Origin of the sequence: Caballeronia sp. LZ035 (assembly GCF_031451175.1) — a bacterium.
Taxonomy (GTDB): Bacteria; Pseudomonadota; Gammaproteobacteria; order Burkholderiales; family Burkholderiaceae; genus Caballeronia.
Genome location: NZ_JARUXS010000001.1, coordinates 550,063 through 730,044 on the forward strand (window position 1 = coordinate 550,063; position 179,982 = coordinate 730,044).

158 protein-coding genes, 1 tRNA gene, 1 other RNA gene and 1 pseudogene (1 of these 161 only partly in view) are annotated in these 179,982 nt (G+C 63.9%); 89 read left to right on the plus strand and 72 right to left on the minus strand.

Translation table 11 applies throughout. The features are described 5' to 3' along the window. The 3 genes from QCE88_RS02665 to nagE form a co-directional block, all read left to right on the plus strand. Window positions 1–196, plus strand: partial view of an SIS domain-containing protein gene (locus tag QCE88_RS02665; protein WP_309903343.1) — the 3' portion only. Its footprint begins 812 nt before the window's first position; only the last 196 of its 1,008 coding nucleotides appear in the window; its start codon lies off the left edge, out of view; its stop codon occupies window positions 194–196. 12 nt (window positions 197–208) lie between these two features. Next, the gene (gene ptsP, locus QCE88_RS02670; protein WP_309903345.1) at window positions 209–2,806 is read left to right on the plus strand and encodes a phosphoenolpyruvate--protein phosphotransferase; all 2,598 of its coding nucleotides are present in this window, start codon (window positions 209–211) and stop codon (window positions 2,804–2,806) included. Between the two features lie 84 nt (window positions 2,807–2,890). After that, window positions 2,891–4,702, plus strand: a complete 1,812-nt coding sequence (gene nagE / locus QCE88_RS02675) for an N-acetylglucosamine-specific PTS transporter subunit IIBC (RefSeq protein WP_309898941.1) — start codon at window positions 2,891–2,893, stop codon at window positions 4,700–4,702. 139 nt (window positions 4,703–4,841) lie between these two features. On the opposite strand, the gene rpoH is transcribed toward nagE, so the two are convergent. Continuing rightward, a complete protein-coding gene (rpoH, locus tag QCE88_RS02680) occupies window positions 4,842–5,774 on the minus strand; it encodes an RNA polymerase sigma factor RpoH (RefSeq protein ID WP_309833658.1) in 933 nt (310 codons plus the stop codon). Window positions 5,775–6,150: 376 nt separating this feature from the next. Between rpoH and QCE88_RS02685 the strand changes: the two genes are divergently transcribed. Then, window positions 6,151–6,717 carry an acyloxyacyl hydrolase gene (locus tag QCE88_RS02685; RefSeq protein WP_309898943.1) on the plus strand — a complete coding sequence of 189 codons (567 nt, stop codon included), beginning with the start codon at window positions 6,151–6,153 and terminating at the stop codon, window positions 6,715–6,717. A 44-nt stretch (window positions 6,718–6,761) separates the two neighbouring features. Continuing rightward, complete coding sequence (locus QCE88_RS02690) at window positions 6,762–7,145, plus strand: nuclear transport factor 2 family protein (protein WP_309898945.1); 384 nt, start codon at window positions 6,762–6,764, stop codon at window positions 7,143–7,145. Between the two features lie 356 nt (window positions 7,146–7,501). On the opposite strand, the gene leuA is transcribed toward QCE88_RS02690, so the two are convergent. The 3 genes from leuA to QCE88_RS02705 all read right to left on the minus strand — a co-directional run bounded on the left by leuA (window position 7,502) and on the right by QCE88_RS02705 (window position 10,904). Further along, window positions 7,502–9,166 (minus strand): 2-isopropylmalate synthase, encoded by a 1,665-nt coding sequence (leuA, locus tag QCE88_RS02695; RefSeq protein WP_309898947.1) that lies wholly within the window; start codon window positions 9,164–9,166, stop codon window positions 7,502–7,504. A 454-nt stretch (window positions 9,167–9,620) separates the two neighbouring features. Further along, a complete protein-coding gene (gene ybiB, locus QCE88_RS02700; RefSeq protein ID WP_309898949.1) occupies window positions 9,621–10,592 on the minus strand; it encodes a DNA-binding protein YbiB in 972 nt (323 codons plus the stop codon). Window positions 10,593–10,616: 24 nt separating this feature from the next. Beyond that, window positions 10,617–10,904 (minus strand): hypothetical protein, encoded by a 288-nt coding sequence (locus QCE88_RS02705; protein ID WP_309898951.1) that lies wholly within the window; start codon window positions 10,902–10,904, stop codon window positions 10,617–10,619. A 46-nt stretch (window positions 10,905–10,950) separates the two neighbouring features. Between QCE88_RS02705 and QCE88_RS02710 the strand changes: the two genes are divergently transcribed. Genes QCE88_RS02710 through QCE88_RS02720 form a run of 3 tightly spaced genes read left to right on the plus strand, consistent with a single transcriptional unit; the run spans window position 10,951 to window position 12,933 of the window. Further along, complete coding sequence (locus tag QCE88_RS02710) at window positions 10,951–11,649, plus strand: fumarylacetoacetate hydrolase family protein (protein ID WP_309898953.1); 699 nt, start codon at window positions 10,951–10,953, stop codon at window positions 11,647–11,649. Window positions 11,650–11,659: 10 nt separating this feature from the next. Further along, window positions 11,660–12,304, plus strand: a complete 645-nt coding sequence (gene maiA / locus QCE88_RS02715; protein WP_309898954.1) for a maleylacetoacetate isomerase — start codon at window positions 11,660–11,662, stop codon at window positions 12,302–12,304. Then, complete coding sequence (locus tag QCE88_RS02720; RefSeq protein ID WP_309898956.1) at window positions 12,301–12,933, plus strand: LysE/ArgO family amino acid transporter; 633 nt, start codon at window positions 12,301–12,303, stop codon at window positions 12,931–12,933. The genes maiA and QCE88_RS02720 overlap by 4 nt, the downstream gene beginning before the upstream one ends. A 50-nt stretch (window positions 12,934–12,983) precedes the next feature. Here the strand turns inward: QCE88_RS02720 and ftsY are convergent, their stop codons facing one another. Beyond that, the gene (ftsY, locus tag QCE88_RS02725) at window positions 12,984–14,234 is read right to left on the minus strand and encodes a signal recognition particle-docking protein FtsY (protein WP_309898958.1); all 1,251 of its coding nucleotides are present in this window, start codon (window positions 14,232–14,234) and stop codon (window positions 12,984–12,986) included. A gap of 259 nt (window positions 14,235–14,493) precedes the next feature. On the opposite strand from ftsY, the gene rsmD reads away from it, so the two are divergent. The 3 genes from rsmD (at window position 14,494) to QCE88_RS02740 (ending at window position 16,062) form a co-directional block, all read left to right on the plus strand. Then, the gene (gene rsmD, locus QCE88_RS02730; protein ID WP_309898960.1) at window positions 14,494–15,120 is read left to right on the plus strand and encodes a 16S rRNA (guanine(966)-N(2))-methyltransferase RsmD; all 627 of its coding nucleotides are present in this window, start codon (window positions 14,494–14,496) and stop codon (window positions 15,118–15,120) included. Between the two features lie 100 nt (window positions 15,121–15,220). Further along, window positions 15,221–15,727: a pantetheine-phosphate adenylyltransferase gene (coaD, locus tag QCE88_RS02735; protein ID WP_309807118.1), complete on the plus strand. Its 507-nt coding sequence runs from the start codon at window positions 15,221–15,223 to the stop codon at window positions 15,725–15,727. Window positions 15,728–15,804: 77 nt separating this feature from the next. After that, complete coding sequence (locus tag QCE88_RS02740; RefSeq protein ID WP_309807119.1) at window positions 15,805–16,062, plus strand: YfhL family 4Fe-4S dicluster ferredoxin; 258 nt, start codon at window positions 15,805–15,807, stop codon at window positions 16,060–16,062. A gap of 13 nt (window positions 16,063–16,075) precedes the next feature. Here QCE88_RS02740 and hisC read toward each other — a convergent pair whose 3' ends face one another. From hisC to QCE88_RS02780, 8 genes are all read right to left on the minus strand, one after another. Beyond that, window positions 16,076–17,143, minus strand: coding sequence for a histidinol-phosphate transaminase (gene hisC, locus QCE88_RS02745; RefSeq protein ID WP_309898963.1), 1,068 nt, complete (start codon window positions 17,141–17,143; stop codon window positions 16,076–16,078). A 12-nt stretch (window positions 17,144–17,155) separates the two neighbouring features. Then, window positions 17,156–17,758: an aminoacyl-tRNA hydrolase gene (pth, locus tag QCE88_RS02750; protein WP_309807121.1), complete on the minus strand. Its 603-nt coding sequence runs from the start codon at window positions 17,756–17,758 to the stop codon at window positions 17,156–17,158. Window positions 17,759–17,884: 126 nt separating this feature from the next. Further along, window positions 17,885–18,505: a 50S ribosomal protein L25/general stress protein Ctc gene (locus QCE88_RS02755; RefSeq protein ID WP_309903347.1), complete on the minus strand. Its 621-nt coding sequence runs from the start codon at window positions 18,503–18,505 to the stop codon at window positions 17,885–17,887. Between the two features lie 155 nt (window positions 18,506–18,660). Further along, on the minus strand, window positions 18,661–19,614 hold the full coding sequence (locus QCE88_RS02760; protein WP_309898965.1) for a ribose-phosphate pyrophosphokinase: 954 nt from the start codon (window positions 19,612–19,614) through the stop codon (window positions 18,661–18,663). Window positions 19,615–19,664: 50 nt separating this feature from the next. Beyond that, window positions 19,665–19,741, minus strand: a tRNA-Gln gene (locus tag QCE88_RS02765). 55 nt (window positions 19,742–19,796) lie between these two features. Further along, on the minus strand, window positions 19,797–20,678 hold the full coding sequence (ispE, locus tag QCE88_RS02770; RefSeq protein ID WP_309898967.1) for a 4-(cytidine 5'-diphospho)-2-C-methyl-D-erythritol kinase: 882 nt from the start codon (window positions 20,676–20,678) through the stop codon (window positions 19,797–19,799). A gap of 28 nt (window positions 20,679–20,706) precedes the next feature. Continuing rightward, entirely contained in the window at window positions 20,707–21,327 is a 621-nt protein-coding gene (gene lolB / locus QCE88_RS02775) for a lipoprotein insertase outer membrane protein LolB (RefSeq protein ID WP_309898969.1), read from the minus strand. After that, the gene (locus QCE88_RS02780) at window positions 21,327–23,204 is read right to left on the minus strand and encodes a tetratricopeptide repeat protein (protein ID WP_309898971.1); all 1,878 of its coding nucleotides are present in this window, start codon (window positions 23,202–23,204) and stop codon (window positions 21,327–21,329) included. Before QCE88_RS02780 ends, lolB begins: the two co-directional genes overlap by 1 nt. 84 nt (window positions 23,205–23,288) lie before the next feature. On the opposite strand from QCE88_RS02780, the gene mutM reads away from it, so the two are divergent. Next, window positions 23,289–24,119: a bifunctional DNA-formamidopyrimidine glycosylase/DNA-(apurinic or apyrimidinic site) lyase gene (gene mutM, locus QCE88_RS02785; protein ID WP_309903349.1), complete on the plus strand. Its 831-nt coding sequence runs from the start codon at window positions 23,289–23,291 to the stop codon at window positions 24,117–24,119. A 5-nt stretch (window positions 24,120–24,124) separates the two neighbouring features. Further along, on the plus strand, window positions 24,125–25,186 hold the full coding sequence (gene mutY, locus QCE88_RS02790) for an A/G-specific adenine glycosylase (protein ID WP_309898972.1): 1,062 nt from the start codon (window positions 24,125–24,127) through the stop codon (window positions 25,184–25,186). A 14-nt stretch (window positions 25,187–25,200) separates the two neighbouring features. Here the strand turns inward: mutY and QCE88_RS02795 are convergent, their stop codons facing one another. The 11 genes from QCE88_RS02795 to kdsD all read right to left on the minus strand — a co-directional run bounded on the left by QCE88_RS02795 (window position 25,201) and on the right by kdsD (window position 34,740). Further along, window positions 25,201–25,842 carry an LON peptidase substrate-binding domain-containing protein gene (locus QCE88_RS02795; protein WP_309898974.1) on the minus strand — a complete coding sequence of 214 codons (642 nt, stop codon included), beginning with the start codon at window positions 25,840–25,842 and terminating at the stop codon, window positions 25,201–25,203. A gap of 34 nt (window positions 25,843–25,876) precedes the next feature. Further along, complete coding sequence (gene rapZ, locus QCE88_RS02800; protein WP_309898977.1) at window positions 25,877–26,773, minus strand: RNase adapter RapZ; 897 nt, start codon at window positions 26,771–26,773, stop codon at window positions 25,877–25,879. A 100-nt stretch (window positions 26,774–26,873) separates the two neighbouring features. Further along, entirely contained in the window at window positions 26,874–27,842 is a 969-nt protein-coding gene (hprK, locus tag QCE88_RS02805) for an HPr(Ser) kinase/phosphatase (RefSeq protein WP_309830300.1), read from the minus strand. Window positions 27,843–28,028: 186 nt separating this feature from the next. After that, complete coding sequence (gene ptsN, locus QCE88_RS02810) at window positions 28,029–28,484, minus strand: PTS IIA-like nitrogen regulatory protein PtsN (protein ID WP_309898979.1); 456 nt, start codon at window positions 28,482–28,484, stop codon at window positions 28,029–28,031. A gap of 399 nt (window positions 28,485–28,883) precedes the next feature. Then, entirely contained in the window at window positions 28,884–29,243 is a 360-nt protein-coding gene (gene hpf, locus QCE88_RS02815; RefSeq protein ID WP_309807131.1) for a ribosome hibernation-promoting factor, HPF/YfiA family, read from the minus strand. Between the two features lie 181 nt (window positions 29,244–29,424). Next, window positions 29,425–30,942 carry an RNA polymerase factor sigma-54 gene (locus QCE88_RS02820; protein ID WP_309898981.1) on the minus strand — a complete coding sequence of 506 codons (1,518 nt, stop codon included), beginning with the start codon at window positions 30,940–30,942 and terminating at the stop codon, window positions 29,425–29,427. A gap of 143 nt (window positions 30,943–31,085) precedes the next feature. Beyond that, window positions 31,086–31,853: an LPS export ABC transporter ATP-binding protein gene (gene lptB / locus QCE88_RS02825; RefSeq protein WP_309898983.1), complete on the minus strand. Its 768-nt coding sequence runs from the start codon at window positions 31,851–31,853 to the stop codon at window positions 31,086–31,088. Between the two features lie 11 nt (window positions 31,854–31,864). Beyond that, complete coding sequence (gene lptA, locus QCE88_RS02830; RefSeq protein WP_309898985.1) at window positions 31,865–32,560, minus strand: lipopolysaccharide transport periplasmic protein LptA; 696 nt, start codon at window positions 32,558–32,560, stop codon at window positions 31,865–31,867. A 29-nt stretch (window positions 32,561–32,589) separates the two neighbouring features. Beyond that, entirely contained in the window at window positions 32,590–33,192 is a 603-nt protein-coding gene (lptC, locus tag QCE88_RS02835; protein WP_309898987.1) for an LPS export ABC transporter periplasmic protein LptC, read from the minus strand. Between the two features lie 4 nt (window positions 33,193–33,196). Then, window positions 33,197–33,736, minus strand: coding sequence for an HAD family hydrolase (locus QCE88_RS02840; RefSeq protein WP_309903351.1), 540 nt, complete (start codon window positions 33,734–33,736; stop codon window positions 33,197–33,199). Window positions 33,737–33,756: 20 nt separating this feature from the next. Further along, the gene (kdsD, locus tag QCE88_RS02845; protein WP_309898989.1) at window positions 33,757–34,740 is read right to left on the minus strand and encodes an arabinose 5-phosphate isomerase KdsD; all 984 of its coding nucleotides are present in this window, start codon (window positions 34,738–34,740) and stop codon (window positions 33,757–33,759) included. A 161-nt stretch (window positions 34,741–34,901) separates the two neighbouring features. On the opposite strand from kdsD, the gene QCE88_RS02850 reads away from it, so the two are divergent. The 5 genes from QCE88_RS02850 to purU all read left to right on the plus strand — a co-directional run bounded on the left by QCE88_RS02850 (window position 34,902) and on the right by purU (window position 39,922). Next, window positions 34,902–36,896 carry a cation:proton antiporter gene (locus QCE88_RS02850; protein ID WP_309898991.1) on the plus strand — a complete coding sequence of 665 codons (1,995 nt, stop codon included), beginning with the start codon at window positions 34,902–34,904 and terminating at the stop codon, window positions 36,894–36,896. Between the two features lie 66 nt (window positions 36,897–36,962). Continuing rightward, the gene (locus QCE88_RS02855; protein WP_309898993.1) at window positions 36,963–37,529 is read left to right on the plus strand and encodes an adenine phosphoribosyltransferase; all 567 of its coding nucleotides are present in this window, start codon (window positions 36,963–36,965) and stop codon (window positions 37,527–37,529) included. Between the two features lies 1 nt (window position 37,530). Continuing rightward, window positions 37,531–38,145 (plus strand): LysE family translocator, encoded by a 615-nt coding sequence (locus tag QCE88_RS02860; RefSeq protein WP_309898995.1) that lies wholly within the window; start codon window positions 37,531–37,533, stop codon window positions 38,143–38,145. 18 nt (window positions 38,146–38,163) lie between these two features. Next, a complete protein-coding gene (locus QCE88_RS02865; RefSeq protein ID WP_309898997.1) occupies window positions 38,164–39,021 on the plus strand; it encodes a DUF4743 domain-containing protein in 858 nt (285 codons plus the stop codon). 31 nt (window positions 39,022–39,052) lie between these two features. After that, on the plus strand, window positions 39,053–39,922 hold the full coding sequence (purU, locus tag QCE88_RS02870) for a formyltetrahydrofolate deformylase (protein WP_309899000.1): 870 nt from the start codon (window positions 39,053–39,055) through the stop codon (window positions 39,920–39,922). Window positions 39,923–39,996: 74 nt separating this feature from the next. Here purU and QCE88_RS02875 read toward each other — a convergent pair whose 3' ends face one another. Further along, window positions 39,997–41,088 (minus strand): hypothetical protein, encoded by a 1,092-nt coding sequence (locus tag QCE88_RS02875; protein WP_309899002.1) that lies wholly within the window; start codon window positions 41,086–41,088, stop codon window positions 39,997–39,999. Between the two features lie 121 nt (window positions 41,089–41,209). Beyond that, a complete protein-coding gene (gene uvrA / locus QCE88_RS02880) occupies window positions 41,210–44,083 on the minus strand; it encodes an excinuclease ABC subunit UvrA (protein WP_309899004.1) in 2,874 nt (957 codons plus the stop codon). A gap of 428 nt (window positions 44,084–44,511) precedes the next feature. Here uvrA and QCE88_RS02885 point away from each other — a divergent pair, with 428 nt between their 5' ends. From QCE88_RS02885 to QCE88_RS02910, 6 genes are all read left to right on the plus strand, one after another. Beyond that, window positions 44,512–45,714 (plus strand): MFS transporter, encoded by a 1,203-nt coding sequence (locus QCE88_RS02885; protein ID WP_309899007.1) that lies wholly within the window; start codon window positions 44,512–44,514, stop codon window positions 45,712–45,714. Between the two features lie 132 nt (window positions 45,715–45,846). Continuing rightward, entirely contained in the window at window positions 45,847–46,377 is a 531-nt protein-coding gene (locus QCE88_RS02890; protein ID WP_309899009.1) for a single-stranded DNA-binding protein, read from the plus strand. Between the two features lie 550 nt (window positions 46,378–46,927). Further along, window positions 46,928–47,575, plus strand: coding sequence for a response regulator transcription factor (locus QCE88_RS02895; protein WP_309899011.1), 648 nt, complete (start codon window positions 46,928–46,930; stop codon window positions 47,573–47,575). A gap of 109 nt (window positions 47,576–47,684) precedes the next feature. Then, the gene (locus QCE88_RS02900) at window positions 47,685–48,392 is read left to right on the plus strand and encodes a response regulator transcription factor (protein ID WP_309899013.1); all 708 of its coding nucleotides are present in this window, start codon (window positions 47,685–47,687) and stop codon (window positions 48,390–48,392) included. Between the two features lie 156 nt (window positions 48,393–48,548). Continuing rightward, window positions 48,549–49,199 (plus strand): response regulator transcription factor, encoded by a 651-nt coding sequence (locus QCE88_RS02905; RefSeq protein WP_309899015.1) that lies wholly within the window; start codon window positions 48,549–48,551, stop codon window positions 49,197–49,199. Window positions 49,200–49,579: 380 nt separating this feature from the next. Beyond that, the gene (locus tag QCE88_RS02910; RefSeq protein WP_309899017.1) at window positions 49,580–52,339 is read left to right on the plus strand and encodes an ATP-binding protein; all 2,760 of its coding nucleotides are present in this window, start codon (window positions 49,580–49,582) and stop codon (window positions 52,337–52,339) included. 41 nt (window positions 52,340–52,380) lie between these two features. Here QCE88_RS02910 and QCE88_RS02915 read toward each other — a convergent pair whose 3' ends face one another. Further along, window positions 52,381–53,325, minus strand: a complete 945-nt coding sequence (locus QCE88_RS02915) for a LysR family transcriptional regulator (protein WP_309899019.1) — start codon at window positions 53,323–53,325, stop codon at window positions 52,381–52,383. Window positions 53,326–53,798: 473 nt separating this feature from the next. Here QCE88_RS02915 and QCE88_RS02920 point away from each other — a divergent pair, with 473 nt between their 5' ends. From QCE88_RS02920 to QCE88_RS02930, 3 genes are all read left to right on the plus strand, one after another. Then, complete coding sequence (locus QCE88_RS02920) at window positions 53,799–54,971, plus strand: porin (RefSeq protein ID WP_309899021.1); 1,173 nt, start codon at window positions 53,799–53,801, stop codon at window positions 54,969–54,971. Window positions 54,972–55,168: 197 nt separating this feature from the next. Continuing rightward, window positions 55,169–55,615 (plus strand): CHRD domain-containing protein, encoded by a 447-nt coding sequence (locus QCE88_RS02925; RefSeq protein ID WP_309899023.1) that lies wholly within the window; start codon window positions 55,169–55,171, stop codon window positions 55,613–55,615. Between the two features lie 10 nt (window positions 55,616–55,625). Next, entirely contained in the window at window positions 55,626–56,552 is a 927-nt protein-coding gene (locus tag QCE88_RS02930) for an alpha/beta hydrolase (RefSeq protein ID WP_309899025.1), read from the plus strand. On the opposite strand, the gene QCE88_RS02935 is transcribed toward QCE88_RS02930, so the two are convergent. Continuing rightward, window positions 56,522–57,370, minus strand: a complete 849-nt coding sequence (locus tag QCE88_RS02935) for an EcsC family protein (protein ID WP_309899027.1) — start codon at window positions 57,368–57,370, stop codon at window positions 56,522–56,524. The two genes, QCE88_RS02930 and QCE88_RS02935, sit on opposite strands and share 31 nt — an antisense overlap. Before the next feature lie 110 nt (window positions 57,371–57,480). Between QCE88_RS02935 and QCE88_RS02940 the strand changes: the two genes are divergently transcribed. Further along, window positions 57,481–59,076 carry an MFS transporter gene (locus QCE88_RS02940; protein ID WP_309899029.1) on the plus strand — a complete coding sequence of 532 codons (1,596 nt, stop codon included), beginning with the start codon at window positions 57,481–57,483 and terminating at the stop codon, window positions 59,074–59,076. A gap of 15 nt (window positions 59,077–59,091) precedes the next feature. Next, window positions 59,092–59,562 carry a MarR family transcriptional regulator gene (locus tag QCE88_RS02945; RefSeq protein WP_309899031.1) on the plus strand — a complete coding sequence of 157 codons (471 nt, stop codon included), beginning with the start codon at window positions 59,092–59,094 and terminating at the stop codon, window positions 59,560–59,562. On the opposite strand, the gene QCE88_RS02950 is transcribed toward QCE88_RS02945, so the two are convergent. Continuing rightward, window positions 59,559–60,833, minus strand: a complete 1,275-nt coding sequence (locus tag QCE88_RS02950) for an amino acid deaminase (RefSeq protein WP_309899033.1) — start codon at window positions 60,831–60,833, stop codon at window positions 59,559–59,561. The genes QCE88_RS02945 and QCE88_RS02950 overlap by 4 nt on opposite strands. A 141-nt stretch (window positions 60,834–60,974) precedes the next feature. Here QCE88_RS02950 and QCE88_RS02955 point away from each other — a divergent pair, with 141 nt between their 5' ends. Genes QCE88_RS02955 through QCE88_RS02965 form a run of 3 tightly spaced genes read left to right on the plus strand, consistent with a single transcriptional unit; the run spans window position 60,975 to window position 63,752 of the window. Further along, complete coding sequence (locus QCE88_RS02955) at window positions 60,975–61,862, plus strand: MurR/RpiR family transcriptional regulator (protein WP_309899035.1); 888 nt, start codon at window positions 60,975–60,977, stop codon at window positions 61,860–61,862. 2 nt (window positions 61,863–61,864) lie between these two features. Beyond that, a complete protein-coding gene (locus QCE88_RS02960) occupies window positions 61,865–63,343 on the plus strand; it encodes a D-aminoacylase (protein ID WP_309899037.1) in 1,479 nt (492 codons plus the stop codon). Window positions 63,344–63,371: 28 nt separating this feature from the next. Further along, on the plus strand, window positions 63,372–63,752 hold the full coding sequence (locus QCE88_RS02965; protein WP_309830366.1) for a RidA family protein: 381 nt from the start codon (window positions 63,372–63,374) through the stop codon (window positions 63,750–63,752). 46 nt (window positions 63,753–63,798) lie between these two features. Here QCE88_RS02965 and queF read toward each other — a convergent pair whose 3' ends face one another. The 3 genes from queF to ilvA are packed head-to-tail and all read right to left on the minus strand — an operon-like array spanning window position 63,799 to window position 67,056. Further along, window positions 63,799–64,623, minus strand: coding sequence for an NADPH-dependent 7-cyano-7-deazaguanine reductase QueF (gene queF / locus QCE88_RS02970; protein ID WP_309899039.1), 825 nt, complete (start codon window positions 64,621–64,623; stop codon window positions 63,799–63,801). Further along, complete coding sequence (locus QCE88_RS02975; protein ID WP_309903353.1) at window positions 64,620–65,528, minus strand: 5'-nucleotidase; 909 nt, start codon at window positions 65,526–65,528, stop codon at window positions 64,620–64,622. Before QCE88_RS02975 ends, queF begins: the two co-directional genes overlap by 4 nt. Window positions 65,529–65,532: 4 nt before the next feature. Next, window positions 65,533–67,056, minus strand: coding sequence for a threonine ammonia-lyase, biosynthetic (gene ilvA, locus QCE88_RS02980; RefSeq protein ID WP_309903355.1), 1,524 nt, complete (start codon window positions 67,054–67,056; stop codon window positions 65,533–65,535). Window positions 67,057–67,581: 525 nt separating this feature from the next. Here ilvA and QCE88_RS02985 point away from each other — a divergent pair. From QCE88_RS02985 to QCE88_RS03070, 18 genes are all read left to right on the plus strand, one after another. Continuing rightward, entirely contained in the window at window positions 67,582–71,688 is a 4,107-nt protein-coding gene (locus QCE88_RS02985; protein WP_309899041.1) for an FAD/FMN-binding oxidoreductase, read from the plus strand. 35 nt (window positions 71,689–71,723) lie between these two features. Then, window positions 71,724–72,158: an HIT family protein gene (locus QCE88_RS02990; RefSeq protein ID WP_309899043.1), complete on the plus strand. Its 435-nt coding sequence runs from the start codon at window positions 71,724–71,726 to the stop codon at window positions 72,156–72,158. Window positions 72,159–72,167: 9 nt separating this feature from the next. Beyond that, entirely contained in the window at window positions 72,168–72,578 is a 411-nt protein-coding gene (locus QCE88_RS02995) for a DUF971 domain-containing protein (protein ID WP_309899045.1), read from the plus strand. 90 nt (window positions 72,579–72,668) lie between these two features. Beyond that, window positions 72,669–73,400, plus strand: a complete 732-nt coding sequence (gene ubiE / locus QCE88_RS03000; protein WP_309899047.1) for a bifunctional demethylmenaquinone methyltransferase/2-methoxy-6-polyprenyl-1,4-benzoquinol methylase UbiE — start codon at window positions 72,669–72,671, stop codon at window positions 73,398–73,400. A gap of 25 nt (window positions 73,401–73,425) precedes the next feature. Beyond that, entirely contained in the window at window positions 73,426–74,442 is a 1,017-nt protein-coding gene (locus QCE88_RS03005; RefSeq protein ID WP_309899049.1) for a TIM44-like domain-containing protein, read from the plus strand. 149 nt (window positions 74,443–74,591) lie between these two features. Next, window positions 74,592–75,308 (plus strand): SCP2 domain-containing protein, encoded by a 717-nt coding sequence (locus QCE88_RS03010; RefSeq protein WP_409018031.1) that lies wholly within the window; start codon window positions 74,592–74,594, stop codon window positions 75,306–75,308. Between the two features lie 22 nt (window positions 75,309–75,330). Further along, a complete protein-coding gene (gene ubiB, locus QCE88_RS03015) occupies window positions 75,331–76,905 on the plus strand; it encodes a ubiquinone biosynthesis regulatory protein kinase UbiB (protein WP_309899052.1) in 1,575 nt (524 codons plus the stop codon). 39 nt (window positions 76,906–76,944) lie between these two features. Further along, window positions 76,945–77,562, plus strand: a complete 618-nt coding sequence (locus tag QCE88_RS03020) for a methyltransferase (protein ID WP_309899054.1) — start codon at window positions 76,945–76,947, stop codon at window positions 77,560–77,562. A gap of 149 nt (window positions 77,563–77,711) precedes the next feature. After that, window positions 77,712–78,125, plus strand: a complete 414-nt coding sequence (locus tag QCE88_RS03025) for a zinc ribbon domain-containing protein (protein ID WP_309903357.1) — start codon at window positions 77,712–77,714, stop codon at window positions 78,123–78,125. A gap of 190 nt (window positions 78,126–78,315) precedes the next feature. Continuing rightward, window positions 78,316–78,978, plus strand: coding sequence for a DUF502 domain-containing protein (locus QCE88_RS03030; protein WP_309899057.1), 663 nt, complete (start codon window positions 78,316–78,318; stop codon window positions 78,976–78,978). 93 nt (window positions 78,979–79,071) lie between these two features. After that, entirely contained in the window at window positions 79,072–80,874 is a 1,803-nt protein-coding gene (aspS, locus tag QCE88_RS03035; RefSeq protein WP_309899059.1) for an aspartate--tRNA ligase, read from the plus strand. A 109-nt stretch (window positions 80,875–80,983) separates the two neighbouring features. Beyond that, on the plus strand, window positions 80,984–81,460 hold the full coding sequence (gene nudB, locus QCE88_RS03040) for a dihydroneopterin triphosphate diphosphatase (RefSeq protein ID WP_309899061.1): 477 nt from the start codon (window positions 80,984–80,986) through the stop codon (window positions 81,458–81,460). A 44-nt stretch (window positions 81,461–81,504) separates the two neighbouring features. Next, window positions 81,505–82,740 carry a phospholipase D-like domain-containing protein gene (locus tag QCE88_RS03045; RefSeq protein WP_309903359.1) on the plus strand — a complete coding sequence of 412 codons (1,236 nt, stop codon included), beginning with the start codon at window positions 81,505–81,507 and terminating at the stop codon, window positions 82,738–82,740. A gap of 268 nt (window positions 82,741–83,008) precedes the next feature. After that, window positions 83,009–83,680: a TetR/AcrR family transcriptional regulator gene (locus QCE88_RS03050; RefSeq protein ID WP_309899063.1), complete on the plus strand. Its 672-nt coding sequence runs from the start codon at window positions 83,009–83,011 to the stop codon at window positions 83,678–83,680. Window positions 83,681–83,754: 74 nt separating this feature from the next. Next, window positions 83,755–85,542 carry an acyl-CoA dehydrogenase C-terminal domain-containing protein gene (locus QCE88_RS03055; RefSeq protein WP_309899065.1) on the plus strand — a complete coding sequence of 596 codons (1,788 nt, stop codon included), beginning with the start codon at window positions 83,755–83,757 and terminating at the stop codon, window positions 85,540–85,542. A 114-nt stretch (window positions 85,543–85,656) separates the two neighbouring features. Then, window positions 85,657–88,083: a 3-hydroxyacyl-CoA dehydrogenase/enoyl-CoA hydratase family protein gene (locus QCE88_RS03060; RefSeq protein ID WP_309899067.1), complete on the plus strand. Its 2,427-nt coding sequence runs from the start codon at window positions 85,657–85,659 to the stop codon at window positions 88,081–88,083. A 36-nt stretch (window positions 88,084–88,119) separates the two neighbouring features. Next, the gene (locus QCE88_RS03065) at window positions 88,120–89,319 is read left to right on the plus strand and encodes an acetyl-CoA C-acyltransferase (protein ID WP_309899069.1); all 1,200 of its coding nucleotides are present in this window, start codon (window positions 88,120–88,122) and stop codon (window positions 89,317–89,319) included. A 62-nt stretch (window positions 89,320–89,381) separates the two neighbouring features. Beyond that, complete coding sequence (locus QCE88_RS03070) at window positions 89,382–90,146, plus strand: enoyl-CoA hydratase (RefSeq protein ID WP_309899070.1); 765 nt, start codon at window positions 89,382–89,384, stop codon at window positions 90,144–90,146. Between the two features lie 16 nt (window positions 90,147–90,162). On the opposite strand, the gene fdhD is transcribed toward QCE88_RS03070, so the two are convergent. Next, complete coding sequence (fdhD, locus tag QCE88_RS03075) at window positions 90,163–91,005, minus strand: formate dehydrogenase accessory sulfurtransferase FdhD (RefSeq protein WP_309899072.1); 843 nt, start codon at window positions 91,003–91,005, stop codon at window positions 90,163–90,165. 189 nt (window positions 91,006–91,194) lie between these two features. On the opposite strand from fdhD, the gene QCE88_RS03080 reads away from it, so the two are divergent. Next, window positions 91,195–91,674 carry a nitrate reductase associated protein gene (locus QCE88_RS03080; RefSeq protein ID WP_309899074.1) on the plus strand — a complete coding sequence of 160 codons (480 nt, stop codon included), beginning with the start codon at window positions 91,195–91,197 and terminating at the stop codon, window positions 91,672–91,674. 194 nt (window positions 91,675–91,868) lie between these two features. Continuing rightward, window positions 91,869–94,982, plus strand: a complete 3,114-nt coding sequence (locus tag QCE88_RS03085) for an EAL domain-containing protein (protein ID WP_309899076.1) — start codon at window positions 91,869–91,871, stop codon at window positions 94,980–94,982. Window positions 94,983–94,988: 6 nt separating this feature from the next. On the opposite strand, the gene QCE88_RS03090 is transcribed toward QCE88_RS03085, so the two are convergent. Continuing rightward, entirely contained in the window at window positions 94,989–95,384 is a 396-nt protein-coding gene (locus QCE88_RS03090) for an acyl-CoA thioesterase (protein ID WP_309830416.1), read from the minus strand. A 240-nt stretch (window positions 95,385–95,624) separates the two neighbouring features. On the opposite strand from QCE88_RS03090, the gene QCE88_RS03095 reads away from it, so the two are divergent. The 7 genes from QCE88_RS03095 (at window position 95,625) to QCE88_RS03125 (ending at window position 103,362) form a co-directional block, all read left to right on the plus strand. Further along, entirely contained in the window at window positions 95,625–97,499 is a 1,875-nt protein-coding gene (locus tag QCE88_RS03095) for an ABC transporter ATP-binding protein/permease (protein WP_309899077.1), read from the plus strand. Window positions 97,500–97,581: 82 nt separating this feature from the next. Then, window positions 97,582–98,550, plus strand: a complete 969-nt coding sequence (locus tag QCE88_RS03100) for a LysR family transcriptional regulator (protein ID WP_309899079.1) — start codon at window positions 97,582–97,584, stop codon at window positions 98,548–98,550. A gap of 108 nt (window positions 98,551–98,658) precedes the next feature. Beyond that, window positions 98,659–99,966, plus strand: coding sequence for a Glu/Leu/Phe/Val dehydrogenase (locus tag QCE88_RS03105; RefSeq protein ID WP_309899081.1), 1,308 nt, complete (start codon window positions 98,659–98,661; stop codon window positions 99,964–99,966). A 297-nt stretch (window positions 99,967–100,263) separates the two neighbouring features. Next, window positions 100,264–101,157 carry a glutamate/aspartate ABC transporter substrate-binding protein gene (locus tag QCE88_RS03110; protein WP_309899083.1) on the plus strand — a complete coding sequence of 298 codons (894 nt, stop codon included), beginning with the start codon at window positions 100,264–100,266 and terminating at the stop codon, window positions 101,155–101,157. Window positions 101,158–101,225: 68 nt separating this feature from the next. Further along, window positions 101,226–101,966 carry an amino acid ABC transporter permease gene (locus QCE88_RS03115; protein ID WP_309899085.1) on the plus strand — a complete coding sequence of 247 codons (741 nt, stop codon included), beginning with the start codon at window positions 101,226–101,228 and terminating at the stop codon, window positions 101,964–101,966. Continuing rightward, window positions 101,966–102,640 carry a glutamate/aspartate ABC transporter permease GltK gene (gltK, locus tag QCE88_RS03120; RefSeq protein ID WP_309899088.1) on the plus strand — a complete coding sequence of 225 codons (675 nt, stop codon included), beginning with the start codon at window positions 101,966–101,968 and terminating at the stop codon, window positions 102,638–102,640. Before QCE88_RS03115 ends, gltK begins: the two co-directional genes overlap by 1 nt. Continuing rightward, window positions 102,637–103,362 carry an amino acid ABC transporter ATP-binding protein gene (locus QCE88_RS03125; protein ID WP_309899090.1) on the plus strand — a complete coding sequence of 242 codons (726 nt, stop codon included), beginning with the start codon at window positions 102,637–102,639 and terminating at the stop codon, window positions 103,360–103,362. The genes gltK and QCE88_RS03125 overlap by 4 nt, the downstream gene beginning before the upstream one ends. A gap of 56 nt (window positions 103,363–103,418) precedes the next feature. On the opposite strand, the gene QCE88_RS03130 is transcribed toward QCE88_RS03125, so the two are convergent. Then, a complete protein-coding gene (locus QCE88_RS03130) occupies window positions 103,419–104,321 on the minus strand; it encodes a class II glutamine amidotransferase (protein WP_309899092.1) in 903 nt (300 codons plus the stop codon). Between the two features lie 186 nt (window positions 104,322–104,507). Between QCE88_RS03130 and pyrC the strand changes: the two genes are divergently transcribed. From pyrC to rnpB, 3 genes are all read left to right on the plus strand, one after another. Next, on the plus strand, window positions 104,508–105,587 hold the full coding sequence (gene pyrC, locus QCE88_RS03135) for a dihydroorotase (protein ID WP_309899094.1): 1,080 nt from the start codon (window positions 104,508–104,510) through the stop codon (window positions 105,585–105,587). Window positions 105,588–105,597: 10 nt separating this feature from the next. Continuing rightward, window positions 105,598–106,410, plus strand: a complete 813-nt coding sequence (locus tag QCE88_RS03140; RefSeq protein ID WP_309899096.1) for a DUF3025 domain-containing protein — start codon at window positions 105,598–105,600, stop codon at window positions 106,408–106,410. A 23-nt stretch (window positions 106,411–106,433) separates the two neighbouring features. Further along, window positions 106,434–106,846, plus strand: an RNA gene (gene rnpB, locus QCE88_RS03145) — RNase P RNA component class A. A 63-nt stretch (window positions 106,847–106,909) separates the two neighbouring features. On the opposite strand, the gene QCE88_RS03150 is transcribed toward rnpB, so the two are convergent. After that, window positions 106,910–107,335, minus strand: coding sequence for an OsmC family protein (locus tag QCE88_RS03150; protein ID WP_309807202.1), 426 nt, complete (start codon window positions 107,333–107,335; stop codon window positions 106,910–106,912). A 643-nt stretch (window positions 107,336–107,978) separates the two neighbouring features. Here QCE88_RS03150 and rplM point away from each other — a divergent pair. The 3 genes from rplM (at window position 107,979) to erpA (ending at window position 109,398) form a co-directional block, all read left to right on the plus strand. Further along, window positions 107,979–108,407 (plus strand): 50S ribosomal protein L13, encoded by a 429-nt coding sequence (gene rplM / locus QCE88_RS03155; RefSeq protein ID WP_016344249.1) that lies wholly within the window; start codon window positions 107,979–107,981, stop codon window positions 108,405–108,407. An 11-nt stretch (window positions 108,408–108,418) separates the two neighbouring features. Next, a complete protein-coding gene (gene rpsI / locus QCE88_RS03160) occupies window positions 108,419–108,811 on the plus strand; it encodes a 30S ribosomal protein S9 (RefSeq protein ID WP_035497678.1) in 393 nt (130 codons plus the stop codon). A gap of 221 nt (window positions 108,812–109,032) precedes the next feature. Continuing rightward, window positions 109,033–109,398, plus strand: a complete 366-nt coding sequence (erpA, locus tag QCE88_RS03165) for an iron-sulfur cluster insertion protein ErpA (protein WP_309899098.1) — start codon at window positions 109,033–109,035, stop codon at window positions 109,396–109,398. An 85-nt stretch (window positions 109,399–109,483) separates the two neighbouring features. Here erpA and QCE88_RS03170 read toward each other — a convergent pair whose 3' ends face one another. Further along, window positions 109,484–110,614, minus strand: coding sequence for an anhydro-N-acetylmuramic acid kinase (locus QCE88_RS03170; RefSeq protein ID WP_309903360.1), 1,131 nt, complete (start codon window positions 110,612–110,614; stop codon window positions 109,484–109,486). A 380-nt stretch (window positions 110,615–110,994) separates the two neighbouring features. Between QCE88_RS03170 and tyrS the strand changes: the two genes are divergently transcribed. The 3 genes from tyrS to QCE88_RS03185 are packed head-to-tail and all read left to right on the plus strand — an operon-like array spanning window position 110,995 to window position 113,377. Beyond that, window positions 110,995–112,251: a tyrosine--tRNA ligase gene (gene tyrS / locus QCE88_RS03175; protein ID WP_309899099.1), complete on the plus strand. Its 1,257-nt coding sequence runs from the start codon at window positions 110,995–110,997 to the stop codon at window positions 112,249–112,251. Window positions 112,252–112,254: 3 nt separating this feature from the next. Continuing rightward, window positions 112,255–112,713, plus strand: coding sequence for a D-aminoacyl-tRNA deacylase (dtd, locus tag QCE88_RS03180; protein ID WP_309899102.1), 459 nt, complete (start codon window positions 112,255–112,257; stop codon window positions 112,711–112,713). 13 nt (window positions 112,714–112,726) lie between these two features. Continuing rightward, a complete protein-coding gene (locus QCE88_RS03185) occupies window positions 112,727–113,377 on the plus strand; it encodes a histidine phosphatase family protein (protein WP_309899104.1) in 651 nt (216 codons plus the stop codon). Here the strand turns inward: QCE88_RS03185 and ruvB are convergent. From ruvB to QCE88_RS03230, 9 genes are all read right to left on the minus strand, one after another. Next, window positions 113,374–114,435, minus strand: coding sequence for a Holliday junction branch migration DNA helicase RuvB (ruvB, locus tag QCE88_RS03190; RefSeq protein ID WP_309830448.1), 1,062 nt, complete (start codon window positions 114,433–114,435; stop codon window positions 113,374–113,376). The two genes, QCE88_RS03185 and ruvB, sit on opposite strands and share 4 nt — an antisense overlap. A 67-nt stretch (window positions 114,436–114,502) precedes the next feature. Then, window positions 114,503–115,084, minus strand: a complete 582-nt coding sequence (gene ruvA / locus QCE88_RS03195; RefSeq protein ID WP_309807211.1) for a Holliday junction branch migration protein RuvA — start codon at window positions 115,082–115,084, stop codon at window positions 114,503–114,505. A 23-nt stretch (window positions 115,085–115,107) separates the two neighbouring features. Next, the gene (gene ruvC, locus QCE88_RS03200; RefSeq protein ID WP_309807212.1) at window positions 115,108–115,650 is read right to left on the minus strand and encodes a crossover junction endodeoxyribonuclease RuvC; all 543 of its coding nucleotides are present in this window, start codon (window positions 115,648–115,650) and stop codon (window positions 115,108–115,110) included. Between the two features lie 101 nt (window positions 115,651–115,751). Further along, window positions 115,752–117,317 (minus strand): bifunctional phosphoribosylaminoimidazolecarboxamide formyltransferase/IMP cyclohydrolase, encoded by a 1,566-nt coding sequence (gene purH / locus QCE88_RS03205; RefSeq protein ID WP_309899106.1) that lies wholly within the window; start codon window positions 117,315–117,317, stop codon window positions 115,752–115,754. 64 nt (window positions 117,318–117,381) lie between these two features. Continuing rightward, window positions 117,382–117,615, minus strand: a complete 234-nt coding sequence (locus tag QCE88_RS03210; protein ID WP_008351548.1) for a Fis family transcriptional regulator — start codon at window positions 117,613–117,615, stop codon at window positions 117,382–117,384. Beyond that, entirely contained in the window at window positions 117,612–118,706 is a 1,095-nt protein-coding gene (dusB, locus tag QCE88_RS03215) for a tRNA dihydrouridine synthase DusB (protein WP_309899108.1), read from the minus strand. The genes QCE88_RS03210 and dusB overlap by 4 nt, the downstream gene beginning before the upstream one ends. 216 nt (window positions 118,707–118,922) lie before the next feature. Further along, the gene (locus QCE88_RS03220; protein ID WP_309899110.1) at window positions 118,923–120,149 is read right to left on the minus strand and encodes a UbiH/UbiF/VisC/COQ6 family ubiquinone biosynthesis hydroxylase; all 1,227 of its coding nucleotides are present in this window, start codon (window positions 120,147–120,149) and stop codon (window positions 118,923–118,925) included. After that, window positions 120,146–121,549: an aminopeptidase P N-terminal domain-containing protein gene (locus QCE88_RS03225; protein WP_309899112.1), complete on the minus strand. Its 1,404-nt coding sequence runs from the start codon at window positions 121,547–121,549 to the stop codon at window positions 120,146–120,148. The genes QCE88_RS03220 and QCE88_RS03225 overlap by 4 nt, the downstream gene beginning before the upstream one ends. A gap of 81 nt (window positions 121,550–121,630) precedes the next feature. Further along, the gene (locus tag QCE88_RS03230; RefSeq protein WP_309899114.1) at window positions 121,631–122,935 is read right to left on the minus strand and encodes a class I SAM-dependent RNA methyltransferase; all 1,305 of its coding nucleotides are present in this window, start codon (window positions 122,933–122,935) and stop codon (window positions 121,631–121,633) included. A 279-nt stretch (window positions 122,936–123,214) separates the two neighbouring features. Here QCE88_RS03230 and QCE88_RS03235 point away from each other — a divergent pair, with 279 nt between their 5' ends. The 5 genes from QCE88_RS03235 (at window position 123,215) to QCE88_RS03255 (ending at window position 128,703) form a co-directional block, all read left to right on the plus strand. Next, window positions 123,215–124,201, plus strand: coding sequence for a LysR family transcriptional regulator (locus QCE88_RS03235; RefSeq protein WP_309899116.1), 987 nt, complete (start codon window positions 123,215–123,217; stop codon window positions 124,199–124,201). 184 nt (window positions 124,202–124,385) lie between these two features. Beyond that, complete coding sequence (locus QCE88_RS03240) at window positions 124,386–125,309, plus strand: TauD/TfdA family dioxygenase (RefSeq protein WP_309899118.1); 924 nt, start codon at window positions 124,386–124,388, stop codon at window positions 125,307–125,309. Then, window positions 125,306–126,784 carry an AMP-binding protein gene (locus QCE88_RS03245; RefSeq protein ID WP_309899120.1) on the plus strand — a complete coding sequence of 493 codons (1,479 nt, stop codon included), beginning with the start codon at window positions 125,306–125,308 and terminating at the stop codon, window positions 126,782–126,784. Before QCE88_RS03240 ends, QCE88_RS03245 begins: the two co-directional genes overlap by 4 nt. Before the next feature lie 10 nt (window positions 126,785–126,794). Next, window positions 126,795–127,436, plus strand: coding sequence for a thermostable hemolysin (locus tag QCE88_RS03250; protein ID WP_309899122.1), 642 nt, complete (start codon window positions 126,795–126,797; stop codon window positions 127,434–127,436). 16 nt (window positions 127,437–127,452) lie between these two features. After that, window positions 127,453–128,703, plus strand: a complete 1,251-nt coding sequence (locus QCE88_RS03255) for a multidrug effflux MFS transporter (protein ID WP_309899124.1) — start codon at window positions 127,453–127,455, stop codon at window positions 128,701–128,703. A gap of 122 nt (window positions 128,704–128,825) precedes the next feature. Here QCE88_RS03255 and QCE88_RS03260 read toward each other — a convergent pair whose 3' ends face one another. The 3 genes from QCE88_RS03260 to QCE88_RS03270 are packed head-to-tail and all read right to left on the minus strand — an operon-like array spanning window position 128,826 to window position 131,748. After that, complete coding sequence (locus tag QCE88_RS03260; RefSeq protein WP_309899126.1) at window positions 128,826–130,268, minus strand: NAD(P)(+) transhydrogenase (Re/Si-specific) subunit beta; 1,443 nt, start codon at window positions 130,266–130,268, stop codon at window positions 128,826–128,828. After that, on the minus strand, window positions 130,269–130,589 hold the full coding sequence (locus QCE88_RS03265) for an NAD(P) transhydrogenase subunit alpha (RefSeq protein ID WP_309899128.1): 321 nt from the start codon (window positions 130,587–130,589) through the stop codon (window positions 130,269–130,271). It lies immediately after the preceding gene. Window positions 130,590–130,602: 13 nt separating this feature from the next. Further along, window positions 130,603–131,748 (minus strand): Re/Si-specific NAD(P)(+) transhydrogenase subunit alpha, encoded by a 1,146-nt coding sequence (locus QCE88_RS03270; RefSeq protein ID WP_309899130.1) that lies wholly within the window; start codon window positions 131,746–131,748, stop codon window positions 130,603–130,605. A gap of 243 nt (window positions 131,749–131,991) precedes the next feature. On the opposite strand from QCE88_RS03270, the gene QCE88_RS03275 reads away from it, so the two are divergent. From QCE88_RS03275 to QCE88_RS03285, 3 genes are all read left to right on the plus strand, one after another. Next, window positions 131,992–132,474 (plus strand): NUDIX hydrolase, encoded by a 483-nt coding sequence (locus tag QCE88_RS03275; protein WP_309899133.1) that lies wholly within the window; start codon window positions 131,992–131,994, stop codon window positions 132,472–132,474. 91 nt (window positions 132,475–132,565) lie between these two features. Continuing rightward, entirely contained in the window at window positions 132,566–133,699 is a 1,134-nt protein-coding gene (gene mnmA / locus QCE88_RS03280; RefSeq protein WP_309899134.1) for a tRNA 2-thiouridine(34) synthase MnmA, read from the plus strand. A 206-nt stretch (window positions 133,700–133,905) separates the two neighbouring features. Continuing rightward, window positions 133,906–134,463, plus strand: coding sequence for a TetR/AcrR family transcriptional regulator (locus tag QCE88_RS03285; RefSeq protein WP_309903362.1), 558 nt, complete (start codon window positions 133,906–133,908; stop codon window positions 134,461–134,463). Between the two features lie 268 nt (window positions 134,464–134,731). On the opposite strand, the gene QCE88_RS03290 is transcribed toward QCE88_RS03285, so the two are convergent. The 5 genes from QCE88_RS03290 to QCE88_RS03310 form a co-directional block, all read right to left on the minus strand. Beyond that, window positions 134,732–135,343 carry a glutathione S-transferase C-terminal domain-containing protein gene (locus tag QCE88_RS03290; RefSeq protein WP_309899137.1) on the minus strand — a complete coding sequence of 204 codons (612 nt, stop codon included), beginning with the start codon at window positions 135,341–135,343 and terminating at the stop codon, window positions 134,732–134,734. A 114-nt stretch (window positions 135,344–135,457) separates the two neighbouring features. Then, window positions 135,458–136,180 (minus strand): PqiC family protein, encoded by a 723-nt coding sequence (locus tag QCE88_RS03295; protein WP_309899139.1) that lies wholly within the window; start codon window positions 136,178–136,180, stop codon window positions 135,458–135,460. Beyond that, window positions 136,177–137,871, minus strand: a complete 1,695-nt coding sequence (locus tag QCE88_RS03300; protein WP_309899141.1) for an MlaD family protein — start codon at window positions 137,869–137,871, stop codon at window positions 136,177–136,179. Before QCE88_RS03300 ends, QCE88_RS03295 begins: the two co-directional genes overlap by 4 nt. Continuing rightward, window positions 137,864–138,499, minus strand: coding sequence for a paraquat-inducible protein A (locus tag QCE88_RS03305; protein ID WP_309811372.1), 636 nt, complete (start codon window positions 138,497–138,499; stop codon window positions 137,864–137,866). The genes QCE88_RS03300 and QCE88_RS03305 overlap by 8 nt, the downstream gene beginning before the upstream one ends. 62 nt (window positions 138,500–138,561) lie before the next feature. Beyond that, window positions 138,562–139,236 carry a paraquat-inducible protein A gene (locus tag QCE88_RS03310; protein ID WP_309899143.1) on the minus strand — a complete coding sequence of 225 codons (675 nt, stop codon included), beginning with the start codon at window positions 139,234–139,236 and terminating at the stop codon, window positions 138,562–138,564. Between the two features lie 512 nt (window positions 139,237–139,748). Between QCE88_RS03310 and QCE88_RS03315 the strand changes: the two genes are divergently transcribed. The 3 genes from QCE88_RS03315 to QCE88_RS03325 all read left to right on the plus strand — a co-directional run bounded on the left by QCE88_RS03315 (window position 139,749) and on the right by QCE88_RS03325 (window position 141,658). Continuing rightward, entirely contained in the window at window positions 139,749–140,318 is a 570-nt protein-coding gene (locus QCE88_RS03315; RefSeq protein ID WP_309899145.1) for a cytochrome b, read from the plus strand. Between the two features lie 143 nt (window positions 140,319–140,461). Beyond that, window positions 140,462–141,019, plus strand: a complete 558-nt coding sequence (locus QCE88_RS03320; RefSeq protein ID WP_309899147.1) for a YceI family protein — start codon at window positions 140,462–140,464, stop codon at window positions 141,017–141,019. Between the two features lie 51 nt (window positions 141,020–141,070). Continuing rightward, window positions 141,071–141,658 carry a YceI family protein gene (locus QCE88_RS03325; RefSeq protein WP_309899149.1) on the plus strand — a complete coding sequence of 196 codons (588 nt, stop codon included), beginning with the start codon at window positions 141,071–141,073 and terminating at the stop codon, window positions 141,656–141,658. Between the two features lie 79 nt (window positions 141,659–141,737). Here QCE88_RS03325 and secF read toward each other — a convergent pair whose 3' ends face one another. The 5 genes from secF to queA all read right to left on the minus strand — a co-directional run bounded on the left by secF (window position 141,738) and on the right by queA (window position 147,728). Further along, window positions 141,738–142,688: a protein translocase subunit SecF gene (gene secF / locus QCE88_RS03330; RefSeq protein ID WP_309830494.1), complete on the minus strand. Its 951-nt coding sequence runs from the start codon at window positions 142,686–142,688 to the stop codon at window positions 141,738–141,740. A gap of 17 nt (window positions 142,689–142,705) precedes the next feature. After that, window positions 142,706–144,778, minus strand: coding sequence for a protein translocase subunit SecD (secD, locus tag QCE88_RS03335; protein ID WP_309899151.1), 2,073 nt, complete (start codon window positions 144,776–144,778; stop codon window positions 142,706–142,708). 122 nt (window positions 144,779–144,900) lie between these two features. Beyond that, on the minus strand, window positions 144,901–145,230 hold the full coding sequence (gene yajC / locus QCE88_RS03340) for a preprotein translocase subunit YajC (RefSeq protein WP_309830497.1): 330 nt from the start codon (window positions 145,228–145,230) through the stop codon (window positions 144,901–144,903). A 231-nt stretch (window positions 145,231–145,461) separates the two neighbouring features. After that, window positions 145,462–146,625 (minus strand): tRNA guanosine(34) transglycosylase Tgt, encoded by a 1,164-nt coding sequence (tgt, locus tag QCE88_RS03345; RefSeq protein ID WP_309899154.1) that lies wholly within the window; start codon window positions 146,623–146,625, stop codon window positions 145,462–145,464. A gap of 56 nt (window positions 146,626–146,681) precedes the next feature. After that, the gene (queA, locus tag QCE88_RS03350; protein WP_309903365.1) at window positions 146,682–147,728 is read right to left on the minus strand and encodes a tRNA preQ1(34) S-adenosylmethionine ribosyltransferase-isomerase QueA; all 1,047 of its coding nucleotides are present in this window, start codon (window positions 147,726–147,728) and stop codon (window positions 146,682–146,684) included. Window positions 147,729–147,801: 73 nt separating this feature from the next. Between queA and recG the strand changes: the two genes are divergently transcribed. The 5 genes from recG (at window position 147,802) to QCE88_RS03375 (ending at window position 153,742) form a co-directional block, all read left to right on the plus strand. Next, a complete protein-coding gene (gene recG, locus QCE88_RS03355; RefSeq protein WP_309899156.1) occupies window positions 147,802–150,003 on the plus strand; it encodes an ATP-dependent DNA helicase RecG in 2,202 nt (733 codons plus the stop codon). A 146-nt stretch (window positions 150,004–150,149) separates the two neighbouring features. Next, window positions 150,150–151,109 (plus strand): hydrogen peroxide-inducible genes activator, encoded by a 960-nt coding sequence (locus tag QCE88_RS03360; RefSeq protein ID WP_309899158.1) that lies wholly within the window; start codon window positions 150,150–150,152, stop codon window positions 151,107–151,109. Between the two features lie 330 nt (window positions 151,110–151,439). Next, on the plus strand, window positions 151,440–152,912 hold the full coding sequence (locus QCE88_RS03365; RefSeq protein ID WP_309899161.1) for a catalase: 1,473 nt from the start codon (window positions 151,440–151,442) through the stop codon (window positions 152,910–152,912). Between the two features lie 34 nt (window positions 152,913–152,946). After that, a complete protein-coding gene (locus QCE88_RS03370) occupies window positions 152,947–153,099 on the plus strand; it encodes a hypothetical protein (protein ID WP_309899162.1) in 153 nt (50 codons plus the stop codon). A gap of 154 nt (window positions 153,100–153,253) precedes the next feature. Next, window positions 153,254–153,742, plus strand: coding sequence for a Dps family protein (locus QCE88_RS03375; protein WP_061161468.1), 489 nt, complete (start codon window positions 153,254–153,256; stop codon window positions 153,740–153,742). 496 nt (window positions 153,743–154,238) lie between these two features. On the opposite strand, the gene QCE88_RS03380 is transcribed toward QCE88_RS03375, so the two are convergent. From QCE88_RS03380 to QCE88_RS03390, 3 genes are all read right to left on the minus strand, one after another. Beyond that, window positions 154,239–156,077, minus strand: a complete 1,839-nt coding sequence (locus QCE88_RS03380) for a M66 family metalloprotease (protein ID WP_309899166.1) — start codon at window positions 156,075–156,077, stop codon at window positions 154,239–154,241. A gap of 387 nt (window positions 156,078–156,464) precedes the next feature. Beyond that, window positions 156,465–156,812 carry a hypothetical protein gene (locus QCE88_RS03385; RefSeq protein ID WP_309899168.1) on the minus strand — a complete coding sequence of 116 codons (348 nt, stop codon included), beginning with the start codon at window positions 156,810–156,812 and terminating at the stop codon, window positions 156,465–156,467. Window positions 156,813–156,970: 158 nt separating this feature from the next. Further along, window positions 156,971–157,354: a hypothetical protein gene (locus QCE88_RS03390; protein WP_309899170.1), complete on the minus strand. Its 384-nt coding sequence runs from the start codon at window positions 157,352–157,354 to the stop codon at window positions 156,971–156,973. On the opposite strand from QCE88_RS03390, the gene ubiA reads away from it, so the two are divergent. Further along, on the plus strand, window positions 157,353–158,210 hold the full coding sequence (ubiA, locus tag QCE88_RS03395) for a 4-hydroxybenzoate octaprenyltransferase (RefSeq protein WP_309899171.1): 858 nt from the start codon (window positions 157,353–157,355) through the stop codon (window positions 158,208–158,210). The genes QCE88_RS03390 and ubiA overlap by 2 nt on opposite strands. Window positions 158,211–158,267: 57 nt before the next feature. Here ubiA and proC read toward each other — a convergent pair whose 3' ends face one another. The 6 genes from proC to QCE88_RS03425 all read right to left on the minus strand — a co-directional run bounded on the left by proC (window position 158,268) and on the right by QCE88_RS03425 (window position 165,413). Further along, window positions 158,268–159,080, minus strand: a complete 813-nt coding sequence (proC, locus tag QCE88_RS03400) for a pyrroline-5-carboxylate reductase (protein WP_309899173.1) — start codon at window positions 159,078–159,080, stop codon at window positions 158,268–158,270. Window positions 159,081–159,093: 13 nt separating this feature from the next. Continuing rightward, complete coding sequence (locus QCE88_RS03405; RefSeq protein ID WP_309899175.1) at window positions 159,094–159,789, minus strand: YggS family pyridoxal phosphate-dependent enzyme; 696 nt, start codon at window positions 159,787–159,789, stop codon at window positions 159,094–159,096. 55 nt (window positions 159,790–159,844) lie between these two features. Next, the gene (glcF, locus tag QCE88_RS03410) at window positions 159,845–161,071 is read right to left on the minus strand and encodes a glycolate oxidase subunit GlcF (RefSeq protein WP_309899177.1); all 1,227 of its coding nucleotides are present in this window, start codon (window positions 161,069–161,071) and stop codon (window positions 159,845–159,847) included. A gap of 30 nt (window positions 161,072–161,101) precedes the next feature. Beyond that, a complete protein-coding gene (gene glcE / locus QCE88_RS03415; RefSeq protein ID WP_309899179.1) occupies window positions 161,102–162,190 on the minus strand; it encodes a glycolate oxidase subunit GlcE in 1,089 nt (362 codons plus the stop codon). Between the two features lie 164 nt (window positions 162,191–162,354). Next, complete coding sequence (locus QCE88_RS03420) at window positions 162,355–163,866, minus strand: FAD-linked oxidase C-terminal domain-containing protein (protein ID WP_309903367.1); 1,512 nt, start codon at window positions 163,864–163,866, stop codon at window positions 162,355–162,357. 128 nt (window positions 163,867–163,994) lie between these two features. Beyond that, window positions 163,995–165,413 (minus strand): FAD-linked oxidase C-terminal domain-containing protein, encoded by a 1,419-nt coding sequence (locus QCE88_RS03425; protein WP_309899180.1) that lies wholly within the window; start codon window positions 165,411–165,413, stop codon window positions 163,995–163,997. Window positions 165,414–165,692: 279 nt separating this feature from the next. Between QCE88_RS03425 and QCE88_RS03430 the strand changes: the two genes are divergently transcribed. The 3 genes from QCE88_RS03430 (at window position 165,693) to QCE88_RS03440 (ending at window position 168,489) form a co-directional block, all read left to right on the plus strand. Next, window positions 165,693–166,238 carry a cob(I)yrinic acid a,c-diamide adenosyltransferase gene (locus tag QCE88_RS03430; protein WP_309899182.1) on the plus strand — a complete coding sequence of 182 codons (546 nt, stop codon included), beginning with the start codon at window positions 165,693–165,695 and terminating at the stop codon, window positions 166,236–166,238. Window positions 166,239–166,363: 125 nt separating this feature from the next. Continuing rightward, window positions 166,364–166,723, plus strand: coding sequence for a hypothetical protein (locus QCE88_RS03435; RefSeq protein ID WP_309899184.1), 360 nt, complete (start codon window positions 166,364–166,366; stop codon window positions 166,721–166,723). Further along, window positions 166,720–168,489, plus strand: coding sequence for a tetratricopeptide repeat protein (locus QCE88_RS03440; protein ID WP_309899186.1), 1,770 nt, complete (start codon window positions 166,720–166,722; stop codon window positions 168,487–168,489). Before QCE88_RS03435 ends, QCE88_RS03440 begins: the two co-directional genes overlap by 4 nt. A gap of 10 nt (window positions 168,490–168,499) precedes the next feature. On the opposite strand, the gene aroG is transcribed toward QCE88_RS03440, so the two are convergent. The 4 genes from aroG to QCE88_RS03460 all read right to left on the minus strand — a co-directional run bounded on the left by aroG (window position 168,500) and on the right by QCE88_RS03460 (window position 176,752). After that, entirely contained in the window at window positions 168,500–169,573 is a 1,074-nt protein-coding gene (gene aroG, locus QCE88_RS03445) for a 3-deoxy-7-phosphoheptulonate synthase AroG (RefSeq protein ID WP_309899188.1), read from the minus strand. A 342-nt stretch (window positions 169,574–169,915) separates the two neighbouring features. After that, a complete protein-coding gene (tldD, locus tag QCE88_RS03450) occupies window positions 169,916–171,382 on the minus strand; it encodes a metalloprotease TldD (protein ID WP_309899189.1) in 1,467 nt (488 codons plus the stop codon). Window positions 171,383–171,522: 140 nt separating this feature from the next. Beyond that, window positions 171,523–172,353 (minus strand): carbon-nitrogen hydrolase family protein, encoded by an 831-nt coding sequence (locus QCE88_RS03455; RefSeq protein ID WP_309899191.1) that lies wholly within the window; start codon window positions 172,351–172,353, stop codon window positions 171,523–171,525. Window positions 172,354–172,435: 82 nt separating this feature from the next. After that, window positions 172,436–176,752 carry a YhdP family protein gene (locus tag QCE88_RS03460; protein WP_309899193.1) on the minus strand — a complete coding sequence of 1,439 codons (4,317 nt, stop codon included), beginning with the start codon at window positions 176,750–176,752 and terminating at the stop codon, window positions 172,436–172,438. Window positions 176,753–176,924: 172 nt separating this feature from the next. Here QCE88_RS03460 and glnE point away from each other — a divergent pair. Continuing rightward, a pseudogene (gene glnE, locus QCE88_RS03465) lies at window positions 176,925–179,741 on the plus strand (bifunctional [glutamate--ammonia ligase]-adenylyl-L-tyrosine phosphorylase/[glutamate--ammonia-ligase] adenylyltransferase); the annotation flags it as partial. Between the last annotated feature and the right edge of the window lie 241 nt (window positions 179,742–179,982).

Sequence of the window (179,982 nt, forward strand, 5' to 3'; positions counted from 1 at the left end):
CGGCGCGCGCGTGCTGCTTGCCGCGCCGGAAGACGTTGCCGAGGCGGAGCTGCCGCTCGTCGCGACGGATCATCCGGCGCTGGATCCGATCGCCGCGATCCTTTCGTTCTACGTGATGGCCGCGGGTCTGGCCGCCGCGCGCGGGCGCAATCCCGACGCGCCGCGCCACCTGAACAAGGTCACCGAAACCCATTGAGTGAGAAAGCCGATGCGCCGTGCCGAGGAGTCCCTGTTGAATCATTCCACCGATAACCCGAGCGACGTCGTGCTGCTCGCGCCGTTCACCGGCCCGATCGTCCCGCTCGCTGACGTGCCGGATCCCGTGTTCGCGCAGGGCATGTTCGGCGACGGCATCGGCATCGATCCGCTCGACAACGTGCTGGCCGCGCCCTGCGACGGCACCGTGACCCATCTCGCGCGCACCCATCACGCGGTGACGCTGCGCACGAAGGAGGGCGCGGAAATTCTCGTGCATATCGGCATCGACACGGTCGAGCTGGGTGGCGAGGGCTTCGCGCCGATGGTCGAGCAGGGCGCCGAAGTGCGCGCCGGCCAGCCGCTGATCGAGTTCAATGCGGATTTCGTCGCGCAACACGCGCCGAGCCTCGTGTCCGTGATCGCCATTGCCAACGGCGACGCGTTCGATGTCGTCGAGCGTGCCGGGCGCGGCGTGCTGAAGTCCGGTGCGCGCTTGCTGGTCTTGCGTGCAAAGGACGGCGAGCAGGCCGAGACGGCACGCTCGGGCGCGCTGATCATGGAAGAGGCACGCCGCCGCGTGACGCTGGCGAGCGCAGGCGGTCTGCATGCGCGTCCGGCGGCGCGGGCGCGCGAGGCCGCGCGCGGTTTCGACGCCAAGGTGGAAGTGCGCTACGAAGGCAAGAAGGCGCCGGTGGAAAGCGTGGTCGGCTTGCTGAGTCTCGGTGCGGGCGACGGTGCGACGGTCGAACTGGTCGGCATCGGCGCGCAGGCGCAGCAGGCGGTGGATGCCGTTGCCGCCGAGTTGCTGCGCGAGGCGCATGGCGAAGTCGAGGAAGCGCGGGCGCAAACGCATTCGCCGGCGCCTGTCGCGTCGACGGCGCGGACGGCTGACGCGGGTCAGCCGCTGCCGCCCAACACGCTCGCGGGCGTGTGTGCCGCGCCGGGCATCGCGGTCGGAAAACTGGTGCGATGGGACGATCAGGACCTCGTGCCGCCGGAGCAGGCGAGCGGTTCGTCGGCGGCGGAAAGCCGTGCGCTCGATCGCGCCATCGCCCAGGTCGATGCCGAACTCGGCGAGACCGTGCGCACCGCCTCGCAGCGCGGCGCGGTCGGTGAGGCAGGCATTTTCGCGGTGCATCGCGTGCTGCTGGAAGATCCGACCCTGGTCGATGCCGCGCGCGATCTCATCAGCCTCGGCAAGAGCGCGGGCTTTGCATGGCGTGAGGCGATCCAGACGCAGATCGGCTTGCTCTCGAACGTGCAGGACGAACTGCTCGCCGAGCGGGCCGCCGACCTGCGCGACATCGCCAAGCGCGTGCTGCGCGCGCTTGGACTGACCAACACGGTGGCGGCGGAACTGCCGCAGGAAGCCGTGCTGGCCGCGACCGAATTCACGCCCTCCGACCTGGCCTCGCTCGACCGCACGCGCGTCACGGCGCTCGTGATGTCGCGCGGCGGGGCAACTTCGCACGCGGCCATCATCGCGCGGCAGATCGGCATTCCGGCGCTGGTCGCCATCGGTGACGCGCTGCATGCCATTCCGGAAGGTACGCGGGTGGTCGTCGATGCCTCGTCGGGGCGTCTGGAGCATGCGCCCACCGACGTCGATGTCGAACGCGCCCGCGCCGAACGGGATCGTCTGGCCGGCGTGCGCGAAGCGAACCGCCGGTTGTCGCAGGAGGCGGTCTCGACGAAAGATGGCCGGGCGATCGAAGTCGCCGCCAACATCGCGACGCTCGATGACGCGAAGGCCGCCGTCGAGAACGGCGCCGACGCCATCGGCCTGCTGCGCACCGAACTGCTGTTCATCCATCGCCAGTCGGCGCCGACGGCCAAGGAGCATGCGGAGAGCTACCAGGGCATCGTCGATGCCTTGCAGGGCCGCACCGCGATCATCCGCACGCTGGATGTGGGCGCGGACAAGGAAGTCGATTACCTGACGCTGCCGCCGGAAGAGAATCCGGCGCTCGGCCTGCGCGGCATTCGTCTGGCGCAGGTGCGCCCCGATCTGCTCGACGACCAGTTGCGCGGCCTGCTGGCCGTCAAGCCGGCGAGCGCGGTGCGCATTCTCCTGCCGATGGTCACCGATTCCGGCGAGCTCCAGCGCCTGCGCGCGCGCATCGACGAACTGGCGCGCGAAGCGGGGCGTACGGAACCGGTGGAAGTGGGCGTGATGATCGAGGTGCCGTCGGCGGCGCTGCTCGCCGACCAGCTCGCGAAGTACGCGGATTTTCTGTCCATCGGCACCAACGATCTCACCCAGTACACGCTCGCGATGGACCGCTGCCAGCCCGATCTCGCCGCGCAGTCGGACGGTCTGCATCCGGCCGTTCTGCGCCTCATCAAGACGGCGGTGCAGGGCGCGGAGAAGCACGGCAAGTGGGTCGGCGTGTGTGGCGCGCTCGGCGGCGATCCGGTTGCGGCGCCCTTGCTCGTCGGACTTGGCGTGACCGAACTGTCGGTCGATCCGGTGTCCGTGCCCGGCATCAAGGCGCGGGTGCGCAATCTCGACTATCAGCTTTGCCGTCAGCGCGCCGAGGATTGCCTCGCGCTCGAATCGGCACAGGCAGTAAGAGCGGCGAGCCGCGAAATCTGGCCGCAGGACTGAACGTCCCCTGCGGTCCGTCGCGCGCGAGCCTTTTTGGCCATCCCCGAAGCAGTAACGACAAGACCGATATTTTTGGAGAACCCGATGGACGCCAACCCGTTTGCGAAAATGCAGCAACTAGGTCGCGCGCTGATGCTGCCGATCGCCGTGCTACCGGTGGCCGGACTGCTTCTGCGTCTCGGCCAGCCCGATGTCTTCAACATCAAGATGATCGCTGACGCCGGCGACGCCATCTTCACGAACCTGCCGCTGCTGTTCGCCATCGGCGTGGCGGTGGGTTTCGCGAAGGACAACAACGGCACGGCGGGTCTGGCCGGCGCGATCGGCTATCTGATCGAAGTCGCCGTGATGAAGGACATCAACGACAAGCTCAACATGGGCGTGTTGTCGGGGATCATCGCCGGGATGGTGGCCGGCTATCTGTACAACCGCTACAAGAACATCAAGCTGCCCGAATACCTTGCGTTCTTCGGCGGCAAGCGTTTCGTGCCGATTGTCACGGGCGTCGCCTGCCTGATACTCGGCATCGTGTTCGGCTATATCTGGCAGCCGGTGCAGCTGGCCATCGACGGCGCGGGCAACTGGCTTACCACGGCGGGTGCGCTCGGCACCTTCGTGTTCGGCGTGCTGAACCGGATCCTGCTCGTCACGGGCCTGCATCACATCCTCAATTCGCTGGCCTGGTTCGTGTTCGGCTCGTTCACGCCGCCCGACGGAGGGGCGATCGTGCACGGCGACCTGCATCGTTTCTTCGCCGGCGACAAGACCGCGGGCGGCTTCATGACCGGCTTCTTCCCGATCATGATGTTCGGCCTGCCGGCCGCGTGTCTCGCGATGTTTCACGAAGCGCCGAAGGAGCGCCGCGCGCTGGTCGGCGGCCTGCTGTTCTCGATGGCCCTGACCGCGTTCCTGACCGGCGTGACCGAGCCGATCGAGTACACCTTCATGTTCCTGGCGCCGGTGCTGTACGGCATTCACGCGGTGCTGACGGGGCTGTCGCTGGCGATCTGTTCCGCGCTCGGCATTCACCTGGGCTTCACGTTTTCGGCGGGCGCGATCGACTACGTGCTGAACTACGGCCTGTCGCAGCGCGGCTGGCTGGCGCTCGGGGTCGGCGCCGTGTACTTCGTCATCTACTACGGGCTGTTCCGCTTCTTCATCCGCCGCTTCAACATGGCGACGCCGGGCCGTGAACCGGTCACGACCGACGCCGAAACCGATGTCGCTCAAACCGTGGACGGCGGGCTGATTCCGCCGCTGCCGGGCACGGTGGCCGCGTCGGCCGCGAACTCGCGCGCTTCGAAGTACATCGCTGCGCTGGGCGGTGCGTCGAACCTGTCGAACGTCGATGCCTGCACGACGCGCCTGCGTCTCGCGGTCGTCAACTCGGAGAAGGTGTCGGAAGGACAGTTGAAGGCGATTGGCGCGCGTGGCGTGCTCAAGCGCGGCGCGACCAGCGTGCAGGTGATCATCGGGCCGGAAGCGGATCTCATCGCCGATGAAATTCGCGGTGAACTGGAGCATGCGTCGGTCGGTGGCGCGACGCCGGCCTCGTCAGCGCCGGCGCAACCGGCGGCGGCCGTTGCAGCGTCCGCTATGGCAATGGGCAGCGATCAAACCGCGGGCCCGCTCGATCCGGATCCGCTGCGCTGGCTCGCGGTGTTCGGCGGCGCGACCAACGTGACCTCGCTCGATGCCGTCGCCGCGACGCGCTTGCGGGTTGTCGTGCGCGATCCTTCGTCGGTGGATCGGCAGCGGCTGTCGACGCTGGATGTGGCGTGGGTGTCGGCGGATACGTTCCACATCGTCGTGGGCGCTGCGGCGCAGCGTTATGCGGCGCAGATGTCGACGCGTCTGTCGAACCATGGCGGCGGCGCGGCGCCCCTGCCGGCGTGATGCGGTGATGGACCTGTCGTAACGTAACGGCGCCTGCGGGCGCCGTTACTTTTGCCGCATGCCGCGCAAGGGAAAAAGAAAAGGCCGGCCGTCTTGCGACGGCCGGCCTTGCAGTTTCTGCTCAAGGCACAGTCAGGCGTTACGCGTAGTCGTGCAGCGCGGAACGCATCTTCTTCATGGCGCTGGCCTCGATCTGGCGAATGCGCTCGGCCGAGACGCCGAATTCGTCGGCCAGTTCATGCAGCGTCTTGCCGCCCGAGCCGTCGTCCTGCACGTCGAGCCAGCGCGCCTCGATGATGCGGCGGCTGCGCTCGTCGAGCGACTCCAGCGCGTCGGCCAGGCCGTCGCTTTGCAGCTTGTCGAACTGGCGCGCGGCGATGACATTGGTCGGCTCGTTGTGCGAGTCAGCCAGATAGGCGATGGGCGCGAAAGCTTCCTCGCCGTCGTCCACCTGGCCTTCGAGCGCGATGTCGCCGCCCGACAGACGCGTTTCCATCTCCGCGACTTCCTCGCGCTTCACGTTCAGTTCGCTTGCCAGGCCTTCGATTTCGTCCGGCGTGAATGCCGCATGGCTGGTCTTGTGGCTGCGCAGATTGAAGAACAGCTTGCGCTGCGCCTTCGTTGTCGCGACCTTGACCATGCGCCAGTTGCGGAGGATGTACTCGTGAATCTCGGCCTTGATCCAGTGCATGGCATACGAAACCAGGCGCACGTTTTGCTCTGGATCGAAACGCTTCACGGCTTTCATCAGACCGATGTTGCCTTCCTGGATCAGGTCCGCGTGCGGCAAGCCGTAGCCGAGATAGTTGCGGGCGATCGACACGACCAGCCGCAGGTGCGAAAGCACCAGCTGGCGCGCTGCGTTCAGGTTGCCCTGTTCGCGGAATTCGGTGGCGTACTGACGTTCCTCTGCTTGCGACAGCATCGGAATACGGTTCACTGCTTGTATGTAGGAATCGATGTTGCCGATCTGGCCGGTCAACATGGACGACTGTGCGTACGTCAGCGCGCCTGCCGATGCCTTGGCAGGTGCCGAGCTCAGTACATTCGGAAGGGTCATCGCATTGGACACGCTCATAAGCTCCTTATCAACAATTGCTGTATGCCGGGCCGTCGGTTGATTCTGGCCACGGCAAGTCAAGCACGATATTAGCACTCCGGTTCAACGAGTGCTAAGTGTTAGAGGGGCGGGGAATGTGTGAGTTCCCACAAATGCTATCGAATTTGCGGGTTTAATAGGACGCATTGTTGCAGCGAAGAAGGTCAGACTTACCGAGACGAGCTTCGGCGTCGAATGTATTTCCTGTTTAAAGCGATCAGACGAAAGAATATTCAACTAAAAGTGTAAGGTGGCAGCAAATCCTGCAATTGTTTTAAAACGTCTCTAGAATCCGCCAGACAACTGTCGTCTCGTGAACCCGCCTGTCATCGGAGCATATGGGGTGCCCATGCATAAAAAAAAGAGTTCCTGGCTGAGTCCGCTGTCCCGTCTGGTTGTCTGCGCCGCGTTCGGCCTCGCCTCGGCTGCCGCGCATGCTGACCGGTTCGGCGTGCAGGTTGCCGGCGGCGTCGCGGATCGCGACATCAAGAAAGCCGATCTCGGCCTGGTCTGGGATCCCGGCCTTACCTGGTGGGAAATCGGCGGTTTCCACTTCACGGTCGTCGGCGAGGGCCATGTGTCCTACTGGCACACCACTGAAGACAATGCCGTGCATCCGAACATCTGGGAGTTCGGCCTCACGCCGGTGCTGCGCTTCGTGAAGAGCTCGGGCTACTTCCGGCCGTTCATCGAGGCGGGCGTGGGGGTGCGGCTGCTGTCGCACACGCGCATCACGCAGGACTTCACCGTGTCGACCGCGTTCCAGTTCGCCGATATGGTCGGCGTCGGCATGATCTTCGGTGAGAAGCAGAACTATCAGGCCGGTTTCCGCTTCCAGCATCTCTCGAACGCCAGTATCAAAGAGCCGAATCCTGGTATAAATTTCAGCCAGCTCTATCTGCAATACAACTTCTGACGAGGCGCCGGCGCAGCGGTTCCTCGACACAAGGGGACCGACAGATGCCGGCAAAAACCATTGAGGCCATTCGCGACCTCGAGCGCGACCGCTTCCGGGCCATGGTCGAAGGCGACGGCCAGGCGCTCGACGCGCTGCTGGCCGAGAACGTCAGCTATGTCCACACCAACGGCAAGCGGGAAACGAAGCGCCAGTTCATCGACGCGATTACCGCGGGCCGGCGCCGGTATCGCCAGATCGAAATCCAGTCTCAGGATGTCTTTGCTGCAGGCCGCGATACTTGCCTGGTGTCGGGGCGGGCGTTGATCGAAATGGAATCGAAGAACGGTGCGCTGCTGTTTCCCATCGCCTATACCGCAGTTCATGTCCAGAGCGAAGGGCAGTGGCAGCTGCTGGCGCTGCAGGCGACGCGGGTTGCGCTCGAGTAGTGAAAAACGCTTGAAGAGCGCCGCGCACCGCCCTCATTTGCGACGGGAAGCAGAAGCTGCCGGCGCTTCAGGCGACGACGCGCGTGGCGCTCGACTAGCGACGCGCACCGCCCTCATTTGCGACGGGAAGTAGCAGCTGCCGGCGCTTCAGGCGACGCGCGTGGCGCTCGAGTAGTTCCGCGCACCGCCCTCATTTGCGACGGGAAGCAGAAGCTGCCGGCGCTTCAGGCGACGCGCGTGGCGCTCGAGTAGTTCCGCGCACCGCCCTCATTTGCGAAGGGAAGTAGCAGCTACCGGCGCTTCAGGCGACGCGCGTTGCGCTCGAATAGCACGGCGCGCCGCCACCCACCCCGGCGTTACGCCGTCTCCACCGTCTCGTCTTGCCGCTCCGCCTGCCTGATGCCTTTCGAGCGGTTCACCGCGCTCACGACCGCATCGGCGACCGCCAGCGCCGGATTCGCATGCACCGCGACGCCGAAGCGCATCTGCCCGTCGCCCACCCGGCAGCCAACGAACGCCGCCGTATCGCCGCCCGCCGTCACGGCCGTTTCGAACCAGTTGACGCTGGCCTCGATGCCCAGCGCGGACGCGACCGTCCGCGCCCATGCATCGCCGCTCGCCGCATTCGAGGCGCTCGCCGCGCCCGGCACCGTGACACGCTTGCCGAACACCGACAGCGTCGCCGCATCCACACGCGACACCGGCCCGCCCGCATCGAAATACTCGCGCTTGAAGAGTTCGCAGATCGCCTCGCCGCCGATTTCCGCGCCCGAGGCATCGGTGACCTGCTGCACGGCGTGGCTGAATTCGATCTGCACCCGGCGCGGCGGCGTGAAGCCGAGGCCGCGTTCGAGCAGATAGGTCGCGCCGCCCTTGCCCGACTGGCTATTCACGCGAATCACGGCGTCGTAGCTGCGGCCGAGATCGGCGGGATCGATCGGCAGATAGGGAATCTCCCACACGGTGCCCGCTTCGCGCTGCGCGAAGCCCTTGCGGATCGCGTCCTGATGCGAACCCGAAAACGCGGTGAACACGAGGTCGCCGGCGTACGGATGACGCGGATGCACCGGAATCTGGTTGCAGCGCTCGACCAGCCGTCGCACGGCATCGATGTCCGAGAAATCGAGGCCCGGATCGATGCCTTGCGTGTAGAGATTGAGCGCGAGGGTCACGAGATCGACGTTGCCTGTGCGCTCGCCGTTGCCGAACAGGCAGCCTTCGACGCGATCCGCGCCCGCCAGCACCGCGAGTTCCGCGGCCGCGACCGCCGTGCCGCGGTCGTTATGCGGATGCACCGACAACACGATGCTGTCGCGGAAGCCCATATTGCGGTCCATCCATTCGATCTGGTCGGCGAAGACGTTGGGCGTCGCGGCCTCGACCGTGGCGGGCAGGTTGACGATCATCTTGTGATCGGGCGTCGGCCGCCACATCTGCGCGACGGCATCGCACACTTCGCGCGCGAACGGCAGCTCGGTCATGCTGAAGGTTTCGGGCGAGTACTGATAGGTCCAGTGCGTGCCGGGCCGGGTGGCCGCGCATTCCTTGATCATGCGCGTACCGTCGACCGCCAGCGCCTTCACCTCGTCCTTCGACTGGTTGAACACGATCTTGCGGAACGACGGCGCGATCGCGTTATAGAGATGCACGATCACCTTGCTCGCGCCTTCGACGGCTTCGAACGTGCGTTCGATGAGTTCGCGCCGCGATTGCACCAGCACTTCGATGCTGACGTCCTCGGGAATGCGTTTTTCGTCGATCAGCTTGCGGACGAAATCGAAATCCGTCTGCGATGCCGAAGGGAACCCCACTTCGATTTCCTTGAACCCGATCTTCACCAGCATCTCGAAGAATTCGAGCTTGGCGGCGATGCTCATCGGCTCGATCAGCGACTGATTGCCGTCGCGCAGGTCGGTGCTCATCCAGATGGGTGCGCGTTCGATCGTGCGGTTGGGCCAGCGGCGGCCATTGAGGCGGACTTGCGGGAACGGGCGGTATTTCTCGGCGGGGCTCGGCATCATGATCGTCGACCTCTTTTCGGACGGTTTGCGTAGCGCCTGCGAGAGAGGCCGTGTCCGGCGGCTGGCCGGGCATGGCGGGATGCACGAGAAACCGGGCGGTGCGCGCGTTCGCACGGATCACCAGCGATGGTGACGCCTGCGACCAACGTGAACGTGCGCAAAGCAGCGTGCATGTGACCCTCGCGTTTCCGTTTCGCGGGATGCGCGAACGAAACACTGACGACTACAGGTGGTGAGAAAGGAACTTCGGGAACGGCGAAAAACGGGCGGAGGACCGGGCGCCTTGCGACGCACGGCGCTACGTCTGGCGACTTACGCTAGACGTAGCGATAGGGGCCGCGCTAGGCGGCCCGAAATAATTCGGAGGGAGGCTTGGGGGGTGAAGCTCATGCGCTCGACTTTAAACCACCGTTGAATACCGTGTCAAATGGGGAGTTCGATACCGGTCGGCGGTTCAGGCGGTCCTGCGCACCACGTCGCTGATCACTTCCACCTGCCGCGAGACCGCTGGCGGCACTGGAATATCGCCCCGCAACACGCATTCGGTCCAGCGCGCGGTGGTCGCCGCGTCCAGCGCTTCGGGCAGATCCACATGCGGCGCGTGCGCCTGCGAATGCTCCGGGGAGAGCAGCGTGTCGACGCGGCCGTCGTGAAACCAGTCCACCTGTACCTGGCGCCGTGTGTCCGCGACCGCCTCGCCTTCCGTGCCGCGCGCCAGCAGCGCGCCGCCCGCCGCAGCTTCCGGATGGGCGGTGAACAGGCCGGTGAGGCTGTCGCGATATTCCGGATGCGTGTAGTTGACGAGTCTCAGCCCCGGCTCCGCGAACGGCTGGAGAATCTTGACGAGGGTATGGGTCGAATTGCGCACGCCCATCCGGCGCCGCAGCGCCAGCATTCGCGCGAGCTTCGGCGCGAGCACGGTGATGGGCGCGAACGCCAGGCGGCGCGAGGCGAGGCTGTCTTCGATCTCGTCGTGCGAAGCGGCATGCGCGATGCCCAGTTCGGCGAAGATCTCGGCGCTGGTGATGCGGCCGGGATCGTCGCTGACGCCGTGCACCAGCACGGGCACGCCCTCGCGCGCCAGCAGGAGCGACAGCAGCGGCACGAGATTCGGGGTCTTGCGCGCGCCGTTGTAGCTCGGGATGGAGACCGGCCGCGCGTGTTCGCGGCCGTCCTGGACGTGCAAGGGCTCGAACGAGCGATGCGCGGCCGCCAGCATGGCGTTCAGTTCGGCGGATGTTTCGCCTTTCACGCGATACGCGAGCAGCACAGCGCCGAGTTCGAGCTCGGGTACGCGGTCGTCGAGCATCGCTTCGTAGAGTGCGTAGGTGTCGTCGTGCGAGAGGGCGCGTGCGCCGTTCGGTCCACGGCCGATTTCCTTGATGTAGCGTGCGCAGGGCAAGACGGGAAGAGCGGAGTCGGTCATCGGAGAGGGGCGCGGGCCGGGCGCTCACGTATATTCGGATGCGTCTTTGTGAGCGATGCCGCCGCGCATTTTCAGGGTGCAGGAATAACATTCAGTACCGCATTTGGCGGGCGTACGCAAGTTGCGACGGTCTTCGGTCAGGCGCGTCATTCGTCTGACGGCTTGGCGCCATCTTCCTCCGGCATGCTTCGCGCCAGCGCGCCGAAAGCTCTGAAAGCCGCGCCGCGCAAGGCGCACGGGCCTCGCCACGAGTTGCGCGCGCACGTTAAACTCCTCCTTCTCACGCAGCGTGCGGCCGAACCGCGCGTTCAAGCTTTGCCAATCCAGACATCAGCTACATCAGCTACAGGAGAGCGGGATGACTTATGTGTTTTCTCCGGCGCCGGCCGCGGCCGTGCCCGTCGACGGTTCGAACGAGCAGTTTCCCGTGCGCCGCATCTACTGCGTCGGGCGCAACTACGAGGCCCACGCGCGTGAAATGGGTCACGATCCGGACCGCGAGCCGCCGTTCTTCTTCGGCAAGCCGGCCGACGCCGTACTGAATGTCGCGCCCGGCGCCACCGGCGAGTTTCCGTATCCGTCGCAGACGAAGAACCTGCATTTCGAGATGGAGCTGGTCGCGGCGATCGGCAAGCAGGGCAAGGACATTCCCGCCGAACGCGGGCTCGAATACGTCTACGGCTACGCGCTCGGACTCGACATGACCCGCCGCGACCTGCAGGCCGAAGCCAAGAAACTCGGTCGTCCGTGGGACACCGCGAAGGGTTTCGACCACTCCGCGCCGATCGGTCCCATTCACCCCGTGTCGAAGGTCGGGCACCTGGAAAAGAGCGCGATCTGGCTGACCGTCAACGGCGAGGAAAAGCAGCGCTCGGACATCTCGCAGCTGATCTGGTCGGTGGGCGAGACGGTGGCCTATCTGTCCACGCTGTTCGAGCTGTTCCCCGGCGATCTCATCTTCACCGGCACGCCCGAAGGTGTCGGCGCGGTCGTGAAGGGCGATTTGCTGAAGGGCGGCGTGGACGGCATCGGCGAATTTTCGGTGCGTGTGGTCTGAGCCCGCGGCCATGAAGCTCTACAGCTATTTCCGCAGTTCGGCGGCGTATCGCGTGCGCATCGCGCTGAACCTCAAGGGGCTCGACTACGAGTACGCCGCCATCCACCTGCTGCGCGACGGCGGCGAACAGCTCAAGGCCGACTATCGCGCGGTGAATCCGGACGGCATCGTGCCGGCGCTCGTCGATGGCGACGACACGCTCACGCAGTCGCTCGCGATCATCGAATACCTCGAGGAAACGCATCCGGAGCCGCCGCTGCTGCCGAAGCAGCCGTCGGATCGCGCATTCGTGCGTTCGGTGGCGCTGCAGGTCGCGTGCGAAATCCATCCGCTCGACAATCTGCGCGTCCTCAAGTACCTGAAGCATCAGGTCAAGGTGCCCGACGAAGCGAAGGATGCGTGGTATCGGCACTGGGTGGAAGCCGGCTTCGATTCGCTCGAACAGCGGCTCGCCACGGACCGGCGCGTCGGCGCGCTAACGTTCGGCGACACGCCCACCGTCGCCGATCTGTGCCTCGTGCCGCAGGTGTTCAATGCGCGGCGTTTCGGCATCGATGTGGGCCGTTACCCGACCATCGAGCGCATCGCGGATCACGCGGGCGCGCTGGACGCCTTCGCCCGGGCCGCGCCGGGGCAACAGCCGGACGCGGAATGACAGCGGCGGTTTCGGCCGGTGCGCTGTCGGGTTTGCTGTCGGGCGCAGGGCTCGGCGCGAGTCTCATCATGGCGATCGGCGCGCAGAATGCCTTCGTGCTGCGGCAAGGGTTGAAGCGCAGGCATGTCGGCGTCGTCGTGTCGATCTGCGCGGCGATCGACGTGCTGTTGATCGCGCTGGGCGTCGGCGGCATGGGCGCGCTCATTTCGCGGGCGCCCGTGCTGCTCGACGTGATCCGCTGGGCGGGCGCGATCTTCGTGTTCCTGTACGGCGTGCGCGCGTTCCTCGCGGCCTGGCGCGGCGCCGGACATCTGCATGCGGCGGACGGCGAAACGCAGACGGCGCTCGGCGCGGCGTCGACGGTGCTGGCGCTCTCGCTGCTCAATCCCCACGTTTATCTCGACACGGTCGTGCTGCTGGGCGGCATCGGCGCGCAACGTGGCTGGCCCGGCAATACATGGTTCGCGGCGGGCGCGATGGCTTCGTCAGTCATCTGGTTCACCGCGCTCGGCTATGGCGCGCGCTTGCTGGAACCATGGTTCGAGAAGGACGTGTCGTGGCGCGTGCTGGATGTGATCGTGGGCTGCGTGATGTGGTGGATCGCGGCGTCATTGCTCCTCGCGCGATAAAAAAAGGGCGTTCGCCTTGAACGCCCTTTCTCTTTCGGCAGACCCCGCATTCAACCCAGCAATGCGTCCGCGAACTCTTCCGCGCTGAACGGCTGCAGATCCTCGACCTTCTCGCCCACGCCGATGAAATAGACCGGAATCGGCCGCTGCCGCGCGATGGCCGCGATGATGCCGCCCTTCGCCGTGCCATCCAGCTTCGTGACGATCAGGCCGGTGAGGCCGAGCGCGTCGTCGAACGCCTTCACTTGCGCAAGCGCGTTCTGGCCGGTGTTCGCATCGATCACGAGCAGCACTTCGTGGGGCGCATCGGGCATGGCCTTCGCGATCACGCGGCGCACCTTGCGCAACTCTTCCATCAAGTGCAATTGCGTGGGCAGGCGTCCGGCGGTGTCGGCCATCATGACGTCGATCTTGCGGGCGCGTGCCGCACCGACCGCGTCGAAGATCACCGCGGCGGCATCGCCGCTTTCCTGCGCGATGACCGTCACGTTGTTGCGTTCGCCCCAGACCATCAACTGTTCGCGCGCGGCGGCGCGGAAGGTGTCGCCGGCGGCCAGCAGCACGGACTGGTTGAAGCGCTGCAGATGCTTGGCGAGCTTGCCGATACTCGTCGTCTTGCCCGCCCCGTTCACGCCCGCGATCATCATCACCAGCGGCTGCGCGCGGCCGAGCATCAGCGACTTTTCGAGCGGGCGCAGCAGATCGATCAGCAGTTCACGCAGCGCGGCCTTGACCTGCGACGCCTCGGTCAGACGCTCCGAGCGCACTTTCTCGCGCAGCGATTCGAGCAGGAATTCGGTGGCATCGATGCCGGCGTCGGACATCAGCAGCGCGGTCTCGAGTTCTTCGTACAGATCTTCGTCGATCTTCGCGCTGACGAAGATGCCCGTCAGGTTGGAACTCGTCTTCGACAGGCCGTGACGCAGACGCGAGAGCCAGGACTTCCGGGCGGCCGGGTCGGCTTCGGGCGGCGGCACGATTTCCTCGCTGGCCTGATCGGTTTCCGGGCCGCGTGACCATTGCGACTGCGTGCGGCCTTGCCAGTATGGCTTCGCGTCTTCGGCGTGCGCTGACGGGACAGGTGCAGGAGTAGGCGTCGGCTTAGGTGTGGGCTCAGGCTCAGCAACAGGCGCCGGTGCCGCAGCAGGTTCATCCTGCAGCGCTTCTTCCGCCGCGAGCGCCTGCCGTTCGAGTTCGGCGTCGGACACTTCTTCCTCGCCGGACGCCTCGGGCAACGAGTCCTCGGGCGTATCGAGCGGCTCGTCAGCCGGCTTTTTGAATTTCTTGAAGAAGCTGAACATGGGTACGTGGCGATGATGCGCGCGTCATCCGTCGGCCTGTCGCGTGCGCCCGTCGGGCGCCTCGCCGGCAAGCCCGCGCGAAGGAATGGAAGCCGCGTATTTTATCAGGCGCGGAGAGCCCCTTCCGGGGCGCAAGCGCACGGTTCGCGGCACGGCGGGCCGCTGTGGTAACGTGGGCGCTCGATGCGCACGAAAACCGCATGAAAACAAACGCAAGCTTGACGAAGACTGCGCGCCCAGAATCGAATCCTGTTGCCTCATGCCTCGCTCCTCAACCACTCGTTCCGTCCTGCCCAGCCATACGCCTTCGCGCGGCGGCAAACCTCACACCATCCGCATCATCGGCGGCGACTGGAAGCGCACGCCGCTGCCGGTGCTCGATCTCGACGGCCTGCGTCCCACGCCCGACCGCGTGCGCGAGACGCTCTTCAACTGGCTGGGCCAGGACATGAGCGGGCAGCACTGTCTCGACCTGTTCGCCGGCAGCGGGGCGCTCGGTTTTGAAGCGGCGTCGCGCGGCGCCGCGCGCGTGCTGATGGTCGAGCGCAACACGAAAGCCGCCGCGCAGATGCGCGCGAACCAGGCGAAGCTCGGCGCGCGCAACATCGAGATCGCCGAAGCCGATGCGCTGCGCCTGGCCGCGAGTCTCGCGCCCGGCAGCTTCGACGTCGTCTTCCTGGATCCGCCATTCGGCGATCAGGCGTTGCTCTTGCGCGCGCTCGAACGGGCGGTGCCGCTCATCAACACAGACGGCGCGCTCTATGTCGAGTGCGGCGATGTGCTGGACGTGTCGCAGATCGACGCGCTAACCGGCTGGTCGGTCGTGCGCGATGGCAAGGCAGGTGCGGTTCGCTATCATTTGCTGCGCCGCCAAAATGAGGAATAATGCGCGTTCCCCAAACCGGCGCATCCGGCTGGGCGGGGAATGAAGCAGAACAGGTCGTCGCAACGACGCGGCCCAAGGTCAATTGGAAGAGGAGAAGCTCATGGTTGTCGCCGTGTATCCGGGAACGTTCGACCCGCTGACTCGCGGGCATGAGGACATCGTCCGGCGCGCATCGAGCATTTTTGATCAGCTCGTCGTGGGCGTGGCGGACAGCCGGGCGAAGAAGCCGTTTTTCTCGCTGCAGGAAAGGCTGGATATCGCACACGACGTGCTCGGGCACTATCCGAACGTGCAGGTGAGCAGCTTCACCGGGTTGCTGAAGGACTTCGTGCGCAAGAACAACGCGCGTGTCATCGTGCGCGGCCTGCGGGCCGTGTCGGACTTCGAATACGAATTCCAGATGGCCGGCATGAACCGCTATTTGCTGCCCGACGTCGAGACGATGTTCATGACGCCGTCCGATCAATACCAGTTCATCTCGGGGACGATCGTGCGCGAGATTGCGCAGCTGGGCGGCGATGTCAGCAAGTTCGTGTTCCCGTCGGTGGAAAAGCGGCTGACCGATAAAGTGGTTATCCTGTCGCAGAAGGATTCCGCGGCGCCCTGATGCGCCGGACCCGCCACCCGGACAACCGGGCGCGCGGGTTTCATGCCGGTGAGAGAACCGGCGCAAGAGAGTGAAGCATGTCTTTGATCATCACCGACGAGTGCATCAACTGCGACGTTTGCGAGCCCGAGTGCCCGAACGACGCCATTTCGATGGGTCCCGAGATCTACGTGATCGACCCGAACAAATGCACGGAGTGTGTCGGGCACTATGACGAGCCGCAGTGCCAGCAGGTGTGTCCCGTCGAATGCATTCCGCGCGATCCGGCGCACGTCGAAACGCCCGAACAGTTGCTCGTCAAATACCGCGCGTTGATGGCGGCGAAGGGCGAGTAAGCCCTTCCTCCGCTCAGCCGATCACTTCCTTCAAGGCTGCGATGAGCGCATCGCATTCGGCCGGCGTGCCGATCGAGATCCGCAGATGCTGGTCGATGCGCGGCAGCCTGAAGTGACGCACGAAGATCTCCCGAGTCTTGAGCGCGGCGGCGAGCGTCGCGGCGTCGTGCGCAGGATGCTTCGCGAACACGAAATTCGCAGCGGACGGCAGCACGTCGAAACCCAGTTCCTGTAGCTGCGCCACGAGCGTTTCGCGGCTCGCCACGACCTTCGCGCAGCACTGCTCGAACCACGACGGATCCTCATACGAAGCTTGCGCCGCGACCTGCGCCAGGCGGTCGAGCGGATAGGAGTTGAAGCTGTCCTTCACGCGCGTCAGCGCTTCGATCAACCCGGCATCGCCGAATGCGAAGCCCACGCGCATGCCGGCCAGCGAGCGCGCCTTCGACGTCGTCTGCACGACCAGCAGGTTCGGATAGGCGTCGATCAGACTCACGGCCGATTCCGCGCCGAAATCCACATACGCTTCATCGACGATCACCGGCACGTCCGGATTCGCCTTCAGCAGCACTTCGATCTCGGACAGCGGCAAGGCGCGGCCGGTCGGCGCGTTCGGATTCGGCAGCAGAACGCCGCCGCTCGGCGCACGGTAATCGTCGACATCGATGGCAAAGTCCGCGTTCAGCGGGATCGTCCGGTAGTCCACGCCGTACAGCTGCGCATAGACCGGATAGAAGCTGTAGGTGATGTCGGGGAAGGCGATCGGCCGCTCGTGCTTCAACAGCGCCTGGAATGCATGCGCCAGCACTTCGTCCGACCCGTTGCCGACGAACACCTGCTCGACGCGCAGGCCATGATGCCGCGCGACGGTTTCACGCAACGCGCGCGCGGTCGGGTCGGGATACTTGCGCAACGACGCGCCGTCCTCGCCAAGCTCGCTGCGAATCGCCTCGAGCACGCGCGGCGACGGCGGATAGGGATTCTCGTTGGTATTCAGCTTGACGGGATGCGCCAGCGCGGGCTGTTCGCCCGGCACATACGGCGTCAGTCGATGAACGATGTCGCTCCAGAAACGGCTCACGGTCGGCTCCAGTCAGGGGTTACGGTGCAGGTTCATCATCGCGCGCTCGGTTTCCCCGGCGACGACGAAGGGCATCACGGCAAGCGCGCGCTCGATCGACTGATCGATCACGTCCTGTTCTTCGCGACGCGGCGGCTTCAGCACGAAGTTCGCGACATCGGGCTTCGCGCCCGCCCGCGCGCCTTCCGGAATCAGATCGCGTGGATGCCCGATGCCGATACGCAGGCGCCAGTACTGTTGCGACGACAGATGCGCGGAGATGTCCTTGAGGCCGTTGTGACCGCCGCTGCCACCGCCGAGCTTCATCTTGACGGTGCCGGGCGGCAGGTCGAGTTCGTCGTGCGCAACGAGGATTTCGTCGGGCAGGATCTTGAAGAACTGCGCGAGCGCGACCACCGATTGCCCCGAGCGATTCATGAAGGTCTGCGGTTCCAGCAGATGCACTTCGTGGCCGTGCAGGCGTCCCTTGCCGTAGAAGCCGTGGAAACGGCGTTCGTCGCGCAGCGTGGCGCCGGCGTCGCGCGCCAGTTGGTCGACGAACCAGAAGCCCGCGTTATGCCGCGTCGCGGTGTACTCGGCGCCTGGATTGCCCAGGCCGACGATCAGCTTGATCATGTCGAATCAGCGCAAGCCCGAAGGCCCGCTTGGTCAATAGCCAAAAAAAGACCCGCCGGGCTTGCGCACCGGCGGGTCACGTCGACCGCCCTTGCGGACGGATCGAGAGGATAGCGATAAAGACGCTTATTCGGCAGCCGGCGTTTCGCCTTGGGCTGCTTCGCCAGACTCTTCCGACACGACGGCAGCCGGAATGGTCGCCGAAGCCACCACCGGGTTTTCTGCGTCGACGGCGATCGTCAGGCTCACGCCCTTCGGCAGCGTGATGTCCTTGGCGTGCATCGTCTGGCCGGCTTCGATCTTGGCCAGATCGATTTCCAGGAACTCAGGCAGGTCTGCCGGCAGGCATTCCACTTCCAGTTCCGTCACGACGTGGCTGATCACCGCGCCCGACAGCTTCACGGCCGGGTTGGTTTCCTGGTTCATGAAGTGCAGCGGTACCTTGGTGTGCAGCTTCTTGTTCGCGTCAACGCGCTGGAAATCCACGTGCAGCACGTACTGCTTGAACGGGTGGTATTGCACGTCGCGCAGGAGAACCTGTTGCGACTTGCCAGCCACTTCCAGTTCCAGGATCGACGAATGGAACACTTCTTTCTTCAGGGCATGCCACAGGGCGTTGTGATCGAGTTCGACCAGTTGAACGTCCGCAGCACCACCGTACACGATACCCGGGGTCTTGCCCGAGTTGCGCAGGCGGCGGCTCGCACCCGTACCTTGCTTGCTACGCTCGAAAGCGACGACTTTCATGTTTGACTCCTCTATCTGCCCGCGACCAGGCAGGGAAACCGGGATCATCGAAAAGGTGTGATCCCACAACAAGCGATGCGAACCTTCGTACGTCCGCACCGATCATGCAAAAAGACGCGAAGCTCGAGGGCTTCGCGTCTTTTCGCCAATTCTGCTTAACCTTCAGCGAACAGCGAGATCACCGAATCGCCGCGCCGGATGCGCGAGAACGTCTCCGCAAGCAGGCCCGCGCTCGACAGCGGGCGAATCTTTGCGCACGCCAGGGACTCGGCCGAGAGCGGAATGGTGTCCGTCACGACGAGTTCATCCAGTTCCGATGCCGTGATGCGCGCCGCCGCGCCGCCCGACAGGACCGGGTGGGTGGCGTAGGCGAAAACCTGCTTGGCGCCGCGCTGCTTCAGCACTTGCGCAGCCTTGCACAGCGTGCCGGCGGTGTCGACCATGTCGTCCATGATGACGCAGGTACGGCCGTCGACTTCACCGATGATGTTCATCACTTCGGCGACATTCGCTTTCGGACGACGTTTGTCGATGATCGCGAGGTCGGTGTTCAGTTGCTTCGCGAGCGCACGCGCCCGCACCACACCGCCGACGTCCGGCGACACGACCAGCAGATGGTCGTGATTCTGCTTGCGCAGATCACCGAGCAGGACGGGCGTGGCGTAGATGTTGTCGACGGGGATGTCGAAGAAGCCTTGAATCTGGTCGGCGTGAAGGTCCATGGTGATCACGCGATCGACGCCGGCAATTTCCAGCATGTTCGCGACGACCTTCGCCGAGATGGCCACACGCGCGGAACGCGGACGGCGGTCCTGGCGTGCATAGCCGAAGTAGGGGATGGCTGCGGTGATCCGGCCAGCGGATGCGCGCTTGAGCGCATCGACCATGATCATCAGTTCCATCAGATTGTCGTTCGTGGGAGCGCAGGTGGACTGCAGCACGAATACGTCTTTGCCTCGAACGTTTTCCTGAATCTCGACCATGATCTCGCCGTCGGAGAAACGGCTGACCATCGCTTTGCCAAGTGGGATTCCAAGGATTTTGACGACTTCCTGTGCAAGCGCGGGATTGGCGTTGCCAGTAAAAACCATCAGGCCGTCACTGCTCATCGTGCACCTGTCTGCGGCTGGGGGCGAGAGGAAAAACGCGAGAAAAAGAATGGCAGGGGAGGAAGGACTCGAACCCTCGCATGCCGGAATCAAAATCCGGTGCCTTGACCAACTTGGCGACTCCCCTACACTAACTTTGAGCTTCGCCGGGAAGTGTAGGACAGTCCCGGCAAAACAAAACCTTATGACGCGAAAGCGAAGAGAGGATGAGAATCCAGACTTGCCGTTACCACGCTCTTCCAGCTTGCCGGCAGTTTGACTTGCGCCATTTCTGCTTCGGCTCGACTGGGGAAAGCGGCAAACACGCTTGCTCCAGATCCGGTCATTCGCGCTGGCGCGAGATTGGAAAACCACTCGAGCACTTGCGCAACTTCCGCGTACTTTCCCGCAACTACAGCCTGCATGTCGTTCCGACCGAAGCTGTCTGGCCAGTTAGTGTCTGACCTTTGCTGTGCAAGAAAGTCCATCATTGTGGCGACTTTCGTATCCCGTGTCAAGCTTTTTTCGGAGAAAATCGCCGCGGTTGGGACGTGGACAGCAGGATTCACCACCAGGAAGAAACGTTGCGGCAGTTTTACTGCTTGCAGCGCCTCGCCCACTCCTTCTGCGAAAGCATTTTGCCCGAAGACAAAAAACGGCACGTCCGCGCCGAGTTGCAGGCCGAGATTCTGCAGAATCTCACGCGAAAGATCAACACCCCAGAGACGATTCAACGCCAAAAGAGTCGTGGCCGCGTCGGAACTCCCTCCGCCGAGGCCCGCGCCCATCGGCAGGCGCTTGTCGATCTCGATATCTACGCCATGCCTCACGCCCGTGTACTGCTGAAGCAGGCGGGCAGCGCGCACCACGAGGTCGTCGGATTCGGCGACGCCGGGCACGTCGGTCTTGCGGTGGATGACGCCGTCGTCGCGCCGCGTGAAGTGCAGGCGGTCGCCCCAGTCGAGCAACTGGAAGACCGTCTGCAACGAGTGATAGCCGTCCGGACGGCGTCCCGTGATGTGCAGGAAGAGGTTCAGCTTCGCAGGCGCGAGACAGTCACGGAGCGAATCGTGGGTTACGGACATGCGGAGTGTCGGACGAGGTGCGAAAACGTTACTGGTCGAGCACCAGCTTGATGTCGAGCGGCGGTTCGCTGCGCGAGAGATTCACGCGCTTGACGCCGCTTGCGGGCGCGTCGGCATAGGCGAGATAGTCGATCGTCCAGCCGTCCTGCTTGATCTCCTTCGGCCGGCCATTGTTAGCTTCGGGATCGAGCGTGGTCTGCGCGCGTGAAGTGGGCGCGGCCGAGGGCTGCAGCCAGTAGCGCAGACCTTCCACCGGCAGCGCGAAGCCCAGCGTGTTCTGCATCAACTGCGACACGTTGTCGGCGGTGGCGGGCTGCCGGTTCGGCAGTTCGAGCGTGGCCAGCGACGGCGACGAAGTCACGATCGCCATCGTCTGGCCGAGCGGATTGCGCAATTGCAGCGTGACGGTGTCGCCGGTTTCCTGCCAGTCGAAGTTGCCGTACGCGTTGCGCTGCACGCCGTTCTGGTCGTTGTACTGCACCGCGAAGCGGCCGTGGTAGTCACGGCTCGTCTGCGTCGAAAGGGACGTGCTGGCGCTGGACGTCGTCGGAAGCCGCGGCTGGAGCGCGCAACCGGACATCGCGAGTACGGTTGCGAGGCCAAGCGCACCGCGTCGAAGGGATGCGCCGGCGAGAAAGTCGAATGCCATCAAAGATCGTTTACCTGAAGTCGTTTGAGCGTTTTGACGAGCGTGTCGTTGTCCGGTTCGAGCTTTTGCGCCTGGCGCCACGTGGCGCGCGCCTCGTCTTGCTGGCCGGATTTCCACTGGACTTCGCCCAGATGCGCGCCGATCTCTGCATTCGGCTGAATCTTGTAGGCGCTCGACAGAATCTTCTCCGCTTCCGCCGCGTTGCCCTGACGGAAGCGCGCCCAGCCGAGGCTGTCCATGATGAAGGCGTCGTTGGGCGCGAGCGCGACCGCTTTCTCGATCAGCTTCACGGCTTCGTCGAGCCGCTGATTACGATCGACCAGCGAATAACCCAGCGCGTTGTAGGCCTGCGGATTGTTCGGCTGGGTGCGCATCAACGTGCGCAACTGCGTTTCCATCACGTCGAAATGGCCGTTCTTCTCGGCGGCCATTGCGTAGTCGTAGATGAGATCGGGATCGTCGGGAAAGGCCGCGACGGCCTTCGCGAGATTCGCTTCCGCTTCCGGATAGCGATGCGCCTCGAACAGAATGGCCGAGTCCGTGCGCGCGAGCAATGCGAGGTCGCGCGGGTCGGAGCTTTGCAGATTGCCGAGCAGCGCGCGAGCTTCGTCGACCTTGCCTTGCTTCGCGAGGATCTGCGCGCGCGTGATCTGCGCGGGCAGGTATTGCGGGCTCGTGCGCGGAATGCGGTCGAGCCACTGGCTCGCCACGTCGTCGTTCTTCTGCTCCAGCGCCATCTGCGCCAGATAGATATACGCCTGTCCCGGGTCCGCGCCGGGCGTGTTCTCCGCGGCTTTCGCGTACTGGTTCAGGTAATCCTGCGCCTTGTCGAACTGCTTCTTCTGAATGTTGATGAGCGCGAGCGCCATCAGGGGCGTCAGGTCTTTCGCATCGTTCTTGCGCATGATCTCGAACTGCTTCTGCGCGTCGTCGAGCCGGTCGGCCGACAGATACAACTGCGCCAGCGCAAGCCGTGCATCATGCGATTTGGGATTCTTGTCGACATACTTCTCGAACGAAGCGATCCCTTCCTGACGTTCCTGCGGACCCATGCGTGCAAGCGTCAGCGCGGCCGGCAGATAGTCCGGCTTGAGTTGCAGCGCCTTTTCGAGCGAGGCTTTCGCGCCCGGCTGATCGTCGGCGAGCAGTTGCTGGCGGGCGAGCGCGAGTTGCGCTTCGGGTCGGTCCTGGTCGTTGGCGGTCAGGTCCTTCAATACATTCAGTCCGCCGACGCGATTCGGTCCGCGCGCCAGCAGCGCCTGCAACGACAACAGCGCTTCGCCGCGCTGTGCGGGCGCCACTTTCGCAAGTTCGCGCTCGAGCGTGGGCTTCGCGTCCTCCGGCTTGCCGGCGACGATCTGCAGCGACGCGCTCAGTTGCGACGCGCGCTCCGAATGCGGCGCGAACTGCTGCCAGAGTTGTGCCGAGGTGAGTGCGTCGTTCGGGCTTTGCGCGGCGATGGCGATCTCGGTCGCGCGCTGCGCGAAACGTGGATCGTGGGTGTCGCGGGCAAGCGCGAGATAGGTCTGGAATGCGGGTGCGGGCTGACCGCGCTGCAGGGCGACTTCCGCGGCCAGAACCTGGAACACGATCTGGCTGGACATCGATACGTTCGGCAGGTCCTGCGCTTCGTTGCCGCTGACGGGCGCGGTGAGCAGCTCGGCGGCGTTCTGCGCGTCGGCCTGATCGTCGGGACCTGGAGCGGAGGTTGCGCCCGGAACGGGTGAAGCATTGGGTTCTTGAGCGTGTACGGGCGTGAACGCAAGCGCTGACATCGCGAGCGCGACGGCGCCGGCGATGCGCGACATAGGCATGGCGAACGATTGCGCCAAGCCGGCCTGACGCTTCGCAAACAGCTTCATGACGAACGAGTTCATGGAATTCCAGACGATGTTTCGGTCGATTGTAACGCGGTCGCTAAAATACCGGCACATCGCTCCAGCAAGTCTCACTCCACACAAATGCCCGAACTGCCCGAAGTCGAAGTCACCCGCCGGGGAATCGAACCGTATGTCGCCGGAAGGCGCGTCGAGCATGTCGAAGTCCGCACTCCGACGTTGCGCTGGCCGATCCCGGCGCACCTGCCGAAGACGCTCGATCGTCTGAAGATCGAGCGGGTAGAACGGCGCGGCAAGTACCTGTTGTTCGAAACCGTGGAGGGCTGGCTGATCGTTCATCTCGGCATGACCGGCACGCTGCGCGTCCTGCGCCACACGCCGCGTCCGCCTGACGCCGCGAAGCACGATCACGTCGATATCGTGTTCGACGAATTCATCCTGCGCTTTCGCGATCCGCGTCGTTTCGGCGCGATTCTCTGGCATCCGCGCGCCGATGGCGACGTGGTCGATCATCCGCTGCTCGCGAGTCTCGGCGTCGAGCCGTTCTCGCCGGAATTTTCGGGCGCGCTGCTGTTCCGGGAGACGCGCGGGCGCAAGGTGTCGGTGAAGCAGGCGCTGCTGGCGGGCGGGATCGTCGTGGGCGTGGGCAACATCTACGCATCCGAAAGCCTGTTTCGCGCCGGCATTCGCCCGACGACCGCGGCCGGACGCATCTCGCTCGTGCGCTACGATCTGCTCGCCGACGCGGTGCGCGTGACGCTCGCCGCCGCCATCGAGAAGGGCGGCAGCACCTTGCGCGATTTCGTCGGCAGCAATGGCGAATCGGGCTATTTCCAGCTCGACTACTTCGTCTATGATCGCGCGGGCCTGCCGTGTCACGTCTGCGCCACGTCGATCCGACAAATCGTCCAGGGGCAACGCTCCACCTACTTCTGCCCGCGCTGCCAACGCTGATTCCGATGCTCGCTCTCACCGATTTCTCCACGCGCCTGATCGCGTGGCAACGCATTCACGGCCGCCACGACCTGCCGTGGCAAAACACGCGCGACGCGTATCGCATCTGGCTGTCGGAGATCATGCTGCAGCAGACGCAGGTGTCCACCGTGATCCCGTACTACGCGCGCTTTCTCGAACGGTTTCCTTCGGTGACGGCGCTCGCCGATGCCCCGCTCGACGACGTCATGGCGCTCTGGGCGGGCCTCGGCTACTACTCGCGGGCGCGCAACCTGCATCGGTGCGCGCAGGCGGTTGCGTACGAGCACGGCGGCGCGTTTCCCCAAACGGTGGACGAACTGGCCGAACTGCCGGGCATCGGCCGTTCGACGGCGGCCGCCATTGCGTCGTTTGCGTTCAGCGCGCGCGCGACGATTCTCGACGGCAATGTGAAGCGCGTGCTGGCGCGGGTATTCGGCGTCGAAGGATTTACGGGCGAAAAGCGCGTGGAAGACGCGCTATGGACACTTGCCGAATCGCTGTTGCCGGATGCGGCGAAACCGGATGAAGTCACCGCGTACACGCAAGGTCTGATGGATCTCGGCGCGACGCTGTGCGTGCGCGGCAAGCCCGATTGCGCGCGTTGTCCGTTCATGGCGGATTGCGTCGCGAAGGTCGAGGGGCGTCAGCGGGAGTTGCCCACCGCTCGCCCGAAGAAGACCGTGCCGACGCGCAAGACCTGGATGCTGGTACTGAAGGACGGCGACGCGGTGCTGCTGGAGAAGCGTCCGCCCACGGGTGTCTGGGGCGGCCTGTGGAGCCTGCCCGAAGCGGCCGACGAGACGGCGCTCGCGACGCTTGCGCAGCGCTTCGGCGGCGCTGAGCAGTTACAACGTCTGGCACCGATGACGCACACGTTCACCCATTTCAAGCTCGATATCGAGCCGCGTATCGGCGTCGCGCGTGGTGCGCCGCTCGAGGCGATGAACGTCGAAACCGTATGGGCGCCGCTTGCACGGATCGATGCGTACGGCGTGCCCGCGCCCGTGCGCAAGCTGCTCGACGCGTTGAGCGGCTCGCTGCTCTGAGGCGTAGCCAAGCGTCAGAGCAACTGATGGTGCTGCATGTAGTGATGCACGACGTCGATGCGGGCGCCGGCATCCATCAGTTCCATGAGCTTCTGGCGGGCGCGCATCGGGATCGGCAGGATTTCGGAGAGGCGATTGGACACCCACGTGGGATCGTCGAACAGGAAGGGTTCGACGAACGGCAGGTTCTGCGGCTCGCGCTCCCTGATCGTGTCGATGATGCGCTCCAGCACTTCCGCGCACGCGCCGAACTTGGCGAGCGTTTCCGCGCCCTGCAACGGCCGGTCATCTTCCAGCAACTGCACGGTGCCGACCAGCAGGTTGCTCGGCTCGACCCGATGATCGATCAGCTTGAAACGCGCCGTGCCGCGCGCCTGCACGAGCAAAAGGCCGAAGGTATCGACATCGCATTCGGCGATCTCGGCAAGACAGCCGACCGGTTCCGGCACCGACGGATCGCCCGGTGAAGCGACTTCATGTCCGCTTTTCAGCAGGCAGACGCCGAACGGCGATTGCTCGCGCAGACAGGCGCGCGCCATGTCCAGGTAACGCGCCTCGAAGATCTTGAGCGGCAGCAGGCCGCCGGGAAACAGCACGGTGTGAAGCGGAAACAGCGGCAGATCGTCCAAAACCGGATTCGCGGGAATCGAAGACATCGCGTCCCTCCAGGGTGGATCGCCGATGCGGCGATCAGGTTCGCGCGTGAACCGCGTCGCCATCCACCGGGATGGGCGCGTCACGATGCCGCACGATCACATTGGCCTGGTCGCGAAAACGCGCGGCAAGCGCCTCCGCGATGAACACCGAACGATGCTGGCCGCCCGTGCAGCCGATCGCAACCGTCAGATAGCTGCGGTTGTCGTCGCGAAAACGCGGCAGCCACTTGCCGACGAACGCCCCGATGTCCTCGATCATCTCGCCGACCAGCGGTTGCGCCGAGAGAAAGTCGATGATGGGTTTGTCGCGGCCGGTGAAGGGACGCAGTTCGCGGTCGTAGTACGGGTTGGGCAGCGTGCGGACATCGAACACGAGATCGGCGTCGAGCGGCACGCCGCGTTTGAAGCCGAACGATTCGAACATCAGCGTGAGGTCGGCCGCATCGGTTTCGACGAAGCGCTTGACCCACGCGCGCAGCACGTTCGCGCGCAGGTTGCTGGTGTCGATCTGATGCCCGTACTCTGCAAGGCCGGCGACCAGTTCGCGTTCGCGCTCGATGGCTTCGGCCAGCGAGTTCAGCAAGCCGACGTCGGCTTCGCGCATCGGCGGACCAGACAGCGGATGACGCCGGCGCGTTTCGGAAAAGCGCTGGATCAGGGACTGCGTGCTCGCGTTCAGAAAGAGCACGCGCAGGTCGTATTCGGCCGAGAGCGCGTTGATGATGCTCGGGACTTCATCGAGCGAAAGGCTGGAGCGCGCGTCGATGGCGACAGCCAGTCGGCTCTGTCCTTCCTTCGCGAGATGGGCGGCGAGTTCGGGCAGGAAACGCGGCGGCAGGTTGTCGACGCAGTAGTAGCCGCCGTCTTCCAGCGCGTTCAGCGCAACGGACTTGCCGGAACCGGAGATGCCGGTAATCAGGATGATACGCATGGGAATCGACTCGTTCGCTTAATCTTAGCACCTGCTCTTGATTCGAATCCGGGCGCGAAATGATCGCCGCGGTTGCTGCGATCTTCGCTTCGCGACGGCTTCAGATCAGCTTGCCGGGAAACTGGCTGTCGGGATCCTGCATGGCGAGCCGCTGACGATCCATGAAATCGCGCAAGGTGTCGATGCCGCGCAGTTGCAGGATCGTGTTGCGTACCGCGGCTTCCACCAGCACGGCGAGGTTGCGGCCCGCGGCCACTTGAATGGTCACCTTGCTGATCGGCAGGCCCAGGACGTCGACACTCTGGCTTTCCAGCGGCAGGCGCTGGAACTCGCCGTCGGGACGGCGCACCAACTGCACGATCAGCTTCAGTTTCATCTTCCGGCGCACGGCGGTTTCGCCGAAGATGGTCTTGATGTCGAGCAGGCCCAGGCCGCGCACTTCGAGCAGATTCTGCAGCAGCGGCGGGCAGCGGCCTTCCACGAAGTCCGGGCCGAGCCGCACGAAATCGACGGCGTCATCCGCCACCAGCCCGTGCCCCCGGCTGATGAGTTCCAGGCCCAGTTCGCTCTTGCCGAGACCGGAGTCGCCGGTGAGCAGCACGCCCATCCCGAGGATGTCGATGAACACGCCGTGCAAGGTTGCGCGCGGTGCGAGGATGCGCGACATGTAGGCGCGCAGGCTGTCGATGACCGCCGCCGCCGACATGCGGGTCGTGAACAGCGGCGTCGACGAGCGCGTGCAGCGCAGGACCAGTTCCGGCGGCGCACCGACTTCGCCCGCGACGACCAGGAACGGCGGTTCGAGCGCGATCAGTTCGGCCATGTGGCGCGAACGGTCTTCGTCGGATTGGCGCTGGTAGTAGTTGATCTCGGCGTCGCCGAGCACCTGGATGCGGTTCGGGTGGATCAGGTTCAAGTGGCCGACCAGGTCGGCGCTCGACGTCGCGTTCGCCACGGTTTCGCTCGAGAAACCGCGCTCCCAGCCTTCATGCCCCGTGAGCCAGCTGAGCTTCAGAGTGGCGGCGTTGTCGTCGAAAATACTTTGGGCGTTGATGCTGGACGTATCCATGAGGCCGGAACTCCGTTGGAAGCCGGGAGCAGCCTTCGCTTGACGACGAAGCGGGTCGCTTCGATACGCTGCATGGCGCTGCTTTTGACCGATTGTGCCCCAGAAGCCTGACGCAAGCGAGGCGCGTCCCATGCGAAAGCAGGACGGACGCGCTCTGGACGCGGCTCCTTCAGGTTCGTGCGGCTATTACGGTTGCCACTGCGTGAGCACTTGATAGAGCGCCTCACGATCTTCTTCCTTGTGCAGACGCTCGCGCGCCTCGCTGTCGGAGAGCAGTTGCGCGATCTCCGAGAGAATTTCCAGATGTTGCTGGGTCGCCTGCTCGGGCACGAGCAGGAAGATCAGGAGGGAGACCGGCTGGCCGTCGGGGGACTCGAACGCGACGGGTTCGGACAGTCGCACGAAAGCGGCGAGCGGCTGCTTGAGTCCCTTGATGCGGCCATGAGGAATGGCGACGCCTTCGCCGAGGCCGGTCGAGCCGAGTCTTTCACGAGCGAAGAGGTTGTCGGTGACGATACTGCGGGCGATACCGTTCTGATTTTCGAAGATCAGGCCCGCTTGCTCGAATACACGTTTCTTGCTGGTAACGGACAGTCCGAGAACGACGTTCTCGATGGGAAGAAATTTGGCTAGGCGATTCATGTTGGCAGGCTGATGCGTGGCCTGATAGCTCCTCATCGTGGCTGCTGTCTGAAAGCGCTCACGGCGATGTGAAACGGAAAGTGCGCTGACGGCGGTTCCCTGCAGCGTGCCGGTCGTGTGGCCCCGAAAATTACCGGACCATTATAGAACAGGCCTTACCGCGATGGTGCGCCGCGCAAACGTACGGTTGGCGATCCAATGTGCAGTACAAAACACTGAAAATCAATGGCTTGGGTGAATCACAGCCAAAATGCAACAAAAAAGCCGCCCGGCAAGGCGGCTTCTGTTCGGTACCACTCCGTCAGGCGCGTGTCAGACGATTCGAGGTTTTCCTCCAAATGTACCCGCCGTCATTCGGGCGGCGGGCCTGCCGGAGTTTGGCCGATGCGTTCATCAGTATTACGGCGACGGCGCTTCGATGCTCTGCGGCTCCGCGTGGTACTTCACTGATTCGTGTGCGTGGCCCTGGATCTTGTCCTTGTGCTTGATGACCTGGCGGTCGAGCTTGTCGACCATCAGGTCGATTGCCGCGTACATATCAGCGTCACAACTCTCGATGAAAATATCCTTGCCCTTCAGGTGCAGGTTGATTTCCGCCTTTTGGCGCTTGTCCTTTTCCCTATGATTGTCGACCGAGAGGACAACGTTGCCGTCGATAACTTGATCGAAATGACGGAGCACCCTGTCCAGCTTCGTGATCACGTACTCGCGCAACGCAGGCGTCAATTCGAGGTGATGTCCGCTGATCTTCAGATTCATAGTTGCTCTCCAAGCTAGTGGCCGTGTGCCACGAAGCTCGTCCGATGCCGGTCGCGGTGCGATCCCTCAGCGCTTCAGTGGAATGCGCTAGGAAAACGGGTCGCATCGGCCGGCTCGTACGCGCGTTCGCGGGACGGCCGGTCAACGCCCATCGCAATATGCAATGGACTACAGAGACGGGTCATAGAGACTTGCGCAGATTCACTGCCGGAATTCGGAGCGCTTCGCGGTATTTGGCTACGGTGCGGCGCGCAACCACGAATCCTTGTTCCGCCAGCAATTCGGCGATGCGGCTGTCTGAAAGAGGAGTTTTGGGTTCTTCCGCTCCTATCAGTTGCTTGATGAGGGCCCGGATCGCCGTGGACGATGCCGCGCCTCCTGTGTCGGTCGAGACGTGTGAGCCGAAGAAGAACTTGAACTCCAGCGTCCCGAACGGGGTGAGCATGTATTTCCCGGTGGTCACACGAGAAACCGTCGACTCGTGTAAACCCAGCGTATCAGCAATCTCCCGCAAAACCAAGGGGCGCATGGCGATTTCGCCATGTGCAAAAAAGTTCTTCTGACGCTCGACGATAGCCTGTGCAACACGCAGGATCGTCTCGAATCTTTGCTGAATATTCTTGATCAGCCAGCGTGCTTCCTGAAGCTGTTGGCGGAGCGAACCGCTGCCCGGATCGCCACGGTTGTTGCGCAAGATATTCGCGTACAGATGGTTGATGCGCAGCTTCGGCACGATCTCTGGATTCAGTTCGGCGGTCCAGCCGCCGGTGGTCTTCCTGACCAGGATATCCGGCACCACGAAGTCCGCCTCGCTCTTGCCATACGCCGCGCCCGGAAACGGCTCCAACGACTTGATCAGCACGTGCGCGTCCCGCAGCGCGTCGTCGCTGGCCTTGAGCTGCTTGCGCAGCCGCGTGAAGTCGCGCGCGGCGAGCAGTTCGAGATGGTTCGTGACGATGTCCAGCGCCAGCGTGCGCGTAGGCGACGCGTCCAGCCGCAGCAATTGCAGCTTCAGACATTCCGACGCCGACCGTCCGCCGACGCCCGACGGATCGAAACTCTGCAGCAACGCGAGTGCCGCGCTCAATTCGTCGACTTCGACTTCGAGCTCGTCGGGCAGGTCGGCCTGGATTTCATCGAGCGACGAAGTCAGATAACCGTCTTCGTCGAGCGACTCGATCAGAAACGTGATCAACGCGCGATCCCGCTGATTCGCCGACGTCATGCGCAACTGCGCAGTCAGGTGATCGCGCAGCGTGGTGGTGGATTCGTGGATCTGCAGCGGCGGAAGGTCGTCGTCGTCCGAGGCGTTGCTCGAGCGGCCGTAGTCTTCCAGATTCCACGAGCTCGTGTCCGAGTTGCTGTCCGAGCCCATGCCGTTGTACTCGTCGACACCCTGAGGCTCGCTGTTCTCCGAGCGTTCGGAACTGGACGTGCTGGAGGACGAGCCGTTGCTCATCATCGAGTCGCCCGGAGTGCTGGACGACGCCGGAGCCGCGATGAGCGAACCGTCCGCCGCCACCCGCAGCGGGCTGGCGATCCAGTCGTCTTCGTTCTCGAGGAGCGGATTCTGGGAGATCGCCATGGCGACCTCCTGCTGCAATTCGAGCGTTGACAACTGCAGCAGCCGGATCGACTGCTGCAGTTGCGGGGTCAGCGCAAGATGCTGCGAGAGGCGGAGTTGGAGGCTGGCTTTCATGGCAAGGTTTTCTTCATTGTAGAGAGTTTGCCACGCGCGCGAAACCTCGCGGCGAATCCAGAAAGACACGTGCCGCCCGAGGGGCGGCACGTAAGTTTTGCTGCTTGCACTTCACGCTGCGCGTGTCATGCGCGGTAAAGCGGTCACATGCGGAAGTGTTCGCCGAGATAGACGCGCCGCACGTTCTCATTCTCGATGATCTCGCCCGGCGCACCGGCCGCGAGCACGCTGCCGTCGCTGATGATATACGCGTGATCGCAAATGCCGAGCGTTTCGCGGACGTTATGGTCCGTAATCAGCACGCCGATGTTGCGCTGTTTCAGGAACTTCACGATCTTCTGGATTTCCAGCACGGCGATCGGATCGACGCCCGCAAACGGTTCATCGAGCAGAATGAAGCTCGGATTGGTTGCGAGCGCGCGCGCAATTTCCACGCGCCGGCGTTCGCCGCCCGACAGCGACAGCGCCGGGTTCTCGCGCAAATGCGCGATCTGCAGTTCGTCGAGCAGTGCTTCGGCGCGCTGCGTGATGGCGTCCCGGGACAGGCGCTTGCCGGTCTCGTCGGTCTGCAACTCGAGCACCGCACGAATGTTCTGCTCGACCGTGAGCTTGCGGAACACCGACGCTTCCTGAGGCAGATACGACAGGCCAAGATGGGCGCGCTGATGAATCGGAAGCAGGCTGATCGAGTTGCCGTCGAGTTGGATTTCGCCGGCGTCGAGCGGCACCAGGCCGACGATCATGTAGAACGAAGTCGTCTTGCCCGCGCCGTTCGGCCCCAGCAGGCCGACCACTTCGCCGCTTTTGACGTCGAGCGAGACGTCCTTCACGACCGTGCGCGAGCCGTAACGCTTCTTCAGATTGCGGACGACGAGCGAGCTCGACTGGCCTTCCGGCTGACGGTGGGGCATGGCGGGCGCGTTCACTGCTGCGGCGTTCCTTGAATGGTGTTCGACGGCGTCAGCGTGGCCGGCGGGCCGTTCAGCGGCGCGGCGCCGCCAGAACGCGGCGCAAGCATGGCGCGCACGCGGCCGCCCGGATTGCCGGGACCCGCGACGTCCTTGCCGGCGCTCGCCGTGTAGAAGTCTTTCTGACCGTCGTAGGTGATGACGCTGCCGTGCACTTCGTCCTGTACGTTCGTCAGGCCTTGCAGGCGGCGCACGGTGGCGCGCGTCGTGAGTTTCGTGAAATCGTTCTTGCCGTCGTAATCGATGCGCACCGCGTTGCCGTCGATGTACTCGTTGACACCGTCGCGCTTCTGGCGGAAGTACGAAAGATTGTTGCCGGTGGAGGTGCCGGTTGCGTACTGATAGCCTTGCGGATCCTGGGTGACCTCGACGCGGTCGGCCTTGATGACGATCGTCCCTTTGGTCGCGACGACGTGGCCGGTGAAGATGTTCTTCTGGTTGAGGTCGTCATACGACATGTTGTCCGCTTCGATGTTGAGCGGCTTGTCCTGGTCGGCCTTTTCCGCATGCGCGGGCGCTGCCGTCAACGCGACGAAGGCCGCGAGGGCGGCGCACAGCACGGCTCCCGGGAGTCGCGGGAAGCGCGCAATGAAGCGCGCGTGCGTGGCGCGCGCGGGGCCGCCATCGGGACGGGGGAACCTTTCGTTCATGCAGTCACAATTCGGATGGGAGTGCCGGGTCACTTGGATGCGCCGCCCTTGATGTCCGATGCGGCGATCGAGCCGCGCACGTTACCGAAGAGCTTCATTTCCCGGGTCACATTGTTGTAGTTCATGCCATCGGCCGTCATTACGGACGGGCCGCGCTGAAGTCTAACCGGTTTTTCCGTTTCGATGACATCATCGTTCACCAGCACGCGAAAATGCTGCGAATCCGCCTGCATCTGCGGATCTCCGTAACCGGCGGCACGCAGGATCCGGGCGTTGTCATAGAGATTGACGACCGAGACGTCGCCGTTGACCGTGCCGCGCTGCGCGGTGGCCGTGACCGTCGGTTTCTGCGGCTGGAACATGCGCAGCGCAGGCAGCGTCAGGTCGCTGATTTCATCGTCTTCATAGTGAACCATCGACTTCGCCGTCAGACGATATTGCGTCGAGCCGGTTGCGTCGAGTTCAGACACCGAGAAGTTGTTCGCGAAATAGTCGGGTGTATGGCGCTTCGGCTGCTCCGGCGCCTGCGCCGCCGGCGGCAGCGTGGCCTGCAACAGCCAGTAGGTGACGCCCGCGAGCGCGGCCATCGCGAGGAGCGGCAGCAGTGAGGCGACTTTTCCGGGACGCTGCATGGCGTCAGCCCCCGAGCGCCGCGGCGAGCAGGTCGTCGTAGCGGTGTTGCGCGCGCAGGATCGCGTCGCAGACCTCGCGCACCGCGCCGTGGCCGCCGCGCGACTGCGCCACCCAGTGCACGCGCTGGATCACGTCTGGATGCGCGTTCGCCGGCGCGGCCGCGAAGCCGCAGCGGCGCATCACGGCCAGATCCGGCCAGTCGTCGCCCATGTAGCCGCAGTCGCCGGCCGCGATGCCGGTCTTCTCGAGCAGTTCAGCCAGCGCGACTGTCTTGTCCGCCACGCCCTGATACAGATGCGTGATGCCCAGTTCCTTCGCGCGCGCCGCGACGATGCCGGACTGGCGGCCCGTGATGATCGCCGTCTGCACGCCGCACGACTGCAGCATCTTCACACCGTGGCCGTCGAGCGAATTGAACGACTTCATCGCGTCGCCCTCGGCGGTGAAGTAAAGACTGCCGTCGGTGAAGACGCCGTCGACGTCGAACACCATCAGACGGAGACGGCTTGCGCGCTCGGCGGCGCTTGCGCCGGCCGACGGCATGGAGGACGGCTGCTGCGCCATCAGATCACCTTCTTGGAAAAGAGGTCATGCATGTTCAGTGCGCCGATCAGCGTCGCGTCGGCGTCCACGACCAGCATCTGATTGATGCGATAACGCTCCATCAGTTCCACGGCCTCGACCGCGAGATGATCCGGCGCGATGGTCTGCGGATGACGGGTCATGACATCCGCGATGCGCAGCGAGCGAAAATCGCCATCGCGTTGCAGGATCCGGCGCAGGTCGCCATCGGTGAAGATGCCATGCACGCGCTGCTCGCCGTCGATCACGGCGGTCATGCCCATGCGCTTGTCCGTGATCTGGAACAGTGCGTCCGAAACGGTTGCATCGAGTGAGACACGCGGCACTTCGTCGCCGGTGCGCATGACGTCGCGCACGTAGGTCAGCAGGCGCCGGCCGAGTGCGCCGCCCGGATGCGAACGCGCGAAGTCTTCGGGGCCGAAGCCGCGCGCGTCGAGCACGGCGACGGCGAGCGCGTCGCCGAGCGCCATCGCGGCGGTGGTGCTGGCGGTGGGCGCGAGATTCATCGGGCACGCTTCCTTGTCGACGCGTGCGTTGAGATGCATGTCCGCCAGTTGCGCGAGACTCGATTCGGGACGCCCGGTAATGGCGATCAGTTTTGCGCCAAGACGCTTGATGAGCGGCAAAATGGCAACGAGTTCTTCCGTTTCGCCGGAGTTAGACAGCGCGATGAAAATGTCGTCAGCGGTGACCATGCCGAGGTCGCCGTGGCTGGCTTCGGCAGGATGCACGAAGAAGGCGGGCGTGCCGGTGCTGGCGAGCGTCGCAGCGAACTTGCGCGCGACATGTCCCGACTTGCCGATGCCCGACACGACCACGCGGCCGCGGCAGCCGAGCAGGACTTCGACCGCGTTGATGAAGTTTTCGTCGAGAAGAGGAGAGAGGCCGCGAACGGCGTCGGCTTCGATCTGAATTACATCGCGAGCCAGCGCCAGCGCCCGGTCGCCATTGATTTTCGCTATCATGCGCGGAGTATAGCAAAGGCGATTCTCTGCCGCGCCGCCCGGCGCGTGGCGCGCCGCCGCCTATCCGCCCCCGCGAGCCCCGCCGTCCCGGGCTCTTCCAAGACGCCGCAGCGCAAGGTCGCACGCGCTGCCGCACACTGCCGAACGAGGACGCTAGACGGATGATTTCTCCGCTCGAAATGACGTTGCTGCTGCTGCTGTGTTCAGTGGCGGGCGTCGTGGTATTTCGCTATTTCAATCTGCCGCCGATGCTCGGCTATCTGACGGTCGGCATCATCGTGGGCCCGCACGCGGCGGGCATCGCGCCGGATACGGACCGCGCGCAGCACCTCGCCGAATTCGGCGTCGTGTTCCTGATGTTCTCCATCGGCCTCGAGTTTTCGCTGTCGAAACTGCGCTCGATGCGGCGCATCGTGTTCGGCCTCGGCGCGAGCCAGGTCGGAGCCACCATCGCGCTGGCCATGATCTTCGGCTGGATCGCGCATTTCTGGATCGAGATGTCGTGGGAGGCGAGCTTCGCGCTGGGCGGCGCGCTGTCGATGTCGTCCACGGCGATCGTCAGCAAGCTGCTCGCCGAGCGGCTCGAGCTCGAATCGGAGCACGGCCGCAACATCTTCGGCGTGCTGCTGTTCCAGGATCTGGCCGTGGTGCCGCTGCTCATCATCATCGCGGCGCTCGGCAACGGCAACTCGTCGCAACTGGCGATGTGGCTCGGCATCGCGGCGGTGAAGATCGTCGTCGCGCTGACGGTGCTGCTGTTCATCGGCCAGAAGTTCATGACGCGCTGGTTCGACCTGGTCGCGCGGCGCCGCTCGCAAGAACTGTTCATGCTGAACCTCTTGCTGGTGACGCTCGGCGCGGCCTTCATCACGGATAAATTTGGCCTCTCGCTCGCGCTGGGCGCGTTCATCGCCGGGATGCTGATTGCCGAGACGCCTTACCGGCATCAGGTGGAAGAAGACATCAAGCCGTTCCGCGACGTGCTGCTCGGCCTGTTCTTCGTGACCACGGGCATGCTGCTGAACCCGCGCGTGATCTGGGAGCATCCGTTCCTGGTGCTCGGTTTCTTCATCGTGCCGATCCTGCTCAAGGCCGTGATGATCACCGCGCTGTCACGCGCGTTCGGCGCGCCGCAGGGCGTCGCGATGCGCACCGGTCTCGGCCTGGCGCAGGCGGGCGAGTTCGGCTTCGTGCTGTTGAACCTGATCCTGGATTCGCATCTGGTCGACTCCACCATCCTCCAGGCAATCCTCGCCGCGATGTTGCTGTCCATGCTCGCCGCGCCGTTCATCATCCAGAACGCGGACCGGATCGTGCTGCGGCTGTCATCGACGGAATGGATGCTGCAATCGTTGCAGATGACCAAGATCGCGACGCAGAGCCTCAAGCAGAGCGGCCACGTGATCATCTGCGGTTACGGCCGGGCCGGGCAGAACCTCGCGCGCATGCTGGAGCAGGAAGGCATCTCGTACGTGGCGCTGGACCTGGATCCGGACCGCGTCGCGGCGGCCGCGGCGGCGGGCGAATCCGTGGTGTTCGGCGACGCCGGGCGGCGCGAGTCGCTGCTGGCGGCGGGCCTGCATCGTGCCGCGACGGTGGCGATCACCTATGCGAACACGCCGTCGGCGATGCGCGTGCTGCACAACATCCACGAACTTGCCCCGACCTTGCCGGTGATCGTGCGCACCGTCGACGACGCCGATCTGGAAAAGCTCACGGCCGCGGGCGCGACCGAGGTGATCCCGGAGATCGTGGAAGGGAGTTTGATGCTGGCGTCGCACACGCTGGTGCTGATGGGCGTGCCGATGCGGCGCGTGGTGCGGCGCGTCGAGGAAATGCGCGATGCGCGCTACAGCCTGCTGCGCGGCTACTTCCACGGCGCCGACGATGACGACGACGACGATAGTCACGAGCAGGTCCGGCTACAATCCGTACCGATCGACGCGAACTCGGAGGCGGTCGGCCATTCGCTCGACGAACTGGGGCTGGTCGGCCGCGGGGTCGAGGTGACGGCGATCCGGCGTCACGGTATCCGGGGTGTCGCGCCTGATCCTGAAACCAAGTTGCGCGCCAACGACATCGTCGTGCTGCGTGGCCTGCCCGAAAAGCTGGCACAGGCCGAGGAACGGCTCTCGCGACATCGTCGGGCGGCGTAATTTCCTCTTGTTCTTCCTTTCTGTCACGGGCGAGCGCGGCCTCACGGCGCGAACACCGGAGAAATCATGTCCATTTCCTCTTCGAACGCCGGGCGCGATGCTGCGCGTTTCATCAAGGAGCGCGTGCGCACCGTCGAGAACTGGCCGCAGGCCGGCGTGCAGTTCCGGGACATCACGCCCGTGCTGCAGGACCGCCGCGCGCTGCGCACGCTGATCGACCTGTTCGTGCAGCGCTATATCGACGAGGACATCAATGTCATTGCCGGCATGGACGCGCGGGGTTTCATCATCGGGCCGATTCTGGCGTATGAGCTGAGCCTCGGCTTCGTGCCGATCCGCAAGCAGGGCAAGCTGCCGTACCGGACGCTGTCGCAGTCGTACGAGCTCGAATACGGCCACGCGACCGTCGAGATTCACGAGGACGCCTGCAAGCCGGGCGACCGCGTCGTGATCGTCGACGATCTGGTCGCGACCGGCGGCACGATGATGGCCGGCAAGATCCTGCTCGAACGGCTCGGCGCCGAAGTGGTCGAGGCGGCGGCGATCATCGACCTGCCGGACCTCGGCGGCTCGAAGCTCCTGCGCGACAACGGCGTGCCGCTCTACACCGTGTGCGAGTTCGGGGGACATTGAGATGCCCCACTTCCTGCTGTTTCTCGCGGCGTCGGTGGCGATCACCGTCGCGCCCGGACCGGACAACCTGCAAGTGCTCGCGCGCGGCATTTCGCAGGGACGGCTCGCCGGACTCGTCGCCGCGCTGGGCTTCGCCTGCGGCGTGCTGTTCCACACGACGCTCGCAGCGCTCGGCGTGGCTGCACTGCTGCGCTCGTCGCCGCTCGCGTTCCAGGCCGTGAAGCTCGCGGGCGCGGCCTATCTGGTGTGGATCGGCATCAAGGCTTTGCGCAGCCACGGGCTCGCCAACGCGCATCAACGTCCACGTCAGCCGCTCGCGACAGTGTTCCGCCAGAGCGTGATCGGCAATCTGCTGAATCCCAAGGTCACGCTGTTCTTCATCGTGTTCCTGCCGCAGTTCGTCGATCCGCATGGCGCGCAAAGCGTGATGCTGCAAATGTTCGAACTCGGCGGCGTGTTCATGCTGCAGACAGTGGTCGTGTTCTCGCTGTTCGGCATCGGCGCGGGCATGATCGGCGCGTGGCTTGCGCGCCGGCCGCGCGTCGGCGTCTGGCTCGACCGCCTCGCGGGCGTGACCTTCATTGCGCTCGGCATTCGCGTCGCGTTGCGCGACTGACCCGCTTATTCTTCGCTCATGACTCTGCCCGCCATCCACGCGGCGCGCCGTTTCGACGCCGCCGCGCACGCTCCATTCCTTATCGGTGATGAACGAGTCGGCTGGATCCGCCATGCCGATGTCGCCGCACTGCGCCGCTGGCCCGAAGTGTTCCAGTTCGACGCCGCCGCGATACGCCTGCAACCCACGCTCGCCGATGTGAACACACGCAGCGCGGCGCTCGGCGCGGTGATCGGCGCGCTGTACGCCGAAGGCCGGATTCCCGGCTGGCGCGACGAAACCTACGCGATCCGCAATGACTTCGACGCCGCGCCGCTCGCGTTCATCGAACGGGCGGCGTCGCGCTTCTTCGGCACGATGACCTACGCGGTGCATCTGAACGGCATCGTAAAATACGCGGACCGCGCGCCGGAACTGTGGATCGCGCGCCGCAGCGACACCAAGGCGACCGACCCCGGCATGCTCGACAACGTCGTTGCGGGCGGTATCGGCTGGGGACTCGGCCTGATGCCGACGCTCGTGAAGGAATGCTGGGAAGAGGCCGGCATGAGCGCCGGACTTGCCCAGACCGCCGAGCCTGGCCGCACCTTGCATGTGCTGCAATCGCTGCCCGAAGGCACGCAGGCCGAACAGATCTTCGTCTACGACCTTCTTCTGCCGCCCGATTTCGCGCCGCGCAACCAGGACGGCGAAGTCGGCGAACACCGGCTCGCGCGCATCGCGGACGTCGCACGCTGGATAGAAGAGGGTGCGTTCACGGTCGATGCCAGTCTCGCCACGCTGGATTGCATGCTGCGCCGCCAGTGGATCGACGAAGACGCGTGCGAGGGCATCGACGCGCTGTTCGCGCCGCTCGCCGTGGACCGGGCGCGGTGAACATCAAGAATCCAATGAACGAGGACAGGTCATGTCGACCGAACATAGCTTTTATCTGAAACTGTCGTGCCCGGATCGTCCGGGAATCGTCCATGCCGTGTCGGGCTTCCTGTTCAATCTCGGCGCCAATATCCTCGACTCCGCGCAGTTCGGCGACAGCCGCACCGGCGAATTCTTCATGCGCGTGCATTTCCAGGAAGTCGGCGGCGACCCGGGCATCGACGCGCTGCGCACGTCCTTCAGCACACTCGCCGACGAGTTCGGCATGCGCTGGGAGTTGCACGACGCATCGGTGAAGCCGCGCGTGGTCATCATGGTGTCGAAGATCGGCCACTGCCTGAACGACCTGCTGTTCCGCTATCGCACCGGCCAGTTGCAGATCGAGATTCCGGCGATCGTGTCCAATCACAAGGATTTCTACCAGCTCGCGGCGAGCTACGACATTCCGTTCCATCACTTGCCGCTGCTGAAGTCCACGCCCGAAGGCAAGGCCGCGCAGGAAAAGCGCGTGCTGGAAATCGTCGAGCAGCACGACACCGATCTCGTCGTGCTCGCGCGTTACATGCAGATTCTTTCGCCCGAACTGTGCGACCAGCTCGCCGGCCGCGCAATCAACATCCATCACTCGTTCCTGCCGAGCTTCAAGGGCGCGAAGCCGTATTACCAGGCGTTCGACCGCGGCGTGAAACTGATTGGCGCGACCGCGCACTATGTCACGTCGGATCTCGATGAAGGCCCGATCATCGAACAGGAAGTGGAGCGCGTGGACCACAACATGACGCCGGAGCAACTGACGGCGATCGGCCGCGACGTCGAATGCGTGACGCTCGCGCGCGCGGTGAAGTGGCATGCGGAGCATCGCATCCTGCTCAACGGACACAAGACGGTCGTGTTCCGCTGATTCGCCGGCTGCCTCCAGAAAGCACAACGCCCGCAAGGTATGTCTTGCGGGCGTTTTCTTTTCGGGCTCCAGGATTACACGAGCCGCAAGTAGATCAGCTCGCGCTTGATGTAGCCGTAAAAGATCGGCGCGGCGATGACGCCCGGAATGCCGAAGGCAGCTTCCATCGCGAGCATGGCCAGCAGCAGTTCCCAGGCGCGCGCCTCGATCTGGCCGCCGATGATGCGTGCATTCAGGAAGTATTCGAGCTTGTGGATCAGGATCAGGAACGCGAGCGACGCCACCGCCGTACCGAACGATACCGATAGCGAAATCCCGACGATAATCGTGTTCGAGATCAGATTGCCGATCACTGGCATCAGGCCGACGATGAAGGTGAGCAGAACCAGCGTTTTCGACAGCGGCAGCCGTTCGTGGAACAGCGGCAGCGCGACCAGCAAATAAAGCGCGGTGAACACGGCGTTGATCGCCGAGATCTTGATCTGCGCGAACACGATGCGGCGGAAGGCGTCGGAGAAGCGCGACACGCGGGCGACGAGCGCAGTGGACAGCGGCAGCCGATGATGCGCGGTGCGCGGCGCGCTGACCGCAATGATCGCCCCGACGATCATGCCGATCACGATATGCCCGAAGCCGCGCGCCATTTCCTTGCCGCCTTGCTGGAGCATTTCGGCGTGCTTGTGCATCAGCTCGGTAGCTTTGTCCTTCATCTGCCCGGCATCGACCGGAAGATAGTTCGCGAGCCAGTCCGGCACCGAAAGGCGCGCGCTCGACGTGATGCTCATCAACTGGTCGAGCAGTTTTTGCAAACTCGGAAAATCGTGCTCGAGATGCTGAATGGTGGCCATGGTCGCGCCGGTCAGCGCGCCGACGATGATCGCCGAGATCAGCCCGACCGCGATCAGGCGCGCGCCGCGGCTGACGACGTGGCGCTCGATCACCGGCGCGATCATGTGGACCAGCTGGAACACGAGCATGCCCGCGAGCAGCCCGCCGAGCAGTTGCAGCCTGAGTGTGAAAAAGAGTGCTGCGAGCGCCAGCAGGTAGCTGCCGATCTCGACCGCCGACAGCTTCGGCAAACTCATGTCGCTCGTCAGCCTGACGTGGCGCGTGGGCAGGTCCCGCACTCGCGCTTCCTCGTTGGCCGCTTCGTTGCGCTTCGCCATGACTGCGTTCCTTATCCCCTGCTGCTTAACGACGGTTGTCCGCGCCGCGGCGTGCGCGGCTGATTCGACGGCCTGTTGCGCGAGCGGCGCGGCCCCCGGCGCCGTGGCCCGGGGGCGAAACTCACGCCGCCGACTTGGGCCGTTGCAGCAAAGGTGCCAGGTACCTGCCGGTGAAACTCGCCTTCGACTTCGCGACCTGCTCGGGCGTCCCCTGGGCGATGATCTGCCCGCCGCCCGCGCCGCCTTCCGGACCGAGGTCGATGACCCAGTCGGCGGTTTTGATCACGTCCAGATTATGCTCGATGATGACCACCGTGTTGCCCTGATCTCGCAAGCGATGGATGACTTCGAGCAGCAGCGCGATGTCATGAAAGTGCAATCCGGTCGTGGGCTCGTCCAGGATATACAGCGTCCGACCCGTGTCGCGCTTGCTCAGTTCCAGCGAAAGCTTGACGCGCTGGGCTTCGCCGCCCGACAGCGTGGTCGCCGACTGGCCCAGCCGGATGTAGCCGAGACCGACATCGAGCAGCGTCTTCAGCTTGCGCGCGACCACCGGCACCGCCTTGAAGAACTCGTGCGCCGCTTCCACTGTCAGGTCCAGCACCTCGTGGATGTTCTTGCCCTTGTACTGCACTTCCAGCGTTTCGCGGTTGTAGCGCTTGCCGTGACAGACGTCGCAGGGCACGTAGACATCGGGTAGAAAGTGCATTTCCACCTTCAGCACGCCGTCGCCCTGGCAGGATTCGCAGCGTCCGCCCTTGACGTTGAACGAGAAGCGGCCGGGATCGTAGCCGCGCTCCTTGGCCGCCGGCACGCTTGCGAAGAGTTCGCGGATCGGCGTGAACAGGCCCGTGTAGGTGGCCGGATTCGAGCGCGGCGTGCGGCCGATCGGGGATTGATCGACGGCAATCACCTTGTCGAAGTGTTCGAGACCTTCGATCGATTCGTACGGCGCCGGCTCCGTCGCCGAGCCGTACAGATGCTGCGCCACGGCATGCTGGAGCGTGTCGTTGATGAGCGTGGACTTGCCCGATCCCGATACGCCGGTCACGCAGGTCAACAGTCCGACCGGCAGATCCAGCGTGACGCGTTTCAGGTTGTTGCCGTGCGCCTCGACGATGCGCAGCCGCCGTTCGTCCGGCGCGGCGCGCTCGGCCGGATAGCCGATCGTCCGCTTGCCGGAGAGATACTGGCCGGTGATCGAGTTCGGATCCTTCTGCACTTGGACGGGCGTGCCCTGCGCGACCACCACGCCGCCATGCACGCCGGCGCCCGGTCCCATGTCGACCACGTAGTCCGCCATGCGGATCATGTCTTCGTCGTGCTCGACGACGATCACCGAATTACCGATGTCGCGCAGGTGCTTGAGCGTATGGATGAGCCGGTCGTTGTCGCGCTGATGCAGGCCGATGGACGGCTCGTCGAGCACGTACATGACGCCGGTCAGCCCGGAGCCGATCTGCGAGGCCAGCCGGATGCGCTGGGCCTCGCCGCCGGACAGCGTCTCGGCGCTGCGTTCCAGCGACAGGTAATCCAGCCCGACGTTGTTCAGGAACGAGAGCCGCGCGACGATCTCCTTGACGACCTTGTCCGCGATCTCGCCCTTCGCGCCTTCGAGGCGCAGCGTCTGGAAATAGCCGAGCGTGTCGCGCAGCGGCCAGCCGCTGATTTCGTAGATGCCGCGCGCCTGGTCTTCCGTGCCGACCTTGACGAAGCGCGCCTCGCGACGCAGCCGGGTGCCGTCGCAGGCCGGGCAGGGCTGATTGTTCTGGTACTTCGCGAGTTCCTCGCGCACGGCGGCCGAATCGGTCTCGCGGTAACGCCGCTCGAGGTTCGGGATGATGCCCTCGAACGCATGCTCGCGCACCGAGGCGCGCCCGCGCTCGTTGATGTACGAGAACGGAATCGACTGCTTGCCCGAGCCGTACAACAGGATCTTGCGCACTTTCTCGGGCAGATCCTCGAACGGCGCGTCGATCTCGAACTCATAGAACGCCGCGAGACTCTGCAGCATCTGGAAGTAGAACTGGTTGCGCCGGTCCCAGCCCTTCACGGCGCCCGCCGCCAGCGACAGCGACGGATGGGCGACCACCCGCTTCGGATCGAAGAAGGTGATCTGGCCGAGGCCGTCGCATTCGGGACACGCGCCCATCGGGTTGTTGAAGGAGAAGAGGCGCGGCTCGAGTTCCGGCAGCGAGTACGAGCAGATCGGGCACGCGAACTTCGAGCTGAAGAGCTTTTCCTTCTCGGTGTCCATTTCGAGCGCGATGGCGCGGCCATCGGCCAGGCGCAGTGCGGTCTCGAACGATTCCGCGAGCCGCTGCTTCATGTCCGGCCGCACCTTCAGGCGGTCGATGACGACGTCGATCGTGTGCTTGTCGGTCTTCTTGAGCTTCGGCAGCGAATCGACTTCGTAGATCTTCGCGACGCCTTCGTTCGCGGTGCCGCCGCCGGAGCGGATCCGGAAACGGATGAAACCCTGCGCCTGCATTTCTTCGAACAGCTCGACGTGCTCGCCCTTGCGATCCGCCACGACGGGCGCGAGGATCATCAGCTTGGTTTCCTCGGGCAGGGCGAGCGCGGCGTCGACCATTTGCGACACGCTTTGCGCTTCGAGCGGAATCAGGTGATCCGGGCAATACGGCGTGCCGACCCGCGCGTAGAGCAGACGCAGGTAGTCGTGGATTTCCGTGACCGTGCCGACCGTGGAGCGGGGATTGTGCGACGTTGCCTTCTGTTCGATGGAAATGGCGGGCGAGAGCCCTTCGATCAGATCGACGTCCGGCTTTTCCATCAGCTGCAGGAATTGCCGGGCGTACGCCGACAGGCTTTCCACGTAGCGCCGCTGGCCTTCTGCGTAGAGCGTGTCGAACGCCAGCGACGACTTGCCCGACCCGGACAGCCCGGTGATCACGATCAGCTTGTGGCGCGGCAAGTCGAGACTGACATTCTTCAAATTGTGGGTGCGGGCCCCACGAATGCGAATTTCTTCCACGAGTTTGTTCCGGGGTTCTTCGAGTGATCCAGCAGCGGGTTCAGCGTTCTCCGGCGGCTCGGGGCGGGCATGCGGGCAAGCCTCGCAAACCTCATCAGGCAAGCTGCGCTGACGGCGCCGGGCGTAAAGAGAGGGGGGCCAAACCTGCTACTATAACGACTTTTAACGGGCGCGGCCCGGGCTCCCGGAGTGCCAAACTCGTGGAGAACCCGTCGGACGCCCATCAGCAGGCTGGCGCGGGGACTTGCCGGACTGCAGCGCTGTTCAGAGCCAGCGGCGCGGCCGGATCGCGAGGCTTTTCATCCAGCGACGGCAAGCAAAGCAAGCAATGCGTTCCATATAGTGCCGTTTCAAGCAAGAACAAGGCGGCCGTGCCTGGCTGCGCCCCGGGCCAGGCCAGACCCGACTCCTCACCTTTTCCGTTCCTGATGTCCAATCCGTCTGCCACGTCCACACGTCTGTCCGCGCCGGAGCTGCGCGCGACCGTGTCGCTCGCCGCCATTTTCGCGCTGCGCATGCTCGGGCTCTTCATGATCATGCCGGTGTTTTCGATCTACGCGAAAACGCTCCCCGGCGGCGATAACGTGCTGCTCGTCGGCATCGCGCTCGGCGCCTACGGCGTCACCCAGTCGATGCTCTATATCTTCTACGGCTGGGTCTCCGACAAGCTCGGCCGCAAGCCGGTCATCGCCTTCGGGCTGCTGGTGTTCGCGCTCGGCAGCTTCGTCGCGGCAGTGGGGCATTCGATGGCGTGGATCATCGCGGGACGGGTGATCCAGGGCATGGGCGCAGTGTCCTCCGCGGTGATCGCTTTCATCGCGGACCTGACGCACGAAGAGAACCGCACCAAGGCCATGGCGATCGTCGGCGGCAGCATTGGCGTGTCGTTCGCGGTGGCCATCGTCGGCGCGCCGATCGTGTTCCAGTGGGTCGGCATGAGCGGACTGTTCACGGTGATCGGCGCGCTGTCGATCGTCGCGGTCGGCGTGGTGCTGTGGATCGTGCCCGATCCGCCCGCGCATCCCGTCCACGTCAAGGCGCCGTTCGCGGAAGTGCTGCATAACGTCGAACTGTTGCGCCTCAACTTCGGCGTGCTGGTGCTGCACGCCACGCAGACGGCGCTGTTTCTCGTGGTGCCGCGCATTCTCGAAGCCGGCGGGCTGCCGGTGGCGTCGCACTGGAAAATCTACCTGCCGGTGATGGGGCTCGCCTTCGTCATGATGGTTCCGGCCATCATCGTCGCCGAGAAACGTGGAAAAATGAAAGCCGTGATGCTGAGCGCGATTGGTCTTATCCTGATCGGCCAATTGTTATTGGGCGTGGCTCCGCATACGCTGTGGTCGGTGGCCGCCATTCTGTTCGTGTACTTCCTCGGCTTCAACGTACTGGAGGCCTCGCAGCCGTCGCTGGTGTCGAAGCTCGCGCCGGGCACGAGGAAGGGCGCGGCGGCCGGCGTGTACAACACGACACAGTCCATCGGGCTCGCGCTGGGCGGCGTCGTCGGCGGCTGGCTGCTGAAGCTGGACGGGCCGAGCGCGGTGTTCTTCGCGTGTTCAGCGCTGGTGTGCGCCTGGCTGCTGGTCGCGGCCTGGATGAAGCCGCCGCCGCGCCGGAGCCCGCGGGCGGCCTGAGCGCAGTACCGTATTGAATTGAATCAGCGAATCATCGAATCTGGCCGGCGCGCCGCAACCGGATCCGCCCGAGGCGGAATCGCCCGGAGCAGTGCGCGGCCGACAGCAAGCAAGGTATCTACCGGAGAAATCATGGCATCAGTCAACAAGGTCATTCTCGTGGGCAATCTGGGCGCCGACCCCGAAACCCGCTACCTCCCGAGCGGCGACGCCGTGGCCAACATCCGTCTCGCCACCACGGACCGCTACAAGGACAAGGCATCCAACGAGTTCAAGGAATTGACGGAGTGGCATCGCGTTGCGTTCTTCGGCCGGCTGGCGGAAATCGTCAACGAGTACCTGAAGAAGGGCTCGTCGGTGTATATCGAGGGGCGCATCCGCACGCGCAAGTGGACCGATCAGGCGGGACAGGAGCGCTACTCGACCGAGATCGTCGCCGACCAGATGCAGATGCTCGGTGGACGCGGCGGTGCGGGCGGCGGCGATGACGGCGGCTATAGCCGCAGTGCGCCGGCAGAACGCTCCGGTGGTGGCGGCGGCGGCGGGCGGGCGCCTGCGGGTGGGCGCGCGGGCGGTGCCGGCGGTGGCGGTGGTGGCTCGGGCCGCCCGAGCGCGCCGGCCGGCGGCGGCTTCGACGACATGGACGACGATATCCCCTTCTGACATCGCATCGTCGATATGTAGCAATGAACCCCGCCCCGGTGCGGGGTTTTCTTTTTTTAGCGGCGGGTCAAATGACCGGCAAAGCGTCGCAGATGCACGCGATAAGGCCGTTACCTCGCGAATCCGCTTGAGAAATGGCAAGTCGCAGGAACACGGTTTTTTTTATTTTTGCGCCGTCTTCTGAATTTGGGCGTGACTTCTCCCTTTTTTTACCGCGCCGTATTAATCTGTAAACTCATCGGCGACGAAGCGACGCACATTTTTCCATTAGCGGAAAGTAAATGCGGTCAATCGGAATAATCTGATGGTCGTTGGCATACCCGCGCTCTATCTTGAAAGCTAATACCTCGAAATCATCGAAGGAACGGGCATGTCAGCTTTCAAAGTGGCGATACAGCGCTGTTTGGTCAAATGAGCGACGGCTTATAGTTTTTTTAACAGGCAATGATTTCGGATTGATTCCGAATTTCGGGTAAGGCATTGACTTTGATGCAATTCAAAAGCTCGTTCTGACAAGAGCAGTTAATCAGATAAACAGTATGAGGGCCCTTTGAAACTTCGCGTAATGCTGGCCGACGATCATCCCTTCGTCCTTGTCGGGATGAAAGCGTTGCTTGATTCAGACGAGGCAATCGAAGTCGTCGGTCAGGCGAATAACGCGAGCACCTTATTGGCTGAACTCAAGCGTGTCGCTTGCGACGTGCTCGTCACCGACTTCGCCATGCCGGAACACGGCGCGGACGCCAAGGACGGGCTTCGTCTCATCCGCACCGTGCGGGACGATTTCCCGCAAGTCAATGTCGTCGTGCTGACGAGCGTCACGAACGTCGCCATCCTGCGTTCCATTCTGAACGCCGGTGCAATGGGCCTCGTGAACAAGGCCGAGCCTATCGAGTACGTGGCGAGCGCCGTGCGTCATGCCAGCGTCGAACGGCGTTACGTGAGCGCCTCGTTCGCGGCGTCGCTGGCTGAAGCGGGGGCCGAAACCGACTTTCCTTCCGAAACCTTGCCGCTTTCACCGCGGGAGATCGAAGTCGTGCGCCTGTTCGCGCAAGGTCATTCGATCACCGAGATCGCCCGGGAACTCGACCGCGACGTCCGCACCATCAGCCGGCAGAAGCGCGACGCCATGAACAAGCTCGGCGTGCGCAACGATCCCGGCCTGTTCGCCTTCGTGCGCGCACGCGGTTTGAACTGACCGCATGGCTTTTCTGTTCGGCTTTTGCCTGGAGGTTCAGATGCACTACTCCCATCACCATGCTTCGGCATCTGATGCAGGAATCCCGGCGCGTGCAGCGGAGGCGGACATGCACGATGCAAAAACGTCGGTCGTGACGCATCTTGCGGACGAAGCGCTGGTGTTCGCGCACGCCGGCCGCATCCGCCTCGCGATCGCGGACGACCATCCGCTCGTCATTCTCGCCGTCGAGCGGCTCGCCGGGCAATTCCCCAACGTCGAAGTGATGAGCCGCAACGCGAATTCCACCCAGCTCGACGAGTCGCTCGCGCGAACCCGCTGCGACGTGGCGATCGTCGACTTCTACATGCCGGGGGGACGCTTTGGCGAAGGCGTCGAGATGATCCGCCATCTGGCGCAGCGCTATCCCGCGGTGCATCTCGTCGTCCTGTCGCGCAACGGCGACGCTGCGCTCGTCAAGCAGGCGCTGGAAGCTGGCGCACACGCCTTTCTCAGCAAGGAAGACCGGCTCGATCTCATCTACCTGGCCATCGTGTCGGTCCTGGCCAACGAAACCTATCTCGGCCCCACGATCCGCCGCATGCTGACGCTTGCCGATACCGAAAAGCAGGCGCGCTTCATCCGGCAGCGCCTGACGAACCGCGAGCTCGACGTGATCGAACGGTATGCGCGCGGCGCGAACATCACCGAGATCGCACGAGATCTGGAGCGCAGCGTGAAGACGATCAGTGCGCAGAAATGCGCGGCCATGCGCAAGCTGGATCTGTCCTCCGACGCGGCGCTGTTCCGCTTCATCGCGGACAGCGGCTTGATCTGAACGTCAGCGCGAAATGACGGCGCGAAATGACGTCGCTGAATTACGGCCCTGAATTACGGCGCTGAATCACGGCGTGCCCGAGACGCACGCCGTCACAGGGACACGCGTTCGTCCTCGCGGCGCGCGCCGGAGATCCTCAACACATCGCTGGAAGCTATGGGAATCACCACGCCGATCCGCGCGATCGTTGCGGACGACCATCCGGTCGTCGTGAAGGGCGTTCAGGCATTTCTCGAACGGGACGGGCAGATCGAGGTCGTCGCAACCGCACAGGACACGCAGGAACTGGCGGAACGACTGGACGCGACCCCATGCGACTACGTGCTCTCGGACATCGGCATGCGCGGCATCGCGGGGGAGAGCAGTTCCATCGGCTTTCTGAAGCATCTCTTCTGGCAGAAGTCACGTCCGAAAGTCATCGTGATGACCATGATTTCGCAACCGCGCATGCTGACGGGGCTCATTCAGCTCGGCGTGGACGGCGTGATCGACAAACGCGACGGGCTGCCGTGCCTGAGTCAGGCCATCGCGATGGCCGCAACGGGCAACTGCTTTCTTTCGCCCGGCATCGAAGCCGCGCTGCGCGGCGTGCCGGTAGCCGTGCCCGCCCGCGCGGGCGTGTTGAGCCGGCGCGAATGGGAGGTCTTCCAGCTGTATGCGCGCGGCCTGCTGGTCCACGAAATCGCCGCGTATTTCGGGCGCAGCCGCAAGACGATCGCGACGCAGAAGCGCAGCGGCATGCGCAAGCTGGGGCTCGAATCCGAAGCGGACCTCATCGCGTTTCTCCGGCAAGTAGGACTGGTCTGAATTTCCTGAGCCATGCCTGCGCGGCGCCTGTCGCACATCCATGCAGCGTGTCATTTGGGAGGGTTCTGATTCGGCGCACAGCGAATACCCGTCAGACTAGAACGGCATTATTCCGACGCCACGCCAACATCGAGCATCGGCGGGAAAGGTGCTTGGCCGGAGCATGAACAAGCCGGCTTGCTTGAGAGAGGATCGAATTGAGAGTGCCGTCAGTGTCGTTTGCCCGTTGTCTGGTGCTCCTGTGTTCATTGACGCCGCTGGCCGGCCATGCCGCGGAGGGTGGCCTGAGCATCACCGACCTGCGTCTGTTGCCTATGCTCATTGGCGTCGTGGCGGTGTTTTTTGTGACTTTGCGTGCGCTCATTCTCCTGCAACGGGAAATGGCAAAGCGCATCGAAACCGAGCAGCGGCTCGGCACCCAGCTCAGCTTCCAGCAAACCATGATGGAAGTCGTGCCGTATCCGCTCGTCGTGAAGGACATGGAGAACCGCTACATCGCGGTAAATCGCGCCTTCGAGCAGGCGCTGGGCGTGCGGCGCGGAGACATTCTCGGGCACACCAGCCTCGAAGTGGCGGCCTGGGGGCATGAACAAAGCCAGGTACTGCACGAACTCACCAGCACCACGCTCGCCACCGGCCAGCGTCAGGAACTGGAGGCGGAGTTTTGCGATAACTCGAATAATCCGCGCTGCGGCCTGTTCTGGACGGGGGCGTTCGCGGCGTCGAACGGCGAATGGGCCGGCGTGATCGGCACCATGATCGACATCACGGACATCCGCAATGCCGAAACGCGCGCGCGCCAGACCGAACGTCGCCTGCATGACGTCACGCGTTCGCTGCCGGCCGTCGTGTTTCAGCTGCGCCGTGCGAGCCGGGGCAAGTACAGTCTTCCGTACATCGACGGCGACACGCGGCAACTCTTAGGTCTGGACGTCGCGGTGCTGGCCGACGAGCCCATTCACGCACTGACCCACGTGCATGCGGAAGACAGTGCGCGTCTGCTCGAAGAGATCGAGATGTCGGCGCGTACGCTCGAACCATTGCATACCGAGTTCCGCTCCACCGTGCAGGGCGTCACGCGCTGGATTCGCGCCGACCTCGTCGCGCACCGCGAGGAAGACGGCGCGGTGGTGTGGAGCGGCTATTGGGCCGATGCCAGCGTGGAGCATGCGCGAGCCGAGGAGCTGGCGCGGGCGCGTGATATCGCCGAGGCCGCCTCGCGTGCCAAGGACGACTTCCTGGCCATGATGAGCCACGAAATCCGCACGCCGATGAACGGCGTGCTGGGGCTCGTCGAGGTGCTGGAAAATACGCCGCTGAATTCAGACCAGTCGCAGATGCTTGGCATGATCCAGGACTCGGCGAGCGCGCTCCTGCACATTCTCGACGACCTGCTCGACTACTCGAAGATCGAGGCGGGACGTCTGTCGATCGAATCCACGCCTATTGATTTGCGCGAGCTCGTGGACAGCGCAGTCGGCCTGCTCGCGACCCGCGCGCATGAGAAAGGCCTGCGGGTGCGCGTGGACGTCGCGCCAGAAGTAGCCGCCGTCCTGCGCGGCGACAGCGTGCGTCTGCGGCAGATTCTCTTCAACCTGATGAGCAACGCCATCAAGTTCACGATCAAGGGCGATGTCTCGCTGCATGTGTACACGGTCGAGCAGAGCGAGACGGAGCAGGTGATCGAGTTGTGCGTGAAGGACACGGGCATCGGCATCGCAGCCGAGGCCCAGGAAAGCCTGTTCGAGCCCTTCGTTCAGGCCGAGACTTCCACCACGCGGCGCTTCGGCGGAACCGGGCTCGGGCTCACCATCTGTAACCGCCTGGTCGAACTGATGGGCGGCACGATGACGCTCAAGAGTGCGGTCGGTGTCGGCACTGCCATGACGGTGCGCCTCACCATGCCGCTCGACACCTTGCGGTATCAGGTCGGAGGGCTGCGCGGCAAGCGTGCGATCGTCGCCATTGACGACGACCGGCTGGCGCAGGCGCTCCTCAACTATGGCGAGGCGCTCGGTCTGCAACTGCAACGCCGCGCGCCGGCGGAGCTCGTGTCGTCCGGGTTCGAAGCATGCAGGAACACGGACATCGTCTTCCTCAGCGACGCGCACAGGACGGCCATGCCCCTGGGCGCCTGCGTGATCCACCTCACCGAGAAACCCAAACCCACCGGCTATCGCATCCTCGACGACGACATTCGTGTGAGTGTGAACCCCCTCTCCTGGCACGGACTCGGCGCGGCATGCGTGGCGGCCTGCACGGGCATGCCGCAAGTCGCTGCGCGTGCCCAGGCGCACGCCGCCCACGCGGTGTTCGGCGGCGTGTCGAAGATGGCGGCGCCAGACCGCGCGGATGCGTTGCGCAGCGGCAAGCTCGTGCTGGTGGCCGAGGATCATCCGGTCAACCAGGAATTGATCCGGCATCAGCTGGCGCTGCTGGGTTTCGCCTGCGACGTCGTGCATGACGGGGTGGAGGCCTGTGCGGCGCTCGCGGACACGCGCTACGGCTTCCTCATCACGGATTGCCACATGCCGAACATGACCGGTTACGAACTGGCGCGCCGGGTGCGGTCGGCGGAGCACGAGACGGTGCACCGCCTGCCGATCCTCGGCATCACGGCCAGCACCGCACCCGACGAGTTGCGACGCTGTCGTGAAGCGGGCATGGACGACTGCCTCGTGAAACCAACGCGGCTGGCCACGCTGCGTGAGCATCTGAATCGCTGGCGTGTTTCGGGAGCCGTGATCACCGAGACACAGATGCTCGCGCCACCGAGCCGCGGCGTCTCGCAGGAAGACAGGGATGAACTGGATCTTGCCGCCATGGCTCAGGTATGGGGCAGTGAAGTCACCGTGCGGGCGCTGCTCGATGCTTTCGCTTCCTCATTCCGCGAAGACCTGCTCGCGCTGCGCAAGCTGCTGTTTCACGGCACGGTCGACGAACTGCGCGACTGGCATCATCGGGTCGTCGGCGCGGCCAGTGTGTTGCAGTATCGGCCGTTGCTCGATGCGCTCGAAGTGTTTCGTCGCGACCTGCCCGCCCAGTCGGCCGAAATCCGGCAACGGGAAGGCCTTGCGCTGATCGAACGATGCGAGCAACTCGTCGAGCGCATTCATACGCAGGGCGCAGCGCTGATCTGATAGCCCCTGTCTGCAACACGGACTGATGCCTCACGGCCACCTCAGGTAGCGGATGGCAACACGCTGTCGCGCTCTTCACCCGATGGCTCATGGCTTCGAAAATAGTCCAGCGCGAAATCGACGAAGGAACGCGTCTTGGCTGAAACGTGACGACGCCCTGGATACACAATCGACACTTCCTTGTCGGCGTCCCTGATTGCGTAGTCCGGCAACAGGCGCAGCAGCGAACCGTCCCGCAAGTCCTGCATGACATGGCTCTCCGGCAGCACGGCGATGCCCATGCCGCACAGCGCCGCCTGTCGCAGCATGTGCATGCTGTTCACCGTGTAAGTCGGATCGAGCGCGAGACTTTCCACGGCGCCGGAGGGACCGGAAAACGACCAGTTCGAACCATGAATGTCCGCGGACGGCGCAAGGAACGCGTGCCGGCTCAGTGCGGCGGGCCGGTCCGGAACGCCGCTCGTGTTCAGATAAGCGGGCGAGGCCACCAGCGTTGCCCCGATCCTGAACAACGGCCGGTTGATCAGCATGCCGCTGTTGACCTGATGTGCGGTGACGATGCCGACGTCGAAACCCTCGGCGACGAGATCCACCGGACGATGCAGCAGCGTGAGCCGAAGCTTGACGCCTGGAAAACGCTTGTGGAAAAGCCCGAGCATCGGCGTGAGACCGAGCAGGGCGAACGAGGCCGATGCCACGAGCTTGAGCGTGCCTGACGGATCGACGGAACTGCTCGTCACCGAAGCCTCGACACCCTCTACTTGCTCGATGACCGCGCGGCATCCTTCTGCGTAGAGACGGCCAGCCTCGGTCAGGGACACGCTGCGCGTGGTCCGGTTCAACAGACGCGTATTCAGATGCGTTTCCAGTAACGAAACATAACGGGTGACCACGGCATTGGAGAGATCCAGCGCGGCGGCGGCGCGTCCGAACGATTCGGTTTCCGCGACCTTCGAGAAAACGCGCATGGCGTGAAGAAGATTCATGACAGGAAGAACAGGCGGTCGAATGCGGAGGGAACGCGGAATCAACGCAAAACAAACGCGATGATGGATGCGGCTCCGCGCGTACCGGCGTGATAAGCGTGCGCGATGTTAAGAGCGTGATTCAGCGCAAGGCAATCGGATCAATCCGAAGCTATGACGGTGTCTCCATACAACCACTGCGCGACCACTGTCGCATGCGCGCAACTTCAAACCCTCGGACTGCCGTGGCGTTTCAGACCACGCCTTGGATAAGTGCGCGCAACCCAAGGGTTTTCCCATATCGAAAATAAGTTATTCGAATTATTCAAAAAGCCTTTTGCGATTCCTTTGCCGGCTTCTCAAAAAAAGCGGGCCATAAACTTTGCCGTGCCGAATTTCGGACAGAGGCTAAGCGAGCAAGGTGTTGGTCCGCTCGACCAGCGTTCAGCCGAAGCAACCCATCGGGTCCGCAGGACTCACTCAAAGGAACACGCATGAAAAAGAATCTCATCGGAGCGGCCGTGGCGGCCATCGCTGCATCTTTTGCGACGGCAGCGAGCGCGCAAAGCAGCGTCACGCTGTACGGTGTGCTCGACGTGGGCATGACCTTCGTGAACAACGTTGCCACCGGCTCGCCGGCCGGCCAGCCGCAGAAGGGAAGCTTCCGCGGTCTCACCAGCGGCAACCTGCAGGAAAGCCGTTGGGGTCTGCGCGGTTCTGAAGATCTGGGCGGCGGCATGAAGGCCATCTTCACGGTGGAAAGCGGCTTCAGCGTCAACAACGGCCAGTCCAACGACAGCGGTGCAACGTTCGGCCGCCAGGCATGGGTCGGGATGCAGTCGGGCTTCGGTACCGTCACGTTCGGCAAGCAGTTCGACTCCGTCGTCGACTACCTCGGACCGCTGAGCGCGGCAGGCACGTGGGGCGGTACGTATTTCGGTCACGTCGGCGGCAACGACAACCTGAACAGCGACTTCAGCATCGCCAACTCCATCAAGTACCAGAGCCTGAACTACGCGGGCCTGACGTTCAGCGGTCTCTATGGCTTCTCGAACAACGCCAACGGCTTCGCCGACAACCGGGCCTACAGCTTCGGCGCCGGCTACACGAATGGTCCGCTGAAGCTCGGCGCGGCCTACATGCAGGCCAACGGCGTGAACTCCACGACCAACGGCGCGGTGACGGGCGAACAGTTCACCAACACGTTCGGCTTCGGTCCTGCCACGGGTCAGCGTCAGCGCACGTTCGGCGCGGGCGCTGCGTACTCGATCGAGGCCATGACCTTCGGCGGCCTGTGGACGCAAAGCCGTCTGGACAACACGGCGCTGGAAAGCGGTTCGGTGGTCATCAACAACTACGAAGTGAACGGCCGCTATCTGCTGACGCCGGCGCTCGCGCTCGGCGCGGCCTATACGTTCTCGACGGCCAAGGCCAGCGGCTACGGCAAGAGCACGGACACGGTCAAGTACCATCAGTTCGGCATCCAGCTCGACTACGCGCTGTCCAAGCGTACGGACTTCCACGTCGAAGGCGTGGCGCAGATCGGCTCGGGCGGCGGGGAAGGCTTCTACCCGACGGCGTCGATCGCCAACTACAACAACGCGTTCGGCGCGTCGTCGAGCAGCCGTCAGGTGCTCGTGAACACGGGCATCCGCCATCGCTTCTGATAACCGCACGAAGTAACGCGGCGCGCTGCGAGCGCAGCGCATGATCAAAGGGCACCTCGGGTGCCTTTTGTTTTGCTTGTGCGCTGCTCCGCGTGGCCACCTGCGCCGTCAAGCGGAATTGCACTACCATGGCATGCACCGGGCGCAGGACCGCGGGTCATCGATGCGCCTCTCGGGTCGTCACCAGGAGCGCAAACATGATTTCGACATGCCGATCCCCTCTCCGCTGGACCGCCGCATGGGCGCTGATGTTCCTGGCATCGGGCGCGGCCCATGCCGATGCTGTCGCGCTGAAAGCCAACCTGCAACCCTCGAGCGAAGTTCCGCCGCGCGTGAGCAAGGGCCATGGCACGCTCGACGCGACCTTCGACACCGACACGCACGTCCTCGCCTGGACCGCGACCTATGCGGAGCTGTCCGGCCCCGCAACGATGGCGCATTTTCATGGTCCGGCGCCCGTCGGCCAGAACGCCAAGGTGCAGGTGCCGGTCGACAAGAAATCGCTTGCCAGTCCCATGAAGGGCCAGGCGACGCTCAACGAGCAACAGGTCGCGGACCTGATGTCCGGCCAGTGGTACTTCAACATTCACACGCAGGAGAATCCGACCGGCGAGATACGCGGTCAGGTCATGCCGTCGAACTGAGCGCGCGCCGATGAGCTGGCAGCGCGCGCTGGCCTGCTGGGCGTTGCGCACGCGTATCCGTCCGCATACCGCGCAGCCGGAACTCGACGTCGAACGGGCCCGGGCCTATGCGTCGCGTCGAGTGTGGACGCCGCGTGTGCCGAAGGGCTGGCGGCTCATGGTTCGCGCGTCCGGTGACGAATGGCTCACGAACGAGACGCACCCGCCGCGGACCATCCTCTATCTTCACGGCGGCGGTTATTACTTCTGCTCGCCGCGCAGTCATCGTGCGATTACCTTCAGGCTGGCGGCGCAGGCACACGCCAGTGTCCTGTCGCTCGACTACCGGCTGGCGCCTGAGCATTGCTTTCCTGCCGCCGTGGACGACAGCGTCGCGGCGTATCGGCGCTTGCTCGACGATGGCACGCCCCCGCATTCGATTGCCCTCGCCGGCGACTCGGCGGGCGGCGGCCTGGCGCTCGCGACCTTGCTCGCGTTGCGTGACGCCGGCACGCCGCTTCCGGCAGCGGCGGTGCTGTTTTCTCCGTGGACGGATCTGACCTGCGGCGGTGCGTCGATGCAGACAAACGAAGGCCGCGATCCGATGTATCACGCGGCGGTGTTTCCGCGCGTGGCCGCGCAGTATCTCGGCGGCGCCGATGCGCGCCATCCGTATGCGTCGCCGCTGTTCGGCGAGTTCGCGGGCCTGCCGCCGCTGCTGCTTCAGGTCGGCGACACGGAACTGCTGCTGGATGACTCGACGCGCGTCGCCGGGCGGGCGCGCGCTGCAGGCGTCGAAGTCCGACTGGATGTCTGGCGCAACGTGCCGCACATCTTTCAGATCTGGGCGCCGTTCATGCCCGAGGCCAGCGAGGCGCTGGCCCGCGCGGCGGCGTTCATCGAAGAGATGACGTCCTCACGCGCCGCTCATCGGCTGCCGATCACCTCGATGGTCTGATATGCGCGCTCGACAGCCGACCCGCCATATCGGCGTTCCAGCCTGCGCACGGTGAAATGCCCGTGCGCCATCTGCTGGAAGTGATCGATGAACACGGTATTGACCATGGCGCCGAGCACCGCCCCGATCGCCGGGATCGACTTGGCGGCCACTTGCTCGCTGACCTGCACCGAAAACCGCGACGCGATGGTCTGCAGGAACTTGAGGAGCGCCGTGGAGCCGTGGCTGCCCAGGCCCTTCGCCGCAATCTCGCTGGTCGCGCGCGACACCGACTGCGCCAGCGCGCTGCGCACGATGAAGTAGCCGAGATCGGCGTTGTCGTCGCTGGCTTTCGTGCCGCCCATGCCCAGCACCATCAGACATTGCAGTTGCGTTTCGACGCGTTGCAGGTCTTCGCCCTCGCTGCGCGCGATGTCGCAGATCGAGCGGAACATCAACGTCGTCGTGACCGGCAGTTCCACGGGCAGCGCAAACAGGCCGAACGCGCCGCCCGCGGCACCGGTCGTCGCGACGGCGAGCTTGTGCATCAGGTTGTGCGGCTTGTCGGGCGGCGGCGCGAGTAGCGAGCCGGAGGGCGCGCTCTTGCTGATCGTCCGCAGCGCCAGTTGCAGGCACTTCCGGAGCGCGAGCTGGGTCGCTTCGTCGACTTTTTCCTGCGCGGCCCCCGGCAGGCGTCCGAGCAGCTTCTCGATCGGCGCGCCGACGACGCTCGCCAGTTTCATGGTCAGTGACGGACTCTCCAGCAGCTCCTTGGCGCGGGACAGGGCAGCGAAATCGTCGGTGGAGAGCGGGGAGGTGATGATCGGCGTCGGTTCCATTGGGATGTGTTCGGTACGTAGCGTAAGCCGTAGAGTGCCACGCGAATGAGCAGATCACAGCGTGCTATGATTGCCTTTCCATTGACTAGTCAATCGTTGCGCTCTCAAAGATGGCCGTACATACCGCCGCGCATCACTCCAGCGGACAGGTTCTGCCTTTCCGCGAATCGCTCATGGCGATGCTGGGCGTCTCTTTCGTCACCATGCTGGTGGCGCTCGATCAAACCGTGGTGGGCACCGCGCTGCCGACCATCGTCGCCGAACTCAAGGGCTTCGACCTCTACGCCTGGGTTGCCACCTCCTACTTGCTGACCTCCGTCATCACGGTGCCGATCTTCGGACGGCTCGGTGACTATTACGGGCGCAAGCCGTTCGTGATTGCATCGATCGTGGTGTTCACCATCGCCTCGGTGCTGTGCGGGCTCGCCAACAGCATGATGTTCCTGGTGCTCGCGCGCGGCTTGCAGGGGATAGGCGGCGGCATGCTGGTGGGCACCGCGTTCGCCTGTATCGCCGATCTGTTTCCGGACAACGTCGTGCGCCTGCGCTGGCAGGTGCTGATGAGCTCGGCGTTCGGCATCGCCAATGCGGTCGGGCCGTCGCTCGGCGGCTTCCTCACGCAGTACTACGGCTGGCGCTCGGTGTTCTACGTCAATCTGCCGGTGGGCGTGATCTCGCTGTTCTTCGTGTGGCGCTTTCTGCCGCATCTGCGTCACGTCGCTCACCAGGGCAAGATGCGGCTCGACTGGCCCGGTGCGCTGCTGATCGCCGCGTCGCTGGGTGCGCTGCAACTGTTCGTCGAGATGTTGCCCAAACACGGCTTCGGCGTCGTAACGGCGGGCTTGCTCGTCGTCAGCATCGCGGCGGGCTTCGGCTTGTGGCGCTGGGAAAAGCGCTGCGACTACGCGATCCTGCCGGTCGACATGTTCCGCAACCCGGCGCTCGCCGCGCTCTTCACGCTGGCGATTCTCGGCGGCTTCACGATGTTCTCGCTGCTGTTCTACGCGCCGCTGCTGTTCCAGGGCGGCTTCGGCATGTCGCCGAAGGACGCGGGCGTGATGATCACGCCGCTCGTGGTGTTCATCACGATAGGCAGCATTGTGAACGGACGCATCGTGACGCGGCTGAAGAACGCCAACCTGATGCTGTATGCCGGCTTCTCGCTGCTGGCGCTGTCGTGTCTGGGCGTCGTCGTGGCGACGCACAACATGCCGCGTTCGATGTTGCTGGTGGTCATGCTGCTCGGCGGCCTGGGCCTCGGCTTCGTAATGCCGAACCTCACCGTGTTCGCCCAGCAGACGGCCGGGCGCGCGCATCTCGGCATCGCGACCGCGCTGCTGCAATCACTGCGCATGATCGGCGGGATGATCGGCACGGCGCTCACCGGTACGCTCGTGAGCCAGCTGTACGCGAGCGGCGTGAACCTCGCGCTCGACAAGGCACACGCGCTGCGCTGGGCCAGCGATCTCTCGGATCCGCAGATCCTCATCAATCAGGACGGGCAACAGGCGCTGCTCGCGCAACTGGCCGCCGCAGGCCACGACGGCGCGATGCTGCTCGAGTCCGCGCGCGAGTCGCTGGTGGCGGCGATTCACATCGGGCTGGCGCTGGCGGCGCTGATCGCGGTGGTGTCGGTATGGCAGTCCCGGCGCGTTCCTCCGGTGCGCCTGAAAGGGCCGCAGGAACCGGTCATCCTCGCCGAGTGAGCAAGGAATCCCAGCATGAACGAACAAGACCGTATTGCCGTGATTCAACAGTTCGGACGCACCTATCGGGCGTTCATGTCGGCGTTCGAGACGGCCGTCGGTCAGCCGATGCCCCGCTGGCGCATCCTGCTCGCACTGCACGAGCATGCGGGCGTGCTGTCGCAGAAGAAGCTCGTCGAGCACCTCAAGGTGGATCCCGGCGCATTGACGCGGCAGCTGAAAACCCTCGAAGGCCTCGGCTGGATCATGCGCAGCGTCGATGCGCGCGACAATCGCGTGTCGAATGTCGCGTTGACGGCGCAAGGCCGTGCGATCGCGAAAGAAGGTCTGCCGCGCCGCAACGCGTTCCTGCATGACACGATGGCGTCGCTGCCCGACGAGGCCATCGAGGCGCTGTCGAGCGCGCTGCACATGTTCGAGGGACGCATCCAGGACGTGGCGGCCGCCAGTGCGTTGCAGGCGGCCGCGCTCGAGGCAAAGGCCTAAAAGAACGTCTCGATCACTTCGGTGACGCGATACTTCGGATCGACGACGAGAATCTGACGCCACTTGTCGAAGGTCAGACAGGGGTGCGAGATGTCGAACGCGATCATGTCGCCGACTTTCAGATCGTCGCCCGGACGGATACGCAGATACGCGTGCTGGTCCATCAAGCCAAAAATCTCCCCGCCTTCGTCGGCCGCGATGTCACGCGGCGCGTCGTTGCCCGGACGATAGTGCTTTGCCGGTTCCGGCATGCCCGCGTCGAAAGCGGAATCGCGCTTGCCGAGCCCGATGATCGCGCGGTCCGGCTCCGGAATCGACTGCACATACGCCCACAGTTGCAGCGCCGGCTTCAATCCCTGGCCCATTTTTTTGGCGATCGGATTGCGCGCGAAAATCTCGTTCTGGGCCTTCTTGTAGATGCCGACATCGTGCGTCAGATAGCAGCCCGGACGCAGCACGACTTCGATGGCATCGCTATGGGCCTTGGCGAATTCATCGGCGACCACGTCGTACCATGCGGATCCTGCGCCGGAGAGGATCGCCGGCTGGCGCGCGATCTTGCCATCGGCGATCAAGGCGCGCGTGACATCGACGGCACTCTTCAGGAACTCGCGCACCCGTTCTTCGTCCTGCAGCACGCCTTCATACAACTCGATGCCCGCCAGTTCGATCGTGCCCGGCCAGCGCGCGATGGCGGCGAGCACGGCGTCGCGCTGGGCGTCGTCGCGCACGCCGGTGCGCCCGCCCGGCACGCCGAGTTCGATCAGCACATTGAGCTTCTTGCGCACCGAGCTGAAGAATTCGCCGAGCTGATCGACGCCGTCGGCTGAATCCACCAGGCAGAAGAATTCGAAGTTCGGATCGGTGAGCAACTCGGCGATCATGCCCATGTTGCGTTTTCCGACGAGCTGGTTCGCCATCAGCACGCGATGCACGCCGCCGCGGTACGCCGCGCGCACCTGATGCGCAGTGGCCAGCGTGATGCCCCACGCGCCGGTTTCAAGCTGACGGCGGAAGAGTTGCGGCGCCATGGTCGTCTTGCCGTGCGGCGCGAGCTTCACGCCGTATTCGCCGACAAACGCCTGCATCCACTTCAGGTTGTGTTCGATGCGATCCGCATACAGCACGGCGGCGGGCAGGCTGACATCTTCCTCGAGCAGGTTCCATTGCAGACGCGCCGCGTCCTGCAACTGGATGCCCGTGCCCGGCACCATGCCGAGACCCTTGCCGAACGGATCGATCGCCGGGCTTTGATAGTTTGTAACTTTCATGTGCTGCTGCTCCATCGTCCGTTTAAATGGAATCGGGCGCCGTCTCTCGCGCTCCGAGGTTGACGCTAGGATGGTAACCAAAGTAGCATCCGGGATGGAAATGTTATTTAGTAACATCATCGCGGGTCAGCCGCATACGTCATGAACGGTCCGTCCCATTCCATCGATATCGACATCGTCGCACGCATTGCGGAGCGCGCGCCCGAACTGCGTGACGCGGAACGCAAGGTGGCGGCGCTGATTCTCGACGACATCGTGACCGCGTCGCGCGCGAGCATTGGCGCGCTGGCGGACAAGGCGGCGGTGAGCATCGCGACTGTCACGCGTTTCGCGAAGGCGGTCGGCTGCGAGGACGTGCGCGAATTGAAGCTGCGGCTCGCGCAGGCGGCGGGTGTCGGCCAGCGCTTCCTGACGCGCGACGCCGACGCCGTGCCCGCTTCGCTGGCGGCGCGCATTTTCGAGGAAGTGCAGAGCACGCTCGCGCAAAACCAGGGCGCGCTCGCGGCCGCGCCGGTGGCCGAGGCGGCGGACGCGCTCGCCCATGCCGCGATGATCTACGTGTTCGGCATGGGCGGCGGCTCGACCGCGCTCGCCGATGAAATGCGCTTTCGTCTCGTGCGGCTCGGCCGGCCGGTGGCGTCGTATCAGGACGGCCTGCTGCAACGGATGGTGGCGTCGACCTTGTCGAAGGAACACGTCGTGGTCGCGCTCTCGGTGACCGGGCAGACGCCGGAGATGGTCGAAAGCTGCCGGCTCGCGAAGCAGTACGGCGCGCGCGTGATCGCGCTGACCGCGCCGGCATCGCCGCTGGGCGTGCTGGCCGACTGGCTGATCCCGGTCATCGCGATGGAAAGCGACTTCATCTACAAGCCGTCGTCGTCGCGCTACGCGATGATGATGGCGCTGGACCTGCTCGTCACCGAACTGGCCGTCAAGCAGGCCGACACCAGCCGCGAACTGCTGCGCCGCATGAAGCATGCGCTCGACGCGCATCGCGGCGGCGGCGAGCGTCAACCCTTGGGAGACTGATCATGGAACAGGCCGATACGCTGATCGTCGGCGCGCGCGTGATCGACGGCACGGGTGCGCCCGCCGTGGCGCGCGATGTCGCGGTGCGCGACGGTCGCATCGTCGCGATCACGGCGCCTGGCGGCTTGTCCGGCAGGCGTGCCGACGACACTTTCGATGCCGAGGGCAAGGTGCTTGCGCCCGGCTTCATCGACGTTCATACGCACGACGACACTCACGTGATCCGGGCGCCGCAGATGATGCCGAAGATCACCCAGGGCGTGACGACGGTGATCGTCGGCAATTGCGGGATCAGCGCGTCGCCGGTGACGCTGAAGGGCGCGCCGCCCGATCCGATGAATTTGCTCGGCGATGCCGCCGCGTTCCAGTATCCGACCTTTGCGGATTACGTTTCGGCCGTGAACGAGGCGCGCCCGGCGGTGAACGTCGGCGCGCTGATCGGCCATACGGCGCTGCGCAGCAATCACATGGACCGGCTCGATCGCGCCGCCACCGGCGACGAAATCGCCGGCATGCGCGCGCAACTCGAAGAGGCGCTGGCGCACGGCGCGCTCGGTCTGTCGAGCGGTCTGGCCTACGGTTCGGCGTTCAGCGCGCCGCCCGAGGAAGTGCAGGCGCTCGCCGAGCCGCTGGCGCAAGCAGGCGCGCTCTACACGACGCACATGCGCACCGAGTTCGACGCGATTCTCGATGCAATGGACGAGGCTTATCGGGTCGGGCGTCATGCGCGCGTGCCGGTGGTGATTTCGCATCTGAAGTGCGCGGGGCCGTCGAACTGGGGGCGCAGCACGGAAGTGCTGAAGTCGATCGACACCACGCGCGCGGGACAGCCGGTGGCGTGCGATTGCTATCCGTACAACCGCAGTTCGTCGACGCTGGACCTCAAGCAGGTCACGGGCGACATCGACATCACGATCACCTGGTCCACGCCGCATCCGGAGATGGCGGGCAAGCTGATCCGGGAAGTGGCCGACGCGTGGCAGGTGACGCAGCAGGAAGCCGCGAAGCGTTTGCAGCCGGCGGGCGCGGTGTATCACAACATGTTGGAAGACGACGTGCGGCGCATCCTGTCGCATCCCGCGACGATGGTCGGCTCGGACGGCTTGCCGAACGATCCGTTGCCGCATCCGCGTCTGTGGGGCGCGTTTCCGCGTGTGCTCGGGCACTATGCGCGCGACACGGCGCTGATGCCGCTCGAGGAAGCGGTGCGCAAGATGACGAGTCTTACGGCGCGGCGCTTCGGCCTGACGGAGCGCGGTGAAGTGAAGGTCGGCCATCACGCGGATCTGGTGGTGTTCGATGCCGAGCGCGTGCGCGATGCCGCGACTTTTGCGCAGCCGCAGCAGGCTGCGGACGGCATCGACGCGGTGTGGGTGAATGGGGTGCTGACGTATCGCGAGCGGGCCGTGACCGGCGCGCGCGCGGGACATTTCGTTGCGCGCGGCTCGGCATCGAAGCTCGATGCGCACGGTGCGTTCTAAGACTGTTTTTGAATCAAGGAGTGAAGCGATGAAGCGTTATGGCGTGGAAGGCGGCAAGGGACAAGGCGGCGCGCATATGCCGTTCGCACGCGCGGTGGAGGCCGATGGCTGGCTGTTCGTGTCGGGCCAGACGCCGATGGAAAACGGCGAGGTGATCAACGGCGGTATCGTCGAGCAAACGCACAAGGCGATTCAGAACGTGCTCGCGATCCTGCAGGAAGCGGGCTACGGCACGGAGCACGTGGTGCGTTGCGGCGTGTGGCTGGATGATCCGCGCGATTTCGCGTCGTTCAACAAGGTGTTCAAGGAGTATTTCGGCGCGAACCCGCCGGCGCGGGCGTGTGTCGTGTCGTCGATGGTGATCGACTGCAAGGTCGAGGTGGATTGCGTGGCTTATAAGAAGGCGTAAGACCCGCGCAGCTCTGGTTCATGTGAAGCAGAGCTGCCTGCAAGCTTCACTGCCGCGCCAACCGCGCATTATCCGGCATCGGCAGATTGAAATTCGTGCGAAACGGGTTGATATCCAGCCCCCCACGCCGTGTATAACGCGCATACACCGCGAGCCGTTCCGGCTTGCACTCCCGCATGATGTCCATGAAGATGCGTTCGACGCATTGCTCATGAAACCCCGTATGCTCGCGATACGACACGATGTAGCGCAGCAATCCCGCGTGATCGATCTGCGAGCCGTAATAGCGGATCTGCACGCTGCCCCAGTCCGGCTGGCCCGTGACCGGACAATTCGATTTCAACAAATTCGAAAACAGCGTCTCGTCGACGGGCGTCTCACCCTGCGCCGCGCTCAGCAATGACGGGTCAGGCGAGTACACGTTGCAATCGAGATCGAGCCGATCAAGCGACAGCCCTTCGAACTCTTCCATCACGAGCTTGCCGAAATCCGCGGGCGCGGCAAGCTGCACGGACACGGTCGCGCCGCAGATCGCGGACACGTCGCGCTTGATGGCGGCGCGCACGTCGTCGATGGAATCGAACGGCGTCTGCGAGAACGATCCCAGATACAGCTTGAACGACTTCGACTCCACGATGTTCGGCGAATCCGCCGGCACGAAGAACGTCGCGACCGCGATCTGCGGCTTGCCGTTCCGGTTCAGCCACGAGAGCTCGTAGGCGTTCCAGATATCGGTGCCGAAGAACGGCAGCCGTGCAGGCACGCCGATCCCATCGCGCGCACGCTTGCGGTCGATCGCGAACAGCAGCGACGCATCGTACTGTTCGGTGTAGTGGACGGGCTTGCCGAGCGGAGATTGTTCGGGTGTCATGTGGCGTTCGCTATGCCGCTGAGAACGTGCCCTGTCGCCGTGACGACGCGGGCCGATTCGCAATGGCGAATTTGATCGTCGAAGAAAAAGTCGGGCTCGAATTCACGCAGGAACTCGCCCTTGTCGAGGCCGCCCAGGAACATCGCTTCGTCGATTTCGATGTCCCAGGCCATCAGCGTCCGGATCGCGCGCTCGTGTGCAGGCGCGGAGCGGGCGGTGACGAGCGCGGTGCGGATGTGCATCGGCCCGCTGCCGTGCTCGTCCGCGATGTGCTGCAGTTTGTTGAGCGCCGCCAGCAGCGGCTTTAGCGGGCCGCCGGGCAGCGGTTGTTCGCGCTTGGTGGTTTCATGCCCGACGAACGCCGTGAGGCCGTCGCTCTGGAAAACGCGCTCGGCTTCGTCGGAGAACAGCACGGCGTCGCCGTCGAAGGCAATGCGGATCTCGTCGGCATAACGGCTCGCGGCGCTCGGCGTTTCCGGCAGCACGCGCGCGGCCGGAAAACCGGCGGCCAACGCGGCGCGCACGTCATCCGGATTCGCCGACAGAAACAGCGACGCCCGCAACGGCTTCAGGTACGCAAATGGCGATCGCCCGCGCGTGAAGACGCCGCGCTCGATCGCCAGGCCATGCTCCTTGCACGAGCGAAACGCGCGCAGGCCGCTGATGGGATCGCTACGAGACAGGATCACCACCTCGACACGTTGTTCCTGTGTATTGAGCGCGAGCAGCTTGCGAATCAGGCTGAATGCGACACCGGGTTTCGCGGGCGTATCGAGCCGCGAGCGCTGCAAGGCCTCATAACGCGCGAGCTCGCCGGTTTCGAACACGCGGTTCTCCTCCTCGAAATCGAACAGCGCGCGCGACGAAATCGCGACGACGAGCTTGTCTTCGAGCGTGAAGGCGATGTTGTCAGCCAAGGAACAGCCGGTACACCGGATTCGCGCCTTCGTCCCACCACGGATAGCCGAGCGTCGCGAGGAAGCGCTCGAACTCCGCGTTGTCCGTCTGCGGCACCTGGATGCCGACCAGAATCGAGCTGGTGTCCGCGCCCTGGTTACGGTAATGGAACAGGCTGATGTTCCAGTCCGGCGCCATCGACGACAGGAATTTCATCAGCGCGCCCGGCCGTTCCGGGAATTCGAAGCGCAACAGGCGTTCGTCGCGCGCGAGCGGCGAGCGGCCACCCACCATGTAGCGGATGTGCTGCTTCGAGAGTTCATCGTGCGAAAGATCCACCGTCGCGAAACCATGTTCGACGAAGGCGGTCATCATCTGCGCCGTTTCCTTGCGCGACTTGATCTGCACGCCGACGAAGATATGCGCAGCTTTCTCATCCGCGATGCGATAGTTGAACTCGGTCACGCTGCGGGTGCCGACCAGTTCGCAGAAGCGCCGGAAGCTGCCGCGCTCCTCGGGAATCGTCACGGCGAACACCGCTTCGCGCGCTTCGCCCACTTCCGCGCGTTCCGCGACGAAGCGCATGCGGTCGAAGTTCATGTTCGCGCCCGAGGTCACCGCGATCAGCGTCTTGCCCTCGATGCCTTCGCGCTCCGCATACAGCTTCGCGCCCGCCACCGCGAGCGAGCCCGCCGGTTCGAGCACCGAGCGCGTGTCCTGGAACACGTCCTTGATGGCGGCGCAGAGAGCGTCGGTGTCGACGGTGATGATGTCATCGAGCAGTTCCCGGCACAGCCGGAAGGTTTCCTCGCCGACCAGCTTTACCGCAGTGCCGTCCGAGAACAGCCCGACTTCGTTCAACGTGATGCGCTCGCCGGCCTTGACCGATTTCGCCATCGCGCAGGAATCCTCGGTCTGCACGCCGATCACCTTGATCTCCGGACGCACCGCCTTGACGTAGGCCGCCACGCCCGCCGCCAGCCCGCCGCCGCCGATCGGGCAGAAGATCGCGTGAATCGGCCCCTGATGCTGGCGCAGGATTTCCATCGCGACGGTGCCTTGCCCGGCGATCACGTCCGGATCGTCGAACGGATGCACGAAGGTCAGGCCGCGTTCTTCCTGAAGCTGCACGGCGCGCGTGTAGGCGTCGCTGTACGATTCGCCCGCCAGCACGACTTCGACCGTCGGGCCGCCATGCGTGCGGATCGCGTCGATCTTGACCTGCGGCGTCGTGGTCGGCACCGCGATCAGCGCGCGGCAGCCGAGCCGCGCCGCCGAAAGCGCCACGCCCTGCGCGTGATTGCCCGCCGAGGCCGTAATCACGCCGCGCGCGAGTTCGTCGGCCGACAGGTTCGCCATCTTGTTATAGGCGCCGCGAATCTTGAAGGAGAACACCGGCTGGTTGTCCTCGCGCTTCAGGAACACGGAGTTGCGCAGGCGCGCCGACAGATTGCGCGCCGGTTCGAGCTCGCTTTCCCGCGCAACGTCGTACACGCGCGCGGTCAGCACTTTCTTCAGGTAGTCGGGATGTGTCATGCGGAGAATCGTCACGCGGCACGCATGCGCGCGGGTTTTGAGGGCGAAAGCATCCATGATAGCGCCTGTCTTGCCTCTCGCTGCCCCCACCTGTGTTTCAACCGTCCGGACGGTCGTGCAAAAAAGCGTCGAAAATGCCATGAACGCGTCGCGAATGTACTAGCAAAAAGCCCTTCCGCCTGCTAGCGCCCGGCAACGCGGGTCATCATGATGGGTTAGAATTTCCTTTTACGTATCAGCAATCAGGATCGGCAGATGCACCGGCAGCTTCGGATCGATTTTCTGGCGCATGTCCCCCGCGCGTCGCACGCGGCGGCCGAGCGGCATGCGCGTCACGCGCGATCGTGGCGTTGATCCCGGGCACACCGAAGGCGTCGTGATGACGTCCGCTTCGCAGCATGTTGCGCAGGGCGGTTCCGGCGGCCTTCGCCAAGATAAGTCTCACTCGAAAATTTGCGCCCCCACGCGCATCGTCGGCGTTTCCGCTTTGAAGAGCGCGCCCGCCGGCACACCGAACCGTCGAACATGAACGCACCTCAAGCCTTCGATCCGAACGGCGCCCATGCCGCCTTGGCGCTCGATACTGAACCCCGTCTGCGCGAAATTCCCTATAACTACACGTCGTTTTCCGATCGTGAAATCGTCATGCGGCTCCTGGGCGACGAAGCCTGGGCCGTCCTCGACGAACTCCGTAACGAGCGCCGCACCGGCCGCTCGGCGCGCATGCTCTACGAAGTGCTCGGCGATATCTGGGTCGTGCGCCGCAATCCGTACCTTCAGGACGACCTGCTCGACAACCCGAAGCGCCGCGGCATGCTGGTCGACGCGCTGAATCACCGTCTCGCCGAAATCGAGAAGCGCCGCAGCGCGGACCTGTCCGCTCACCATGACGAAGCCGGCAGCCAGGAACGCGCCGGGCGCGTGCAGTTGCTCGTGGCGGCAGCGCGCCGCGCCGTCGATGATTTCGCCGCCGAATTCGCCCGCATGGCCGACCTGCGCCGCCGCGCGTCGCGCGTGCTGGGCCGGCAGACGCAGAAGGACAACATCAAGTTCGACGGTCTGTCGCGCGTCGCGCACGTCACCGACGCCACCGACTGGCGCGTCGAGTATCCGTTCGTCGTGCTCACGCCGGACACCGAAGCCGAGATCGCCGGGCTCATCAAGGCGTGCTTCGAACTCGGGCTCACGGTGATTCCGCGCGGCGGCGGCACCGGCTACACCGGCGGCGCGATTCCGCTGACGCCGTTCTCGGCCGTCATCAACACGGAGAAGCTCGAACAGCTCGGGCCGGTCGAGATGACGAGCCTGCCGGGCGTCGAGCACAAGGTCGCGACCATCTTCTCGGGCGCGGGCGTGGTCACGCGGCGCGTGACCGAAGCGGCGGAACAGGCGGGCTTCGTGTTCGCGGTCGATCCCACTTCGCTCGACGCGTCCTGCGTCGGCGGCAATGTGGCGATGAACGCGGGCGGCAAGAAGGCCGTGTTGTGGGGCACGGCACTGGACAACCTCGCGTGGTGGCGCATGGTCGATCCGGAAGGCAACTGGCTCGAAGTCACGCGCCTGGATCACAACTGCGGCAAGATCCACGACATCGAAGTGGCGCGTTTCCGGCTCGACTGGTTCGACGGCAACCGCGCGCCGGGCGAGAAGCTGATCCGCACGGAGAACCTCGACATCGCCGGCCGCACGTTCCGCAAGGAAGGACTCGGCAAGGACGTCACGGATAAATTCCTGGCCGGCCTGCCCGGCGTGCAGAAGGAAGGCTGCGACGGTCTCATCACGTCGGCGCGCTGGATCCTGCACAAGATGCCCGCGCACACGCGCACCGTCTGCCTCGAATTCTTCGGTCAGGCGCGCGATGCGATTCCGAGCATCGTCGAGATCAAGGACTATCTGTTCGAAACGTCGAAGCAGGGCGGCGCGATCCTCGCCGGCCTCGAGCATCTGGATGAACGGTATCTGCGCGCGGTCGGCTATGCCACCAAGAGCAAGCGCAACGCGTTCCCGAAGATGGTGCTGATCGGCGACATCGTCGGCGACGACGCCGATGCCGTAGCCGCCGCCACGTCGGAAGTCGTGCGCATGGCGAACGGCAAGAGCGGCGAAGGCTTCGTTGCGGTCAACGCCGAGGCGCGCAAGCGCTTCTGGCTGGACCGCTCGCGCACGGCCGCCATCGCCAAGCATACGAACGCGTTCAAGATCAACGAAGACGTCGTGATTCCGCTCAATCGCATGGGCGAGTACACGGACGGCATCGAGCGCATCAACATCGAGCTGTCGATCAAGAACAAGCTGCAACTCGTCGATGCGCTCGAAGCGTTCTTCCGCACCGGCAAGCTGCCGCTCGGCAAGACCGACGACGCCAACGAGATCCCCAGCGCCGAGTTGCTGGAAGACCGCGTGCAGCAGGCGCTGGATCTGCTCAAGCGCGTGCGCGAGCGCTGGACTTTCGTCGGCGCGCAGCTCGACATGCCGCTGCGCGAGGCCCAGCACCACTTGCTTCAGGTCGGCTACGAGGCGCTCGCGGAGAAGTTCGCGGATCGCGTCGATGTGCAGCCGGACGCCAACGTGTTCCACGTCGCGCAGGACCGCACGGTGCGCATCTCGTGGAAGCAGGAGATCCGGGCGGAACTGCGCCAGATCTTCAACGGCGGCGAATTCAAGCCGATCCTCGACGAAGCGCAGGCCATCCACAAGCAAGTGCTGCGCGGCCGCGTGTTCGTCGCGCTGCACATGCACGCCGGCGACGGCAACGTGCACACCAATATTCCGGTCAACTCCGACAACTACGCGATGCTGCAGGACGCGCATCACGCGGTGGCGCGCATCATGAAGCTGGCGCGTTCGCTCGATGGTGTGATCTCCGGTGAGCACGGTATCGGCATTACGAAGCTGGAGTTTCTGACGGAAGAGGAAATCGGCGATTTTCGCGCCTACAAGCAGCGCGTCGATCCGCATGGCCGCTTCAACAAGGGCAAGCTGTTCGACGGCGCCGATCTGCGCAACGCCTACACGCCGTCGTTCGGGCTGATGGGTTATGAGTCGCTCATCATGCAGCAGTCGGATATCGGCGCGATTTCCGAGTCCATCAAGGACTGCCTGCGCTGCGGCAAGTGCAAGCCGGTCTGCGCGACCCACGTGCCGCGCGCGAACCTGCTCTACAGCCCGCGCAACAAGATTCTCGCTACCTCGCTGCTGGTCGAGGCGTTCCTGTATGAAGAGCAGACGCGCCGCGGCGTGTCGATCAAGCACTGGGACGAGTTCAACGACGTCGCCGATCACTGCACCGTCTGCCACAAGTGCGTGACGCCGTGCCCGGTGAAGATCGACTTCGGCGACGTGACCATGAACATGCGCAACCTGCTGCGCAAGATGGGCAAGAAGAAGTTCAACGCGGGCAATGCGGCGGGCATGTTCTTCCTGAACGCGACCAATCCGCAGACCATCAATCTCGCGCGCACCGCGATGATGGGCGTCGGCTACAAGGCGCAGCGTCTCGGCAACGACGTGCTGAAGAAGTTCGTCAGGAAGCAGACGGCGAAGCCGCCGGCAACCGTCGGCAAGCCGCCGGTCGTCACGCAGGTGATCCACTTCGTCAACAAGAAGATGCCGGGCAACCTGCCGAAGAAGACCGCGCGCGCGTTGCTGGATATCGAGGACAACAAGATCGTTCCGATCATCCGCAATCCGCAGACAACGACCGTCGATACGGAAGCGGTGTTCTACTTCCCGGGTTGCGGCTCGGAGCGGCTGTTTTCACAGGTCGGGCTCGCCACGCAGGCCATGTTGTGGGAAGCGGGCGTGCAGACCGTGCTGCCGCCGGGCTATCTGTGCTGCGGCTATCCGCAGCGCGGTTCCGGCCAATTCGACAAGGCCGAGAAGATCGTCACCGACAACCGCGTGCTGTTCCACCGCGTCGCGAATACGCTGAACTATCTCGACATCAAGACCGTGGTGGTGTCGTGCGGCACCTGCTACGACCAGCTCGCGGGCTATGAATTCGAGAAGATCTTCCCGGGCTGCCGGATCATCGACATTCACGAGTTCCTGCTCGAGAAGAACATCAGGCTCGATGGCGTCAGCGGCACGCGCTACATGTATCACGACCCGTGTCACTCGCCGATCAAGACCATGGATCCCGTCAAGCTGGTCAATCAGCTGATGGGTTCGGAGAAGGACGGCTACAAGATCGAGAAGAACGACCGCTGCTGCGGCGAGTCGGGCACGCTCGCGGTGACGCGGCCGGACATCTCCACGCAGGTGCGCTTCCGCAAGGAAGAGGAAATCCGCAAGGGCGCGGCCAAGCTGCGCGGCATTCCGCTCGTCGCGGAAGCGGGCGCGAACGCGATCAACATCGCGAATGCGTCAGCGGGGTCCGCCGGCGCGCAGCCCGGCTCCGTGCTCAAGGCCGGTGACGGCCCGCAGCCGGTCAACGGCGCTGTGCCGCAGGACGTCAAGATCCTGACGAGCTGCCCGTCGTGCCTGCAAGGTTTGTCGCGCTACAACGAGGACGCCAACGTCGAGGCGGACTATATCGTCGTGGAAATCGCACGCAAGGTGCTCGGCGAGAACTGGATGGAGCAGTACGTCGAACGCGCGAACAATGGCGGTATCGAGCGCGTGCTGGTGTAATAGCGACATCGAGGACGATTCGCTAGAGGTTCGAGATGGACTGTGTGTTTTGCCGTGAAGACGGCGGCGAAGTACTGTGGCAGGACGGCGCGTTGCGCGTCGTCCTCGCCGATGAGCCCGACTGGCCCGGCCTGTGCCGCGTGATCTGGGGGGCGCATGTCGCCGAGATGTCCGATTTGCCGGACCCGGATCGCGTGCGCGTGATGGCCGCCGTGAATGGCGTCGAACGCGCGATGCGCCGCGTGCTGGTGCCCGAGAAGATCAATCTCGCGAGCCTCGGCAACCAGGTGCCGCATGTTCACTGGCACGTCATCCCGCGCTTCTCCAACGACTCCCGCTTTCCGCTGCCGATCTGGGCGCCGCGTCAGCGCACGGTATCCGAATCGCAACTGTCGAAACGGCGCGCCCAGGCAACGCTCCTGCGCGAGCAGGTGCGCAACGAACTGAACCAGCAGTTTGGTCATCCATAAGACAAGATCATGAGCGGACTCACTTCAACGACGCCGATTCCCACCGGCGTCGTCGTGCATTCGAAATCACACGTGCTGGAACTGCAATACGGCGAGGAATCGTATCGTGTGCCGTTCGAGCTGTTGCGGGTGTATTCGCCGTCGGCCGAAGTGCAGGGACATGGGCCGGGACAGGAAACGCTGCAGACCGGCAAGCGCGACGTGACGATCATCGGCATCGATCCGGTCGGACACTACGCGCTGCAACTCAATTTTTCAGACGGCCACAATACCGGCATCTACTCCTGGGACATCCTTCACGATCTCGCGTCGCGCCAGGACGAACACTGGCGTGACTATCTGGCGAGACTGGAGGCGGCGGGCGTCGACCGCGACACGCCGATGGCCGTCAAGACGTCCGGCGGCGGTCATTGCCACTGATTCAGTCAATATGCGGCTGCGGCATATCGCCGCGCACCCGGCGCGGCAATTGCGCGGCTTGGAAAGAACAACAGGTAAGGAAAGAGCGCGATGAGCAAGACCCACTTCGGATACGAAACGGTCGACGAGCAGGACAAGGCGAAGAAAGTGGCGGGCGTGTTTCATTCCGTCGCGAGCAACTATGACTTGATGAACGACCTGATGTCCGGCGGACTGCATCGGATCTGGAAGCATTTCACGATCGGCCAAGCCAAGGTGCGGCCGGGCTACAAAGTGCTGGACATCGCGGGCGGGACCGGCGATCTGGCGATGGCCTTCGCCCGGCAGGCCGGCGAGACGGGTGAAGTCTGGCACACGGATATCAACGAATCGATGCTGCGCGTGGGCCGGGATCGCCTGGTGGATAAGGGCGTCATGACCCCGACCCTGTTGTGCGACGCCGAGAAGATCCCGTTTCGGGACAATTATTTCAATATCATTACGGTTGCCTTCGGTCTTCGTAACATGACGCACAAGGACCGTGCGCTCGCCGAAATGACGCGCGTGCTCAAGCCGGGCGGGCGGCTGCTGGTGCTGGAATTCTCAAAGGTGTGGGATCCGCTCAAGAAGCCGTACGATATCTACAGTTTCAAGATTTTGCCGTGGCTGGGCGAGAAAGTGGCCAAGGATGCGGAGAGTTACCGGTACCTGGCGGAGTCCATCCGGATGCATCCCGACCAGGAAACTTTGAAAACAATGATGGAACAAGCAGGACTGGATCGAGTCGAATATTACAATTTGTCAGGTGGCGTGGTAGCGTTACACGTCGGGACCAAATTTTAGTGTTCCACTTATCAAAGGATTCGAAATGTCCGATTCGCGCATACCCCAACCCCGGGGTTTCCTGAACGTCTTCTTCAGGAAGGCCGGAATACTGGCGCTGGCTGGCGTTATTGCGGCCGGCGCACTCTTCGCAGAAACGGCGGACGCCAAGCGCATGGGTGGCGGCCGCAGCATGGGCCGGCAGTCGACCACTGCCACGCAGCAACATCAGGCGACGCCGCCGTCGCAATCCATGCAGCAAGGCCAGGCAGCGCAGGCACAGCGGGCGCAACCCGCGCCCGCCACGCCGGCCGCCGCCGCGCAACCCGCGCGCAACCGCTGGCTCGGGCCCATCGCCGGTCTGGCGGCCGGTCTCGGCATCGCGGCGCTCCTGTCGCACTTTGGTCTCGGCGAGGCCTTCGCCGGCGCCATGGCGAACATGATCATCATCGCGCTCATCGTGCTTGCCGCGGTCATGCTGTTCCGCTTCATCATGCGCAAGCGTCAAGGTGCTCAGGGCGGCAATACGCCGGCCTACGCCGGTGCGGCCTCGTCCTCGGGTTCGCCGTACGGCGCAAGCGCGCGCACGGGTCTGGACCCGGCGCCGGCGCAAGTGCCGCAGCAGTCGGGCGGTTACGGCGCGACGTACATCGAGTCGGCGCCGCAGCAGCAAGTGGTCAATCCGAACGTGCCGGCCGGCTTCGATACCGAAGCGTTCGTGCGTAACGCGAAGGTTTACTTCGTGCGTTTGCAGGACGCCTGGGATCGCGGCAACACGAACGACATCCGCGAGTTCACCACGCCCGAAATGTTCGCGGAAGTGAAGCTGGACGTCGAAGCGCGCGGCAGTGCGCCGAACCGTACCGATGTCGTGCAGCTCAACGCCGACGTCCTCGGCGTGGAAGACCGTCCGCAGGAATATCTGGCGAGCGTGCGCTTCCATGGTCTGATTCGCGAGTCGGAAGGATCCGCGGCCGAGCCGTTCGTCGAGGTCTGGAACCTGTCCAAGCAGAAGTCCGGCAACGAAGGCTGGCTGCTGGCCGGCATCCAGCAGGTCAGCTGAGCGCCACCGCGCGCCGGACGCGTCCAGCGCGTCGCGGCGCCGGCGCACCCGCCGGAAACCGGCAAGCGTCAGTGTGATCGCCGGTGGCGGCGGTAGAATATGAACCCGCGCGAGAAGCGTCTCGCGCGGGTTTTTTCATCTCACAGCCGATGACGAACGCAGACGAATTCGCCCGTCCCGCAGCAAACCCCGCCTTGAAGACCGCCTCCGGCGCATTCGCGGCCGCCGTGAATCATCTGCTCGTGCGCGAGGCGTGGGCGCTGGAGCGCCTGAAACCCTATGCCGCCCGACGCGTGAAACTGTCCTGCGCGCCGGTGTCCATCGCCCTCATGGTGCAACCGGACGGCCTCTTCGCTGCGACAACCGAAGCCGAAGCAGCCCAGTTCGACGTCACCATCGCCGTGCCGCTCGACGCGCTTCCCGCCTTCGTTCAGGGCGGTCAGGCGGCCGTGATGAAGCATGTCCGGATCGAGGGCGATGCCGAGTTCGCAACCACGCTGGCGAAACTTGCCGAACATCTGCGCTGGGATCCGGAAGAAGACCTGGCGCGCGTGATCGGCGACGCGCCCGCGCATCGGCTGGGCATTATTGCGCGGTCCGTGCAGGAGCAGGCGCAGCGCACCGGGCGCAATCTGCTGGACACCTTCAGCGAATTTTTCCTCGACGAACGTCCGCAGCTCGTGCGTCGCAGTGCACTCGCGGCCTTCGACGCCGAGTTGTCGAAAGCGCGCGATGCGCTGGCACGCGTGGAGAAGCGCATCGAAAGAATCGAACGTGCCGGCGTGACAGCAGGCCAACCCAAGCATCCGGCAAGCGGCGCCTCAGCGCGACCCGGCGGCGAGTCAGTGCGCGACTCGCACGAATAACGAGCTGAAGCGAATCCGAACCATGCGTTTTCTGCGTTTTCTCAAGATATTTTTCACGATCGTCCGCTTCGGGCTCGATGAGCTCGTCATGAGCGGCATCAACGATCGTCGCGTGCGCTACCTGATGCGCATCACGACATTCGGCCGCCGTTTCGATATCGAGCGCGGCATCCGCCTGCGTCTCGCGCTGGAAAGTCTCGGGCCGATCTTCGTGAAGTTCGGCCAGGTGCTCTCGACGCGCCGCGATCTGCTGCCCGTCGACGTCGCCGACGAACTGGCGAAGCTCCAGGATCAGGTCCCGCCGTTCGATTCCGAGGTCGCGGTGTCGATCATCGAGAAATCGCTCGGCGCGTCCATCGACCAGTTGTTCGACGATTTCGAGCGCGTGCCCGTGGCGAGCGCGTCGATTGCGCAGGTGCATTTCGCCAAGATCAAGAATGGCGAGCACGCGGGCAAGGCGGTGGCGGTGAAGGTGCTGCGGCCGGGCATGTTGCCGGTGATCGATTCGGACCTCGCGTTGCTGCGCGACGTCGCGATCTGGGCCGAACGCCTGTGGCCGGACGGCCGGCGCCTGAAGCCGCGCGAAGTGGTGGCCGAGTTCGACAAATACCTGCACGACGAGCTCGACCTGATGCGCGAGGCCGCCAACGGCAGCCAGTTGCGCCGGAATTTCCAGGGCCTCGATCTGCTGCTGGTGCCGGAAATGTACTGGGACCTGTCCGCGCCGACCGTGCTCGTCATGGAGCGCATGGTCGGCGTGCCGATCAGCCAGGTCGAGACGCTGCGCGCAGCGGGCGTGGACATTCCGAAGCTGGCGCGCGAAGGCGTCGAGATCTTCTTCACGCAGGTGTTCCGCGACGGCTTCTTTCACGCCGACATGCATCCGGGCAACATCCAGGTCAGTCTCGATCCCGCTACGTTCGGCCGGTATATCGCGCTGGATTTCGGCATCGTCGGGGCGCTGTCGGACTTCGACAAGAACTATCTCGCGCAGAACTTCCTCGCGTTCTTCAAGCGCGATTACCATCGCGTCGCCACGCTCCATCTCGAGTCCGGCTGGGTGCCGCCGAGTACGCGCGTCGAGGAACTGGAGAGCGCGATCCGCGCCGTCTGCGAACCGTATTTCGATCGCGCGCTGAAGGACATCTCGCTCGGCCAGGTGCTGATGCGCCTGTTCTCCACATCGCGCCGCTTCAACGTCGAGATCCAGCCGCAACTCGTGCTGCTGCAAAAGACGATGCTGAACGTCGAAGGGCTCGGGCGCTCGCTCGACCCGGAACTCGACTTGTGGAAAACCGCCAAGCCGTATCTTGAACGCTGGATGAACGAGCAGATCGGCTGGCGCGGCTGGTATGAGCGTCTGCAGATGGAGGCGCCGCAGTGGAGCAAGACGATTCCGCAGCTGCCCCGCCTGATTCATCATCTGCTGGCCGAGCATCACGACGCGCCCAGGAGCGGCAATGAAGACACGATGCGCCAGCTGCTGGCCGAGCAGAAGCGCACCAATCGACTGCTGATGACGCTCCTGGGCGTCGGACTGATCGCGATGGCGGGTGCGGGCATCGTGATCGCGCAAATGTGGCTCGGCCATCTCTGATCGATTCTTCCGGCGCACCCTTTTCAGCGAGCCTCCATCATGAGCGATCCGACCCAGCCCGCCGTTCCCGACTTCGACCACCGCGATCCGAACTCGCCCCGTTTCTGGGACGAGCGTTTCGCCGAGCGCTTCATGCCGTGGGACCAGTCCGGCGTGCCCGAGGCGTTCAAGACCTTCGTCGCGGCGCGCGATGCGCAGAATGTGCTGATTCCCGGCTGCGGCAGCGCGTATGAGGTGCTGTATCTCGCAGAACGCGGCTGGCCGGTCCGGGCGATCGATTTCGCACCGGGCGCGGTCGACGCCGCGCGCCAGCAACTCGGCGCGCATGCGTCAGTGGTGGAACAGGCGGACTTCTTCGCGTATCAGCCGCCATTTGCCATCGACTGGATGTACGAGCGCGCCTTTCTCTGTGCCTTGCCGCGCGATCGCTGGCGGGATTACGCCGAACGGATGGCCGCACTGCTGACGCCTGGCGCGCTGCTCGCCGGCTTCTTCTTCATCGGCGCGACGCCGAAAGGGCCGCCGTTCGGCATCGAGCGAGGCGAACTGGACGCGCTGCTCTCGCCGTACTTCGAGCTGATCGAGGAGCGCGAGGTCGGCGACTCGATTCCCGTGTTCGCGGGCCGCGAGCGCTGGATGACCTGGCGGCGTTCGTGATCGTCACCTCTTGAATTTGCCGTATCGGCCCAGACCTATCAGCCGGTTCACGTCGCGTCCCGGCTTCCTGAAAATCGCGGGGCAATATTGGTTTGCGGCTATAATTCAAGGCTTTGCAAGCGTCGAAAGATCATTGTAGGAAGAGTGCCATGCCGATTTACGCCTACCGCTGCGCAGACTGCGGCCACGAAAAAGATGTGTTGCGCAAACTGAGCGATCCGCTGCTCACGCAATGTCCCGCGTGCGGAAAGGACTCGTTTTCGAAGCAAGTGACCGCCGCCGGTTTCCAGCTGAAGGGCTCGGGCTGGTACGTCACCGATTTCCGCGGCGGAAACAGCAACGGCAACGGTAAGGCCAACAACGGAAAGGGCGACAACGCCGAATCGAACGCCGCCGGTGCGAACGGATCGGATGCTTCGGCGTCGAAAGCGGAGGGCGGGACGGTGTCCGGCGGCGGCACGACCGCTCCGGCAAGCGCTGCTTCTTCCGCTTCGTCATCGGAAGCGGCCAAACCCGCGACGGGCACGTCCGGCACGTCCGCGACGTCGGGCAGCGCCGCCTGAGTACGCCGCCTGAGTGCGCCACCGAGCGGCCCGAACCCGAACGGCCGCCAGGACTGACAGACGAGCAGGCCCGCCGCGCAGTCCGAAGCCAAGCAGTGACCTCGCCGAGCGCGCTCCACCGGGCGCGGCTCGCCCGCCAAGCCGAATCTCCCCTGTTTTCGAGAGCCGGCGCAGCTTTCGCCCCGTGTAAATGACGACGAAAAAGACTACGCTGAAATCCGTGTTCCTCACCGGCCTCCTGGTGCTGGTTCCGCTCGCGATCACGCTCTGGGTGCTGGGCCTCGTCATCGGCACCATGGACCAGACGCTGTTGCTGCTGCCGCAGGCCTGGCAGCCGGAACGCGTCGTCGGGTTCCATCTGCCTGGCGTCGGCGCGGTGCTGACGCTGGCTTTTATTTTCATCGTCGGGCTGCTGACGCAGAACTTCGTCGGGCAGAAGCTCGTCGGATGGTGGGACGCGGTCCTGCGGCACATTCCCGTGGTCGGTCCGCTGTACACCAGCGTGAAGCAGGTGTCGGACACGCTGCTGTCGTCGAGCGGCAATGCCTTCCGCAAGGCGCTGCTGATCGAATATCCGCGCAAGGGCTCGTACACCATCGGCTTTCTCACCGGGATTCCGGGCGGCGACGTGCTGAATCACCTCGATGAAGAACACGTGAGCGTCTATGTCCCGACCACGCCGAACCCGACATCCGGCTTCTTCCTGATGATGCCGAAAAGCGAGGTCGTCGAACTGGACATGACTGTCGACGCCGCACTGAAGTACATCGTCTCGATGGGCGTAGTGGCCCCCGCGCCGAGCGCGCCGGCGCAGGTAGCGCCTGCCCGCCGCCCCACCGAGCCGCCGATGTAATGCCGGCGCGCGCGCACCGTGAGTCCGCCGAGCGAAAGAGCGAGACCCGAACGCGCGAGCCGTTGATCAACGAACAACGAAAGACACAACATCATGTCGATGCGATCTGAATACTGCGGTCTGGTGACCGAGGCCCGCCTGGGTCAAACCGTCTCGCTGTGCGGCTGGGTGCATCGCCGTCGCGATCACGGCGGCGTTATCTTCATCGACTTGCGCGATCGTGAAGGACTCGTCCAGGTCGTCTGCGACCCGGATCGCGCCGACATGTTCAAGGTCGCCGAAGGCGTGCGCAACGAGTTCTGCGTGCAGGTCAAGGGCGTCGTGCGCAACCGTCCCGAAGGCACGGTCAACGCGAACCTGACGAGCGGCAAGATCGAAGTGCTGTGTCATGAACTGACCGTGCTGAACGCGTCGGTGACGCCGCCGTTCCAGCTCGATGACGACAATTTGTCGGAAACCACGCGCCTCACGCATCGCGTGCTCGACCTGCGCCGTCCGCAGATGCAGAAGAACCTGCGCCTGCGTTATCGCGTCGCGATGGAAGTGCGCAAGTACCTGGACGAGCAAGGCTTCATCGACATCGAAACGCCGATGCTCACCAAGAGCACGCCGGAAGGCGCACGCGATTACCTGGTGCCGTCGCGCGTGAACGCGGGTCAGTTCTTCGCGCTGCCGCAGTCGCCGCAGCTGTTCAAGCAGCTGCTGATGGTCGCGAACTTCGACCGTTACTACCAGATCACCAAGTGCTTCCGCGACGAAGACCTGCGCGCTGACCGTCAGCCGGAATTCACGCAGATCGACTGCGAAACGTCGTTCCTGACGGAACAGGAAATTCGCGACCTGTTCGAGAACATGATCCGCCACGTCTTCAAGGAGACGATGGACGTCGCGCTGCCGGAGCAGTTCCCGGTCATGCTGTACTCGGAAGCGATGCGCCGCTTCGGCTCGGACAAGCCCGACCTGCGCGTGAAGCTCGAATTCGCCGACCTCACGGACGCCGTGAAGGACGTGGATTTCAAGGTGTTCAGCATGCCGGCCAACTCGAAGGACGGCCGCGTTGCGGCGCTGCGCGTGCCGAAGGGCGGCGAGCTGTCGCGTGGCGATATCGACGGTTACACGGAGTTCGTGCGCATCTACGGCGCGAAGGGTCTCGCGTGGATCAAGGTCAACGACACGACGCGCGGCCGCGACGGCCTGCAAAGCCCGATCGTCAAGAACCTGCATGACGCGGCGCTGGCCGCCATCATGGAGCGCACGGGCGCGCAGAACGGCGACATCATTTTCTTCGCGGCGGATCGTGCGAAGGTCGTGAACGACAGCCTGGGTGCGTTGCGCCTGAAGATCGGCCATTCGGAATTCGGCCGCACGACCGGCCTGCTTGAAACCGGCTGGAAGCCGCTGTGGGTCATCGACTTCCCGATGTTCGAATACGACGAGGAAGAGAACCGCTACGTGGCCGCGCATCACCCGTTCACGAGCCCGAAGGACGAGCATCTCGAGTATCTGGAAACGGACCCGGGCCGCTGTCTCGCGAAGGCCTACGACATGGTGCTGAACGGCTGGGAAATCGGCGGCGGTTCGGTGCGGATCTTCCAGGAAGACGTGCAGAGCAAGGTGTTCCGCGCGCTCAAGATCAGCGCCGAGGAAGCGCGCCTGAAGTTCGGCTTCCTGCTCGACGCGCTGCAGTACGGCGCGCCGCCGCATGGCGGTATCGCGTTCGGTCTGGACCGCGTCGTCACGCTGATGTCCGGCGCCGATTCGATCCGCGACACCATCGCCTTCCCGAAGACGCAGCGCGCGCAGGATCTGCTCACGCAGGCGCCGAGCGAAGTCGACGAGCGCCAGTTGCGTGAGTTGCACATCCGTCTGCGTCAGCCGGAACAGAAGACGCACTAAACACATTGGCTTGTCGATGTGATGAAAAAGGCGCTCAATGCGCCTTTTTCGCTTTTTGCGTTACAGTCTTTGGGCCAAAGACAAAACAGAGCAACGCGTTCACACCGACATGCAGAAGCCGCCCAAAATCCCCGAATCCGTGTTGGTCGTCATTCATACACCGGAGCTCGATGTGCTCGTCATCGAGCGCGCGGATCACAAGGGTTTCTGGCAATCGGTGACGGGCTCGAAGGATCGCATCGACGAGCCGTTTGCTGAAACCGCCGCACGCGAGGTGGAGGAAGAGACGGGTATCGTGATTGGCGGAAGTCTCGTGCCGGAGCGGGCGCTGCTCGACTGGCATCACAGCATCCAGTACGACATTTATCCGCAGTGGCGGCATCGCTACGCAGAAGGCGTCACGCGCAACACCGAGCATCAGTTCAGCCTGCTTGTGCCGCATTGTCTCGAAGTGATACTCGCCCCGCGCGAACACACCGCGCACCGCTGGCTGCCATTGCGCGAGGCCGCCGACGCCTGCTTCTCGTGGTCGAACCGCGAAGCGATCCTGCAATTGCCCGAACGCCTCGCGGCGCATAACCGATGATCGGCGTGCGTCCCACGCGCAGTTTCAAGCGGCTGCGCCAAGCCATGTTTTCCGGACGCCGTCCGCCGCGCTTCTGCTTTACCGCCGGCAACCACGTGCGCATCTTCAAGGGCGGCGTGCAGTTCTTTCCGGCGCTGATCGAACGCATCGACGCGGCGCGCCAGTCGGTCTCGCTCGAAACCTACATCTTCGCCAATGACGACATCGGCCGCGCCGTGTCCGACGCGCTCATCCGCGCCGCGGACCGCGGCGTCAAGGTGCGCGTGATCACGGACGGCATCGGCACCGAAAGCAAGCTGCCGATGTTCACGCTGTGGCAGGAACGGAGCGTCGAGCATCGCGTCTACAACCCGCATCTGCTGTTCGGACCGCAGGGCTGGTCGCGCACGCATCGCAAGCTCGCGCTGATCGACGACACCTACGCGTATTGCGGCGGCATCAACATCGTCGACGATTACGACCAGAACGGCACGCAGCTGGAACGTCCGCGCTGGGACTTCGCAATGGAAGCGCAAGGGCCGGTGGTGAAGGACGTGCGCGAGGCGTTCGAGACGCAATGGCAGCGCATCCGGCTCGGCGTGAAGCCGCCGCAAAAGGAAACGGCGCCGGGCTGCGAACCCGAGGCACAGCCGAGCCGCTGGGGCGCGAAGCGCGCGATGGTGGCGCGCCGGCGGGCGCGTCTCGGTGAAATTCATGCAGTGGACCGGCCATGCGTGGCGTTCGTCGCGCGCGACAACCTGCTGAACCGACGCGCCATCGAAAAGGCCTACCTGCGCGCCATCGCTCACGCTGAACGCGAAGTGTTGCTTGCGAATCCTTATTTCATGCCGGGACGCCGGCTGCGCCGCGCGCTCGTCTATGCAGCGAAGCGAGGCGTGCGCGTGTCGCTGGTGATCGGGCGCAAGGAATTCGTCGCGCTGGACTACGCGACGCCGTTTCTCTACGGCAATCTGCTGAAGCACGGCGTGCGGATCGCAGAATACGAGAAGACCATGCTGCACGGCAAGGTGGCCGTGGTCGATGCCGACTGGGCGACGATCGGCTCATCCAATCTCGACGCGCTCTCGCTCGTGCTCAACAACGAGGCCAACATGGTGCTCGTCAATCACCCCGAAATTGCAGGATTGCACGACGCGATTCTTAAAGCCTTCGACGAAGGCCGGCCCATCGACGAAAAGCATTATGTGGCGCGTCCCGTTACGGAGCGGGTGCTTAATTGGTTTGCCTATAACACGTATCGTCTGATGATGAAGGTGATCACGATTGGGCAGTACGATTAATCTGCCATTTCACAACGATTGCGCAAGAATATCTATTTTAGAAACGCGCACGTGGCTCCCACGAACTGGGAACTCGGGCAGTCACTTACAGGCAGTCCGTATTTAAAACGCGACAATGTGCGCGGGCAATGTTGAGACTTATCCTAAAGAAGTCGCCCGGCTATTTTAGATACGCGTTTCTAAAAAATTGCTTGTTTCACCTCGGTCCGGCCATAATAATAGAACGGCCGTTCGATTTCACGGGTCACATAAGAACGGTAGGGACATCATGCGAAAAGGCGAACAGACGCGGGCCGCGATTCTCGACGCAGCGCTGGACTTGGCGAGTCGGGACGGTCTGGAAGGGCTGACCATCGGCCTTCTGGCCGAGCGGATGCAGATGAGCAAGAGCGGTGTGTTTGCGCATTTCGGGTCGCGCGAGGATTTGCAGGTGGAGGTGGTGCGTGAGTACCACCGGCGCTTCGAAGACGAAGTGTTCTTTCCGAGCCTGCGCGAAGCACGCGGCCTGCCGCGCTTGCGCGCGATGATGAATCGCTGGATGGAGAAGCGCATCCAGGAAGTGACCACGGGTTGTATCTATATCAGCGGGGCGGTCGAGTACGACGACCGTGCCGCGAGCGCGGTGCGCGAGCAGTTGGTGCACAGCGTGAGCATGTGGCGCGAGGCGTTGTTGCGCGCGATCCGCCAGTCGAAGGACGAGGGGCATCTGAAAGCGGAGACCGATCCGCAATTGATGCTTTTCGAGTTGTACAGCTTCACGCTCGGCCTGCATCACGACGCACGCTTCCTGCATCTTCCGGAAGCCGTGCAACTGACGCGGGACGCGCTGGAAAAAACGATCGTCTCGTATCAGTTGCCGCGTACGCCCGCCGAAGTCGGCATGCTGCCCGGCGCGAACGTGACGGTCAATCTGACTTCGCAACACCCCGACACGCGTTAGCGGCGCCGCACGGAAACACAGGCTTGAGCGGTTCGGCGGCGCGCAACGAGAAGCCTGGAAAACTGGAGAGACTCATGGGACAGTACGCCGCCCCCCTTCGCGACATGCAATTCGTGCTGCACGAAGTGCTGAACGTCGAAGCCGAACTGAAAAGCATGCCCAGCCATGCGGACCTCGACGCCGACACCATCAACCAGGTGCTCGAGGAAGCCGGCAAGTTCTGCACCGAAGTGGTGTTTCCGCTCAACCAGAGCGGCGATCGCGAAGGCTGTACCTACGAAGGGGACGGCGTCGTGAAGACGCCGGCGGGTTTCAAGGAGGCGTACCGGCAGTACGTGGAGGCCGGCTGGCCGGCACTGGGCTGCGATCCCGAGTATGGCGGCCAGGGCTTGCCCGCGTTCGTCAACAACGCGCTCTACGAGATGCTCAACTCCGCGAATCAGGCCTGGACGATGTACCCCGGCCTGTCGCACGGCGCGTACGAATGCCTGCATGCGCACGGCACGCCGGAGCAGAAATCTGTGTATCTGGCGAAGCTCGTCTCGGGCGTGTGGACCGGCACGATGTGCCTGACCGAACCGCAATGCGGAACGGACCTCGGCATTCTGCGCACGAAGGCCGAACCAAACGCCGACGGCTCCTACGCCCTCACCGGCACGAAGATCTTCATTTCGAGCGGCGAGCACGACATGGCCGAGAACATCGTCCATCTGGTGCTGGCGCGTCTGCCGGGCGCGCCGACAGGCACGAAGGGCATTTCGCTCTTCATCGTGCCGAAGTTCGTGCCGGACGCGAATGGCGCGCCGGGCGCACGCAATGGCATCAAGTGCGGCTCGATCGAGCACAAGATGGGCATTCACGGCAACGCGACCTGCGTGATGAATCTCGACGGCGCGCAGGGTTGGCTCGTCGGAGAAGAAAACAAAGGCTTGAACGCGATGTTCGTGATGATGAACGCCGCGCGCCTGGGCGTCGGCATGCAGGGGCTGGGCCTTACTGAAGTCGCGTATCAGAATTCGCTCGTGTACGCGAAGGAGCGTCTGCAAATGCGCTCGCTGACCGGCCCGAAGGCGCCGGACAAGCCCGCCGATCCGATCATCGTGCATCCCGACGTGCGCCGCATGCTGCTCACCCAGAAGGCCTATGCCGAAGCGGGCCGCGCATTCAGCTACTGGGCGGCGCTGAACATCGACAAGGAGCTCTCCCATTCGGACGAAGCCGTGCGCCGCGAGGCCGCGGATTTCGTCGCGCTGCTGACGCCGGTCATCAAGGCCTTCCTGACCGACAACGCTTTCGAAGGCACCAACCTGGGCATGCAGATCTACGGCGGCCATGGCTTCATTTCCGAATGGGGCATGGAGCAGTACGTGCGGGACGCGCGCATCAACATGATCTACGAGGGCACGAATTCCATTCAGGCGCTCGACTTGCTCGGCCGCAAGATCCTCGGCGACATGGGCGCGAAGTTGAAGCGCTTCGGCAAGCTGGTGACGGATTTCGTCGAACAGGAAGGCGTGAAGCCGGAGATGCAGGAGTTCATCAACCCGCTCGCGGATATCGGCGAGAAGGTGCAGAAGCTCACGATGGAAATCGGCATGAAGGCGATGCAGAACCCCGATGAAGTAGGCGCGGCAGCGGTGCCGTATCTGCGCACGGTCGGGCATCTGGTGTTCTCGTACTTCTGGGCGCGCATGGCGCGCGTCGCGCTGGACAACGCCGCATCGGGCGATGCCTTCTACAAGGCCAAGCTCGCCACCGCGCGTTTCTACTTCGCCAAACTCCTGCCGGAAACGGCGTCGACCATCCGCGCCGCGCGCGCCGGCGCCAAGCCGATGATGGACTACGACGAAGCGCTGTTCTAAGCGACTCTCACGCACGCCGCGCCTTCCCCGATGGAACGCGGCGTGCGCCACGCCTTTCATTTCGAAGCAAACCGAAGCTAACCGAAGCAAACCCGTAATCCCGGAGGCTTACCCGTGAGCACCCTCAACATTCGCAAAGTCGCCGTGCTCGGCGCGGGCGTGATGGGCGCGCAGATTGCCGCGCACCTGATCAACGCGCGCGTGCCCGTCCTGCTCTTCGATCTTCCCGCGAAGGAAGGCCCGAAGAACGCCATTGCGCTGAAGGCCATCGAGAACCTGAAGAAGCTGTCGCCCGCGCCGTTCGGCATCAAGGAAGACGCGCACTACATCGATCCGGCGAACTACGACGACGACATCGCGAAGCTCGCCGAATGCGATCTCGTGATCGAGGCGATTGCCGAGCGCATGGACTGGAAGCACGATCTCTACAAGAAGGTGTCGCCGCACCTCGCGCCGCACGCGATCTTCGCGAGCAACACCTCGGGCCTGTCGATCACGGCACTGTCAGAGGGCTTTTCGGACGAGCTGAAGGCACGCTTTTGCGGCGTGCACTTCTTCAATCCGCCGCGCTACATGCATCTGGTCGAACTGATCCCGACCGCGGCGACGCAACCGGCCATTCTCGACCAGCTCGAAACCTTCCTGACGAGCGTGATCGGCAAGGGTGTCGTTCGCGCGAAGGACACGCCGAATTTCATCGCGAATCGCGTTGGCGTGTTTTCGATTCTCGCGGTGATCGCGGAAGCGGAGAAGTTCGGCCTGCGTTTCGACGAAGTCGACGACCTCACCGGTGCGCGCCTGGGCCGCGCCAAGTCGGCGACGTTCCGCACGGCGGATGTCGTCGGCCTGGACACGATGGCGCACGTCATCAAGACGATGCAGGACAACCTGCCCGACGACCCGTTCTTCCCGGTGTACAAGACGCCACCCGTGCTGGAAGCGCTCGTGAAGAACGGCGCGCTCGGCCAGAAGACGGGCGCGGGCTTCTATCGCAAGGAAGGCAAGTCGATCAAGGTGCTCGACCCGAAGACAGCGCAATACGTCGAGGGCGGCGCGAAGGCCGACGAGCTGATCGGCCGCATTCTGAAGCGTCCGCCCGCCGAGCGCTTCAAGCTGCTGCGCGAGACCGACAACAAGCAGGCGCAATTCCTGTGGGCGATCTTCCGCGACGTGTTCCACTACATCGCAGTGCATCTGGAATCGATCGCGGACAACGCGCGCGACGTCGATCTCGCGATCCGCTGGGGCTTCGGCTGGAACCAGGGGCCGTTCGAAAGCTGGCAGGCGGCAGGCTGGCAGCAGGTCGCGCGGTGGGTGCAGGAAGACATCGACGCAGGCCGTGCGCTCTCGAACGCGCCGCTGCCGGCGTGGGTGCTCGACGGCCCCGTCGCGGAGAAGGGCGTGCACTCGGACGAAGGATCGTGGTCGCCGTCTGAACGCCGCTTCGTGCCGCGCTCGACGCTGCCGGTCTACGAGAAGCAGGTGTTCCGCGCGCCGCTGGTCGGCGAAACCGGCGCCGATCCGAAGACCTACGGCAAGACGCTGTTCGAGACCGAGAACGTGCGCGCATGGCTCGACGGCGAGCAGGGCGACATCGTGATCGTCTCGTTCAAGACGAAGATGAACACGATCGGACCGGGTGTGATCGACGGCCTCACGCAAGCTATCGAACTCGCCGAGAAGGACTATCGCGGCGTGGTGATCTGGCAGCCGACCTCGCTGCAGCTCGGCACGCCTGGCGGGCCGTTCTCGGCAGGCGCGAATCTTGAAGAGGCGATGCCCGCGTTCATGATGGGCGGCGCCAAGGGTATCGAGCCGTTCGTCGCGAAGTTTCAGCAAGGCATGCAGCGCGTGAAGTACGCGAACGTGCCGGTGGTGGCGGCGGTGTCCGGCCTCGCGCTGGGCGGTGGCTGCGAGCTGCTGTTGCAGTCGGCGAAGCGTGTGGCGCACGTCGAGAGCTATATCGGGCTGGTTGAAGTGGGCGTCGGTCTGGTGCCGGCGGGCGGCGGCCTGAAGGAAGCGGCGTTGCGCGCGGCGGAGGCGGCCGCCGCCGTCAACGCCACCAGCGACCTGCTCAAGTTCCTGCAAAAGCCGTTCGAAAACGCCGCGATGGCGAAAGTCTCGTCCTCCGCCTTCGATGCCCGCGCGATGGGCTATCTGAAGCCCACCGACACCATCGTCTTCAACGTGCACGAGTTGCTCGACATCGCGAAGAAGGAAGCGCGCGCGTTGAGCGATGCCGGCTACCGGCCGCCGCTGCGCGTGAAGCAGGTGCCGGTGGCGGGCCGCTCGGCGATCGCGACGATCAAGGCGTCGCTCGTCAATATGCGCGACGGCCGTTTCATCAGCGACCACGACTATCTGATCGCGAGCCGCATCGCGGAAGCAGTGTGTGGCGGGGACGTGGAGGCGGGCAGTCTCGTCGACGAGGAATGGCTCCTCGCGCTGGAGCGCCGCGCTTTCGTCGACCTGCTCGGCACGCAGAAGACGCAGGAGCGGATCATGGGCATGTTGCAGACCGGCAAGCCGGTTCGTAACTGAGGCGCGCGACATAGCGACATACAGGAGCTGCACACAATGAGCAAACAACTGCAAGACGCATACATCGTCGCCGCGAGCCGCACGCCGATCGGCAAGGCCCCGCGTGGCGTGTTCAGGAACACGCGCCCGGACGAATTGCTGGTCCACGCGATCAGGAACGCCGTCGCCCAAGTGCCCGGACTCGATACGAGCGTGATCGAGGACGCCATCGTCGGTTGCGCGATTCCGGAGGCCGAACAAGGTCTCAACGTGGCGCGCATGGGCGCGTTGCTGTCGGGCCTGCCGAATACGGTCGGCGGCGTCACGGTGAACCGCTTCTGCGCGTCCGGCCTGACGGCGCTCGCCATGGCGGCCGACCGCATCCGTGTCGGCGAGGCCGATGCGATGATCGCGGGCGGCTGCGAGTCGATGAGCATGGTGCCGATGATGGGCAACAAGCCTTCGTTGTCACCGCATATCTTCGAGCGCAATGAGGACGTGGGTATCGCGTACGGCATGGGGCTGACGGCGGAGAAGGTCGCGGAGCGCTGGAAGGTGAGCCGCGAGGCACAGGACGTGTTCGCGGCGGAGTCGCATCGGCGCGCGCTGGCTGCACAGCAGGCAGGCGAATTCGCCGACGAGATCGCCGCCTATACGCTCAACGAACGCTTTCCGGATCTCGCCTCGGGCCAGGTGCGCATCAACACGCGCGAGATCGCACTCGACGAAGGTCCGCGCGCCGAGACCTCGGTGGAAGGACTCGGCAAGCTGCGTCCCGTGTTCGCGAATAAAGGCTCGGTCACGGCCGGCAACAGTTCGCAGACGTCGGACGGCGCGGGCGCGCTGATCGTCGTGTCGGAGAAGATCCTGAAGCAGTTCAACCTGACGCCGCTCGCGCGCTTCGTCAGCTTCGCGGTGCGCGGCGTGCCGCCGGAGATCATGGGCATCGGGCCGAAGGAAGCGATTCCGGCCGCGCTGAAGGCAGCCGGCCTGAAGCAGGACGATCTCGACTGGATCGAACTGAACGAGGCCTTCGCCGCTCAGGCGCTCGCGGTGATCGGCGATCTGGGTCTCGATACCTCGAAGGTCAATCCGCTCGGCGGCGCGATTGCGCTGGGCCATCCGCTCGGCGCGACCGGCGCGATTCGCGCAGCGACCGTCGTCCACGGCCTGCGCCGGCGCAACCTGAAGTACGGCATGGTGACGATGTGTGTCGGCACCGGCATGGGCGCGGCGGGGATCATCGAACGGCTTTGACGCGAACGGTGCGCGAGCCGGCGTTCTGCCAAGGCTCGCGCGCCGGCACAAGGAGGCAGCGCATGGAGATTCAGATCGAACGCGCGGACGGCGTGCTGAGCATCGTGCTCAATCGTCCGGACAAGAAGAACGCGATCACCGCGCCGATGTATCAGGAAATGGCCGACGGCCTGTATGAAGCCGAGATGGACCCGACCGTGCGCGCGGCGCTGCTGCGCGCGAACGGCGGCATCTTCAGCGCGGGCAATGATCTCGACGACTTCCTGAACGATCCGCCCAAGGGCCTCGACGCGCCCGTGTTCCAGTTCCTGCGGCGCCTGAGCGCCTTTCCCAAGCCGCTGGTTGCGGCGGTAGGCGGCACGGCGGTGGGCATCGGCACGACGATGCTCCTGCATTGCGACCTCGTCTACGCCAGCCCGAACGCGAAGTTCTCGCTGCCGTTCGCGCAGCTTGGCTTGTGTCCGGAAGCGGCATCGAGTCTGTTGCTGCCGCGCGTGGCGGGCTATCAGCGCGCGGCGGAAAAGCTGCTGCTGGGCGAGGCGTTCGACGTGAACGAGGCGATCGCGATGGGCTTCGTGAACGGCGCGATCGATGCCGCGCAACTCGACGCCTATGCCTTCGAAAAAGCGAGGCGGCTCGCACTGCTGCCGGCGTCGTCGCTGCGCGTGACCAAGTCGTTGATGAAGGGTGCGCAGTCCGTCGAAGTGACCGCGCGCATGGCCGACGAAGCCGCGCATTTCTCTCGCATGCTGGCCGCGCCCGAGGCACGCGAGGCGTTCCAGGCGTTCTTCGAGAAGCGCAAGCCGGACTTCAGCCAGTTCGAATGAGCCGCTTCAAGCCGCTTCACTCGACGTCGTATTCGACGAAGCTGTTTTCGCGCGCGAAGCTGACGAGCCGCAAGCCCGCCTGTTTCGCGATCGCGATAGCCAGTGACGTAGGCGCGGAGATGGTCGCGATCATCGGCACGCCGACGCGCGCCGACTTGCGCACGAGCTCGTAGCTCGCGCGGCTCGACAGGAACACAAAGCCTTGCGTCGTGTCCTGCCGCTGCAGGACCAGATGACCGATGAGCTTGTCGAGCGCATTGTGACGCCCGACGTCCTCGAACGCGCAGCGGATCGCGCCGCTTTCATCGCACCACGCGGCGGCGTGCAGGCCACCCGTCAGCTTCGACAGCACCTGATGCGCGGACAGTTCGCGTGCCGCGCGTTCGATGGCATCGGGCGCGAGACGCGCGAGGAAACCAGTGTCGGGCACGCGTTCGGGTTGCAGGTCCAGCAACTCGATGCTCTCGATCCCGCACACGCCGCAGCCGGTCCGGCCGGCCATGGCGCGACGCTTGTCCTTCAGCGCGATGAACGACTGCTGCACAACCTGCAGTTGCACTTCGGCATGCGGCAGCGCGTCGCCGTGATCGTGAAACGTGACTTCGATGTCATGGATGTCGCTGCCGCGTTCGATGATGCCCTCGGTCAACGAGAAGCCCACGACGAACGCTTCAAGGTCGCGCGGCGTACCCATCATGACCGCGTGCGAGATGCCGTTGTACACCAGCGCGACCGGCCATTCCTGGCCGACCTGGTCGGCCGCCACCGAGCTTGCGCCCGCGCGATGCCGGCGCACCGGACGCTCGACGAAGCCGGGTTGATCGTCGCCGGGTTGATCGTCGATTTCGAGTTGGCTCACTTTTACTGCTCCTGACCGCTTCTTCGAGTAAAGTCGGGTATGCGACTTGCTGCCTGTGCGTGCTGTTCGCGCGTTTTTCAAGGTGCGCCCAGCGGCTTGTTTGCAACGGTTCCAGCCAGATCCAAGGCCCTACAATAACTTAAGGCGGCACTGCGCGTCGCGCACGCCCTCAATCCAACGAGGCTTGTTATGGGACTTTATGACGCCGCGCGACTCTTTGGATTCGAAGTCGAATCTTCGGAGAATCTGCGCTTCATTCCGCTTGCCGTGCGCTTCAATCTCGATCGCTTCGGCATGCGCATCACGCTCGACGAGTGGCAGCAGCTTCCGTATGACGATCGCGTGCTGCTGGCGCGTTTTCCCATCGAAGACGAAGCCGAAGTCGAGAAGAATTTCGACCTCGCGCTCGAAGAGATGATGAAGACGCATGCGAACACCGCGCCTGAAAAGATCGAGCGCGATCCTGAACCCGTCTGGGCTCACGCCGATGCCGTGCCCGAGACCGTCATTCGTCAAAGCAGCCTGTGCGGCGTGAGCGCGCCGAGTCTGTCGCACTGGGGCCGGCTCGACCGCTTCCAGCGTTATGCGCTGGCCAAACTCTCCCGCAATACCGACAAGGTCAATCACGACTTCCTGCCGGCCATGCACGAGTTCGGCCTCGTGGAATGACGAAGCGCACTCGCAAACGTTTTGCTGCTGCATTGATCATATTATTCGGCAAGAAGCCCTAAATACGAGGCCGTTGCTGCCGATATTGGGCGTTATCCAATAGTCGCGATGTGAGCGTTTCTCACAACGCGCAACCGCGTGGGCGCGTCTCTTCGAGGCGCGTTCGACGCGCACCAAAGGGATACGCCCGCCGCATGACTCGTTTGCTCTCCAGGGGTTTGCTCGTCAACATCGCCGTCGTGCTGGCCGCGCTCGGCGCAAACGCTTTCGTCGCCTGCGAACGCATTGGCGGACTGCGCGAAAGCGATGCCCACACCCTGCGCTCGATGAGCCTCATGCGCGATCTTGGCGCCTATCGCAGCACGCTCGGCGAGGCGCTGCCCGAACTGAGCCGCTTCGAGGCCACCGGCGTGGCTGAAACCGAAGCACGGCATCTGGAGCGCGAAGCTCACCTCGACGCACTCGAAAGCGGCCTGCGCGCGCAGATCTCGGCGGAGCCCGGCATGAGCGGCGCGTTCGAGGCGCTCGCCACGCGCGCTTCCGTGCTGCGGCACGACGCCAATCAGGCATTCGAGCATGCCCGTCATGCTTCTCCCGATGCGTCCCGCGCCTGGGCCGACGCCGCCTTCGTCACGCTCGGCGAAGACCAGCAGGCGGTCGATGAAGAACTGTCGGCGGTGCGCACGAGAATCGACAATGCGACCATCGCGGCGCTCGACGAATCCGCCCAGGCATCGAGCGGCGCGATGCTGCTGCTGATCTTCACGATGCTCGCCGGCAGCGCGGTGCTGATCTATCTGTTCGCCAACAACGAGCGCCAGTCGCGCGAGAAGCTCGGCATCGAGCGGGCGCGGCAGCGCAGCAACGAGCGCTTTCGCAGCATGTTCGAGGTGCATCCGGTGCCGATGTGGATCGTCGATCGCGAGACCATGCGTTTCATCGCGGTGAATCCGGCGGCGCTCGAACACTTCGGGTTCGATGAACCGGCGTTCCTGAGCATGACGCTGCGCGACCTGCATCACGCCGACGACTTCGACAGCTTCGCCGCCCGGCTCGCGCGCAGCGCGGGCGAGAGCGGCGAGCGGGCGAATGCGGGACAGGCGTCGGCGGGCGTGTGGCGCTATCGGTGCAGGGACGGTGCGATCGTCGCCGCCGACGTGTCGCATCACTCGCTCGTGTATTCGAACCGGCCGGGCATCTTCATGCTGGCCAACGACGTGACCGACCGCATCAATGCGGAAGCCGAGGCGCGCCGTTCGAACGAGATGCTCGAAGCCGTCATCGACAACATTCCGCAACGCGTGTTCTGGAAGGATCGCGACCTGCGCTATCTCGGCTGCAACAACGCCTTCGCGCGCGACGCGGGTCTCGCGTACAACGAGCAGGTCATCGGCAAGACGGATTACGAATTGCCGTGGGGCGCGCTTGCGGATCTCGTGCGTGCCGACGACGAAGAAGTCATCGTCACGACCGTGCCGAAGATGCACTTCGAGCGCGACATCGTGATCGGCGAGCAGCTGCGCACGCTCGTCACCAGCAAGCTGCCGCTGCTCGACGGCGAAGGGCAGACCATCGGCGTGCTCGGCTCGTATCACGACGTCACCGACCACAAACGCGCCGAACTGGCGCTGCGCCTGCAAAGCCGCGCGCTCGACGCCAGCGTCAATGCCATCCTGATCACGGGCGTGATCGACGGCGCGAATGTCATCGAGTATGCGAATCCGGCATTCAAGCGCATCACCGGCTATGACCCGAGCGAAGTGATCGGCCAGGATTGCCGCTTCCTGCATGGACCGGATGGCGAGCAGGACGGCCTCACGGCGATCCGTCGCGCGCTCGACGTCAATCTCGAAGCGAGCGTCGTGGTGCGCAACTATCGCAAGGACGGCGCGCTGTTCTGGAACCAGCTGTTCGTCGCACCCGTGCCGAACGCGCAGGGACTGACGACGCATCACATCGGCATCATCAACGACGTGACCGACCTGATGCGCTATCAGGAAGAGCTCGAATACCAGGCGAACTACGACACGCTCACGCGCCTGCCGAATCGCAACCTGCTGAAGGACCGCTTGCAGCACGCCATCGAAGCGGCGCGGCGGCGCGAGACGAAGATCGCGGTCGTGTTCATGGACCTCGACGGCTTCAAGAACGTCAACGACAGCCTGGGCCACAGCGTCGGCGACCGCTTGCTTGCGGTGATCGCGGAACGGCTCGCACGCACGGCGCGCACGAGCGACACCGTTGCGCGCCACGGCGGCGACGAGTTCGTGATCGTGCTGCCCGACCTGACCGACGAAGCCGGCCTGATTGCATGGATGGAGCGCACGCGCGCGGCGATCTCGGAGCCGGTGTGGATCGACGACACCGAGCTGTACGTGGGTTGCAGCATGGGCGCGAGTCTCTATCCGCAGGACGGCGACGACGCCGAGACCGTGATGAAGAAGGCCGACCTCGCGATGTACCGCGCGAAGGACATGGGCCGCAATAACTATCAGTTCTACCAGCCGGAGATGAATGCGAGCGTCGGCGCGCGCATGAACCTCGAGCGCCGTCTGCGGCGAGCGCTGCGCGACGGCGAGTTCCTGCTGCACTATCAGCCGCAGGTGGACATGACGACGCGGCAGATTGTCGGCATCGAGGCGCTCGTGCGCTGGCTCGACCCGGACCAAGGGCTGGTGTCGCCGGCGTCGTTCATTCCGGTCGCGGAAGAGAGCGGCTTGATCGGGCCGTTGTCGGAGTGGGTGCTGCGCGAGGCGTGCCGTCAGAACAAGGCCTGGCAGGACGCCGGCCTGCCGGCCGCGCGGGTGTCGGTGAATCTGTCGGCGCGCCATTTCCAGCAACGCGATATCGCGCGGCTGGTCACCTCCGTGCTGGACGAAACCGGACTGGAGCCGCGCTTTCTCGAACTCGAACTCACCGAAAGCGCGATCATGCGCAACGCCGAGGAAGCGATCACGATGCTGTCCGAGCTGTCGGCGCTGGGCATCGGCATTGCCATCGACGACTTCGGCACCGGCTATTCGAGCCTGTCCTATCTGAAGCGCTTTCCGGTGCATCGACTGAAGATCGACCGCTCGTTCGTCGCGGACATCGGCGCGTCGAGCGATGACGAAACCATCACCTCGGCGATCATCGCGCTCGCGCATTCGCTGGAGTTGCAGGTGATCGCGGAAGGCGTCGAAACCTCCGCGCAACACGAATTCCTGCGCGCACGCGACTGCGACGAAATGCAGGGCTACTTCTTCTCGCGCCCGATGCCGCACGAGGCCATTCCCGGCCTCTTGCAACAGGGCGTGCTGCCGAACTGACGCGTGTCAGTCGAGCGGCGGCAGCACGCGCGGACGGCGGTCGCGGTCGGTCGCGACGTAGGTGAGCATGGCTTCCGTCACCTTGACGACTTCTTCAGCGAGGCTCATGCGCTGCGCATAAACCTCGACCGACACGGTGACCGACGTGTTGCCGGTCTTCACGATGTCGGCATAGAAGCTCAGCAGGTCGCCGACGAACACCGGATGCTTGAAGAGAAACGAATTCACCGCCACGGTCGCGACGCGTCCGTTGGCGCGGCGGCTTGCGGGAATGGAGCCGGCGATGTCCACCTGCGCCATGATCCAGCCGCCGAAGACGTCGCCGTGGACGTTGGCGTCGGCGGGTTGCGGCACGACGCGCAGCGCGACCTGCTTCTGGGGAAGATTGGATTGGTCGGTCATGACAGGGTATCCGGTTGGCGAGGGAGGAGCGGGCGGCCGGCGCAAGCGGCCCCTTGGGCCTTCTGCGACAATGCCGATTGATGGATGCGCTTCCGGCCGCGCGGCAACCTGCAGCGGCGCCGGGCGCTTGCCGTAAATTGTACGGGAAAGCCTGCGCGAGACCGGCTCCCGCCCCGACGACCGATGCCTTACCCGGCGCCGCCTTCCGGCTGGAAGCGGCGCGCTTGCCCCACGATACTCATGCGCCGCACGTCCAACCGAGAGCCCGGGCCCGTGCCCCAGGGCCCGCGCAACGACTGGCAGACGATCCGCTCGCTGCTGCCTTATCTCACCACGTATAGATGGCGCGTCGCGTTCGCGCTGACCTGCCTGATCGGCGCGAAGGTCGCGAACCTGGGCGTGCCGATCGTGATGAAGAAGATCGTCGATGGCCTGTCTTCCGTGCAGCATCTGACCGCGCTCGGCCGCGCGACGGATGCGCCGGGTGTCGTGCTGATCGGCGGGATCGGGCTGTTGGTGGTGGCTTATGCGGCCGCGCGCCTCTCTACCTCGCTGTTCACCGAACTGCGCGAACTGCTGTTCGCCAAGGTCACCGAAAGCGCCGTACGGCAACTCGCGCTGCGCGTGTTCCGGCATCTGCATGCGCTGTCGCTGCGCTTTCATCTGGAGCGGCAGACGGGCGGCATGTCGCGCGACATCGAACGCGGCACGCGCGGCATCCAGCAACTCGTGTCCTACTCGCTGTACAGCATCCTGCCGACGCTCGTCGAAGTCGGGCTCGTGCTGGCGTTCTTCGTGACCAAATACGAGGCGTATTACGCGATCGTCACGGGGGCCGCGCTGGTGACGTACATCGTCTTCACCGTGAAGGTCACCGAGTGGCGCACGCATTACCGTCGCACGATGAACGACCTCGATTCGAAGGCCAATTCGCGCGCGATCGATTCTCTCCTCAACTACGAGACGGTCAAGTACTTCGGCAACGAAGAATGGGAAACGCGCCGCTACGACGAGAATTTGCAGCGCTATCGCGCGGCCGCGATCAAGTCGCAGCGCTCCCTGTCGATGCTCAACTTCGGCCAGCAGACGATCATCGGCGTCGGGCTCGTGTTCATCCTGTGGCGCGCGACGCAGGGCGTGATGGCGGGACGCCTGACCCTCGGCGACCTCGTGCTGATCAACACCTTCATGTTGCAGCTCTATATCCCGCTCAATTTCCTGGGCGTCGTGTATCGCGAGCTCAAGCAGGCGCTGACCGACATGGACCGCATGTTCACGCTGCTCGGCGCGGGTCGCGAAGTGCCCGACGCGCCGGATGCGCAGCCGCTCGCCGTGCGCGGCGGCGAAGTGCGCTTCGAGCACGTGAGCTTCGCCTACGAACGCGCGCGGACCATCCTGCATGACGTCGACTTCACGATTCTCGCCGGCACCACGACTGCCGTGGTCGGGCACAGCGGCTCGGGTAAGTCGACGCTCGGACGCCTGCTGTTCCGCTTCTACGATCTCGACCGCGAGCAGGGCGGCGCCATCCGCATCGACGGACAGGACATTCGCGACGTCACGCAGGATTCGCTGCGCGCGGCGATCGGCATCGTGCCGCAGGACACCGTGCTGTTCAACGATTCGATCTATTACAACATCGCGTATGGCCGTCCTTCCGCGAGTCGCGACGAAGTGATCGCGGCGGCGCGCGCGGCGCATATTCACGATTTCGTCGAGGCTTTGCCAGCGGGTTACGACACGCCGGTCGGCGAGCGCGGGCTGAAGCTGTCGGGCGGCGAAAAGCAGCGCGTCGCGATTGCGCGCACGCTGCTCAAGAACCCGCCCATCCTGATCTTCGATGAAGCCACGTCCGCGCTCGATTCGAAATCCGAGCGCGCCATTCAGCGCGAACTGGATTCGATCGCGCGGGAGCGGACCACGCTGATCATCGCGCATCGGCTCTCGACGGTCGTGCATGCGCAGCAGATCATCGTGATGGATCACGGGCGCATCGTGGAACGCGGCACCTTTGCCGAATTGCTCGATGCAGGCGGACTCTTCGCGCAGATGTGGGCGTTGCAGCAGCAGAAGGCGGGAGAAGCGGCGGATCAGCGGGATACGGCGAGGGTCTGAAGACCGCGTCGCCGCCAGAGTGCAGGCGTGTCGATAAAATGCGTGTTTTGCTGCCACAGGCGCATTGCGCACACGACGAAGCATGGAACTCAAATGGCTCGAAGACTTCGTTTCACTCGCGGAGACGCGCAGCTTCAGCCGCTCCGCTGAATTACGGCACATCACGCAACCCGCGTTCTCACGCCGCATCCAGGCGCTCGAAGCGTGGCTCGGCACCGAACTGATCGACCGTTCCGTCTATCCGACCCGGCTCACGCAAGCCGGCCAGGTCTTCTACGAGCAGGCGCTCGCGATGCTCTCGCAGTTCCACGAGGCGCGCACGCTGTTGCGCGGCCAGGGCGGCGTGCCGGCGGCGACCATCGAGTTCGCCGTGCCGCATACGCTGTCGCTGACGTATTTTCCCCGCTGGCTGGAACATATCGAGGCGCGGCTCGGCCGTATCCGCACCCGCCTGCGCGCGCTCAACGTGCACGACGCAGTGCTGTCGCTGGTGGAAGGCGGCTGCGATCTGGTGATGGGTTATCACCATCCGAGTCATCCGGTGGCGCTCGATCCCGCGCGCTACGACATGCTCACGCTCGGCACCGAACCGATCAGCCCGTTCTCCGCGGTGACGAAAGGCGGCCGCGCGCGCTTCACGCTGCCCGCGTCCGCCGAGTCGCCGGTGCCCTATCTGTCGTACACGCCGAACGCGTACCTCGGACGCATGACCGAGACGATCATCGCGACCTCACCCGTACGCCTCTATCTCGACAAGGTCTATGAAACGGACATGGCCGAAGGACTCAAGGCCATGGCGATCGCGGGCCATGGCATCGCCTTCCTGCCGCACAGCGCCGTGGAGGATGCGGTGGAGGAGGGCCGGCTCATCCGCCTCGACCGGGGCACGCGCGGCACGCCCGCGGGCCAGTTCACGCTGACCATGGACATCCGGCTGTATCGCGACAAGCTGGCGTTGCCGGGCGAGGAGCCGCGCCAGGCCTTGATGCGCGCGCTCTGGGACGCGGTCAACGAAGAGCTGCTCAAGGCGGCTGAAACCGCCGCCACGTAAGGCTTGCAGACGTTATGCGCGAAACGCATGACGGGATAAAAAACCGGCATTGGATTTGCAGACCCCGTTTTTCCACAATGGCTGCATTCCTTCACCGCTGGAGCCTCAATGTCTTCGTCGAACGCGCAAACGCCGGACGCCAAACATGCCATCCCGTCGTACCTCAATGCCGATGATCTCGGTCCTTGGGGCAACTATCTGAAGCAGGTCGATCGCGTCGCTCCCTATCTCGGTTCTCTCTCGCGCTGGCTCGAAACCCTCAAGCGCCCCAAGCGCATCCTCGTCGTCGACTGCCCGATCGAACTCGATAACGGCACCGTCGCGCACTTCGAAGGCTATCGCGTGCAACACAACACGTCGCGCGGCCCCGGCAAGGGTGGCGTGCGTTACCACCAGGACGTGACGCTGTCGGAAGTCATGGCGCTGTCCGCGTGGATGTCGGTGAAGAACGCCGCCGTGAACGTGCCGTACGGCGGCGCGAAGGGCGGCATCCGCGTGGATCCGCGCACGCTGTCGCGCGGCGAACTCGAACGGCTGACGCGTCGCTACACCAGCGAGATCGGCATCATCATCGGGCCGAACACGGACATCCCCGCGCCGGACGTGAACACGAACGAGCAGATCATGGCGTGGATGATGGACACCTACTCCATGAACCAGGGGCAGACGGCCACCGGCGTCGTCACCGGCAAGCCGATCTCGCTCGGCGGTTCACTCGGCCGCAAGGAAGCCACCGGACGCGGCGTGTTCGTGGTCGGCAGCGAGGCGGCGCGGCGCATCGGCATGGAGATCGAAGGCGCGCGCATCGCGGTGCAGGGCTTCGGCAACGTGGGCGGCATCGCGGCCAAGCTGTTCCAGGAAGCGGGCGCGCGCGTGATCGCCGTGCAGGATCACACCGGCACGCTGCATAACTCGAAGGGCATCGATACCGTCGCGCTTCTGGAGCACGTTGCGCAGAACGGCGGCGTGGGCGGCTTCGCGGGCGCGGATCCGGTACAGGCGGATGAATTCTGGATGATCGAAAGCGACATCCTGATCCCGGCGGCGCTCGAAAACCAGATCACCGAGAAGAACGCCGGCAAGATCCGCACGAAGATCGTGGTGGAAGGCGCGAACGGCCCGACGACCACGGCGGCGGACGACATCCTGACCGACAAGGGCGTCCTCGTGATTCCCGACGTGATCGCCAATGCGGGCGGCGTGACCGTGTCGTACTTCGAGTGGGTGCAGGACTTCTCGAGCTTCTTCTGGACCGAGGACGAGATCAACCAGCGTCTGGAACGCGTGATGCGCGAAGCCTTCGCTGGCGTCTGGCAGGTGGCGAGCGAGCATCAGGTGTCGGTGCGCACGGCGGCGTTCATCGTTGCGTGCTCGCGGATCCTCCAGGCGCGCGAGATGCGCGGCCTGTATCCCTGATTCGGTACGCGGAAGCGGTCAGCACGTGAGCGGTCCGCAGGAGGCGGACCCGCGCTTCGCTCACTGATTCATGCGTGCGGCTTTTGACCGAATGCCGCACGCATTTGCATGAAAACTACAGGCGGGCGCGGCAGATGTAACACGCCATGCGTTAGTCAAAAAACGCCAGTAACATGCGCCGTCGCAATCGGGCGGCCATCCGTCTTAAAAATAAGACGGAGTGGGTTAACAATCATTCTTTCAGAATAATTACCCTGCTAAACTTGGCCCGGTTTTTCGCCACAGGAGATCGAACACATGAAGATTAAAAAGGCTGCGCTGCTGGTTGCCGCGCTCGGTTTCATCGCAACGGGCGCCTACGCGCAAGACGCCGGCACGCTGAAGAAGATCAAGGACACGGGTGTCATCTCGCTGGGGCATCGCGAATCGTCCATTCCTTTCTCGTACTATGACGACAAGCAACAGGTCGTCGGCTATTCCCACGAATTCGCAATGAAGGTGGTCGAGGCCGTCAAGACGAAGCTCGGCATGTCCGACCTGAAGGTCAAGCTGACGCCGATCACCTCGCAGAACCGCATTCCGCTCGTGCAGAACGGCACGGTGGACATCGAGTGCGGCTCGACCACGAACAACGCCGAACGCCAGCAGCAAGTGGCCTTCTCGAACACGATCTTCGTGATCGGCACGCGTCTCATGACCAAGAAGGAGTCGGGCGTGAAGGACTGGGCCGACCTGAAGGGCAAGACGGTCGTGACGACCGCCGGCACCACGTCCGAACGCCTGCTTCGCAAGATGAACCAGGACAAGAACATGGGCATGAACATCATCAGCGCGAAGGATCACGGCGAGTCGTTCCTGACGCTGTCGACCGGCCGCGCGGTGGCCTTCATGATGGACGATGCGCTGCTTGCCGGCGAACGCGCCAAGTCGAACAACCCGGGCGATTTCGTGATCGTCGGTGCGCCGCAGTCGCATGAAGCGTACGGCTGCATGATCCGCAAGAACGATCCGGAGTTCAAGAAGGTCGTGGACGACGCGATTGCCAAGGTCGAAACCTCGGGCGACGCCGACAAGATCTACAAGAAGTGGTTCGAAAGCCCGATCCCGCCGAAGGGTCTCAACCTCAACTTCCCGGAAAGTGATGACATCAAGGCTCTCTACAAGAGCCCGAATGACAAGGCCATCGACTAACCGCTTCGAGTATCGAACGAACGAAACGGAAGGAGCTTGCTTCTTCCGTTTCTTTTTGGAGTGAGTCCATGTCTTATCACTGGAACTGGGGCGTTCTGCTGAGTCCCGTTTCGACCGGCGAGCCCACGACCTATCTCGGCTGGCTGATCTCCGGCTTCTGGGTGACGATCACCGTGTCGCTCGCCGCCTGGGTGATCGCGTTGGTGGTCGGCTCGCTGTTCGGCATTCTGCGCACGGTCCCGAACCGCAAGCTGGCGGCCATCGGCACCGTCTATGTCGCGATCTTTCGCAATATTCCGCTGATCGTGCAGTTCTTCGTCTGGTACCTCGTGATTCCGGAACTGCTGCCCGTGTCCTGGGGCAACTGGTTCAAGCAACTGCCGCCGTCGGCGCAGTTCTTTTCATCGTCGATCATCTGTCTCGGGCTGTTCACCGGCGCGCGCGTGTGCGAACAGGTGCGCTCGGGCATCAACGCACTGCCGCGCGGCCAGCGCAATGCGGGCCTCGCGATGGGCTTCACCGAATGGCAGACCTACCGCTACGTGCTGATGCCGGTCGCGTACCGCATCATCGTGCCGCCGCTCACGTCGGAGTTCCTCAACGTGTTCAAGAACTCGGCGGTGGCGTCGACCATCGGTCTGCTCGATCTGTCTGCACAAGCCCGCCAGCTCGTCGACTACACGGCGCAGACCTATGAGTCGTTCATCGCGGTGACGATCGCCTACATGATCATCAATCTCGTCGTGATGCAGCTGATGCGCCTGCTCGAGGCGAAAACCCGCCTGCCCGGCTACATCGGAGGCAAGTAATGCATTTCAACTGGAATGACATCCTCGCGTCCTGGCCGACGCTGATGACCGGCGCGAAGATCACGCTGCAAATCACGGTGCTGGCCATCGTGATCGGGATCATCTGGGGCACCGTGCTCGCGCTGTTCCGGCTCTCGGGCGTCAAGCCGCTGCAATGGTTCGCGAGCACCTACGTCACGCTGTTCCGCTCGATTCCGCTCGTGATGGTGCTGCTGTGGTTCTTCCTGATCGTGCCGCAGTTGCTGCAGAACGTGCTTGGGTTGTCGGCGGACATCGACATCCGCCTCGCTTCGGCGATGGTCGCGTTCTCGCTGTTCGAAGCCGCGTACTATTCGGAAATCATCCGCGCCGGCATTCAGGCCGTGCCGCGCGGCCAGGTGAACGCCGCGTTCGCGCTCGGCATGACCTACAGCCAGGCCATGAAGCTGGTGGTGCTGCCGCAGGCCTTCCGCGCGATGGTGCCGCTGCTGCTTACCCAGGCCATCGTTTTGTTCCAGGATACGTCGCTCGTGTACGTCATCAGCCTCGCGGACTTCTTCCGCACGGCAACGAACATCGGGGACCGCGACGGCACGTCCGTCGAAATGATCCTGTTCGCGGGCGCCTGCTACTTCGTGATTTGCGTGGTGGCGTCGGCCCTCGTCAAAAGTCTTCAGAAAAAGGTCGCAAGATGATCTCTATCAAGAATGTTTCCAAGTGGTACGGGCAGTTCCAGGTGCTGACGGACTGCACGACCGAAGTGAAGAAGGGCGAGGTGGTCGTGGTGTGCGGTCCGTCGGGCTCGGGCAAGTCGACGCTCATCAAGACGGTGAACGGTCTCGAACCGTTCCAGAAGGGCGAGATCACGATCAACGGCCAGTCGCTCACCGACAAGAAGACCAATCTCTCGAAGCTGCGCTCGAAGGTCGGCATGGTGTTCCAGCATTTCGAGCTGTTCCCGCATCTGACGATCACGCAGAACCTGACGCTCGCGCAGGTCAAGGTGCTCGGCCGCTCGAACGACGAAGCGACGCAAAAGGGGCTGAAGCTGCTGGACCGCGTGGGTCTGCGCGCGCATGCGGACAAGTTCCCGGGCCAGTTGTCGGGCGGTCAGCAGCAGCGCGTGGCGATTGCGCGCGCGCTCTCGATGGACCCGATCGCGATGCTCTTCGACGAACCCACCTCCGCGCTCGATCCGGAGATGATCAACGAGGTGCTCGACGTGATGGTCGAACTCGCGCAGGAAGGCATGACCATGATGTGCGTGACGCACGAAATGGGCTTTGCGAAGAAGGTGGCGAACCGCGTGATCTTCATGGATCGCGGGCTGATCGTCGAGGACGATCAGAAGGAAGCGTTCTTCGCGAATCCGAAGTCGGACCGCGCGAAGGACTTCCTCGCGAAGATCCTGCACTGAGCTTGACCGCGTAATGCGAAATGAAAACGGCGCTTTCGAAGCGCCGTTTTTTTATCTCACTCGATCCCGAGTTCCGATTCGACCGTGGCCGTGCTGCGCATGGCCTCGATCTGCAGCGCCGAGCCGACGCAGGCTTTCGCAAGCGGCTCGGCCGCTTTCTTCGCGACCGCCTCCGGCACCGGCACGTTCACCGTGCGCGCCAGCGCGCCGCACTGGAACATCGCGAGATCGCCCGGGGCGAAGCGGGTCCAGATTTCGTCGTCCGTGAGCGGCGACGTGGCGATCACCGCCACGCGATCTTCGGGCGTCGTGTATTTGGCGAAGTCGATGGACATGTCGGCGTCGATCAGATGCGCCGTCGAGAACGGCCAGCTGCGCACCAGATAGTACAAATGGGTGGAGCAGTGCGAGAACAGCGCCTGGCCGTTCGACATCAGGAAGTTGAACACGCCGTATTGCGTGATGTCGCGCGTGAGTTCGGCGAGGGCGTCGAACAGTTCGTCCAGCGGCGGCTGCGAGCAGGGGAACTGGCGACGCAGGCCTTGCAGCAGCGCGCAGAAAGCCAGTTCGCTATCCGTGGTGCCGACCGGCTGATAGACGCCGGTCAGTTCCGGCGCATGGCCTTTCAGGTCGCCGTTGTGCGCGAAGATCCAGTGGCGGCCCCACAGTTCGCGCATGAACGGATGGCAGTTCTCCAGCAGGATGTGCCCTTGCGTCGCCTTGCGAATGTGGGCGATGGTGTTCTTGGACTTGATCGGATAGCGCTTGACCATGTCCGCCAAAGGCGAACTGGCCGAGGACTGATGGTCGATGAACAGCCGGCAGGCCTTGTCCTCGAAGAATGCGATGCCCCAGCCGTCGGCGTGATGATCGGTTACGCCGCCGCGCGCTGCAAACCCGGTGAACGAGAACGTCACGTCCGTGGGTTCGGCGCAATTCATTCCGAGAAGTTGGCACATGTCGCTGAGGCAGGCGGGCTGTCGCCCTGAACGGGTTGTTACAATACGTCCGACAAGCATATCACCGAGGCAAGCGCGAAAAAATCGCGCAACCGCTCATAACGGCACGCGTTGTGCAATTTCCACGGCGGATTTTCCCTGTGCTCGCGTGGCTTGCCCTATTCCAACGTTCCCCGTCATCTCGCCATGTCCGCACCTTCATCCTCGATTCAGTCGCTCACCCTCGCGCGCCCCGACGACTGGCATTTGCACGTGCGCGACGGCGCCACCCTCGCGGCCGTGCTGCCGCACACGGCGCGCCAGTTCGGCCGCGCGATCATCATGCCGAACCTCAAGCCGCCGGTCACCACGACCGAATTGGCCGGCGCTTACCGCGAACGCATCCTGGCGGCGCTGCCGAAAGACGGCGCCGGCGCGCGTTTCGAGCCGCTGATGACGCTCTATCTCACCGACAACACACCGCCCGACGAAATCCGTCGCGCGAAGGCGAGTGGCTTCGTGCATGGCGTGAAGCTGTATCCGGCGGGCGCGACGACCAATTCGGACGCGGGCGTCACGGATCTCGGGAAATGCGCAAAGACGCTCGAGGCGATGCAGGAAAGCGGCATGCCGCTGCTGATCCACGGCGAAGTCACGGATGGCGACATCGACGTGTTCGATCGCGAAAAGGTGTTCATTGACCGGGTGATGACGCCGCTGCGCCGCGATTTTCCGGCGCTCAAGGTCGTGTTCGAACACATCACGACGAAGGACGCCGCCGACTACGTGCGCGAGGCCGAAGGGCCCGATGGCACCATTGGCGCGACCATCACCGCGCATCACCTGCTTTACAACCGCAATATCATGCTGGTCGGCGGCATGCGGCCGCATTACTTCTGCCTGCCGGTGCTCAAGCGCGAGACGCATCGCGTCGCGCTGGTCGAGGCGGCGACGTCGGGCAATCCGCGTTTCTTCCTCGGCACGGACAGCGCGCCGCATCCGAAGGGACTGAAGGAGCATGCCTGCGGCTGCGCGGGCTGCTACACGGCGTTGCACGCGCTGGAACTGTATGCCGAGAGCTTCGACAAGGCTGGCGCGCTCGATAAACTCGAAGGTTTTGCGAGCTTCCACGGCGCGGACTTCTACGGCCTGCCCCGCAGCAAGGAAACCGTGACGCTGGAACGCGGCGCGTGGACGCTGCCCGCGGAATTCACCGCCGGCGACGCGACCATCGTGCCGTTGCGCGGCGGCGAGACCATCGGCTGGCGTTTCGCGGACGCAAGCTGAAACGTCGGGCGTGAGCGCGGGTTTCGCTGACATCGACTGGACGCGGCCGTGGCTCGCGTCCATCGAGGCGCGCGGCAGGCGCTGGCAAGCGGCGGCACTGGACGGCCATGCCGACTATCTCGCGGTGCTGAATGCGGACGCGTTGGATACCGCGCACGTAACGGGACGCGGCGCACGGCTCGCGTTCATCGGGCAGGACGCTCTGCCGGCCGGTGCGTCCTACGAAGGGCACATTGCCGAGACCGGCTGCGTGCCCACACGCCACAACCTGCACGATTTCTTCAACGCGTCGATGTGGTTCGCGTATCCGCGCATCAAGGCGGCGCTGAACGCGCGCCAGGCGGAGCAGATTGCGGCGCTCGGCATCGGTCCCACGCGCGGCGCCGTGCGGGATGCCCTCACGCTCTTCGACGAAAACGCCGTATTTTTCGTCTCCGCCGATGCCGCGCTCACCGATGCCCTGCGCGCCTTCGACTGGCGCGCGCTGTTCGTCGGCGGGCGCGCGGCGTGGGGCACGCGTTGCGAGGTGCGCATCTTCGGCCATGCCTTGCTGGAGAAGCTCGTCGCGCCGTACAAGGCGTGCACGGGGCACGCGTGGATTGTCGAGGTGCCCTTGTGTTATTTCTCCCTGGACGATGACGGCCGCCGCGCGCTCATCGATGAAAGTGTCGCGACGCGCATCGCCGCTGGTCCGTTCGACAGCCGCGCCTTCGCGCCGTTGCCGGTGATGGGCGTGCCGGGCTGGTGCGACGCAAATGCGGGCGCCGCCTTCTACGACGATGCCACGGTGTTTCGGTCGGGACGCCGGACGGTCGGGCGCTAGGCGGATGTTAGAATCGATGCCGCAAAGCGGGCCAGGCAATCGCGGCCTCGATGGTTTCGACCGAAGAGGGCGAGGAAAGTCCGGACTCCACAGGGCAGGGTGATGGCTAACGGCCATCCGTGGCAACACGCGGAACAGGGCAACAGAAAGCAAACCGCCGATGGCTTCGGGCGCAAGTCCGGAGATCAGGTAAGGGTGAAACGGTGCGGTAAGAGCGCACCGCGAACGTCGCGAGGCGTTTCGGCACGGTAACCTCCACCCGGAGCAATTCCAAATAGGCAGGCAAGCATCTTCGCGATGCAGGACGGTGCCCCCGTTCGTCTGCGGGTAGGAAGCTTGAGCGCGTCAGCAATGGCGCGTCTAGAGGAATGATTGCCACGTGCGCCGGTTTCGGCCGGTGCGTGCACAGAATCCGGCTTATCGGCCCGCTTTGTCGTTATTCGAAAAAAGAGCCGGCGTCTTGCGACGTCGGCTCTTTTTGTTTTTAGGCGCGCTGTGATTACGCTTCGACGATGTCGAACGAATGCGTCAGTTCCGTGCCGCTCTTCGCCAGCATGATCGACGCCGAGCAGTATTTGTCGTGCGACAGGTTGATGGCACGTTCGACTGTCGCCGGGTTTAGGTTCTTGCCGGTCACTGTGAAGTGGAAGTGGATCTTCGTGAAGACCTTCGGATCTTCGCTCGCGCGGTCGGCCTTAAGGGTGACCGAGCAGTCCTGGATTTCCTGGCGGCTCTTCTTGAGGATCATCACCACGTCATAGGCGGTACAGCCGCCGGTGCCGAGCAGCACCATTTCCATCGGCCGCGGCGCGAGGTTGCGGCCGCCGCCTTCCGGCGCGCCGTCCATGTTCACGAGGTGGCCGCTGCCCGTTTCGGCAGCGAAGGCCATGCCGTCTTGTCCCATCCAGCTCACTTTGCATTCCATGCTCAGGCTCCAGCTGCTCAACGCTTCGTTACAGAGGGAATCATTGTAACGGGTCGTCGCATTCGGCCTGCGAGCGGCTTACGCACATTTCCGGGTTGACGGGCGGGAAAGGGCGCTCTTGAGCGTGCAAGGCCCGGGTAAAAAACAAGTCGAGGGCAAGCTATAGACGCAGAAATTGGCGCTTGGTCGGGATGAAAAATTCGTCAAATAGCTGAATCAAAAGAGAAAAATAGAATGGATACAATCCATTCCTCCATTTCGAATAATGAAATGAAATTTCATGATGCAAATCTTCTTGCTTCGCAGCATGACCGTGCCTATACTCGACTTTGTCTCCTCCACCTCCTCCTTTGGTGGATTAAGCCCGAGCCTCAGTTGCCCGGGCTTTTTTTCGTCCTTCGGTTTTGCGCCTCGCCCGTTTCCTAGCTTTCCATGAGCGATGCGACCTGGTCCAGACCGCCCCCTTTGACGCAGTGCTTGATTTCCCTATATAATTCAAAGTTCTCTTCGCCACACGCCCGCGGAGAGAGGCTTGTGAGAGCCTGCAAGCGTCGTGGGAAGGCATCAATGTCCTGCGAACGCACCCAATAAGCAGGGCCGAACAACGCCAAGTTCAAGGGCAATTCAATTTTTTGGATCGATCATGAAGACGTTTTCCGCAAAAGCCGAAGAGGTGACGCGCGAATGGTACGTGATTGACGCGACGGATAAGGTTCTCGGCCGTGTCGCCAGCGAAGTGGCACGCCGTCTTCGCGGCAAGCACAAGCCTGAATTTACCCCGCACGTCGACACCGGTGATTTCATCATCATCGTCAATGCCGGCAAGCTGAAGGTCACCGGCAACAAGACCACGGACAAGAAGTACTATCGTCACTCGGGCTACCCGGGCGGCATCTACGAAACGACGTTCGGCAAGATGCAAGAGCGCTTCCCGGGCCGTGCGCTCGAGAAGGCTGTCAAGGGCATGCTTCCGAAGGGTCCGCTCGGCTACGCGATGATCAAGAAGCTGAAGGTCTACGCCGAAGCAACGCATCCGCATACGGCTCAACAGCCTAAAGCGCTCGAGATCTAAGGGGAGCCCACATGATCGGTAACTGGAACTACGGTACGGGCCGCCGCAAGAGCGCCGTCGCTCGCGTCTTCATCAAGTCGGGCAAGGGCGAGATCATCGTCAATGGCAAGCCCATCGCCGACTACTTCTCGCGTGAAACCTCGCTGATGATCGTGCGCCAGCCGCTCGAACTCACGAACCACGGCACCACGTTCGACATCAAGGTCAACGTGAATGGCGGCGGTGAGACGGGTCAAGCGGGTGCGGTTCGCCACGGCATCACGCGCGCGCTGATGGACTACGACGCTACGCTGAAGTCACAACTGTCGAACGCTGGCTTCGTCACCCGTGACGCGCGTGAAGTGGAACGTAAGAAGGTCGGTTTCCACAAGGCACGTCGCCGGAAGCAATTCTCGAAGCGTTAAGCGCTTGGGGTTGCGGGTTTCGCATTGGGGGCTGGTTTCGGCCTCACTGCGAAGCTGCTGCAAAGGCCGCCCGCACTACTGTGCCGGCGGCTTTTTTGTGTTCCGACGCACGCCGGTCCGGGCTGTCGAAATTTATACCAGCCCATTGATTCCATGGACTTTCGGCACGATATCGAGATCAGCCCTACAATAGCGGCTAGAAGCTTAATTGGAGAGTTCGAATGAGCGCTGTCAGCGACACCCCCACGATCGAAATGCCGTTGCCATTCGTCTTCACCGACGCAGCGGCGGACAAGGTCAAGCAATTGATCGACGAAGAAGGCAATCCCGACCTGAAACTGCGCGTGTTCGTGCAGGGCGGCGGATGCTCCGGTTTCCAGTACGGTTTCACGTTCGATGAAACCGTGAACGAAGACGACACCGTGACAGAGAAGGGCGGTGTGCAGTTGCTGATCGACTCGATGAGCTATCAGTATCTGGTCGGCGCGGAGATCGACTACAAGGACGATATCAACGGCGCACAGTTCGTCATCAAGAACCCGAACGCCTCGACCACCTGCGGTTGCGGATCGTCGTTCTCGGTTTGAGAGCACATCGCACGTAAGCGTGCGTGAAAAAACGGAGCCTGCGGGCTCCGTTTTTTATGGGTCCTATGTCGCGTTCAAAGCGCCTTCAATGCGGATAGATCGCGCCGAGCACCCGCTCACCCGCTGCGCCCGTCACCGCCGGAAGATTGCCCGGTTCACGCGCGACGCAACGCATCGCGAGCCAGGCGAAGGCCAGCGCCTCGACCTGCTGCGGCGGCACGCCAAGCGCATCGGTCGTCATCACCGGCACGCCGTTCACGCCGCCATCCTCCAGCGCCTGCTGCAGCATCTTCAGCAAGACCGGATTGCGCGCGCCGCCGCCGCATACATAAACCGCGCGCGTGTCCGATGCGTGCCGGGCAATCTCGCGCGCAACCGTCGTCGCGGTGAGCGCGGTGAGGGTCGCCTGGACATCGGCGGGAGCGAGCTGCGCGAACGCGCCCAACTTCGCGTCCATCCACGCGGGATTGAACAGATCGCGCCCGGTGCTCTTGGGCGGCGGAAGATCGAAGAACGGTTCGTCGAGCAGCGCGTTCAGCAATGGCGCATTCACCTGTCCCTGTGCCGCGAATTGTCCGCCTTCGTCGTAGGGCTTTTGCAAATGACGCAGCGTCCACTCGTCGATCAGCGCGTTTGCCGGCCCGCAATCGAAGCCGCGCACTTCGCCGCTGGCCGAGAGGATCGTGATATTGCTGATGCCGCCCAGGTTGCCCACCACCCGCGTCTCGTTTCTTGCGCCAAACACCGTCGCGTGGAAGGCGGGCACGAGCGGCGCACCCTGGCCACCCGCCGCGACATCGCGGCTCCGGAAGTCCGCGACAACATCGATGCTGGTCATCTCCGCCAGCAACGCCGCGTTGTTGATCTGCCGCGTGTAACCCTTTTCCGGCCGATGCCGCACCGTCTGCCCATGCACGCCAATGGCGCGCACCTTCGCCGCTGAATACCCGCTCATGCTCTGCAATTCATGGCAGCACACCGCATAGCGCGTGGCGAGCGCGTTGGCGGCGAGGGCTTCGCGCTCGATTTCGTTCTCGCCCGGCGATTGCAGCGCGAAGAGTGCGTCCCGCAAGCCTTTCGAAAACGACACGTGCGCCTCGCCGAGCACGACGGGCGGCTTGCCGGCCGCGAACTGCACTGCCACGCCGTCCACGCCGTCCATGCTGGTGCCGGACATCAAGCCGAAGTACACGCCATCTGCCTTGCCGGTTTCGATTGCTTCGGCTTTCTTTCCCACGCTGCTCTCCTCGTCGATGCGATGCCCGCTGCCGCTGGATTCCTCGATCCAGCGGCGATTATCCGGGTTAAGGACCGAATCGTTAAGATGCGTCTGAATCGATCCGTCTCGTGCGCCACATCCGAGCGTGCGGCAGGCCGCCCCCGAACGGTGCAAATCGATACGAAACGGCACGAATAGCCGTCTGATCGCGTAAAATTGCCGGTTTGAAGCATTCAATGCGCGCGATTCCGTCATTCGCCGCGCGCGCCGCGGACCGACGCGGCGACCCATCCGGCCAGCCCGGACCGTGGCCAAGGCGCCGCACGAGCCGCCGCCAACGCCAGCCATCGAACCTTTTGACTTCACAAGCCGCAAGCATGACCACAGACTCCAACGCCTCTTCCGCGCCTGCCGCCCAGCGCTTTCCGATTACCGACGAAGTGAAGAGCGCGCTTGCCATCGCGAAGCGTGGCTGCGACGAACTGCTGATCGAAGACGAATTCGCGCAGAAGCTCGCGAGGAGCGCCGCGACGGGCAAGCCGCTGCGCATCAAGCTTGGCCTCGATCCGACGGCGCCGGACATCCACATCGGCCATACGGTCGTGCTGAACAAGATGCGTCAGCTGCAGGATCTCGGCCATCAGGTGATTTTCCTGATCGGCGATTTCACCTCGCTGATCGGCGACCCGTCCGGCCGCAACGCCACGCGCCCGCCGCTCACGCGCGAACAGATCGAGACCAACGCGAAGACCTATTTCGAACAGGCGGCGCTTGTCCTGGACCGCGACAAGACCGAGATCCGCTACAACAGCGAATGGTCGATGCCGCTCGGCGCCGACGGCATGATCAAGCTGGCCTCGCGCTACACGGTCGCGCGCATTCTGGAGCGCGAAGACTTCACCAAGCGGTTCCAGGGCGGCGTGCCCATCTCGATCCACGAATTCCTCTACCCGCTGATGCAGGGCTACGACTCCGTCGCGCTGAATGCGGATCTCGAACTCGGCGGCACGGACCAGAAGTTCAACTTGCTCGTCGGCCGTGAACTGCAGAAGCAATATGGCCAGGAACAGCAGTGCATCCTGACCATGCCGCTTCTCGAAGGGCTCGACGGCGTCGAGAAGATGTCGAAGTCGAAGCACAACTACATCGGCATCAGCGAGAAGCCCACCGACATGTTCGGCAAGCTGATGAGCATCTCGGACGTGCTGATGTGGCGTTACTTCGAGCTGCTGTCGTTCCGGCCGATGAGCGAGATCGAAGGCTACAAGCGCGAAGCCGAAGGCGGGCGCAATCCGCGCGACTTCAAGGTGATGCTGGCGCAGGAAATCGTCGCGCGCTTCCATTCGCAAGCGGATGCCGAGCGTGCGCTCGACGACTTCAATCATCGCGCGAAGGGCGGCGTGCCGGACGACATTCCGAGCGTCACGCTTGCGGGCGCGCCGCTGGCCATTGGCCAGTTGCTCAAGCAGGCGGGCCTCGTGCCTTCGACCAGCGAAGCCCTGCGCAATATCGAGCAGGGCGGCGTGAAGATCGACGGCGCTACCGTCTCCGACAAGGCCCTGAAGATCGAAGCGGGCGAGTTTATCGTCCAGGTGGGCAAGCGCCGTTTTGCGCGCATCACGCTGACCGCCTGAGCGATGATCGCGCTGATTCAGCGGGTCAGGCGCGCCGACGTGCGCGTGAACGAACGCGTGACGGGCGCGATCGAAGCGGGCCTGCTGGCGCTGGTCTGCGCCGAGCGCGGCGACAACGAAGCCGCCGCGGACAAACTGCTCGCGAAGATGCTGGCGTATCGCGTGTTCAGCGACGCCGCCGGCAAGATGAATCTGCCGGTCGCCAACATGGATGGCGCGGGGCGCGCGGGCGGCGTGCTGCTGGTGTCGCAATTCACGCTGGCCGCCGATACCTCGAGCGGCTTGCGCCCGAGCTTCACGCCGGCCGCGCCCCCGGACGAAGGCAAGCGGCTCTTCGATTACTTCGTGACGCAGGCGCGCGCGAAGCATCCCATCGTCGAGACGGGCGAATTCGGCGCCGAGATGCAGGTGTCGCTCGTCAACGACGGTCCGGTCACCTTCTGGCTGCAAGTGCGGCCCTGAAAACAGGAAGCATATGACGACGCAGGTCCTCTTCATTCGACACGGCGAAACCGACTGGAATCGCCTCAAACGCATTCAGGGACACGTCGATATTCCGCTGTCGGCGCACGGTGTGCAGCAGGCGGAGCAACTGAGTGCGCGGCTTGCCCGCGAGGGGCGCATCGATGCGGTTTATTCGAGCGATCTTCAACGCGCGCGACTGACGGCGCAGCCTTTTGCCGATGCACTGGGACTTGAGATACGGTTGTCAGAGGGACTGCGCGAGCGTTTCTTCGGCGCTTTCCAGGCGCACGACAGCGACGAGATCAACGAGAAGTTTCCCGCCGAATATGTCGAATGGCAGACGCGTGATCCAGGCTTCTCGCCGCCCGGCGACGGCGAATCGCAGCGCGTGTTCTATCACCGCGTGGTGCATGCAATGGAGCCGATCGTGGCCGCGCATGCGGGCGGGCGAATCGCGGTCGTGGCGCACGGCGGCGTGCTGGACTGCGTCTACCGGTTCGCGATGAAACTGCCGTTGCAGGAGCCGCGCAACTGGCCGCTGCTCAATTGCAGCATCAACATCGTGGATTACAGCGTGGACGGCGCCACCGTGGTGTCGTGGGGTGACGTCGCGCACCTTTCCACCGATACCGACGACGACAATTTCCGCAAACGCGCCTAGCCGTTATTGGCGTTCCACATGTCGCGCACTGGACCGGCGTCGGGCGCGACGAGCCCGAAGTGGCGGTACGTGAGCATCGTGGCCACGCGCCCGCGCGGTGTGCGTTGCAGGAAGCCTTGCTGGATCAGATACGGCTCCAGCACGTCCTCGATGGTGTCGCGCTCTTCGCCGATGGCCGCCGCCAGATTGTCCACGCCGACCGGACCGCCGTCGAACTTGTGCAGGATCGCTTCGAGCAGCTTGCGGTCCATCAGGTCGAAGCCGACCGGATCGACGTCAAGCATTTTCAGCGCTTTGTCGGCGACGTCGGCGGTGATCATGCCGTCCGCTTTCACTTCGGCGTAGTCGCGCACGCGCCGCAGCAGGCGGTTGGCAATCCGCGGCGTGCCGCGCGAACGCTTGGCGATTTCAAGCGCGCCTTCATTGACGATATCTGCCTTCAGCAGCGACGCCGAACGTGCGACGATGCGCGCCAGTTCGCTGGCGTTATAAAACTCCAGCCGCGACACGATGCCGAACCGGTCGCGCAGCGGATTCGTCAGCATGCCTGCGCGCGTAGTTGCGCCGACCAGCGTGAACGGCTGCAAGTCCAGCTTCACGCTGCGCGCGGCCGGACCTTCGCCGATCATGATGTCGATCTGATAATCCTCCAGCGCCGGGTACAGGATTTCCTCGACCACCGGCGACAGCCGGTGAATCTCGTCGATGAACAGCACGTCGTTGGCTTCGAGATTCGTGAGCAGCGCCGCGAGGTCGCCTGCACGCTCCAGGACCGGCCCCGAGGTCTGCCGCAGATTCACACCCATTTCCCGCGCGATGATGTGCGCGAGCGTGGTCTTCCCGAGGCCCGGCGGCCCGAACAGCAGCACGTGATCGAGCGCTTCGGAACGCCGCTTGGCGGCTTCGATGAAGATTTCGAGCTGCCCGCGCGCCTTTTCCTGCCCGATGTATTCGTCCAGCTTGTGCGGGCGCAACGCGCGCTCGAACGCTTCCTCGTTGGGCGAGACGGGCGAGGCCGAGATGACGCGTTCGGCGGCGAGTTTGTCGGTTTCGATCATGGTCCGATTGTACAGCGAGCTTTTGCGCGGCGAAGCTGGCCGGATGGCCTAGGCCGAATCCCTGCGCTTACGCTTTCGAGAGCGCCTTCAACGCCAGCTTGATGCCTTCCGACACACCCGTTCCGGCCGGCACGTTCTTGATGGCAGCGAGCGCTTCCTTCTCGGAATAACCGAGCGCGAGCAGCGCATTGAGAATGTCCGACGCGTGGTCCGACTGCGAAGCGGCGCTCGCCATCGCGCCGAGATCGGCACCGAGCTTGCCTTTCAGTTCGAGCAGCAGGCGCTCGGCGGTTTTCTTGCCGATGCCCGGCACGCGCGTCAGCCGCGCGGCGTCCTGCGTCGTCACGGTTTGCGAGAGCTCGTGCACGCTCATGCCGGACAGCACCGCCAGCGCCATGCGTGCGCCAATGCCGCTGATCTTCAGCAATTCGCGGAAGGTCGAGCGCTCCTGCGCGGTGAGAAAGCCGTAGAGCAGATGCGCGTCTTCACGGACGATCATCTGCGTGAGCAGCACGACCTTGTCGCCGGTGTTCGGCAGGTTGTAGAACGTGCTCATCGGCACGTCGATTTCATAGCCGACGCCATTGCAGTCGACGAGCAGATGCGGCGGATTTTTTTCCAGCAGAACGCCGGCGATGCGACCGATCATAAAGTGATGTGCCTGGTAGTGTTCTAGCCGATAAGCCGTCCGCGCCGCACGCGCAAGCCCTTCTTCGCGAGTCCCGGCGCAATCTCGCCCAGCGTCGCGAGCCCGCCGCCGCCGTGCGCGTGGCAGATGGCCATGCCGAGCGCGTCGGCGGCGTCGGTGCTCGGCACGCCCGTGAGGCTCAACAGGCGGACGACCATCTGCTGCATTTGTTCCTTGGTCGCGCGGCCATAGCCGACCACGGCCTGTTTCAGTTGCAGCGCGGTGTATTCGGCGACCGGCACGCCGCCCGCCACCAGCCCGCAGATCGCGGCGCCGCGCGCCTGGCCCAGCAGCAAGGTGGATTGCGGATTGACGTTGACGAAGACCTTTTCGACGGCCGCCTGATCCGGATTGTGCTGCGCGATGAGCGTCGAGATGCCGCTGAAAATGGTGTTCAGACGTGAGGGCAAGTCGGCATCGGCGGTCTTGATGACGCCGCTCGTCACATAGCTGAGCGTGTGTCCGTGCTTCTCGATGATGCCGAAGCCGGTCACGCGCAAGCCGGGGTCGATGCCTAGGATTCTCATTCGTTCGCGGTGCGGGTCGTCGACCGGGTAGTCGATATCAAAAAGGCCTGTTTGCGCGATGTGCTGCGCAAACAGGCCCATCTTAATGGAAGCGTCTGAATTTAATGACGGAAATGACGCGTGCCGGTGAGGATCATCGCGATGTTGTGCTCGTCGGCGGCAGCGATCACTTCGTCGTCGCGCATCGAGCCGCCCGGCTGGATCACGCAGGTCGCGCCCGCGTTCACGACCACGTCGAGGCCGTCGCGGAACGGGAAGAACGCATCCGACGCCACGGCCGAGCCGTTCAGCGTCAGGCCCGCGTTCTGCGCCTTGATGCCCGCGATGCGCGCCGAGTCCACGCGGCTCATCTGGCCCGCGCCGACGCCCATGGTCATGCCGTTCGCGCAGAACACGATGGCGTTCGACTTGACGAACTTCGCGACGCGCCACGCAAACATCAGGTCGTCCATTTCCTTCGGCGTCGGGTGGCGCTTGGTCACCACGCGCAGTTCATGCGGCTGCACGTTCTTCGCGTCCAGCGACTGCACCAGCAGGCCGCCGCCGACACGCTTCAGATCGAACGTGTTGTGACCGTCGCCGAGTGCGATCTGCAACAGGCGCACGTTCTGTTTCGCGGCGAACACGGCGCGCGCCGCGTCGCTGAACGACGGCGCGATCAGCACTTCGACGAACTGCTTCGCGACTGCCTGGGCCGTCGCTTCGTCGACTTCGCGATTGAACGCGATGATGCCGCCGAATGCCGACGTGGGATCCGTCTGGAACGCCTTCGCATACGCTTCGTTCGCGTCCGCGCCGAGCGCCACGCCGCACGGGTTCGCGTGCTTGATGATCACGCAGGCGGGCGCGTCGAAGGTCTTCACGCATTCCCACGCCGCGTCCGAATCCGCGATGTTGTTGTACGACAGTTCCTTGCCCTGCAACTGCGTGTAGTTGGCGAGCGCGCCGGCCGGAACCGACAGATCGCGGTAGAACGCGGCGCTCTGGTGCGGGTTCTCGCCGTAGCGCAGGTCCTGCACCTTCTCGAATGCGAGGTTGAAGGTGGCCGGGTAGGTATTGCGGCTCGAATGCTTCAGTTCTTCAGTCAGGCTCGTCAGGTAGTTCGTGATGGCGCCGTCATACTGCGCGGTGTGCGCGAAGACCTTGGTCGCGAGACGGAAGTTGGTCGTGTAGCCGACGCTGTTGCCGTGCGCGCGCATTTCGTCGAGCACGGTGGCGTAGTCCGCCGGATCGACCACGACCGTCACATCGCGATGATTCTTCGCCGCCGAGCGCAGCATGGTCGGCCCGCCGATGTCGATGTTCTCGATCGCGTCTTCCAGCGAGCACTCTTCCTTCGAGACCGTCTGCACGAACGGATACAGATTGACGACCAGCAGGTCGATGGTCGGAATCTCGTGCTGCTCCAGCGCGGCCATGTGCTCGGGCAGGTCGCGGCGGGCGAGGATGCCGCCATGCACTTTCGGATGCAGCGTCTTCACGCGTCCGTCGAGCATTTCCGGGAAGCCGGTGTAGTCGGCGACCTCGGTGACGGGCAGGCCCGCGTCGGCGAGCAGTTTCGCCGTGCCGCCGGTCGAGAGGAGCTTGACGCCGAGCGCCGACAGCGATTTCGCGAAATCGACGATGCCGGATTTGTCGGAGACGGAAAGGAGCGCTTGCTTGATCATGATGAACACTGAAACCGAGAAAAAAGAACCAGGCCGAACCGAGGCGGCGCCTCGGTCCGAAGAATCAAATCAATCCGTGCTGCTGCAGTTTCTTGCGGAGCGTGTTGCGGTTGATGCCGAGATATTCAGCCGCCAGCGACTGGTTTCCCCCGGCCTGCTCGAGCACCACTTCCAGCATCGGTTTTTCCACGCACGAGATCACCATGTCGTAGACGTCGTGCGGATTGGAGCCGTCCAGGTCCTGAAAGTAGTTGTCGAGGCTCTGGCGGACGCATTGTTCGATGTTATGTCTGCTCATGCGGCAATCAGTCGGTCTGTCGTGTTGTTGAGCCCGCCGCACGATTCTTCTTCGGCTGCGCCGTCCGCTTCCCCGGCCTCGTCCACATACACGAGACGGTCGGACAACGCCTTTTGTGCGTCGAAGAATTCGTTGACTGCGAGCAATTGTTCTTTGGTCGTGTCCAGCGTATTCATCCGGTGCCGGAAGGTGCTGGCGCCGGAAAGGCCGCGAGTGTACCAGCCGATATGCTTGCGCGCAGTCCGAACGCCCGTGAATTCCCCATAAAAGGCGTAGTGATCTTCGAGGTGCTCGTTCATCACCTGCTGGATCTCGACGATGCGCGGCGGCGGCATGTGCTCACCGGTCTTCAGGAAATGTTCGATTTCGCGAAACAGCCACGGGCGGCCTTGCGCGGCGCGACCGATCATGATGGCGTCGGCGCCGGTGAGGGCGAGCACGTCGCGGGCTTTTTCGGGTGTGGCGATGTCGCCGTTCGCGACCACCGGGATCTTCACCGCGGCCTTCACGGCGGCGATGGTTTCATATTCCGCATCGCCCTTGTAGAGATCGGCGCGGGTGCGGCCGTGCACGGTGAGCATGGCAATGCCCGCGTCCTGCGCGATTTGCGCAATGGTCAGCGCGTTCTTGTTGTCGCGATTCCAGCCGGTGCGGATCTTGAGCGTGACGGGCACAGCGTCGGGCCCCACGCCGACCGCCTGCACCACGGCTTCGACGATGCGCGCGACCAGCGGTTCGTTCTGCAGCAGCGCGGAGCCCGCGGCTACGTTGCAGACCTTCTTGGCCGGGCAGCCCATGTTGATGTCGATGATCTGCGCGCCGTTCGCGACATTGTGTCGCGCGGCTTCGGCGAGCATCTGCGGATCGGCGCCCGCAATCTGCACGGAGATGGGTTCGACTTCGCCCGCGTGATTGGCGCGACGCAGGGTCTTCTCGCTTTTCCATAGCTGCGCGTTCGACGCGACCATCTCCGACACCGCGTAGCCCGCGCCCATGCGCTTGCAGAGCTGGCGGAACGGGCGGTCGGTGACGCCTGCCATCGGGGCGACGAACAGGTTGTTGCGCAGAACGTGTGAACCAATGGTGGGCATGAAGGCTCGGGCATCCGCATGGCAGAGTCCGGCCGATGGCGGCCGCAAACGCATCTGGCGGAGGCAATGTCACAGATGGGGAAACGCGTATTTTAACGCGAAGCGCGTGCTGAAATTAAGGGCAATCGCGTGCAAGTCATTAAATCTTCTATGAAAGAACGCGCGTTCATAGAGGATAAGTCGATCGGATGACGTAGGCGATTGCCTTCAGACAGACTAGCGGCGCTGCCCGAACATCATCTGGCGGGCGAGCGCAGTTTTTACCGGCGGCAGGAATTCGAGCGCAGTGAGCGCGAGCCCGCGTATCGCCGCGAGCGGCGGGAAGTCGGACGTGAAGAGGCGCGCGAGGGTGTCGGTGGCGCCGATGGTCAGGCGCCGGTCGAGCGCGCGGCGCTGGGCGAAGCGGGCGAGGGCGAGCGGGCGTGGGCCGTCGGCGGAGAGCGCGTCGGTGAGCGCGAGCGCGTCGCGCAGGCCGAGATTCAGCCCTTGCCCCGCGACCGGATGCAGCGTCTGCGCAGCATTGCCGATGGCGACGGTGCGCTGGTCGACCAGCACCTCCAGTGCTGAGAGACCGAGCGGAAACGCGGCACGGCCCGCGATGCGCGTGAACCGTCCCATACGCGTGCCGAATGCTGCGCCGAGTTCCGTGAGGAAGCTGGCTTCGTCGAGTTGCGTGCGCCGCGCGGCTTCCTCGGGCGTGCTGCACCAGACCAGCGAGTAGTCCGCATGGCGCGGGCCGCCGCACGGCAGCAGCGCGATGGGGCCTTCGTTCGTGAAGCGTTCCCACGCGACGTTCGGGCGCGGATCCGACACGGTTACCGTGCCGACGATGGCTGTCTGGCCATAGTCGCGCGCGCGGCGCTCGCCGGGCGTGCTGATTTCGCTCGTGCTCTCGCTCGCTTTCTCGCCCTTCTGGTAAAGCCCGCCTTCGGCGTTGACCAGCACTTTCACGCGGATCGTGCGTTCGCCGTTCGCCGCTTGCAACGGCAGGGTGATGCCGTCGTTGTCCTGCAGCGGCGCGAGCGCGGTGGTGTCGGTGAGCCAGTGGACGGGCGTGGCGCGCACCGCGGCGGCGAGCGCGCCGACCAGCGAACCGTAGCGCACCACGTAACCAAGTTCGGGAAGCTCGTGCTCGTCATGCTCGATCAGCGTGCGGCCGAAATGCCCGCGCTGCGACACATGAATGCGGCGGATGGGTGTGGCGTCGCCGGGGAAGCCGAGCGGCTGGAGCATGACACGGCTGCCGTGCGACAGCGCGAGCGAGCGCGGATCCTGAACGGCGGCTTCGGGCGTGCGCGCGTCGATCAGCGCGATCGACAGCCGAGAGGTAGCGCTGCGCCGCGCGAGCCAGCCCGCGAGCGCGAGCCCGACCGGCCCCGCGCCGACGATGGCGATGTCGTAGTCGTAGTCGACATGCGCTGTGGTGGCTTGAACGTCGCTCATGGCCGGTCTGTGTCGGATGCGCGCATCAGCGCTTCGATTTCATCGGCGGCGACCGGCACTTCGCGCGTGATCAGCTCGCAGCCGGTGTTCGTCACGATGGCGTCGTCCTCGATCCGGATGCCGATGTTCCAGTAGCGCTCGGGCACGTCGCCGGACGCGCGCACGTAGAGTCCCGGCTCGATCGTGAGCGCCATGCCCGGCACCAGCGTGCGCCAGGGCCGCGCGCCTTGCTCGTCGAGCGGACCGTCGGCTTCGCGATACTCGCCCGCATCATGCACGTCCATGCCGATCCAGTGCCCGGTGCGGTGCATGTAGCAGGGCGCATAGGCGCGCTGAGCGAGGACGTCGTCGAGTGTGCCGACCTTCGTCTTGTCGAGAATGCCGGTGTCGAGCAGCCCTTGCGACAGTATCTTGAGCGCGGCCTGATGCGGCGTGTCGAAGCTCACACCGGGACGCGTGGCCTCGACGGCGGCGGCTTGCGCGGCCAGGACGATGTCGTAGAGCTCGCGCTGCGCCGGCGTGAAGCGGCCGCTGGCGGGAAAGGTGCGCGTGATGTCGGAGGCGTAGCCGTCGAGTTCGCACGCTGCGTCGATCAGGATCAGGTCGCCTTCGCGCGCGATGGCATTGCCCGCCGGGTAATGCAGCACGCAGGCGTTCGCGCCCGCCGCGACGATCGAGCCATACGCCGGCGCCTGCGCGCCATGACGGCGGAACGTGTAAAGCAGTTCGGCCTCGATTTCAAATTCGCGCATGCCGGGACGGCACGCCTGCATGGCGCGGCGATGCGCTTCTGCGGAGATGGACGCGGCGCGGCGCATGATGCCGATTTCATGCGCGTCCTTGACGAGGCGCATTTGGTCGAGCAGCGGCAGCAGATGGTGCACGGTGGCGGGCGCGCGCACGCCGCTGCGGCCCTGCGCGCGGACCGCCGCGAGCCAGCCGCGCACTTGCGCGTCCAGTTCCGCCGAGGTGCCGAGCGCGTAATGCAGCGCGGGTGCGTCGGCGATCAGGCGCGGCATTTCGTCGTTCAGCGCGGCGACCGGCAGCGCGGCGTCCAGGCCGAACGCTTCGCGCGCGCCTTCGGGGCCGAAGCGGAAGCCTTCCCAGGTTTCCCGCTCGGCGTTCTTCTCGCGGCAGAACAGGATGGATGCGGGCTCGCCGTCCTGCGCGTCAGCGTCGAGCACGAGGACGGCCTCGGGTTCGTTGAAGCCGGTCAGATAGTAGAGGTAGCTGTCGTGACGGAACGGATAGTCCGTGTCGCGATTGCGCATGACTTCCGGCGCCGTGGGCAGGATGGCGACGCCACCGCCTTGCGCGCGCAGCGCGGCGAGCACGCGCTCGCGACGGGCGCGGTACACGCCGACGGCGATGGGTTGGACGAGTTCGGTGAGTGAGTTCATGCGCCGATTGTAGCGCCGGCTTCGCGCCGGCGTGACTCGGCCATTCGGCCTATTGCGCCGTCGCGAAGCGGCAGGGCATGCTTACTCGTCAGCGGGCCGGTTGCGCACGCTTCCGGCAATCAGGTCGAAACGGAACAGGCGGCATTCGAGCGCGCCGTTGAAGAGCGGCGTCTTGGTCGATTCGCGCAGGCGCAGCAGGCCGGGCAGCTTGCGGTCGGACGTGAGCACGTAGGCGCGCCAGCCGGGAAAGCGCTGCTTGAGCGCGTTGCCGAAGTTGATGAAGAACTCGGTGTCCGCGGGATCCGGCTGGGCCCGCGCGAAAGTGTCTTCCTCGTCGCGGCGGTTGCGCGGCGTCTCGCGAATCTCGCCGCGCGGACCGCGGCCGCGCACTTCGATACGCTCGCCGTACGGCGGGTTGGCGAGCAGAATGCCGGGCGCATCGGTCGGCGGCACCATGTTGCGGGCATCCACCTGCTTGAGCGACAGGTTGGAGACGCCCGCGCGGCTCAGGTTGGCGCGCGCCTTCTCGAGCATGTCGCCGGAAATGTCGCTGCCGAAGATGGTCAGTTCGCTCTGCGAGGCGCGCGCGGCGCGGCGTTGTTCGGTTGCGGCCTGCTTGAGCTTCTGCCACATGCCCGGGTGGAAGGGCTTGAGCTTCTCGAAGCCGAAGCGCCGCTCGCTGCCCGGCGCAATGCCGAGCGCGGTTTGCGCCGCTTCCGCGAGGAACGTGCCGCTGCCGCACATCGGATCGAAGAGCGGTGTGCCCGGCGTCCAGCCGGTCAGGCGCAGGATGCCCGCCGCGAGGTTTTCACGCAGCGGCGCCGCGCCCTTGTCGAGCCGCCAGCCGCGTTTGAAGAGCGGTTCGCCGGAGGTGTCGAGATACAGCGTGCATTCGTTCAGCGTGAGGAACGCGAACACGCGCACGTCCGGCTGCGCGGTATCGATGCTGGGGCGCGCGCCCGCCACGTCGCGCAGGCGGTCGCAGACGGCGTCCTTCACACGTAGCGTGGTGAATTCCAGGCTCTTCACCGGCGACTTGATGGCGGTAAGATCCACACGCATGGTCTGGCTCGGCGTGAACCAGTTCTCCCAGCGCTGCCGGTGCGTCAGCTCGTAGATGTCGTGTTCGTTGCGATACGGGCCTTGTGCGACCTTCAGCAGCACGCGGCTGGCAATGCGCGAGTGCAGGTTCGCGGCCATGCCGGCAACCCAGCCGCCGCGAAAATGCACGCCGCCCGGCACCTGAGCGCCGACGATCAACTCGCCGCCGCCCGAAAGCGGCGCAGCGGAGACATGCCGTTCCCCGATCTCCGTGAGCTCGGCGGCAAGCGGTGCTTCAAGACCGCGCGGGCAGGGGACGAACCAGTCGAAGAGAGGGGAGGACATGAGGGGCGGGTCGGACGTTCAAAGGCGGTATTGTACGCGGGGCGTGGGAACAGCGGCCTCGGCGTGCGGTCTGCCCGAGCAATGCGCTGTTTTGTCATTTTTGAATTTTGATGGCCGAAGCCAAACGGGCATCGGCTAAAACTCAAACGAACATGCAACGTGTCGACCGCATCATCCTCAAGGCGCACGCGCCACGGGGCAAGGCGGACGACGGTTGCCATGCATCGGGCTCGCGGCCCCAATGGACTCGCTTATCGGATCTGAATAACAGGACACTTCGTGCTCAACCATAATGCTCTTCGTCAGTTGGATTTGCAGGATGTCATGGTATTTCTGTGCCTGCACAAGCACAGAAGCGCGCGTCGGTCCGCGGAGGTATTGAGCATCAGTCAGCCGACCGTCAGTTATTGCCTCAAGAGACTTCGCACCTGCTTTCAGGATTCGCTGTTCGTGCTGGATCACGGGAGCCTGATCGCAACACAGAAGGCTGATGCGATCGAGCCTTATCTGCACACCGTGATCGACGCAGTGAATCGTTGCGCGGACATGGCCAAGGAACAGCCGGAGCCAGTCGGGCGCCGTGCGTTGCGCATGTGCGCCCCTGAATACTTCGAATTGCTCATCCTGCCGGGCGTGCTGGAATATCTCGGGCGCACAGGCCGCGAAACGACGCTGACCGTCGATCGCCTCGGCCGCGACCTTCCTGTCGAGCAGTTGTTGGCTGGCGAGGTCGACTTTGCGATTGGCTTCGGTCCGGGCTATCACCGGATGCATCCGGACTTGCGATGGGAGTCGATCCTGTCGGACACCTTCGTGTGCGTCACTTCGGAGGCCAGGGGGGCATGCTCGTCGCGGATGTTGCTGGACGAATTCTGCGACATGGAGCACGTATTTCCCACGCCCTGGTTATCCGAGCACAACATGATCGACGCCTGGCTCGGCAAGCTCGGCCGCTCGCGTGAAATGGTCGTGCGTGCGAATACCTATCAGGCCTGCCTCAATATCGTCGCCAGGCTGCCGCTGGCGCTGGCCTTGCCCAAACGTCTTGTCTCGTACCTGTCCATTCCGTCATCTGCACGGATCAGGGACGTTCCGCTCGGCTTTCCAGCCTTTACGCTCGACGTCGTCTGGGCGGCCGAGATGGAAAATCATCCCGATACGTACACCATGCGAGCCCTATTCAAGGATCTGGCGAGCAAAAGCGACAAAGACAGCGACAGCGACAGCGGCACGAGCGGAGCGCGTCCGCCCACCGCGCCGTCATGATTTTGCGCCTGGGTCCGTGCGAGAATAAAAGATAAAAGTTTTGAAAAAATTCAGTAAGCAGGATGACAAATCAAATTTAGAAGTCGCATGTGAATTATTAAAATCGCCTGTGTAACTGCCTTGATAGATTGAATGTGTTCACGACATTGAACATTTCCTGAAAATCCAATCTGAGGCACACGCGATGCAAATCGATACCGCGCACATGCAGGTCCAGCACCGGCCATTGCCGCGCTTTGGCTTCGAGCTGATCGAAAGTCTTGAAGACGCGCAGAAGGTGGTCGACGTTTTCGATACCGCGAAAATCTACGAGCAGCTTGCGCATTCGGGCGCCGTGATCTTCCGCCACTTCACGGATACGCTGGATGATTTCGACCAGCTCGTCAAAGTCCACTCGTCGCACGTGACGTTTGATCCTGCCCGCAAGGCGTCGACCGAAAACACGGCCGAGATCGATGCCGGTGTTTTTGAAATGGGTTTGCATCGAGAGAACGGCAATCTCCCGTTCATTCCGGATCTTCAATGGTTTCATTGTCTTGAAGCGGCGAGTTCCGGCTGCGAGACCACGCTGTGCGACGGGCAGCGGGTATTGCACGAACTGTCGCCGAAAGTCCGCATGCTGTTCGAGCAACGCAAGATCAAGTACACGCGCCGGATTCCGTGGCCCAACGTGCGGCGTTTTCTCAGCATCGAGTTTCAGTTGCCACTGGACGAGATAGACGACTCGCATCTGGAGCTCGTCAATCTGCGCGTGCCCGGCCAGACCTATCGAAGGCTCGATCCCTTCCTCATCTCGTCCGAGCGCATCACCGACGCGATCACGACGAGTTGCTTCTCAGGCAAGCGCGCATTCTGCAATTCGCTGCTTGGTCCCAGCGTCAACTACGAGCCACCGGTTATTTCGTGGGCGGACGGCACCGACATCGATCTGGTCGTGTGGGACGAAATCAAGGAAGTGACGAGGCGTCACACCTATGACCTGTTCTGGAGCAGAGGCGACATCGTCGTGGTCGATAACAGCCGCGTCATGCATGGTCGCCGGGAGCTGACCGATCCTTCGCGGCGCATCTTCGGTGCGCAGAGCTATCGGAAGGAGGTGTCGGCATGATCAGCGCACGACTCGAACGTCATTTCACTGAAGCACCGGACCGGATCGTCGCGCGTGAAATGGGCGGCGCCAGCTATACCCTGGCCGAGCTGGATGCGGAGGCGGCGCGCATCGCAGATCTGCTGCGCGAAGGGTACGGTGATTGCCGCGGCCTGGTGTTCGGCATTGCCGCCCGCTCGAGTTTCCTGTGGGTCGCGACGATGCTGGCGATCCTTCGCGTCAAGGCTGTGTTGTTGCCCGTGCCTCTCGAGTTTTCCGATGAACAGATCGGCAGTCTGCTGGGCAAGGCTGCGGCGATCTTCACGGAGAGCGCGCGTACGGCGAGCCGGATCAAGGCCATACTGCCGGCCGCGACGTGCCTCGATCCCGCGAGTCCGCGCACCGCGTGGCCGACTTGCGCCGGACCGGGGGGCGTGCGGATCGAACCGGGCGTGTGCGCCATCATCCACACCTCGGGCACCACGTCCCATCCGAAAGGCGTGAAGATCCGCGACGAGGCGCTTGGCCTGCTCGTCGACAACATCATGGCGCGGGTGCCGCAGGCACCGCTTCACTATCTGTCGATCGTACCGATGAGTCTGCTGATCGAGCAGGTCCTCGGCGTGTTCCTGCCGATCCTGTCCGGCGGATCGGTGACGTTCATGCCGAAGCACTTCAGGGAGTACGGCGCGCGCAGCGGCAATGCACGCGACTATCTGGAGTTGATTTCCTGCGTCGAGCCGAACTTTCTGTATCTGCCGCCCAAGCTGCTCGAAGAGGCCAATGTGCTGCTGGAGTCGTGCAGCGCGGCCTCGCTGTTTGGCCGTCACAACCCGCATATCATCACGGGCGGAGCCAGGATCGCCCGTACCGTACTCGAAGCACTCGATGAACGAGGGGTTCAGGTCTTCGAAGCGTATGGTCTCAGCGAGAACAGCTCCATCATTTCGCTCAATTATCCGGGGCACCGCCGCATAGGTTCGGCCGGCATGTTGCTCGACGGCATCGCGGCCGTCGTTGTGGATGGCGAGCTACGCGTGCGTTCGCCCACGCTCTGCGCCGGCTATTACAACGCGGACGACACCTCGTGCGAGCTCACCGACGGCTATCTGCATACCGGCGACATGGCCACGATCATCGACGGCTATCTGTACATCACCGGTCGCAAGAAGCACGTGATCATTTTGTCGACGGCACGGAACATCTCGCCGGAATGGGTTGAATCCGTCTACAAGGAGAGCCCGCTGATCGATGACATCGTCGTGCTCGGAGACGGCCGGGATGAACCCGGGGCGATCGTCCTGTCGCAACACGACGAACTGTCCATCCGCGTCGAGATGGCGCGACTCGAATCGCGGCTTGCAAGCTTCGCGTGTGTGCGGCGGATGCGCGTCGTGTCGGATATCGACCGCTTCCGCCGAACCTACTACACGGTGACCGGCCGCCCGCGCAGGCAATTGATCGAGCGTGATCTGGCAGCGTCCCTGTACGCTTAGGAGGTGAACGATGTATATCGTACGAAACGTCCATCCAGGGCAGCCAGCATACCGCGAGGTGCAGCAGGCGGTGTCACAGCACTACTACCGGTTCTACGGCGCGCGTCCGGAACCGACTCCCGACCAGTTTCTCTGCCTGACCGAGCTGAAGGAGTCGCCTCCGGTTCATGCCTCGACGGTTCATGCCTGTGTTGGACTGAGCTGGGGCGACAGTTCAAAGCTTTTTTCCGAGTATTACATCGACACGAACCTGACCCAGCAGTATGGACTGTCACGCAGGGAACTCGTGGAGTTCGGCCAGTTTTCTTCGTTCGGCGCGAAGGGTGCGGGACGTTACCTGATGGTCAATGCGTTCCGCATGCTTTCGCAGCATCACTACCGTTATGTGTTGATGACCGCCACCGAACGGGTGCGGGGCATCATGCAGGCGCTGCAAATCGACTATGACGATCTGGGTTGCGCGCGCCCGAGCCGGGTGCGCGATGAGCATACCGAGTGGGGCAGCTATTACAACAACTCACCCCGGGTGGTGATGGCGCATCTCGACGGCATCGCGGCGCAAGAGGCGCTTCCGCCGTGGCAGCCTCAGAAGGGCAAGGGTGCTCACCGTTGCAAGCGCGATGCGATCCGGCTCGCCTTGCCTGCTGCCTGAACCCGCTTGAACCCGCTTGAACCCGCTGAGCCGCCGCACGGCGGCTTTTTTTCGGCTAACCCATGGAAAAACAACGCTCATGTCCGCTTCGAGACGATATGAAAACTTCCTCATGTTTCTGGCGCCGCTGATCAATAGCGTGGGTGGCATCGCGATCGATCTCTATGCACCCAGCATTCCGGATATCGGCCGGGAGCTGGGCGCGAGTCCCGGCACGATGCAGAACACGCTCACCATCACGCTGGTGTTCTACGCCATGGGGCAGCTTGCATTCGGCATATTGGCCGATTGGCGGGGCCGCCGATCAACCGTCCTGTCGGGACTCAGCCTGTTCATGTTCGGCAGCGCGCTTGCCGTGACCGCAACAACGGTCGAAGGCCTGATGGTCGCGCGCGCACTGCAAGGCTTCGCCATCGGATCGTGCCAGGTGGGGGCGCGGGCGGTGCTGGTCGATACGCTGAAGGGTGATCGCTTCAGGATAGCGATCGTCTATCTGAGCATCGCATTCGGGCTGGGACCGGTTGTCGCGCCTTTCGTGGGCGGCCTGGTCCAGGAATGGGCGGGATGGCGCTGGAACTTCGTGCTGTATTGCGGCTACGGGCTCGTCGTACTTTCGTTTGTGACGATGGGCCTGCGCGAGTCGCTGCCGCCCGGGATGCGTCGGCAGCCTGCCCGGATCATCGCCGGATATCGGGAGATCCTCGGCGACACGGATTTTCTTCTAGCCGTCGCCATGCTGGGAGCGAGCTTTTCCGCGTTTCTGTTGTGGAACGTGATCGGCCCTTATATCGTGCAGTCCCGCCTCGGCAAGAGCCCGTCTTTTTTCGGCACGACCGCCTTATTCGTCGGGTTGTCCTATCTGGTGGGCACGATCCTGAACCGCAGCCTGATCAAACACTGGCGTAGCGAACAATTGATGCGTGGCGGCATCGCGCTGTATGCATGCGGACTCGTCCTGATCGCGTCGGGGGGGAAAGGTCTCGTGCTCGGCACGGCGGTCGGGGGAATCATGCTGATTGCCTTCGCACAGGGCTTCATCTTCCCTAATGCAACCGCGCGTTCAGCGGCGCTTTTTCCGCGGAGCGCGGGTGCCGCGGCCAGTCTGCAAGGATGTCTGATGCTCGCAGTCGGATCGACGGCATCGGCGCTCGCAAGCCAATTGCCCATCGCGACAAACGGGATGATCGCGGTCGTGTACGCCGTGCTGTTCGCCGTGACCTACGTGACATTCCGACTGTCGTATCGACGGACCGCGCAGACGGCGTAACGGGTCCACGAGGGCGGGGTCGCGCGTGCCGCGAGCGCGGGGTCTTTCAGCGTCGCCACGGAAGAACGCGTCCGGGCGACGCCCGATCCCGGCCGGTGCCGGGCATCGCAACAGTGGCAGTGTTACTCCACCGCCTTCATCATGTCCTCCACCACCTTCTTCGCATCGCCGAACACCATCATCGTCTTGTCCATATAGAACAGCTCGTTATCGAGACCGGCATAACCCGCCGCCATCGAGCGCTTGTTCACGATGATCGTCCGCGCCTTGTACGCTTCCAGAATCGGCATTCCTGCGATCACGGATTTCGGATCGGTCTTCGCGGCGGGGTTCACCACGTCGTTGGCCCCGAGCACGAGCACCACGTCCGTCTGACCAAACTCGCTGTTGATGTCCTCCATCTCGTGGACCATCTCGTAAGGCACCTCGGCTTCGGCCAGCAGCACGTTCATGTGCCCCGGCATGCGCCCGGCGACCGGATGAATCGCGTAGCGCACGTCGATGCCTTTCTCGACCAGCTTGTCCGTTAGTTCCTTCAACGCATGCTGCGCCCGCGCCACCGCCAGACCGTAGCCCGGCACGATCACCACGCTTTCCGCGTTGCCGAGCATGAACGCGGCGTCATCGGCGGAACCGGATTTCACCGGCCGCTGCTCCTGCGCCCCGCCCACCGTGGCTCCGCCGGCCTCGCCGCCGAAGCCGCCCAGGATCACGTTGAAGAACGAACGGTTCATCGCGCGGCACATGATGTACGACAGGATCGCGCCCGACGAGCCCACCAGCGAGCCCGCGATGATCAGCATCGGATTGTTCAGCGAGAAGCCGATGCCCGCCGCCGCCCAGCCCGAGTAGGAGTTGAGCATCGACACCACCACCGGCATGTCCGCGCCGCCGATCGGGATGATGATCAGCACGCCCAGCGCGAACGCGATGATCGTCATGATGATGAACGGCAGCCACGATTCGGTGAGCATGAAGATCACGCCGAAGCCGACCATCGCGATGGCCAGCAGCAGGTTGATCAGATGCTGCCCCGAGTACACCACCGGCGCGCCTTGAAACAACCGGAACTTGTACTTGCCGGAAAGCTTGCCGAACGCGATGACCGAACCCGAGAACGTGATCGCGCCGACGAAGGTGCCGATGAACAATTCGACGCGATTGCCATACGGAATCGGCTCCCCAAGCGGCGCGAGGCCGAACGCGGCGGGCTCGGCCACCACGCCGTAGGCAATGCACACCGCCGCGAGACCGATCAGCGAGTGCATGGCCGCGACGAGTTCGGGCATCTTCGTCATCTCGACTTTCGCCGCGATGTACGCGCCCGCGCCGCCGCCCACGATCAGCGCGACGAACAGCAGCGACAGCCCCAGCGCGAGATTCGCTTCGAGATAGGCGGCCTGTTTCACGATCAGCGCGAGCGTCGTGAGAATGGCGATCGCCATGCCCGCCATGCCGAACGTGTTGCCGATGCGCGCGGTCTTCGGATTGGACAAGCCTTTGAGCGCCTGGATGAAACACACCGAGGCGACGAGATACAGGAGGGTGACGACGTTCAAGCTCATTTACGCGCCCTCCTTGTGAGCGATCTTCTTCGGCTCCTTCTTCTTGAACATTTCGAGCATTCGCCGCGTGACGAGGAAGCCGCCGAACACGTTCACCGCCGCGAGCAGCACCGCCAGCGTGCCGAAGAACTTGCCGGCCACGCCGACCGTCAGGCCCACCGCGAGCATCGCGCCGACGATGACGATCGCCGAGATCGCGTTGGTCACGGCCATCAGCGGCGTGTGCAGCGCGGGCGTGACGTTCCACACCACGTGATAGCCCACGTAGATGGCCAGCACGAAGATGATGAGATTGATCACCGTGTGATTGATGACGTCCATGTTCGTCTCCGTGTCAGGCCGGGGCGCGGGTGGGCTGACCATCGCGGCACTGGAGCGTGGCCGCGACGATGTCGTCCGCGAGGTCGATGTTGAGCGTGCCTTCCTTGGTCAGGATCAGCTTCAGGAAGTCGAGAAGATTGCGGGCGTAGAGCGCGGAGGCATCGGCGGCGACCATCGACGCGAGGTTCGTATGGCCGACGATATGCACGCCGTGTTTCATCACCACCTGATCGACTTCGGTGAGCGGGCAGTTGCCGCCTTTCCGGCCTTCGAACTCGGGTCCGCGTCCGGCGGCGAGGTCGACGATCACCGAGCCCGGCTTCATGTGCTTGACCGTTTCGACGGACAGCAAAGTGGGCGCGGGGCGGCCCGGAATCAGCGCCGTCGAGATGACGATGTCCGCCGCCTTGGCGCGCTCGTGCACCTGCGCCGACTGCCGCGCGAGCCAGCTTGGCGGCATCGGGCGCGCGTAGCCGCCGACGCCGACCGCCGCCTCGCGTTCCTCGTCGGTTTCGAACGGCACGTCGACGAACTTCGCGCCCAGCGATTCGATCTGCTCCTTCACGGCCGGCCGCACGTCCGACGCCTCGACGACCGCGCCCAGCCGCTTGGCGGTCGCGATGGCCTGCAGGCCCGCGACGCCCGCGCCCAGCACGAGCACGCGCGCGGCCTTCACGGTGCCGGCGGCGGTCATCAGCATCGGCATGAAGCGCTGGTAGTACTGACAGGCCATCAGCACGGCCTTGTACCCGGCGATGTTCGCCTGCGACGACAGCACGTCGAGACTCTGCGCGCGCGTCGTGCGCGGCGCGGCTTCCAGTGCGAAAGCTGTCACGCCCGATGCCGCGAGCCGCGCGGTGTTGTCGGTATTGAAGGGATCGAGCATGCCGATGAGCACGGCGCCCGGTTTCAGCATCGCCAGCTCGCTTTCGGACGGCGACTGAACCTTGAGGACGATCTCGGCGGAAAAGGCGGCAGCGGCATCGACGAGATCGGCGCCCGCCTGGGCGAAGGCGTCGTCGATATAGCTTGCCTGCAAGCCCGCGCCGCTCTGCACCGAGATCCGGTGCCCCTGCGTGACGAGCTTCTTGACCGTTTCGGGCGTGGCGGCGACGCGCGCCTCGTTCGCCCGCGTTTCAGCGGGTACTCCGATATGCATCTTTGAATCCTCCTGTCTTTGTGTCGTCGTGGCCCTTGGGCAGGGCGCGAACAACCAAGGCCGAGTCTTGTTTCAAATGCTGGAATGTACGGCTCTCGCCACTGTAACCGAAGAAAGCCCGTGCAAATATCCGATCCGGCACTTGTTACTGATAATGGTCATCAGCGCTTACCCTTAGGCGCTCAGGGCCGTCTGCCCGGCGCGGCAGGCGTAAACGATCGCGTGACGGTAAAATAACGGACCATGAAATCAGACACTTGGGCGCCTCACGTGACAGTGGCGGCGATCGTCGAGCGCGACGGACGCTTTCTCGTCATCGAGGAGCACACGTCGGCAGGGCTGCGAATCAACCAACCGGCCGGTCATCTCGAAGCGGGCGAAACACTGGTTCAGGCGGTCATCCGCGAAACCTTTGAGGAAACCGCGCATCGCTTCGAACCCGAGGCGCTGGTCGGCGCGTACATGACGCACTTTCAGCGGCCCGAAGGCGACGTCACCTATCTGCGCTTCACGTTCTGCGGCAAGTCGGCGGGCGAAGAGGCCGGACGCACGCTCGACGACGGCATCGTGCGCGCCATGTGGCTCACCGCCGACGAGTTGCGCGCGTCCGTTGAGCGGCATCGCACGCCCATCGTTCTGACGTGTCTCGAGGATTACCTCGCCGGGCGGCGCGTGCCGCTCGATTTCATTCATACACATTCGGTCGCGCCGGCGCTGCGGGCTTGACGCCTTTCGCAGCGGCGCCAGATTCAGAACCGCCTCGGGCGGTGCACTTCCCGCACTTCTTCGGCGCTGTGCGGGGCAACGCGGTATCCCTATGAGCAAGCAAAAAGTCGTGGTGGGCATGTCGGGCGGCGTGGATTCGTCGGTGACGGCGTGGCTCCTGAAAGAACAAGGCTACGAGGTCGTCGGCCTGTTCATGAAGAACTGGGAAGACGACGACGACGGCGAATACTGTTCGACCCGGCAGGACTGGATCGACGTGGTGTCGGTCGCGGATCTGATCGGCATCGACGTGGAAGCGGTCAACTTCGCCGCCGAGTACAAGGACCGCGTGTTCGCGGAGTTCCTGCGCGAGTATTCGGCGGGCCGCACGCCCAATCCGGACGTGCTGTGCAACGCCGAGATCAAGTTCAAGGCGTTCCTCGATCACGCGATGTCGCTCGGCGCGGAGTCCATCGCGACCGGCCACTATGCGCGCGTGCGTGAGCGCGACGGCTTGTTCCAGCTGCTCAAGGCCACCGATTCGACCAAGGATCAGTCGTACTTCCTGCATCGGCTGAATCAGGCGCAGCTGTCGAAGACGCTGTTCCCGCTCGGCGAGATACCGAAGACCCAGGTGCGCGAGATCGCGGCTCAAATCGGTTTGCCGAACGCGAAGAAGAAGGATTCGACCGGCATCTGCTTCATCGGCGAACGGCCGTTCCGCGACTTCCTGAACCGCTATCTGCCGACCAAACCGGGCCCGATGAAGACGGCCGAAGGCAAGCTCGTCGGCGAACATATCGGGCTGGCGTTCTATACGTTCGGCCAACGCAAGGGCATTGGCATTGGCGGCGCGAAGGACGGCAGCGGCGAGCCGTGGTTCGTCGCCGGCAAGGATATGGCGAGCAATACGCTGTATGTCGTGCAGGGTCACGATCACCCTTGGCTGCTGTCGCCGGCCTTGGTCGCGGGCAACACGAGCTGGGTTGCCGGCTTTGCACCGGATGAAGGCACGGCGTGCGGCGCCAAGACGCGCTACCGGCAGCAGGACGCCGCATGTCATTTCTCGCGCGCGGACGACGGGCATTTCGAGCTCCGTTTCGACGAAGCGCAATGGGCCGTCACGCCGGGCCAGTCCGCCGTGCTCTATCAGGGCGATGTTTGTCTGGGCGGCGGCATCATCGAACAGGCGGCGATGGGGCATGAAGCATCGCAGGCGGCTGCCGTTGCTGCGGCTGCGCGTTAGAGCTTTTGGCAGCAATCCAGCAGCAATTCAGCAGCAATTCAGCAGCAATTCAGCAGCAAGCCCTGACTCCGGTCAGGGCTTTGTTATTTCAGAAATTGACACTTCGCCGTGTTACGTTTCAGAAAAACTTTTTTTGATACAAGTGCTTGACCGTCTATCTAGTGATAGATAAGTTAAACGTCTCGATGCCAAGCTCATTCCCGGAAATGGACAAGAACACGGTACGCGAAGCGCTTTTGGAACACGCTCAGACCTTGCTGATGACGCGCGGCTATAACGCGTTCAGCTATCGCGACCTGGCCGAATTGGTCGGCGTGAAGACGTCGAGCATCCACTACTACTTTCCAGCGAAGGAAGATCTGGCGCTCGAAGCGGTGAACGCTTACAGCGCGGACCTGATGTCGTCCGTATACGCCATCGACAGCTCCGCGCCTGCCGACAAGAAACTCGACCGCTACGCCAAGATGTTCGGGCGGATTCTTGGCGGCGGCAATCAGATTTGCCTGTGCGGCATGCTGGCGGCGGATATCGAATCCTTGCCGGACAAGGTGCGGCAGGCGGTGCAGGCGTACTTCAAGGCGAACGAGAACTGGCTGGCAAAGGTGCTGGCCGAAGGCGAGGCGCAGGATACGCTCGATGCCGGTGGAAAACCCGAGGCCGCCGCGCGGACGCTTTACGCGGCGTTCCAGGGAGGCTTGCTGGCAAGCCGTCTGTTTCAGGTGCGAGCGCGGCTGGAGGAGATCGCCGATTCGGTGCGGCGGTAGATAAGCCTGTGGATAACCCTGTGAAAAACACAGTAATCGGGCTGAATCTATCTATCTTTGGATAGATAGATTTTGGCGAGCCAGCACGCGTTGAAGGTTTTTCGAAAGTGCCTGGTGTGCTTCACGCGCGATTTGCGCTCATTCGGCATACCGGGATGTCGAACTGATGTCTGACATGCCGGCCGACAGAAGCTTACGTCTATCTAGTAGTAGATTTAAATTGAAACGCGTCCGCACGTGCGCGAGGGCGCGGTCTCATCCGAACCGCTCACACCGGCACGGTGTCGATGAACGATTGCCGTTGCGACAAACGCGCGTAGTACTTGTCGAGACTCGGATGAGCGTCGCGCCAGTTCAAGTCGGGCAAGCGCAGGTCGAGATAGCCGAGCGCGCAGCCGCACGCGATATCCGCCAGCGTGAAGCGATTCGCCGAACACCACTGCTTCGAACCGAGGCCGCGCGACATTGCGCGCAGTCCGTCGTCCACCTTGTGCCGCTGACGCGCGACCCAAGTTTCACTGCGATGTTCTTCCTCGCGCAGCACGCCTTCGAGTCGGATCAGCACGGTGGCGTCGAGCATGCCGTCGGCGAGGGCTTCCCAGCAACGCACTTCGGTGCGCTCGCGCCGCTCCTGCGGCAGCAATTTGCCGACGGGCGTCAGCGTGTCGACGAATTCGCAGATCACGCGCGAATCGAACACGGCGTCGCCGTCGTCGAGGAGAAGGCAGGGCACTTTGCCGAGCGGATTGAAGTCGTGGATTTTCGTGCCGGCGGCCCAGACATCTTCGAGAACCAGTTCGCAATCGATCTTTTTCTCTGCCATGACGATTCGTACCTTGCGGACGAACGGGCTGGTGTGCGAACCGATTAGTTTCATCATCTTGTCTTCGGGTGGCGGGGTGTTTCGGGCGTCGATGATCTTAACCGGGCGACCCCACGCCTTATGCCAGATTCGGCGCGCGTGTCGTCTGCGGACAACACGACGCGCCGCGGCTCACGACGCGCTGGCCGTGGCCGGCGCGCCCGACGAAGGACACGGCAACAGCGGCGCCTTGGCGGGCCTGGCGGTGACAGCCGCCTTGCCTTTCGCGGGCGTGCCTGAAGAAGCTGACGCAGCTGTCGCAGCGGAAGCGTCCACCGGCAACGAAGCGACGCTGCGCATCCCGGCCGAGATGGCCGAAGCCAGTTCGTCGACGGCCTTGCGATGCCCGTCCACCAGCGCGTCGTAACCGGATCCCACGGGCTCCTGCGCGACGGTCCGGCACGTCAGCACCGTCGACGACCCCGCGGCGCGCACGCTCCAGACGGCGTCGAGCACCGCGCGCTCGCCGGGCCACGACTCGAAACGCTGCACGTTGACCTTCACGCGATACACCGGCACCGATTCCGGATGCGGCGTGTTGTAGACGTCGATGGCGCCGAGTTGCTGGGTGAGATCGGCGGACAGCGCGCGGCGCACTTCATCGGACGGCAGCGAGGACCAGCGGTCCTGCTCGAGCACCTGGACCTGCGCCGGGCTCGTCTGCACGACCAGCTGGTTGCGCGTGACCTGTTGCGGCATGTCGACCGGCGCGAGTTCGAAATAGAACGCAGCAGGCGACGAAGGCACGGGCCGCGCCTCGCCGCCGGCGAGCGTATAGAAACGGCTCGTCGGCGAGGCGCAGGCGGCGAGCATGCCGGCCGCGGCCAGGGTCAACATCAACGGGCCGAACTTCATGGTTTGTCTCCCGATTTACCGCGCAACAGCGATTCCGGATGGCGTTCCAGATAATCCGCGAGCGCATTGAGCGATTGAAGCGTGCGCGTGAGTTCCTGCATGGCCTGGCGCGTGTCCGATTGAATCGGCGAATCGGATTGCAGCGTGGCCTGCGCGGCGCTGAAGGTCTTCTTCGCCTCGTTGAGCGTGCCCTGCATGTCCGGCAGGACTTCCTTGTCGAGCTTGTCGAACAGCGCGTTGGCGTTCTTCAGCGAGCCGTTCAGATTGTTGCCGATCTGGTCGAACGGAATCTTGTCGATCTTGCGCGCGATGTCGGCAATCTGCAGTTGCAGTTCGTCGAGCGTGTTCGGCACGGTCGGCAGTTCGATCGGATCGTTGTTGGCGGACACTTGCGCCGGTGCTGCCTTCGGGAAGAAATCGAGCGCGACGTACAGCTGGCTCGTCAGCAGGTTGCCGGTGCGCAACTGGCCGCGCAAGCCGCGTTTCACCAGCAGTTGCAGCATGTCCTGGCTCGCCGACGATCCCTGTTCCGGCAGCGCCTGCTTGGCGCGCTTGCCGAGCCGGTCCGGATACAGGTCGATGGTGACCGGCATCATGAACGCATGCGTTTTCTGGTCGTATTGCACGCCGATGCCCGTGACCTGGCCCAGCACGATGCCGCGGAAATCGACCGGCGCGCCCACCGCCAGACCGCGCAGCGACTGGTTGAAGTTCATCACGACGTGCACGGCCTGCCCGTCCGGATCGCGCATGGCGTCGGACTGGTCGGAGGCGAGGCGGAAGGTGGCGTTGTTCTGCGCCTGCGGCCCGGACTGCTGGTTGGTCGGCGTCTGGAAGGCAATGCCGCCGAGCACGACCGTCGCGAGCGACTGCGTGTTGAGCGTGAAGCCGCTGGAGTCGAGGCGCAGGTCCACGCCGCTCGCATGCCACCAGCGTGAATTCGTGCCGACATACTGGTCGTACGGCGCGTTGACGAATACCTGCAGGGTGACGCCGGTGCCGTCCTTGTCGAGCGAGAACGCGGCGACCTGACCCACCTGTACGCGCCGGTAATAGACCGGAGAACCGATGTCGAGCGAGCCAAGCGATTCGCCGTGAAGCGTGAAGGTGTGGCCCTTCTGGTCGCCGGTGACGGCGGGCGGCGTTTCCAGCCCGACGAAATAGCTCTGGTCTTCGGTCGACTTGCCCGCATCGACGCCGATGAACGCGCCGGACAGCAAAGTGGACAAGCCCGTCACGCCGCTCGCGGCCACGCGCGGGCGCACGATCCAGAAGCGCGTGTCCTTCACGGCGAAATCGGTGGCTTCCTTGGTGAGCTGCACGTCGACGAGCACGCGCGAATGATCTTTCGACAACGTGATGCTCTTGACTGTGCCGATATCCACGTCCTTGAACTTCACCTTGGTCTTGCCGGTTTCGAGGCCTTCGGCGCTGGCGAAGCTGATGGTGACCGTGGGCCCGCGGCTCGACACCGTCTTCACGACCAGGATCACGCCGATCAATGCCGCGACGAGCGGAATCACCCACACGAGCGAGGGCAGCCAGCGGCTGCGCGGTTCGATCACGGGTTCCGGAAGATTCGGCGGCAGGCCGCCACCTTTATTGCCACCTGCGTTGCCACCTGCGCCGGCGCCGGTGTCGGCGGGCGGCGCGGGCTGCTTCGGGTCGTTCGGACCTTGGGCACTAGTCATGTTTCTTTCCTGACGGTTCGATGTTGTCCCACATGAGGCGCGGGTCGAATTGCATGGACGCGATCATCGTCAGCACGACGACCGACGCGAACGCAAGCGCGCCCGGTCCCGGCGTGATGACGGCGAGCGACTTGAAGCGCACCAGCGCGATGGTGAGGGTGATGACGAAGACATCGAGCATCGACCAGCGTCCGATGCCTTCGACGATGCGGAACAGGGTCGTGCGCTGCCGTGGCCGCCAGGTGGAGCGGCGCTGCACGCTGATGACGAGAAAGCTGAGGGTCGCGAGCTTGAGCATCGGCACGAGAATGCTGGCGATGAAAATCACCGCCGCCAGCGGATAGTCGCCGTCGTTCCAGAAGAGCGCGACGCCGCTCATGATGGTGTCGTCCTGCGAGCCGAGAATCGACGACGTGTGCATGATCGGGAACAGGTTCGCCGGGATATAGAGGATCGCGGCGCTGATGAGCAGCGCCCACGTGCGCGCGATGCTGTCCGGATGACGCCGGTGCACGACGGCGTCGCAACGGGTGCAGCGCTGTTTCTCGATGGTGTGCGCGAGCGGCTGCACGAGTCCGCAGGCGTGGCACGCCACGACCTGCGCGCGCGATGCCGTGGTGTAGTGCAGCGCGGGCGGATCGGGTTGCTCGGGCTGATCGGGTTGCTCGGCCGCTTGCTCGATGGCGTCGCTCATGATTTTTGCCTCTTGGTGGGCACCGGCCTGGCTTGACGCCGACGCCTGGCCGGACGCGGTTCGAGCCGGCTCGCGATGTCCCACAGCGCGCGCGGATCGAAGCTCACCACGACGGCGAACATCAGCGTCAGCGCGCCGAAAGCGAACAGCGCGGCTTCGGGAATCACGCGCGCGATGCTCACCATCTTCACGAGCGTGACCAGCACGCCGAGCATGAACACTTCGATCATGCCCCACGGCCGCACGAACTGAATGCCGCGCAGCACCGTGTTGAAGCCCGGCGGGATATAACCCGAGCGCAGCGGCAGCAGCACATAAAGCAGCGCGAGCAATTCGCACAGCGGGAACAGGACGGTGGAGCAGAAGACCAGCACCGCCATGATCTCCATCTGCTCGCTCCACAGCGCGACGATCGCGCCGATCAGCGTGGTCTCCGACGTAAGCCCGTTGGTCTCCAGTTCGACGATGGGAAAGCCCTGCGCGATCAGGAACGTGACCAGCGCCGCGAGCGTCATTGCGCAGATCTTGTCGAGGTTCGACGAAATGCTGCGATAAAGCAGCGAGCCACAGCGCGGACACTTCGCCGACGCATGCTGGGGCAGGTCACATTTTCGGGAGAGCGCGTCGCATTCGTGACACGCGATCAGGTCGTCCGGTTGATTGGCGTTCATGGTCGAAGCCCGAGCCGTGTCGAGCATTGTTGGCGGGCGCTGCGGGGACCGCGGGGACCGGCTCCGGTGGAGCATAGCAAGCAGTGGGCCAGCGCAAACGCAATCCGCATGGTATCAAATGGCGCCTCGATGGCGGATGAAGCAGTACGCTTCTTCACAACGGGGAATGAAATGGCCCGTTCATTCGTTAAGTCTTCGAGGCGACATCGAGCCCGGAATGCGCGGCGGTTGATGCCGCAAGGTCGCGCGGACATCGACCGTTGCATGCATGGAATAGTTCGTTGCACGGGTGGAGCGAGACTCGTCAGAGCGGCCTTCCACCGGCCGCAAACCCGCGTCGAATATGACTTTCGGCTATCCTGCACGGACTTTTGGCCGGCGCTGGCGGTTAAGCTACGTTGCGGTAGCATGGCGGCCTTGTGTTCCGTCGTTGGATGCCTTCGCATGAAGGCGGGCCGCATCACCCGCTACACCTGCACCGTTACACACAGCACTCTCTGGATGAAAGCACTATGGAAAGTACCGCACATGTCGCGACCGCCGCGTCGCAACCGCGTTACAGCGCCACGGCGATCGGCCTGCACTGGATCATTGCGTTGCTGATCGTGGGCGGCTTCTACCTTGGCTGGATCATGACGGACATTCCCGGATTCACGCCGACCAAGCTCAAGTATTTCTCGTGGCACAAGTGGATCGGCGTGACGGTGTTCGCGCTCGCCGTGCTGCGCCTGCTGTGGCGCGCGACGCATCCGGCGCCGCCGCTGCCCGGCGGCATGCCGCGCTGGCAGCAGGGCGCCGCGCATCTCGGCCACCTCGCGCTCTATGTGCTGATGCTCGTGATCCCGGCTTCCGGCTATCTGTACAGCTCGGCGGCGGGCCTGCAAGTGGTGTATCTCGGCGTGCTGCCGCTGCCGACCATCATCGGTCCGGACAAGGCGCTGAAAGCCACGCTGCGGCTCGTGCATATCGCGCTGAACTACACGTTGCTGTTCTTCGTCGTCACGCACGTGCTGGCCGCGCTGAAGCATCATTTCGTCGATCGTGACGGACTGCTCGCTCGCATGCTGCCGTTCCTGCGCTGAGCGCGCATTGTTTCCTCGCCGTTGGCAGGGCGTTTCCCGGCGGCTGATTGTTATCGCGTTCTTTTGATTTCCAATACCGGTTTTGTTCCGGAACCGCCGTTCGCACGGAGGGTTCAGGTTCGTACCGTCTGAACAGGACACACATGAAAGTGAAACTGAATCGCTGGATGATGGCAACGGGCGCCGCGTTCGCGCTGGTCGCGGCGGCGCATGCGCAGGTCGACCTGGGCAAGAGCTCGGTGGTGGCGACGTCAAAGCAGATGAACGTACCCACCGACGGCAAGTTCAACAAGTTCAGCGCGCAGATCGCGTTCGATCCGGCGAAGCCGACGGCGGGCACGGCGAACATCACGATCGACACCGGCAGCTACGACCTCGGTGACGACGACTACAACAAGCAGGTGCGTGGCGCCGAATGGTTCGACGCCGGCAAGTATCCGACCGCGACCTTCGTGTCGAGCGCGATTGCGCCGGCCGGCGGCAACAAGTACAACGTGACCGGCAAGATCACGATCAAGGGCAAGTCGCAGACGGTCACCATCCCGGTCACGGTCACGCAGCAGGGCGCGACCGAAACCTTCGACGGTGCGTTGCCGATCAAGCGCACCCAGTTCGATGTCGGCACGGGTGAGTGGAAGGATACGTCGGTCGTGGCGGACGACGTCGTCATCAAGTTTCATATCGTCGCCGCGAAGAAGTAAGCGGCGCGTCAACCTTTTTGCACACGCTTTGTATCTAGTCAGGAGAAGAACTTGAAAAAGCTTTCGATCATCGCTGCGGGCGCACTCGCACTCGGCACGCTCGGCATGTCCTTCGGCGCGCTCGCCGCCGACACCTACAAGCTCGACCCGAACCACACCTATCCGAGCTTCGAGGCGGACCACTTCGGCGGCGTGTCGACGTGGCGCGGCAAGTTCAACAAGAGCAGCGGCGAAGTCACGCTGGACCGCGCGGCGAAGACCGGCACGGTGAACGTGACGATCGACATCGCGTCGATCGACACCGGCAACGACAAGCTCAACGAGCATCTGCAGAAGGCCGAGTTCTTCGACGCGTCGAAGTATCCGACGGCGGAGTACAAGGGCACGTCGATGAAGTTCGACGGCGATGCGCCGAGCGAAGTGATGGGCACGCTGACGATGCACGGCGTCACCAAGCCGCTGAACCTGAAGGTCGAGCACTTCAAGTGCTTCGTGAACCCGATGATGAAGAAGGAAGTGTGCGGCGTGGAAGCGACGGCGACGTTCGATCGCGGCGACTTCGGCATGGACTACGGCAAGTCGTATGGCTTCAGCCTGAAGACGGTGCTGCATATCCAGGCGGAAGGCGTGAAGCAGTAAGCGTTTCAGCGCTCAAAAGCAAAGCGGCCGGTCTGTGAAGACCGGCCGCCTTTTTTACGCCTTCTGAACTCCAGAAGCGTCAGACCTGAGCGCCCGCGTTCGGGTCGTTCGGATCGAACTTGTCCTTCTTGTCCTTCACGAGGTCTTCACGCTTCACGCCGAACCACATGGCAAGCGCCGCGGCGACGAACACCGACGAATAGATACCGAACAGGATACCCACGGTCAGCGCCAGCGCGAAGTAATGCAGCGTCGGGCCGCCGAAGAAGAACATCGACAGCACCATCATTTCCGTACAGCCGTGGGTGATGATGGTGCGCGACATGGTGCTGGTGATGGCGTGATCGATCACTTCCATGACGGTCATCTTGCGCTGCTTGCGGAAGGTTTCGCGGATCCGGTCGAAGATGACCACGGATTCGTTCACCGAATAGCCGAGCACCGCGAGAATCGCCGCCAGCACGGAGAGCGAGAACTCCCATTGGAAGAACGCGAAGAAGCCAAGGATGATGATCACGTCGTGCAGGTTGGCGATGACGCCCGCCACCGCGTACTTCCACTCGAAACGGAAGGACAGGTAGACCACGATGCCGATCACCACGCACGCCAGCGCGAGCAGGCCGTTGGTCACGAGTTCCTTGCCGACCTGCGGGCCGACGAACTCGACGCGCTGCAGGCTCACCTGCGGATTGTCGGCCTTGAGCGCGCTCATCACCTGGTCGCTCTGCTGCGCCGAGGTGAGGCCCTGCTTGATCGGCAGGCGGATCAGCACGTCGCGCGAGGTGCCGAAGTTCTGCACCTGGGCGTCGGCATAGCCGAGCTTGGTCATGGTCGCGCGCACGGGTTCGGGCGACACGGCCTGCGGATACTGCACCTCGACGACGGTCCCGCCGGTGAACTCCACCGACAGATGCAGCCCGCGATGCACGAGGAAAAACACGGCCGCGAGGAAGGTCACGAGCGAAATCACGTTGAAGATCAACGCGCGCTCCATGAACGGAATGTCGCGGCGGATGCGGAAGAATTCCATGATCTAGTTCTCCGGGTTCAGCGGGACTGGCCCGGTTTCTGTTGATCGACGCCCGGGCCCGAACGGCGGCGCACCGTCGGCTTGCCGCTGCGTGCCTGCGTCTGGACGGGCGCCTGGGCCGGCGCGCGCGGCGCGGCGGTTTTGGTCTTGCCCTTCGCGGTTTTCACGATTTCATCCACCGGCGAGTCGTCGCCGCGCTGCGCTGCCAGATAGGCCGCCGCGGCGGCTTCGGCGTTGCCGCCTTCCGGACGCCACACCTGACCGATCGCCAGCGACTTCAGCTTCTTCTTGCCGCCGTACCACAGGTTCACGAGGCCGCGCGAGAAGAACACGGCCGAGAACATCGACGTCAGAATGCCGATACAGTGCACGACCGCGAAGCCGCGCACCGGACCCGAACCGAACGCAAGCAGCGCGAGGCCGGCGATCAGCGTGGTGACGTTCGAGTCGAGAATCGTTGCCCACGCGTGCTTGAAGCCTTCCTGGATCGCGGTCTGCGGCGGCGCGCCGTTGCGCAGTTCCTCGCGGATGCGTTCGTTGATCAGCACGTTCGCGTCGATCGCCATACCGAGCGCCAGCGCGATAGCCGCGATGCCCGGCAAGGTCAGCGTGGCCTGCAGCAGCGACAGGATGGCGACCAGCAGCAACAGGTTGACCGACAGCGACAGCATCGAGAACAGGCCGAACAGCAGGTAGTACGCGATCATGAAGACGGCGATCGCGGCGAAACCGTACTGCACCGAGTCGAAGCCCTTCTTGATGTTGTCCGCGCCGAGGCTCGGGCCAACCGTGCGTTCCTCGATGATGTCCATCGGCGCCGCGAGCGAGCCCGCGCGCAGCAGCAGCGCGAGGTCGGCGGCGGCTTGCGGCGTCGGCTGGCCGGTGATCTGGAAGCGGTCGCCCAGTTCCGACTGGATGGTCGCGACTGTCAGCACTTCGCCCTTGCCCTTCTCGAACAACACCATGGCCATCGGCTTGCCGATGTTGTCGCGCGACACCGCCGACACCGCGCGGCCACCGGCCGAATCCAGACGGATGTTCACGGACGGGCGCTGATGTTCGTCGAAGCCCGCCGACGCGTCGATGATGCGGTCGCCGGTGAAGATCACCTGCTTGCGCAGCAGCACGTTGCGGTCGCCTTGCTTGAAGGCTTCGTCGCCGGGCGGCACCGGATCGTTCAGGCCGATGTAGGTGTTGACCGGGTCGGCGAGACGCGCTTCGAGCGTCGCCGTACGGCCGATGATGTCCTTCGCCTTCGCCGTGTCCTGCACGCCCGGCAGCTCGACCACGATACGGTCGGAACCCTGCTGCTGGATCACCGGCTCGGCGACGCCCAGTTCGTTGACGCGGTTATGCAGCGTCGTGATGTTCTGCTTGAGCGCGCCGTCTTCCACGGTGGTCTGCGTCGCCGCCGAAAACGTGCCGACCACCTGATAGCCGTCGCCGCCCTGGCGCGTGCTCCATTGCAGTTCGTTGACGCCGGTCTGGAGCAGGGTGCGCGCGTTGTCCGCCGCGCTCTGGTCCGAGAAGTTCACGACCACCGATTGCCCGACACGGTTCACACCGCCGTCGCGGACGTTGCGGTCGCGCAGGTACGTGCGCGCATCGGCGGCGTCGGAATCGAGCTTCTTGTTGAGCGCGCCGGCCATGTCCACTTGCAGCAGGAAGTGGACGCCGCCGCGCAGGTCGAGACCGAGATACATCGGCAATGCGTGCAGGGCCGTCAGCCAGCGCGGCGAGGCGCTCTGCAGGTTCAGCGCGACGATGTACTGGGGATCGCTCGGGTCGCTGTTGAGCGCGTGGCTCAACAGGTCCTTCACGCGCAATTGCGTGTCGGTGTCCTTCAGGCGCACGCGAATGTTCGCGTTTAGCTGGGAGTTGTCGAAGGTGACTTCATCGGCGGTGACGTGGTTCGCGGCGAGCGCGCTCTCGACGTTCGCGAGCGTGGCCGAGTCGAGCTTGACCGTTGCCTTGCCGCTCGAAATCTGCACGGCCGGTGCTTCGCCGAAGAAGTTGGGGAGCGTGTACACGAGGCCGATGACAAGCGCCATCAGCATCACGACATACTTCCAGAGGGGATAACGATTCATGGGGATGGCCGACCGTCAAGTTGGCTTCGGGGGAGAGGGCGTCCGGCAGTGTGCGCGGAGGGGCGTCGGGAGATCCGACGCCCGGTGGCGAGGCCGCGCCGGACGCGGCGGAACAGGTGGCCTTACAGCGACTTGATCGTGCCCTTCGGGAGGATGGTGGTCACAGATGCCTTCTGGACGGTGATTTCCGTGCCTTCGGCGATTTCCACGCCCACATAGGCGTCCGTCACCTTCGTGATCTTGCCGACGATGCCGCCGTTCGTCACCACTTCATCGCCCTTGGCCATGGCGGAGAGCATGTTGCGATGCTCCTTCTGACGCTTCATCTGCGGGCGGATCATGATGAAATACAGCACCGCGAACATCAGGATGAGCGGCAGGAAGCTCATCAGGCTCGATTCCGCGCTGCTCGCGGTGGTGCCTTGTGCAAAGGCATTGGAAATGAACGACACGTTGGTCTCTCCGTTATGACGCAAAAAAAGCGTTCGATGAATACGTTCGATAATCTCGAATGAAATTAGCCGGCTATTCTACCACCCGCACTTGTCGCGAGACTTTAGGAATGCGCTTTGTCTTCAAGCTGTTATCAGGCTATGAAGAGGCTGATTCCGTGGCCTCCGCGACACGCGCTGCAAGCAGTAGAAAGGCGATTGTAATGCTTGGGCGTGGGTTTCCGGTCCGTGTCAGTCCACGCCGCGCGCCCGATTCTCCGCGAAAGTCTTGCGGAACGCCTCGAACGTGTGATTTTCAATCGATTCGCGCACTTCGCTCATCAATTCGAGGTAGTAGTGCAGGTTGTGAATCGTGTTGAGCTGCGCGCCGAGAATCTCGCCCACGCGATGCAGGTGATGCAGATAGCCGCGCGTGAAATTGCGGCATGTGTAGCAGGCGCAGCTTTCGTCGAGCGGTTTCATCGAGTTCTTGTGGCTCGCGTTCTTGATCTTCAGATCGCCGAAGCGGGTGAACAGCCAGCCGTTGCGCGCGTTGCGGGTGGGCATCACGCAATCGAACATGTCAACGCCGGCCGCCACGCCCGCCACCAGGTCTTCCGGCGTGCCGACGCCCATCAGGTAGTGCGGCTTCTCGGCGGGCAGCTTCGGACCGATATGATTCAGCACGCGCATCATGTCTTCCTTCGGCTCGCCCACTGACAGCCCGCCGATCGCGAGCCCATGGAAGCCGATCTCCGACAGTCCCGCAAGCGACTCGTCGCGCAGATCCTCGAACATGCCGCCCTGCACGATGCCGAACAGCGCGTTCGGATTGCCGAGCCGGTTGAATTCGTCGATCGAGCGTTTCGCCCAGCGCATCGACATGCGCATGGAATCGGCGGCGTCCTGATGTGAAGTGGGCACGCCCTGGGTGGCGTAGGGCGTGCATTCGTCGAACTGCATGACGATGTCCGAGTTCAGCACCTTCTGGATCTGCATCGACACTTCGGGCGACAGGAACAGCTTGTCTCCGTTGATCGGCGACGCGAAGGTGACGCCGTCCTCGGTGATCTTGCGCAGGTCGCCGAGCGAGAACACCTGGAAGCCGCCCGAGTCCGTCAGGATCGGGCGATTCCAGCCCATGAATCGGTGCAGGCCGCCATGCGCGCCGATGACCTCCAGCCCTGGCCGCAGCCAGAGGTGAAACGTATTGCCGAGGATGATCTGCGCGCGAATCTCTTCGAGCTCGCGTGGCTGGATCGCCTTGACCGTGCCGTAGGTGCCGACCGGCATGAAGATCGGCGTTTCGACCACGCCGTGATTCAGCGTGAGACGGCCGCGGCGCGCCTGGCCGTCGGTGGTGAGCAATTCGAACTTGAGCCCGTTGTCGGGCGGGGTGACGTGACCGTCGGTCATCGATGAAACTCCGCTGCAACCGGAGAACAGTCCGGCGCAAAGTGTGGTTGAGGAATTCAGCTTTGCCGCGTCAGCAGCATGGCGTCGCCGTAGCTGAAGAAGCGGTAGCGCTGCTCGATCGCGTGACGATACGCGTCGCGGATCGTGTCCATGCCCGCGAACGCCGAGACCAGCATCATCAGCGTCGACTTCGGCAGGTGGAAGTTCGTCACGAGCCGGTCGACCACGCGGAACGCGTAGCCCGGCGTGATGAAGATGTCGGTTTCCGCCTGGGTGGCCGCGAGCGGGCGGCCGGCCTCGGCGGCGTCGCGGGCGGCGGCCTCCAGCGCGCGCATCGAGGTCGTGCCGACCGCGATCACGCGATTGCCGCGCGCCTTGACGGCTGCGATCCGGTCCACGAGCGTCTGCGGCAGGTCGTACCACTCGCTGTGCATCGTGTGCTCGGCGATATTCTCCACGCGCACCGGCTGGAACGTGCCCGCGCCGACGTGCAGCGTGAGCGTCGCGCGCTCGACGCCGCGCGCGTCGAGTTCGGCGAACAGCGCCTCGTCGAAGTGCAAGCCCGCGGTCGGCGCGGCCACGGCGCCTGGATTGGCTGCATAGACGGTCTGGTAGCGGGTTTCGTCGTAGGCGTCGGCATCGTGCTCGATGTACGGCGGCAGCGGCAGACGGCCGTATTGCTCGATGAGCGTCAGGCAGTCGGCGGGGAAGTGCAGCGTGTAGAACGGCTCGACACGCTCGCCCACGGTGACGTCGAACGCGTCCGCCAGACGGATCGTGCTGCCTTCCGGCGGGCTCTTGCTGGCGCGGATCTGCGCCAGCGCCGTGGTCGCGCCCGTCAGCCGTTCGACCAGCACCTCGACGCGACCGCCGCTGGCCTTCTGGCCGAAGAAGCGCGCCTTGAGCACTTTGGTATCGTTGAAGACGAGCAGGTCGCCGGCGTCGAGCAGGGCCGGCAGTTCGGCGAAACGGCGGTCGGTGAAGCGGGCGGGCGCGGCGTGGTTGTCAACGTCGAGCAGACGGCTCGCACTGCGCTCGGTGAGCGCGCTCTGCGCGATCAGCTCGGGCGGCAGATTAAAATCGAAATCGGAAAGCGTGAACATGGGCGTGAAGAAAGGCACGAACGCGGCAAACGCGCGCCGAACAAACCTCATATTGTACTTGCGAAGAGATTAGATGCCCTTGTCCGACCGCCGCGTCACCTCGACCGATCCGCTGTCCGTGGAGGACGGCGAAGCGCCGCCCGCCGTCGCGCCTGCGCGCAAGCGGGCGAAAGCGGAGGCGAAGACCAAGGCCGACGAGAAGCCGAAGGCCATCGTCAAGACCGCGGACAAGCTTGCCAAGCTCGGCCTGAAGTCCGACATCGACCTCGTGCTGCACCTGCCGATGCGCTACGAGGACGAAACTTCGCTGACGCCCGTCGGCGAACTGATTCCCGGTGACAACGCGCAGACCGAAGGCGTCGTGTTCGACAACGAGATTGCCTACCGTCCGCGTCGCCAGTTGCTGGTGAAGATTCACGACGACGCCGGCGACGAACTCACACTGCGCTTCCTCAACTTCTACGGCTCGCAAGTCAAGCAGATGGCCATCGGCGTGCGCCTGCGGGTGCGCGGCGACGTGCGCGGCGGTTTCTTCGGCATGGAGATGGTGCATCCCACGGTGCGCCCGGTGGACGAAGACACGCCGCTGCCGCAGGCGCTGACACCGGTGTATCCGTCGACGGCGGGCATCTCGCAAGGCTATTTGCGCAAGGCCATCGATTCCGCGATCGCGCGCGTGTCGCTGCCGGAACTGCTGCCGGAGCCGATCGCGCGCGCGCATCTCGCGCCGCTGAACGTGCCCGGCCTGCTCGACGCGGTCAAGACGCTGCATCACCCGCGCGCGGATTCCGACGAGACCGCGCTGATCGACGGCACGCATCCCGCCTGGACCCGCATCAAGTTCGAGGAACTGCTTGCGCAGCAGCTGTCGCTCAAGCGCGCGCACGAGGAACGCCGGCGCCGCTCCGCGCCCGCGATGCCGCGCCGCGCGCCGGCCGACGAAGCGTCCCTCGTCACACGTTTATTGCAGGCGCTGCCGTTCGCGCTGACCGGCGCGCAGCAGCGCGTGGTCGCGGAAATCGCCGCGGAGCTGACCTTGCCGCACCCGATGCAGCGTCTCCTGCAGGGCGATGTCGGCAGCGGCAAGACGATCGTCGCGGCGCTCGCGGCGGCGCAGGCCATCGACGCCGGTTATCAGGCCGCGCTCATGGCGCCCACCGAAATCCTCGCAGAGCAGCACGCGCGCAAGCTGCGCGGCTGGCTGGAGCCGCTCGGCGTGTCGGTCGCGTGGCTCGCCGGCAGTCTTAAGGCGAAGGAGAAGCGCGCGGCGCTCGAAGCGGCTGCGCTCGGCACGGCGCAACTGGTGATCGGCACGCACGCGATCATCCAGGACGCGGTGGAATTCGCGCGGCTCGGGCTCGTGATCGTCGACGAACAGCATCGCTTCGGCGTGGCGCAGCGGCTCGCGTTGCGCGCCAAGGCGCAAAACGCGGCGGACGGCGCGCGCGACTTCCAGCCGCATCAGCTGATGATGTCCGCCACGCCGATCCCGCGCACGCTCGCCATGACCTATTACGCGGACCTCGACGTCTCGACCATCGACGAACTGCCGCCCGGCCGTACGCCGATCCTGACCAAGATCGTCTCCGATGGCCGTCGCGACGAGATCATCGGCCGCGTGCACGAGGCGGCATTGACCGGCAGGCAGGTGTACTGGGTCTGCCCGCTGATCGAGGAAAGCGAGACGCTGCAGCTTCAGACCGCCGTCGAAACCTTCGAGACGCTGGTGGCCGCGCTGCCGGAATTGCGCGTGGGACTCGTGCATGGCCGGCTCGCGCCCGCCGAGAAAGCCGCGGTCATGGACGCGTTCGCCCGCAATGAAGTGCAGTTGCTGGTCGCGACGACGGTGATCGAAGTGGGCGTCGACGTGCCGAATGCCTCGCTGATGGTGATCGAGCATGCCGAGCGCTTCGGGCTTGCGCAGTTGCATCAACTGCGCGGGCGCGTCGGCCGGGGCAGCACCGCGTCCGTGTGCGTGCTGATGTACGCCAATCCGCTGTCGCAGACCGCCCGCGCGCGCCTCGCGACGATGCGCGAAACCACCGACGGCTTCGAGATCGCGCGGCGCGATCTCGAAATTCGCGGGCCCGGCGAGTTCCTGGGCGCGCGGCAATCGGGCGAGGCGATGCTGCGCTTCGCGAGCCTGGAGAACGACGGCTGGCTGATCGAACCCGCCCGCCAGGCCGCCGACGCCATGCTCGCCACGTTCCCCGATGCCGTCACGCGCCATCTCGCCCGCTGGCTCGGCGTGCGCGAACAGTATCTGAAGGCGTGATTTTGCAGACATGAACGTGAACTCGCCGGCGCCACGTCGGTCCCTATTTAGCCGTGTCGGCAGGGCGAGGCGCGAAAGGTTGTCGAATCGCCGCCGGCAGGTGTATAACTCAAACCTATTGAATCAATGTCTTCCATTGGCCCCCAATGACGCTCACTGAACTGAAGTACATCGTCGCGGTCGCGCGCGAACGGCATTTTGGCCGCGCGGCGGAGGCGTGCTTCGTCAGCCAGCCGACGCTGTCGGTGGCAATCAAGAAACTCGAAGACGAACTGAACGTGCAGATCTTCGAGCGCGGCACGAGCGAAGTCAGCGTGACGCCCATCGGCGAGCAGATCGTGACGCAGGCGCAGCGCGTGCTCGAACAGACGCTCGCCATCAAGGAAATTGCCAAGCAGGGCAAGGATCCGCTGGTCGGGCCGCTGCGCCTGGGCGTGATCTACACCATCGGGCCGTATCTGCTGCCGACACTGGTCAAGCAGATGATCAAGGCGGTGCCGCAAATGCCGCTGATGCTCCAGGAAAACTACACGCTCAAGCTGATCGAGCTCCTGAAGCAAGGCGAGATCGATGTCGCGATCATGGCGCTGCCGTTCCCCGAAACCGGGCTCATGGTGCGCGCGCTGTACGACGAGCCGTTTGTCGTCGCCATGCCGTCCGGTCACGCGTGGGAAAACCGCGCGAAGATCGATCCCGACGATCTCAAGCAGGAAACCATGCTGCTGCTGGGCAGCGGCCACTGTTTCCGCGATCACGTGCTCGGCGTGTGTCCGGAGCTGATGCGCTTCTCGCAGAACGCCGACGGCATCCAGAAGACCTTCGAGGGTTCATCGCTCGAAACCATCCGCCATATGGTCGCGAGCGGCGTGGGCATCACGGTGCTGCCGCGTATGTCGGTGAGCGAGGTCAAGCCGCATGCGCCGGGCATCGACGCGGGCCTGCTCAGTTACGTGGCGTTCGACGAACCCGTGCCTGACCGTCGCGTGGTGCTGGCCTGGCGCAAGAGCTTCACGCGCTTGCCGGCCATCGATGCCATCTCCGACGCCATCGCGGCGTGCGACCTGCCCGGCGTGAGGAAGCTCGACATGCCCGTAGCTGTTAACTAGGCCGCGAGCGCCCGCTGCAACCGACGCGCCGCGTTCCCGTCAGGGACGCGGCGCGTTGTCATTTGGCCGTCCGTCATTCGCCTATCAGATAGATAAAATTAATTAAATTATAAATATCGATAGCATTAGATAAGCTTCTTCCATCGGTCCCCAACAACGGCGGACGTCCGAACCGGAGGAAGTCGATGAACCGCACCTTCTTGGCGACCGCGCGCCTCGAGACCTGGCGTCGCGTCGCAATCAGCGTACTCGCCGACTTCGCCCGCACCGCTGTTTGAGTGAACAGCCCGAGCAGCCGATTCCATACAAACCACAACAAGGACCACCACGATGACGACCCAACGACTCACGACCGCCGCAGGCGCGCCCGTCGGCGACAACCAGAATGCGCAGACCGCTGGCCCGCGCGGTCCGGTGACGCTGCAGGATTTCTGGCTCGTCGAGAAGCTCGCGCACTTCGACCGCGAAGTGATTCCCGAGCGTCGCGTGCACGCGAAGGGTTCGGGCGCGTTCGGCACGTTCCGCGTGACGCATGACATCTCGCGCTACACGAAGGCGAAAGTGTTCTCGGAAGTCGGCAAGGAAACACCGATCTTCATGCGCTTCTCGACGGTTGCCGGCGAACGCGGCGCGGCGGATGCCGAACGCGACGTGCGCGGTTTCTCGATCAAGTTCTACACCGAGGAAGGCAACTGGGACGTGGTCGGCAACAACACGCCGGTGTTCTTCATCCGCGATCCGCTCAAATTCCCCGACTTCATCCATACGCAGAAGCGCGACCCGTACACCAACATGCGCAGCAACGTGGCCGCGTGGGACTTCTGGTCGCGTCATCCGGAATCGCTGCATCAGGTGACGATCCTGATGAGCGACCGCGGCATTCCGAAGAACTATCGGCAGATGCATGGCTTCGGTTCGCACACGTTCTCGTTCATCAACGCGGACGGCGAGCGCTTCTACGTCAAGTTTCACTTCAAGTCGCAGCAGGCGATCGAGAACTACACTGACGCGCAAGCCGCGGCCGTGATCGCGCAGGATCGCGAGAGCGCGCAACGTGATCTGGTGCAGAACATCGAAAGCGGCAATGTGCCGCGCTGGAATTTCCGCATCCAGGTGATGACGGAACAGCAGGCCGCCGAGTCGCGCATGAACCCGTTCGACATCACCAAGGTCTGGCCGCACAAGGACTATCCGCTGATCGATGTCGGCACGCTCGAGCTGAACCGCAACGCGCAGAACTATTTCGCGGACGTGGAGCAGGCCGCCTTCACGCCGGCCAATGTGGTGCCGGGCATCGGCTTCTCACCCGACCGGCTGTTGCAGGGGCGTCTGTTCTCCTATGGCGATGCGCAGCGTTATCGCCTCGGCATCAACCATCACCAGGTGCCGGTGAATGCGCCGCGCGCGCCGGTGGGCCAGTCGTTTCATCGCGATGGCGCGATGCGCACAGACGGCAATCTCGGCGGCCGCGTGAACTACGAGCCGAACCGCTACGGCGAATTCGCGCAGGATGCCGCGGCGAACGAGCCGCCGCTCGCGGGCGGTACGGTGTACCGCTACGACCATCGGCAGGACGACGACTACTACAGCCAGCCGGCGGCGCTGTTCGCGCTCTTCGATGACGCGCAGCGCGAACGCTTCTTCGGCAATATCGCGCGGCACATTCACGGCGTGCCGAACGAAATCGTCGCGCGGCAGATCGAGCATTTTCGCCGTATCGATCCGGCGTACGCGGAGGGGGTCGTCGCGGCGCTGGCGCAACTCGGCCAGACGGTCGATGTCACGGACGAAGCCGCTGTCTGACAGCGGCGCTGAAAAAAAACCGGGAGAACTCATCATGTCTCAAGCCTTGAACCATATCGCCCAGGCGGTCGATCACATCGAAGCCGTCAGCGTGAACGCCTCGCGCGGCGTGCGTGTCGCGCTGGCGTTCGGGATGGTCGCGGCGGCGTATGGGGTCGTCGTGGCAAGCGGGATCGTCGCGGCCTGAGAAGATGGGAAGCGCGTCATGCGTCATGAAGCGCTCCCCATTTCTAAGATAAACTGTCGAGCGCTCGAGACGCCGCATATTCAGGCCGATGCAGGCCGATGCAAGCCGATGCCCGGCGTCCGCACCGTTCGAATCACGCACCCACGGAGTCATCATGGCGAAGAAAGGCACTGCACCTGCCGTCAACATCGGCATCAGCGACAAGGACCGCAAGAAGATTGCCGACGGCCTGTCCCGTCTGCTGGCCGACACCTACACGCTGTACCTGAAGACCCATAACTTCCACTGGAACGTCACGGGTCCGATGTTCAACACGCTGCATCTGATGTTCGAGACGCAATACACGGAACTCGCGCTGGCCGTCGATTCGATCGCGGAACGCATCCGTGCGCTGGGCGTGCATGCGCCGGGCAGCTACAAGGAGTTCGCGAAGCTGTCGTCGATTCCGGAAGCGGACGGCGTGCCGGCTGCGGAAGACATGATCCGTCAACTGGTGGAAGGTCAGGAAGCCGTGGTGCGCACGGCGCGCGAGATCTTCCCGGCAACGGAAGCCGCCAACGACGAGCCGACCGCCGACCTGCTCACGCAGCGCATGCAGACGCATGAGAAGACCGCGTGGATGCTGCGCGCGATGCTCGCCTGAAGCTTCGCGGTTTCCCGTTCGCCAGGCGACGAAACCCCGCTCTCGTGGCGGGGTTTCTGTTTGTGCGCCCTGCGTGGCGCATCCTGCGGGTGCAAATCCCGCCGTAAGCTGGTCACAGCGCATGAAGTGAAGCGCAGTCGTGAGAAGGCGACCGATCGTTGGGAGCAAGCTTGGATCGAAAATCGCGAGCCAACGAACAAGGAACCGCACAGGAGGCGCTGCCGGGTAGACTCGGCTCAGCAAATTTAACGCATCGCCACTCGATAAGACGAACGTGCCCGCAACTACCTCGTCTACGGTTCCATTACGTCAGCCTTCGAATTGCTCGTAAATCTGAATACGGGCTAGCGAGTCATATTGCGCGAGAATCGATTTTGTCGGCATTGCTCAGGATTCGTCGACTGGTTTTTGAACGCCGCCAGTAATCAATTCTCGCCTATGACAACAAACATGATGCGCTGAAACGCCCCGTTTTGCTCGCTAAGTCAAACGTCCCTCAACGACTCAGCAACACGATCGGCTTGTTGGGCAGCCCCTTCCAGACCATTGGTGTGCTGATGAGTTCCACCTTGGAAATGGCTACTTCCCCCGGAACGTTGACTGTCCATAATTTAAAGCTGCTTGTATTGGTTGGATCGATCGACGGGCCGCTTGGCGGGTCCGTCGGTTTGACCCATGGACGAAAACCTCCTTGCAGTAATCGGATGATCTGCGAATTATCCGAGTAGGTTACTCGAACACTGTAGTCACATCCTGACGCTATACAGTACCAAGGATATTCACCGATATCAGGTGTTACAGCAGCGAGATCGCTAGCATTAGTCGGATCAAAAGTACGAATCAAGTTCCCCGTATATCGCAGCGGCGGATAGATTTGCGAAACGTTCGGCGTACCGGGAAGGCTGAACGTAATACTTATTGAGTAAACAGGGACATTAGTTCGAATTGGAAGGTTGTTATTTATTCCATACAAGCCATTATTATCTGTTTCTGGAGAATAGGGCAAACGCGTTTCAGTATTTGTATCCCATTTGCTATAACCTGTTCGCGAGCCCTGGTCGATGATGATTTTATTTTTGAACCACTTCTGTACTTCTCCGGCAGTGTAATCCGAAAGCATTGTGAATTTATACCCGGACGATTGGTCTCCATCACCGCCTTGCATCGGATCTTGCTTGATACAAAATCCTTCCGAATCTGTTTGGTGAGTGCTTCTACATGTGGGTCGATCGACTGCGGTTTCCGGTATGCGTATATCAAGAAACTGCTTTCTCGTTCGATCATACCCCCAAACAGAACCGGTGAGACTCCCATCCATATAGGGATATTTGCCGGCTGCATAATCACTTCCCGCATGTGATATACCGAACCCATGAACCAACTCATGAATGAAAACTCCAGAAAAGTTTTCATCTCCAACGCTCGCTCCGTCGGTAGCCAATCCACCACCAATTTCGACGGGTGTTTTTGTTATCGGATTAATGGCAATGATAGGAGAATAGTATTGATTATTTGTTGCATCATCACCATTTGCTGTTCGGATATCTTTTGCATAGCTTAGGACTGAATCCATTATCGCATACGAGTCTTTTTGTTTTTCGAAGGAATCTGCAACATACGCGCTCTGCGGAATGCCTGACTCATCGGCGCGTGGACCAACAACTATACTCGATAATGAAATTTTTCCGATTGGATGATTTTCTGCTATCAATCTTGAAACGGGAAGCTCAGAATAAATCTCATTCGTTGTCATTAAATCAGGTTTTTTTGTTTTATCGAGCGGTGATGAGTTGGAATCATCTGCGCCATATAAATAAAATGGCAATATACGCAAAAATAGCTGGGCATCGGTGCTTGCAAAAATCGGGGTTTGACTTGCGCTTGCCGTGTAGTTGGGGGCTGAGACCGAAAATGATGCACCTGATGTCATCCATTCAGGAGGAATTCTGGCGCTCCAGATATCTGTTCCATATCGACGGCCTTTTGACTCGGTACCCGGTAAGCTTGATGGAGGGATCAGAGTCATAGATCCCAGTAACTTATCATTTTTCCGTACTTCGATCTGCGCTTGTTGAACATTACTCTGTGCAAGCGTAACAAGAACCAGCGCTTCGCGCCCGCTGGTTAAATTAAATGAGCCCGAGGCATTCGGAAGATTCCAGCTGAGACCGCTTGCAGGTAGCACATGCGTCTGAGCGAACTCAATTTTTTTTATTATGATCGCCTCTGCCTTTGCCAAAGACGGCAACATCAATACGAAAGATAGCGAAATGATCTGCTTCTTCATTTTCGACCCTTTCATTTTGGTTTTGCCAAAATTACTAAAAATCTTCATGCTTGCACCTTTGCGATATATGAGATATTTCGAACAAGAACATTTGTATTCGACGACCTTACAGCACCTCCTTATCGCTAGGGCGGCGGGCGAAATGTGTTTTATGACTGAACGAACCGCGAAAATGACGTCGTAGCTGCGGAGAACGGTAAAAAAACATCAGGTCGTTGGATCTCCCGACTCGGTGATCAGCGAGCGCGATACATGGCTGAACGACACGTGTCCGAAGATTGCTTGCCGCGCCAAGGCTGAAGGAGCGAAGTGCCAGTGGGGCAACGAAGCCGGGTTACGTTCCAAAGGTGTGCGCGGTCGTTCCTATGTGCGGATTGGCGGGGCACCCGAGTGATGAGTGATAAGCAAGCGCGGAGGGCTGTCGACCATGGCAAATCACGACCAGGTTTGCTGCAAAGTGTTCGAAGGTGCAATGGACGCGGATGACCTGATCGACTTCTGAATCGAGAAATCAAAGGCGCCCAAAGCAAAATGGTATTTCTGGCCCTTGACAACCCGACAGTTCATCTCGCCAGTCTGGTCAAGACGTGGCTGGCCGATTATATCGACGTGATCGGGGCGTTCTTGCCCTCGCACGGCCCGGGACTTCAACCCGATGAGAGGCTCAACCTCTATCTGAGCATCACGCGCCAGACTCCGAGGAGCAGCAAGAGCCAACTCAAAGAAGCCATAGGTTATCTGCCATAGTTTCAGGCATCGCCATAACGAGTCGTTTACTTTCATACATAGACCTATCCGTTACGCGGCTTGATTCAAGATGAATGGTCGCGCGTGCCGTAGTGCTGTTGAATCGGGCGCTTCTGGCGCTCCGTATATCAGTACGCGATTAATTAGAAAGTATGGAGTTGGTCCAAGCTAAATGAGGGTATACCCTTGTATTACTAGTGGGACGTTTCTAAACAAAATTCCTTGACGCTAGCGAGCATGTCGTCGACCGATTTGGTCCAGTCGAAAAGTTTCGGATCCGTGTGGTTGAACTGGATGCATTGGCGAATCGTCTGCTCCAGTTGCCGGGTAAAGCGATGAGTACCACGGTGGATGTATGTCCCGCTGAGCTTGGCAAACCACCGATCGACCTGATTAATCCACGAAGCAGACGTAGGGCGGGAAGTGCACATGGAAGCGCGGATGGCGAGCCAACCGAGTTGGCCTCGATGTGAGAAGGGATCGGTCAGACGCTGTGGCCGCCCCAATCCCGATCGAGGCCCTTGCACGCGCTGCTCTAAAATAGCCGGATCGCGTTTTCCTGCTTCGACCTCCGCCATGTTCGCCCGACTTCCGCTCTTCATGCGCCTCGTGCGCCTCGACAAGCCCATCGGCAGCCTGCTGCTGCTGTGGCCGACGCTCAACGCGCTGTGGATCGCGTCCGATGGCCGGCCGCAGCCGATGCTCCTCGTCATCTTCATCGTCGGCACGATCCTGATGCGCTCTGCGGGCTGCGCGATCAACGACTACGCCGACCGCGACTTCGACCGCCACGTGAAGCGCACTGCCGAGCGTCCGCTCACGTCGGGCAAGGTCAAGGCGTGGGAGGCGGTGGCGCTGGCGGCGGCACTCGCGCTCGTCGCGTTCCTGCTGATCCTGCCGCTCAACACGCTCACCAAGGAACTGTCCGTGTTCGCGTTGTTCGTCGCGGGCAGCTATCCGTTCACCAAGCGGTTCTTCGCGATTCCGCAGGCGTATCTCGGCATTGCGTTCGGCTTCGGCATTCCGATGGCCTTCGCCGCCGTGCAGAATCACGTGCCGATGCTCGCGTGGATCATGCTCGCCGCCAACGTGTTCTGGTCGGTGGCCTACGACACCGAATACGCGATGGTCGATCGCGACGACGACATCAAGATCGGCATCCGCACTTCAGCGCTCACCTTCGGCCGCTTCGACGTGGCCGCCGTCATGCTGTGCTACGCGGCTACGCTGGCCATCTATGTCGGCATCGGCGTGACACTTGGCTTCGGCTGGCTCTACTGGCTCGGCTGGCTGGCGGCGGCGGTCTGTGCCGTCTATCACTACGGCCTGATCCGCAACCGTGAGCGCATGGCGTGCTTCGCGGCGTTCAAGCACAACAACTGGCTCGGCGGGATGTTGTTCGCGGGCATCGCGCTGCACTACGCGATGACGTAAATGAAAAACGGCAGCCTCGGCTGCCGTTGTCGTCTCCAGCGCATTGAGGCTGAAAACTCAGGCCGCGCCCAGTTCGTCGCCCATTTCCTTTGCACGCGCCTCGGCGGCCAACGCGCCGCGCACGATCGCTTCCTTCACGCCTTGCGCGTCGAACGAAGCGAGCGCCGCCGCCGTCGTGCCGCCCTTCGAGGTCACGCGTTCGCGCAATACGCTTGCTGGTTCCCCCGATTGCGCCGCCAGTTGCGCCGCGCCCGTGAAGGTGGCGACGGCGAGCGCGCGGCCTTGTTCATCGTCGAGGCCGAGGCGGCGTGCCGCTTCCTGCATCGCTTCGATGAAATAGAACACGTAGGCCGGGCCGCTGCCCGAGATCGCGGTGACGGCGTCGAGTTGCGCTTCGTCGTCGAACCAGACGGCCGTCCCGACGGCTTCGAGCACCTGCGACGCCAGCGCCTTCGCAGCCTCGCTCACGCCCGGCAGCGCGGCGAGACCCGTGACACCCATGCCGATCAGCGCCGGCGTGTTCGGCATCGTGCGCACGATCTGCGCATAACCGTTGAGCCAGCGCGACAGGTCGGTTGCCCGGATGCCCGCGGCAATGCTGATGACGGTCTGCTTCGACAGATGCGGCGCGAGCGCTTCGCCCACGCTCTTGAGGACTTGCGGCTTCACGGCGAGCACGATGGCGTCGAAGCCGGCGAGTTGCCCGTCGATGGCGGCGCCGGTCGCCACGCCGAACTGCTTCGCGGTGCGCGCGCGGGCTTCGTCGTTGATGTCGATGGCGAAGATGTCGGCGGGCGCCGTGCCGCGCTTGATAAGTCCGCCGATGAGCGCCGCGGCCATGTTGCCGCCGCCGATGAATGCGATTTTCATGATGAGAGAAGAGTCAGTGAGGGGTAGTGCGCCTGCCGAAGATCGCGGTGCCGATGCGCACCATCGTCGCGCCTTCGAGCACGGCGGCTTCGAGATCGGCGGACATGCCCATCGAGAGCGTGTCGAGCGCGAGGCCGTCGGCACGCAGCGCGGCCATCAGTTCGCGCAGGCGCGCGTGCGGCTGGCGTTGGGCGTCGAGCGTGTCGGCGGGTTCGGGAATCGCCATCAGGCCGCGCAGCCGCAGGCCGGGCAGCGCCGCGACCGCATGCGCGAGCGCGGCGGCCTCGTGCGGCTCGACGCCGCTCTTCGAGGCCTCGCCGCTCACGTTCACCTGAAGGCAGACGTTGAGCGCCGGCGTACCTTCGGGACGTTGCGCGGAGAGCCGCTCGGCAATCTTCAGGCGGTCGATGGAATGCACCCAGTCGAACTGCTCGGCGACCACGCGCGTCTTGTTCGATTGCAGCGGCCCGATGAAATGCCATTCGATGTCGCGGCGCAGATCCGCGAGTTCGGCGATCTTGCCGATGCCTTCCTGCACGTAGTTTTCGCCGAAGGCGCGCTGGCCGGCTTCGAAGGCGGCGCGCACGTCGGCGGCGGGGAAGGTCTTGGTGACGGCGAGCAGCGCGACCGACGACGCATCGCGCGATGCGTCATGCGCGGCCTGGGCGATGCGCTGCCGGACTTCTTCGAGATGTTGATCAATGGACATGCTTGAAAACGGCCTTGAGAGGGCTTGACGAGCGACGCGTCATTATACGAACGGCTCATCCGTAGATCAGGTGCTCGACGAGCTGGATCCAGTGCGTGACGGGCGTGGACGTGCCGCTTTGCAGATGCGCAATGCAGCCCACATTCGCCGATACGATCAACTGCGGCTCGACTTTCTCGAGCCGGTCGAGTTTCTGGTTGCGCAGCGTATAGGAGAGCTTCGGCTGCAGCACCGAGTAGGTTCCCGCCGAACCGCAGCACAGGTGAGCGTCGGCGGGCAGGCGCACGTCGAGGCCGAGGGCGGTCAGCAACTGCTCGACGTGTCCGCGAATCTGCTGGCCGTGCTGCAACGTGCAGGGCGGATGAAACGCCACCGTATGCACGCTGCGCCGCCGCGCCAGCGCGACGAGCTCTTCTTCGTAGATCGGCAGGATCTCGGCCAGGTCGCGCGTGATGTCGACGATGCGCTGCGCCTTCTCCGCGTACTTCGGATCGTGGCGCAGCAGGTGTGCATATTCCTTCACCGTCGCACCGCAGCCGGAGGCATTCATGATGATCGCCTCGATGCCGTCTTCCACGTACGGCCACCACGCGTCGATGTTGTTGCGCACGTCGTCGAGCGCGTCGTCGTTGTAGCCCAGGTGCAGGCGAATCGCGCCGCAGCAGCCCGCATCCGGCGCGGTCACCATCTCGATGCCGAGCGCATCGAACACGCGCGCCGTGGCCGTGTTCACGTTCGGCATCATCGCGGGCTGCACGCAGCCGGCCAGCATCAGCATCTTGCGTTCGTGCTTGCGCGTGGGCGCGGCGAGCGGGCGCTCGGCCAACGGAATCTTCGCGCGCAGCGAGCGCGGCAGCAGGCCGCGGAACTGCTGGCCGAGCTTCATGGCCGGCGTGAACAGCGTGCTGTTGGGCAGGAAGCTCGCAAGCAGACGACGCTGCAAGCGCTGCCGCACAGGCCGCTCGACTTTCTCTTCCACCACCTTGCGGCCGATCTCGACCAGCCGCCCATACTGCACGCCCGAAGGACAGGTGCTTTCGCAGTTGCGGCACGTGAGGCAGCGGTCCAGATGCAATTGCGTGCTGCGCGTGACCGGCGCGCCTTCGAACATCTGCTTCATCAGGTAGATGCGCCCGCGGGGGCCGTCGAGTTCGTCGCCGAGCAGTTGATAGGTCGGGCAGGTCGCCGTGCAGAAGCCGCAATGCACGCATTTGCGCAGGATGGCGTCGGCTTCGTCGCCGTCAGCGGTGCCGCGGATGAAGTCGGCGAGATTCGTTTGCATCGTTCAGTTCCGGTTCGGCCAGCGATGCGTCTAGAAATCGGGATACAGCCGCGCGCGATTGAAGATGCGCGCCGGATCGAAAGCCGTCTTCAGCCCGCGATGAATCTTCATCAGCGGCGCGGGCAGCGGCGTGAACACACCCGCATTGCGGTCATAAGCGGAGCCCGCGCGGAAAATGGTCGCGTGGCCGCCGGCCTGCTTGGCGCTGATGCGCACGGTCTGCGGATCGGTGTCGGTGATCCACCAGCGCTGTGCGCCGCCCCATTCCATCAATTGCGCGCCGGGCAGATGCAGCGGCTCCGCGATCGACGGCAGCGCGAGCCGCCACAGCGCCGAACGCGGCTCGATCACCGCGAAGAACGGATCCGTCTGCTCCCGCATGCCGATCCAGAAGCGGTCCGCTTCGACCGCGTCCACCACTTCGCCGCCGAGCGCGGTGCGGGCCGTCTTCACGGCCGCTTCCGCGCCGGCGAGACGCAGCGCGAGCGTGCCGTCGCGCCATGCGCTGCCGCAGATCGGCAGCGCATGGCCGCCCCATTCGTTGAGCTTGCGCACGCCGTCGGTGGCGTGCATGTCGAACTTGAGCGTGGCTTCGGCGACGGGACGCGGCAGCACCTTGATGGAGAGTTCGAGGATCAGACCGAGCGTGCCGAGCGAACCGGCGAGAAGCCGCGCGACGTCGTAGCCCGCGACGTTCTTGACCACCTGACCGCCGAAGCGCAGCACCTGGCCCTGGCCGTTCATGACGACGGCGCCCAGCACGAAGTCGCGCGGTGCGCCGGTCCAGGCGCGGCGCGGGCCGGCGAGTCCCGCGGCGATGCAGCCGCCGAGCGTTGCATTGCGGCCGAAGTGGGGTGGTTCGAACGGCAGCATCTGGCCGTGTTCGCGCAGCGCCGTTTCGATCTCGACGAGCGGCGTCCCGGCGCGGGCGGTGATGACGAGTTCAGCGGGATCGTAGGCGATGATGCCGCGATACGCGCGCGCGTCGAGAATCTCTCCCTGGAGCGTCTGGCCGTACCAGTCCTTCGTGCCGCCGCCGCGGATGCGCAGCGGCGTGCCGTTGCCGGTGGCCCGGGCGATCCGTTCCGACCAGCCGGCGACGATGTCGTCCTGTTCCATGAGTGTTCCGTCTGAGCGTCGATGTCGTGATTCGACTTGTCTGATTCAGTGTGCTGACTTCTGACGGCTGTCCGGTCGATTGTACCGGCCGCTTAACGCCGCCGCACTCGGAGAAACATGGATAGCGGAACGCGCGCCGCCCGCGCGGCGCTTGAGATTGCGCTTCAGAAGCGCTCGAGTTCGGGATGCGGCAGCAAGCCGCCGCGCACGTGCATCTTGCCGTACTCGGCGCAGCGGCTGCGCGTCGGGATGCCCTTGTCGGGATTGAGCAGGCCGGGCGGGTCGAAGGCGCGCTTCACGGCGAAGAACGCGTCGCGCTCTTCCGGCGAGAACTGCACGCACATCGAATTGATCTTTTCGATGCCCACGCCATGTTCGCCCGTCACCGTGCCGCCCAGCTCGACGCAGCATTCGAGAATGTCGGAGCCGAATGCTTCGGCGCGATGCCATTCGTCCAGATCGTTGCCGTTGAAGAGAATCAGCGGATGCATGTTGCCGTCGCCGGCATGGAACACGTTGATGCAGCGCAACGCGTACTTCTTTTCCATCTCCTCGATGCGTCTCAGCAAGGGCCCGATGGCGCGGCGCGGCACGGTGCCGTCCATGCAGTAGTAGTCGGGCGAGATGCGGCCCGCGGCGGGAAACGCGTTCTTGCGGCCGGACCAGAACTTGAGCCGTTCGGCTTCGGAGCGCGAGATCTGGATGCGCGAGGCGCCGTGTTCGCGCAGCACGGCCGTCATGCGGACGATTTCCTCGGCGACTTCGTCGTGCGTGCCGTCGGACTCGCACAGCAGGATGGCGGCGGCGTCGAGGTCGTAGCCCGCGTTGACGAATTGTTCGACGGCGCGCGTCGCGGGCTTGTCCATCATTTCGAGGCCGGCCGGGATGATGCCTGCGGCGATGATCGCCGCGACCGCATCGCCGCCTTTCACGACGTCGTCGAAGCTGGCCATGATGACCTGCGCGGTCTGCGGCTTCGGAATCAGCTTGACCGTGATTTCGGTGACGATCGCGAACATGCCTTCGCTGCCGATCAGCACCGCGAGCAGATCGAGGCCGGGCGCGTCCGGCCCGAGCGAGCCGAACTCGACGACATCGCCATCCATGGTCACGGCGCGCACACGCAGCACGTTGTGCACGGTCAGGCCGTACTTCAGGCAATGCACGCCGCCGGAATTCTCGGACACATTGCCGCCGATGGTGCATGCGATCTGCGACGACGGATCCGGCGCGTAGTAGAGCCCGTAAGGTGCGGCGGCTTCGGAGATGGCGAGATTGCGCACGCCTGGCTGGACGGTGGCGGTGCGCGCATAGGGATCCACTTCGACGATCTTGCGAAAGCGCGCCAGCGACAGCACGATGCCGTGCCGGATCGGCATGGCGCCGCCGGAGAGGCCGGTGCCCGCGCCGCGCGGCACGATGGGAATGGCAAGACGGTTGCAGATCTGCACTACGCGCTGCACCTGCGCTTCGGTTTCCGGCAGCGCGACGGCGAGCGGCAGGCGCCGGTAGGCGGCGAGACCGTCGCATTCGTACGCGGCGGTGTCTTCTTCACGGAACAGCAGGCAATGCGTGGGGAGCACGGCCATCAGGGCCTGCACCACTTCACGCTGACGCGCGGCGAGTTGGTCTTCGGTGAGCGCGGGCGCGTCTTCGTGCGGCAGATTCGGCGCCATGTGCTCGGGCTTGAGCTCGTCGGGTGCGTTCATGTCTCCTCCTTGTGATGCCTGCGCTGTGAGTGCGCTTTCGTGAGCGCGCCGTGTTTGCGTGCGCTCAGGTCATCCTTGCATCTTGCGCGACTTCGTCAGCCTTCGAAAGCGAAGATTTTTCCCGGATTCATCAGGTTTTTGGGATCGAGCGCCTGTTTGATCGCACGCATCACGCCGATGGCGTCCGCGCCATGTTCTTCCACCATGAAGCCCATCTTGTGCAGCCCGACGCCGTGCTCGCCAGTGCAGGTGCCGCCCATCTTCAGGGCCCGGCTGACGATCCGGTGGTTGATGCGCTCCGCTTCCTCCAGTTCCTCGGGCTTGTCCGGGTCGAGCAGCATCGCGACGTGGAAATTGCCGTCGCCGACGTGGCCGACGATCGGGCACGGCAAGGTCGAGGCGATCAGGTCCTGTTCGGTTTCAGCGACGCATTCGGCGAGACGGGAGATCGGCACGCAGACGTCGGTGGTGACGGCGCGGCAGCCCGGCTTGAGTTGCAGCATCGCGAAGTAGGCGCTGTGGCGGGCGTTCCAGAGCCGGCTGCGGTCCTCGGGGCGGGTCGCCCATTCGAAGTCTGCGCCGTCGTGTTCCGCGACGATGTCCTGCACCGTGCGCGCCTGTTCCTGCACGCCGGATTCGGTGCCGTGGAACTCGAAGAACAGCATCGGGGCTTCGCGCAAGGTCAGGTTCGAGTGACGGTTGATGGCGCGCACGGCGAGCGTGTCGACAAACTCGACGCGTGCGATCGGCACACCCATCTGGATAGTTTCGATGACTGCGCGCACGGCATTGCCGATCGACGGAAACGCGCACACGGCGGCCGAGATGGCTTCGGGTTGCGGATAGAGCCGCACGGTGATTTCAGTAATCACGCCGAGCGTGCCTTCCGAGCCGACGAAGAGCCGCGTGAGGTCGTATCCCGCAGACGATTTGCGGGCGCGCGTGCCGGTCTTGACGACGCGGCCGTCCGAGGTGACGACCGTGAGGCCGAGGACGTTCTCGCGCATCGTGCCGTAGCGGACGGCGTTGGTGCCGGAGGCGCGCGTCGCGGTCATGCCGCCGATGCTGGCGTCCGCGCCGGGGTCGATCGGGAAGAACAGGCCGGTGTCGCGCAGCGCTTCGTTCAGCTGCTTGCGCGAGATGCCCGGCTGGACCGTGACGGTGAGGTCTTCGGCGTTGATGGAGACGACCTGGTTCATTTCGGACAGGTCGATCGTGACACCGCCCTGGACCGCGAGCAGATGGCCTTCGAGCGACGAGCCGTTGCCGTAGGGAATGATCGGCACATCGTGCTGCGCGCACAGTCGGACGATGGCCTGCACTTCCTCCGTACTGCGCGCGAAGACGACGGCATCGGGAAGTTGCGGGTCGAACGGCGATTCGTCGCGGCCGTGATGTTCGCGCACGGCCTGGGCGATGGAGACGCGCTCGGCGAATTGCTGTTGCAGGGCTTCGAGGAGCGCGGCGGGGAAGGGGCGCTTGTGGAAGACGTGAGGTTCGTTGGGATGGTTCACGGGCGGGTCTCCGGGCGGCGCGAGTTGTCGTGCGGCGGTTCGGTGTGTCTGCGGCACGCTGGGTACGGACGTTGCGAAGTTCGCATTTTCGCTCGACGGTCCGCTGCGGCCGGTTGAGGTCAGCGTGGACGGCTGTGCTTTTCGGCTGCGGCCGTGCGCTGTGTCTGTTTCATTTTACGCGTTTAGGGCGGGGCTCGACGGGGCGGGATGGGCGCCTGGGGGCGTGTTCATGCGTGCCTATAATGGGCCAGCAGATTTTTTGGACTTCGGGAGCGGATGATGGGACATCGATTGAGCAAGATCGCGACGCGCACCGGCGACGACGGCACCACCGGTCTGGGCGATGGTCGCCGCGTGCCGAAGGACGATGCGCGCATCGCGGCGATTGGCGACGTCGATGAACTGAATTCGACGCTTGGCGTCCTGCTGTGTGAGCCCATGCCCACCGACGTGCGCGAAGCGCTGACACGGATTCAGAACCATTTGTTCGATCTCGGGGGTGAGCTGTCCATTCCGGGGCACTCGATGATCGAGGAGTCGCATCTGGCACAGCTCGATGAATGGCTCGCCGAGTACAACGCGACGCTGCCGCCGTTGAAGGAATTCATTCTGCCGGGCGGGTCGCGGGCGGCGGCCGTGGCGCACGTCGCGCGGACGGTGTGCAGGCGGGCGGAGCGGGCGATCGTGGCGCTGGGAAGGGTGGAAAGCGCCGGTGTGAATGACGCGCCGAGGCGGTATGTGAACCGGTTGTCGGATTTGATGTTCGTGCTGGCGAGGGTGTTGAATCGGGTCGATGGGGGGACGGATGTGTTGTGGCGGCGGTAGTCTCTCGCTCGGCACTCGTCCGTCGATCATTGAACCCCGACTGCACGGACGCTGAATTTGGCGTTTCCTCCGCCCAATTGCGACCTATATTGAAAGCTTCGTAGGGTTCGGTGCGGGGAGGCGACATGGGTTCCAGAAAAGGGAATGTCGTGCAGCCGCCGCGCCCGGCGTCACGTCGCGCACGCGTCTGGACCTGGCTTGGAGAACCAGCCAATCAGAAAACCCTGCGCTTCCTTGGCGCGGGCATTGCCGCCGCGATTGCGCTGCTGGCCAGCGCGGGGTTCATCGGGCGCAACGATCATGCGTCGGTGCGCGAAGACGCTCCTGCCGCCGTTGCACCCGCTGCTCCCGCAGCGCCCGTTCAGCACGCTTCATCCGAACGTCAGGCGGCGCCGAGCCAGAACGCGATGGCGGGAAGCAATGGCGTCGCGGCCAACGTACAGGGAACGAGCAATCAGGTCACGATAGGCGGCACACGGCCATGAAGCTGCTTGGGTCATTGCTCGTGCTGGGCAGCCTCGGAGGGTTCGCAGGACTTGCGGAAGACGCCCGTGCCGCGGAAGAGCAGACTTCCCCCGAACAGGTCGCCCGTGCGGGGCCAGGGGGCGTGGCCCTGAACATTCTCGGCGACCGCAACACGGTCACCATCAATCCCGCCGATCCACAAGTGAGAGTGATCGTCGCGCGCCTCGTGACGTCCAGTGCGCAGATCAGGAAACGGCAGCGCGGCCAGGACGACGCCATCGCGGAACTGGGACGCCAGGTCGACGACGTCCGGCAAGCCGTCGCCGCTGTGGTGGCGGCCGCGCGTCAGCCGGCCGCCGACAAGGCCAGCCGCGATGCGGCCGATCTGCTCGCCGTCGGCGACACCGGACCGGCTCAGGCGTTGCTGCGCCAGCAGGAGTTTGCCGCGTTGAAAGCGGCGGAACTCGACGGCGCCGACAGCGCGGCGCAGCGCGAGCGCGCGGCGACACTGGCTATCGACCAGGGTGCGCTGGCGTCGCTGTCGGACACCCAGACGGCGATTGCGGCCTACGAGCGCGCGGCGCGCTACGAACCGGACAATCCGTGGAATCTGCTCAGGCTCGGCGATCTGCTGATGATCTCCGGCCATACCCAGGAGGCGCTGGCGACCTTCGAGAAGGCGCGAACCCTCGCCGGACAGCAGCGTGCGTCGAGGGGCCGTCCAGGCGGCTACGAACATGCGATGGCGGCGAGCTTGCTGCGTTCCGGCGATGCGCTCGTCGTGCTTGGAAAGCCCGATGCTGCGCTGGTCCGTTATCGGGAAGGACTGGATGTGTCGAGTCCGTATGCCGATGCCGGCGCCGACATGACCGGGATCCTGCGCGCCCGCGCGGCGCTGTATCAACGCGTGGGCGACCTGCATGTTCTGAGGCGGGAATGGGCCAAGGCGCTGCGCGAATATCAGAATTCGGTCGAAGTCAGGGAGCGGCTGCTGAGAGGTCGGCCGGCGGATGCGGTCATCGCGCTGGGTTTGTCGTCGACCTGGCAAAAGATTGGCGATGCGTACGTTCAGCAACTCGACTATGAAAAAGCGCTGACGGCATTCGAGCAGGCGCGGCGTGTCGCGCTTCCTCCGTCCGACGCCGACAGGCCGCTCTGGAGCAGCAACGAAGCCAAGATTCTGCAGCGGATGGGCAACGCCCAGATTGGGCAGAGAAAGCGTGTGGAGGCGCAGGAAAACTATGCACAGGCATTGACGATTCGCCGGGCGCTCGTCGCGCAAGACCCGAAGAATCTCGAATGGAAGGACGATCTCGCGTACACCTGCATGCGCATGGGCAATCTCCAGTTCGGCAACCGGAACTTCAAAAGTGCGCTGTCGAGCTATCAGGAGGCGCTCGCCCTCTCGCTTGAACTCGTCAAGCAGGATGAATCGAATCTGGAATGGAAACGCGCTGCCGCGCTCAGTCAGAGAAAAGTGGGATTCGCGCACGAAGCGAGCGGTGACAGCGCACTCGCACAGGTGTCGTTGACCGATTCGATGCATGGCTCCGAGGCACTCCTTCGAAGCGATCCGACCAATGCCGAATGGCGCACCGACCTCGCCATCACACTGTTACGGCTCGGTACGGTCACCGGTCAGACTGCGGAGCAACGGGCTGTCTGGCTGCGCCGGAGCCAGGACATCTTCGAAGGATTGCGCTCGAAGGGCGAACTCGCGGGCGAGGACGAGCAGTATGCCGCTGCAGCCGCGCGTGAGCTCGACCAGGTCCGCGATAAACGCTGAACTTCAGCGCCTAGTTCCCCCCACCCCGCGCCACCCGCCGCAACTTGACCGATTCCGCCAGCCCCTCGAGCACCCCGACGCTCTCGTCCCATCCGATGCACGCATCGGTGACGCTCTGCCCATAAGCCAGCTCGCAGCCTTCCTTCAGGTCCTGTCGTCCAGCGATCAGATGCGACTCGACCATCACGCCGACAATCCGTTCATCGCCCGCAGCCAGCTGACGCCCGATATCCGCGCACACCGGAATCTGGTTCTCATGCTTTTTCGAACTGTTCGCGTGGCTTGCATCGATCATCAGACGCGCCGCCAGACCGGCCTTGCCGATGTCGCTGCATGCAGCATCGACGCTCGCCGCGTCGTAGTTCGGCGTCTTGCCGCCGCGCAGGATGATGTGGCAGTCCTCGTTGCCGGCGGTGGAGACGATCGCCGAATGACCGCCCTTCGTCACCGACAGGAAATGGTGCGGCTGCGAGGCCGCCTTGATCGCATCGACGGCGATCTTCACATTGCCGTCCGTGCCGTTCTTGAAGCCAACCGGACACGACAGCCCCGAAGCCAGCTCGCGATGCACTTGCGACTCCGTCGTTCGCGCGCCGATCGCACCCCAGGAGATCAGGTCCGCGATGTACTGCGGGCTGATCATGTCGAGGTACTCCGTGCCGGCAGGCAGCCCGAGTTCGTTGATGTGCATCAGCAGCTCGCGCGCGGCGCGCAGGCCGTCGTTGATCTTGAAGCTGTTGTCCATGTACGGATCGTTGATGAGCCCTTTCCAGCCCACCGTCGTGCGCGGTTTCTCGAAATACACGCGCATGACGATTTCCAGCTCGCCCGCGAAGCGCTTGCGCTGCTCGATGAGGCGTCCGGCGTACTCGATCGCCGCCTTCGGATCATGAATGGAGCACGGCCCGATGATGACGATCAGCCGGTCGTCCATGCCGTGGAGAATGCGGTGCATCGACTGCCGCGCGTTGTAGATGAGTTCGGAAACCGGTTCGGCACAGGGGAATTCGCGAATCAGATGCGCGGGCGGGGTCAGCTCTTTCAATTCACGGATGCGGACGTCATCGGTATTGTGCGGGGGCATTTCATCTCTCCAACAGGGCAGGTCCAGCGATATTCGGCAGGGCGGCAAGGCGAAAAAAAACCGCCAGACTCGCTGGCGGTTTTTCGGGAATTTGGTTTGTTCAACCGGTACTCACCCCTCTCCATCCGCCAGCGGCTTGAGATGCCAAAAGAAATAAAAATAAAACTTGGCGGACATGGCGGAATCAGGACGGGCGAAAAAGTGGTGTCTGCGTTTATAACCTCTGGGACGCGAAGCTGGCAAGCCTGTGGAGCGAAGAACGCGGAAATTCCGCATCGTTTTTAATCGAAACGCACGTTTCGAGCTTGGGCGACGCGGAAAATCCGCACGTTCTTCGCATAATCAGACGGTGCCGCCCACGGTCATCTTCTCGATGCGAAGCGTCGGCTGGCCGACGCCCACCGGCACGCTCTGGCCTTCCTTGCCGCACACGCCGACGCCGCTGTCGAGCGACATGTCGTTGCCGATCATCGTCACATACTTGAGCGACTCCGGGCCGCTGCCGATCAGCGTCGCGCCCTTCACCGGATACGTGACCTTGCCGTTCTCGATCATGTACGCCTCGGAGGCCGAGAACACGAACTTGCCGTTGGTGATGTCGACCTGACCGCCGCCGAAGTTCACCGCGTACAAGCCGTTCTTCACGGACGCGATGATCTCCTGCGGATCCTTGTCGCCATTGAGCATGTAGGTGTTGGTCATGCGCGGCATCGGCAGCGCGGCGTAGGATTCGCGGCGCGCATTGCCGGTCACGGGCATCTTCATCAGACGCGCGTTGAGCGAGTCCTGGATGTAGCCCTTGAGGATGCCGTCCTCGATCAGCGTCGTGCACTGGGTCGGATTGCCTTCGTCGTCGATGTTGAGCGAGCCGCGCCGGTTCGGCAGCGTGCCGTCGTCGACCACGGTGACGCCCTTCGCCGCGACCTGTTCGCCGATCCGTCCAGCAAATGCCGACGAGCCCTTGCGGTTGAAGTCGCCTTCCAGACCATGGCCGATCGCCTCGTGCAGCAGCACGCCCGGCCAGCCCGGCCCGAGCACGACGGTCATCGCGCCGGCCGGCGCGGGGCGTGCTTCGAGATTTACGAGCGCGGCATGCACGGCGTCATCGACGTATTTTTGCAGCACCGTGTCCGTGAAATAGCCGTAGTCGAAACGTCCGCCGCCGCCGCCCGTGCCGATCTCGCGACGGCCGTTCTGTTCGGCGATCACCGTCACCGAGACGCGCACCAGCGGACGCACGTCGGCGGCGAGCGCGCCGTCGCTGCGCGCGACCAGCACGACATCGTACTCGCCGGCCATGCCCGCCATCACCTGCGTGATGCGCGGGTCCTTGCCGCGCGCCATCTGTTCGACGCGTTCCAGCAGCTTGACCTTGGCCTGCGCATCGAGCGAATGCAGCGGATCGGCGGGCAGGTACAGGTCGCGGCCGGAGACGCCCGTGAGCGTGCTGGCCGACTTGATCTTGTGCTTGCCGCCGCCGGCTTTCGCAATCGCGCGGGTCGCGATGGCCGCCTGGCGGATGGAGTCGGCCGAGAGATCGTCCGAGTAGGCGAAGGCGGTGCGTTCGCCAGAGACGGCGCGCACGCCGACCCCCTGATCGATGCTGAAACTGCCGGATTTGACGATCCCTTCCTCCAGGCTCCACGCTTCGCTGCGCGTGGACTGGAAATAGAGGTCGGCGTAGTCGATGCGATGCTCGAAAATTTCCGCGAGCGTGCGGGTGATCAGCCCTTCGTCGAGGCCGTACGGCGTGAGCAAAACGTCTTTTGCCGTGACCAGGTTGCGAATGCCGGGTTCGATGATGTTCATGCGGTGCCTGTTCGGTGCCTGTTGCGTCGATTGCAACGCGGTCGGTGTTAATTCAGACGAATCCAAGACTATTCTACGGTCTGATTCTGTCAGTTCATGTGCGGGGAGAAACCCGCATCTTCAAGTCTTCTACGCGACTTCTACGCAAGTACGCGGTGCCGATACGCCGGCAGACTCTGCCGCACGGCGGCGATGCGCTGCGCATCGATGCCGCCGAGCACGACGCCTGGGCCCTCGTCCTTCACATCGACGATTTCGCCCCATGGGTCGATCAGCATGCTGTGACCCCAGGTGCGGCGTCCGTTCTCGTGCGTGCCGCCTTGCGCCGCGGCCAGCACATAGCACTGGTTCTCGACGGCACGTGCCTTGAGCAGCGTTTCCCAGTGCGCCTTGCCGGTGGTCCAGGTAAAGGCCGAGGGCACGACCATCAGCGCGCAGTCGCCGAGCTGGCGGTACAGCTCCGGAAAGCGCAGGTCGTAACACACCGACAAACCGACACGGCCGAACGGCGCCTCGAACGTGCGCACGTCGCTGCCGGGACAGATGGTGCGCGCTTCGTCGAACGATTCCTCGCCCTTTTCGAAATTGAACAGATGAATCTTGTCGTAGCGCGCGACCTGCTTGCCGTGCGGATCGAAGACGAGCGTCGTGTTGAGCACGCGCTCCGCTTCCGGCGATTGCAGCGGCAGCGTCCCGCCGATGATCCACACGCGATGCTCGCGCGCCGCGTCTGCCAGAAACTGCTGCACGGGACCGTTGCCCGGCTCCTCGCGGATCGCGAGCTTGTCCGTATCCTTGAAGCCCATGAAGCAGAAATACTCGGGCAGGAGAACCAATTGCGCGCCGCGGCGGGCGGCTTCTGTGATGAGTTGTCCGGCTGCGGCCAGATTGCGCTCGCGGTCCGGCGTGCTGACCATCTGCAGCGCGGCGACCTGGAACGGGGCCGCGCCTTCGCTCGATGTTTCGCTCATGTCCTGGGTGCGCTGATGAAAAAAGGGGACGAGTTGAAAAGGACGAATTCAGCGCCGCCGTGACGGGCGCACATCCGTTTTCTCACTGGACGGCGCTCGGCGCAGCGGCGGCCGCGGGTGTTTCGATCTTACCCTGATCGCCCTTGAGTCGCTGGACGACCGGTTTGGTCCAGGAGCCGGTGATGGCGTAGTCGACGGCGAAGGCCTTGCGGATCGACGCCGACAGCGCGATATCCGCCGCCAGCACGCCGAGTCCGAGAAGCGGGTTGATGACCGCGGCAGGAATCGCGGCCACGCCTGCGCCGACAGTCGGAATCACCTTCACATGGAGGTCTTGCGTCTGCTTCGGCAGATCGACCAGACCTTGCATCTGCACGCGCGCGGGCGACGTGACCATCAGGAAATCGTCCGTGCGGCCGATGCCGTCGGCGATGTGCGCGTTGCCCGTGATCTTCTCGAACGGCAGCCCCTTGCCGACGACGTCCTCGAAATGCAGCGTCAGCAGGTTCGCGAGGCTGCGAAGGCTGAAGATGCCGAGCCATTTCGCCGCGCCCGGCGCCCGCAGTATCTGGCCGTGATGCAGATCCACGGCGAGCTTGCCTTCGAGCGTGTTCGGATCGGGCGTGGTCGGGCCGCCGTTCCAGGCTGCCTCGCCGGACACCGTGCCGTTGCCCGCGTTCACCACATGCGGCACGCCAAAGCGGTCGATCAACTGGCCGCCGTTCCTGACATCGAGACGGAAGTCGAGCGAGGTGCGGCGCGGGATGCCGTCGTCAGTGTCGTAGGGCAGGGTGTCAGGCTGCGCGGTCGTCGTCGCGGCGCCCGGCAGCGTGCGCCATGTTGCGCGGGCGGTGAGGGTGGCGTCGGGGTTGTCGAGTTCGAGCTTGTCGAGCATCCAGATCGGTTCGTCGACGGCAACTTCGTTGTGCGCATCCACTTCGAGCCGCCCGAGGTTGTGACCGCGAAACACCAGTTCGTTGACGATGAGATCGATTGTCGGCATGTTGCGCGGCGGCTTGCGGATTACCCGGCCAACGAGATCGTTCTCGGTCTTCTCCGGAATCACGACCTTGGCGAAGCGCGCCTGCAAGGTGCCAGGGCTCGCGCGGGTCGCGCCCGGCGTCCAGGCAAGATAGCCCGACACCTGATTCGACGCCACGTTCGCCTGCCACTTGCGATCCGTCTCGCTCGCGCCGATCACGACGTTCTCCCATTTCCGGTCGAGCAGTCTGAGCGTCGTGAAGTGAATGGCGGCGCGCGTCGGGATGAACTGCCGCACGTTCTCGCTCAAGGGCGGACGCGGCGCGTCGGCGTCCGCATTGGCGGCGACAGCGGGTGCCGGCGTTGCCGCGCTGATTTCCGCGAAGGTCTTCCGCCAGGCGTCGGCGTCGAGCTCGTCGAGATCCACGACGGCGCTCACGCCCTCGGCCGGCAGATCCGCCGGCTTGTTCACGGCAATCGCGCCGCGTGCCACCTTCAGTTGCGCGCGCATGTTCATCGGTTCGGCGGCGTTCTGCGGATCGATCTTCACCTGCGCGCGGCCGATCTGTTGCAGAACATAGTGCGCGCGCACCGGGCCCAGGGTGAACTCTGCGTCGTGCAGGTCGGACGGACCGCCAGGCGTGGGCTCGAAGCTGAACGAGAACGGCATCGGCGTGCCTTGCGCCTTGCCGAACGGCGCGGGCAGATCGATCGAGAGGCCCGTGAGATCCGAACTTGCCTGCACGTTCGGCAGCGCGTTCTTCGTGCCGCGCACGTGCATCTCGTAGGGCGCGGTGCCGTTGATGCGCTTCATGAACTGCACCACCTGCGGGCTGATGTGCGTATTCAGCCGTTCCGCCGCGTCCGCGCCGAGGCGGCCATTCACGTCGATCGCATAACTGCCGTCCGGCTGCACGCCGCCTTTCGCGCGCACGTCGCCGCCGAGCAGTTGCGCGGTCAGTCCATCGAGCGTGACGGTCTTGGCGCCGAAATCGGCACGGCCGCGCAGATGCGTGAGCGGCGGCAGTTTGCCGTAGGCCACTTCGTTGTCGGCGAAAGTGAGCGAGCCCTTGTAGTCGGTCTTGAGCGGCGGCTGCGGCGCGGGCGGACGGTAGCGCGGAATGCCGAGCGTCAGGTCGAGCAGGGCGTCGCCCTTTGCCGCGATGTTGCGCGTGCGGTGCTTCGCCATCAGGCCGAGCGAGCTGTCATCCACGTATTGCAGCATGTCGGCAAGCGGTCCGCGCGCTTTCCCGTCGATCCACAGCTTGGTCTCGCGATTGCCGGTGTCGTCGATATGCCCGATCACCTTCGACACCTTCACGCCACGGTAATGGCCGCGGTCGATGTCGAAGCCGAGCTTGTTCTGCGCGAGCGTAAAGGTGCCGTCGATGCCCTCGAACGCCGGCCAGAAGTTCGGCAGGCCGTTGGCCATCGTGCGCGGCGGGAACGGCGTGGGATCGAACTTGCCGCCGGTGAAGGGCGCGTTGATCCTGAACACGCCGTCATTCGGAAACTTGGCGTATGGGAAGCGCGTGAGGTCGCCGTGCACTTCGATCGTGCCGTTCTTCGCGGTGCCCGCCTGCAATGCGTGGCCGAGATACACGCGCACGCGCTCGTTCAGGCTGGTCGGCAGATAGCGCACCAGACGCGTGACCTTCAGATGCGCAACCTTCGCCTTCAGGTCCAGGTTGCCGCGACCGTGCCCCTGGTTCCAGTAGTCGGCGGTGGCTTCAGCCTCGGCGTCGGCATTGCGGATGCGCAGCGTATCGACATGGATCTTGAACGCGCGACGCTGCTCGCCGGGCGCAATCGCATCGGCGACGCTCCAGTTCACCTTGCCTTGCAGCGTATCGAAGGTGAGGCGCGGGTCGTCGAACGCGCCGGGAATGATGATCGCCGCGTTCTTCGTGTCGAGGGTGATGCGGCCTTCCTTCTCGTTGGCGTCGACCGCGCCCCACAGGTTCTCGACACCCGGAATGCCCGCGCGCGGATGGTTGTTCACCGTGAGACCCGGCGGCGGTTCCTGGGCCTGCACGCTCAGTCCCTGGAGATCGCCCTTGAAGGCGTAATGCAGCAGCGGGGCGTCACCCTTCTTGTGCTGCTGGGCCGCTTCCTCTTCGGTTTTCGGCGCGGTCCGTTCCGTGTAGATCGTGTAGTTGGACACCTGGCCGCGCGGATTGAAGCGCACCAGCTCGTTGAGGACCTTCGCCGGCACCGGCAGCGCGCGCACGAATTCCGCCAGGATGCCGATGTCGACGGTATCGCCCGTCAGCCGCAACAGTTGTCCCTTGCCGACGCTCGGCGGCCGGTAGGTGGCCGTGAGCAGACGCGACACCAGCAGGCGCGACACCGGCGTGCCATCGTCGAGCGGCAACTGGCCGAGTTCGGCGTGCAGGTTGCGCAGTCCGAGCGTGTAGGCGGTGTCGTCCTTGTCGACCGTCCAGCCGAAGCGCGCGATCGGCAGGTCGAGGCGCGGCTGTGTCGGGTGTACGCGCAAGCTGATCTTCGAGCCGGTCAGTTCGCCGGTCGCGTTCTGCAACTGACCGCCCGCGAAGTTGAGCCAGATCTCGTTGTTGATCTGGCCGCCGAACATCTGGAAGGGCAGTTTCACGTAGCGCGCGAGCGTCGGCAGATCGACCGGCCCGGTGGACGCGTAGAGCCGGCCGCTCCAGTTCGCGGGCGCGCCCATCGCGGAGAACGGCTGATGGCGGAAGTCGGCGCGCAGGTCGAGCGGCCCGTGCAGCACGTCGCCGTCGGCGGGCGCCTGGAGCGCGGCGCGATGGCGCGTGCCCTGGTTGACGATCACGAATTGCAGGCGCTTGAACGCAATCTCGGGCGCGGCGCGCTGCGCGTCGCGCCAGCGCAGCGTGCCGTCGCGCAGAAGAATGCGGTCCTGGCCGAGCAGCCAGGTCGTGAATGCGTTCGAACCGGTGCGGTGCGTGGGAAGCGGCACGCCGGCGACGCTCAGCGCGCCGTCCGGATTGCGCGCGATGATCACGTCCGGCCCGTCGACGATCAGGTCGGCGAGCTTGGGCCGCAGCCGCACCAGCGAACTCCACGCGATGCTCGCGCTGGCGTGCGGCACGGCGAGTCCGGGCGAACCGTCGGCGGCGTCGATGCGCAGGTTGTCGATGTCGAGTGTCGGCGAGAGGCCCGACCAGCGCGCGGAAATCCGTCCGATATGCAACTGCGCATGAATCTTCGACGAGACCATCTGCTCGATGCGCGGCCGGAACGAATCGACCTGCGGCAGCACGATGTAACGCAAGCCGATGTAGAGGGCCGCCACCGCGAAATAGAGGACCGCCGCGATGACCAGAACGATTCTGAAGACGCGCGAAAGCACGCGCTCGGCGTTGCCGCTGGGCTGGGCTTGTCCAACTTCGGTCGGGTCGACGGATCGTCTGCTGTCGGACATGCTGCGGCTAATCGGCGATATGGTAGTTTTGCGTGTTTGACGCTGAAATGTAACACGGGCATGGCGTTGACCGCCGCCGTCCGTGCGCTCGTGAAAGCGCGCAGAGCCGCGCCCGGCAAGACTCGGACGGCATTGCGCGGGGTCCGGGACATTTCAGAAAGTAAAGAGCAGAAGCAATGAGCGAACCCAACCTTTCATGACCGACGCCACTCTCCGCAGTTCCGACTATTCCAACTATGCAGCGCGCGCCTATGCCGCGCGTCCCGAACTGGCGTCCAGCGTGGCGGAGTGGCGGCAGGCGCCCGTCACGCGGCAATGGATCGAAGCACGGCTCGACGCGCACTGCGCGTCGCGCGCCGCACACGGCGCGCTCGACGAAGCCGCGCTCAAGACCGCGCTGCGACGCGTAAGGACGGACGTGTTCTGCACGGTGATGGAACGCGATCTCGCGGGCGCGGCGGATGTCGCCGAAGTCACCGGCGCCATGACCGATCTCGCCGAAGTGACCGTGCAGCGCGCGCTCGCCGTGCTTTCGGCGGATCTCGAAGCGTTGTTCGGCGAGCCGCGCGGACCGGAAGGCGAGCGGCTGACGCTTGGCGTGGTCGGCATGGGCAAGCTTGGCGGGCGCGAACTGAATGCGTCGTCGGACATCGACCTGATCTTTGTGTATGAGGAAGACGGCGAGACCGCCGGCGGCACGCGCGCGGCGCTCACGACCCAGGAATTCTTCACACGGCTCGGCCGGCGGCTGATCGGCGCGCTCGCGGAAATCACCGCGGACGGCTATGTGTTCCGCGTGGACATGCGGCTGCGTCCCAACGGCGACTCCGGACCGCTCGTGTGCAGCCTCGGCATGCTCGAAGAGTATTTTTACGTGCAGGGCCGCGAGTGGGAACGCTATGCGTGGATCAAGGGACGGCTCGTCTCGGAGACGGAGAGCGAATCGGGACAGCGCCTCGTCAGGCAGCTCGAAGCCATCGCGACGCCGTTCATCTACCGCCGCTATCTCGATTACGGCGTGATCGCGGCGATCCGCGCGCTGCATCAGCAGATCCGGCAGGAAGCGCGGCGCCGCGCCTCGATGCGCCCCGACAAGGCCGACGACATCAAGCTCGGGCGCGGCGGCATCCGCGAGATCGAATTCAGTGCCCAGGTGTTCCAGTTGATTCGCGGCGGGCAGGCCGCGGATTTTCGGATTCGTCCGACGCTGGCCGTGCTCGAACGAGCCGCCGCGCATGGCCTGCTCGCGCCGGCGGTGTGCGAGGCGCTGTCGGACGCGTATCTCTTTTTGCGCACGGTCGAGCATCGGCTGCAATATCGCAACGATGCACAGACGCACGCAATGCCCGTCGACGACGACGAACGCGCGCGTCTCGGGGCATCGCTCGGCTTCGCGGATTACGCGGCATTGATGGAGACGCTCGACGCGCATCGCGAGTTCGTCGAACAGCAGTTCGACGCGATCTTCGCCGACAAGGTGAGCGGCGAGGGCGGCTGCGGCGTGTCGGACGATTCGGCGGCGTCGTGGATCTGGAGCAGCGCGCTCGCCGACGATTCCGCGCAGGAAGAACTGGCCGCGCGGCTCGTCGAGCTCGGTTTCGCGGACGCGGCGCCGGTGCTGTCGCGCCTGACCGCCGTGTGGAACTCGACGCGCTACGCGAGCTTGCCGCCGCAAAGCCGCGAGCGTTTCGACATCGTCGCGCAGCGGGCGCTCGAAGCCGTGCAGTCGATCGATGCGCCCCGCCGCGCTGATACCATCGCGCGCCTGTTCGACCTGCTCGAAGGCATCGGCCGGCGCGGCGCCTATCTGGCGCTGCTGACCGAGTATCCGGCGGCACTGGAGCGTGTGCTTTCGGTGCTGTCCGGCTCGCGCTGGGCGGCGGGCTACCTGATCCGCCATCCGCAGCTGCTCGATGAACTGCTCGACGACGAAGCCATCGCGAGCCCGTTCGACTGGACGCAGTTCAAGCGCTCGCTGACGTCCCGCTTGCAGGCCGCCGAGGACGCCGAGCATCAGATGGATCTGCTGCGCCACGCGCATCAGGCCGAAGTGTTCCGCATCCTGCTGATCGATCTCGCCGGGCGCCTGACGGTGGAGCACGTGAGCGACCGTCTGTCCGAGCTTGCCGACGCCGTGCTCGACGTCACCGTGCAGACCGTCTGGCAGCAGTTCCCGAAGCGGCATCGCGAGACGCCGCTGTTTTCGGTCATCGCCTACGGCAAGTTGGGCGGCAAGGAACTGGGCTATGCGTCGGACCTGGATCTCATCTTCCTGTACGACGATCCGGATGACGCCGCGGCCGAGATCTACGCGATGTTCACCCGCCGCCTGATCACCTGGCTTACGTCGGCGACGGGCGCGGGCACGCTGTTCGATGTCGATCTGCGGCTGCGTCCGAACGGCGAGTCGGGCTTGCTGGTGACCGACCTGGATACCTTCCGCCGTTATCAGATCCGCGAGGGCGACGCCGCCAACACGGCGTGGGTGTGGGAACATCAGGCGCTGTCGCGTGCGCGTTTCAGCGCGGGCGATGCGGGTATCGGCGCGCAGTTCGAGGCGATCCGCGCGGACGTGATGGTGACGGAGCGCGATGCGGCGGCGCTGGCGCGGGAGATTGCGTCGATGCGTCAGCGTGTCGCCGACGGGCATCCGAACCGGAGCGCGCTGTTCGACCTGAAGCACGATCGCGGCGGCATGGTGGATATCGAGTTCGTCGTGCAGTACTGGGTGTTGTTGCATGCGCGCGAGCATCGCGAGTTCGTGCGCAACGCGGGCAATATCTCGCTGCTCAGGATTGCCGCGCAGAGCGGTCTGATTTCCGCTGATGAAGCAGACGCGATTGGCGCCATCTACCGGCACTATCGCAAGCTGCAACACCGGATGCGGCTCGATGGCATGGAAAAGGCGCGCGTGGCGCCGGATGAAGTGCAGGGCGAGCGCGAGGCGGTGACGGCGTTGTGGGAGCGGGTGTTTGCTGTGGGGTCTTGAGGGGGTCTTGAGGGGGTCTTGAGGGGGGCTTGTTGAGGGGGCCTTGTTGAGGGGGCTTCTGGGTTGGCCTTCTGATCGTGTTTTCTGAATGGGCCTTCTAAGCGGGCTCTCTGAGTCGGCGCTCTCAGTTCGCGATCTGATTTGGCAATTGGAACGCGCGGCTTCAGAGCCGCGCCGTTCGCTCAGGCCGCGAGCTTTTCCTTCGCATGCCTGCGCGTGTCGCGGTGACGGGCCTACCGAG

Coding starts and splice junctions, on each gene's coding strand:
- ptsP (WP_309903345.1), top strand. CDS start 209: ATGCGCCGTGCCGAGGAGTCCCTGTTGAATCATTCCACCGATAACCCG.
- nagE (WP_309898941.1), top strand. CDS start 2,891: ATGGACGCCAACCCGTTTGCGAAAATGCAGCAACTAGGTCGCGCGCTG.
- QCE88_RS02685 (WP_309898943.1), top strand. CDS start 6,151: ATGCATAAAAAAAAGAGTTCCTGGCTGAGTCCGCTGTCCCGTCTGGTT.
- QCE88_RS02690 (WP_309898945.1), top strand. CDS start 6,762: ATGCCGGCAAAAACCATTGAGGCCATTCGCGACCTCGAGCGCGACCGC.
- leuA (WP_309898947.1), bottom strand. CDS start 9,166: ATGATGCCGAGCCCCGCCGAGAAATACCGCCCGTTCCCGCAAGTCCGC.
- ybiB (WP_309898949.1), bottom strand. CDS start 10,592: ATGACCGACTCCGCTCTTCCCGTCTTGCCCTGCGCACGCTACATCAAG.
- QCE88_RS02710 (WP_309898953.1), top strand. CDS start 10,951: ATGACTTATGTGTTTTCTCCGGCGCCGGCCGCGGCCGTGCCCGTCGAC.
- maiA (WP_309898954.1), top strand. CDS start 11,660: ATGAAGCTCTACAGCTATTTCCGCAGTTCGGCGGCGTATCGCGTGCGC.
- QCE88_RS02720 (WP_309898956.1), top strand. CDS start 12,301: ATGACAGCGGCGGTTTCGGCCGGTGCGCTGTCGGGTTTGCTGTCGGGC.
- ftsY (WP_309898958.1), bottom strand. CDS start 14,234: ATGTTCAGCTTCTTCAAGAAATTCAAAAAGCCGGCTGACGAGCCGCTC.
- rsmD (WP_309898960.1), top strand. CDS start 14,494: ATGCCTCGCTCCTCAACCACTCGTTCCGTCCTGCCCAGCCATACGCCT.
- coaD (WP_309807118.1), top strand. CDS start 15,221: ATGGTTGTCGCCGTGTATCCGGGAACGTTCGACCCGCTGACTCGCGGG.
- QCE88_RS02740 (WP_309807119.1), top strand. CDS start 15,805: ATGTCTTTGATCATCACCGACGAGTGCATCAACTGCGACGTTTGCGAG.
- pth (WP_309807121.1), bottom strand. CDS start 17,758: ATGATCAAGCTGATCGTCGGCCTGGGCAATCCAGGCGCCGAGTACACC.
- QCE88_RS02755 (WP_309903347.1), bottom strand. CDS start 18,505: ATGAAAGTCGTCGCTTTCGAGCGTAGCAAGCAAGGTACGGGTGCGAGC.
- QCE88_RS02760 (WP_309898965.1), bottom strand. CDS start 19,614: ATGAGCAGTGACGGCCTGATGGTTTTTACTGGCAACGCCAATCCCGCG.
- ispE (WP_309898967.1), bottom strand. CDS start 20,678: ATGTCCGTAACCCACGATTCGCTCCGTGACTGTCTCGCGCCTGCGAAG.
- lolB (WP_309898969.1), bottom strand. CDS start 21,327: ATGGCATTCGACTTTCTCGCCGGCGCATCCCTTCGACGCGGTGCGCTT.
- QCE88_RS02780 (WP_309898971.1), bottom strand. CDS start 23,204: ATGAACTCGTTCGTCATGAAGCTGTTTGCGAAGCGTCAGGCCGGCTTG.
- mutM (WP_309903349.1), top strand. CDS start 23,289: ATGCCCGAACTGCCCGAAGTCGAAGTCACCCGCCGGGGAATCGAACCG.
- mutY (WP_309898972.1), top strand. CDS start 24,125: ATGCTCGCTCTCACCGATTTCTCCACGCGCCTGATCGCGTGGCAACGC.
- QCE88_RS02795 (WP_309898974.1), bottom strand. CDS start 25,842: ATGTCTTCGATTCCCGCGAATCCGGTTTTGGACGATCTGCCGCTGTTT.
- rapZ (WP_309898977.1), bottom strand. CDS start 26,773: ATGCGTATCATCCTGATTACCGGCATCTCCGGTTCCGGCAAGTCCGTT.
- hprK (WP_309830300.1), bottom strand. CDS start 27,842: ATGGATACGTCCAGCATCAACGCCCAAAGTATTTTCGACGACAACGCC.
- ptsN (WP_309898979.1), bottom strand. CDS start 28,484: ATGAATCGCCTAGCCAAATTTCTTCCCATCGAGAACGTCGTTCTCGGA.
- hpf (WP_309807131.1), bottom strand. CDS start 29,243: ATGAATCTGAAGATCAGCGGACATCACCTCGAATTGACGCCTGCGTTG.
- QCE88_RS02820 (WP_309898981.1), bottom strand. CDS start 30,942: ATGAAAGCCAGCCTCCAACTCCGCCTCTCGCAGCATCTTGCGCTGACC.
- lptB (WP_309898983.1), bottom strand. CDS start 31,853: ATGCCCCACCGTCAGCCGGAAGGCCAGTCGAGCTCGCTCGTCGTCCGC.
- lptA (WP_309898985.1), bottom strand. CDS start 32,560: ATGAACGAAAGGTTCCCCCGTCCCGATGGCGGCCCCGCGCGCGCCACG.
- lptC (WP_309898987.1), bottom strand. CDS start 33,192: ATGCAGCGTCCCGGAAAAGTCGCCTCACTGCTGCCGCTCCTCGCGATG.
- QCE88_RS02840 (WP_309903351.1), bottom strand. CDS start 33,736: ATGCCGTCGGCCGGCGCAAGCGCCGCCGAGCGCGCAAGCCGTCTCCGT.
- kdsD (WP_309898989.1), bottom strand. CDS start 34,740: ATGATAGCGAAAATCAATGGCGACCGGGCGCTGGCGCTGGCTCGCGAT.
- QCE88_RS02850 (WP_309898991.1), top strand. CDS start 34,902: ATGATTTCTCCGCTCGAAATGACGTTGCTGCTGCTGCTGTGTTCAGTG.
- QCE88_RS02855 (WP_309898993.1), top strand. CDS start 36,963: ATGTCCATTTCCTCTTCGAACGCCGGGCGCGATGCTGCGCGTTTCATC.
- QCE88_RS02860 (WP_309898995.1), top strand. CDS start 37,531: ATGCCCCACTTCCTGCTGTTTCTCGCGGCGTCGGTGGCGATCACCGTC.
- QCE88_RS02865 (WP_309898997.1), top strand. CDS start 38,164: ATGACTCTGCCCGCCATCCACGCGGCGCGCCGTTTCGACGCCGCCGCG.
- purU (WP_309899000.1), top strand. CDS start 39,053: ATGTCGACCGAACATAGCTTTTATCTGAAACTGTCGTGCCCGGATCGT.
- QCE88_RS02875 (WP_309899002.1), bottom strand. CDS start 41,088: ATGGCGAAGCGCAACGAAGCGGCCAACGAGGAAGCGCGAGTGCGGGAC.
- QCE88_RS02885 (WP_309899007.1), top strand. CDS start 44,512: ATGTCCAATCCGTCTGCCACGTCCACACGTCTGTCCGCGCCGGAGCTG.
- QCE88_RS02890 (WP_309899009.1), top strand. CDS start 45,847: ATGGCATCAGTCAACAAGGTCATTCTCGTGGGCAATCTGGGCGCCGAC.
- QCE88_RS02900 (WP_309899013.1), top strand. CDS start 47,685: ATGCACGATGCAAAAACGTCGGTCGTGACGCATCTTGCGGACGAAGCG.
- QCE88_RS02905 (WP_309899015.1), top strand. CDS start 48,549: ATGGGAATCACCACGCCGATCCGCGCGATCGTTGCGGACGACCATCCG.
- QCE88_RS02910 (WP_309899017.1), top strand. CDS start 49,580: ATGGCAAAGCGCATCGAAACCGAGCAGCGGCTCGGCACCCAGCTCAGC.
- QCE88_RS02915 (WP_309899019.1), bottom strand. CDS start 53,325: ATGAATCTTCTTCACGCCATGCGCGTTTTCTCGAAGGTCGCGGAAACC.
- QCE88_RS02920 (WP_309899021.1), top strand. CDS start 53,799: ATGAAAAAGAATCTCATCGGAGCGGCCGTGGCGGCCATCGCTGCATCT.
- QCE88_RS02925 (WP_309899023.1), top strand. CDS start 55,169: ATGATTTCGACATGCCGATCCCCTCTCCGCTGGACCGCCGCATGGGCG.
- QCE88_RS02930 (WP_309899025.1), top strand. CDS start 55,626: ATGAGCTGGCAGCGCGCGCTGGCCTGCTGGGCGTTGCGCACGCGTATC.
- QCE88_RS02935 (WP_309899027.1), bottom strand. CDS start 57,370: ATGGAACCGACGCCGATCATCACCTCCCCGCTCTCCACCGACGATTTC.
- QCE88_RS02940 (WP_309899029.1), top strand. CDS start 57,481: ATGGCCGTACATACCGCCGCGCATCACTCCAGCGGACAGGTTCTGCCT.
- QCE88_RS02945 (WP_309899031.1), top strand. CDS start 59,092: ATGAACGAACAAGACCGTATTGCCGTGATTCAACAGTTCGGACGCACC.
- QCE88_RS02950 (WP_309899033.1), bottom strand. CDS start 60,833: ATGAAAGTTACAAACTATCAAAGCCCGGCGATCGATCCGTTCGGCAAG.
- QCE88_RS02955 (WP_309899035.1), top strand. CDS start 60,975: ATGAACGGTCCGTCCCATTCCATCGATATCGACATCGTCGCACGCATT.
- QCE88_RS02960 (WP_309899037.1), top strand. CDS start 61,865: ATGGAACAGGCCGATACGCTGATCGTCGGCGCGCGCGTGATCGACGGC.
- QCE88_RS02965 (WP_309830366.1), top strand. CDS start 63,372: ATGAAGCGTTATGGCGTGGAAGGCGGCAAGGGACAAGGCGGCGCGCAT.
- queF (WP_309899039.1), bottom strand. CDS start 64,623: ATGACACCCGAACAATCTCCGCTCGGCAAGCCCGTCCACTACACCGAA.
- ilvA (WP_309903355.1), bottom strand. CDS start 67,056: ATGACACATCCCGACTACCTGAAGAAAGTGCTGACCGCGCGCGTGTAC.
- QCE88_RS02985 (WP_309899041.1), top strand. CDS start 67,582: ATGAACGCACCTCAAGCCTTCGATCCGAACGGCGCCCATGCCGCCTTG.
- QCE88_RS02990 (WP_309899043.1), top strand. CDS start 71,724: ATGGACTGTGTGTTTTGCCGTGAAGACGGCGGCGAAGTACTGTGGCAG.
- QCE88_RS02995 (WP_309899045.1), top strand. CDS start 72,168: ATGAGCGGACTCACTTCAACGACGCCGATTCCCACCGGCGTCGTCGTG.
- ubiE (WP_309899047.1), top strand. CDS start 72,669: ATGAGCAAGACCCACTTCGGATACGAAACGGTCGACGAGCAGGACAAG.
- QCE88_RS03005 (WP_309899049.1), top strand. CDS start 73,426: ATGTCCGATTCGCGCATACCCCAACCCCGGGGTTTCCTGAACGTCTTC.
- QCE88_RS03010 (WP_409018031.1), top strand. CDS start 74,592: ATGACGAACGCAGACGAATTCGCCCGTCCCGCAGCAAACCCCGCCTTG.
- ubiB (WP_309899052.1), top strand. CDS start 75,331: ATGCGTTTTCTGCGTTTTCTCAAGATATTTTTCACGATCGTCCGCTTC.
- QCE88_RS03020 (WP_309899054.1), top strand. CDS start 76,945: ATGAGCGATCCGACCCAGCCCGCCGTTCCCGACTTCGACCACCGCGAT.
- QCE88_RS03025 (WP_309903357.1), top strand. CDS start 77,712: ATGCCGATTTACGCCTACCGCTGCGCAGACTGCGGCCACGAAAAAGAT.
- QCE88_RS03030 (WP_309899057.1), top strand. CDS start 78,316: ATGACGACGAAAAAGACTACGCTGAAATCCGTGTTCCTCACCGGCCTC.
- aspS (WP_309899059.1), top strand. CDS start 79,072: ATGTCGATGCGATCTGAATACTGCGGTCTGGTGACCGAGGCCCGCCTG.
- nudB (WP_309899061.1), top strand. CDS start 80,984: ATGCAGAAGCCGCCCAAAATCCCCGAATCCGTGTTGGTCGTCATTCAT.
- QCE88_RS03045 (WP_309903359.1), top strand. CDS start 81,505: ATGTTTTCCGGACGCCGTCCGCCGCGCTTCTGCTTTACCGCCGGCAAC.
- QCE88_RS03050 (WP_309899063.1), top strand. CDS start 83,009: ATGCGAAAAGGCGAACAGACGCGGGCCGCGATTCTCGACGCAGCGCTG.
- QCE88_RS03055 (WP_309899065.1), top strand. CDS start 83,755: ATGGGACAGTACGCCGCCCCCCTTCGCGACATGCAATTCGTGCTGCAC.
- QCE88_RS03065 (WP_309899069.1), top strand. CDS start 88,120: ATGAGCAAACAACTGCAAGACGCATACATCGTCGCCGCGAGCCGCACG.
- QCE88_RS03070 (WP_309899070.1), top strand. CDS start 89,382: ATGGAGATTCAGATCGAACGCGCGGACGGCGTGCTGAGCATCGTGCTC.
- QCE88_RS03080 (WP_309899074.1), top strand. CDS start 91,195: ATGGGACTTTATGACGCCGCGCGACTCTTTGGATTCGAAGTCGAATCT.
- QCE88_RS03085 (WP_309899076.1), top strand. CDS start 91,869: ATGACTCGTTTGCTCTCCAGGGGTTTGCTCGTCAACATCGCCGTCGTG.
- QCE88_RS03090 (WP_309830416.1), bottom strand. CDS start 95,384: ATGACCGACCAATCCAATCTTCCCCAGAAGCAGGTCGCGCTGCGCGTC.
- QCE88_RS03095 (WP_309899077.1), top strand. CDS start 95,625: ATGCGCCGCACGTCCAACCGAGAGCCCGGGCCCGTGCCCCAGGGCCCG.
- QCE88_RS03100 (WP_309899079.1), top strand. CDS start 97,582: ATGGAACTCAAATGGCTCGAAGACTTCGTTTCACTCGCGGAGACGCGC.
- QCE88_RS03105 (WP_309899081.1), top strand. CDS start 98,659: ATGTCTTCGTCGAACGCGCAAACGCCGGACGCCAAACATGCCATCCCG.
- QCE88_RS03110 (WP_309899083.1), top strand. CDS start 100,264: ATGAAGATTAAAAAGGCTGCGCTGCTGGTTGCCGCGCTCGGTTTCATC.
- QCE88_RS03115 (WP_309899085.1), top strand. CDS start 101,226: ATGTCTTATCACTGGAACTGGGGCGTTCTGCTGAGTCCCGTTTCGACC.
- gltK (WP_309899088.1), top strand. CDS start 101,966: ATGCATTTCAACTGGAATGACATCCTCGCGTCCTGGCCGACGCTGATG.
- QCE88_RS03125 (WP_309899090.1), top strand. CDS start 102,637: ATGATCTCTATCAAGAATGTTTCCAAGTGGTACGGGCAGTTCCAGGTG.
- QCE88_RS03130 (WP_309899092.1), bottom strand. CDS start 104,321: ATGTGCCAACTTCTCGGAATGAATTGCGCCGAACCCACGGACGTGACG.
- pyrC (WP_309899094.1), top strand. CDS start 104,508: ATGTCCGCACCTTCATCCTCGATTCAGTCGCTCACCCTCGCGCGCCCC.
- QCE88_RS03150 (WP_309807202.1), bottom strand. CDS start 107,335: ATGGAATGCAAAGTGAGCTGGATGGGACAAGACGGCATGGCCTTCGCT.
- rplM (WP_016344249.1), top strand. CDS start 107,979: ATGAAGACGTTTTCCGCAAAAGCCGAAGAGGTGACGCGCGAATGGTAC.
- rpsI (WP_035497678.1), top strand. CDS start 108,419: ATGATCGGTAACTGGAACTACGGTACGGGCCGCCGCAAGAGCGCCGTC.
- erpA (WP_309899098.1), top strand. CDS start 109,033: ATGAGCGCTGTCAGCGACACCCCCACGATCGAAATGCCGTTGCCATTC.
- tyrS (WP_309899099.1), top strand. CDS start 110,995: ATGACCACAGACTCCAACGCCTCTTCCGCGCCTGCCGCCCAGCGCTTT.
- dtd (WP_309899102.1), top strand. CDS start 112,255: ATGATCGCGCTGATTCAGCGGGTCAGGCGCGCCGACGTGCGCGTGAAC.
- QCE88_RS03185 (WP_309899104.1), top strand. CDS start 112,727: ATGACGACGCAGGTCCTCTTCATTCGACACGGCGAAACCGACTGGAAT.
- ruvB (WP_309830448.1), bottom strand. CDS start 114,435: ATGATCGAAACCGACAAACTCGCCGCCGAACGCGTCATCTCGGCCTCG.
- ruvA (WP_309807211.1), bottom strand. CDS start 115,084: ATGATCGGTCGCATCGCCGGCGTTCTGCTGGAAAAAAATCCGCCGCAT.
- ruvC (WP_309807212.1), bottom strand. CDS start 115,650: ATGAGAATCCTAGGCATCGACCCCGGCTTGCGCGTGACCGGCTTCGGC.
- purH (WP_309899106.1), bottom strand. CDS start 117,317: ATGATCAAGCAAGCGCTCCTTTCCGTCTCCGACAAATCCGGCATCGTC.
- QCE88_RS03210 (WP_008351548.1), bottom strand. CDS start 117,615: ATGAGCAGACATAACATCGAACAATGCGTCCGCCAGAGCCTCGACAAC.
- dusB (WP_309899108.1), bottom strand. CDS start 118,706: ATGCCCACCATTGGTTCACACGTTCTGCGCAACAACCTGTTCGTCGCC.
- QCE88_RS03220 (WP_309899110.1), bottom strand. CDS start 120,149: ATGAGCGACGTTCAAGCCACCACAGCGCATGTCGACTACGACTACGAC.
- QCE88_RS03225 (WP_309899112.1), bottom strand. CDS start 121,549: ATGAACTCACTCACCGAACTCGTCCAACCCATCGCCGTCGGCGTGTAC.
- QCE88_RS03230 (WP_309899114.1), bottom strand. CDS start 122,935: ATGTCCTCCCCTCTCTTCGACTGGTTCGTCCCCTGCCCGCGCGGTCTT.
- QCE88_RS03240 (WP_309899118.1), top strand. CDS start 124,386: ATGCAAATCGATACCGCGCACATGCAGGTCCAGCACCGGCCATTGCCG.
- QCE88_RS03245 (WP_309899120.1), top strand. CDS start 125,306: ATGATCAGCGCACGACTCGAACGTCATTTCACTGAAGCACCGGACCGG.
- QCE88_RS03250 (WP_309899122.1), top strand. CDS start 126,795: ATGTATATCGTACGAAACGTCCATCCAGGGCAGCCAGCATACCGCGAG.
- QCE88_RS03260 (WP_309899126.1), bottom strand. CDS start 130,268: ATGAGCTTGAACGTCGTCACCCTCCTGTATCTCGTCGCCTCGGTGTGT.
- QCE88_RS03265 (WP_309899128.1), bottom strand. CDS start 130,589: ATGGACGTCATCAATCACACGGTGATCAATCTCATCATCTTCGTGCTG.
- QCE88_RS03270 (WP_309899130.1), bottom strand. CDS start 131,748: ATGCATATCGGAGTACCCGCTGAAACGCGGGCGAACGAGGCGCGCGTC.
- QCE88_RS03275 (WP_309899133.1), top strand. CDS start 131,992: ATGAAATCAGACACTTGGGCGCCTCACGTGACAGTGGCGGCGATCGTC.
- mnmA (WP_309899134.1), top strand. CDS start 132,566: ATGAGCAAGCAAAAAGTCGTGGTGGGCATGTCGGGCGGCGTGGATTCG.
- QCE88_RS03285 (WP_309903362.1), top strand. CDS start 133,906: ATGGACAAGAACACGGTACGCGAAGCGCTTTTGGAACACGCTCAGACC.
- QCE88_RS03290 (WP_309899137.1), bottom strand. CDS start 135,343: ATGATGAAACTAATCGGTTCGCACACCAGCCCGTTCGTCCGCAAGGTA.
- QCE88_RS03295 (WP_309899139.1), bottom strand. CDS start 136,180: ATGAAGTTCGGCCCGTTGATGTTGACCCTGGCCGCGGCCGGCATGCTC.
- QCE88_RS03300 (WP_309899141.1), bottom strand. CDS start 137,871: ATGACTAGTGCCCAAGGTCCGAACGACCCGAAGCAGCCCGCGCCGCCC.
- QCE88_RS03310 (WP_309899143.1), bottom strand. CDS start 139,236: ATGAACGCCAATCAACCGGACGACCTGATCGCGTGTCACGAATGCGAC.
- QCE88_RS03315 (WP_309899145.1), top strand. CDS start 139,749: ATGGAAAGTACCGCACATGTCGCGACCGCCGCGTCGCAACCGCGTTAC.
- QCE88_RS03320 (WP_309899147.1), top strand. CDS start 140,462: ATGAAAGTGAAACTGAATCGCTGGATGATGGCAACGGGCGCCGCGTTC.
- secF (WP_309830494.1), bottom strand. CDS start 142,688: ATGGAATTCTTCCGCATCCGCCGCGACATTCCGTTCATGGAGCGCGCG.
- secD (WP_309899151.1), bottom strand. CDS start 144,778: ATGAATCGTTATCCCCTCTGGAAGTATGTCGTGATGCTGATGGCGCTT.
- tgt (WP_309899154.1), bottom strand. CDS start 146,625: ATGACCGACGGTCACGTCACCCCGCCCGACAACGGGCTCAAGTTCGAA.
- queA (WP_309903365.1), bottom strand. CDS start 147,728: ATGTTCACGCTTTCCGATTTCGATTTTAATCTGCCGCCCGAGCTGATC.
- recG (WP_309899156.1), top strand. CDS start 147,802: ATGCCCTTGTCCGACCGCCGCGTCACCTCGACCGATCCGCTGTCCGTG.
- QCE88_RS03360 (WP_309899158.1), top strand. CDS start 150,150: ATGACGCTCACTGAACTGAAGTACATCGTCGCGGTCGCGCGCGAACGG.
- QCE88_RS03365 (WP_309899161.1), top strand. CDS start 151,440: ATGACGACCCAACGACTCACGACCGCCGCAGGCGCGCCCGTCGGCGAC.
- QCE88_RS03370 (WP_309899162.1), top strand. CDS start 152,947: ATGTCTCAAGCCTTGAACCATATCGCCCAGGCGGTCGATCACATCGAA.
- QCE88_RS03375 (WP_061161468.1), top strand. CDS start 153,254: ATGGCGAAGAAAGGCACTGCACCTGCCGTCAACATCGGCATCAGCGAC.
- QCE88_RS03380 (WP_309899166.1), bottom strand. CDS start 156,077: ATGAAGATTTTTAGTAATTTTGGCAAAACCAAAATGAAAGGGTCGAAA.
- QCE88_RS03385 (WP_309899168.1), bottom strand. CDS start 156,812: ATGAAAGTAAACGACTCGTTATGGCGATGCCTGAAACTATGGCAGATA.
- ubiA (WP_309899171.1), top strand. CDS start 157,353: ATGTTCGCCCGACTTCCGCTCTTCATGCGCCTCGTGCGCCTCGACAAG.
- QCE88_RS03390 (WP_309899170.1), bottom strand. CDS start 157,354: ATGGCGGAGGTCGAAGCAGGAAAACGCGATCCGGCTATTTTAGAGCAG.
- proC (WP_309899173.1), bottom strand. CDS start 159,080: ATGAAAATCGCATTCATCGGCGGCGGCAACATGGCCGCGGCGCTCATC.
- QCE88_RS03405 (WP_309899175.1), bottom strand. CDS start 159,789: ATGTCCATTGATCAACATCTCGAAGAAGTCCGGCAGCGCATCGCCCAG.
- glcF (WP_309899177.1), bottom strand. CDS start 161,071: ATGCAAACGAATCTCGCCGACTTCATCCGCGGCACCGCTGACGGCGAC.
- glcE (WP_309899179.1), bottom strand. CDS start 162,190: ATGGAACAGGACGACATCGTCGCCGGCTGGTCGGAACGGATCGCCCGG.
- QCE88_RS03420 (WP_309903367.1), bottom strand. CDS start 163,866: ATGGCGCCGAATCTGCCGCACGAAGACGCGCCCGCGCTCACCGAAGAC.
- QCE88_RS03430 (WP_309899182.1), top strand. CDS start 165,693: ATGGGACATCGATTGAGCAAGATCGCGACGCGCACCGGCGACGACGGC.
- QCE88_RS03435 (WP_309899184.1), top strand. CDS start 166,364: ATGGGTTCCAGAAAAGGGAATGTCGTGCAGCCGCCGCGCCCGGCGTCA.
- QCE88_RS03440 (WP_309899186.1), top strand. CDS start 166,720: ATGAAGCTGCTTGGGTCATTGCTCGTGCTGGGCAGCCTCGGAGGGTTC.
- aroG (WP_309899188.1), bottom strand. CDS start 169,573: ATGCCCCCGCACAATACCGATGACGTCCGCATCCGTGAATTGAAAGAG.
- tldD (WP_309899189.1), bottom strand. CDS start 171,382: ATGAACATCATCGAACCCGGCATTCGCAACCTGGTCACGGCAAAAGAC.
- QCE88_RS03455 (WP_309899191.1), bottom strand. CDS start 172,353: ATGAGCGAAACATCGAGCGAAGGCGCGGCCCCGTTCCAGGTCGCCGCG.
- QCE88_RS03460 (WP_309899193.1), bottom strand. CDS start 176,752: ATGTCCGACAGCAGACGATCCGTCGACCCGACCGAAGTTGGACAAGCC.